Here is a 230686-nt window from a genome sequence, read left to right on the forward strand (position 1 = left end):
GGCAGCGTGCAGATGGCGTAGTCCGCGGTGATCGTCCGGGTCCGCGTCGGGTTCTTGTACGTGACCTCGACGCCGGAACCGGTGTTCTTGAGCCCGGTCACCTCCGAGCCGTACCGGATCTTGTCCTTGCCGATCGCCCGCTCGAATGCGTACGGGATCCGGTCCATGCCGCCGACCGGCTGGAACATCATCATCGCCTGGTCCCAGCCGAACTCGAACGAGAAGTAGTTCCCGACACCGCTGGCGAACACGTCACTCAGCGCGTACGGCGCGGCCGTCGTACCGCCCTCCAGCCCGGCGCCCGGCTCGACCGTGTAGCCGCGGCGGCCGTCGGTCCCGGTGTAGGCGAAACCGGCCGCCTTGTTCCCGATCGAGCCGAAGCTGCCGAGGAACCCGATCAGCGCGTCCTTGTCGGCCGCCGTCAGCCGGTCGTCGAGCGCACCCTGGTCGGTGGCGGTGGCGAGCAGCTCTGCGACATAGCCGTACACGTCCGCCTTGGCGGTGCGATGCCGGATCGCCTGGTTCGACAGCGCCGTCGAGCCCTCGCGGTACAAGTACGCGTCGGCGTTCTGGTTGACGAAGGGCTCGATCGCGACGCCGAGCTCGCGGCAGTACTCGACCGTCACGTGGTGCTGCGGCAGCCGCGCCGGCCCCGCGTTCATGTACTGACCGGGCGAGAACGTCGCATGCTGGGTGTTGCCGGCCAGATCCGTTTCCACAGTGCCGCCACGAACGGTCCAGTTGCGGCCGCCCGGACGATTACGGGCCTCGAGCAACGTGACCTTGTATCCCGCCTTCAGGAGCTCGTACGCCGAGGTCAGCCCGGCGATCCCGGCGCCGAGGATGACCACGTGCTTGGCACCGCGGCCGGTCAGATCGGCTCGCGACGGAGCGGCGTACGCGGGCGTCTCGGCGACACTCGTGAGGCCGAGCGCCGACATCGTGGAGTACAGAACCCCCGCCCCACCGGTGATCCCGACCTGCTGCAGGAATTGACGTCTGGTCTGCGCCATACCTTCTCCTCACTGGGCAACTCACCGGACGTTTGAGATTGCTGACCAGAAAGCTAAGGAGCCGGTGTTGTCGCGGCGTGTCAGGAGCGTAACGAGTTGACGCTCGTACCGACAGGTATGTTTCCATTTGACGAACCTGTCCGGGAGAGCCGGTGGTGCATCATGGGCGGGTGCCCGTCCAGGAAGGCTTCCGGAACCAGCGGATTGTCGTGGTGCCTCGGCCGTTGGTCGTGGAAGCCCTGGCGCGCCCGGTGACTCGCAGACTCGTCGTCACCGTTGCGGGCTACTTCCCGACGGCACGCGGACACCGGATGCAAAGACCGCGCGGTACCGATGAGACCGTCGTCATCGTGTGCGCGGCCGGCACGGGCTGGGCTCGCGTCGGCGACACCACGCATCGCATCGGCTCACAGTCGGCGTTGGTCATCCCCCGCGGCGCGCCGCACGCCTACGGTTCTGACGAAACCAGCCCGTGGTCTATCTGGTGGTGTCACCTGTCCGGCACCGACGTCGCGGAGCTCGTCGAGACACTCGAGGTCTCCGTCGAGCGGCCGATCGTTCCGATCCGGCGCATGGAGCGGGCCGTGGCTCTGCTCGACGAGATCGTCTCCAGCCTCGAGCGCGACCAATCGCCACCGCGGCTGATCGGCACCGCGGGCGCGGCCTGGAAGCTCCTCACGCAGATCAACGTCGACCGGGTGATGCCGGCAGAGGGAGATCCGTTGGAGCGGGCAATGAGCTATCTCGCCGATCGCCTCGACAGCAGGGTGCGCGTTCCGGAGCTCGCGAAGCTTGTCGGCGTTTCGCCGTCGCACCTGAGCGCTCTGTTCCGCAAGGTCACAGGCGGCGGAGTCCTGGCCCACCACCAGAGCCTGCGGATGGCACGTGCTCGGCAGCTTCTCGACGGTTCTCCAGCGACGATCGGGAGCATTGCCGATGAGTTGGGGTACACCGACCAGCTGTACTTCTCCCGCCAGTTCAGCCGGTTCCACGGCATGAGCCCGACCGAGTTTCGCAAGCGCGACGCCCAGTGACACGGCCGATCACCCCTTCAAACCGCTGTTCGCGATTCCGGTGAAGAACTGCCTCTGCAGCACGATGAAGACGACCACCAGCGGCAACGTGCAGACGAGAGCTCCCGCCATCAACGCGGGATAGTCCGTCCCGTACTGACCCTGCAGGCTCGCGAGCCCGACCGGCAGCGGCCGCGCGTCGCCGGCCGGCGTGACGATCAGCGGCCACAGCAGGTCGTTCCACGAGTACAGCGACGTCAGGACCGCCAGAGCCGCCAACATCGATCGCGCCATCGGCAGCATCACACTCCAGAAGATGCGCAACGTACCGGCGCCGTCGATCCGCGCCGCTTCCTCGTAGTCCCTCGGCATCGTCATGAAGGCCTGCCGCATCAGGAAGGTCCCGAAGGCCGAGAAGATGCCCGGGATCGCGAGCGCGGGCACGGTGTTCAGCAGGCCCAGCCCTTTCATGATGCCGAACTGCCCGAGCAGGAACAGCTGGCTCGGCACCATCAGCATCAGGACGAAAAGCGCGAAAAGAATGTTGCGCCCGGGGAATCGCAGCCGGGCGAAGGCGTACCCCGCCAATGCGGCCACGAGGACCTGACCGGCGACCCGCAGTACGAGCGAGATCACCGAAACCGAGAACTGCGTCCAGAACGGCGTGACCTCGAAGAAGCTGCGGTAACCGCGGTCGGTCGGATGGGCCGGGAACAACGTCGGCGGCAGCGACGCGACCTCGTTGCTGGTCTTGAACGAGGTCAGGATCTCCCACCCGAACGGAACGACCATCAATGCCGCCGCGATGATCAGAACAACATGAAGACGCCACTCGCCGCGGCTCCGGCTAGTCATAGGTGACCCACTTCTTCTGAAAGCTGAACTGAACGGCGGTGACGATCATGATCAGGACGAGCAGCACGATCGCGATCGCGGCCGCGTAGCCCTGCTTGAACTGCACGAACGCCGCCTCGTAGAACAGGTAGACGATCGTCTTCGAACCGCTCAGGGCGGTGTTGTTGATACTGCCGAGCATGATGAAGACGAGATCGAACATCTGCAGCGCCGAGATCGTCGTCAGGATCGTCACGAAGAAGATGCTCGGACTGAGCAACGGCAACGTGATCGAGAAGAACTGCCGCACCCGGCCCGCTCCGTCGAGGGCGGACGCCTCGTAGAGATCGAGCGGGATGTTCTGCAGCCCTGCGCCGAGAATGATCAGGTTCACCCCGATGCCCATCCAGATCCCGACCACAGCGAAGGCGTAGACGGCGAACCGGTCGTCCGCCACCCAGTACTCACCTGGCAGTCCGACCAGCGACAGCACGTAGTTCAGCAGCCCGAAGTCGCCGTTCAGGATGAATCGCCAGACCATCCCGACCGCGACCGGCAGCGTGACCACCGGCAAGAAGAACAGCACCCGGTACACCGCCCGGCCGCGCGAGACCTGCTGGATCAGCGCCGCGAAGACGATCGCCAGCGGAATGCCGAGCAGCACGATGACCGTGTACCGCGCCGAGTTGCCGAGCGCGCTCCAGAAGTCGGCGTCGGACAGCAGCTTCTGGTAGTTGTCGACGCCGTTGAACCTTCCCGGCCCGAACACCGGCACGTTCTGGAAGCTCTTCAGGAACGTGGACAGGAACGGCCAGAGATAGAGCGCCGCCAGGCCGGCGAAGGCCGGGGCGATCATCGCGTAGGCCCACCAGTCCGTACGCACCGCGGAGCCGGCACCGCCACGACGGCGCCGGCTCCGCTGCATGGAGATGCTCGTCATCCGTTCTCGGCCAGTACCTTGTCGATGGCGTCGGCGTACTGCGCGGTGGCCTCGGCGACCGAGACCTTCCCGTCCCACGCGGGTGTCAGGTACTTCGCCTGCAGCCCCTGCCACTCCGCGGCGTTGCCCTGCACCGGCAGCGGCACGGAGTACGCCTTGGCGTCGATGAAGATCTGGAGATTCTTGAACTCGGGCATCGCCTTCATCCAGGTCTTCTCGGTCCCCTGGTACGCCGGCAGCACGGCGCCCGTCTTCGCCTGGATGTTCGCCGCCTCCTGGCCACTGGCGAAGAGCAGGAACTTCTTCGTCTCCTCGGGGTGCTTCGTCCCGGCGTACCCGACATTCTCGATCCCGCTCGTCACGGTCGCCTTCTTGACGCCGGTCGGCAGCGGCGCGACATCGACCTTGGCCCGGATCGCCTCGTTCTGGTAGAGCTTCAGCGCCCAGTACGCGCCCGACACGTACATTGCGACCTTGCCTTGCTCGAACATGGTCTCGGCCTCGGTGTCCGAGAGCTGCTGCAGCGTCGGCGAGGACTTGTCGGCCTGCAGGTCGGTCCAGAACTTGATCCCGGCCTGAGCCTCCGGGCTGTCGATGAGCGCCGACTTACCGTCGTCAGAGATGACCTTGCCGCCCGCCTGGAAGATCGAGTTGTAGTAGCCGCTCTGGTAGTCCAGCGGCGCGGCCACGCCCCACGTACCGGCGGCCGGGTTGGTCAGCTTCTTCGCGGTCGCGCGGAAATCCGCCCAGGTCCAGTTCGCCGACGGGTACGGCACTCCGGCCTTGTCGAACAGTGCCTTGTTGAACCACACGGCGTTGGTGTCGACGTCCTTCGGCAGGCCGTAGAGCTTCCCGTCGCCCTGGTCGTACAGGTCGAGCACGGCCTGCGGATAGTTCTTCAGGTCGACGTTCGCGGCCTTGACGGCGTCCGAGATGTCGAGCAGCTGTCCTCCGGCGGCGTACGGCCGGATCTGCTGCGCGAGCATCCAGAACGCATCCGGCGCCGTCCCGCCGGCCGCCCCGGTCTGCAGGGTCGACCAGAACTCGGGGTACGGCCGCGTCTCGAGCTTCACCGTGATGTTCGGGTTCTCCTTGTGGAACGCGTCCGCGATCTCCTGCATCGCGGGCGTCTGGGTTCCGGCCCAGATGCCGTACGTGATCGTCACCGGCTTACCGGAGTCCGCCGAGCCCGACCCGCCACCGCCCGAACACGCCGCCAGCAGCGCCGCCACCGCCACACTCGCCGACGCGAGCAACAACTTCCTGTTCATGGTGCTTCCTTTCGTCACGCCGGTTCTGAGCGACCGGCGTGTGGTGTGGTGGTGTCGCCGACGGCTGACGCCACGATGAGCCGGGCCGAAGCCCAATCCACGTGGGCGGGAGGGTCGCCCTCGGCGACCGCTCGCGTGGACAAGGTGAGAACGCGAACGCCGGAGACATCCACGTCGATCTCCACAGCGGTGTTGCCCGCCTCCAGCAGGAGGCTCGTGAGCTCTCGGTCGTCGCCGCTCACGACGATCCGCGCGCGCGTCCGCAGCGTCTCGTCGTCGACGCCGACACTGGTCGTGAACCGGCCGGTGTGTCCGCCGAAGTACAGGTCGACCGACGACGGCGTCGACACGCCGAGACCGTCCGCGAAGTCAACGCCGGCGATCCCCATCGGCGACCCGTCGTTCGGATTGCCGCCGCCGTTGCTCTGGTCACGTTCGACCGGACCGCTCTCGTTCTCGAAGGCCAGCATCGGCAGCGCCGAAACCCGGTGTACGCCGGGTACGAGCGGCGCCACGACCCGCGCATGCGCCACCGCGGCAGGCAGCGCCGCGGACTCGACGGTCACGATGCCCTGCGATCCCGGTGCCAGGTCCAGCGGAGCCCGGATCTCCCATCGACCCTCGCCGAGCGACCCGGCACTCCAGCCGGGCGCCACGCGCACCCGCGCGCCCATGCTGGTCGTCAGTACGGCCGTGTTCTGGTCATTCAGCACGACCAACGCCGGCTCGACCGACGGCGCGTCCGTCGTACGCCGAGGAACCGAGCGGAACAGCTCCCCGTCCGAGACGATTGCCACGAAACCGCCGTGCTCGGCGACCGCGACGTCGAACCCGCCGCCGACCACGGTGCGTTCGGCCAGGGCACTCTCGCCGAAGGCGTCCTCGACGATCCAGGCCACCGGATCCGTCAGCCCGAGGCGGTCCAGATCGACCGACACCGTCCGTTTGCCACCCGCAGCGACGCACCCGACGAACCATCGGTCGCCATGACGGCGCGCCAGTACCGCTTCGGTGTCGGGTGTCCCCGATAGCAGCACCGTCTCGTCCCAGGTCGGCGCAAGCTCCGCGAGAAACCGGGCCGCGAGCGGTCGTTTGGCGTAGGCGGCGACATCGTCGGCGAAGTGCGTGATCCCGCATTCGAACACCACGCTCAGCGCGAGCTCGTGACCGTCGCTGGTGACCCGATCGGCAGCCGAGAAGGCCACCGGGGTGTAGTCCATGGCGCCGACGACGTTGCGCGTGAACGGCTGGATGACGTTGTGCTCGGGCGTCAGCGGCGTGTCGTTGTAGAACACGTAGTACTCCGAGCCGCGGATGGCCTCGTACCCGACGACCTGTGGCCAGGTCCGGGCCCAGCCGCGGGGGATCACCGAGCCGTGGAAGTTCACCATCAGGCCCAGGCGTGCGCTCTCCTGGAGGACCGAGTCGTACCAGCGGTACCGATCCCTCGACTCCGACTCCATGAAGTCGACCTTGATACCGGCGACACCCCACGAACGCCACAGCGCCAACCTGCCGAGCTTCTCGGGTCCGTCCAGGTCGTGCCAGACCGTCCAGAGGTGCACCTGGATGCCTCGCCGGCTCGCGTACGAGACGATCTCCGGGACCCAGGTCTCCTCCCAGCCGCAGTCGATCAGCAGGTGCTCCCAGGAGAACTCGGCCGCCGCGTCGACGAATCGCTTCTGCTGCTCGAGCTGCGCACCGGAGTAGAAGTCGGACCACCAGGACCAGGCTGCCCGGCCGGGCCGGATCCAGTCCGCACTGGCGAGCTCGGGTCGTACGGCGGGAGCCAGCTCGTCGACGAAGAGCGACTCGACAACCTCCGCGAGCGGGCCGACGATGAACACGCGCCACGGCGTGACGTCACCACGCGCGATCTCGACAACCGCGTCGGCGAGCTCGAACCCGAGCGTCGTTCCCGACATCGACGCATGGGCGCCGGAGTAGCGTCCGTCGATGCCCGACTCGGAGACCAGCAGGTAGTCGTCACCGGACCGGGCGAGGAAGGGAAACCCGTAGTCACCGGGCTCGAGGGCGGCAAGGTCGACTCCGGTCCGCGGAGTCTCGTACCACGTCTGGTACTCGAGCACCCACGCCCTTGAAAACAAGGCGAGGTCGAGGCTGGTGTGGTCGGACGTAAGGTTCGCGGTCCCCTGCAGGTCCGGGATCGCGTACCGTACGGCGACCCCGTCGCGTCCGACGCGAATCCGGATCGTCCAGTCGCGGGCCGTCGACGCGTGGTGCAGGTCCACCCGCAGCTCGCGGTGGTCGACCACGTGCACGCCGCGCGCCTTGCCGGAGTGGGCGAACCACTCCTCGACCACCGGGATCTCGGACGATCGCACGGCAGCAGACCCCGAGCCGAGGTCGACACCGTCGACCTCGATGCCCAGAGCAACCGCTCCGAGCGGTCGGCCCTGCCGCGTGATCATCAGACTGATGGACGATTCGCCGATGGATATCGACGCTGCCAGAGCGCCGTTCCCGACGGTCGAACCCGAGCCCATCTCGTTGCCCACGGCACTCCTCACAGTGATCCCAGATGAGGCGCACCAACGCTCCCTCGCTCGCAACCATAGCCATCCGACGCACCTTGGAACATGGCCGTTCGGCGCGATGATATGGACGATCCGACGAAGAAGCAGCGGGGGCGCGTAGGCTGGCGGACATGCGTGGTGGGGGTGGTGAGCTGGGGTCGTTCCTGCGGGCCCAGCGGGCTCGGGTGGAGCCGGCGATGGTTGGTCTGCCGGCCGGTGGTGATCGGCGGGTCGTGGGGCTGCGGCGGGAGGAGGTCGCCGTACTGGCGGTTGTCAGCGCGGACTACTACACGCGGCTGGAGCAAGGCCGGGAACGCAATCCGTCCGCCGCTGTGCTGAACGGGATCGCGCACGCGCTGCGGCTGGACACGGACGCCCGTGGGCACCTGTTCCGGCTCGCCGGGCTGACGCCGACACCGCAGCTGGGAGCGGCCCGTGACCAGGTGCACCCGGCGCTCCTCCAGCTCCTGGACAACTTCCCGACGGCGGCGGCGTACGTACTGAGTCCGGCGTACGAGATCCTGGCGACGAACCGGATCGCCCAGGGTCTGCTCGAGCCGTTCGGGATGACCAACATGCTGCGGATGATGTTCGAGCATCCCCAGGCACACGCGATCTTCGGCGACTGGGAGGCGGTCGTCCGGCGCGCTGTGTACGCCGTACGGTTCAACGCCGCGTCGTACCCGGACGACCCCGAGATCGCGGCGCTGGTCGCGGACCTGCTCCTGCGGTCGCCCGAGTTCCGCGCGCTCTGGGAGGACCAGACCGCGCGTGGGCTGAGCCGCGCGTACAAGATCTTCCACCACCCCGAGGTCGGCCGCGTCGAGCTCACCTACCAGACCTTCGACGTGCGGGCCGCGCCCGGGCTGCAACTGCTCGTCGGTACGGCGGAACCGGGCAGCCCGAGCGCCGAAGCCCTGGCGCGGCTGGCATCACGCTGACCTTCCTGGGTGTGGCGCACCCAGGAAGTCGCGGCCTTCTTCCGGTCGCCGCGAGGCCTGACGCTGTCGGTGTGGCAACCAGGCCACGCAGACAGTCTCAGGAGTCCCGAGATGTTGAACTACTCGACGTACGTCGCCCCCTCCAAACCGGCTGTGTCCGACGACCTCCCGCCCGGTGAGGTACGGCGGATGTGGTCGCCGACTACAGCAACGCTGATCCACGGCGAACACGACGCGGTCCTGGTCGACCCGCTGATGACCCAGGCCGAGGGCGACGACCTGGCCGGCTGGGTCGCGGCGAGTGGCAAGAACCTGACCACGATCTTCGTCACCCACGGCCACGGCGACCACTGGTTCGGCGCCGCACCTGTTCTCGACCGGTTCCCCGACGCCAGGCTGGTTGCGACGCCGGCGGTCGTGGAAGGTATGAAGCTGAATCTCAGCCCGGCGTGGCTGGACGGATTCTGGCGCGACCGCTTCCCCGGGCAGCTAGCCGAGCGGCTCGTCGCAGGCGAACCACTCGCTGGTGACACGTTCGAGCTGGAAGGCGAGCAGCTGGTCGCAATGGACCTGGGCCACACCGACACCGACGGCACCTCGGCTCTGCACGTCCCGTCGATCGGTCTGGTGGTCGCCGGCGACGTGGTCTACGACGAGGTCCACCTGTACCTCGCGGAATCGGTTGCCGGAGGCATCGATCAGTGGCTGGCGGCGCTCGACGTACTCGAGCAACTGCACCCGACGGCCGTCATCTCCGGTCACCGCCCGGCCGACGCCTCCGACGATCCCCGCTACATTGACGAAACCCGCCGCTACCTCAAGGCGTTCGCAGCAGCCGAGTCCCGGACGAACACCGCCCTCGACCTCTACAACGCAGTACTCGCCGAGTACCCGAACCGCCTCAACCGAGGCGTCCTCTGGAACTCGACCCGAGCCGTCAAGGCCAACTGACCCGACCGCCGCGCTAGACCGCGGTCACGCGAACGCCGGCCCGCATCAGCGCTTCGAGTTGCTCGGGGCGGGCCGCGCGGTCGGTGACGACGTCGGTGACACCGGAGATCAGGCTGATCCGGGCGAACGTCACCCGACCGATCTTGGAGCTGTCGGCAATCACCACACCGCGCCGGGCCCGGCGCAGAAAGGCCAGGTCGGTCTGGGCCTCCATCTCGTCGTACGTCGTGCAGCCCTCTTCCGGGGTCAGCCCGTCGACTCCGATGAACGCGATGTCCAGGTGGTAGTTGGCGAGCATCGTCTCTGCCGCCGGACCGACCAGCTCGTACGACGACCGCGCGATACCGCCGACCAGGACGAGCCGGATCCCGGCGTGGCCGACGAGTTCGGAGGCGATGTTGATCGCGTTCGTGACGACGGTGATCCCGCGTCGGTGGGCCAGGGCGCGGGACAGCTCGAGCGCGGTGGTGCCACCGGTCATGCCGACCACCGAGCCTTCTTCGACGAACGTTGCGGCGGCACGACCGATCGCGCGTTTCTCCGCCTGCCGCAGCGCGGCCTTGACCCGGGTCGGCACCTCGTCGCCGGCTTCGTTGGAGATGGCGCCGCCGTGGGTGCGTACCAGCAACTGGTTGCGGCTCAGCGTCTGCAGGTCGCGGCGAATGGTCGCCCCGCTCACGCCGAGTGCGACGGCCAGGGCGGCGACGTCCACCGTGCCCTGCAGGCCGACCTGATCGAGGATCACGCTCAACCGCTCCGACTTCCGCACGAACGGCACTTTCCAATCGTCATCTTGCGCTGAGTTGCGCACTTGCGCACTCGGCCATTGTGGACGACGCCGGTCGCCTGATCCCCCGAGCTCCGCGACGTGAGCAGGAGGATCAGGCTCCGACCGGCGCGCTCTACCGGTCCGCTTGATCAGATCTTGCGGACCGCGTCACCCGCTCCGGACAGGTTGTCCAGGAACATTTCGGAGTACTTCCGGCTGAGCACGACCCCATCGGCGCCGCCGTCGAAGGCGCCCGTGACCGCGTCGCGGACACCGTCGCGAGAGCACCGGGTCAGGTTGTCGCCGGAGGTGAGGTCGTAGTCCTCCTTCATCCCGACCGGGATGTCGATGTCGATACCCGAGTAGATCTTCGTGGCAGTCCCCTCGACACCCGCCTTCGCGCGGGCCGTCTCACGTTTGACGTAGTCGGCGCTGAAGCCGACCTGGGACAGGTCGTCGAACTCGCCCTCGTCCAGGTTCAGCAGCTTCAGCATCAGCGGGTAGACCTCGGCCGGGGTGGCGTCGGCGAACAGAGTGCGGCAGATCGAGGTGACCCAGGTGAAGAACCTCGGTCCGGCGCAGTTGTTGTAGATCACGACCTTGAGGAAGTCGGAGACCTTGGCGAGCTCGGCGTAGTCCTGATCGGCCCGGTAGAAGGGGCTGAAGGAGATGTTGTGGTAGACGTGCCAGCCCACCTGGAGGTCCTGCTTGCACGCCTTGGCGACACCGTAGATGTCGGCGTACATCTGGCGCTGGCTGTTCGTCCACAGGTTCTGCCAGGCCAGCACCTCGGGGTAGCGCAGCAGGATCCGCCAGAACGAGGTGAACGCACCGTCGGGATCCTTCTCCCCCGATGACGTCTTGTTGTTCCAGGCAAGCACCGCCTGCATGCCTTCCCGGGCCCGCTCGACGTTGATGCCCTGGTTCCGGCCGATCTGCTGGCAGTGCACGCAGAAGCAGCCGAGCTCACCCGCCTCGACCGGCTTCTGGATCGCGAGGTTCAGCGGACCCGGCCGTTCCGAGCACCACGCGATGCCGTCGAGGTCGTAGGACTTCGCGTAGTCCTCGACGATGCTCAGGTGCCAGTTCCGGTAGTCGGGGTTGTTGAAGCAGGTGTGCAGGGTCGGCCGGCCCCACAGGTCGACCTCGAGGATCTTCGGGAAGTTCGGGTAATCCCGCAGAGCCTGGGAGTAGTTCGACTCCTCGATCCAGGCGTAGGAACCCATCCCGCGTTCCTTCGCCTTCGGGATCACGTCCTCGAGCATGTCGTACCCCGGATGCTCGGGCGCCCTGCCGATCGATCCGAGGACGGTGTTTCCGTAGTACTCGGGGTGAACCGTCGCGTAGTTTCCGCCGATCCAGTCGAGGTCGTACTCCTGGACGCCGTGATCGGGAATCGGATGGCCGGGCAGTTGGCGCCCGCCGGTACCTCTGGTCCAGGTCGGTGTGGCCAGGAAGAGCTGGTTCACCCCGCCCCGGTCGGCGAGAATATCGAGCACCTTGTCGGTTCCTTCGTCAATGAATGACGCGGCACCGATCTGGATGGCCACAAACTTGTCTGACATCTGGATGCGTGCTCCTTGTCGGGTGGCGATCGAATTGGTCCGAGTGATCCCGCACAGTCAGCCCTTGAAGCCGCTGCCGGTAACTCCTTGGATGAAATAGCGCTGGGCAAGGAAGAAGACGATGAAGACAGGTATGACGGTCACCGCCGCACCCGCCATCAACGGTCCGACCTGGGTGTAGAACTCGTTCTGGAACTGCGCCAGTCCGATCGGCAGGGTCTGTTTCTCCGGCGAACTGAGGAAGATCAGCGGTCCGAACAGGTCGTTCCACGAGTCGAGGAAGGTGAACATCGCGACCGCGGCCAACGCCGGCTTGGTCTGCGGCAGCATGATCGTCAGAAAGGTCCGGAAGGTCGAAGCGCCGTCCACCTGCGCCGCCTCCTCCAGCCCGACCGGCAGGCTCTTGAATGCCTGGCGCATCAGGAAGGTCCCGAAGACCGGGGTCAGCACCCTCGGCACCCACAGCGGTGCCAACGTGTCGATCCAGCCGATTTTCTGGAACAGAATGTATTGCGGCAACAGGTAGATGATGTTCGGCACGATCGCGGTCACCAGCACGATCCCGAAGAGGGCGTCGCGGCCTTTCCAGGTCAGCCGGGCGAACGCGTAGCCGGCCAAGGAAGACACGATCAAACCGCCGACAACATTCAGAACGGCCAGCTTCACACTGTTGAGGAAATAGACCGGCATGTTCCGGAGCACGGTCGCGTAGTTGCTCCACTGCGGATGCGACAGCGCGAATCCCGGCGGGAAGTCCATCACGTGCTCTTCCGGGCGCAGTGACGCATTGAGCATCCACAACGCCGGGGTGAGGAAGGACAACGCCAGCAGGATCAGGAAGATCATCAGGATGATCCGCCGCCCCTGGAACCTGCGCTTGCCGTGCGGTAGAGGTTTGCGGTCGCCGCCACCGGCCACGACTGGTCTGTCGTCGATCGCCAGGTCAGTCATAGAACACCCACTTCTTCTGCAGCTTCCACTGGATCCACGTCAGTACCGCGATGAGCGCGACGATCAGCCAGGCCATTGCCGCCGCGTAGCCGAACTTCCCTTGCTGGAAAGCGACCTGCCACAGATAGAAGATGTAGACGCTGCTCGAGTAGCCGGGCCCGCCCTTGGTGAGGACGTAGATCAGTCCGAACACCTGGAACGATGCGATGAACTGGGAGATCGTGACGAAGAAGATCTGGGGCGTCAGCAACGGCAAGGTGATGCGCCACAGCCGTGACCAGGCCGAGGCTCCGTCGATCCGCGCCGCTTCGTACAGCTCTTCCGGAATTCCCTGCAGGCCGGCGAGCAGGATCATCATCGGATAGCCGACGCCCTGCCAGGCGCTGACCACAACGACCGCCGGGATCACCCAGGCGGAGTCGGCGAGCCAGGCCGGGCCGGTGATGCCGAAGTTCCGGAGGAACTGATTGATCAACCCGTTGGTCGGGCCGAAGATGTAGTACCACACGAACCCGATGGCCACGACGTTCATCACGTACGGCGTGAAGAACGCCATCCGGAAGAACGCCGTACCCGGGATCTTCAGGTTCCCGAGCAACGCCAGGACGAGCGCCAGGACGACCGTCGCCGGTACGCCGAGGATCGTGAAGACGATGGTGTTGCGGACCACCTGCAAGAAGATCGGGTCGTGCACGATCAGGTCGACATAGTTGCGGCCGCCGACGAGCCGGGGCGAGTTGAACCCGTCCCAGCTCGTGAACGACGTGTACATCGACACGACGATCGGCGCGGCCTGGAAGGCCACGATGCCGAACACCAGCGGCAGCGCGAACAGCCAGCCTTCGAGGGTACGGCGTCGCCGCCTCCGCCGGAGCTCCGGCGGAACCTCGACGCGTCGCACTGCGGAGTGAATCGCCATGGGTACGGCCTCAGCCCTGCCCAAGAGCCTGCTCGACCTGCGGCCTGGCCCCCGACAGCACATCCTGAGCGCTGCTCTTGCAGTTGTAGACCTGGTCGAGCGCCGGGCGGTAGATGGCACGAGCGCCCAGGGTGTTGTTGGTCTTGCTCCCGGCCGTCAGGTGGTGGGCCGCCTCAGCCAGCAGGTCGGCATGCTTCGGCGCACCGGTACTCGCCTTGGAGATCGCCTCGGCCGCCTGGTTGTTCACCGGGGTGAACGAACCGCCCTTGCCCAGGATCTGACCCGCCTCGGGACCGGCCAGGTAGTTGAGCAGTTTGAAGGCGGCATCGTGGTGCTTCGCCTTCGCCGGTACGGCGTAGCTCACCACGCTGGCCTCGTTCGCCTGGTCCGCCGTACCCGCAGGCGGCGGCGCGATGTCCCAGTCGAAGCTCTTGATGGTCTGCCGCAGATAGGGCACCGACCCCGACTGCTCGAACAACATCGCGGTCTTGCCTTGGGCAAACAACTGGATGTCCGCGTTGTCCTGCAGCAGATCGGCCCAGGCCGGCTGGACGTGATACTTGCAGGTCAGGTCCGCGACCCACTGGACGGTCTGGACCCCGACCGGGTCGGCCAGCGCGAACTTCTTGCCGTCGGCGCTGTAGACCCCGGTCGGGCTGCCGTTGTTGTGCGTGAACGTCTGCTCGTAGTTCGTCGCCGCAGTCACCGTCGCGCCGTACATCTTCGTGCCGTCGGTCAGCTTCTGCGCGTCTGCCAGGAAGTCCGCCGTCGTCCATCCCTTGCTGCTCCACGTGCCGGGCGGAAGCGGCAGCCCGGCCTTCTTGAAGGCATCGACGTTGTAGAACACGATCGTGGACTGGTAGCCGAGCTGCCACGAGGTCATCCGGCCGTCGGACTGCTTACCGAAGTTGAACACCTGAGCGGCGTAGTCGGAGTCCTTCAGCCCTGCAGACTTCACGTACGGCGCCAGGTCGAACAGCGTGCCGTTCTGGGTGAACTGCTGCACGTAGTCGTCGTTGATCCGGAAGATGTCCGGCGGCTTGCTGCTGGCCAGCGAGGTACGCATCTTCGCCTCGTAGTCGGACTCCGACGGAACCGGGAGTACCTCGACCGTGATGTCGGGGTTCTCCTGCTCGAACTTGTGGATCGCCTCCTCCAGCGGCATGCCCGCGACCACCTGGTCGTTCATGAAGGTGATCGTGACCTTGCCCCCGGCCGCGTCGTCGGATCCCCCACCTCCACAGGCGGCCAGTGACATCGCGATGGTCCCGATCGTGACGAGGCCGGCGATCAGAGGCCGCCGACCACGTATGCCTGACGAGTTGAAGCCCATTGATTCGACTCCTTTGTGACTGTGAACCGGGGTGTCGCACGGCGGGAACCCCCTCCGCGCGCGGAACAGCGCAGCCCCCGAGACCTGACCGGCGGCCGCGGACCGATCAAGTGAACACACTGCGCAGAGGTGCGCATATTTCGCGCGAACTTGATCCGAAGGTAGCCATATTGACCATTTCCGGTCAAGGCATACGAATACATGCGCACCCAGATGAGCAAGTGCTCAACTCTGCGCACATCACCACGAGTCGCCCGGGCCATCAGCACGCGGGCGGCAGAAGCAGGCGCACCCGCAATCACGTCGCATCGTGAATCGATGCAATCCGGCTCTGAATCTATCATTCAGACACACTGCCTGTTAGATTCCGTCACGGTCGGAACGGATGTCATCCCGGCGATCCGCGGTGTCTCGGGGTCGCGCAGCTCTTACAGGAGGTCCCCCATGCATGACCCCAATCCAGCGGATTCCGCCGAGCCGGACGGTGCGGCGCAGCCCGGTCCGTCGCGTCGAAGCTTCTTGGTCGGGACCGGGCTGGTGGCCGGTGCTGCGGTGCTCGCCGGTCCCGGTCGCCTGGCCTCGGCGGCCGCGACTCCCAACACCGCGGCTGACGGCAGTGCGCCCGTTCTCTATGCAGACCAGGTGCGCAGTGTGCGGCCCGGCGAAGTCCTGTCGCTGGCCGGCTCCGGGCTGACGTCCGGCGTACTGATCGAGCTGTGGCTGATCCCCGATGACACGAGTGCGCCGGCGAGCCTGGCTGCCGTACCCGCGACGCCGCCGAGTGGGTCGGTGAGCCTCACCGCGACCGATCCAGAAGGCGACAACGTCGTCATCACGGTTCCCGCGACCACGACCGACGGCGCGTACGCCGTCTATGTCTCGGGCGACTCCGGGTCCACCTGGTCGGTGCCGCTGGTGCTGAACGCTGCGCAGCCCTGGTACCTCGACCAGCCGACCTCTGCACCCGGCGACGTCGTGACAGTGATCGGCCCGAGCGTCGCCCACTCCGCTCCGACCGCGAAGACGCCGCAGGTGTACCTGCGTAGCCCCAGCGGCACTCTGATCCCGGCCCCGGTGAGCGTGACCAGTGACTATGAGCTGGCGTTCACGCTTCCGAGCACGTTGGCTGTCGGCAGCTACACCGTCCTGGTGTCCAACGGCCTCGGCGGCCACTACGGGTACGACGCGTCGTTGACGCTCACCGTCGCGGCGGCCGCGGCCTCACCCACCACCAGCTACGACATCGTCGCCGACTTCGGAGCCGATCCGTCCGGCGCCCACGACTCCACGACCAGCATCCAGAACGCCCTCGACGCCGCCGCGGCGGCGTCGAGCGGCGCTCGCGTGCTGTTCCCGGCCGGCAGCTACGCCATCAGCTCCAAGCTCACGCTGGGCGCCGGCTCCGGCGTGATCGAAATCGTTGGCGCCACCACCGGCACCACCACGGTGCTGATGAGCGACAGTTCAGTCTTCAGCCCGACGGTGACGCCCGAGACGTCGGTCGACTTCTTCGGGTGCAACGCGGGCGACGACCACGGCATGCTGTACCTCGCGCCCTCCACGCACCCGGTCAGGCTGACGGGGATCGGGTTCGGCAGCAACGGCAAGCGCCCGGTCATCCTCGAGATCGACGGCCGCACCGGCACTATGGTCACCAACTGCAGATTCGTCGGTGACAGCTATCCCGAGAACATCTGGTTGTACGCCGGAGTGTGCTCGATCCTGGTCCAGAACACTCGTGGCCTGCGCGTCGCGAACTGTTCGTTCACCTGCAACAAGGGCATCTATTTGAGCAACGTCGTCGACACCCGCGTCGAGGACAACACTTTCGCGATCTACTTCCCCCGGCTCCCGACCGATCCGGCGACCAAGAACGGCCAGGTCGACAACGACGGTATTCAGGTCTGGGGAGCGCGGCGACTGACTATCAGGCGCAACCAGTTCACGCGCGGATCGAGCACGTATCACTACGCACGCGCAGTCCAGACCGGCGCGGTCAAGCTGTGGGCGACCACGTGGGGTCCCACCGACGCCTGCGGTGTGCAGGACGTGCTGACGGCCCATAACACCGTGGACTCAGCAGGCGAGCCGGGCAAGAACAATGGCGAGGCCATGGTCGGCGACGGCATCAAGGTGCCGACCGGTGGCGGCGCCCTGACGGCAGTGGACTCGGCAACGAGCAACACCGTCACGCCGAGCGGCGCCACCTTCACCCTCCACACCCTGACCGACCCGGTCGGCTCGTACGTGTTCGTGGTCGCCGGGACCGGCGCCGGCCAGATCCGCCGCGTGGTGGACAACACCGCCACAACGCTGACTGTCGAGTACGACTGGGAGGTCGTGCCGGACACTACGTCGGTCGTCGTGGTCCAGAATGTGCACGCCAGGCAGCTGTTCGTCCACAACACGATCACCGCCTGCAGCAAGTACGTCGGCAACTACGGCCCGTCGGTGCTCAGCGTCGTGGCCGGCAACACCGTGGACAGCACCGGCGCTCCAGGAACCGTGTCGACGATGACCGGCGCAGGCTTCTTCAGCATCTACGGCGTGGACAGTAACGGCGCCTACAACAGTCAGCCGTCCTTCTACAACGTCGTCGCCGACAACCAGCTGACAGGCGCCGACGCGTTCCTCAGCTACCAGAACTACGCCAAGGGCGCTGTTCCTGCGGCACCGCTGGTACGCGGCAACGTCGTCGCGCGCAACACTGCGTCCGGCGTCACCCAGACCGTGGCGCTTGCCGACTCGACCCTCGGCGGCAGCCCGGCCGCCACCTGGGGTCGCTACAACGCGATCGTCAAGAACGAACTCGGTAGCGGTGTCACCTACCAGGCCGCCGTCGACGGCCGCTTCGACCACACCGTCTACCAGGGTGCGACGTCCGAGCTCGCCAGCGGCGGTACCAACCCCGTCGTCGTGCCGGGCTGACGCCGAGCTCTTTCCCCCGATCCAGTTCTTCCCGCCTGAGGAGCAGCATGCCCGAGGTACAACGACGCGATTTCATGAAGCTTGCCGCGGCCAGCACGGCTGGTGCCGTACTGCTGAACGCCCTTCGGCAACCCGATGCGGGCGCCGCGACGGCAGGTCCGAATCGGCAGCGACTGGAGGGCCGCAGCGTTCGCCTGGAGTGGCAACGCGACCAGCAGGGCTGGCGGCTCGACCAGCTGCAACTGCGTTCGAGCGGCCGCTGGCGGTCGGTCTTCACACCTTCCGGTGAATGTGGGCTGTGGTGGTCCACCGATCCGGCCGTGCCGACCATCGATGACGCGCGCCGGCTCGGCGTCGGCAGCACGGTACGGTTCTGGCCCGAGATCGGCAGCGCGACGAAGGACGCCGTCACGTTCAGCAGCAGCCAACCCACCGGTGAATACAAGGTGGCGTGGGCGATGGACGACGACGATGTCGTGGCCGCCGTCCAGTTCACGCCGACCGCCGACGGCTGGTATTCGGTGACGAGTCCGACGCTGGGCACGTTGGCCGACCGCGACCTCGGCTGGGGTGTCGTCCCCGGGTACTGGAACTCCTCGACCATCGAGAGCGACGACGAACTGGCCTTCCGCTACCAGTTCGGCGTACCGACGGCCCCAGCGCTCGCGACCGAGGCCAGCACGACCAGTCTGGTCGCAATCCTGCAACAACGGCAGGAGCAGGTGAGCCTCGGCGTCGTCGCCGATCCGAGTTTGGCTCGCGATCCCTGGGCCAAGGACAAGATCACTCAGTCGACCTGGCACGTCGGTACGTCGCTGCGCACCACCGGCGGCGTCCTCGGCCCGACCATCGCGTCGCCCGTCCTCGGGCAGGAGGGATCCTGGTTGACCGCGGGCCAGACTGTTGTTGCGACGTTCCGGTACATCGTGCGGCCCACGGGCTGGTACGAGGTGAACCGCTATGTGTCCGAGCTGATCTATCCGGTGGGTGAGTACCTGAAGCTGGCGCATGCAACCGACTCGCTCACCCATCGCCTCAACCGCATGCACGATTTCCTGGTCTCGCCACAGTCCCAGTGGCACACCTGGACATACAACGGAATCACGTTGGGTGCGGAGAGCGGGAAGCTGTCCGACGTCGGCGCCATGTGGATGCTGGACGCGCTCACCACCGATCCGGTGATTCACAACGACCGGCTGCCGTACGCGCGTAACTTCAAACTGGCCCAGCAGCAGACGGCCGGTGGACCGTTCCAGGGCGCCGCGCTCGGCGAGTACTTCAAGAACGACGGCTGGATCACCGACAGTGAATGGGTCGGGCTCGACGCAGCCTACGTCTCACCGATCTTCACCACGTTCTACACGCTCGCCGACATGGGGAACATCGCACTGTTCACCCCGGACGACACCGAGGTCCACGACCGGTTGCGGCTGGCCGCCGATCGGCTGCTGACGTGGCAGAAGCGGGACGGCAGCTTCGACATCGGTTACGTCCGCGACGATCCGCAGACACTGCAGTATCCGGAGCTGACCGACTACCGCGCGACCTGGTACGGATTCGTCGCGGCCTATCGCGTTCTGGGTGATCGCAGGTACCTGGCCGCGGCCCGCCGCGGGGCGGACTGGTTCATCCGTACTGCGGTTGCCACCGGCAACTACCTCGGGGTCTGTGACGACGCCGTCCTGGTCCGCGACTTCCAGGTGATCTTCGCTGCGCAGGCGCTGCTCGATCTGTACGACCTGACCGGTCACCGTCCCTATCTGGACGCGGCTGTCACCGCGGCGCGGGTCTACACCCAGCACATCTACAACCATCCGGTGGCGACGACCGCGACCAAGACGTTCAACGGGCCGACGGTCGAGGACTGGCAGCTGAGCCAGGCCGGGCTCAACTTCGAGCACGCCGGCTACTTCGGCAGCGCGAACGGCGCCGGCCCGATTCTGCTCAGCAGCCACGCCGGATCGTTCGTCCGGTTCTACGAGCTGACCGGTGACGCGCATTTCTTGCTGCTCGCCCGGGCTGCGGCGCGCGGACGTGACGCGTTCGTCGGCGCGACGAGCGGCATCCCGTCCTACTACTGGTCGGCCGGCAATGGTGGCTCGAGCGTGTTCCCGTGGCACGGCTGGTGGCACATCGGCTGGGTCGTCGACTATCTGCTCTCCGAGGCGCACCTGCGAAGCGGCGGCAAGGTCGACTTCCCCCGTGGGTTCTGCACGGCCAAGGTCGGCTCGCACCGCCCGGCCGGTTTCGCTCCGGGCAAGGTGTACGGCGACGCCGTCGAGCTGTGGATGCCGCGCACGCTGGTGACCGGTGACCAGCCCGATGTGGACTGGCTCACCGGCCGCTCGGCGGACGGCCGACGGATCTACCTGGTCGCATTGAACCAGCGCTCAGTGGCCACGACAGCCACTTTCACGCTGGATCCCCGCGGGGTCGAGCCGGGCAAGCTCGCCACCTGGGGGCAGTGGACCGCCGAGGCCGGCCGGATCACCAAGACCGCAGACGACGGATGGCAGCTGAAGCTCGAGCCCGACGGCATCGCGGTCTTCAGCGTGGCAATCACGCTCACCGACGACCCGGCCGGCCCGGCACTGCGGTCGTACTCCGTCGACGGCCCGTACCGGACGCCGACCGTGACCTGGTCGTACTACGCGGCCGAGACGAGCTGGGTCCAGTGGCGCGCATCGGAGGGCGATACCTGGAACGACACCGCCGTACACCAGGGCTACGCACTCCATCAGGCGCTCGACCTGAGTTCGGTGAGCGCGCCGGCGACGGTGCAGATCCGCGTCGCAACCCAGCTCGCCGACGGTACGCCGGTCTTCACGGAGCCATCGAACTGGAACGTCCCGTTGCAGTACGTGCCGACCGGCCCGAACCTCGCACTTGACCGGCCCGTCACCGTGAGCTCGACATACACGCCGGCGTACACCGGCGACAAGGCGGTCGACGGCAACCGGACCGACTCGGCCAGCCGGTGGCTGTGCAGCCTCGACGACAGCGCGCCGATGATCACCATCGAGCTCGCGGCGGCGACGACCCCGAAGCTGCTGCGCATGTTCAGCGGACCTGGCGCGGCGCAGGTCGTCGTGTCGTTCGTGGTGCAGGGCCGGACCCCCGCCGGCGACTGGCAGCAGGTCGGCACGGTCACTGGCAACACGCTCGCCACCACCGACGTTGCGCTGACCCCGCTGGACACCGACACGATCCGGGTCGTCTTCAGCCAGAAGTCGCGCGACCCCGTGGACGTGGTCCGGGTCTTCGAGATCGAGATCTACGACGCAGTCCGGACCGTCTAGGACAACAGCGACCACACCGACCCACGTTCGAAGGAGAAACACGATGACTTCCGATCCCCTGCCCACACCGGGCGCTGCGGTCGCCGGTCCGAGCCGGCGTCGTTTCCTCGGCACCTCCGGCGCGATCGTCGCCGGCGCTTTGGCCGGTGGCGTGCCCGCCGGTGTCTGGTCACCCCGGCCGGCCGACGCCCGACCGACCGAAACCGCTCCGGTGCTGTACCGGCGCCAGGTACGCTCGGCCAGCCCCGGCCAGGTGTTCGGTGTGAGCGGCGCAGGCTTCGCGACCGCCGCTCAGGCCCGGGTCTGGCCGCTGCGTGGCCGCGACGCGAACGGTGTGCCCGCCCAGCCACCCCACGACGCCAGCCCGCTCGACGTTGTCGGAGTGACGGCCGACGCCGTCGTCCTCCGCGCGCCGGCCGGCCGCACCGAAACCGCCTTCGCGGTGTACGTCTCCTCGGGTGACGGCCGCGCGTGGTCACAGCCGTTCCTGGTGAACACGCCCGACCCGTGGTACCTCGACATGCCCACAGCGAGCGCCGGGGACGAGGTCACCGTCTACGGCAACGACCTGCAACTCGGTTCGACGAGGCCCACTGTGACGCTGACGCGTCACGGACTGACCCGGTCGGCCACAGTTCTCAAGGCCGACCGCTACCAAATCCGGTTCGAGGTGCCGAAGGGGCTGAACGGCGACTGCACCGTCCAAGTGTCCACCGGTCCGGCCGGGGCTCGGGTGACCTCCAGCCTGCGGCTGCCGGTGATAGCCCGTACTGCTGCCCCGCGACACGAGATCGACGCCGTTCGCGACTATGGGGCCGACCCGGGCGGACAGCAGGATTCGACGGCCGCGTTGCAGGCCGCGCTCACCGCCGCCGCGCAGGCCCGGGGCGGTGCCCGGGTCCGGATCCCGGCCGGGACCTACACCCTGACGAGCAAGCTGCGGCTCCCGAACGGCAAGGGCCCGATCGTCGTCCAAGGCGCCGGTCAGGATCGCACCAAGCTGCGGATGAGCGCCGATGTGGAGTGGTCCACGGACCTGCCCCGGAACGCGCCGACGGACATGTACGCGGTCGACAGCGCCGACGACTACGGCATGCTCTACCTCGCGCCAGGTGATACACCGACCGAGGTCCGTGGGCTCGGATTCGACACCAACGAGCGCCGCATGGTCGCGATCGAGCTCGACGCTCGCAACAACGCGACCATCGCACAGGTCACGGTCGAGAACCCCTTGTATCCCGACGATGTGTGGCTCTACGTCGGCACCTTCGCCATCTTCGGGCAGAACCTGCGCAACCTCACGATCGAGCAGTGCGACCTGCACGCGGGCAACGGCGCGTTCTTCGTCGCCGTCACCGACGTACGCGTCCAGGACAACACGTTCCGGCTGGTGTACCCGCGCAATCCCACCGACCCGAACAACCCTGAGCACCAGGCCGACAACGACGGCGTCAAGGTCTGGGGCGGGCGACGGCTGACCGTACGTCGGAACCGCTTCGGACGCGGCTCCGACGAGTTCTACTACGCGCGCGCCGTGCAGACCGGCGCACTGCGGTTGCCGTCGCAGGTGGCCGGAGTCGAGGACGCCTGCGGAATCGAGGACTGCTACTACGGCGAGAACCTGATCGTCGATGCCGGACAACCGGCCGGCAACTGCGGTGAGGCGCTGGTCGGCGACCAGATCAACTCGGCACAGGGCGGCCGCCGCCCGCTCCCGGTCTCGGCCGCCACGTCGACAACCATCAGCACCACCCTGGTCGAGTTCGTGATGGACGATGCCAAGCTCGATCCGATCGGCACGACAGTGATCATCCTGGCCGGCACCGGAGTCGGGCAGCTGCGCAAGGTGGTCGCCAACACGGCGACCACCTTGATCCTCGACGAGCCGTGGGAGGCCGTGCCCGGCACGGATTCGGTCTTCGTCGTCTGCGCTACTCAACAACGTGAGCTCTACGTGAACAACACCATCCGGAGTACGCCGAAGTACGTCGGGAACTACGGTGCGAGTGTGCTCTGCATTGCCGCCGGCAACGACTTCGACTCCGCCGGTTCGGTGAACGCCAATCCGCCCGGCTTCGACTGGACCGGGGTGTCGTTCATCAGCGTGATGGGCGGCAAGGACTTCCCGGTGATCGACGTCAGCTTCTACAACCAGGTCCGCGACAACCGGATCACCGGCGGCCTGGCGACGTTGATGTACGACGACTTCACCACGCTGTCGCCGTCGTTGCCGCCGCAGCCGTTGATGCGCGGCAACGTGCTGGCCGGCAATCGGGTGAGCAACGCCGCCTCGGCGGTGCGGCTCGGCACTCCGTACGTGATCACTCAGCCGGTCGGCGTGATGGCAGAGCTGACGGTGGTCACCGGCAACACCGGCCCGGGCACGGTGAACACAGTCCAGGACATTCCGTGGAACCACACCGTGTACGACGGTCCGGCCGGGGCCTTCACCGACGCCGGGACGAACTCGATCATCGCCTGATCGACCTCGTCGCCGGGCGGCGCCGATTCAGCGCGCCGCCCGGCGACGTACGTAAGCCTCGCGGATCTCCGTCCGCAGCCGGCCCCGGTCAGCAACGTCGTAACCGTTGGCCCGAGCCCAGGTCCTGACGGTCTTCGCGGTCGGACAGCAGTGGCAACACTCCGGCGCGGTACCGCGCTCCGTCGGCACCCGCCGGCCCGCCCGCACGAACGGCGAGAGGACCTTCCGGAATGCGTCGGCATCCTTGCTGGTCAGGTCGACGTCGTAGGTCTGACCGTCGAGAGCGAAGGTGACCGTCTCGACGATGTCGTCGCCCGTCATCCGACGGGCGGGCGTTCGGCGAGACGGAACACCTCGCGAGCGGTACCGGCGAGCACACGCTCAAGGTCAGCCGGCGGACAGTCGGTCAAGGCGGCGCGCACCGTATCGATCGCAGCCGCCCAACTTCCGCCGGTCAGGCAGACCGGCCAGTCGGAGCCGATCATCGTTCTGCCCGGACCGACGATGTTGACGGCGTGACGGACCACCTCGACTCGCCAAGAGGCCGGCCCTGTGATTTGAGTCAGGATGCCGGACAGCTTCACAGAGACACTCGGCAAGGCGGCCAGGTCCTTGAGTCCATCCACCCACCGCTCAAGCAAGTCCGAGGGCTGGGGAGCGGCCGGCGGCCCAGCCAGATGATCGAGCACGACTGGGACGTCAGGCCCGAGTGTCTCTACCAGCTGGCCAACCTGCTCGAACTGCTCCGGCGAGCAGTTCACCTCCAAGGCCAGTCCGTGCTCACCGAGTTGCCCGCGCACGGTCTGGACAGCAGAGATCAGCCGAGCGTCCAGTCGCTCGCGGAGTCCGACAAGGTAGTTGCCGTGTGGCCCGCTGATCAGCGCCTTAATCCTGCCCCCGGCCCCAGGACACTGGAGGTTCGCGGTCCCGACAACGCCGGCTACGGAAGGGTCGGTGACAGCAAGACTTAGCAGATCGGAGGTCTCGGCAGGATCGCCTCGGCCGGCCTCCACCAGGATCACCGACACCGAGACATCCAGGTCAATGGATCGACGCAGATCTGCGAGCCGGTACGGCCGTCGCAGTACGCCCGTCAACCATGGGTAGCCGGCGGTCGGGTCCCACACGTGGACATGTGAGTCGATCAGGTCCATCGGCATGGCACGCGGTCAATCGAGCGCTGTCGGATCGACTCCCGCCTCGAGGTCATCGAGCACCCGCCGGGCGAGCAGGTTCCAGCTGATGAAGCCGGGGTTGAACAGTGGAGCGCCGGTGTCGGCGTGGTACGACTCATGGATGGTGCCGTTCGCTCGCAGGTCGTCTGCCATCAGGTTCACCAGTCGGGAAGCCACCCGCACGGCCTCGGTGCGGTAGCCGTAGCGGGCGAGCCCGTAGCAGGTCAGGAAGGTGCTCAGCCCCCAGACCGGCCCCTGCCAGTTGGACGGATCAGCCATGGCGACGTTGTTGTACATGGGCTCGTCGGCCGCCATCGAGCGAATCCCGAACCCGGACAGGTACCGGTGTGGGTCGAGGACATGCTCGGTGATCAATCGATCGGCGAGAGCCGGTTCCGCAACGCCGGTCCACAACGGGAACAGACAGCCCCAGGTACCAACCTGAAGCGGGACCTCCCAGGTGACCTTCTGATGGGTGGTCCGGTGCAGCTCGGACAGGTCGAGATGCCGGTAGGTGCCGGCCCGCTCGTCCCACATGAAGGCGTTGATCGCCTGGCGCAGCAGCTCCGCCTCGCGACGGTACTCCCCCGCGCCGGTCATCCCGAGCAGCTCGGCCAGGGCTGCCATCGAGTCCAACTCCCGCACGTGGAAGCAATTCATGTCCACCAGGCCGACCGTCGCGCCGAACCGTCCGTAGATCGCCGGATCGTTGTCGATCCCGGAACCCGATTCGTCGGTCCAGCGGTACAGCCCGCGCCGCCCTGAGCATTCCCGCCGGTGCCAGTCCCGCGTGGCGACCAGCGCCGGCCAGTACGGCGCGAGCCACTCCTCCGTGCCGGTACGCCGTACCGCGGCCAGCGCCCACTGCGCGTGGATCGGCTGGCCCATGTGGTCGTAGCTCGCAGTACCGTCGGGCTCGACCAGTGAGGCCGCGCGGCCGTCGGCCCGGATCGCTTCGAGCAGGATCCGCAGCGATCCCACGAAGTGGTCGAGATGCTGCGGCGGGAGCGCCAGCCCCGTGAAGTACGCGTCCCACGTCCAGACCGAGTCGTAGATCGCTCCCGGCGCGATGTAGGGGTAGTCCAGCGCCGGACTCGTACGCAGCGTGTCCGCCACCATCTCGTCCAGCCGCGCGGTGACATAGCTGCGGTCGTCGCCCGGTCGCGGCCGGATGGGGAACGCCGGCCGGGGACGCGGATCGCGTGCCTGCTGTTCCAGGTAGCGATCCATCTCCATGGTCGCTGCGAACGGATCGGTCACCTCAATGGCCGTTCTGCTTGAATGCGTCGAGCTGCTTCTGCGCCTCGGCCAGAACCTTCTGCATCCCCGCATTGTCAAGGGTCTTGAGCAGGGTCGAGACTCCCTTACCGGCGTCCTGCAGTCCGTTCACGACCTGCGGACGGTATTGGCCGAGGGCTGCTGAGAGGGTCGCGATCTGCGTCTTGATCGGCGTGGTGTCCAGGGCGAAGCCGATCGCCTTCGACGTTGCCGCCGTACGGTTCACCTGGGCCTCGGCCTCCCAGCGCTTGTGCTGGGCGTCGTAGACGCTGCGGTAGTAGGCGTTGAACTGGTTGCCGAACACCCAGTCGCTGTTCGGGTTCCACTTGCTGCTCCCCGCGCTCTGACCGGGCGGGAATCCCACGACACCGAGGCTCTCGTCGGTGAACGCCCAGTGGGTCCCTTTGATCCCGAAACAGATGGTGTTGTAGAAATCCTTGTCCGAGTTCAGCATCTCCAGGAACTGCACGGCATTCTCGGGATTCGCCGCATGGCTGTTGATCCCGGTGAGGGTCGCACTGGCCCCGTCGGTGTTCAGCAACGGCGTCGGCACCAGCACCTTGCCGACCGTCGGGAACCCGAACGCCTGCGGGTTGCTCGGTCCGGTCTGTCCCGCTATCACGGCCACCTTGCCACCGGCGTTCTGCGCCGCCGCGTCCGCGTCCGACAACGGCGACGAGACCGCGTAGCCAGCTTCGTGCCAGCGCCTGCTGACCTCAGCGGCAGCCTTGAACTCAGCTGTGTCATACATGTTGAAGACGTGCAGGTTCTCGTCGTCGTAGCGGACCGCCAGGCCGTAGGCGCTGGCGACCGGGTCCCAGCCGAAGAGCTCAGGCTGGAAGATCGTGTTGTTCCCGACGCTGTCGGTCGCCCACGGCACGATCCCGTGCTCGCGCTGCTTGATCGTGGCCAGGAACGGCTCGAGCTCTTCGTAGTGCGCGATCGACGCGACGTCGAAATGGTACTTCTCGGCGAGCTTCTGCTGAGTGACGAATCCCCACAGTTTCGGGAACCGCTGCTGGTTGATGGCGCCGTAGATCTTTCCGTCGACCCGCACCGCGTCCCAGGTGGACTTGGCCATGCTGCCCCACAGCGTCGGGGCGTGCTTCGGGAGCAGGTCGTCCAAGGGGAGCAGGCTCTTCGCGGCCGCCAGCCGGTAGTAGTCAGTGGCCCACGGCGCGGTGAAGAACATGTCACCGAGCTGCCCGGCCGACGACTTCAGAGTCATCGCCTGGGTATAGTTCTGCACCGGCTGCAAGGAGACGGTGAAGGTCTTGCCTTTCGCCTTCAGCATCGCGTTGAGCGCGTCGGCCACCGCGGTGGCGTCACTCTCGTTCGGGTTGCCGAGGAACTGGTAGCTGACGACACCGTTGCCGCCGGCACCGGACTTCGGGGACGAGCTGCACGCCGCCAGCGACGGCACGCCGAGGGCCGCCAGACCGGCGCCGAAGGCAACCTTCCCGGAACCGGACAGGAACGACCGGCGAGAGACCACTGTCATTTGAATCCTCCTGCTGAAGGGCGCGCGCACCAGGCCGCGTCGAGCTGGTCAATCCTTCAATCCGCCGAGCGCGATGCCGCGGATGAGGAACCGCTGGATGAAGAAGAACGCTGCGACGATCGGACCGATCGCCAGTACGGCGACCGCCATCCGCACCGTCTGGATCGGAATCGCGATCGTGGTGCCGGCCAACTGTGAGTTCGACGCCGCGAAGTCGATGTTGGTCAGAATGCGGTACAGATACAGCTGCAACGGGGCGAGCCGGTCGTCGGTGATGTAAAGCAGCCCGAGCCACCAGTCGTTCCAGTACAGGAGCATCACGAACAGCCCGACGGTGGCCAGGGCCGGCTTCGACAGCGGCAGCACAATGCCGGTGAACACCCGCCATTCGCCCGCTCCGTCGATGCGCGCCGCATCCATGATGTCCTTGGGCAGCTGCGCGAAGTACGTCCGGAGCAGGAGCAGGTACCACGGCGTCACGACGTACGGCAGGATCAGCACCAGCACGGTGTTCTGCAGATGCAGGTACTGGGTGATGAGGATGTACGTCGGGACCAGCCCGCCGTTGAAGATCATCGTGAAGAGCACGTAGAACGACAGCGGGCGGCGCAGCCGGTAGTCGTTACGGGACAGGGTGTACGCCAGCATCGACATGATCGTCAGCGAGAGGATCGTTCCGGTCACGGTCACCAGGATCGAGACGCCGTACGCCTGGACGATCTTGCTCGGATCGCCCAGCACATAGCGATAGGCGGTGGTACTGAACCGCTGCGGCAACGGCGAGTAGCCGTGATCAGTGATCGCGGACTCGCTGGAGAACGACGCCGAGATCACGATGATCAACGGCGTAACGAAGCCGAGCGCCACGATCACCAGGCCGCAGTGGATCGCCAGGCGGCGCAGGTCGAATGCGGGCGCGGATCGCCGCACGGGGCGGTGCACCTTCGCCGGCGCCGTCTCGAGCACCACGATGGCCTCCCTCCTTGCTGAGTTCAGAACAGGGCGTCGGCACCGCGCCGGCGGACCAGCCAGTTGGCAGTCACGACGAGCACGAATCCGACGAAGGACTGGTAGAGACCCGCGGCCGCGGCCATGCCCACATCACCGATCGAGGTCAGCGACCGATAGACGTAGGTGTCGATCACGTCGGTGGTCGGGTAGAGCGTCGTGCTGTTCTGGGTCACCTGGAAGAACAGCCCGAAGTCGGCGTTGAAGATGTGGCTGAGCGAGAGCAGCACGTTGATCACGATCAGCGGGACGAGCAGCGGGAGCGTGATCTGCCGGATCTGCTGCCACCGGGAGGCTCCGTCGATCGACGCGGCCTCGTAGTACTCCGGGCTGATCGAGATGATGCCGGCCAGGTAGACGATGACCCAGAACCCGACGCTCTTCCAGACTTCCACGACCGTCAGAACCAGCGGCCACCAGTTCGGCGCGTTGTACCAGTCGACGCCCGAGGCTCCGAAATGGCGGAGCAGGTGGTTGACGATCCCGGTGTCGGCGTTCAGGAAGGTCAGCACGAAGTTCGTGATGACCACGTAGGACAGCACGAACGGAAGGAACATCGCCGACTGGTAGACCTTGCCGAGCCACGGCGCGCGGTCACGGATCTCGTTGAGCAGCAGGGCCAGACCGATGGAGATGACCAGATTGGCGACGATGAACAGGGAGTTCATCACCACCGTGTTGCGGGTGACGCGGAGGGCGTCGCCGTTGGAGAACAAGAAGTGGAAGTTCTGCAGCCCGACCCACGGGCTGTGCAGCACTCCGTCATAGGTGTTGTAGTTCTTGAACGCCAGAACGATTCCCGCCATAGGCAGGTAGTTGAAGACGAGCAGCGCCACCAGGGCGGGCGCGCCCATCAACAGCAGCGTCAGGTCTCGTTGCCACGAGCCCCGGTTTCTGCGGCGCCGATATGATCGCGTGCGATCCGGCGGCAGTGCCTCGACCGACTCCGGGCCGTCGGGGGCGCCGTCGGTCAGCACAGACGTCGTGGGCGGTCCGAGCGCACCAGACATGCTCTTCGCCAACCCTTCCTGGATCAAAATTTCCTGTCCGTCGTCTGTTATATTCATGGAATGAGCCTCCTTCGTCAAGCGCCGCTTCGTGGCACGAGGTCCGCCGCCCTCCAACGCATCCGGTCGGCGCTGCCCACCCTGACGCCCGCAGAGCAGCGGGTCGCCGAACGCATTCTGGCCAACCCCGGCGAGGCGATCGCCTTGTCCATCGGGGAAATGGCGCAGGTCTGCGGCGTTGCCCAACCAACCGTCTCGCGGTTCGCCCGCAGCGTCGGCTTCGACGGTTATCCCGCGGTGCGCCTGGACATCGCCCACGACTTCGCCAACGACTCCGAACCGGCGACGACCGACCGTCAGCCCGGTGCGGCGGAGCAGATCGCGCTGGACGCCGCGATCCCCGCCCTGGCAACGGCACTGCGGACGGCGTCCGCAGTGGAGATCTGGACCGCGCCCGACCTGGCGTTCGCCGGCGAGCTGCTGGAGACATCGCTACGTGAGCTGTCGGTGCCGGCGTCGTGTTCGGCGATCCCGGCGCACTGGTCCCGCCGTGCGGCCGGGCTGCCGCCGCAATCCGCAGTACTGCTGCTCTCGTCCGACAGCGAGCACATCGCCTGGAGCGAGGCCTCCACCGCCGCCCGCGACGCCGGGGCGACGCTGATCTCCGTCACGCAGCGGTCCACCCGCGCGCAGAATCGCCAGGTCGACGTCTTGCTGACAATTCCGGAGACTGGCACGGTCGAGCTCGCCGGGCTGGCCGCGGTCGAGGCGATCACTGCGGCAGTGCGGGAGGCATCGCTGTTCGCAGGCCCTCCCGGCCCCGCGTCCCCGTGGCGCGGATGGCCGCATCAGCGCGAGGTGATGATCCCGACGCCCGGCGATCCGCTGCCTGTCGTTGTGCTCGAGCAGGCCGACCAGAGCCCGGATCGCGGTCTGTGCATCTTCTTCAACGGGATGGGCACGACCAAGGAGGAAGCGCTCCCGGGTAGCACCGGGGATCGCATCGCGCCGTCGATCGTCGCCGGTTTGCTGAACTGCGGCTATCACGTCGTCGTGGTCGACAACCCGGCTCACGGCGTCCGCAAGCGGGTCTGGGAAGACACCGCGGAACTGCTGACCGCGGACTTCGCTCTGGATGAGCCGGCGCTGCTCGGTCAATCACGCGAGTTGGCGACCGCCCTCGTCGACGGTGTACTCGCACTCGGGCTGACGGCAGACACCGACCGGATCGCGGTTGTCGGTCAGTCCTGGGGCGGACTGCAGTCGATCCTGTCGATGTGCGGCGATCAGCGCATCGCCTGCGGGGTGATGATCATGCCGGTCTGCGACGCCGCCAATCTGGGCTCGTTCCAGGAACTCGCCGATCAGCCAGGCGCGGCCGCCGGCCGAGTCGGACCCGGTGAGGCGGCCCTCTTGGCTCCACGCCCGATCCTGCTGGTGAGTGGGGCCGACGACGAGATCGCGACCGATGCCGATGCCGCCGCGTTCGCTCGCAGCCTGGCCGGTGCCTACAGCCGGCGCAAGGCGAAGGCGAACCTGCAACACGTCACGCTGGCCGGGGTCGGTCACGTGTTCGACGGGCAACAGGTCGAGCACGCCGCGCGCTGGCTCGCCGCACATCTCCCGGCATGACCTGGCGGCCGGCGCTGACGGTGGTCGGCGACCTCCCGCTGGGGCCTCCCCCGACCTGGGCGGTGCTCGAGCGGGACCTCCTGGAAACACAGGACAAGGCGTGGCGGGTCTTCAGCGCGCAGTGCACAGCGCCGAACGGCAGTCTTCCGTTCGTCGACCGCGGCCAACTGACGTCCCGCGACGCCGGTGACGACTTCTACGAGGCGTTCTTCAACTGGCCGACGCTGTATCTGCTCAGCGGCTCGGCCGACCTGTTGACCGCCGCGAAGCACCACTGGAACGGCGTCACCACCCAGCTCGCCGAGCTCGGCCGGGTCGACCACGAATACGAGATCGGCTACGACTGGTTCCACCAGGGCGAGGGCAACCTGTTCTTCTACGGGCTGTGCCTGGCAGATCCTCAGGATCCGCAGTTGATCGAGCGGGCAGCCCGGTTCGCCGAGCTGTACACCGGCGGCCAAGCCGGAAATTACGACGCCAACCTCAACATCATCCGGGCACCGCACACCGGCAGCGGTGGACCGCGCTGGGGTCTGACCGACGCGGAGCCGAGCTACGCGTGGGATCCGGTCATGCAGCGCTACGGCCTGCCGATCGACTGGCTCGGCGTTGACTCGGTCGACCAGCTCAAGGACCCCGCATCCGCCCGGATGATGGGCGAGCAGATGCGCGACCGGATGGGCCGCGGCGACGCCGTCGTGAACCTGGCAGCGACCAGCCTCGTCCTGAACGCCTACCTGATGACCGGCGAGCGGTCCTTCGCCGACTGGGTCGTGCGATACACCGACGGCTGGTGGAAACGGGCCGCCGGCAACAACGGCGTACTCCCCGACAACGTGGGGCTTTCGGGCCGCGTCGGGGAGTACCTGGACGGCCGTTGGTACGGCGGCAACTACGGCTGGTCGTTCCCGCACGGCATCGGCAGCGTCGGCGCCGCAGCCGTTGTCGCCGCGCAGAACGCGGCACTGCTCACGGGCGATCGTGGCTACTGGCAACCAACTCGCAGGGCGTTCGAGCTGGTCCTCGACCAGGCAAGCATGCAGCCGCTGACCAACGTGGTCGAGGACTGGCGGACCGAGGTAGCGCGACGGCTCGGCCTCGACGAGGACGCCGAGACGCTACTGGTGCCGACCCGGCTCGCCGACGGGGGTTGGTTCGACCCGCTGCCGCCCCCGGTGAACCTACTGACCGCGCTCTGGCACGGCAGCCGGGAAGCAACAGATCTCGAGTGCCTCAACACTCTGCGCGCCACCTCTGGCTACGACTGGGCGGTGACACTGCCGTTCCGCAACAAGGGTGAGGACGGACACGAACAGCCGTGGCTGGCGTACCTCGCCGGTGCGTACCCGGGCTATCCCACGGACGCGCTGCGGACCGCCCTCGCGATCGTGGCCCACCGTCTGGCGCTGATCGAGGCCGACGACTCCGATCCGGGCGAGATCCCCGACTCGCACTACCAGAAGCTCAACCCGGTGGTCACCGAAGCGCTGCTCCAGTTGTGCTGTGGCGCGCCGCAGGTCGTCTACAACGGCGGCCTGCTGCAACTCGCCGTCCGCTACTGGGATGCTGTGGCACGCCGCCCCGGGCTGCCTACCGACGTGGCAGCGCTCGTGTTCGCGCTCGACGACACCGGGCTCGGCATCGAACTGGTCAATCTGTCCCTGCACGGCACTCGCGAAGTCCTCCTGCAATCGGGAACCTTCGCTCAGCACCTCATCGAGTCGGTGCGCTACGACCGTCGCGACAGCGACTATCCAGGATCGCCGTACGTCGAGTTCGCGCCACGAGTCGACACGATCACGCTCGAACATCACGTCGCCGGCCGATACCTCGCCGTACAGCTGCAGCCGCGTTCCCGGGTGCGGCTGCGGCTCACCGTGCGGCTCGATCGGCTGCCGCCGACCTACTCCGCTCCCTGGGACCTCTGAGAGGACGCGATCATGTCCGATTCCGCAACCGCTTCTCCACGCATCACCCGGCCGCTGCCGGTGCTGAGCCAACTCGGACTCGGAACCGCCACCTTTGGCTGGCTGTACGAGCCCGTCAGCGCAGCCCAGGCCGCGGCGACCGTGCACCGCGCGCTCGAGCTCGGCATCACTTACCTCGACACTGCGCCGGCGTACGGCCTCGGTGCGGCGGAATCCAAGACCGGGGCCGCATTGCACGACGTCGACCCCGGCCAACTCGTCGTCTCGACGAAAGTCGGTCGCGTCCTGGAGCCCTTGCCCGCCACCGCTGCACAGAATGATGCGTATCCCGGAGCACCCCAGCTGCACGCCGTCGACGCCTGGACCGAGGACGGCATCCGTCGATCGCTCGAGGACAGCCTGGTTCGGTTGGGTCTCGACCGCGTCGACATCGCCTACATCCACGACCCGGACAACAACGAACAGGACGTCTACGACACGGCCTTTCCCGCCCTTGCCCGCCTACGAGACGAGGGTACGGTGCGGGCCATCGGAGTGGGCATGAATCAGTCGGCCATGCCGACCCGTTTCGTCGAGCGACTGGACCTTGACGTCGTCTTGCTGGCCGGCCGGTACACATTGCTCGAACAGGGCGCACTCGATGACCTCCTGCCCACCTGCCTCACCCGGGGAACCCGAGTCGTGATCGGCGGGCCGTTCAACAGCGGCTTGTTGGCAAGCCCTACCGAGTCGGCGCACTACGACTATGGCCCAGCTCCGAGGGCCTTGCTCGAGCGGGCCCAGGCGATACGTCGTGTCTGCGCCGGCCACGGTGTGCCGATCACCGCCGCGGCGCTGCAGTTCCCCCTCGGGCACCCGTCTGTCGTCAGCGTGCTGGCAGGAATGCGCACACCCGCCGAAGTTGAGCAGAACGTGGCCGCCTTCGCCACCGAGGTTCCGGATGCGTTGTGGGACGATCTTCGGGCCGAAGGTCTGCTCCGGCCCGACGCGCCCCCCGGCAAGCCCGTCTGACACACCTGCTCCCGCCAGGCGCGCCACTGCTGCGGAACTCGTTCCGGGCCACAACACCGGGCAGGGAAGGTCCGCAGTGGGCGGTTTCACGCACCAGCGTCAGAAGGTCTTGCAGGTTGTATGGTAGCACCTTAGCATGCTGACGGGGTTCGGCCCGCGGATCCCGGACTGAGGTTTCAGGAGGTCGGCATGCAACTGACCCGTCGCACAGTGCTCATCGGTGGACTTGCCGGAGCGGCAACGCTCGCGCTGCCAGGGTGTGGGAACAAGGGGTCCGGCTCGTCCGGCGACGGCACCACCATCTCGGTGATGGGTCTGCCGCCGACGACGAATGCAGCGACACGGCAAGCATTCCTCGACCAGGTCGCGGCGTTCGAGAAAGTGAACCCCACGATCCACCTCGAGCCCTCGGACGCGCCGTGGGACGTCAAGACGTTTGCTGCGAAACTCGCCGGCGGCAAGGCGGAGGCAGTACTGCGGATTCCGCTGACCGAGCCGCCGGGCCTGATCGACCGCCAACAGGTGGCCGACATCACCGCCGAGGCGAAGGCGCTCCCGGCATTCGCCGACTTCGACCCCAAGGTGATGGCGACGCTGACCCGGGACGGAAAGGTCTACGGGCTGCCGGAGTCGATGTACAGCCTCGGGCTGATCTACAACCGCACGCTCTTCAAGCAGGCAGGGCTGGATCCGGACAATCCGCCGAAGACCTGGGACGAGTTCCGCGCCGCAGCCAAGCAGATCGCCGAGAAGACCGGTCAGGTCGGCTACGCGCCGATCACGACCAACAACAGCGGAGGGTGGCATCTCACCGCCATGACCTACGCCAACGGCGGGGTCATGCAGAAGACGGTCGACGGCAAGCCGGTCGCCGCGTTCAACGACGCCCCGACGCTACAGGCCCTGCAGCTGCTCAAGGCCATGCGCTTCGAGGACAACTCGCTCGGCACGAACATGTTGCGCAAGTCCGAAGACGTCGCGCCCGACTTCGCGGCCGGCAAGGTCGGCATGTGGATCAACGGCACCACGACGTACAACAGCTTCATCACCCGTTTCGGCGGCAAGGCCGTGGACTTCGGGGCGAGCGTCCTGCCGCAGGGTGCGGGCAACGCGACGCTGCTCGGCGGCACCGTCGAGCAGATCACGGCCCGGGCGGACGACGCACAGCGAGCGGCCGCGATCAAGTGGATCGACTACGAGTACGTGCGGCCGAACTTCGACCCTGATGCTGCGGCCGCCGTCGCCAAGGCACAGGCAGCGGACAAACTGCCGGTCGGTATTCCGCTGGTCCCGGTGTTCGGACAGGCGATCGTCGACAAGGTCAATGCGGCCATCGCGCCGTACGTCAATGTGCCGGTCGCGCAGTTCAAGCCGTACGTCGAGGGCACGAAGACGCTCAAGTTCGTGCCGGAGCCGGCAGTCGCGGCGCAGGATGTGTATGCGGCTCTGGACCCGGTGGTCCAGGCTGTCCTGACAAAACCGGACGCCGACCCGGCGAAACTGCTGGCCGCCGCGAGCGACCAGGTGGACGCGATCCTGCAGCAGCAACAGTCCTGATGGCGGTCTCTGTCCGGACGGCTGCTGCCCCCAGGGCGGTGACGCGAAGCAAGACCGGCAGGCATTGGCGACCGCGGCTCACGGGACTGGTGTTTCTGCTGCCTGCCCTGGTGGTGTTCGGCTACTTCTCCTGGTGGCCGATCATCAGCAGTCTGCTGCTCAGCCTGCAGAAGACCAACCTGGTGACCGCGACCTGGGTCGGGCTGGACAACTTTCACCGCGTCTTCATGGACCCGGTCCTGCCCATCGCCGTGCGGAACACGCTGTGGTTCTTCGTGCTGTCGTTGCTGATCGGGTTCCCGATCCCGTTGCTCCTGGGCATGATCGGATCCGAGCTGCGCCGCACCGGCGGGCTGTTCCGGGTGCTGGTCTACCTGCCGGTCGTCGTACCGCCGGTGGTGTCGGTGCTGTTGTGGAAGTGGTTCTACAACCCCGGCTCCGGCTTGTTCAACCTGGTGCTGGACAAGATCGGCCTCGGTCCCTTTCCCTGGCTGCAGGACGCTTCCTGGGCGATGCCCAGTCTGGTGTTCGAGGCGACCTGGGCGGGTTTCGGCGGCTCGGTTCTGATCTATCTCGCTGCGCTCGCGGGGGTTCCGTCCGAGCTGTACGAGGCGGCGGAGATCGACGGGGCGTCCGTGCCGCAACGGACATGGCACGTCATGCTGCCGCAGATCCGGGGCGTCATCCTGCTGTTGCTCCTGCTCCAGATGATCGGTGCGCTGCAGATCTTCACCGAGCCCTACGTCATGACCGATGGCGGGCCGGCCAACGCGACGATCACCGTGCTGATGCTCATCTACCGCTACGCGTTCCTGCGCAGTGACTACGGGGCGGCGGCCGCGCTCACCGTGCTGCTGGTCGTTGCCCTGGGCCTGCTTTCCGCGATCTACCTGCGACTCACCCGGAGGTGGAGCGCATGACCGTCAGCGACCGGCAGTTGATCTCGGCTGCCGACCTCCGCCGCCCGGGGTTCCGCGTCGGCTGGACCGCCGGCCGGATCGTCGTACTGGTTGCCGCGATCCTGGCCGGTGCCGGACCGCTGTTCTGGACCGTCCGCAGCGCTTTGTCGTCCACCCAGGAACTGCTCCGCGATCCGCTGGCGATCTGGCCGAGCCGGACCGAGTGGCACAACCTGTCCGATGCCTGGTCGTCACTCGAGATCGGCCGGTACCTCCTCAACACGCTCGTGCTGGTCGGCGGTTCCTGGCTGAGTCAGATCGTCGTCGCCACCACAGCCGGATATGCCCTGTCAGTACTGCGTCCTTGGCTCGGCCGGGTGATCTACGTTGCGATCCTCGCAACGCTGTTCGTCCCCGGGACCGTCTCCATGGTTGCGCTGTACCTGACGGTGCTCCACGTCCCCGGCCTCGGTATCGATCTCACCGGGACGCCGCTTGCGGTGTGGCTACCGGCCGGCGCGCACGCCTTCAACGTATTGCTGGCCAAACAGTTCTTCGACGGGATTCCGCGTGAGCTGTTCGACGCTGCCCAGGTCGACGGCGCCGGTCCACTGACGATCTTCTGGCGTCTCGTGCTGCCGCTGTCCCGTCCGCTCATCGCCGTTATCTCGCTGTTGTCGGTTATGTCGGCCTGGAAGGACTTCCTGTGGCCGCTGATCGTGCTCCCCGATCCTGGGACCCAGCCGCTCGCCGTCGCGCTCCCGCGTCTGGCCGACTCCGCGGACCAGGCCCTCTTGCTGGCGGGCATGTTCATCGCGTTCGTCCCGCCGTTGCTGATCTTCATCATCTTCCAGCGTCACATCGTCCAAGGCATCTCGTTCACCGGCCTGAAAGGCTGAACCGGGAAGGAGCGAACCCATGCGGTCCACCGCAACCCGGCAACAATGGGTCGTCCGCGTCGCACTCGCGATGGCCGGGATCCTCACCGTCGCCATCGCCACACCAAGTCCGCCGGCGCACGCCGCAGGCACCGTCACGGAGGTGGTGGTCGACCAAGCCGGCTACAGCGCCGGCGCGTTCAAGCTGGCCCACGTGGTCGCCACCGGAGTACTGCCGGACAACACGTTCCAGGTCCTGTCCGGCAGCACCGTGGTCGCGTCCGGAAGCATGCCCGACCGGGGCAGCACTTGGGGCAGCCGCGTCTACGACATCGACTTCTCCACACTCACCCAGGCCGGCACCTACACGCTGCGTTCCAACGGCGTCTCGTCGTACTCCTTCACGGTCAGCCAGAACATGTGGGACGGCTACAAGGACGAGATGATGGCGTTCTACCGGCTGCAGCGCTCCGGCGAGTCCAGCGCCGATGCCTATCCGTCGGGATACAGCACCGTCGCGCCGTCGGCGAAGGCACTGCACGGCGCCGGACATCTCGACGACGCGGCGAGCGAGGACGGATCGGCCCACTACGACCTCACCGGCGGCTGGTACGACGCCGGCGACTACGGCAAGTACGCCGGTAACCAGTGGGTCGGCGGCGAGATCGCCCTGGCCTATGTACGCCATGCGACGGCGCCGACACTGCAGTTCGACAACGACGACAACGGTGTGCCCGACCTGGTGGACGAGGCACGCTTCGGCAGCGAGTACCTGATCAAGTGGGCGAACGCCTTCGCCGGTGCGCTGTACGACGTACCGCACACCGGGGGCTGGCAGCATCCCGACGCGATCACCGATGGAATCTCCGGTACGGCGGACGACCGCCGCATCCGCAATCTCGGTGTCGGTGGTTCGGCCAAGGCCGCGGGGGCTCTCGCGGCCACCGCCCGAGCGATCCAGGCGGCACTGTCGGGTTCTCACATCGCCGCGGACAAGGTCGCCGACTTCACTGCCTTCGCGGCCGCTTGCCAGACCGCTGCCGTGACCTTCTACAACTACGCGGCGGCCCATCCTGACGGGCCGGTCGGGTCCTATGCGACCGTCGGCGGCCTCCCGAATTCGATGCTGTGGGCGGAGGTCGAGCTGTACCTGCTGACCGGGAACACCGCCTATCAGACCTCCGCGACCGGTCGGATCACGCCGCTGACGTTCGCGGACCTGCGCTCGACCAGCTACTGGGATCTGCGTCCCCTCTCGCTCGCAGAGTTCTATCCCGCGGCAGACACCACCACCCAGACACACATCAAGGACCTGCTGCGGCAACAAGCCGAGTACGCCATGTCGCTCGCCGACGACACGCCGTACGGCGTGCTCGACACGTTCAGCAACTTCGGCGTCAACGAACCACACGCCGCGTACCTGGCCGATCTGGTCCGGTACTACGAACTCTTCGGCGATCAACCCGCGCTGCGCGAAGTACTGCGCGGCACGAACTGGATCTTCGGTGACAACCCCTGGAACATCAGTTGGGTCTCGGGGATCGGCACCGACTACGTCGACTTCATCCACACCCGCCTCGACGAGCAGGCCTACGACCACACCAACACCGGCATCGTGCTTCCCGGCGCGATGGTGAGCGGCCCCAACATCCGCGACCCCCAGGACGTCAACAGCGCGAAGCCCTGGTACCAGGACCGGCCGCTGTGGTCCGACGACGTCCAGCAATGGCGCTACAACGAGCCGAGCATCAGTATCGAGGCCGGATTGATGTACACGGTGATGGCGATGTCCGACATCAACGACGCACCGAGCGGCGGCGGCACCGCTCCGCTCGTCCTGCCGATCACGTCTCCGCGGACCGGCGATCTCGTGACCGGCGACGTCACGGTTCTGGCACAGCCGCCCAGCCAGATGAGCGCGGTCAGCGTCGGCAGCACCCCAATGACCGCCGGCAACGGGGTGTGGTCCGGGACAGTCAACGTGGACGCGTCCGCGCCGTACACGAATCTGCAGCTGCAGGTGCGCGGCACACAGCAGTCCAACGGCCACTACACCTACAGCGGCGCCGGCGTGACCGTCGCGCCCCCGTTGCCGGATCCCGGACATCCCTTGCTGTACGACGATTTCGGCAACGGCGGCACCTGGGGAAGCCAGAACCTCGGCTGGGTGAACTGGTTCAACCAGAGCGGCGGCACCGGCACATACACCCAGACCACAGTCGACGGCCGCACGGTCGGCAGGTTCGCCCAGACGCCGTCCTCGTCGAGCTCCTGGGCGAAGTTCGAGCCGTGGCACGACTACGGAAACTTCGCCGGCTACCGCTACCTCGTGCTGACGATGAAGAATCCGGGCTATCCCGACGCGCAGTACAAGATCAGCCTCAACGACGGCACGACAACTTGTAGCCTCACCGGCGGTCAGTTCCGCAGCGTCGGCACGGCGTGGGCGGACCAGAAGCTCGACATGGACGTCTGCCCGCAGATCGATCGCGGCCGCGCCCATCTCGAACTGTGGCTGCGACAGGCATCCGGCGCCTACGGCGAACTGCTGATCGACCAGATCAGCACGACCGACGACCCCAGCGGCACCGCGCCGACACTGACCGCGGGCAGCGTCTCGCCCACGACCGGCACATCGATCCAGACGTTCACGTACTCCGTTACCTACACCGACGCCGACAACCAAGCGCCGCAGGCGCTCCAGGTCGTCGTGGACGGAGTCATCCACGCGATGACCGCAGTCGACTCCAGCGACACCACCTACTCCGACGGCAAGACCTACCAGTACGCGACGACTCTGCCGAAGGGGATCCATTCCTACTACTTCCGCACCACTGACAGCACCTCGGCCGCTCTCTCGACCGCAACGGTCGCCGCGCCGACGGTGCCCTGACCGGAGGATCCGAACCTTCCATGAACGAACTGCACACCGACATCGCCATCATCGGCGGTGGGCTGGGAGGCGTCGCGGCCGCACTCGCGGCCGCGCGCCTCGGCCGCACCGTCGTCCTGACCGAGGAGACCGACTGGCTGGGCGGTCAGCTGACCTCGCAGGGCGTGCCGCCTGACGAGCATGCCTGGATCGAAGGTCCCTGGAGTTCGCGGAGTTACCGCGCGCTGCGTGAGGGCATCCGGGAGTACTACCGCAGGCACTATCCGCTCGTCCCTTCGGCGTACGCCGATCCGCTGCTCAACCCGGGCCGGGGACTGGTCAGCCGGCTGTGCTCCGAGCCGCCCGTCGCAGTAGCCGTACTTGACGCGATGCTCGCACCGCACATCGCGGCCGGGCTGGTGAAAGTGCTGTACCGGCAGACGCCCGTGGCCGCCGAGGTGGCCGGAGACCGGGTCACGGCAGTGACCGTCAGGTCCAGCACCGGCGCAGACACGACCATCTCGGCTGCTTACGTGGTCGACGCCACCGAACTCGGCGACCTGCTCGAGCTGGCCGGTGTGGAACATGTGATCGGTGCCGAGTCGCAGGACGACACCGGCGAACCGCACGCCCTGCCGGGGCCTCCCAACCCCCTCGACCAGCAGGCCATCACTTGGTGCTTCGCCGTCGAGAACCGGCCCGGCGAGGACCACACGATCGAGAAACCGGAGCAGTACGAGTACTGGCGCAACTACCATGCCGATTTCGTCGCGTTCCCGCCCCTCGGCCTCGCCGACGTGGATCCGGCGGTGCCCGACGTACTGCGGACCTGGCCGCTGTTCGTACCTGATCACGGCAGCGGGCACGACGACGCCTCTTCGAGTCGCTGGAACTTCCGCCGCATCCGAAGCGGGGTGCTGCTCGACCGGCCGTTGAACACTGACGTGACCATCGTCAACTGGTCCCTCAACGACTACTACGACGCGCCCCTGCTCGGCGTGAGCGACGAGGTGCGGCAGCAGGCGCTCGAAGGCAGCCGGGAGCTCAGCCTGTCGCTGCTCTACTGGCTGCAGACCGAGGCGCCCGGTCCGAGCGGCACCGGCTATCCCGGTTTGCGGCTGTGCCCGGAGGTGATGGGGACCGAGGACGGGCTCGCCAAGTACGTCTACGTACGCGAGAGCCGACGGATCCGGGCCGAGTTCACCGTGCTCGAGCAGCATGTCGGCGTCGAGGCTCGTGCCGGGTTGAACGGCCCCGCGCAGTTCGCTGACACCGTCGGCATCGGCGCCTACCGGATCGACCTGCACCCCAGCACCGGTGGCCGCACCTACGTCGACATCGACTCACACCCGTTCCAGATACCGCTTGGCGCCCTCCTGCCGCAACGAGTGGACAACCTGCTGCCGGCCAACAAGAACATCGGCACCACGCACATCACCAACGGCTGCTACCGGCTCCACCCGGTGGAATGGGCGATCGGCGAGGCAATCGGTGCGTTGGCAGCCTTCTGCCTGGACGGCGGCCATCTCGCCCGCGCCGTCCGGGCCGACCCGCGACTGCTCGCCGACTATCAGCGCTTGCTGTCCGATGCCTTCGACGTACCGCTGGCCTGGCCGGAGCCCGTCCGCCGCCGGCCGCTCGCGCTCGCCGACGAGACGCGCGAGTACGCCGAGCCTGCCGGCGCGTCGTCGCTGACGAAGTAGTCGTCGTGGGCGTCCTGCAACGTCGGCAGAAGCCCGAGCACCTCGCGCAGGTGCTCGGTGAGAACCTGGGCGGCGGAGCCGACCCGCTTTGCTGCCAAGTCGTCGACAAGGGCGACGTGCCGGGCATGCATCGCCATCAGCCGGTCGGTGTCGGGGCGCGACAGGATCCGGACCCGGTCGAGGTGTGCCTTGGCCCAGCCGATCACCGACCAGGTCCGCATGTGATCACCGATTTGCTGGAGGGTGAAATGCAACTCCTCGTCCAGGCTGAACCAGGCGGCGGCGTCGCCACGTTCGGCAGCCGATCGCTGGCGCACCAGGAGGTCGCGCAACTGGGCCTCGTCGTCGTCGGTCATCCGGTCGGCGATGTCCGACAGGGTCGCCAGCTCGAGCGTCTCCCGGATGAACTGCACGTCGGTGACCTCCCGCACGTTGATCCGGGTGACGTAGCTCCCGAGCTGCGGGACGACCTCGATGAGGTGATCCTCGGCGAGCCGGATCAGTGCCTCGCGGATCGGCGTCCGGCTGACGCCGTAGACCTCCGCGAGCTCGGCCTCCGAAACTGCGCGGCCAGGTGGCAGGTCGAGAGTGACGATGTCGCTGCGCAGCTGGGCGTAGACCTGCCATCGGGTCGTCGACTCGCGGATGCGGCCAAGCTGTGCCCGCATGGTCCTGCCCAGGGTGCGATCGGCCATCTGTTCCTCCAGAGAACGGTACTGGTATGGTAGGGTACCGCATCCCGTCATATGTTGGGCGCGACGGGGTGGGTGTGGTCGTCGGCGAGGCCGATCCGCTCCGCGAGGTCCAGTACGACATCTGGTGGCGCACGCTACTGGCCGGGCCTGCGCGGAGTACTTCGGGTGCGCTCGGCAACGATTTCGCGGCGGCGTACCTCCACGACCCGGCCGGCGTCGAACACTTCCTCCACCTCGACGCCGACGTGGACTGGCGGTCGACCGAGGCCGGCCTGCGGATGCGTGACGGGCACTGGGTGCTGGGCTTCTGGTCCGATCAGGCGCTGCCGGCCGATCGACTGACCGCGCTCAGTCGGCCGGCGCTCTCGCCGCCGGCCCGCTGGGAAGGGCTGACCCGGCTCGTCGGCTGGTGCCTGCCGAAACTGCCACCGGCGCCGGATCCGGCGACGATCCCGCCGTACGACGACATCGCGGCGGCGGCGTTCGCCGAGAGTCTCCGGGAGGACACAGCCCTGCTCGACGTCGACGGCTTGCGCGGTCACCGGATGTACGTCGCCGGCTCGAGCGAGGCGTGGGACGACTCACGTGTCGATCACCTGGAACTGTTGTGCCAGTCGGATGTCGCGCTCGGGCTTGCCGCCGCGGGTGTCGACAACGATCCACGGCGGGCTCGGTGGCTGTCTCACCTCGTCACCGCGATCGGCAGGTTCTACTCGCCGCAACTGCGCGTGTTCTCGAACGTGTGGCCGCTGACACGTACGAACCTTGCCGGCGGCAACGTCGTCGTCGGCCGGCTGGGCAGTCGCGAGCGGACCAACGTGTGGTACCACCTCTACACCCACGCCCGCCTGGCAGAACTAGCTCACCTCTTGCCGAACGCGATCGAGTGGCTCCCGCAGTTGCGCGCAGCCACCGATCAAACCCTGCGCCTCGCCGAGGCGAACCGCTATCTCTTCCCGCTTTTCTGGTGGCTGGACGACGGCGAGGCGGTCTCAGCGGCCGAGGAGCCGGCCGCCGGCGGTGCGTTCGCCTGGCTGATGGTGCGCGCCTGGGACCTCTGGCGGGACGACCGCTACCTCCGTGCCGCGGGCGAGGCACTGGAGGTGCTGCATCGCCGATCGCCGGACGCGGTGTACGGAGCGGGCGTTCTACTGCCCCGTGCGGCCTGGGCCGCCGACGCCCTCGCAGCGCGCACGGGCGACGTTCGATGGCGCCGATACCGCGACGACTTCACCGCGGCCGCGCTCCGCATGCTCTACTGGCGCGGCGACCTGGCCGGCTCTTTCCAGGCCTGCGCCGCGATGTGTTACCCGGCACTGTTCGAGAACGTCGCCAATCTGCTGGCATTCGACGACTGGCTGGACGACTCCCCTTATCCGCTGCGACAGATCCTCGGCCTGCAGCTCCGAGCCAACCTGCGCTTCTTCGAAGACCTGCCGCCCGGTGCCGGCGTACCGTGGGAAAACCTCCCCACCGTCGAGTACCCGTTCCGAGCCCGCGTCGGCCGCGAGATCTACGCGGTCGGCGAAGTACTGCAACTCCCGCACCTACGCGCCCGCTACAGCGGAGAACCGGCTTGCAAATAAGACTATTTGAGCTCAGCAGACGTCTTCCCAGCAGGCGGCGCGCGACGATCAGTTGTTGGACCTGCTGGGTGCCTTCGAAGATGTCGAGGATCTTGCCGGTACAAGCGAGGGCAGATCGGCGGCTCACGTCGATCTAACCTCTGACCTGCGGTTTTGTGCTCATCGATGCTCAAGTCCCAGCAGCACTTCTCAACCTCCCACGGAGCAGTGACGGAGCAGGACGATGGCAGCAGCTGCGGTCTGACACCCGCGTCGGAACCAAGGTTGCGCTGCCCGATCGGCGGCGCGCTCGGACCTTCCCGCGGAGCCGTAGCAGACATTCCGCCCGGGGTCCGTGGGCTACGGCATCGTTCTGCTCATCGTCGCGACCTGGCTGGTCGCGATCGCAATCTGGAAGGCGAGTAAACATCGACCACGCCGCACAACTCATGGTCCAATCCCTGAGTAGCCCGAGTGGCATCATCACCATCACCGACTGACCTGTTGCTGATGCGTGACACCGGGGCTCGAATCCCGGAGACGTCCGGCGCCGGCGGTCATCCGTCCGATCGTCCGGATGGTCGGCGGCGAGCGCGGGAAGCACGCAGATTGGCGCTGTTGCCGCAGGTGTGCACGTCGTGCCAAACCGCGCTCGTGTTGCGGCTGCGGTCATAGAAGGCGACCCGGCAGGCCGCGTTCCGGCACACCTTCAACCGCCGCCACTCCCCCGTGAGCTGGGCCTCGTACGCCCGCAGCAGAACCGCGGTCGCCGCTCCAGCGGCACCGTCAAGCGCCGGAGCCAGCGCGACAACCCCGTCGTCCGCGATGCGCGCCGTCGCCGGCAGATCGGCAACACCCAGGACGATCTCGTCCGTACCCGCGGGATGGTCGCGGGCGATCAGTGCGCCACGCACCTGCGCACGCAACTGCCGGAGCAGGACCACGTTGGCGTGCGTGACGGCGACGGTCGCAGTCTGAAGTTCGTCCACGGACGCCATCCAGCGGCTCACGGCTTCGCGGTCGGCGAGGAGGTCGGGGTACTTAGCGTTGGCAGTCGCCGCGGTATTGAGGAACCGCTGCACCAGGCTCAACCCACCCGGAGCGGCCTCAACCGCGTACCGTCCGTCCATTGACATAGGCGTTTCCTTTATGGTTATGTCGCAACCGATGACATAACCGTACGCCGTTTGCCTATGTAGCGCAACGGATGAAACCTACCGAGGAGCCACGATGGCATCGTTCAAAGACAACCTCGCCGAGAACGTCACCCTGGAAGGTCCCGTGATGAACGGTGTCCTGCACGGCCGCGAGGCAGTCCTGGCCCAACTCGCCGTGGTCAGCCAGTTCTACCGCGACCGCCTCGAACTGTTCAGCTTCGACCACGGTGACTACCACGTCGAGGAATACTCCGCCGTGGTCGCCGGCCGCCCCCTCAAGGCCACCGCCACCATGCACCGCAACTCCGAAGGCCAGATCGACTCCGTGGTCGTCAGCCATCGCCCTCTCGCCGCGGCACTCACGTTTTCGCGACTGATCGCGGAATCCACCATCGGCGCAGCCGCCGACCCGCACCGGTTCTACCGCCCCGAAGAGCAGACCTACGACGACCTGCTCGCCTACGCAGACGCCCAACCCGCCGGCGGCACCGCATAGCCACCGCTCGCAACAGCCGTCAAAGGCGGACGCGAGGTACGGGCTGTGGTCGCGGCGGCTGGGAGGATCCTCGGCTCAGCGACGGACACCTTCCTCGGCAGCTAGGACAAACCGCGCCGAAACACCCGCCGACGACTGTCCCGTCCCACCTGTCGCCGACCAATTCGGCGCGGGTTGGCACCAGCAACAAAGACCGCCGACGCCCAGGTGTCGACAGCCTCACGCCGCAATCGAGGACGGCCCCCGCCGCACCAACGGCCGCTTCGCCCAAGGTCCTCGACGCCCGAACTGCTATCCAGGCTTCAACTGACAAGAGACCTCCGTACGACGCACCACCACTTGCGACCGCCCGCCGTGCGCCGCCCGATCTGCCACCAGCGTCGCGGCGGACCCTTTCTGTGGGTGACGGCTATGCGTGCCGACGGCTCTTCGCTCTTGCCAGTCTGGCCTCGTAGAGGCCGGAGGAAGGCCGGCGCGATCTGCGCAGTGTGGTCGAATGCGCTGAGGTCCTTGGTCGCTCGGAACACGCACCAGTTGAAGCGCAGCCAGGCAAGCCAATCGAGTAAGGCAACGATGCTGACCGTGATCAGCGCGAGCAGGGGGTACTGGAAAAGGTGCATCGCACCGACATCCTCCAACTCCGAGGGCCTGCCTGAGTCAACGCACATCCCCGTCAGGCATCCCAATCAATCGCCGCCCCCACAACGGCTTGAGCCCAGACTACGCCTGCCATCGGGGATTCACAGCAGGTCCTGCCTCATCAACAGTGCAACCAGCCTGGCACCTCGCACGATGTCTCGGGCCAGCAGGGACGTGGACTGGGCCTAGCCTTTGAAGTCGGAGAACAGGCGGTCTGGTTATGCACATGCATCAGGCAGATGGTGTGCGTTCAACTCGCGACGCCGTCCCGCGCTCAACGCGAGCCGAGAAGGCTGCGCACAAATTGGCGGAATGGATTGCGGCCCATCCGAACGCTGCCAATGCGGGCGGTGTGAGGGTTCTGACGCACCGTAGGACCGTCCTGATCTATTGGAAGGGGACCGCGCCGGCCGGGTTGAGGTGGCTGGCGACATGGCCTCCAACCCGAGTGACTTTCAAGCAGGTCGCCTACTCCCGCGCCGAACTCACGGCCGCCGTCGCCGCCGTGATGAACCACCCCGAGGTATCGGCCGCCGGCCACGAGCCCGACGACTCCGGCCTCAGTGTCGTGTTGAGCTCAAAGGCCCCGACCGATGCGTTCGCCCACGTCGAGGCGACCAGCATCGTCGCCCGCACGGACGACGGCGCACACCACTCCGTGCACTGCAGGCGCCCACACTCACAACCAACGGCGTCAGCTGGATCGGCGCGTCCCACGGCGTAGCGCTGTTCCCACTGCTCCGCCCCTGAAACGGCCAGCGGCATGTCCCGCCCATGAAACACCAACCCACATAAGGAGTTCCAGGCCTTCTGCAGCCTCGGCAGTCAGAAGGCCTCCGACTGTTCACTATCACCGCCGGCCTTGCGAGGAAGGCGATCGTCATCGCACGAACAAGCCAATCCCGCATCCGAGGGCCTTAACAAACCCGTCGGGCCAGTCTCATCGGCCGGTCCCCGCGCACCTCGGGGGGAAGCGTCTAGCCTGGCGCGCATGCACGATGATTCCGATGGCGGAGACCCCTCCCGACTTCGCCAGTTCAACGAGCGCGCGGTGCTTGCCGCGGTTGGCAGGTCCGGGCGGGTCAGGGTCGCCGAGATCGTCGAACGGACCGGCCTGGGCCGAACTGCCGTCGAGAAGGTTCTACTGAGCCTGGTCGAGCGGCGGTGGCTGGTCGAGGAACAGACGATCGCGGGGGCACGCGGGCGCCCGGCCCGCAGCTACCGATTCCGCGCCGAGGCCGGATATGTAGGCGGTGTCGACATCGGTGCGCACAGTGTCCGGGCGGTGCTCACCGATCTTTCCGGAGAACTGATCGCGACCAGCCACGAGACGGTCCGCCCGGCGATGCGGAGGCGGACCCGGCTGAAGGCCGCCGAGTCCGCCCTGTCCAGTTGCCTGGATGCGGCCGGTGCCGCTCCGTCGGCATTATGGGCGCTCGGCGTCGGTACGACCGGCGTGGTGGACCGCCGTGGACGGGTCAGGAGTTCGCGGGCCATCCCGGACTGGCAGGGAGCCGACCTCGCCGCGCAGTTCCGCCGTACGCGATCGGCCCTCGTGATCGTCGAGAACGACACCCACCTGGCCGCCGTGGCAGAGCATCAGCGCGGTTGCGCCCGTGATGTTGCGGACCTCGTCCTGTTGCAGGCAGGTCGGCGTACCGGCCTGTCGGTCGTCGTCGACGGCACCGTGCGCCGGGGTTTCAACGGCGCCGCGGGCAACCTCTCGTCGTTGCCGATGGTGCGATGGGAGGCTGCCATCGAGTATCTGCATCGCTGCACGGCCGTGCCGCACGGTATGCCGATCGTGGACCGCGCCGAGTGGGTCTTCGCTGCCGCGCGGGCCGGCAACCGGCCGGCGATGACCGCCATCCGCCGGTACGTCGCGGAGATGGCCGTTGCGGCTGCGACCGCAATCGCGATTCTCGATCCGCAGTTGCTCGTCGTCGGCGGCGCGTTCTCGCAGTCGGCGGACCTGATTCTCGACCTGCTGGCCGACGATCTCGAGCGCGTGGCAGGCCAAGTCCCCGAACTGCGCGGCTCCACGCTCGGCGCGGAGTGCGTCGCCCTCGGAGCGGTCTGCGTCGCACAGGAGCAACTCGACCGCTTACTGGCGCCGCCACGGGGTCCGCTACCGGACCTGATCGCCCCGCCTCGTTGACGAAACCGCGGCACCGCTGACAATATGTCGCAAAGAGGCATAAATCGGACCGTCGGCCCTGCCGCCTCTTCCGTCGCGAGAGGTGACCCACATGCGCACCAAGATCCTGCCGGCCCTGGCCGCTCTTGCCCTGCTGATGATTGCCGGGTGCAACAGCACCGACCCGGGCGGGAAGGTCGAGCTCACGCTCGCGATCTGGGACGTGTCGATGAAGCCGTCGGAGGAGCAGATCATCCACGACTTCGAGCAGGCGAATCCTGGTGTCACTGTGCAGATCCAGGTAACTCCGTGGGACCAGTACTGGCAGAAACTGAAGGCGGCGGCGTCCGGTGGCGAGGCTCCGGACGTGATGTGGATGAACGCGCCGAACTTCCAGCTGTACGCCTCCAACGGGGTCCTCCTGCCGTTGTCGAAGTACATCGCGCAGGACAAGGTCGACCTAGGTGTGTTCGCCAAGGCCGTCACCGACAGCTTTGTCTTCAACGGCGAGCAGTACGGGATGCCGCGCGACAACACGACCATCGGACTCTGGTACAACAAGGCCCTGTTCGACACCGCGCACGTGAAGTACCCGACTGACAGCTGGACGTGGGCCGACGCCAAGGCCGCGGCGGCGAAGCTGACGAACAAGGCGACCGGCACCTACGGCATCGCGGCCAACCTCAACAGTCAGTCCAACTTCTACGACACGATCGCGCAGGCCGGCGGCCAGGTGATCTCGTCCGACGGCCGGCGATCCGGGTACGACACCCCGGCGGCAGTCGAGGGAATCACCTACTGGACCGACTTCATCGCGGCCGGACACTCTCCGAGTCTACGGCAGATGACGGACACCGACCCGGTCCAGATGTTCCAGTCCGGCAAGGTGGCGATGCTGTACGGCGGCAACTGGCTGGCCGGAACCTTTGCGAAGGTCGATACCGCCAAGAACTTCGACGTGGCCGCTCTGCCGGCCGGAAAGAAGCGCGCGACCATCTCCACCGGTCTGTCCGAGGCGATCTCGGCAAAGACCGAACATCCCGCCGAGGCGTGGAAGCTGGTCAAATTCATGGGCAGCAAGGAAGCCGCCGGTATCCGGGCAGCGAGCGGCACCGTGATCCCGGCGTACACGACCGAGGCGCAGGCCTGGGTGTCCTCCGTACCGCAGTACCACCTGCAGAGCCTGGTCGACGAGATCTCGGTCGCGGTGCCCTATCCGGTATCCAAGAACACCGATGCCTGGGCCTCTCAGGAGCCGGAGATCCTCGGCAAGGCGTGGAGCGGCGCGCAGACCCCACAGCAGGCCGCAGCCGCGATGGCAGCGGCAATGAACACTGCCCTTGATGCCGAGCAGGGCAAATGAGCTCTCGGCTCAGGCGACAGGAACGGTGGTGGGGATTGGCGATGATCGCTCCTTTGGGGTTCGGCGTCGCGGTCCTCTACCTCTGGCCGATATTGGAGACCTTCTACTTCAGCTTCACCGCGTGGGGACCGTTCGGCGGCAGCACCTGGATCGGACTGAGCAATTACACCCGGCTGCTGCACGACCCGGCTGTCTGGGTGGCGCTGCGCAACACGATCGCCTACATGGCTCTCACACTGCTCGGAATCCCGGCCGCGATGGTCTTCGCAGCGTTGTTGAACCGCCGGGACCTTCGCGGCCGCGGAGTGTTGCGGACGCTGTACTACCTGCCGGTGGTAACGATGCCGGCAGCCATCGGCCTGCTGTGGCAATACCTGTACAACGGCGACTACGGTCTGATCAACCAGGGTCTCGATGTAGTGGGCATCTCCGGTCCTGGTTGGTTGACCGATCCGCACACGGCGCTGATCGCGCTCGCCCTGGTCGGGATCTGGTCGCAGTTCGGCTACAACCTGGTGCTGTTCATGGCGGGCATCCAGGGCGTCCCGCGCGATCTCTACGAGGCGGCCGCTCTGGACGGAGCCGGCAGTCTGCGGCAGTTCCTCCGCGTCACGGTGCCGATGCTCTCGCCGACGACCTTCTTCGTGTCAGTGATCTCTGCGATCGGATCATTGCAGATGTTCGATCTCGTCTACCTGATGATCCCGCCGACGAGTCCGGCCGGCTCGGCAACCCGGACTGTGGTGTCCCTCTTCTACGAAACCGCGTTCGCCAAGAGCAACCCCGGCTACGGCGCCGCGATCGCTTTCCTGCTGCTGGTGCTCATCGGAGCCCTGACCGGGCTGCAGTTCCGGCTCCAGCGGCGCTGGGTGCACTATGCCTGACCGGATCCGCCCAGGCGCCGGTCGCCTGATCACCTACTCGGTGCTGACTCTCGGTGCACTGTTGGCGGTCGTGCCGTTCGCCTGGGAGCTGTCCACAGCGTTCAAGAGCCTGGGCGAGTCGATCCAGGTTCCCCCGGTCTGGCTGCCCGCGCATCCGCGCTGGCACAGCTTCGCGATGGTTTTCGACAATGCGCCGTTCGCGCGGCAGTTCGCCAACACTGTAGTCATGGCGATCGGCCGGACCACCGGTCAGCTCCTGCTCTGCTCGCTGGCGGGCTACGCGTTCGCTCGGTTGGCTTTTCCCGGCCGTCGGATCCTGTTCGGAGTTCTGCTGTCCATCCTCATGGTTCCGAGCCAGCTGTTCATCATTCCGCAGTACCGCATCATGCAGGAGCTCGGCTGGCTGAACTCGCTGCAGGCGCTGATAGTTCCAGGCATCTTCAGTGCCTTCGGCACCTTCCTGCTGAGGCAGTACTTCCTTGGCCTGCCCAATGAACTGGGCGAGGCCGCCGAGCTGGACGGGTGCGGTCCGCTCCGTACCTACTGGCATATCTACCTACCGCTCGCACGGCCCGGCATGATCGCCCTCGGGGTGCTCACGCTGCTTTGGTCGTGGAACGACCTGCTGTGGCCGCTCATCGTCAACACCGACCCGCGGCAGATGACGTTGTCAGCCGGCCTCGCCTCACTGAAAGGTCAGTACCTGACCAACTATCCGGTCCTGATGGCTGGTGCCGTGATGGCGACATTGCCGATGATCGTGGTGTTCGCAGTGCTGCAGCGACAGGTTGTCGAGGGCGTCGCCTCGACCGGCACGAAGGGTTGACGATGGCTTCCCCGCCGATCGGGTCCGTCGGACGGCTGATGGCCACGGGTAGGCCGCTCACTTGGCTCTTCACCGGCGACAGCGTGACAGCGGGAGAGCAGCACACCTACGGGCAGCGCGACTTCACTCAGCTGTTCGAGGAACGGATCCGGTACGAGCTCGGTCGTGGCGCCGACACCGTCATCAACACCGCGAAGAGCGGCTGGACCGCCGGTGACCTGGTCGCGGAGCTCGACCATGCGGTGTTGCGCTGGAAGCCGGACATCGTGATCGCCGGGATCGGGCTGAACGACTGCCGTCAGGGCGAGGCCGGCCGCGACGAGTTCCGCAAGCAGTACGTCGAGGTGGTCGACCGGATCCTCGCAGCCGGAGCCCACCTGATCCTCCAGACACCGAACGGCGTACTTCCGTCGAGCCTCGAAGCCCGGACCGGCGCCATTCCCGGTTACGCCGACGACATCCGGGCCCTGGCCACGGCGCGCGGTTGCGGCCTGATCGACCACCACCGGGTCTGGGCACGGGCCGAGCCCACGGGCGCCGCGCAGGCGTGGATCAGCGAAGGCTGCCATCCGAACGGCTACGGGCACGTCGTGATGGCGCATACGCTCCTGCGAACCCTCGGCCTGTTCGACCCCCGCAGCCACGTCGGCCGGCTGCACATACCGTACGAGGCCGCCGCGGTGACCACACTTGAGTAGCAAGGTCCAGGGACCTTTAGGACCTAGACAGCCTGGCGCCAGGCCGAGCTCGCCCCCTGCAGCGAGTCCTCCACGCTCTCTGGCATCGCGACTCCTCCCGACGGTCCGCAAACCGCGCCGAGATTCAAGGGCAGCAATGCCCCCAGACCACTGATGCGACTGGCGCTCCTCCGGTGCGTTGTGCACGAATTGTCACTATGCCACTTGGCTGGGCCGCACCTTGGCTCTTCTCCACGAAGAGCAGCACGAAGTCCCGCCTCGGAACATCGTCCAACTCAAGGCAGTTGACGCCTGTGGCCGACGATCAGGTGTTTGTCACCGGTTGAGCGACGTACGGCGCAATCGGAACGTCGAGCACTCGGTCACGGTCGCAGCTGTGCGATCTATTGCCGGCAGGCAGTCACCGGCCACAGGCACCTCTCATCGAAGGCATCCGCCGCCATCCCGCACAGCCGATCGATGCCGGCGTCCGGCTCTCGCACATCCAGGAGGAAGTCTTCGGCTCGATACCTGGCTGGTCACCTGAGCGCCGATGTTGTGTCAGAAGGTGCCGGCGAGCCAGGACCAGACGAGTTCGAACTTGGTCTCGAGGCGGATGCGGACGGCGTCGGTCACGAGCTGTTCGACCTTCTCGCCGATCGCCGGGACCGATGCGCTGACGTGAATGTCGAACGACTGAGTGGTTCCATCGCCCGTCGGGACGATGCTCGTGTGACCACTTAGTCTGACCGGGATGCCCGCGGCGTCACCCTCGACGTCCGCCTCGCGAACCCGGTCGACGCCGGCCGGGTGCCAGATCTTGTGCTGTTCCAGAACCAGCCTGTCGCCCATCAGGCGTCGCATGACTCCCGACGCGTCGTCAGGCGGCATCTCCCAACGGACGCCGAGCCGGAGATCATGGCCCACGTCGAGCGTCGACACGTCGTAGGCCAGAGCACCGAGCCGCTCCAGCACCTGCTGCTGAAAGGTTACGTCTGTGATGATCGCGAACACCTCTTCAGGAGGAGCGCCGTAGGACGTCGTCAGCTGCAGGTCCATCTGGCCATCATCGCCCTTCTGGTGTTCAGTGCGGTGGAGCGAGTTATCCGATAGTGCGTTGCATCGTACGGCTGGTCAGAAGATGTAGAAACCTGTGACCGCAGTGGGTAGGAGACCGAGGATCAGCCACGGGGAGATCGGCGAGCGCTGGAAGATGAGGCGTACCCCGGTGACCGTGAGGATGCCGATGACGCCCGACATGATCCACAGCCCAATCCCCCGACCGCGATCCGATTCAGCGACGCCGATGCTGTAGACCGCGAGCGAAACGGCCGGGACGCTGCCGACGTGGATCAGGATCACAGAGGCGACCCACTTCTGGACGGTCTCGATCTTCATCGGGCGGGGGCGTCGTCGTTTCACAGGTCGTTCCCGGCGTAGGAGAGGTTGAAGCTCTTGTTGGTCAGGGGGAAGTCGGGAACGATCGTGTCGGCAAGTGCCACCGGCAACGCGGGCCAGTTGAAGAACGACGGGTCGACGATCTTGAGTCGCGAGACAGTGCCGTCCGGATCGAACTCGATTCGGTGAGCGATAGTTCCGCGCCATCCCTCAACCAGGCCGACGCCGGAGGTGCGCCCCCTGGCGAGCCACGTGGGCTTGGTAGCTTCCGCGGTCAGCGGCGGCCGGGTCTCGAGCAGCAGGGCAATGAGTGCGACGGAGTTGTCGATCTCGTCGACCCGCGTGAGGAGCCGGGCCAGCACATCCCCGGTCGTGTGGGCTGCTGCAACGACGCCGTTCGTCAACGGGGTGAAGGGGTGGTCGCGGCGAGCGTCGTGATCCACGCCGCTCGCGCGGGCGACGTACCCGAGGGTGCCGATGTCGCGGGCCTGGTCGGGGCTCAGTACGGCGGTACCGGTCATGCGATCCAGTACGACGCTGTTGCCGAGCGCGATGTCGACGATCTGCGCGATGTCGGACCTGATCGCGGTCAACACACTGGGCTCGGGCAGAGCGCGGACGCGAGCCGCGCCAGGCGCGATCGCCCCGCGCAGCAGGCGGTGCCCGGTGACGTGCTTGTTGAGGCGGAGCAGCTGCTCGCGGATTCGCTGGGCGTGGGCGTTGGCGATGCCGAACCCGACGTCGTTGCAGAGGGCACCGATGTCGGTGACATGGTTGTACAGGCGTTCGAGCTCGAGCAGGATCGCGCGCAGAACCTGGGTCTGTGGTGAAACCGCCCAGTCCCTGGCCTCCTCGACGGCAATGCAGAATGCCAGGGCGTGTCCGGCTGTCGTGTCCCCGGACACACGTTCGGCCAGCGGCAGGACATCGGCGAGCAATTTGCCTTCGGCAAGCTTCTCGATGCCTTTGTGGACGAACCACAGCCTCGCCTTGAGTTTCAGGATGGTCTCGCCGACGACCGAGAACCGGAAATGCCCCGGTTCGATCAGGCCGGCATGGATCGGGCCGACCGGGATCTCGTAAACTCCCGGCCCGGCGACCGTGATGAACGGGTAGGGCTCGTCGACGTCCCCGAACTCCGGGGGCGGCCCGGCGTCACGGCCCATCGGATACCAGCCCTCGGGCCAGTGCTGGTGCAGCACGAGCCGACGGGGCAACGGGTGATCGGTCACCTCGATGCCCAACAGATCGTGCAACTCACGTTCGAACCGACCAGCTGGGAAGGACAGCGCGGCCAGACTGGGGATCTGCGGAGACGATCGGCTGGTCGTCAGGATCAACTCGACGCGACGGTCAGGTTGGCCGGCGACGAACAGGTAGACGACGCGGACCGCATCCGGGTCGTCGTGGCCGGAGATCAGCGCGAGTCGATAGCCGTTGGCCAGCAGCGTCGCAGCACGCTCGACCAACGTCGCCGGCGTGACGCTGGACTGACGCCGGTTCGGATAGGTTCTCGGGTCAGGGCTCATCGTGTCCCCACGATCGTGCCCGCCGCCTGCAGGAGCCTGCCGAGAGGCCAATCGACGATCCCGAGGACTGCGACGATTCCTAGACCCGCGAGCAACGGCGCCGCCGTGGATACTCGAAGGGCGCCCGTCGGTCCTGCTGTCGAGGTCCCGAGCAGGAGGCCTGCAGCCTTGGCGACGATCGCAATGAAGACGACGAGCAGAAGGACGAGTACGGCGGCCGCCACCCAGCCCAGCTCGGCCGCGAAGCCGGCGCGGATCAGGCCGATCTCGCTGACGAACAGACTGAACGGCGGCAGGCCGAGGAGCGCTGCCAAGCCCACCGCGAACACGCCCGCGAGCATCGGCGCCCGAAGGAGCAGCCCGCGGACCTGATCGATCCGTGTGGTTCCTTCGCGGGCGAGGATCTCCCCTGCTCCGCAGAACAACACGGCCTTGCCGAGCCCGTGCCCGACGATGTGAAGCAACACCGCCGCGATCGCGAGCGGCGTTCCGATGGCGACTCCGATCGCGGCGATGGCCATGTGCTCGATGCTGGAGTAGGCCAGCAGCCGTTTGTAGTCGCGCTGGGCAATGATCAGGCCGACGGCCAGCAGGAGCGAGGCAAGCGCCACGGCGATCAGCAGGCCACGGACAAATCCGGCGCCGACGCTGGCGACGGCGATCACGCGGTAGCGGGCGAGGGCATAGATCGCGACCGGGAGCAGTACGCCGGACATCAGCGCAGACACCGGCGCTGGCGCCTGGCTGTGGGCGTCCGGGAGCCAACTGTGCAACGGCATCAGACCGGCTTTCGTGCCGAAGCCCAGGACCAGCAGAGCGAACGCGAGCCGCATGACTCCCGGATCGAGGTCACCGGCGTGCGCGACGAGCTGGGTCCAATCGAGCGTTCCGTGCTCGGTGATCCCGGCATGCTTGGCGGCGTAGTTCACCAAGACGGTCCCGAGGTAGGCGAGCGCGATGCCGACCGAGCAGATCACGACGTACTTCCAGGTCGCCTCGAGCGATTGCTTGGTACGCCGATGGCCGACGAGGAAGGCAGTGACGATCGTGGTGGCCTCGACCGCTGCCCAGAGCAGACCGAGGTTGTTCGCCACGACCGCGAGCACCATCGCTGCGATGAACAAGGGCACGAGTACGCCGTATCGTCGAGCGCCGGTCGCATCAGTGTGACCTGCGTCGAGCTCATCGGCGATGTACCCCAGGCCCGAGCAGGTGGCGATGACGCCGACGGCGCCGATGACAATGAGCATCAGCCCGGAGAGCGCATCGATCCGCAACCAGTTGCCCGCCGCAACGATGCCGCCGTCGGCGGTCCAGACCGCCGTACCGACGCCGACGGTCAGGACGACCGTCGCCGCGGCAACTGTTCCCACCGCGACCGACCGGCGCCAGCCCATCAGGAGTGTGGCTCCCGCTGCGAGGAGTGGGGCCGCGATCGGCGCAGCGACCAGCAGCAGCGCGGCGCCGCCAGTGAGATCCGCGGTCATCAACTCTCCCTCATCAGTCGTGCAACTCCCGGAGCTCGTCGATATCGGTCGCGCCGTAGGTTGCCCGCAACCGCGCGGTCAGCACCTGCAGGACGAGCACGACCAGCAGTACGTCGAGAGACACAGCGAGCTCGACGATGCCGGGCACACCGCCGGTGATCAGGAACGCGGTCGTCGCGATCCCGTTGTCGAGCAGCAGGAACCCGACGATCTGCGACAGCGCCCGTCGACGGGTGACGAGCAGGAAGAACCCGAGCAGGACCATCGCGAGCCCGACCGGCACGGCCTGGGTCTCCGCCGTCGGTGAAAGCCTGACCAGCGGCCGGCTCGCGGCGTACGCCAGCAGAATCAGCAGAGCGGCGGCAACGATCGAAGCGGTCACGTTGATCAGCGGCTCGGTCTCGCGGGCCTCGCCGCTGTCCCGCAGTACCCGTCGAAGGATGCCTGGGACAACGATCGCCTTGAGGACCAGGACGCCGGCCGCGACGACACCCAACTCGACGCTGTCCAGCCGGACGGCGAGCGTCCCTGCCAGCACCCCGAGCAAGATCCCCTGCAACACCAACAGACGCACGATGGCCGACAGTTCACGGCGCCACAGCACCATGACCGATGACAAGAGCAGGCCGCCGCACACCAGATAGAGCCACTGAGTCATCAGAATCACGCCAGGAAGAACGAGGACGAGACTGCCAGGACACCGAAGAGGAACGAGCCGGCGAGCAACTCCGGGACCCGGAACAGCCGCAGCTTCGCCATGAATACCTCACCTGCAGCCAGGACCGTTCCCACCGCAGCGACCTTCAGCACGAACACGACAGCTCCCAACAGCAACGCCGCCGGAGACACGGTGGTGGCGACGCCCCAAGGCACGAAGAGGTTCACCCACAACCCCAGCAGGACGGTCAGGCGGAGCGCCGATGCGAACTCGACAAGAGCCAGGTCGCGGCCGGAGTACTCCAGCACCATCGCCTCGTGGATCATAGTCAGCTCGAGGTGCGTCGACGGGTTGTCGACCGGAAGCCGGCCGGCCTCCGCGATCACGACGACCCCGAGAGCGACGGCGGCGAGCAACGTAGCGGGTGATAGCCCGGCTCCCGGTGTCTGCTGGCCGCGCTCCACGATCGCCGACAGGTTGGTGGACCCGACGCCGGCGGACAACGCGAACCCGGCCAGCAGGATCGTCGGCTCGGCCAACGCTGCCACGGTCATCTCCCGGCTCGCGCCCATCCCACCGAACGCCGTACCGGTGTCGAGACCGGCCAGGGCCAGCGCAACCGTACCCAGGAGCAGCAACGCGACCACGGCGAACAGATCGGCAACGCCGTTCAACGGCGAGACGGTGGCGACGAACGGCGCGACGGCCGCGATCACAGCCGTTGTGGCTACCAGGACGGCCGGAGCCGCGGCGAACACCCAGCTCGATCCCTCGGGCGATATCGGCTCCTTGCGGAACTGTTTGCGCAGGTCCCGCCACGGTTGGCCGATGCCGGCACCCGCGCGTCCCTCGAGCCGGGCCCGAACCTGCCGCATCACACCTGCGAGGTACGGCGCGACGACCACCAGCAGGGCGACCTGGATGACCACACCAAGCGTGCTCATGTTGTCAACCCCACGACGACCAGGACGACGATCAGGCCGGCAAGCCCCAACGCAAGATACCTGTGCACGCTGCCGTTCTGCAGCCGGCTCATCACGTCTCCGACCTTGATGCCCCCGGCAATCACCGGCGGATACAGGGCCGCTTCCACCCGGTCGTCGACCCGCTGCCGGTACTCGACGCTCTCGATGAGGTACTGCGACTCCGCGTGGTGAGTCACGTCGACGTCCTTCTCGGGCCGCAGTACGTCGTCGAACACCCGCGTCAACGGCTCGGCGAACGATGTCGCCGTGTACTCCATCCGGGGATCCAACCGCGTGCCACCACACCCCCACACCAGCGACCGACGACGCGGCAGACCGCGGCGAATCAATGCCACGACTGCCAATGCGCCCACCAGGAGGCCCGCCAGAATCAGCAGCGGCGAGATCTGTCCCTCAACGCCTGCCAGGTGCAATGTCACCCCGCCTCGCAGCGGGGCACCATCGTGCACTGTCGGCAACAACCCGAGCACCTTGCTCAACGCCGGCCCGATCGAGGCAGGAGCAATCGCCAACGCTGCACAAGCCGCTGCTGCCAGCGCCATCGAGACACGCATGATCGTCGGCGACTCGGTCGCGACCGCTGCTGGTACCGAGCGCGGTCGAGCCAAGAAGCCCACGCCGAACGCCTTGACGAACGTCGCAACCCCCAGACCGGCGGTCAGTGCGACGACCGCGACCGCCAGCGGCATCGCCACCGCCACGACCGTGTCCGCTCCTGGCAGTCCGTGGATCAAGCCCTGCAGCAGCAGCCACTCCGACACGAACCCATTGCCTGGCGGAAGAGCAGCAGCCGCGAGCGCACCCACCGCGAACAGGATCGTCGTGACAGGCATGCGCGAGGCCAATCCGCCAAGGCTGTCGAGATCCCGAGTCCCGGTCGAGTGCAGGACCGATCCCGCGCCCAGGAACAGCAACGTCTTGAAGCCGGCATGATTGAGCGCGTGCAGCAACGCTGCGGCGAGCAGCAGACTCGCCAAAGCACGATTGCCGTCAGCAGCCAACACCCCACCGGCTCCCACACCGATCAATACCAGGCCCATGTTCTCCGTGGTCGAGTAGCCGAGCAGCCGCTTCAGGTCCACCGCGACGCTCGCCTGCAGAACGCCATACACCGCCGACACAGCACCGAAACTCAGGACAAGTAGCCACCACCATCGTGGGCCGCCACCGAGCAGATCGAACCCAACTCGGACGATCCCGTACAGGCCGAGCGTCACCATGGCAGCCGACATCAAGGCCGACACCTGGCTGGGCGCCTCGGGATGTGCCTTCGGCAACCACACGTGCAGGGGCACCATGCCGGCCTTCGAACCGAACCCGAGGAAGACCAGCACGAAAGTCAGGGAGCGGGTCGTTTCCGGCAGGTGCGCAGCTCGCAGGGCATCGAACGATTCGCCTCCGGCTCGCGACGCGAACGTCACGAGACCGAGCAGGATCAGGATGAGGCCGGCGTGCGTCATCGCGCCGTACCAGCCGCCGGCATCACGCACCGCAGGCCGAAGTCTGTGCTCGGCGAGCACCAACGCCAGCGACGTGAGCGCCATCAGCTCCCAGAGCACAAGGAACGTCGTCACGTTGCCGGCCGCAGGGACCAGGATCATCGCAGCCACGAACAGCGGCAGCAGCGCCTGCGCGGTCCGCGAACTCGCGCCGGTCCCGTCAGCGTGATGCCCGCCGGAATAGCCGATGCTGTACAGCCCGGCGAGCACGGCGACACCGCCGACCATGACGCAGAACCACCCGGACAGCGCATCCACGTGCAGCACCGCTTCGCTCAGCGGGAGCAGTTGCCGAACGGTGACCGTGAACGCATCGCCGGCGATCGCCAGCACGCCCGCGACCACCCCCAATGCCCCGGCAAGAGCAGTCGCCGTACCGGCCACGACAGCTCGGACGCGCGGCCCGGTGAGAGCAGAACCCAGCGCTCCCACGACGGCGACCAGCAGCACACCGAGCAGCGCCCAACCGATCGTCATCTGCCGGTCAGATCCCGCAACGCCTCAATAATCTGCGGCGGCTCCGGAGGACAGCCCCGGACGACGACGTCCACCGGAATCACGTCAGCAACCGCTCCCTCGACGCCATAACCTCCGGCGAACACACCGCAGTCGTGCGCACAGTCCCCGACGGCGACAACCCGTTTCGGCGCCGGCGTCGCGTCGTACGCCTTCCGCAACGGCTCCGCCATGTTCCGGGTCACCGGACCGGTCACGAGCAACACATCGGCATGCCGCGGCGACGCGACCAGGCGGGCGCCGTACCGCTCGCCGTCGTACACAGGGCCGAACGCCGAACCGATCTCGACCTCGCAGCCGTTACACGACCCAGCGTCCACATGGCGCACCTGCACCGAGCCGCGCAGTACGTCGTCTCCCCCGGTCTCGCGCTGCGGTGCGGGCTCCGCGACCCGACCTGTCGCGCGGATCTTCCGCAGCAGCGCTCTCATCGCACCGCCCGCTTCACCCGCGATCGCCCTGACGCTCGCGCGTCCGCACGCAGACCGTCGAGCAGCTCCGCCTGCTCCGACAGCACCGTCGTCAGGATCCGTCGCGCCACTGCCAGCAGCTCGGCAACCTGCGGACTGGTCAGCGAGTAGTAGACCACCGAACCGTCCTTGCGCGTCGCGACCAGTCCGGACCGTCGAAGCACGGCCAGCTGCTGCGACAGGTTGGAGGCCTCCAGCCCGACCTCGGACAGCAACTCACCGACCGCCATCTCCCGCTCGCTCAACAGCTCCAGCACCCGGATCCGGGCGGGGTGCCCCAGCGTCTTGAAGAACTCCGCCTTCAGCTGGTGCAGCGGTGTTGTCATCGATCCGCCTCCATCACTCCATGTCCTGCGCAATGCATGCGATCATGAATTGAAAGAATCTGCAACTCTTGTGTACGGTGTGGCCCCAGCCACGGCCGGACGGGAGACCATGGACACCTTCAGCGCGGAACTGCGACAGCGGATCGCCGCCGCCCGTCACGCACTCCGGGCGGCCAGGGCCGACGGTGATCTCGACGCCGAGCGCGTGTACTCGGGTGAGCTCGACAGCCTCCTCCGCCTGGCCATGGAGCACGGCGTGACAGTGCCGGACCACCCCGAGGACGAGCACTGACCGCGCGCGATTCGGGCCGAAGGGCCGACCCGACGCTCTACGAGGTGACCTGTACCTCAGCCGAGCACGACGAGCCGACCCGCACGGTGACCGATGCCGCCGGAGTCACCGAACTCGTCCGCCAAGCCGCGGCCACCGGCTCGCGGGTCCACGTTCGCCCGCTGCCGGACACAGACTCACCGGACTGACATAGCTCGGCGCGTTCAGAAGCCCGTCACATGTAGATCGTCGATGTCATAGGTCAGGTTGTTGCGTACGGCCACAACACCGGCAACGCGCGAGACCACGAGAGCTGCATGCTCGACCTGGCTGCGATATACAAGCATCCCTTCCAGCTCAACGACACCGCTGATCACTCGGACCGTCAGCTCCGCAAGGTCGCGTGTCGGACGTCGGCGGTCACGCTCGACCACAACACGGACCTCGGCGGCGATCTCCGCGTCAGGGCGCCGGAAGACCTCGAGCAGATCGCGTCTGGTGACCAGCCCGATCAAGCGGAGCTGGTCGTCGACGACGCACAACGCAGGCCTTGCCGGATCTGCCAGTCGGCGCGCAGCCGCCCCGATCGACGCATCGGAGGAGATGGTCGGCGAAGGCGAACACATCAGCTCGCGTGCGGTGGCCGCACGGGCCTTGCGGCGCCGTCGGCGTGCTGCGCTCGTTCCGATCAGCGGCATCTGGTCGACCCCGCCGTGGAACTCGAGGTTGACCAGAACGTCGTACTCGCTCACAACCCCGATCGGGATCCCGTCGGACACCACGGGCACTGCGCACGTCTCGGCGGCCAGGAGCGCGCACGCGACCTGCTTGAACGATGCCTCAGGAGTCACGCTGACCGGCGACCTCGTCATCACCATCCCGACGACAGGCTCGTTCATCTCTCCCACCTCGGCCGCACTTGCTAAGATTAGAAACTGCTCAAGACGATCATGGACCGAGGAGCCGCGCCGTGCACAGGCCTCTGTACGAACGGAAGGCGGAGTTCTTCAAGACGCTCGCTCACCCGGCACGGATCCGCGTCCTCGAACTGCTGACCCAGGGCGATCACTCGGTCGCCGAGATGCTGCCGGAAGTTGGCATCGAGCCTTCGAACCTGTCCCAGCACCTGGCTGTCCTCCGACGTGCCGGTCTGGTGACCACCCGGAAGGTCGGCTCGACAGTCATCTACTCCCCCACCAGCCCGTACGTCGGCGAACTCCTGACCGTCTCCCGCCGCATCCTCACCGGCCTGATCAACGACCAGGTCGAACTCCTCGAGGACCTGCGCGAACCGGCCGGCCAGGGCGCGGGCCGTCGGTCCGTCTGAGCGGGGATCAATGGTCGATGGGGGGAGGCCAGATCGCGACGAAGTCAGCAGAGTTCACGTCGCGATGACGCTGCGCGGTCGATTGACCGAGGCGGCAGCTGCCGAGGCGGCAACTGCGATCATCGCCGTACTGAGCCGGTGCGCTGCTGGAATCACCGACTCCCGGCTGCGTCTGACCGGCGCCAACTGCGCGGATGGTCCCGGCATGGTCCAGGTGAGCGTCGTCGTCTACGGCGTACCGGCAAGAGTCCAGGTGACGGCACCGTCGTTGGTTGACGCAGCCGCCACTGCCGCGACGCGCCTGGAACGCCTCCTGAGCGCGCTGACCGCTCCCGCCGGGTCCGCTGACGCCAGCGATTTCGCACACTGGCCCCACCCCAAACGCCGCCCACTCGCAATACCGTTCCCCGGACACATCACCAGGCTCAAAGTTGTGAAGCTACAGCCCATCACCCCGGCGACAGCCATCGCCGCCATGCATGCGATGGACTACAACTTGCACCTGTTCACCGATGCCGACACCGGCGAGGACGCCGCTGTCTGTCGTCGCGGACCAGCCGGGCACCTATTGATCCGCCAGCACACGACGCAACCGCCGGGAACCCCGGTGCCTCGACTCGTCATCGATTCGCGCCCCGCTGCCGCACTGACAACCGAGCAAGCTGCGCGACGACTGACCGACCACGGCCTGGCCCACATCTTCTACACCAACCAAGAAACCGGCCGAGGAAACGTCCTCTACCGCCGCTACGACGGCAACCTCGGCAACCTCGGACCAGACGACGAGTAACGACGCGTCATCGTCCAACCACCGTCGTCTCGGGACAGTCGGCTGTCGTGTGGATGGTTGCGACGTACGGCCGTTCATTGCCGCGACCTCGACGCCGCTGGATCGGAACTTGAGCGCGCTGCGTGGGTAATCCCCGTCCGGTGCGCTGCAAGAAATCTTGGTCGTACCCGGCGAATTCCGGCGGCGAGGACGGTCTGACACGTCAACAGGTCCTGCGATCACCCGAGGGAGCTTTCCGTGACAGAGTCGAACCCCACCACCCGGGCAATCGTCACCGGCGCCAGCCGCGGCTTCGGCCGTGGCACGGCTGAAGCGCTGGTTGCCGCCGGCATCCACGTCGTCGGAGTCGCCAGAACCACCGGCACCTTGGAGACAGCCGCCAAGGAAGTCGGCTTCACCGCAGCACCCGGCGACGCGGCCGATCCCGAGCTCGCGGCGGGGCTCATCTCCAAATATGAACCCGACCTCCTCGTCCTCAACGCAGGAGTCACGCCGCCGATGGGACTGCTCGGTGAGCAATCCGGAGACGCTGGTCACCATGATGACTCAGGAGAAGGTGCCCGAGAGACTTCTGTATACAACCTCGCAGCCGTACACGCTGTACGTCAATCCGCCGCCGGGAAGCGTGCTCAGCGCGGTCCAACCGCCACCGAACGGAGCAGCCGCGGCCGGTGTTCGTGCCTGGAGCGTCAGGCAGGCCGGAGTCGTTGCGACGGACCTGGTCGATGAGCACCGGCAGAACCTCGCCGAGGTGGTCCAACAGATCATGCTCATCCTGGCCGGCTTCTTCTTCGGTCTGTTCGCGTCAACCACGCCCTGGGCCGTCCGCGGGCTGAGACTGGGCATGCGTTCGGCCCGAGCCTGAGTGCTGTCAGGTGCACTCCTGGCGCACTACCCGGGTCTCCCGACGGCTGATCACTCGGGTTAGCGCCGAGTCCCAAGTGGATGGGGCGGATCGTTGACGAGCCGTGCGGTCGCGCCCTCGCGTGCCGGCCGGATGCACCGGCAGCCTTCGCTGACCTGGACCTCCGGCGTGAACTGGCCGACGAACACTGTAGCTGGGAAGGCGGCCTGACTCGCGTATCTCCCGACCCCAAGCGACATGTGCAGCGCCAGGCGGTAATCGCAGACCGCGCAGCCACACCGACCCACAGTTAGTTTGCCGAAGGCAACTGAGACAGGCACTGTGGCGAGGTGGAACTGGACCCGGTGCTCGAGTTGTAAGGGCTGCCGCCCGAGCAGTTCACCGCTGCCCGCAACCAGCTCGCCAAGACGCTCCGCGACGCCGGCGACACCCACAGCAGCCAAACCATCCGACCCTGCGCAAGCCATCCATCGCGGCATGGCTGGCCAACCACCTCGTACGAACAGCGCCGGATCAAATCGCGGAACTGACCGAGTTCGGCGACGACCTCCGCGAAGCCCACCGTCTCGGCGACCGCACCCGGCTCAAGGTGCTCACACCTCGGCGGCACGAACTGGTCAACCGCCTTGTGGAGGTCGCGAGGGCGAACGCGGCCCAGGACGGACGCTCGATCACCATGAGCACATGCGAGCGGCTCGCGGCCACCCTCGACGCGGCGCTGGTGGACCCCGGTGCCGCCCAGACCCTGCGCAGTGGACGCCTCAGCAGCGGACTCCGGCACGTCGGGTTCGGCGTCGTGGACGAGGCGGGTGCGCCGCTTCCGGTCACTGGGCTGATGCGCGACCGGCCGACACCCGTGGCGACTGCCGCCAAGGCGTCTCCACGTAAGTCCAGCCCGCCGAAGAAGACGCCAGTCGGGAGGACAAGAAGGGTCGCACAGCAGGAGCTGCTGCGCAGGCAACGCGCGGAGCTGCAGGAACGTCTGCAAGAGGTCGAGGCCGACTACGAAGCAGCCGAGAACGAGCGAGCAGCTGCCGAGTGCGAACTGGACGCCAACGAGCACCACATCGCCGACATGCAGACCGCGATCGGGCGACTCACCGACGAGATGGCGAGATTCAGGACCACTCGCTGATGTTCATCTGGTCCGATGGGAGGCACCTGCGGGCGGATCTCTACAACCTCGTCGTCTGGAAACCTGCCTTGGGGGCGGCGGGTGTGCTGCCACCGCCGGTGAAAGGCGCGCGAGGTCGTCGCCACTACAAGAAGGATCGGACCGTGGGTCCGCACGCAGTGCGTCACTACTACGCCAGCATCACGCTCGCGGATGGTGTGAACATCAAGGAGCTCTCGGAGTACCTTGGTCACGCCGATCCGGGCTTCACTTTGCAGATGTACACGCACCTGCTTCCGTCGTCGTACGACCGGGCCCGGCAAGCGGTGGACCGTCGGCTGGCTCGTGTTGCTCCGTGGGCGACGGAGCAGCGACGGAGCAGGCCGGATCGGGACCCCGGCCACGGAGAACTCGACGACGGCCCCGGTCTTCTCTGACCCGATCGAAGCCTGAGCCAGGATGCCTTGTAAATAAGGCTATTTAAGCTCGGCTGATGTCTTTCCGAGCAGGCGGCGGGCGACAATCAGTTGTTGGATTTGTTGGGTTCCCTCGAAGATGTCCAAAATTTTGCTGTCTCGGGACCATTTTTCTAGGAGGTGGTGTTCGGAGTAGCCGAGGGAGCTGGTTAGTTCTACGCAGCGGAGGGTTATCTCGTTGGCGGTGCGGCCGGCTTTGGCTTTGGCTATGGAGGCTTGGAGGGAGTTGGGGTGGGCGTTGTCGGCCATCCAGGCGGCCTGGAGGGTGAGGAGGTAGGCGGCTTCCCAGTCGGCTTCCATGGAGAGGTACGTCGCGGCCGCGGCGGGCTGTAGGTGGACGGGGCGGTCGTAGTCGACTTCAACGCCGGCCTCGGACAGAAGTTCGCGGGTGAGTTCCAGGGACGCGCGAGCGCAGCCGACGGCCATCGCGGCGACCAGGGGGCGGGTGTTGTCGAAGGTCTGCATGACGCCGGCGAAGCCCTTGTCGATGTCGGCCGTGCCGAGCAGGTTCTCGCGCGGGACGCGGCAGTTGTCGAAGCGGATGGTCGCGGTGTCGGATGCGCGGATGCCCAGCTTGTGCTCGAGGCGTTCGACCGTCATGCCGGGCGTGTCCTTCATGACCACGAACGACTTGATCGCGGCCCGACCGAGGGTCTTGTCGAGCGTCGCCCAGACGACCACGGCGTCGCACCGGCCGCCGGCGGTGACGAAGATCTTCTCGCCGTTGATCACATAGTCGTCGCCGTCGAGCCGGGCGGTCGTCTGGATGCTGGCGGAGTCGGAGCCGCAGTCCGGCTCGGTGATCGCCATCGCCGCCCACACACCGTCGAACCGCCGCAGCTGCTCGTCGGACGCCACGGACGCGATCGCCGAGTTGCCGAGTCCTTGCCGCGGCATCGACAGCAGCAGCCCGACGTCGCCCCAGCACATCTCCATGATCGACAGCACCGACGACAGGTTCGACCCGTTGACAACGCCTTCGTCCACAGCCGAAGTACGTCGTACGCCGGAAGCGCCCGCGCCCGAACCGGTGCCTGAGGCACCTAAACCGTCGACCATCGCGGCGAGCATGTCCAGCTCGACCGGGTACTCGTGCTCGGCCAGGTCGTACCGGCGCGAGTTCGGCCGCAGCATCTCCGCCGCGACCTGATGCGCCTGGTTGACGAAGGCCCGGAACTTCCGCGGAGTCTCGAGGTTGATCATTAGGGCATGTCTCCTCATCTCGTGTCGTAGCGAGCAGGTGCTCGGGGGTGTAGCTCGGTGCGCCGGGGCGGAGGTCTCGATGCGGAGCATCGTGGCCTTCGCACCGGTGCAGCGAGATGCGCCCCCGAGTGCCGCGCAGTAGACACGAGATGAGGAGACATGCCCTAAACGAGCACCGCCCCTTCCATTACGCCGATCGCTCGTAGGTCGCGGTACCAGCGCTCCACCGGATGCTCCTTCACGAACCCGTGCCCGCCGAGCAGTTGTACGCCGTCGGTCCCGATCTGCATGCCCTTGTCGGTACACAGCCGCCGCGCCAACGCCGCTTCCCGGGCGAACGGAAGCCCTTGCGCAGCACGCGATCCGGCCCGGTACGTCACCAGCTTCATACCCTCGAGCTCGATCCCGATGTTCGCCACCATGAAGGCGACCGACTGCCGATGACTGATCGGCTCGCCGAAGGCCTCCCGGGAGTTCACGTACGGCGTGACGTAGTCGAGCACCGCCCGCGCCGTACCGAGGGCCAGCGCACACCAGCCGAGCCGCGACAACCGCACGCATTCGACGTAGTCGTCCAACGACCCGAGCGGGAGGGCCGGTACGTCGGTCAGGATCACCCGGCTCAACGACGCGGCCCGCAAACCCATCGACGGCTCCGCCTCGATCACCACGCCCGGGTGATCCGCCTCAACCACGAACAACCGCGGACCGGCGTCGGTCTGCGCGCCGATCACGAACAACTCCGCCTCCGCGCCCCGCGGCACCAACGACTTCACGCCGTTCAACAGCCCGCCCGTGAACCGCGTGCGCAACGAGAACGGATCGAACACCGGCCGCGGCTCGACCAAGGCCAGCGCGGCCGCCGGCACGGATGAGCCGGTGAACGCCGGCAGGTACGTCGCCTGCTGGGTCTCGTCGCCCCACAGCGAGATCGCGGTGCTCACGGCCGACGGCGCCAGACACGCGACGGCCTGCCCCATGTCGCCGTACGCGAGCGCCTCGGCGACGAGTACGCCGGTCATCGCGGACCGCTCGGTGACGATGCCGCCGAGCTCCTCCGGGACCTCGATCAGGCTCAGCCCGAGCTCGGCCGACGACTCCAGCACCTTGGCCTCCGTAGCGCAGGCGGTGTCAGCCGCGGAGGCAGCAGGCCGCAGGAGGTCGGAGGCGAACGAGCGGACGACGTCGACCATCATCTGCTGGTCGTCGGTCGGCGTGAGGTCGAACCGCCCGGTCCCCTTCGCCGCGGGGAGCCGCGCCGGCGCAGTCAGCTTCGTCGCAGCCGAGAACCGCCGGGAGAGCGCTCCCGCCGTCCGGAATCCGGTCTTCGTTGCCTCGAAAACCGCCCGTTCGGCGGGTTTCCGCAACCCGAACCGGTCGATCGCCCGCCACCGGGCCAGCTTGTTGAGCAGGGCCACGCCGACCCCGATCGCGTCCCGGCGCCCGCGCGTCCTGTCCTGGAGGCTCATACCGCCAACTGTAAACCGAAGTTACAACCCAGGTCACGCTGGTAGCCTGACGCAACCGGTCCGAAGGAGCGCAGCAGTGGCGGTCAGCATGTCCGACGTGGCCCGCCACGCGGGCGTGTCGCAGCGCACCGTGTCGAACGTGGTGAACAACTACGTCCACGTCTCCCCCGCGACCCGCGCCCGCGTCCAGGCCAGCCTCGACGCCCTCGGTTACCGCCCGAACACCGCCGCCCGCCGCCTGCGCACCGGCCGCACCGGCACCGTCACGCTGGCCGTGCCGACCTTCCGTGAGCGGTACTTCGCCGACCTCGCCGAAGCCGTCATCGCCGCGGCCCGCGATCGCGGTACGACGATCCTGGTCGAGACGACCGGCGGCCGGCACGACCTCGAGGTCGAGCTGCTCCGCGGCGGCGGCGAAGTACTCACCGACGGCGTGATCATGAGCGCGGTCTCGCTCAGCCGCACCGACCAGCGCAGTACGCACCCGGTCGTGCTGGTCGGCGACCGTGAGCCCGGCAGCGCGATCGACCACGTCGGCATCAAGAACCGCGAGGCGGCACAGGCGGCGGTCACGCATCTGCTCGACACCGGCAGGCAACGGATCCTGCTGCTCGGAGCGGAACACGGCCCGAGACGCTCGTACCAGCTCCGCCGCGAGGGCTACCAGGCCGCGCTCAAGAAGCGGGGCCTCGATCTGGACCCGGCGATGATCGTCGAATGCGACTGGACGACCGCCGAGGCTGCGGACGCGATCACCCGTACCTTCGACGAACTCCGCCCCGACGGCATCTTCGCGATGAACGACTCGGCGGCGCTCGGCGCGCTCCGGGCGCTGCAGCGCGCCAAGATCGACGTACCGGGCGACGTGTCCGTCATCGGCTTCGACGACATCGTCGAATCGAGCCTGTCCACCCCGACCCTCAGCACGATCGCCCCGCTGCTCGACGACATCGCGAGCAACGCGCTCGACCTGCTCGACGAGCAGCTGGACGACGATCACGTCCCGCAGCACCGGATGGCCGGCTACGAGCTCCGCGTCCGGGAGAGCACCGCCCGCTGATCACGCGTTCACCGGACAACCCCTTGTGGACAGGATTTGCTACGTAGTAAATTCCGGCAGCATGACCCGTACCGCCCTCGCCCCCAGGTTCACCGGCGCCGGAAAGATCGAGTTCGCGGACCACGAGTACCCGGACCCCGGCCCTGGCCAGCTCCTCCTCGCCGTCCAGGCCAACGCCCTGTGCGGCACCGACCGCAACCAGTACTACGACGGCTCGTCCGTCGTCCCCGGACATGAAGCCGCCGGCACCGTCCTGCAAGCCGGCGAAGGCACCAGCACGCCCGTCGGCGCGCGCGGCGCGGTGTTCCTGATGGACTTCTGCGGCGAATGCCGCAGCTGCAAGCTGAACGCGACCAACCAGTGCCTGGCCAAGCGTGCCGACATGGGCTTCAGCCACGACGGCGGCTACGGCCCGTACGAGCTGGTGCACGAGTCGAACTTCTTCCCGATCACCGACGACATCGAGATCGGCAACGCGACGATGCTGCTCGACGTGATGGGCACCAGCAGTCACGCGATCGGCCGCGCGGCACTGGTCAGACCAGACGTCGAGAGCGTGTACATCGCGGGGGCCGGCCCGATCGGACTCGGTCTGACCGTGATGAGCAAGCTCAAGTACGGCGCCGACGTGCCGGTCTACATCTCCGACTTCTCGCGCTGGCGGCTCGACTTCGCGGAGTCGTTCGGCGCGATCCCCTTGCACGCGGACGATCTGGGCGCGGCCGGAGCTCCGGACGTCGCCTTCGACTCGTCCGGCAAGCAGTCCGCCCGCCGCGCCGCGCTCGACATCGTCAGCAAGCGCGGCGCGCTGATCTGCGTCGGCCACGGCGAGTCGCTCACGATCGACGTGTCCAACGACCTGATAGCGCCCGAGCACGCGATCCTCGGCAGCGAGTACTTCCGGTACGACGAGATGGCGGGCAACCTCGCGCTGCTGACCGAACACCAGGAGCTGATCTCGCGCGTGATCAGCCATCGTTTCCCGGTCGCGGAGATCGCCGGCGCGTTCAGCCTGTTCATGAGCGGCGAGACCGGCAAGGTCGTCGTCACCCAGGACGGCGCCGCATGAGAGTCGCGGTCGTCGGCGCCGGCGGCTGGGGCGAGCACCACGCGCGGATCTTCTCCCGCCGCGAGGACACCGAGCTGGTCGGGATCTTCGGGCGCACGGCCGAGCGCACGCAGGCCCGGGCCGAGAAGTACGGCACCACGCCGTACACCGATCTCGACGAGATGCTGCGCAAGGAACAGCCCGAGCTCGTCACGGTCTGCCTGCCGAACGAGGACCACTACGACGTCACGCTGAAGCTGGTGCGGACCGGCGTACCGCTGCTGGTCGAGAAGCCGCTCGTGTTCGACCTCGGCGAGGCGGACAGCCTGCTCGCGGAGGCCGGCGACAACTTCTTCGCGATCAACTTCAACCACCGGTACGCCGAACCCGTGCAGCGCGCGAAGGCGCTCATCGACGCCGGCGAGCTCGGCGATCTGGTCTTCGCGACCTGGCGATTCGGCGGTGAGGCGAACCACGGCAACTCGCCGCACGCCAACCTGATCGAGACCCAGTGCCACGGCTTCGACATGCTCGAGCAACTGGTCGGACCAGTGGCCTCAGTTGCCGCGCAGATGACCGACAAGACGTACGGCGCCTTCAGCACGGTCGCGCTCGCACTCGAGTTCCAGAACCGCGCGGTCGGCACGATGCTCGGCACGTACGACTCGTCGTACGCCTACCCCGACACCCAGCGGATCGAGATCAACGGCACCGCCGGCCGGCTCGTCATCCACGACACCGTTCGCGCGCTGACGTTCCAGAAGGCGGGCGATCCGGTCGAGCAGCGCTGGCACTCGACGTACTTCGACGACGAGTCCCGCAACTTCGCGGGCACCTTCGACCGCCACGTCGACGCGTTGCTCACCGCACTACGCAAGGGCGAGCAACCGCCCGTCCACGCACGCGCCGGACGCCGGGCCTTGCAGCTCGCGCACGCCGCGATCGAGTCCCACGAGAGCGGACGCCGGGTCAGCACGCACTGAGGTCAGTACGATCCGACGCATGGACCGGACCAACGCACTCGTCGAGCGGATCTTCCGGAACGCCGGAGCCGCACTCGAGCTCTACTCCATCTACCTCGGCGAGCGCCTGGGCCTGTACCGGGCGCTCGCCGACAAGGGCCCGGCGACCTCGGTCGAGCTGGCCGAACGCACGGGCACGAACGAGCGCTACATCCGCGAGTGGCTCGAGCACCACGCTGCCGGCGGTCTCGTCGAGGTCGACGACGTCAAGGCGGCTCCGACCGAACGGCGCTACACCTTGCCCGCGGAGCACATCCCAGTGCTGGCCGACGAGGACGATGTCGACTACCACGGCTACAAGGGCGTCGAGCTCGCACGGGCGGCGCGGATGCTCCCGGACCTCGTCGAGGCGTACCGCACCGGCGACGCCCCGCCGCACCAGCCGTGGGAGCCCGAGGGACGCGCCGAGTTCAACCGGCCGACGTACCTGAACCGACTGGGGAAGGAGTGGCTCCCAGCCATCCCCGAGGTTGACGAACGTCTCCGCGCCGACCCGCCGGCCCGGGTGGCCGACTTCGCGTGCGGCACCGGCTGGTCGTCGATCGCGATGGCCCAGTCCTACCCGAAGATCACCGTCCAGGGCGTGGATCTGGACGAGGACGCCATCGCCGCCGCCCGCCGCCACGCCGAAGAAGCCGGTTCACCGCACCGGCTTCCGCGCTCGAGCAGTACCACTACGGCTGGAGCCTGATGTCCTGCCTGCCGGACGCGATGGGCGATCCGGACTCGGCCGCGACCGGCGCGGTGATGCGCCCGGACGCCCTCCGCCGCTACGCCACCGAGGCCGGGTTCAGTCAGACGCAGGTGCTGCCGTTCCGCACCGACCTGTTCCGCTTCTACCGGCTCATCCCGTGATCGCGTCCGCTTTCGCCTGCAGATAGCGCTGCTCCGGCAAGCTCGTCGTACGCCGGGCCGCCGCCAGGTAATGCTCGTGCGCCTTGGTGGGGTCGCCGGCGCGCTCGTAGAGGTGGGCGCGGACGGCGTCGAGGCGGTGGGTCTCGGTGATGTTCTTGTCGTCCTCGAGCGTCGCCAGCAGGTCGAGCCCCGCCTGCGGACCCTCGACCTGCGAGAGCGCGATGGCGCGGTTGAGCGTCACCATCGGGTTCGGGGCGAGCTTCTCCAGTACGACGTACAGCGAGAGGATCTGGCGCCAGTCGGTCTCGTCCGCGCTCGGCGCCTCGGCATGTACGGCGGCGATCGCGGCCTGCAGCTGGTACGGCCCGAGTCCGCCCTGCTGGAGCGTGTGCAGGATCAGGTCGGCGCCCTCGGTGATCTGCGCGCGGTCCCACAGCGAGCGGTCCTGCTCGTCGATCGGCACGAGTCCGCCGTCGGCCGTCGTACGGGCGGCCCGGCGTGAATCGGTCAGCAACATCAACGCCAGCAGGCCTGCGGTCTCGCCGTCGTCCGGCAGCGCCGTACGCAACATCCGCGCCAGCCGGATCGCCTCCGCCGTCAGCTCGACCCGCTGCAGCTCCTCTCCCGAGCTCGCCGTGTAGCCCTCGTTGAAGATCAGATACAGCACCTGCAGTACGACGCGCAGCCGCTCGGCCCGCTCCGATTCCGGCGGCATCGCGAACCGGCTGCCGGCCGCCTTGATGCTCTTCTTCGCCCGGCTGATCCGCGGCGCCATCGTTGCCTCCGGCACCATGAAGGCCCGGGCGATCTCGGCCGTCGTCAGACCGCCGACCGCGCGCAACGTCAACGCGACCTGCGACGCCGGCGTGACCGCCGGATGGCAGCACAGGAACAGCAACGTCAACGTGTCGTCGGTATCCGGAGCCTCGTCGACATCGGCGCCCGGGGCAACTAACTCCTCCGGCCCGGCCATCGCCGCGAGGCTGTCCTCACGCCGCCGCCGCGCGCTCTCGCTCCGGAACGCATCGGTCAACCGCCGCGTCGCAACAGTAATCAGCCAGCCACGAGGATTCGCCGGTACGCCGTCCACCGGCCACTGCGTCGCCGCCGCGAGCAGAGCCTCCTGTACGGCGTCCTCACACAGATCGAACTGCCCGTGCCGCCGCGCCAAGAACCCCAGCACCTGCGGCGCCAACTCCCGCAGCAACCCTTCCACCACGTTCAGTCCTCCCCTTGGTACGTCCACCCCGACCACCCGTCGGCCCGGATCGCGATCACCGGCCCCCGCGGCGGATCCGCCTCGTACTGCGGATACTTCGCCGCCAGCAACTCGACCGCCGCCGCGTCCGAGTCCACCACCCGCGCCACCCCGTCGACCCGAACCCACCACAAATGCGTCCAGTCCTCGTCGTACTCGTCCACCAGCACCGCGACCCGCTCGTTCGCCGCGATGTTCCGCAACCGCTTCAACGCAGTCGTCGTCTTCGGCTTCTGATCAATCCCGATGAACAACTCGTCCCCGTGCACGACATACGTCACCGGCACGACATGCGGCCGCAGATCCTCCCCGACCGTCGCCAGCCGCCCGACCCGCGCAGCCGCCACCCGAGCCCTACAGCCTGCCTCATCGAGTCGCACACCCCGACCCTAGTCACCCCACCCCCACCCACCCCCACCCACCGCCTCCAATTTGCCTGGATGACCCACCAATTTGCCTGGTTGACCCACCAGGTTGTGGGTTCCCCACCCGGATTCTGGTGGGTAAACCCCCAATTGCATGGGTCAACCAGGCAAATGCCGAGGTGGGAGGCGGATGAGCTGACGCCGGGCGGGTGCGGTGTGGGCGCGATGCCAGTGGGGGCGCGGCAGGCTTCGGTGGGGGTCAGCGTTGGAGGTGGCGGAGGGCGGCGGTGGGGAGGGTGCGGGTTACGGGGCCCAGGAGGGAGGCGTCGCGGAGGGCGGTGCGGGCGGCGAGGTGGCCGCAGGCGCCGTGGACGCCGCCGCCGGGGTGGATGGCGGAGCTGCCCAGGTAGAGGCCGGTGACGAAGGTGCGGGCGCTGCCGAGGCCGATGGTCGGGCGGAAGACGAGCTGCTGCTGCAACTGCATCGTGCCGCCGCCGAGGGCACCGAAACCGAGCGCCGCGTTGCCCGACTCCAGCGCGGACGGGCGCTGCAGATCGCGGTCGACGACCAGGTCACTGAAGCCCGGCGCGAACCGGTCGATCGCGCGCTCCATCCGGCCGGCTAGTTTCTCCGCGGCCGCGTCGTCGGCGATCCCGCGGGGCAGGTGCGAGTACGCCCAGACCGCCTCGGTGCCCGCGGGCGACCGGGTCGGATCCGACTTCGTGGTCTGTCCGATCAGCAGGAACGGCTGCGCCGGGATCCGCCCGGTGTCGAGATCCGCGGACACGTGGACCAGATCGTCGGCCGTCCCGCCGAGGTGTACGACGCCGGCCGACCGCGCCTCGGCCGCCTTCCACGGGATCGCCCCGCTGAGCCGGAAGTTCAGCTTGACCGTCGGGTAGTCCCACTCGAACCGCTCGTCGAGATCACGCCGCAGCCCCGCCGGAATGAGTGCCTCCGGCAACAATTCGCCGTACAGCGCGGGCGCCGACGTGTCCGCGACGACGGCCCGTGCGACCGAGACGGTCTCGCCGGATGCCGTGTGCACGGCGGTCACGCGGCCCGCGGACACCTCGACCCGCGTCACCGGCGTACCCGGGATCAGCAGCGCACCTGCCCGCTCGGCCCGGCGTACCAAGGCGTTGGAGAACGCCGAGGAGCCGCCGGCCGCGACCGGGTAGCCGACGTCCTGCGCGAGCATCGCGAGCAGCCAGCCCATTGTGCCGCTGACGCTGCCGGACAACGGTGCGTCCGCGTGCAGTGCGTTCCCGGCCAGGATCGCCGGCCCCTGCCGCCCGTCGAACAGCTCCTGGCCCATCCGGTGCATCGGCATCGCCATGAACCGCGCGAACCGCAGCAACTCCCCCACCGAGCCGAGCTTCCGCGCCAGCTTCAGACCCGGGCCGACCGGCGGCCAGGTGGTGAGCAGCGCGTTCAGCAACGGCTCCCGGACGGAGACGTACTGCTGGTAGAGCCGCAGCCACGCGTCGCCGTCGCCAGGGTGGTCGGCGCCGAGCGACTTCGCGGTGTCCTCGGGATCCGGGTGGATCGCCGCCGCGGCGCCGTCCTCGTCGAGCAGATGCACCAGCGGCAGCGGCGCGTTCGACCACTTCAGGCCGTACTTCTCCAGCTCCAGCGCGCGCATCACCGGCGATGCGACCCCGAGCGGGTAGTTCGAACTGAAACGATCGCTGATCCAGCCGCCGTCCTCGGTCGACCGGACCGCGCCGCCGAACGTGTCGGCGGCCTCCAGCACCAGCACGTCCCAGCCCGCGTCGGCAAGCGTGATCGCGCTCACGAGCCCGTTCGGCCCGGAACCGATCACTACGGCATCAACACTGCGCGGCAGCATGCCTACGACCTTAGCTCGATCTCCCGGACCAGAGCCGTGACCTCCCGGGCGCGCCCGATCATTGCCGGATCAACCATCCGCCCGTCGGGCAGGACGATCACGCCGCCGTCGGAGACGCCTGCCTTCTCGACCGCCTCGAGCAGCGCCTCGGCCTCGGCGGCCTGGACAGCAGACGGCGTGAAGGCCTCGACAATCGTGGACAGCTGGCGCGGGTGGATCGCCGTACGGCCGACGAAGCCGAGCATCCGCCCCTCCAACGACGTACGCCGGAGCCCGTCGAAGTCGTCGACCCGCGGATAGACCGACATCATCGGCGCCCCCAGGCCCGCCGCCCGCGAAGCCGACACCAGCCGGCCCCGCGACCACGCCAGTCCGGCCGAGTCGTCGACGCCCAGCGCACTGGACAGATCCGCCTCGCCCAGCGCGACCGCGACCACCCGCGGATCGGCGGTCGCGATCTCGAACGCGCGCTCAACACCCAGCGGCGACTCGATCAGCGCCGTGATCCTTGCCGACGGCACCTTTTCCAGCACGACCCGGACATCGGCCGCGCTCTCGACCTTCGGCAGCCGGATCCGGACCGTGGGTACGGCGGAGATCGCGGCCAGGTCGTCCTCGATCCACGGCGACCCGAGCGCGTTCACGCGGATCTCGGTCGCGACCTGCCCGCGCGCGTTCGCCGCGATCCAGGCGACCGCCCAGCCGCGCGCGTCCGCCTTGGCATCGACCGGTACGGCGTCCTCCAGGTCGAACACCACCAGATCGGGGCCCGCGGCAACAGCTTTCGCGAACCGGTCCGGCCGGCTGGCCGGAACATACAAAGCCGTCAGCAACTGATCCCCCTACACGACGCCGGCAGCCCGCAGCGCGGCGAGCTGGTCCGGGGTGACGCCGATCTCCGCGAGCACCTCGTCGGTGTTCGCGCCGTGCGGCCCGCCGGCCCAGCGGATCGATCCCGGCGACTCGGACAACCGGAACAGCACGTTCTGCATCTGCACCGGACCGCCGAGCTCGTCGTCGTCGACGCTGACGATCGTCCCGAGTGCGGCGTACTGCGGATCGCTCATGATGCCGCGGATGTCGTGCACCGGGCCGACCGCGGCCTCGGCCTTCTCGAACTCCTCCATCACGAGCTCCAACGGCCGGGCGGCGATCCACGAACCGACCGCCTCGTCCAGCTCGTCGGCGTGCTCGGCCCGCTCCCGCCCGGTCGCGAACCACGGCTGCGCGACCAGATCCGCGCGCCCGACCAGCGTCACCACCCGCTCGGCGATGCTCTGGGAGCTTGTCGACACGGCGACCCAGCGACCGTCCGCGGTTCGGTACACGTTCCGCGGCGCATTGTTCGACGACCGGTTCCCGAGCCGCGGCTGCACGTACCCGGTCTGCTGGTACGCCGTGATACCGCCGCCGAGCATCATCAGGATCGGCTCGATGATCGCCATGTCGATGACCTGCCCGGCCCCGGACCGGTCCCGCTCACGCAGCGCGACCAGGACGGCGTACGCCGTGGCGAGCGCGGTGATCCCGTCGGCGAGACCGAACGGCGGCAGCGTCGGGGGGCCGTCCGGCTCACCGGTGACCGCCGCGAACCCGCTCATCGCCTCGGCCAGCGATCCGAACCCGGGCCGCCGCGACCACGGACCGACCTGCCCGAACGCCGTCACCCGCGCGATCACCAGCCGCGGATTTGCCTCGAGCAGCACGTCGGGCCCGAGACCCCAACGCTCCAGCGTCCCCGGCCGGAAGTTCTCGACCAGCACGTCATGAGAACGCACCAGGCCAAGAAACACGTCCCGCCCGCGCGACAGGTCGAGCGTCGCGAGCCGCTTGTTCCGCCCGAGGGTCTTGAACCACAGCCCGACGCCGTCCTTCGAAGCACCGTGCGTGCGCGCGGCATCCGGCCGGGACGGGTGCTCGATCTTCGTCACGTCGGCGCCGAAGTCGCCGAGGAAGGTCGCCGCCAGCGGTCCCGCGAACAGCGTCGCCGCCTCGAGCACCTTCACTCCGTCAAGAGGAGCAGGTCTCATCCTGCACACCTGAAGCCGATGGTCTCCGAGCGATCGAGACCACCGCCGGTAAGCACCAGCTTGAAGCTGACCTCGGGCACCTGCGGCCCGCCGTCGGCGTACCAGTCGGAGCCTTCGGCCGCGTAGTGCGAACCGCCCTTGAGGATGCAGAACCGGCTGCGGCCGTCGCGGTACTCGCTCTCGGTCAGGTTCCACACGAGTGGGTCGCGGCGGTCGAACCCTTCGACGGCCGCGGCAACCTGCCACTCGTCCTCGGTCGGCAGCCGGCCGCCACGCCACACGGCGTACGCACGCGCGTCCGGCAGGTCGACGTACGTCACCGGGTGGTCCTCGGTGCCGGGAACCGGAGCGCCCTCGACCCAGTGCTTCAGGAACCGGTTGGCGACCACGGGCCGATAACCGGTCGCAGTCAGGAACTCGGAGTACTCCGCGTTGGTCACCTCTCGCACCGCGACCGAGACGCCGGGCAGCGAGACCTCGCGCTTGACCGTCTGCATGTCGTGCAGGCGAGGCGGTAGCGGCTTCCACTCCTCGACGTACGGCGCCGTGTCGTACAGCCCGGTCTCGCGCCGCCGGTGCCGGACGATCAACGTCCGCTCCCCAGCCGGTACAGCGACCGTCGCGCCGATCGAGGCATCACCGGAGACGGCAGGCACCGCCACGAGCTCAGCCGGCCGCATCGGGAACGCGGACTCGCTGTTGTGCGGCCGCGGCATCGTGCCCAGCCGGCGTGCGGTCGCGCGGCAGGAAGCACCGGCGGTCGCGCCGACCCGGATGATGCCGGCCACGCCGCGACCCGGCACGACCAGGTGGACGCCGTCGTCGTCCGCGGTGATCGGGACGCCCGAGGTCACGTCGTACCAGTCGCCGACCTGGTCCTCGGACCGCAGCACGATGCCGTCGAAGTCCTCCTCGTGGCGGTTGATCAGCGTCCAGAACGTGATGTCGGCCAGGTCGAACCGGGACCCGTGGACGCCGTGGTCGCGGGCCTTCTCCGGGATCTCCGGCGTCAGCTGGATCCAGTCGCCGCCGATCAGCACCGGCGCGAACGCGCGCTGTGCGGCGACCATCCGGCGCAGGGTCGCGCGGTCGCGGGCGTTCCAGCCGACCCAGGCCGAGAACACCGACTCCCAGACCAGCATGCCGACGCCGTTCACCCAGGCGGACTGCAGTTCGTCGCTGTGGTCGCGGTTCCATCGGCGGGTGTGATGCATCATGTGGCGGCGCTCGAACAGGTGCGCGCGCAGCACGCCCGGCGTGTCGGTGTCGGCGAACCACTGCGCCCAGGACAGCGCGTGGTCCGCGATCCTTGCCATCGGCAACCGTGACTCGCCCTCGAACGCGATCGCCGGGTTCGCCTGCCGGAGTGCGCGGGTGAAGGCCGGATCGCCTTCCTTCAGCGTGTCCAGGAAGACGCCGTCGACGTCGAAGTCCGTCACCAGGCTCGCGAACTCGTCGGCGTCGGGCCGCGCGGACCGCCGGGTGCCGACGTCCCACGGGTTGTAGTCGAAGAACACCTTCAGCCCGAGCCGGTGCAGGTCGTCGATCAACGCCCGCAGCCCCGGCACGTCCCGGTAGAAGTCGAACTGGTTGCGGTCGTCGATCCCGATCACCGGGTACGCGTGCCAGAGCACGATCGCGTCGTGCCCGCCGAACTCGTCGAGCCCGTGCCGGACGAACTTCTCCGGCGTGAACTCACCGGTCTGCACGTCGTACAGCAGGTCGTCCCAGAGCCAGACCAGCGCCACCGAGTACGCCGTCTGGGTCCACTCCCGACCCGGTTCGTCGTAGTGCGAGCCGTCGTACCGGGTCCGTTCGATCGCGCCGAACCGCCACTCGGCCAGCTTCGCGCGCCAGCGCGGCAGGTCGGACGGGTCCTCCGGGGCGCCGAGGATCTTGGCGTCGTCCAGGAAGGACAGATCGGTCCCGAGCCCCAGATCGACCCTGGCGGGCAGATCGATGGGCCGCGGTTCGAGCGGATTCACAGGTACACCTCCGCATAACGCGCGTCGATTGCATCCCCGTGAGGCACCGAGGAGATCGCCCCCGCGGCTTGAACACTCAGTGAAGCAGCAACGTTAGCGCGTCGGACCGCGTTCGTCAGGTCGCTTCCCGTGATCGAGTCGTTAGCTGACGCTGCAGCTAACGCTGCGGCGAGCACTCCGCAGAAAGTGTCACCGGCCGCAGTCGTGTCGACGACGTCGACAGGTACGCCGGGAACCGCGATCTCGTCCGCGTCCCGGGTCAGCACGACCGCGCCTTCGCCGCCCAGCGTGACGATCGCCGCGGGCACCCTCTTCAGCAGCGCGGACCGGTCCGGACCACCGATCGCCTCGGCCTCGGTCTCGTTCACCACCAGCAGGTCGACCTCGGCGAGCAATTCGTCGGACAGGTCCGCGGCCGGGGCGGCATTGAGGATGAAGTAGGCCGCAGCTGCGGCCGCCTGCTGGACGACCGGCAGCGGGATCTCCAATTGGGAAAGAACGATTTTCGCTTGTCCGATCGCGGCCAGCGCATCGGCGGACAGGGTCAGCTCGCCGTTCGCGCCGGGCGCGACCACGATCGAGTTCTCACCGCTGTCCTCGACGGTGATGATCGCCGTACCGGTCGGGGCGTCGCTGGTCGTCGCCAGCGAGAGATCCACTCCGGAGCCGCCGAGGGCCTCGCGCAGCAGTGCGCCGCCGTCGTCCGCGCCGAGCGCGACGACCATTGCGGTCGGTGCACCGGCCCGCGCCGAGGCGACCGCCTGGTTGGCTCCCTTACCGCCCGGTCCGCGGCTCATGACACCGGCCAGCACGGTTTCCCCCGGACGCGGGATCCGCTGGACCGGCAACACGAGATCCACATTCGCGCTGCCTACTACTACAACCTCAGGCCGCACCCCGGGCCACCTCCACAGTCCTAGCCGCCAGTTCGTCGATCGCGATCTGGTTCATTCCCGGGAGGCTCGTGGTCACCCGGTTGTCCAGTGGTGTCGACCACTCTGCCGGAACCCCACGCGTCGCGCCAAACACGGCACCCACCGTGGCGCCGGCCGAGTCGGTGTCCCAGCCGCCCATCACCGCACGACCGACGGCGGTGGTGAAGTCCGGAGCGGTCAGCGCGTACGCCGTGAGCGCAGTGTTGTTCACCGCGTGCACCCAATGCAGATCGCCGTACTCCGCATGCAACGCGTCCAGTGCGTCGTCGAGGTCGGCATCCGCGAGCGTGAGCCCGAAGCGGACAGCACGGGCGATCGCACCGTGCCCGTTGACCACCTCGAGGCCGGCGACAGCAGCCTTGACCGGATCGTCGAGGACTACGGCGGCCGCCGACATCGCGGCGACCCAGAGCGCGCCGTCGACGCCGGCGCCGGTGTGGCTCAGCCGGGCATCGACGAGGGCGAGCCGGGCGGCCGCAGTACGGTCGCCGGGGTTCGCCCAGCCGTAGGCGTCGGTGCGGATCTGCGCGCCGATCCACTCGCGGAACGGGTTGCCGACGACGGCCGCGCGGGCCGGGTCGACGCCCTCGAGAAGGTTGCGGTAGGCAACACGCTCGGCGGTGAACACGCGGCCGGCCGGCAGGTCGTTCAGCCAGCTCAGCGCGACGTCCTCGGTGGTCAGCCCGCGACCGTGCCGCTCCATCATCAGCAACGCGAGGATGGCGAAGTTGATGTCGTCGTCCTCGGGCATCCCGTCGATGACCTCGCGCAGGCTGTTCACCTTCGACCGCCGGTTCCACGGCCACCGTCGCTGCACGTCGTCCGGCACGCCGACGGCGGTGATGTACTGCGCCAACGGCCACTGCCCCGAGCTGGCGAGGATCTCCCGGATGCCTTCGCGCGGGATCTTCTCCACCGGCTTGCCGAGCAGGTTGCCCGCGCACCGGCCGAGCCAGGCGTTCACGGTTCGGGCCTCGAGGTCCACCGGCTCGCCGAGCGACGGCAGCTCAGGGATTTCCGGCTCGTGCCAGTCCGCAGTACGTGCGTCGAGTACGTCGAGCAGCTCTCGGGCGAGTGCGCGCAGTGCCGGCGGCGCGGGCTCGTCGGAGGCGCCCGAGACCGGGGCGTCCGTCGTACCGCCTGCTGCCAGCCAGCGGGCCTGGACGTCGGTGACGTCGACACCCTCGGACCGCGCCTGGACCAATTGGTGCGGGAGGAGATCCTCGGGCTGCACCCAGGTCATTCTCATCGGGCTGTTTCCTTCCCCTGTTGCGCCAGGCGAAACGCACACCTGGATCGTTCTTTCACCGCGGGCCGATACTGCCTCGCATGGTCACCCGCCGCAGCTTCCTGACCGCAACCGGTGCCGCCGCCGCGCTTGCTCTCACCGGCAATCTCCCGGACCTCGCCGACGCCGCTCGGATCCCGAACCGCACCGGCAACCGGCCGCTGTTCACCCTCGGCGTCGCCTCCGGCGACCCGCTCCCGGACGCCGTCGTGATCTGGACCCGGCTCGCGCCCGGTCCGCTCGAACCGTTCGGTGGGATGGACGACCGCGCCGTCGACGTCGAGTGGCAGGTCGCGGAGGACGAGTCGTTCCGCCGGGTGGTACGACGCGGGACGGCGCACGCCCGTCCGGAGTACGCCCACACCGTGCACGTCGACGTACGCGGGCTGCGTCCGTGGCGGCACTACTTCTACCGCTTCCGCGCGGCCGGTCAGCTCAGTCCGGTCGGCCGCACCCGGACCGCGCCGGCTCCGTCCGACGAGCCCGCGGTGTCGATGGCGGTCGCGTCCTGTCAGGCCTTCTACGACGGCTTCTACACCGCCTACCAGGACGTCGTCCGCCGAGACCACGATGTCGTGCTGTTCCTCGGCGACTACATCTACGAGGTCGGCGTCGGCCCGACGGCCGGGGTCCGGAACCAGCCCGTTCCGGTCGACTTCGCCGGCGAGATCTTCACGCTCGACGAGTACCGGGCGCGGTACGCGCTGCACAAGACCGATCCCGATCTGCAGGCCGCGCACGCGGCGGCGCCGTGGATCGTCACGCTCGACGACCACGAGGTCGAGGGCAACTGGGCCGGGTACGTGTCCGAGGACGGGCTGCCGCACGACGACTTCCTGGTACGCCGGGCCAACGGCTTCCGCGCGTACTGGGAACACATGCCGCTGCGTCTCGACCAGTCCCCCGACGGCCCGTCGATCCGCCTGCACCGCCATCTGCGGTACGGCCGCACTGCCGACCTGAGCGTCCTGGACACGCGGCAGTTCCGCGACGACCAGACGAGCACGGGCGGCTGGCTGCCGCCGGACGCGGTGTCGACCGACCCGGCCCGGACCATCACCGGCGACGCGCAGGAACGCTGGCTGCTCGACAGTCTCGGCCGATCGACCAGTCGCTGGAACGTCGTCGCTCAGCAGGTCGCGATGGCTCAGCTCGACCGCAAGACCGGTCCGGAGCTCGAGCTCCCGATGGACACCTGGAACGGGTACACCGCGTCCCGCGACCGAGTCCTGTCCGGTGTCCGCGACCGGGACGTGCGGAACTTCGTCGTACTCACCGGCGACCTGCACCGCAGCGTCGCGTCCGATCTCCGGGTGAACTTCGCGGATCCGTCCACGCCGGCCGTCGGCAGCGAGTTCGTCACGACCTCGATCTCGTCCGGGAAGGACGGCGCCGACACCGACGCCACCGGTCGCGCGCTGCTCGGTGAGAACCCGCACGTCAAGTACCAGAACGTCCAGCGCGGTTACCTCAGCTGCCGTCTCGACCGCAGCCGGTGGACGTCGGAGTTCCGCGTCGTCGACCGCGTCACCACGCCCGGCGGTACGGCGTCCACCCGCGCCACCCTGGTCGTCGAGGACGGCCGCCCCGGAACCCACCTCGCCTGAACGGATCCGATCATGCTCCGACCCAGCCTCCGCCGTACCGCCGTGCTGGCCGCGCCGCTCGCGCTCCTCGTCCCGGCCGTCGCCGTTGCCAGTAGCAACAATCACGTCGAGATCAGCGCGACCCCGCAGCCGGTCGAGGTCGTGCCGCTGCCGTGCTTCCCGTCCGGGAAGCTCACCCTCGGCATGACCAACACCGGCCGCAAGGCCACGATCGCCGACATGCGCATCTCCGCCGATCCGGCGCTGACCCTGTCCCGGCACCAGTTCTCCAGCTACCTGCCGACGAACCAGCTCGTGAAGGCGCCGCTCGAGATCACCGTCCCGCGCGGCACCGCCCCCGCGACCCACGACGTCGACCTGAGCGTCGGCCGTGATTACCTGAAGGTCCCGGTCGTGATCCAACCCGTCCCGGCTCGCGACAACGTCCTGCTCGGCGAACAGGCCGTGGCGTCGTCCACCAACGGCGACATGAAGCTGTGCGGCGGCGTCGACGGCAACACCGACTCGGCCCAGTGGGGCGCCAGCGGCTGGCACGACGCCACCAAGGGCGTCTTCCCCGACACGTACGGCGTCGACCTGCTGCAGCCGACCACGATCGGCCGCATCGTGCTGCAGACCCTCGACTCGGCGAAGTACCCGGCGTCGGTCATGGGCATCCGCGACTTCGACGTCCAGGTCCGCAGCAACGGTGTCTGGAGCACGGTGCAGGAGTTCCGCGGCAACGTCACCGGGCTCCTGACCGTCACCTTCGCACCGCGCGCGGTCGACGGCGTCCAGGTCGTCGTCCACGACTCCAACGACCACGGCTACTCCCGGATCATCGAACTCGAGGCCTATGGCAACTGACATTCAGACCAGCGCGTCCAAGGCGGCCGCCCGCCGGGCCCACCGCTCCGCGTCGGCCGTCCGGATGTCCTTCACCACCGACGCCATCACCCGGCCCGGCTGCTCCAGGTCCGTCTTGCTGGCCAGCGCGATCTCCGCCGCCCAGTCCGCGGGTACGCCGTCACGCCCGCTCAGCGCGCCTGTGATCGCACCGGCCATCGAAGCGATCGAGTCCGCGTCACGGCCGTAGTTGGTGCCGCCGAGGACGGCCCGGCGGACATCTCCCTCCGAGACGAGGACGAAGCCGAGCGCGACCGGAAGCTCCTCGATCGCCTTCGTGCGGCTCGGACGACGGGCGTCCATCGACAGCTCGCGGTAGTTCGGGCCGACCGTGTCGTACGGCTCGATCGCCTTGCGCAGCAGGGGAATCGCCTGCTCCCAGTCCGTGATGCCGTCGGCTGCTTCGACCACCGCCTCGACGGCCCTCCGAGTGCCGTCCTTGGCCAGGCCCAGCGCGGTCGCGACCGCGGACGCGGCGGTCGCGCCCGGGATCATCGCGGCGGCGACGGCGGCCGCGAACACACCGGCCGCCTCCCGCCCGTAACTCGACTGGTGTGCGCCGGCGACGTCCAGCGCCTCGGCGTACGCACCCTCCGGATCGCCGGCGTTGGCGATACCGACCGGCGCCATGTACATCGCCGCACCGCAGTTGACGATGTTGCCGACGCCGGCCTCACGCGGATCGACATGCCCGTAGTGCAGGCGCGCGACCAGCCACTTCTCGGCCAGGAACACCCGCTGCAGCAGCAACGCGTCCGCCTCGAGCTCGGGGACCCAGCGGGTCCCGTTGAGCATCTTCGGCACCAGCGACTCCGCGACCGCGTACGCGTCGAGGTGGGCGCGGCGTTCGTCGTACACCTCGACCAGCGCGTGCGTCATCAAGGTGTCGTCGGTGATGTGCCCGTCGCCCTTGTGGTACGGCGCGATCGGGCGCGCGGTGCGCCAGTCGTCGTACCACGGGCCGACGATGCCGGTCACCCAGCCGCCGTGCCGTTCCCGGATCGCCTCCGGGGTCCAGCCCTCGACGGCTCCACCGATCGCGTCACCGACCGCGGAACCGACGAGGGCGCCTACCGATTTCTCTTCCAGCCTGCTGGTCTTCTCCGGCGTCACTGGTTGACCTGACCCCATCCATCGCTCAGTTTCTTGCCCAGGGCAGCCAGATCGGTCTTGTTCGCCAGGTACTCCTGCAGCGCCGGCGTGGCGATCTGGTCCTTCCACTTCGGGTAGTTCTCGACGCTCTGGAACGGCGCCTTGGTCAGTTCGGCGCCGCTGGCAAGCGTCTGCTGCCAGCCGTCCTTACCGCCGGTGGTCTTGAGGATCGCGTCCCGCGCCGCCTGCGTGGTCGGGATCAGCCAGTCGCCCTGACCGACCGCGGCCAGGTTCTCGGCCTTCATGAAGTAGTCGATGAACTTCGCCGACTGCTCGATGTGCTTGCCCTCGGCCGGCACCGACAGGGTCTGCGGGTTCGCGGCCTGCTTGGTGCTGGTGCCCTTCAGCGGCGGCAGCACCTCCCACTGGAAGGTCTTCGGCGCCTCTTCGAGGATCTGCTGCGCGACATAGTTGCCGGCCACAATCATCCCGTACTTGCCGGCGTAGAATCCGGGCAGCACGTCGGACGCGCTCTGGGTCAACGAGGTCGGATCGATCGACTTGTCGTCGTAGGCCATCGCGTGGATCCGCTTCGGCACCTCGAGCTCGGCGTCGCCGATCGTTGCCTTGGCGTCCTTCCCGCTGCCGTCGAAGAACTTGCCGTCGAAGTTCATCCCGAGGTTCAGCACGGTCGCGGTCGGGCTCTTCAGACCCCAGCCGAGCCCGTACTTGCCGCCCGCCGTCAGCTTCTTCGCGTCGGCGGCCAGGTCGTCCCAGCTCAGCGAGTCACCGGTCGCGGTGATCCCGGCCTGCTTGAGCATCGCGGAGTTCGCGAGCACGACGTACGACTGCATCAGCGTCGGTGCGCCATAGATCTTGCCGTCGTTCGAGACCGTGTCCCAGACGCCCTGCGAGACCGCGTCCTTGGTGCCCTGACTCAGGTACGGCGAGAGGTCCGCGAGGTAGCCCTGGTTGATGAAGCCGGTGATGTCGGCGGACTCGTCGTGGATGATGTCCGGCGCGGTCCCGCCCTGGAACTGGGTGACGAGCTGGTCGTGCACGGAGTCCCAGCTGCCCTGGACGTACTCGACCTGGATGTTCGGGTTGGCGGCGTTCCAGTCGGCGACGATCTTCTTCGTCGCCGCGACCGTGGTCTTCTGGAAGGCGAGGCTCTGGAACTTGAGCGTCACCTTCTCGTCCGACGAACCCGAGCCGCCGGAGCCGTTGTCGCTGTTGCCCCCACAGGCGGCCAGCGACACCAGGGCGCCGGCCGCGAGCAACGCGGTCAATACCTTCTTCATTACCTCTCCTAACCTTTGACTGCGCCGCTCAGCAGGCCGGAGGTCAACCGGCGCTGCAGGAAGGCGAAGAACACGAGACTGGGAACTGTGGCCAGCACGGAGGCGGCGGCGAGCGGGCCGAACTGCACCTGGCCCTCGGCACCGACGAAGCGGGCGAGCACCAGCGGAAGGGTCTTGAGTTGCGGGTCCTGCAACAGGACCAGGGCGAAGAAGAACTCGTTCCACGCCGAGATGAAGGTGAACATCGCGGTCGCGATCAGGCCGGGGCGGAGCAGCGGCATCACGATCGAGACGATCGTCCGCACCCGGCTCGCGCCGTCGACCGAGGCCGCCTCCTCCAGCTCGCGCGGCACGGCAGCGACGTACCCCTGCAGCATCCACAGCGCGAACGGGAGCGACCAGACCATGTAGACGATCACCACGCCGGGGATCGTGTTCGTCAGGTGCAGCGGGCGCAGGATCATGAACAGCGGGATCACGATCAGGATCACCGGGAACACCTGGCTGACCAGGATCCAGCCGTTCGTCAGCGGACGCAGCCGGCTGCGGAAGCGGGCCAGCGCGTACGAGACCGGCAGCGCCACGATCAGCACCAGGATCGTGCTGTAGATCGAGATCTGCAGGCTGTTGCCGAGGCCGCGGACCAGACCTTGCTCGTTGAGCGCGTCGGTGTAGTTGGAGAAGTCGACGTGCTTCGGCAGGATCGACGGCGTGACGCTGGCGAACTCCCGCGGCGACTTGAGCGAGCTGGAGATCAGCCAGAGCAGCGGGAAGCCGAGGAAGACCAGGTACGCGAGGACCGCGACGTACTGCAGGACACGGGTTGCCGGACGGGTTCTCATGCTTCGCTCCGCAGGCGGTTCCGCAGGTAGAAGAACAGGAACAGGATGATGATGACGACCATCACGTCACCCATCGCGGCGGCCATCCCGAAGTTCCCGTACCGGAACGCCTCGTTGTAGGCGAACAGCATCGGCAGCATCGTCTTGCCGCCCGGGCCGCCGGCGGTCAGCACGTAGACCAGGCCGAACGAGTTGAAGTTCCAGATCATGTCGAGGCTGGTGATCGCGACGATGACCGTGCGCAGCTGCGGGAGCGTGATGTTCCAGAACTGGCTCCACGCACCGGCGCCGTCGACCGCGGCCGCCTCGTACAGGGTGCGGTCGATGCCTTGCAGGCCGGCCAGCAGGGTGACCGTGGTCATCGGCATGCCGACCCAGATACCGACCACGATCACGGCCGGCAGCGCCGTACTGAAGTTGCCGAGGAAGTTGATCGGGTGGTCGGTGAGGTGCAGGTTCTGCAGGATCTCGTTGACCGGGCCGTTGGTCGGGTGCAGCAGCAGGCGCCACATGATCGCGACGACCACCGGGGGCATCGCCCACGGGATCAGCGCGAGGGTGCGGGCGACGCCGCGGAACTTGATGTCGGTGTTGAGCAGCAGCGCGAGGCCGAGCGCGGCGACGAACTGCAGGATCGTGACCGACAGCGTCCAGATCACGCCGATCCGGAACGAGTCCCAGAACAGGTTGTTGTGCAACAGCTTGCTGAAGTTGTCGAAGCCGACGAAGTTCGTCTCGACGTGCAGGCCGGCGCGCGCGTCGGTGAAGCCGAGCGCGATACCGCGGATCAGCGGGTAGACGCTGAGGATCAGCACCGGCAGCAGGGCCGGCAGGAACAGCAAGATCGCTTCCCTGTTCTGCTTGGGCCTACCCGGCTTCTGCACCTGCGTCGGCGCAGTCAGGGTCGCCGTCACGGGGTGGACCTCCTGACACTCAACGACGGCTGTACGACGATCCGCCGCGGCGTCCGCTCGTTGTCCTCGATCCTTGCCAACAGCAACTCAGCCGCCCGCCGCCCCCGCTCGGCCGACCCCAGATTCACACTCGTCAACGTCGGCGAACACTGCTCGGCCAACTCGCTGTCGTCCATCCCCACCACCGCGACATCCGTTGGCACGTCCAACCCCACGGCAGCCAACTCGTGCATCAACCCCACGGCGAGCAGGTCGTTCGCACAAACCACCGCGTCGAACCCGTCGGAGGCGAGCAATGCAGGGGCAGCTGATCTGCCGGCGGCGAAGGTGAAGTCTGTTGCTTCGGCTACCGCGATTGGGTTGAGGTTGTGGGCTTTGAGGGCTTCGGTGAAGCCTTTGGAGCGGGCGGTGCCGGGGACTGTGTCGGCGGGGCCGTTGAGGAAGGCGATTCGGGTGCGACCGCGGGCTACCAGGTGTTCGACGGCGAGCAGCATGCCCTTGGGAGAGTTCGCGCGGACGGTGTCTACGCCGGCCTTGGCCGGGACGTTACCGGCGACGACCACCGGGACCTCGCACTCGCGGATCGACTTGACCAGGTCCTCGTCGACGCGGATCGGGCTGATCAGCAGGCCGTCGGCGTACCCACGCGCCATCCCCCGCACCAGCGCGACCTCGTCGACCACGTCCGGCCCGGTCGTCGTCACCACCAACCGGTAACCCGCGGCGGACACGACCTCCTCGACCGCGCGCATCATCGTCACGTAGACCGGGTTACCGACATCCGCGACCGCGAGCGTCAACTGGAACGTCCGCCCCACCTTCAGCGACCGGGCCCGCGCATCCGGCACGTACCCGAGCTCCTGAACCGCCCGCTGCACCCGCTCGACCATCTCCTCGGTGGCAGGCAACCCGTTCAGAACGCGCGACACCGACGCCACCGAGACCCCCGCCGCCCGAGCCACCCCGGCAATCGTCGGACGACTCACGCCGACCTCCTGTAATCGTTCTTGTAATCGTTTACAAGCCCGACAGTAGGACGCCGCCGCCCAGCGGTCAACCCGCCACGGGTGACGACTGACACACGCGACCCGATCGTGACCTCGGCAGAACCGTGATCGGCTCTGGCGGCGCCGGGCGATCGGCCCTACGCTGGTTCGTCCTGTCTCGCGGTCGGCTCGAGCAGTGGCGGGGGGCAACGATGCGTCAGAAGGCGGCGTACGCCCGGTGCACACCGGAGTCCGCCCTCGACGTGTGCCTCAGCTACCGTCCAGAGGTTCTTGTCCTGGACGCCGAGCCGCTGCTGATCGACTGGCAGGTCCCGGACGGCCACTGGCACGTCAGCCTGGCTGACCTGGTCAGCAGGGCGCGAGCCGGCGGCGTACGGACGTTGCTCGTGGTCACGAACTCGCGGCGCGCCTTCCCCGGTCTCGATCGAGCCCTGACCGGGAATCTCATCACGCGGGCCTGGAAACCGTGGACCAGCCGGCGACGTCTGAACCTCATGCACAACGGAGCTCCTGGCGTCGTCTGCGGTGACGTCGCCCTCACCGACGGACTGCTTGCCGTCCGGCTTGGATACACGTTCGTGCATCTCCAGGTCGCAGACAGACCGCTGTACCCCCGAGTCCAAGACCGCATCGGCCATTGGCTGACGAGAAGGGCATTCGCGCATGACTCCAGCCGCGCACCAGGGCGACCAGACGGCGATGATCGAGGACTACGTCGCGACGAGGGAGGATGAGCGTTCCTTCCAGGCCACCCAGGTCGGTCTCGCCTCGCTCGCGCTGACCACCCTCGGCGCCCTTGCCGGACTGATCGGTCGATACGTCCTGGGCGCGCCGAAGCCGGGGGACGGGATACCGGCGGGCCTGTTGGTGCTCACTCCGCTGGTGCCACTCGCGTTGTTCGCGATGTTTGCCCAGGCCGGCGCCCAAGCAACCTTGCGCACCCACTACATGCGCGACCTCGAGGAGCAACTCACCGAAGGTACGAGTGCGAGCCAGACTCCTTGGGTGCCCGGTGCTCCGACTCCGAGCCCATCGTTCATCCGGCTGTCCGGCGCGCTGGTTGGTTTGCGACACGGGCACCGCGTCTACCGACTGCTGACCGTTCTGCTCATCTCCATCGCGATGTCGGCCTTCATCGTCATCCTCATCCTGATCGGCACACATGTCCCCGGACCGTGGGCCGCTGCGATGACGGTCGGGTACGCGTCGGCGATCCTGACGCTGGGCTATCTGATGTGGACAGCAACCGCGCGTGGACAGGCGTTCTACAGCGCCGCTCACAAGCGGCTGGCGGCTCGGATCTCGGCGCAAGGCGGCGGGCCTGATCCGGCCGCCGAAGCTGCTGTGAACGACGAGAAGCGACTGCTCTCGTACCTCCTGCTTCCCCGGCCCGCTGACCTGGTCAAGAGCCTGTACTACTTCGCCGGCGTCATCCTCGCGGGGTTCCTGGGCGACATCCCGCACCGGGATTTCGCGCACTGGTCGTTGGTGGCGATCTGGGGATGGATCGTCCTCGAGTTGCTGGCCTATCAGGCCCGGTACCAGTGGAACGACATCCGCGGCCTCGCCCGTGACCGACTCCATCCGATGGCAAGCAAGCGGCGGCGCCTGCCCGACACGGAAGAGAGCCCGCAAGCGACGGCACTCTTCGCCGCCTGGCGAATCGCTGCTGCACTCGTGCTCGCTCTGGGCGCACCCGAAGGCAGTCGTACTGCGTTGCTGATCGGCATCGCGCTGATCTTCGCACTGGGGGCGGCGTACGAAACTGCTCGGCACCAGGATCTGTCGGTGCTCGTCATCATCTTGGTGGCAGTCGGCTACCCGTTGCGGTTCTGCCTCGGTCTGGCGGTCGCCGGCTACGACCGGAGCCTCAGCGGCCTGCTCGCCCCGGGCCTCGGTGTGCTGGCATTCGCGGCGCTGGGTTGGAGCACGGTCGGGCTGACCTGGACGCTGGAGGCCGACGAAACCAAGGATAAGAATCCTCCGACCGGTCACCACCGGCAACTGTGGAAGCAAGCGGACCTGCCTAAGGCGAAGCCGAACCCCTACCTACCACCACTCAAGGTCGGTTACCCCCTGTGGACCGTGCCCAACCTGGCCCAACTGGTGGCCTGCGCGTCTGTGGTGGCGATGGCGCACCTGGCAACGCCTGCGCAGTGGTCCGGCCGGAGCACAGCGCTCATGATCATCGCGACCGTTGCCATGACGGCCTTGATGCTGCTGGGGATCCGGGGCTGGTGGACGGTCGCGGCGTTCGCCGGATCGTTCGCGGTGATCACCGCCGCCGCGTTCCTGGACGCTCCGCATCCGAGTGCGCTGTGGGTGCCTGCCTTGTGGGCGGTGTTCGCCGGCTTCTACCTGAGTTTCCGGGCGAACACGTACACCGGTTTGACGTCGGTAGGCGAGACAATCGCCGCCGTCGCCTTCTTCACGAAGCACCTCGTCGGCGGCTGGATCGTCACCGGCAACCGGACCATCAGGAAGCAGAAGGGAAAGCTCGAGATGCTGAACGATCAGGGCACATGGGAAGAGTGGAAGCCCGAAGCCTGACGGCTACTCCTCGGTCTCGTCGGCGCCGGGGCGTTCGGCCCACGGCGTCTCCTTGGCCGGGCGGACGACGATCAGCTTGTCGCCCGCGGCGAGGACGGAGACGTTGGAGTCGTAGTAGCGGTGGACCTTGCCGTCGCGGACCACCGAGACGACGCGGTCGGGGACGGCGGACGGGGGTTTGCCGACCTCGCGGCCGAGGACGGGGCGTTCGGCGACCTCGAGGCCTTCGCCGTAGGTGAGCAGGTCCTCCATCACCTCGCCGAGGTTCGGGCTGACCGAGGTCAGGCCCAGCAGCCGGCCGACGGCCTCCGACGAGGTGACGACGGCGTCCGCGCCGCTCTGCCGGAGCAGGGGGACGTTGTCCTCCTCGCGGACCGCGACGACGACGTGTGCGTTCGGGTTCAGCTGCCGCACCGCCAGCGTGACCAGGACGGCCGAGTCGTCCCGGTCGGTCGTCACGATCACCTCGCGCGCGGTCATCACCTCGGCGCGGCGCAGGACGGTCCGGTTGGTCGCGTCGCCGTGGAAGGCGGCCATCTGGTCGTTGCCCGCGTCACCGATCGCCTGCGCCCGCGGGTCGATCACGACGATGTTGTCGCGTTTGACCCCGTTGCTGATCAGCGTCTGTACGGCGGAGCGGCCCTTGGTGCCGTAGCCGACGACGATGGTGTGGTCCTTCATCCGTTTCCTCCAGCGCGTGTCGCGCATGATCCGGCGACCCTCGTTGGCCAGCACTTCCAGTGTCGTACCGACCAGAACCACCAGGAACGCGATCCGCAGCGGAGTCACGATGAAGGCGTTCACCAGCCGGGCAGTGGGCGTCACCGGTGTGATGTCGCCGTACCCGGTCGTGGTGAGCGTGACGGTTGCGTAGTAGATGCTGTCGATCAGCCCGACTTTGCCGTCGTAGCTGTCCCGGTACCCGTCACGGTCGACCACCACGATCAGCACCATCACGGTCAGCAGCCCCAGCGCGATCAGAATCCGGCTGAAGAGCTGAAAGAGCGGCGAGCGCGTGCTCGCGGGCAGGTTGACCAGCAGACCGTGGGGGTTCCGACCGGTGGGAAGGGGTGGCACGCGTATGACGATATTGCACCGCGGGCCGATCCACCGCATGCGACAGGCTCCGGTCGGACAGAGCGACACTGACCATCAGACTGTCGCCGTCCCGGATCACCCGCGACCGCATCCGCAACCGCTCGAGGGTCCGCAGCATCGCGTGGTTCTCCGGCTGCACCATGCAGACGACCCGGTCGGTTCCGAGCGTCCGCGCCTCCTCCACCACCTGGCGCAGCAGGCGGAGCCCGAGCCCCTGTCCCTGCCAGCCGTCCTCGACCAGTACGGCGACCTCCATCGTCGTACTGCCCAGCTCCTCCCACGGCGCCGCCGTCGCCATCCCGATCACGGCGCCGTCCACGTCCGCGACCACCGATACGCCACCGGCCGGTGCGGACAGGTGCCGCGCAGTACGGCCGGTCAGCTTCGGCATCGGCACGTGGTACCGCCGGGTGCGGCTCTCGTACGAGCACCGCTCATGCATCGCGACTACAGCGTCGGCGTCCTCGACGGTCGCCGTCCGCAGCACAGGTACGCCGCTGCCGGGCCGGGGCCCCTCCACGACGTCGAACCGCTCCGCGAGCCGTCCCGCGATCTCCACGAGTACGTCGGCCCGCGCCCACTCCGCCGGCGTGTACTCGTCGAAGCCCTGCAGGTTGCCCAGCTCCTCGTCGACGGACACCGGGTCGTCGAGCAACCGCAGTACCGCGCGCAGGTAGCGCGTCGGCGCGTCACTCAGTACGTCGGCCTGGCAAGGGCGCACCGTCGTACCGACGCAACCGGCCTCGGCCACGAGCGCGGCCAGGTCGTCGGCGCTCCAGCCGACACCGGTGGAGACCACCAGCTCGTCGACGGCGCCGGTCTCGGCGGTGAAGACCTCGAGGCTGAGGATGTTGATGTCGTCCGCACCACACCGTGCAGCGAGTTCGGCCAATGCACCGGGCCGGTCGGCTAGTTCGGTCCTGATCTTCCAGAGCATGCGGACGCCCTCCCTCGTGGAAACGTGCTTCCACTCTGCGTCCGGCCTGTTGCCCCGCCGGGTCCGGGATGTTACGCCCGCGTCAACGTTTGCGGCGTACGTTCGGCAGGTGCGGCAGGTGCGGTCTCGGCTTCCGCGCCGCGAGTACGACGGCCGGCTCGCGCTTGTCCAGGTCCGCGTGCCGCAGCAGCTCCGGGTACGTCGCCTGCGGCACCGGCGGGTACGTCGTGACGATCGCGTCCCCGGAGAACACGAAGAAGATCGCCTGACCGTCCTTGATCACCTTCAGCAAGGATCCGTCGCGCACAGTGAGAGCATGCTCGACCGCCTTCCGGCGCGCGGACCGCTTCGCCCACGCGGCCTGGACCGCCTGCTGCGCAGGCTCACGCCCGTGCCGCACCGCCTCGACGATCAACGGCCCGTACCGCACGCCGTACTTGACGACGTTCTTGGCCAGCTTGCCACTCGGTTTCCCCGCACCCGCCATGGGTCGAGGGTACTGACCTCACACGGTCAAAGCGTGTGCAGTTTGTCGAACGGCGCCATGACCCGCAGCAGCCGGCCGCCCCCGAGGTCGACCACCACGGCGTGAGTGCCCTCGACCGTGCTGATCCGGCCGATACCTTCCCTGTCGTGGGAGACCCGATCACCAGCCTTGAAGGTCTTGACCGGGGCAGCGGTCCGGGGGGTGAAAGGACTCGTGGACAGGTGACGACGCGTCGTCGCGCGGGAGGTCTCCATCAGAGGATCAGTATGCGCCCAACGACGCCGACTCGCCCATTCCGCGCCAGAACTTAACGATCAGCGGATGACGGCTTCCAGATGTACGGCACGGTGACCGAAACCGGTCGCAGGCCCAGTCGGGCCAGGATGCCGCGGCTGTCCGGCGACGCGTCCACCTGCAGGTACCGGAACCCGCGCTCGGCCGCGAGGTTCCGCCGGTAGGCGACGTGAGCCCGGTAGATGCCGCGCCCGCGCCACTCGGCCAGCGTCGAGCCGCCCCAGAGCGAGGCGAACTCGGTGCCGGTGTGGAACCGGATCCACGAGGCGCACACCATCTTGGCGTCGTCCTCGTCGGTCTCCGCGACGAGCACCGTCGCGGGTTCGTCGGCGGCGATCGCTCGGCTCAGCGCGTCCGGCAGCCAGGCGTGCGAGTACCCCCAGACCTCTTCCTCCATCGCCTGCATCCGCTCCAGGTCCGCGCGCGACGTGACCTCACGCAACCGGATGCCTTCGGGAAGGACGACGTCACTGGACAGCTCCGCCACGTCACCGAGGAGGAGGCACTCCTCTTCGTCCGGCACGAGGCCGGCGTCGGTCAGCCGCTCGGGCAGATCCGCCGGCAGATCGTGCGAGTAGTACTTCCACTCGAACTTCGCGCCGAGCTTCCGGAAGTACTCGACCTGGTCCGCGATCAGCTGATCGAGCTCAGCGCCATCGACGCCGCCCAGGTACTGCACGAAGCCGTCGCCCTCGAAGCCGACCTTGCGGATCAACGGTCCGACGAGATCGACCGTGCCGCCGTTGGCACTGCCCGGGCGGGAACGGATCTGGCCGTCGTACGCGGCCCGGAGCGCCTGCGCCTGCGGTGAGTTGTCCAGAGGAATCACGCACTCAGTAGACCAGCCCTCGCAAGCGCATTTCGAGCCATCGGGTCGCGTCGGCATGCGGACGTTCGCCGCGTCAGGCACCATGGACGCCGTGACCACCCCCAACCCGCGCCGTCCGATCCTGCCCGGCAACAAGTTGTTCGAGTCGCTGCCCGGGGCCTCGGACCCGGCGACCGTGACCGAGGCCGCGCACCGGACGGCCGAGCTGCTGGTCCGCGGCGTACGGAAGTCCGAGGACGCCGAGGTGCATGCCCGGGTGGTCAAGCTGGCCGACGAGTACGGTCTCGACGAGCTGGCCGAGCTGTGGTCCGACTCCCCCGCCGACTCGTTGCCGGGTGCGCTGTGGCGGCTCTACGTACTGCGGTCCTGGGTGCACTCGAACGCTGACGAGGTGTCCCGCGAGTTCGCCACCGGCCGCAAGTACGCCGAGGTGCACGCCGTCGTCGCGGGCGTCGCCGAGCCGCCCGGCCCGACCGAGGTCCGCGACATGGTCGACGCCGTACTGCGTGGTGTCGCGACCGGCGATTTCGCGACTACCTTGGACCGCGCGGCCGCGTTCGCGCGGATCGTCGCGACCGGGCGGGCGCACCTCGCCGACGACGGCCACGACCGGGTGCTGTCCGCGTCGAAACTGGTCGAGACCGCAGATCAGCTGCAGACCGCGGCCCGCGCCGAACGCGCCGGACATCTGTGGTAGTTGCGTCCGGCGCGTTCGGATGTTATACGGTCTCGCGGCCCGAGATCCCAACAGGACAAGGGGTTTGGGCACCGGTTACACTGTTCGAGGTGTCGGGCCGGTGCAAGCCCCGGGTCCCAAATTAAGCCGCTACGAGCGGCCACGCGCCGTGAGGCGCTTCCCGGTCCGGCACCCTCTAACTCACTCCGTAGAAGCGGTTGAGCGTCTGCGTCACCGACTTGCCGTGGCTGTCGGTCAGCTCGACCTTGAGCGTGACGAACGAGGTCGCCTTCCGGTTGTCGACCAGCGCGATCGCCTTCGTGCCGAGGTTCACGGTCGGCACCGTCGTCCAGGTCGCCCCGTCGTCGTACGAGGCAGTAACCCGGGCCGTCGTGAACCGGCCGGCGGTGTACCACTGACCGGACTCCGCGCTGATCGTGACCGGGAACGCCGGCACCCGCGGTGCGCGGTCGTGCAGGTCGACGGGCAGGTCGTAGTCGGGGAACAGCAGCGGCAGCGGCTTACCCGCGTCCGCCGACGAACTGCGCCACTTCCACCGCGTCTCGACCGTTGCCGGCGATTCCCACTTGTAGTCGCCCCGCTGCCAGCGGATCAGGTCGTACTTCAGCTCGAGATCGGTCGCCGCGGCCGGCACGTCCCACACGCCTTGGCCGTAGTACCCGTACTCCCCCAGCGAGACGCCGTTCGCAAACAGCTCGGTTCCGCCGAGGTCGAGGAAACCCTGCGACGAGAAGTGACCCGGTTGCGTGTCCGCCCAACTCGCGAAGTTGCTCCAGATCGTGTTGCCGTCACGTGCGGCCGGTGCGTACTTCTGACCGGTCGTCTGATCGGTCACCAGCCCTGGTCGCAGCCCGGCCTTGTACCAGCTCTCGCTGTGCCGGCTCCCCGCCCTGTACGCCGTCGCCGTCGACGTCATCAGCGTTGCGAACGGCCACGCCATCGCGTCCGAATGCCCGACCATCTGCGACACCTTGGTGTCCTTGTCGGCGGTCACCAGGTGCTGCACGCGCGTCGGCGCGGCGACCGATCCGCGGTCGCCGGTCGGGATCAGGTTGATGCTCCACGGCCGCCACACGTCGACGTACTCGGAGTAGGTGTAGTCCTTGCCAGGCGTGTAGTACGTCGCGTCGATCGTCGCCAGGTCGCGGTCGCGGATCCGGTGCGTCGGCCTGCCCTTCACCTGCTGCTCGTGCGTGAACGCCAGGCTGTAGAGGTACGGCGACTTCGCGCCGGCCGGTGACGCGTACTGCCAGCCTTCGACCACCTCGAACGTCCCGCGGCGGGCCTTCGGCGTCGTACCGAGGTAGATCGACTTCACCGTGGTGCCGTAGCTCCGGCTGGAGGACAGGACCCAGTTGTCGATGACCCGCCCGTACGTCAGGCTGCCGCCCTTGCGTTGCGTCGGTCTGTCGGTCGTCACGGTCGCCTCGGCCGCGGTGCGGGCGTCGTACGTGATCGTGGTGTTCTTCGTCAGGGTGATCTCGGGATCGCCGAGGAACGCGTAGGAGTCGACGAACCCGTCGGTGCCGTCGTGCGCGATCGTCGCGGCCAGCGAGTAGGTGCCGGCGCGCAGGTGGAGCGTCTGGTCGGTGCCGTCGAATCCGACTCGCTGCGCGGCGATGCTGTCGAGGTCGAAGACGTCGAGCGCGGAGATCGACGTGGCCGGCTTGCCGTGGCGGTCGACCAGCTTGAACGTGACATCGACGTACTGCGGTTCGAGGTAGAAGCCGAGCGGCGTGACCACGGTCGCGCCGCTGTTGCTCTTGGCAACCACGCGGGTGCTGATCGCGCCGTACAGTCCGTAGTCCAGGGCTGCCGACGGGTCGACGGTGACGGGCAGATCGGCGGTGCCGCCGGCCGGGACGGTCACCGACTTGCCGAAGGTGATCAGGGACGACGGCAACGGTTTCCCGTTGTTGCCCCGGGCATCGGCCGTGACGGTCAGCGTGACTGGTTCGGTTCCGTCGTTGTGGTATGTGAGCTGCTTGGTGACCTTCTGGCCGGAGGTGTGCGGCCACGCGAACGTGCCGAGGTCGGTGGTGGCCGGGCCAGTGACCTGCTGCGTCACGGCCTGTGCGACGTCGAGCTCACCGGCGCCCTGCTCGTAGATGCCGACCTTGCTCTCCGCGCGCACCGAGTTCTGCAGGACCGCCTTCAGTTGCTGACCGGCCCAGGTCGGGTGCTCCTGCTTGAGGATCGCCGCCGCGCCGGCGACATGCGGCGTGGCCATCGACGTACCGCTCATGTCGACGTACGCCGAGTCGCCGCGGCCGCCTGCCCGCGCGGCCGTGATGTCCACGCCGGGCGCTGCGATGTCGGGCTTGACGGCGTGGTTCGCGAGGACCGGGCCGCGGCTGGAGAAGTATGCGGTGGTCTGCGTCAGGTCGGTGGCTGCCACGGTCATCGCCGAAGCGGCGCAGCCCGGGCTGGTGATCGCCTCGGCCGGTCCGCCAAGGTTGCCTGCAGCAACGACGAACAGGACGCCGGACTCGGCGCTGATCCGGTCGACGGCGGCTGCCATCGGGTCGGTGCAGTCGACGGGCTCCGACGTACCGATGCTCATGCTGATCACGTCGGCGCCTTCGGCAACGGCCCATTCCATGCCGGCGATGATCCAGGAGAGGTCGCCGCTGCCGTAGTCGTTCAGGACCTTGCCGGACAGCAGTTGTGCGCCCGGAGCGACGCCCTTGTTGCGGCCGTTGGATGCGACACCGCGACCGGCGACCGTGGAGGACGTGTGGGTGCCGTGGCCGTCGTGGTCGGCCACATCCGGGCTGTCGGTGAAGTTCTTCTGCTCCTTGACCGCCCCGACCAGGTCAGGGTGTTCCGCGTCGACACCTGAGTCCAGTACGGCGACCGTCGTACCGGTCCCGTCGTATCCGGCGGCCCAGGCTTGCGGGGCTCCGACGTACGGGACGCTCTGGTCGAGGGTCTTGTGCACCTTCATGTCGAGCCAGAGCTTCTGGACGTCCCGGCCGGTCGACAGAGCCTTCCAGGTGTCGTTCGCACGGGTCTTGTCGGTCTTGTACGCCGCAGCACTCACGGACGGCAGCATCCGGGTGCGGGTGGAGCCGGCGGGCACGGCCTGCTGTGCAGCGCGGGCGGTCGGCTTGTAGGTCGCTATGACGGGGATCTGGTCGGTGGACGAGTCGTCGTACCCCTGCCGGATCAGACCGCTCACGTTGAACAGCGCCTGATCCACCCTGCCGCTGTTGACGAGACGAGCTGCACTGTCGGGTACGACGTACAGGTCCTTACCGACGGTCCGTGTCTCGTAGCCGGTGTCGGCGGATGCGGGGAAGAAGCGGACGTTACTGCGGCCTGAGCCGGCCGGGGACACCTGCACCTTGTCACCGGTGATGAGGGTGACGGACTTGGTGCCGTCGACCTGCACTGGCAAGGAGGGCTTTGGCGGCGCCGCGGCTGCGGGTGTGACTGTGAGGGCAATAAGGGCGGAGAGAGCCACGCCTAGGGAGGCTTTGCGCATGGGGACGAGTTCATCGCAAAACCGCCAGCGAAGGATGGGCAGCTGGTGGCAAGATTGCGACAATGCGGTTACCCGCCAGGCTCTGACTCCCACTCCCCCGCCCACCGGGAGGCATCGTGCTCGACGTGCTCGGACTGGATGACCCCGAAGAACTCGCGTACCGCGCCCTCGTCGAGGTGCCGTCGTACGACGCTGCCGAGCTCGCCGCCCGGCTCGGCTGTCACCCGATCGAGGCTGCTCGCTCGTTGACCGCCCTGGAGACCCTCGGGCTGGCTGCGCGGTCCAGCGGCGGCTCGGACCGGTACGTCGCCTCGCCGCCGTCCGTCGCCCTTGCTGCACTGGCAGTGCAACGCGAGGAGGAGTTGCGAAGAGCGCAGCGCGAGATCGAGTCGCTGGCCGAGGTCTACCGCGGTACGGACACCGAGCGGTCGGTCAGCGACGTGGTGGACGTGGTGCGCGGAGCCAATGCGGTCGGGCAGCGGTTCGCACAGCTGCAGATGTCGGCGCGGGAGGAGGTGCTGGGCTTCGTCAAGGCAGAGATCGCGGTCGTGCCGCCGGAGGACAACAAGGAGGAGGACGCCGCGGTCACCCGAGGCGTGCGGTACCGCGTACTGATCGAGCGGAGCGCTTTCAACCGGCCTGGGTTCTTTGCTGCCGCGTCCGATTCGCTGAACGCGGGCGAGGAGGTCCGCGTCGTACAAGAGCTTCCGATGCGGTTGCTGATCGTGGACCGGCGGATTGCCCTGGTGCCGTTGCTGTCCGGGGCCGGAGGCAACATCGGCGCGCTGATCGTGCACAGCAGCGGCATGCTCGACGCCCTGCTCGCACTGTTCGACCGGGTGTGGCGGGACGGGCTACCGCTCGTACTGGGCTCGAACGGAATGGCGGAAGGCCCGACTGACGGATTACCTGACCTGGACGCCCGCATCCTCGGTCTGCTGCTGGCCGGCCTCACGGACCAGGCAGTGGCGAACCAGCTCAACCTCTCCATGCGCACGGTCCAGCGCCGCGTCCGGGCCTTGATGGACCTTGTCTCCGCGGACACCCGCCTCCAGCTCGGCTTCCACGCCGCTCGTCGAGGCTGGATCTGACCGTTCAGGGACTATCCGGGGAAAACCCCCTGTCGGAAACAGGTCGATCGCGGTCAGACTCGGAAGAACTAACCGGACAGGCTGGGGGCCGCTGATTCGCCGAGGGGGGCGATGGTCGGCATGGTGGTGACCACAAGCGAGGTAGTCGAGGCGCGCGAACTCGTCCGCGTCTACGGCGAAGGGGACACGGCAGTCCAGGCGCTGCGCGGCGTGGACGTCCAGATCGAGGCGGGCCAGCTCACCGCGGTGATGGGACCGTCGGGCTCGGGCAAGTCGACGCTGATGCACATCCTGGCCGGGCTGGACCGTCCGACATCGGGCTCGGTGCTGATCGCCGGCACCGAGATCACCACGCTCGGCGACGACGCGCTGACCAAACTGCGACGGCAACACATCGGCTTCATCTTCCAGTTCTTCAACCTGCTGCCGATGCTCAGCGCCAGGGACAACATCCTGCTGCCGCTGACGATCGCCGGCGCGAAGGCTGACCCGCAGTACTTCAGCGACCTGGTCCAGCGGGTCGGTCTGACCGACCGCCTCGAGCACCGGCCGGCCGAGCTGTCCGGCGGCCAGCAGCAGCGGGTCGCGATCGCCCGCGCGCTGGTGTCGCGGCCGACGGTGGTGTTCGCGGACGAGCCGACCGGCAACCTGGACTCCCGGACCAGCGGCGAGATCCTCACGCTGATGCGGTCCTCGGTCGAGGAGTACGGCCAGACGCTGGTGATGGTGACGCACGACGCCCGGGCGGCCGCGATGGCCGACCGCGTGCTGTACCTGGCCGACGGCGAGATCGTGAAGGAGACCGGCCGCTCCAGCCAGCACGAGATCCTGCAGATCATCGACACGCTGGACCTGCAGTGATCAGGTTCGCGGTCCAAGGCCTGCTGGCCCGCAAACTCCGTACGGCGCTGACCGCGATCGGCGTCGTCCTCGGGGTCGCGCTGATCTCGGGCACGTACGTGCTGACCGATTCGATCACGTCCGCCTTCGACTCGATCTTCACCCAGAACTACAAGAACACCGACGCCGCGATCACCGGCAAGTCGGCATTCGACACGGCCGAGGACGGCACCGCGACGGCGCCGTCGTTCCAGGCCGACCTGCTGCCGAAGGTCCGGGACCTGCCCGAGGTCGGCGCGGCCGGCGGTGCGGTCAACGGCGAGGCGCAGCTGATCGGCAAGGACGGCAAGGCGATCGTCTTCGGCGGCGCGCCGAACCTCGGGTTCAGCGTCGACCCGACGCTGCCGCAGTTCAACTCGCTGACGCTCGTAGCCGGGTCCTGGCCGGCGCCGGACCAGGTCGTGATCGACACGCAGACCGCGCAGAAGAAGGGATTCCGGGCCGGCGACGAGATCGGCGTACAGGCCCGCGGATCGGTCGAGCGGATGCGGATCTCCGGGCTGGTCGAGTTCGGCGCCGTCTCGTCGATCGGCGGCGCGACGCTGGCCGGATTCGACCTGGGCACCGCACAACGCATCTTCGACAAGGCGGGCAAGCTCGACCAGATCCTGCTCGCCGCGAAGTCCGGCACCGACACACAGCAGCTGATCGACGCGGTCAATCGCGTCCTGCCCCCCGGCACCCAGGTCCGTAGTGCCGCGGACCAGGCCGCCGAGGACGCCGCCGGTACGACGGAGTTCCTGAACTTCCTGCAGACGTTCCTGCTCGTGTTCGCGGCGATCGCGCTGTTCGTCGGCTCGTTCGTGATCGCGAACTCGCTGTCGATCACGATCGCGCAGCGGACCCGCGAGTTCGCGACCCTCCGCACCCTCGGCGCGTCCCGCCGGCAGATCCTGGGCTCGGTCGTGCTCGAGGCACTCGTCACCGGCATCGTGTCCGCCGTCATCGGGCTGTTCCTCGGCCTCGCGATCGCGACCGGGTTGTTCAAGCTGTTCGACGCGATCGGCTTCACCCTGCCGAACGACGGGCTGGTGTTCCAGACCCGGACCGTCATCGTCGCGTTGATCGTCGGCGTACTCGTCACCGTGCTCGCGAGCCTGCGGCCGGCCTGGCGGGCTACCCGGGTGCCGCCGATCGCGGCTGTCCGCGAAGGTGCGACTCTCGCACCGGGACGGTTCAACCGCTTCCGTCCGATCGGAGCGGCCTTGCTCGCCGCGGCCGGTGTCGCGCTGGTTCTCGTCGGCCTGTTCGCCGACGGTCTGAAGACGAGCACGCTGCTGTCGCTGCTCGGCGCGGGCGTGCTGCTGCTCTTCGTCGGCATCGCCGCGTTCTCCTCCCGGCTCGTCCGTCCGATGGCAGCCTTCGCGGACCCTGTCGCGCGCTGGGCGGTCGTCGTACTCACGACTATCGCCTGGCCGTTCATCCTCGTCCCGGTGTGGGCGGTACGTCGGCTGTTCGGGCGGCACCCGGAGTTCCCGCGCATCCTCCCGGACCGGCCCGCGGTCGCGATCGGCGGGCAGAACAGCCGGCGTGATCCCCACCGGACCGCGTCGACGGCCGCTGCGCTGATGATCGGCCTGGCCCTGGTCACGCTGGTCGCCACGCTCGGCGCCGGGCTGATCAAGCCGTTCGAGGACGCAGTCGACCGGATCTCGAGCTCCGACTACGCGATCACCGCGCAGAACAACTTCAGCCCGTTGCCGCCGGCTGTTGCCGACGCCGTTGCGAAGGTGCCGTCGGTCGAGGCGGTGACGAGTGTCCGTGGCGGGCAGGCTCGCGCCTTCGACAAGACCATCCCGATCACAGCGATCGATCGGACCGCGTCGCAACTGCTGAGGTTCGACTGGCAGGCGGGCTCGCAGACGTCGCTGAGCGAGCTCGAGCCGAACGGCGCGATCGTCGACTCCGACTACGCGAAGGAGCACGGGCTGAGTGAGGGCTCGACCATCACCCTGGAGACGGTGACCGGCAAGACGTTGCAGTTCCAGGTCCGCGGCATCTTCAAGCCGCCGGCCGGCGGATCGCCGTTCGGCAACGTGACGATCGCGACGACGACCTTCGACGCCGCGACTCCGCAGCCGCAGAACATCTACACGTTCCTGAACATCCGGGACGGCGTGACGGCGGAGAACACGGCCGCGCTGAACGCCGCGCTGAGCCCGTTCCCGAACGCCAAGGCGATGACGATCGAGCAGTTCAAGAAGTCCCAGACCGACAACGTGAAGAGCCTGCTGAACGTCCTGTACGTGCTGCTGGCGCTGTCGGTGCTGGTGAGCCTGTTCGGCATCGTCAACACGCTGGTGCTGACGGTCTTCGAGCGAACGCGCGAGCTCGGCATGCTGCGCGCGATCGGCCTGACCCGCGGCCAGGTGAAGCGGATGATCCGGCAGGAGAGCGTGATCACGGCGCTGATCGGCGCGGTGATCGGGATCCTGGTCGGCCTGCTGCTCGCGTGGCTGCTGGCCGCCCGGCTGGACGAGATCTCGTTCACCGTCCCGGTCTCGCAGCTCGTCATCTTCGCCGTGGTCTCGGTGGTGGTCGGGATCTTCGCCGCGATCTGGCCGGCCCGGCGCGCGGCCAAGCTGAACCCGCTGGAGGCACTCCAGTACGAGTAACCCTTTGCACTGCTAGCTTCGCGGGCTGTGAAGCGAATCGCGGCCCTCGCAGTACTCCTGGTCCTCCTGGTTCTGGCCGGGTGTTCCACCGTGCAGTCGAAGGACATCCGGACCAGTGGGATGACCGCCACGCTGGTCGTCACCCTGCCCGAGTCGGGTGACGACGCCGACGTGAGTGCCTCGTTTCGCGTTGGCACGTTGACGTTCGTCGAGCTGGGTGACGGTGAGTCGATCAAGGCGAGCGGTGGCGGCAAGGACGTCGACCTGAAGCACCACCGGTCGGCCGGCGTCACCGACTACACCGGACAACTGGACGGCGTGGTCGATCCGGGCACCGAGATCACCTTCAACCTCAAGCGCGGCAGTGGTGACGATGCAGCGCCGCAGTCCACGGTCAAGCTGCCCGAGCGCGTCCGGTTGACCAGTCCGCTCGCCGGTACGACGTACTCGCGCCGCTCCGCCGTACCGGTGCGTTTCGAGAGCGAGCCGTCGCAGCTGCCGTCCGTGCTCACGTGGGCCGGGCAGTGCATCCAGACGGGCAGTCTGCCGCTGGAGCCCGGCCGTACGTCGGTCTCCATCCCCACCGGGTCGATCAAGCCGCTGGCGACCACACCGACGCCCGGGACCACGACGACGTGTCCCGTCGACATCACGCTGACCCGGCGTACCGAGGGCGCGCTGGACAAGGCCTTCAAGGACGGCTCGATCAGTGCTGAGAGTCAGTCCGTCCGGCGAATCAGCTCCGCTCCGTAGCCGTCTGGTCACTTCCCGGCTACCCCGACGCGGAACTGGGTACTCCTACGGCAGACAGCCTCAGAAATGTCCCGCCCCCTCCGGAAGGAACCCCTCATGCGCCGCCTTCCCCGCGCACTGCTTCCGTGCGCGCTGATCGCCGGACTGCTGCTTCCGGCCGCCCCGGCCGCCGCCCACCGTGGCGACTTCGACATCCAGGCCCACCGCGGCGGCCTCGGCCTGACCGTGGAGAGCACGATCGCCTCGTTCTCGCACGGTCTCGAGCTCGGCGTGAGCACGCTGGAACTCGACGTACAGATCACCCAGGACGGGTACGCCGTCGTCACCCACGACCGGAAGGTCGACGGGAACAAATGCCGCGACACCGCGCCGTACACCGCGGGCGACCCGGAGTACCCGTATGTCGGCAAGTTCATCAACACGCTGTCGCTCAAGCAGGTCAAGCAGTTGGACTGCGGTTCGTTGCCACAGGCGAACTTCCCGGAGCAGCAGCCCGACCCGGGCGCGCGGATGCCGGAGCTGCGCGACATCTTCGCGCTTGTGCACCGGTACCGCGCGTACGGCGTCAAGCTGAACGTGGAGACCAAGGTCGAGGCCGGTGCGCCGACGGAGACCGCTCCGCGTGAGCAGTTCGTCCAGGTGGTCGCCAGTGAGATCCGCAAGGCGAACATCGCCCGCCAGGTGACGATCCAGAGCTTCGACTGGGGTTCGCTGATGCGGATGCACCAGGTGATGCCGCAGCTGCCGCTGGTCGCGCTGGACAACTACGACTTCCTGCAGGTCGGCAAGCCGGGCAGGTCGCCGTGGCTGGGCGGTATCGACATCGACGACTTCGGCGGCGATGTTGTGAAGGCGGTGAAGTCGTTCGGCGCGTCCGCGATCTCGCCGGTCGACGGTTTCCCGCAGGGCGGCAAGATCGGCGACCCGGGGTTCCGCCCGTACTTCACCAAGGACGCCGTGAAGGCGGCGCACAAGGCCGGGCTGAAGGTCGTTCCGTGGACGGTCGACGAGCCGGCGACCATCAAGTGGTTCATCGAGCAGGGCGTCGACGGGATCATCAGCGACTACCCGGACCGCGTGCGCGACGTCGTACGGTCCGAAGGCATCCGGCTCCCGCAGGCGTACGACGCTCCCGCCGTCCGCGCGTTGCCGTCGGCGCATGCGCACAACGACTACAACCACCGGCGGCCGTTGCAGGATGCGCTGGACCGGGGGTTCAACAGCGTCGAGGCGGACGTGTGGCTGGTCGACGGTGAGCTGCGCGTCGCCCACGACCTGGCTGATGCCAAGCCCGGGCGCAACCTGGAGAGCCTGTACCTCAAGCCGCTCGCGGACCGGGTCCGGCAGAACCACGGGCAGGTCTACAAGCACGGCCGGGACTTCCAGCTGCTGATCGACATCAAGAGCGACGGCCCGTCGACGTACGCCGCCGTCGACCGGGCGCTGGCGAAGTACCGCGGTATCAGCACTCGTTTCGTCGACGGGCGGGTGGTGGAGGGTGCGGTCACCTCCGTCATCAGTGGCAACCGCCCGCTGGACGACATGAAGGCACAGAAGGTCCGCTTCGCCGGGTACGACGGCCGGCTGGGCGATCTGCAGTCCGGCATGCCGGCGTCCCTCATGCCGTTGGTCAGCGACAACTGGTCCAACGTCTTCACCTGGCGCGGCGTCGGCCCGATGCCGGAGTCCGAGAAGACCAAACTGCACGACATCGTCGTCACCGCCCACCACGCCGGCTACAAAGTCCGCTTCTGGGAAACCCCAGACACCCCCGGCGCCACCCGCGAAGCCCTCTGGCGCGAACTGGTAGCCGCCAACGTCGACTACATCAACACCGACGACCTCCACGGCCTAGAAGACTTCCTAAGAAGCTGACTCAGAGAAAAGACAAAGAAAAGAAGAGATTCAGAGTGGTGGCTGCCTTCGGCGGTCAGCCGGAGGTTCGGCTGTGCGACGCGAGCACACGACGTCACACACCGGCATTCCCGCCATCCGCCGGCCCGCGTCACCCACAACCTCGCCGAGTCGTGGCGAATGGTTCCACCCCCAAACGCCGAGTCGTGGATTACGGCAGATTTTCTGAACCACTCTCCACGACTCGGCGAGGCTCTAACGCTCTCAATTCTTTGGTTCTGGCTTGATTTCTGTGAGGGTTAGGAGGTCGGCTTTGGCGTGAAAGGCTGTGCGCTGCTTTATCGCGCCGTTGCCGGCTGTGAGGGCGCGCTGCAGGCCGTCGTCGACGAGGTCCAGTGCGTCGAGTTCCTGCAACGCTGGTAGGGCGTGTTGTCGCAGTCGTTGCAGGAGGTCGGGCATCGGTAGGGGCTCGGCGGTGCGGACGTCCAGGCCGTTCGCGGTCAGCCCGTCGCGGGCAGCGAGCCAGTACGCGGCCCGCAGTACCTCGGGCTCGACCGTCGGCCCCTGACCGCCGTCCTCCAGTGCCGTCATCACCAGCGCGCGGACCAGCGTGGCCAGCAGGACAGTCTCGTCAACGCTCAGTGGTACGTCGCTGACCCGCACCTCCACTGTCGGCAGATGCGACGACGGACGGATGTCCCAGTAGACCATCCGCTCGTCGATCAGCGTGCCCGCCGCCAGATGCATGCTCACCAGCGCGTCGAAGTGCTCCGGCGACTCCAGGTACGGCGGCGGCCCGGCGCACGGCCACCTGGTCGTCATGAGCCACCGCCAGCTCGCGAAGCCGGTGTCGCGGCCCAGGTAGATCGGGGAGTTCGCTGTGAGGGCCAGGAGCGCCGGCAGCCATGGCCGAAGGTGATTGCTGGCTCTGATGGCCGCCTGCTTGTCCGGCACCTCGACATGGACGTGACAGCCGCAGACGCCCTGCTCACGGGCCAGCAGCCCCCACCGCAGCGCCAGCTCCTCGTAGCGTGCCTTCCTGGTGATCGACTGTGCCGCCTCACCCCGGGGCGGTACTGCGATCGCCAGCAGCCGTGCACCTTCCTCCGCCGCGGCCTGCGCGAGCTTGGCCCGCAGATCTGACAGATGGCCGTGCAGCTCGGCCGCAGTGGTGCAGACCGGAGAGTTGATCTCCACCATGGCGCGCGTCAGCTCCAGCTCCACATCTGGCAGGTCCGCCACGACCGCCTTGCTGCGTGGCAGCGGATGGCCGGTGGCGGAGACCAGCAGGAGCTCTTCTTCCACTCCGAACGACGGAATCCTCACGCTGCCCAGGTACCCATGGCCTAAGCTCTCCGGCGTGAGTCTGCCTGTGGTTACCGCGACGCGGTACGTGTTGCCGTTGCGTGAGGGTGGGTCGTTGCCTGGTGTTGTCGAGGGCAACGATCTTGGCACCTACGTGATCAAGTTCCACGGCGCCGGCCAGGGGCCGAAGGCGCTGGTGGCCGAGGTGATCGTCGGCGAGCTGTTCCGGCGCCTCGGGCTGCGGGTGCCGGAGCTGAAGCTGATCGAGCTCGACCCGGCGATCGGCAAGTCCGAGCCGGACTTCGAGATCCAGGAACTGCTGATCCGCAGCGCCGGCCTGAACCTGGCCGTCGACTTCCTGCCGGGCTCCTTCGGGTACGACGGCTCCGCGGGCAACCCCGGCGACGAGGCGATGGCGAGGATCCTGTGGCTGGATGCGTTCGTGGCCAACGTCGACCGGTCGTGGCGCAACACGAACCTGCTGGTCTGGCACAAGAACCTGTGGCTCATCGACCACGGCGCCGCGCTGTACTTCCACCACTCCTGGATGTCGGCGGAGAAGTTCGCCTCGCTGCCGTACGACGCCTCGGACCACGTCTTCTCAGTCGCAGTACCCGGAGCGGCGAAGGTCGATGACGAGTTGGCCGCGGCGATCACCCCGGAGCTGTTGACGGAAGTGATCGGGCTCGTGCCGGACGAGTGGATCGCGGACGGCGACCGCGAACGGTACCTCGGCCACCTGCTGGCCCGCCTCGAGCACCGCTCCGCCTGGGTGCCGGGAGGTGCGCGGTGAAGCCGTTCGACTACGTGATCCTGCGGGCAGCGCCGAGGATCCAGCGCGGTGAGTTCATCAACGTCGGCGCAGTGCTCTACTGCCGGGCACTGGACTACCTGGGTGCGGCCTGGGACGTGCAGCCGGATCGCCTGCGCGCCCTCGACCCGAACGTCGACGTCGACGTCGTCTGCGCGTCACTCGAGCAGGTGCGGGCCATCTGCGCGGGTGAAGCAGTCGGAGGGCCGGCTGCGGGCACCACGATCAGCGAGCGGTTCCGGTGGCTTGCTGCCCCCCGCAGTACCGTCGTACACCCGGGGCCGATCCACAGCGGGATCACTGAGGACCCCGCTGCGGACCTTGAGCGGTTGCTGGACGCGTTCGTACGCTAGGCGAGCGCTGCGGACACGACGTCGCGGGCCTGTTCGAAGACCTGCTCCAGGTGCTCGGCGCCCTTGAAGGACTCGCCGTAGATCTTGTAGAGGTCCTCGGTGCCGGACGGGCGCGCAGCGAACCACGCCGACTCGGTGGTGACCTTCAGCCCGCCGATCGCGGCACCGTTGCCCGGTGCCTTCGTCAGCCGGTCTACGATCGGCTCACCAGCCAGCTCGGTCGCTGTGACTGCATCCGCGGACAGGGCCGACAGCTTGGCCTTCTGCTCACGAGTGGCGGGCGCGTCCACCCGCGAGTACGCCGACGCACCGAACCGCTCCACCAACTTGGCGTGGGCCTGTGATGGCGTCTCCCCCGTCACTGCGGTGATCTCACTCGCCAGCAACGCCAGCAGGATGCCGTCCTTGTCCGTCGTCCACACTGTGCCGTCGAAGCGCAGGAAGCTCGCACCGGCCGACTCCTCACCACCGAAGCCGACCGAGCCGTCCACCAGCCCGGGCACGAACCACTTGAAGCCGACAGGCACTTCCCACAGCCGACGGCCCAGGTCCGCGACCACGCGGTCGATCAGCGACGACGACACCAGCGTCTTGCCGACGGCGACGTCCGCACCCCACTGGCGGTTGCTGAACAGGTAGGAGATCGCGACGGCCAGGTAGTGGTTCGGGTTCATCAGTCCGGCGTCCGGTGTGACGATGCCGTGCCGGTCCGCGTCCGCGTCGTTCCCGGTCGCCACGTCGTACTTGTCCCGCTGCGCGACCAGCGAGGCCATCGCGTACGGCGAGGAGCAGTCCATCCGGATCTTGCCGTCGTGGTCCAGCGTCATGAACGACCAGGCCGGGTCGATCCGCGGGTTCACCACGGTCAGGTCGAGACCGTGCCGCTCCGCGATCGCGGACCAGTAGTCGACACTCGCGCCGCCCAGCGGGTCGGCGCCGATCTTCACGCCGACGTCGCGGATCGCGGCCAGGTTGATCACCGAGGGCAGGTCGTCGACGTAGTGCCCGACGAAGTCGTAGTCCCCCGCCTGCTGACGGGCCTGCTCGAACGGCGTACGGCGCACCTCGCGGTTGCCGCCGGCGATCAGCTGGTTGGCTCGGTCGGCGATCCACTTGGTCGCGTCGGAGTCGGCCGGACCGCCGTGCGGCGGGTTGTACTTGATGCCGCCGTCACGCGGCGGGTTGTGCGACGGCGTGATGACGATGCCGTCCGCATCCGCGCCGGCGCCGCGGTTGAGCCGCAGGATCGCATGCGAGACCGCCGGAGTCGGCGTGAGCCGGTCCGCGCTGTCCACCAGCGTCTGTACGTCGTTGCCGGCCAGCACCTCGAGCACCGTCCGCCAGGCCGGCTCCGACAGGCCGTGGCTGTCCCGCCCGACCAGCAGCGGTCCCGTCGTACCCTGACCGGCCCGGTACTCGCAGACGGCCTGCGTGATCGCGAGGATGTGTGCCTCGTTGAAGGCGCCGTCGAGGCTCGAGCCGCGGTGTCCCGACGTACCGAAGACGACCTTCTGGGCCGGGTTGTCCACGTCCGGCGTGATGTCGTCGTACGCCGCCAGCATGGCATCGACGTCGACGAGGTCCTCTGGCTGAGCGGGCTGGCCTGCGCGTGGGTGCATGACCACATGCAACCACAAGAGCGTCACTGACCGTACGGCGTGAGCAGCTGGTCCACAGGCGCGTAGTCGTCGGTGAGGACCGGTGCGTTCCCGGCGAACGCGGCCGGGTTGTCCTGGAGCTCCTTCCCGGGCTCGAGCCGTTCGCTGATCGCAGGTACGTCGAGTGGCCGGTCGGACGCGATCAGGACGAAGTTCCCGCCGCTTCCGCTCGTGCGCACGACCAGTCCGACGTACGGGAAGACCGCCTGCAGCGTCCTGACCTCGGCCCTGGCGAAGCGGGCCGGTCCGTGATCGATGACGTTGATCAGGTAGATCCCGTCCGGCCGCAGCACACGGCGTACGTCGGTGATCAGCTCGCGGGTCGTGAGGTGCCACGGGACGGACTGGCCGCTGAACGCGTCCATGAGGACCAGGTCCCGGCTGTCCGTCGCCTGGTCACGCACGCCGAGCCGGCCGTCCTTCACCGTCACCGCCAGGTCCGGACCGGTCTGTACGCCGAGCTCCTTCTTGTCCAGGTCCACCACTGCCGGGTCTATCTCGTACACCTGGTGCTTGCTGCCCGGTCGGGTCGCTGTCAGGTATCGCGGCATCGTCAGCCCGCCACCGCCGACGTGCAGCACGTCCAGCGCCCGGCTCTCGGGCCAGCTGCCGTTGATCGCCGCAGCGAAGTTCTTGATGTACTCGAACTCCAGATAGGTCGGATCGTCCAGGTCGACGTACGAGTGCCGCAGCTGGTCCAGGTACAGCGTCCGACCACCCTCACGGCCGGGGTCCGCCACCACACGAGCGCAGTGGTACGCCGTCTCGACCTCACACGGACGTGGTGCGACCACGGTCAGCGTGGCGCCGATGACCGCCAGAGCGACCGGCTTCACGGCTGCCTGCACTCCACGGAGCAGGAAGGTCAGTGCGGCACCGGCAACGACCAGTGCGGCGCCCAGCGTCAGGATGATCGTGCTGATCGGGACGGTGGCTACGAAGACGAATCCGGTGAGCACAGTGCCGACGATGCCGCCGACGGTCGCGTAAGCAGACAGCCTGCCGACGACAGTGCCGGTCTGCTCCAGCGTGGACAACCGCAGCTTGGTGACCATCGGTGTGACGGCCGCCAGCAGCGATGCCGGCGCGAAAAGCGTGACGGCGAGTACGAGGAACACCATGTCGTTGGCGAGCGCCTGACCGGTCCACCGCACCACCGGCAGGATCAGCATCACCAGTGCGCCACCGAAGAGGATCAGCGGGCCTAGCGTCCGCTGCGGCGGCACCACGTCGGCGAACTTGCCGCCGAGAGCCGCACCGGTTGCGATCGCAGCCAGTGCGACCCCGATGACCGCAGTGTTCGTCTCCAGCGTCAGCCCGATGTACGGCGCGACCAGGCGCAGCGACACGAGCTCGAGCACCATCACGGCAGCGGAGCTCCCGAACGCCAGTGCAATCGCCAGCTTCTGACCGACGGGACCAGTCTCGCCCTTGCCCATCGCCTCACCCTATCGGTGCAATGGGGACGTGATGGATGCACAGAGAAGTGCTGAGCTGTACCACGCGGGGCGCGAACGGATGGCAGACGCGGTCCGCGACCTGAGCCTGGAGGACCTGGATCGCCAGGTGCCTGCCTGCCCGCAGTGGAGTGTGCACAGTCTGGTCTCGCACCTGACCGGAGTGGCCGCCGACTTCGTGGTCGGCAACGTCGTCGGCGCACCACGTCCGCCGTGGACCGCAGTACAGGTCGAGAAGCGTCGCAACCTGCCCATAGCGGAGGTGCTGGAGGAGTGGGCGACCGTTGGGCCCCTACTGGAGAAGCTGATCGTCGAAGGCACCACGTCGCATCCGCTGGTCTGCAACCCGTACGTCGACGCCGCGGTCCACGAAGCCGATCTGCACGGAGCCATCGGCAGCAGACGGCCGCCCGCTGAGCTCTGGCTGGCCGCACTGGACTGGATGCTCGACGAGCCCGGCCCGCTGACCGTCATCACTCCGGACGGCACCTACTCGGTCAACTCCGACGCTCCGGCCGCTGTAGCCCGCACCAGCTCGTACGAGCTCTTCCGGGCCGTCTTCGGACGCCGGAGCACCGCACAGATCACGGACTGGGAGTGGGACGTCCCGGAGCACGCCGCCAGCTGGAGCAGGGAGATCGCCAGCCTCCCGCAGACGTCGGTGCCGCTGAACGACTAGAGCTGGTCCAGCCGGGCGATCAGCGTCTTTGGTGCGATCTGGCGGAACGCGTTCTCGACCAGGTCCTCGAAGTGATCCCAGTCGACGTCCACGTCCAGGTAGACCCCTAGCCAGCCCCGGTGACCGACGTACGGCGGTCGGTAGAAGTGCTCGGGGTCCTCAGCGACCAGCGCCTCCTGGACACCGGGCGGCGCTGCCATCCAGACGCCGAGGCGGTCGTCGTGGTGGTGGTCGGCGTACATGACGAACACCTTCTTGTCGCGCACGAACCAGGTCGGCTCACCGTGACTCGGTCGCTCGGTCGCCTCGGGCATCGCGAGGCACAGCCGGCGTACGCGTTCGAGAACGTCCATCGGCCTAGTGTCGCGGACCTGGGGTCACCACGCCTGCCTCATAGGCGTAGACGACTGCCTGAGCCCGGTCTCGCAGGTCCAGCTTGGTCAGGATGTTGCTGACATGCGTCTTCACGGTCTGCTCGGCCAGCACCAGCTCGTCGGCGATCTGCCGGTTGGACAGTCCCCGGGCAACCAGCCGCAGTACGTCGGTCTCCCGCGGCGTCAGCTGCACCGGCGTGATCGGTACGACGGGCTGCGCTCGCGCGAAGTCCTCCACGAGCCGACGGGTGACGGACGGGGCCAGCAGCGCATCACCGGCGGCCACGACTCGTACGGCCGCGGCCAGCTCGTCGGGCGTGGAGTGCTTCAGCAGGAACCCGCTCGCGCCGGCGCGAAGTGCGGCGTACACGTAGTCGTCGAGGTCGAACGTCGTCAGCATCACGACCCGCGGCGGCTCGCCCGGGGTCGAGCCGGCCAGGATGCGCCGGGTCGCGGCGAGGCCGTCGAGGACCGGCATACGCACATCCATCAGGATCACGTCCGGTTTCAGCTCCGCGGCCAACTCCACTGCCTGCGCGCCGTCACCAGCTTGTCCGACAACCTGAAGACCTGGCTGCGCATCGAGCAACGCGCTGAACCCGGCCCGCACCATCTCCTGGTCGTCAACCACCATGACCGTGATCGCCACTCGCCACCTCCTGCCCGACCGGAATGATCGCCTGCACCAGGTAACCGCCCTCAGGGGTCGGCGCAGCGCTCATCGTCCCCTCCACGAGCGCCACGCGCTCACGCATCCCTGTCAGCCCGTGACCACTACCCGGCGCTGCCGCCGGCCCACCTGGCGGCGGAGTGTTGTGCACGGTGACCTCTAGCTCGTCACCGGTCCGCTTGACCGCCACCTCCACTACTGCGTGCGGTGCATGCCGTACTGCGTTGCTCAGCGCCTCCTGCACAACCCGGTAGGCCGTCAGCTCAAGGGTCTGGTCGAAACCCGTTGGCACCTCACCTGTCAGCCGCACGTCCGCACCAGCCCGGCGCGTGCTCTCGATGAGGTCAGCCAGCTCCCCCAGTCCTGGCTGCGGCCCGAGCTCCCCCATCGGCGGCTGTTCGACCGGCTCGCGCAGCAGCCGCAGTACTCGGCGCATCTCAGTCAGCGAGACACGTGCCGCGTCGGCGATCTCGGTGAACTCCTCACGGACGTTCTCCGGTACGTCGGCCAGCCGGTGGGGCGCACTGTCCGCGCGTACGACCACAACCGACATGTGGTGTGCCACGACGTCGTGCAGCTCGCGTGCGATCCGCGCCCGCTCCTGCAGGCGCTCCCGCTCCGCGCGCTCGGCCTTGGTGATGGTCTCCTGCTCGGCCAACCGCCTGTTCGTCTGACTACGGGTGTGGATCAGGTCGCCCACCACGATCGCCACGGCCGAGAGGATCGCCATGGTGATCAGACCACGCAAGCTGCCGCGGTCCGGCGCCAGCTCGACAGCGACGACGCCTACCGCTTGCGTGGCCACCCACCAGGCGACCTGCTCGCGCCGGCCGAGTCCACGAGCACCTGCGATCGCGATGACAAACGAGTGGCCGAACGCTGCCGTAGTACCCCACGGCCACGGTTCACTCGAGCTGACCGGCGTCGTCACCGCCGCGGTGATGGCTGTCGTGATGAGCGAGACCAGCATCGCGGCCCGCGGCCGCAGCCACACCAGGCCCAGGGCCAGCGCCCGCGCGAGGGCGAGCGCCAGCACCGCGCCTAGCTGTACCTCGTAGTGCTGCCCGAGATCCATGACCGTCAGGACGAGCAGCGCGGCGACCCCGAACGCCGCCGCCCACGCCCACCGCCCGTGCGGCCACTTGTTCACGGTTGGACCCTACTCACAGTTGCTCGAACCAGGACCAGAAGAACGCCAGACTCCCCGCCGCCAGCACGATAGTTGCCGGAAGCACCCATTTGCGGGCGGCCAGTCCGTACAGCGGCCGGACCAGCTGGGCCTGCAGCGCCGCGATCCCCCACAGCACGAACAGGAACGCGACGATGCACGGTACGGCGATCAGCCCGTGGGCCGTCCACGCGCCGGCCCGCGTCGGACCGCCCCACGTGCCGGGCTCGATCGGGCCATGCTCCACGAAGCCCCAGAACGGGCCGCGCACGACAGCCGTCACCACCAGCAGCATCAGGAACCAGCTCATCAGCCCGAGCACCGCGCTGAGCAGTCCGTAGCCGAACACGACACCGGCCGAGGGTTCGCCGACGGCCCGGCCCTTGCCGACCAGACCGCGCCAGCCGAGCCGGTACGCCGCCAGCCTGCGCCAGCGCCGTCCGGCGGCCTGCGGCTCCCCGAGCATCGCGTCCGCCAGCGTCTGCACACTGACCGGCGCCAGCACCGCGTCGTACACCAGCGACCTAGCCAGCGACCTTGCCAGCGACCGAACCAGCGACCGCGCGCGTGACCGGGCTCGTGGCTGAACCTGTGACCGGGCCGGCCGCTGCGCCCTGTCGTCCGCCGGTCGGGTGTCCGCCCTGTGGCGGCTGAGTATGTCCGTCATCGTGTCTCCTCGAGTCTCAGGTCCTGAGATAGAGGCTAGAAATCGGACGCTCCCGGCACATCCAGCCCGGGAGCCAACCGGCGCCCAGTACCCCGGTAGGGGGTCGACTGTGATCCAGGTCACAGTGACCACGATGCGTGTCCCGACGTTACACGGTCAGTGCCGGACGGCGTACACGGCTCGCTGGGCTGCCCGACGGCACGAGCGGCGAGGCCGCGCCCAACAGGAGGTACTGGACACCATGCGCATGCGGAACCTGGCGGTGGCCGCCACGCTGATCCCGGTTTTGCTCGTTCCCGGCTGCGGCACCGACGCCGGCGTCGCGAACGCGGCACCTGCTGCCCAGAAGGCGGCCCGCCCGAGTCTCACCGACGAGGCGGCAGCGGCGGCCGGCTCCGACGACCCGGTGGTCAACGCGTACTACGCGTACCGGATCGCCCTCGACGCGATGATGCGCAGCGGCGGCGGGCGGACGACGCAGCTGCAGCAGGTGATGACACCGAAGATGTACCAGGCGATCAGCGCCCAGGCGAAGTACTTCCGGACGAAGAAGCTGCACAACACCGGCACGACGAAGGTCCTGTGGGCGCAGCGGACCATCGCCTCCAACGGCGTCATCGTCAGCGCCTGCTATGACACCTCCGCGGCCCGCACGGTGAACTCCCGCGGCCACTCCGTCCTCCCGAACACCACCCCGACCCGCTGGCTGGACCAGATGCGCGTCCTCCCCCAGCAGTCCCGCTGGATCGTCGACGGCGGCACCACCACCCCGAACGCCTGCTGATTCGTCCCAGTGGGATCACGATTGCGTGGCCCCCGGATTCCGCTTGCCGACCTCGGGAACACTCACCAGCAAGTGCCGGCTGGGTATGTCTGGGGTCCACCGATGATCGACACGAGTTTCCGCCGTTGGCTGCCGACGTGGTGCGGTGGCCGTCGTACGCCGGAGTCCTTCCGGCGGACGAACTCCCGCGTCAGCCGCCTCGCCGTCCAGTACGACGCCGAGGTCGACGCGGCGCTGCAACGCCTGTGGCCGAAGGCGCGGATCTATCACGACCGCGAATTCACCCGGGACCGCGCGGACTTCCTGCTCGTGGTCCGCGGCCGCGGCGTGATGATCGAGACCAAGGTGAAGAGCGACCCCGGGCCGTTCCGCGGCTCGACGCTCCCGCCGCTGCTCGATCGCCTGCAGCGCGACGGCCGGCGTCTCGTCGTACTGCTCAACCAAGGCGACCCCGAGCCCGCGCGCGACCTGGTCACCACCAAGCTCGGCGACAAGGGCCGCATCGTCGTCTGGTCCGGGCCGCACCACGACACCGAGCTCCGCGAGGCCGTCGAATCGCTCCTGCACCAGACGAGTCGCCACGCCTGAACGCACGAGTGGGTGCCGCCGACCGGCGACACCCACCGCGAAGTCAGGCAGACAGGTCAGGCGTTCTTGATCGCCGAGACCTCGAGCTCCAGCGTGACCTTCTCGCTGACGAGGACGCCGCCGCCCTCGAGCGCCGCGTTCCAGCTGACGCCGAAGTCCTTGCGGTTGATCACGACCGAGCCCTCGAGGCCGACGCGCTGGTTGCCGAACGGGTCGGTCGCCGCACCGGTGTACTCGAACGTCACGTCGACCGGCTTGGTCACGCCGCGGATCGTCAGGTCGCCCGACACCACGAACTCGCCGTCGCCGCTCGGCTTGACCGCGGTCGAGGTGAACGTGATCTCCGGGTGCTCGTCCATCGCGAGGAAGTCGTTGCTGCGCAGGTGCTCGTCGCGCTGGCCGTTGCGGGTGTTGATGCTCTTGGCCTGGATCGTCACCGTGCCGGACGAGTTGGCCGGGTTCTCGCCGTCGATGTGGAACGAGCCCTCGAACTCGTCGAACGCACCGCGGACCTTGGTCACCATCGCGTGCCGGGCGCTGAACCCGATCCGGGTGTGCGCCGCGTCGAGCGTGTAGTCGCCGGACAGTGCGGCGTACTCGTTGGACATCGCGGATTCCTCCAGAGGACTAGTTGAACTTTACACAGTACAGATTTCACCTTTGACGCTCAGAAGTCCACCCCCCACCCGGCGTGTTCACCTCATGGACCTGTCGGGGTCGGAGAATGGACGCGGTCGAGGAGAGAGTGGGAGTTCGGTGGAGCGGAAGGTGTTCTGCGCGTCGGGGCCGAACGACGTCTATCGCGCGGTGAGTACGTCGCTCGGCCGGGAGCGGTTCTGGGCCACCTCGGCGCCGGAGTCGGGCGGGGTGATCTCGTTCGTGCTCGGCGACGGGCGGACCGGTGAGTGCCGGATCGAGGAGGCCGTCCAGGACGAGCGCTACCGGCTGCAGTACTTCGGCAGCACGCTCACGTTCGCGCTCGCCGCCGGGGAGACCGGCGGGACCGAGCTCACGCTCAGCTCGACCGATCCCGGCGATTGCGCGGAGGTGGTCTCACTGCTGCTGCGACTGAAGGCCTTCGTGGACTTCGGCGTCGATCTCCGCAGCCACGACGAGACCCGGGGGACGTCGTACGCCGACAGCTGACCGTTGCCCCTGGCAACCGAGTTAATCGGTTGCGGCGGGCCGTCGGCACCGGGTCTCATAGATGGCCGGAGAAACTGGAGGACCGTCGTGGAACCGCTCAGCGGCGACGAGATCAGGCGCTCGTTCGTCAATTCGACCAAGAGCCAGGTGAAGGCGATCGCGCTGCCGTCGCGGTTCACCGAGCTGCACTGGGAGTCGCTGGACTTCCTCGGCTGGCGCGATGCCAAGGCGCCGAACCGCGGCTACCTGGTGGTGCGCCGCGAGGGCGGGGTGACCGGGATCGCGGTCAGCACCCAGAACTCGGGAGCAGTCCGCCGGTTCGCCGGACTCTGCGACCTCTGCAACACCGCGCATCACGTCAGTGACGTCGCGTTGTTCGCCGCCCGCCGCGCCGGTTCGGCCGGCCGCGAGGGCAACACGGTCGGCATGTACATCTGCGCCGACCTCGCCTGCTCGCTGTACATCCGCGGCCTGCGCGAGCTCGACCTGCCCCAGGGCGAGACCGCGACACCGGAGGTCCGCTCGGAGCGACTCACGACCCGCCTGGAAACTTTCGTCCGACGCGTGCTCAGCTGAGGTCCCGGGACACTACGCTGGTCCCACCATCGGCCCGCAGAGGACAAGAGGAGAGCGAGTCGCGATGACCGAGTTCCGCATCACGCACGAGATCCACCAGACACACCCGGACATCCGCGAGAAGCTCACCGCCACCACGATCGAGGCGATCAACGAGTCCAGCGCCCGCTCCGCCGAGGACGCGGCCCGCGTGCTGCGGCACAAGCTCGCCGAGATCGGCGTCCAGATGAGCGAACCCGCCTGCCTGTCCGCGATCGAACGCATCCGCTCCGGCAAGCAGCTCCGCTTCGAGATCGAACCCCTCCCCGACGAGGACGACCTCGCCTAGGCGCCGGATAGGGTGCCGGGTGTGGACCTACAGGAACTCGGCCGGCGGATCTATGCGACAGCTCACCTGACCGGGGAGTTCGTCCTGCGGTCCGGACAGACGACGACGGAGTACTTCGACAAGTACCGGTTCGAGGCCGATCCGGTCCTGCTGGACGAGGTGACCGCGGCCATGGTCCCGCTGATCCCGCCGGGCACCGAGGTCCTGGCCGGGCTGGAGATGGGCGGCATACCGGTCGTGACCGCACTGGGCCGTCACAGCGGGCTGCCGTGCGCGTTCGTCCGCAAGGAGGCGAAAGCGTATGGCACTCGCCGCCTGGCCGAGGGCGCCGACATCGAGGGACGCCGCGTCACGATCGTCGAGGACGTCGTCACCACCGGCGGACAGATCGTTTTGTCGACCAACGATCTCCGCGCGCTCGGCGCGAAAATCACCGACGCGCTCTGCGTCATCAACCGCAACGCGACCACGCCTGATCCACTCACCGAGGCCGGGCTGACCCTCCACGCCCTGCTGAACCCGGAGCACCTGATCGCCTGACACTCACCCGGCCTTGCGCTCGCTCTTGTGCTCGCTTGTGCGCTCGGCCGGGATCATCCTGCGGAAGTCGTCGACCGAGATGATCGGGACCTCGAACTCGCGCGCCACCCGAGCCTTCACCGACAAGCTGTCGACATCCGCGGCCACCACGAACGTCGTCTCCGGCCGGACCGCCTCCTGCGGAACGAACCCAGCCGCCACCGCGCGATCCCACCACACCTCGCGCGGCTCGACCATGTCACCGGTGAAGACCATCGTGCTGCCCGGCGGAAACCCGCGCGAGCCAGGACGATCCGGTACGACGTACTGCCCGGCGCTGGCCCGGAGCAGCGCATCGTCGACATCGGTCGCGCGACGCCCGAGCATGACAGCGACCCGGTCGACGTCGTTGCGCTGATCCGGTGTGATCGTCCCGTCGCCCCAGGACGCCGTCGCGAGCGCAGCCACATACCAGCGATGCAGACTGTCGACCTGCGGACGCGTCAGCCCCAGCTCCGTGGCCACCTGCACCAACTGATCCGCGTCGGCTGCCGTGATCTCCCCGTTGGCGAGGATCGTGTCGAGCAGCACGAGGTACGAGTCGGCCTGCGGCGGCTCGGGCACTCGTGGCAGCTGGTCGACGAGTCGGCTCATCCAGCCATGGCGTCCACCGGCGTGCACCGGACGAACTGTCGGCGCGACGTCGGACCCCGGCAAGGCCGGCCAGGGCAGGCGTCGGACCTCCTCGTAGGCCCACTGCCACGGCGGCGGTGACGGAAACGCCTTCAGGTACTGGGAAAACAGCTCGGCGGTCGCTCGCGTGTCGGCCATCGCCGAATGCCAGCCTTCGATCGAAATGCCGGCGGCCGCGCAGCAAGCGCCGAGCGTCCGCTTCGCGCCCGGGTAGAGATAACCCGCCAGCGCCATCGTGCACATCGACCGCTCGGTGATCAGCGGCACCGTGACCCCGAGACGCGCGAACTCCGCGCGCAGGAATCCGAGATCGAACTCGACGTTGTGCCCGACCACCATCCGCCCGGCCAGCAACTGCCCCAACTGCCGCGCGATGTCACCGAACTCCGGCGCCGCCAGAACGTCGGCGGTCAGAATCCCGTGGATATGCTGCGGCCCCAGGTCCCGCTGGGGGTTGAGCAACGTCACCCACTCGTGCTCGACCTGCCCGCGGGCGTCGAGCAGCACGACCGCGATCTCGATGACCCGATGCCGATGGCCCGGCAGCAGGCCGGTCGTCTCGGTGTCGATGACCGCATACATCCGGGCCTCCTCCGGCTCTGCTCCGGCTTTATGACCGACTGGAACAACCCAATCACACGCCGCCGACAGTTTCCGTCGGGTCAGGCGTCGACTGGGATCTCGACCTCGATCTCTTCACCCAGCCGCGCTCCGTGCGCCAGCTCGAGTTCGTCGCCGCTCCAGAACCGGCCCGGGTCGTACCAGTTCAGCTTCCGCCCCCGCAGCAGTCCCATCTCCTCGTACGTCACCGCGACCACCTCGGCGCAGTACGCCGACTCCAGCTCGAGCTCGCGCGATCCGCGCCGGAACGCCGGTACGCGACCGCGCACCCACCTCGACGCGAGACGAGCCGTCGACGGGAACGGCGTACCGTCCAGCCGCGCCACGGTCCGCAGTACGGCGTCCTCCATCTCGCGCGTGACGGGGTGGTCGAGCTGCCGCAGCCAGGCCTGCTGGCCGTACTTGCGGGCCCACACCAGTACCGCGTCGCGCAGATTGTGCAGCTGGGCGCCGCGCTGGTGCTGCCCGGTCCACATGTCCGGCAGCGAACGGCCGAGCTCCGCGTGCCACATCAGCGGCGGGAGGTCTTCGACGACGACCGCCATCCCGACGTGGTTGACCGGGCTGTTCGTGGTCAGTTGGATAGCGCGATCCGCCGCGCTGCCGCCGCGGAACAGCCAAATGTCACCTGTTCGTGTCAGTTCCGTAGCGTCATCCAGTGAAATCCGGCTGGTCACGTCGCTAGGTTAGTCGTCATGAAGGTATGGAAGGTGGTAGGACTTGCGGGGCTCGTCGGCGTGGCCGCAACGGGCGTAGTCATCGCGCGGGGCGAGCGGAAGCGCCGCGCCTACACGCCGGAAGAGGTGCGGGACCGCCTCAAGACCCGGGTCAAGGAAGCAGCGAACGCCTGACCCGGCACAACGATCGGCCGGGCCGGCCGGACACGCCGTAACTCGGTGGTACGGCGCTGACCCCGCCTGCCCGGCCGAATCCGTTGCAGCACGCAACCTCTAAAGGTTGTGGAGGGCAACGTCTTCCAGCCGGCCGGCGGTGCTCGTCGCGGTCTGGAACGTGCAGTACGGCTGCTTGCGGCGATCCGTCGGCGACCCCGGATTCAGCAGCCGCAGTCCGCCCGGGCTCGTCGTGTCCCACGGGATGTGGCTGTGCCCGAACACGAGCAGGTCAACCCCCGGGTACGCCGCTTCACAGCGCGCCTCGCGCCCCTTGGCCGAACCGGTCTCATGCACCACGGCAACCGACAGCCCGTCGAGGGTCACGCGCGCAACCTCAGGCAGACGCGCCCGTAGATCCGGGCCGTCGTTGTTGCCCCAGCACCCGACGAGTCGGGCCGCGCGAGCCTCCAACTCGTCCAGCAATCCGACGCTCACCCAGTCGCCCGCATGGATGACCACGTCGGCACGCTCGATCGCCTCCCAGACCGGCTCCGGCATCTTCTTCGCCCGAACCGGCAGGTGAGTGTCCGAGATCAGCACCAGGCGCATGCGCCTACTGTCTATGCCTTGAGTGCCTCGATCAACTCCTTCTCCTTCGCCGGGCTCAGCCCCGCGCGTCGCTCCCGCTCCAGGCCGAGCTCCCGCTCCCACGCGAGCGCGTCGACCAGGAACTCCCGGCGCGGCCGATGGGTCAGCCCGGCCGCGGCCGCGGCCGCCCCGCTCCGCGACGACCAGCCCTCGTACCCAGGCTCGGTCAGCCACATCGCCAGCGACTCCGGCCCCATGTATTGCTCGACCTTCTGCTCCTCCAGCCACTCCCGCGGCGCCGGCACGACCGGCCCGGTGTGACCACCGACCTCACGGGCCAGCTCGATCCACTCGCCGAACGGCACCACTGGACCGCGCGTGTCGAACGTCCCGGTCCGGCCCTCGGTCGCGTTGTCCAGCAGCCAGCCGGCAAGATCCCGGACGTCGATCACCGATGTCGCCAGCCCGGGCGTGTCCGGCACGAGCATCGGCTCCTCCGGCGCACGCGCCGCCCGCGCCACCCACGTCCCCGACCGGTCGCTCCGGTCCCCCGGACCGCCGATCAAGCCGGCGCGGGCGATCACGAGCCGATCCCCCACCACCTCGCGTGACGCCAGCTCGCACGCGACCTTGGCCTCGCCGTACAGCTCCTGCTCGACCACCTCCAGCTCCGTCGGCTCCCGCAGTACTGCGGTCTCGTCCGCGCCGGGCGTGTCGTACTTCGCGTAGGCGTTCACCGAGGACACGTACGTCCAGTGCTTCGCCCGCGCGCCGAAGGCGGCCAGTGCACCCCGCACGAACCCTGGCTGCCACGACACCTCGAACACGGCATCCCAGTCCCGCGGCGGGACAGCGTCGTACGCATCCGGGCGGCTGCGATCGGCAGCTATCAGCGTGGCGCCCTCCGCGATCGCACCGCTCTCGCCGCGCGCCACACACGTCACCGAATGGCCGCGCGCGACCGCTTGCGCAGCGATCTCGCGACCGAGCCACGCCGTCCCACCGAGGATCAGAATCTCCATGCGGGCAAGCCAATCAGGCCCGACCGACAAAACCCAGACACCTCTGCCAAGGGCAGAAACGGCGTGTGACCGCCCTCCCCGCGTCAGGTCACCGTAAGACTTCGGGCCTTGCCAGGCAGGCGATCCGGGCGCACTGTCGAAGGAGACACCCAGGGGTGAGTGTCCGACCACAGGGGGAAGAGATGGCTGGTTTCGTTCAGATCATCGAGTACCGGACGTCGAAGCCGGACGAGATCAAGGCGCTGATGGAGGACTACAGCGCCAAGCGCGAAGCCGACGGCGACGGGCCGAAGCCGATCCGCAGCCTCAGCTGCGCCGACCGGGACGAGCCCGGACGGTACTTCGCGATCGTCGAATTCGCGTCGTACGACGAGGCGATGGCGAACTCCGCGCGGGCCGACACGTCCGAGATGTCGGCGAAGATGATGGAGCTCTGCGACGGCCCCGGCAGGTTCTACAACCTCGATCTGCTGGAGGAGATGGACAACCGCTGACCGGTGCCGGCCCAGGCGTATCGCGAGTCCGCCTGGGCCGGTACCACGCCTGGGTACGGCGTACGCCACCTCGCCGAGGCGCACGCCGTACCCTGGCCACGCCCGGTGCCGGGAGGGGAGACGGCACCGATGCGCGTTCGGGGGCAGCTCGGGTCCGCGGCGCCGGATCCAAGCTGCGTCAGCTGATTGGTCAGCGAAAGACTCGGTACGACGTCCAGGCAGACGGCGGCGCGGCGCCGTGCTTGCGGCTGAACTCACCCTCCGGCCCGAACCCTCGATCGGTACCCCGGTCAGTGCCCAGGTCGCCGTCGGAGTGGAGCGGGTCGGGGTCCTGCGGCTCGGGGGCCGAGTGCAGGTCCGGCCAGGGCCGGGGTGGCAGGGACTCGCGGGGCGGCAGCCTGAGGTCGGGGTCCGGACCCCGTTCCGGGTCGAGCCACTCGACCTCGGTCGCCCCGCCGTGACCGTGGATCGCGATGACGGACTCGATGCCGTCCCACACGGTCGTGGTCGGATAGTCGCCGTACCAGCGCAGCGCCACGGCTCCGTCGGTGAACTGCACGCCCTCGGCGACAGGCCCGGTGCCGCTGACACCGGAGACATCTTGATGACGGATCAACCGGAAACGACGGGAACTCATTTCGGCGCAACCTCCCAGAGCCGTTCCCCCGGCAGCTTCCGCTCCGGACCGGGATCCTGGTCCGGCACCGGGTCACTGGTCACCCGCAGACCGGCGAACCTGCGCGACATGGCCGCGGCGTACCGCTCGGCCAGCTCGGCCTCGGCCCGGTAATCGGCAACCACATGGTCCCCGAACCAGACCCGCACCCGCCGCCGCTCCACCCGGACCGCCCCCGGGTGAGGATCACCATCGTCAGCCATCTCAATACACCCGGCCCCGAACCGAGCCGTTTCCCATCAGCGACCTCGCACAACCTTTCACGTCAATCACTTCCACTTCCCTGTGGGGATGGGTTCACAGGTAGTGACGAAGCTCTCAGCCGTTCATGACGCGATTCCCCAGAAAATTCTCACCCGCCGTGAGGACCCCCACCGACCCACGGCCGCCAGACCCCGATGTCATCCAGGTCCATCGACGTCCCGGCCGGAAAGGAGCGCACGCCGGCACCCGGCCGGTACGCCGCTACGACGGTCGACAAAGCATTAGTGAGAACCAGAGCCACGCGAGGCGCAGTCGCAGCAAGCTCGCTGAAGATCGTGCACGCCTCACGGGTCTGCGCCTGCACGTCTTTCACCCCCGCAAGCCGAACCTTGGCCATGCCGGTGCAACCGTCGATCACGGATACCTCGTCCGGTTCGGGATCCACCACGAGATGGATGTTCGGCCGTACCAACAGCAGCACGCCCAGACCGTCGGTGAACCGCGATTGTTTCTTGAAGAGATACTCACCTTCTTCAAGATCGGGAGACTCGAGCCGCTCCAGCCCCAGCGTCCGCGCCATCCACTCCGCCACATCCTCAACAGCCCCACCCGAGAAGAAGATGTCGTCGTCGCTCGACATCAGCTGATACGCCGCCGGATCTCGTCGGCACTCAGCTCCGGCGTCAGCTCGACGGTCGTCATCGAAGCAGGCTCAATCAGGTGGATCCCTGGCCGCCCAGGAAGCACCACCCGGACGAACCACTCCGCAAACTCGGCAGCAGCCTCAGCATCCGCCGGCTCCAGACTCACCGCCTGCCCCGTCCCGCTCAGCGCAACCCCCAACTCCCGCGACCCAGGCCCCAGCGGAATCAACGCCTCCAGCCCCATCGTCGACCCCGCAACCGCCCCCACCTCAACCCGCGCCCCCGGCCACCGCTCCCGCAAAGCAGCGGCGAACTCCCCCGCGTCAACAACCCAGTCCGGCTGCTCCAACGGTGCGACGACGTACTCCGTCATGAATCATCCTCTGGTTTGAGCGTCACGTTTCCTGAGATGTCCAGTGCTCGCATGCGGTCCTGGAAGTATGCCGCCGCATCGTGGTCGTTGGTGATGATTTCGAGCCCTTCGACCGGGTTCGACCTGTCCTCGATCACCTCTCGGTACTTGAGCAGCATGTGATCGTTCTTCTCTTCCGCGATCTGGCGCAGGAACGGCGGCAGCGAACTCGGTCGATAGAACGACGAGCCCGAAGTCGGAGCGACGTACTTGGCGTCCTGCGCGCGACGCAGGACAGCGTCGAGTCCATCCGCCCACACCGCACGGGGAAGCCGCTCATCGACCGTCAGCCGGAACTCGACAGGTCCGCAGTGTTCGCGCTGGAACTCCATCTCCGGGCCGGAGCCGACGATCGGCCGGACCCGTCCGACCTCGATCAGCCGCTGCGTATAGTCGCCGAAATCGCCGCCGAGCTCGACCTCCTGGAGCTCTACGTCCTGGAGTTCCACGTCGACTGGTTCCGCAGGCTCTGCCCCCGGCTGGCGATCCGGCAGGTCGGGGAGTTCGACGTTGACGACTATCGGTTGGGGGCGGTCTTCTTCCGGGTAGTCGAAGGTGGCTGTTGTTTCGTCTGTGGTGATGGTGAGGTTGGCGTGTTGCCACTGTTGGTCGGCGGTGGTGGCCATGGATGCCAGGAGGGCTTTGACGGCTTCGGTGAGGTCTACTTCGATTTGGAAGTCTTCGAGGAGGTGTTCGTTGCGTTTCTTGTCCTGTTTCTCGTCGCGTTCCTCGAATTCGATCTCGCCGGTTTCGGTGATGCGGATCTCTACCTCGAGCGGCTCGGCGTCGCGTTCTTCCTCGTCGTCCTTCTCGTGGGACTTGCGGTATTTTTCGAAGGCTTTGCGGGCGACCGTGATCAGCGGGGGCTCGTTGTCTTCGGCAACTTCCAGGTCTTCGTACTCGTAGCTGAGGCGCTTGGTCCGCCCCAGCGAGTCGAGGTCGCCGGAGCCGCTGGTGAGCTTGTTGCGGTCCGCGGAGTCCGACGACGGGCGGTTCGTCGACGGGCCTGCGGTGCCGACGAGGCCTTCGGCCCAGCCGCGGGCCTTCGGGGGCGCCATCGACAGGTAGTGGGCGGCGGCTTCGCAGGCCCGGGCGGCGGCGTCCAGTTGCTGGGCAGCGACGGTTGCCTGACCGCGGGACGCGATCAGCGCGAGTTGCGCGTTCTCCCGGCACCGTACGGCGGTCCGCTGCAACTGCTCGACCACGCGCGGGATCTCGTCGAAGCAGTCGACCAGACCGCGCGCGACCCGCTGCAGCTCCGACGGCATCCCGGCGCCCCCACAGCCTCAGATCTGGTCGGCGTAGTTCTTGCAGCCGGCGGACGCGATCTCGAGGGCCTCGGCGGCCTGCTCGACCGCCTTGCTCGCGGCCTCCAGGATCTCGGTGATGTCGCGATCGATACCGGTCGCGGTGCCCGCGATCAGGCTCTCCACCAGCTGGCTGTGCTGGGTGAAGCGGAGCTTGAACCCGGCCAGGCCGCCGGCCGCCTGCTTGGCCTCCATCGAGACCTGGTGCAGCTGTTCCTTGAGCCGCAGTACGTCGGACACCTCAACCCACTCCCAAACCCTAGTTGCGCTTCTTCGGCAGCACGATCGCCGTACCCGCTACCACGACCGGCACCCCGATCCCGATCCACCACGGCAGACCGGCCGCCATCAACACGAAGACCACGACCGCACCGCCCCAGCCCCACCAGCGCGCGCCGGGCAGCCGCGGCAGCCCGAGCACCCGCGAGGCGGCCAGCATCGTGACGGCCGCGATCGCCGCGGCCTCGACCCCAGCCAGGAACGACCTGCTGAACACCCACACCACCACGAACCCGACCAGCGCCAGGACCGCGCTGATGGTACGCCGCTTGCGCTGTTCCTGAAGCGCCCGGGCCGTAGCCCGGACCTCTTCCAGCTGGTCAACGGCTTCGGACAGCTGCGACGTGATGCGCTCGGCAACGGTCTCTATGTCGTTCAGCGCCCGGATCTCGGGCAGCGTGTGGTTCGCCCGCTTCCCCTCGGCGGGCAGCCCGGCGCGCTGCAGGCTGGCCGCGGCCTTCTCGGCGAGCGCGTTCAGCCGGGTCTGCAGCTTCAGGCCGCGCTCGGCCATCGCGTCGGCCTCTGCCGCCGCGGTCGCCTCGGCCTTGGACTTGTGCGCGGTCAACCGGTCCTGCGCCTGTTGCGCGTCGGCGCGCGCCATCGCGACCGTGCGCAACGCCCGCACGTACTCCGACCACTCCTGCTCGATCGTCTTCATCGACGTACCAGCTCCACCGTGCGATCCACCTCGTCCGCCCGCAGCGCGGCGAACGGTACGACGACCTGTGCCTCAGGATGCAGCCCGTCCCACAGCAGCGCCCGATGCGGCTCCGACGCCCATCGCACCAACGGCCCTGCCACCGCCCGTACGCCGTCCTGCGGGTGCCGCAGGAACAGATGCGTCGCCACGTTGGCCCGCCCGTACCCGAGCTGCTCGGTGCAGACATGCAGCCGGTTCCACCACCCGTACGTGATCAGGCCCTGGGCCGGCCCGTCCCGCACGATGTCCTGCAGCGCGTTCGCCGGGCTCTCGAAGTACCCCTCGGCGTGTACCTGCATCCGCGGTACGCCGTGGAACCCGAACCCGAGCAGGTACGTCCCGCCGGCCTGCCCCGTCCGCATCGCCTCCCGCAACGCGAACAGCCGCGGCGCGATGTCGTCATGCTTGTCCACGGTCTCGACCTCGCAGCCGAGCTCCCGCAGTACCTGCACCAGCGCATCCTTGCCCTCGGCAACCGCCGGCGCCGAGTTGGTCCCGTCGACGAACACGAACCGCGGCGGGTCCACCGCAGCCGCCGCCGTCGACACCGCCAACCCGGTCAGTACGCCGAGCGCGTCCGCCGGACCGTCCCCCAGCACGAGTACGCCGCCGCCGGGCTCGGGCCGCACCTCGACGGACACCGGCTCCTCGGTCACCGCGATCGGCAACCCCGTCCACGGCCGCCCGAACTCGGGCTTCACCGCGGCGGCCGTCTCCGTCAGATGCGCGGGCTCGGCCAGGTGGAACACCCGCGGGGGCCGAACCTCCGACCCCGCGCGCGACCACAGCTCGTGCCGCAGTACGTCCAGCACCGGCTTGTCCGCGAAGCTCACGAGCACATGCTGGTTGTCGTCCGGCGACCCGAAATTCGCGTTCAGCACGGCCTCGCCGCGGAACTGCAGTTCGGCCGCCGCCGTGTTCCCGCTCCGCAGGATCGCCTGCGAGTCGGCCGGCGTCGTCTTCAGCGCGATCCGGTACGGCACCTGGCCGAAGATCGAGTCCCGCCGCGTCGACAGCCGCTTCACGCCCTCGATCGTCTGCGTCGCCAGTACGACGTGCACGCCGTACGCACGTCCCAGCCGGACCAGCCGCTCCAGCAACTTCGCGGCCTCGTCCGCCAGCTCGTCGTCGTCCTCGAGCAGCACCTGGAACTCGTCGAGTACGACGAGGATGCGCGGCGGCCGATCCGGACCCGGCGCGAGCTCCGCGATGTCGGCGACGTTGCCGTGCGACTTGAAGATCTCGCTGCGCCGCGCGAGCTCGTCCGACAGATGACGCAGTACGGCGAGACCGAACGCGCGGTCGCTGTGCACGCCGAGGACCCGCACCTGGGGCAACCAGTGCGGCCGGTTCGGCCCCGGACCCAGCGCCGAGAACTCGACGCCGTGCTTGAAGTCGAGCAGGTACATCTCCAGGTCCGCCGGTGCGTACCGCGCCGCGAGCCCGTGGATCAGAACGAGCAGCAGGTTCGACTTGCCCTGGCCGACCGCGCCGCCGACGAGCACGTGCGGAAGCGCCGGGTTGCCGCTACGCAACCGCACCAGCGCCGGCGTGCGGTCGTCGTACCCGATCACGGCGCCGATCTCGTCCTTGACCGGTTGCCACCAGGTGGAACGGTCCGGCAGGGTCCGTTCGAAATCGATGGTCGGCAGGACGGCGATGTCGGCCTGCTCGGCGATGACGTCACAGATGCCGGCGGCAACGGTCGCGTCGAACGGCGGGTCGAGTCTTGCCGGCGGCAACTGCGCGACCTCGACCTTGTCATTGCTGATGACAACGGGATTGAGGAGCTCGAGCAACTGTTTCGAGTCGACGTCCAGCTCGGCCGCGGTCGAGGCGTCGTAGTGCACGAGGAAACAGATCCCCCGCTTGCCGGCGGTCGCGGCCAGCCGGAGCAGGTCGCGCTGGGCGAGCGTGTCGATGCCGGACGGGTAGTCGAAGAGGATGACGAGCCGGTACGGATCGGTGACCTGCCCGGTCTCCTTGAGCAGCTCCTCGAACCGCTCGTGCCCAAGCTGCGCCTGCCGGCTCGCCCGCAGCGACGAGACGTCGACCAGCCCCGACAGCACGGTGTGCAGCTGCTCCGCGGTGTGCGTTGCCCTCGGCACCAATTGCGGGTACTTCGTGGTCAGGTGACCGAGCAGCCCCATCATCCCGGTCAGTCGCGGATCGAACGCGTCGACGCGGAGCCGGAACGGTTCCGCCGCCGCGATCAGCCGCAACGCGATGCTCTGCAGCAGCCGGCGCGCGTTCTCGTTGCGGTCCGCGGTGACCTTCCAGCCGTTCGTCTGGAGCAGCGGCGCGACCACCGGCGTACCGGCGTCCAGCTCACCGACCCGCACGTACGACGGGACGCCCGCGCCGACCAGCTGCCGGGAACGCCAGCGCGCGTCGTTCGGCGGGATCGAACCCAGGCCGGGCGCGAGCCGGTCCGCGAGCAACCGGGCCTTCGGCTCGGCCTCGGACAACGCCTCGGCGGTCTTCGCGTCGACCAGCCCGCGCGACTCGCGCCGCGCGACAGCCGTCTGCTCCTGTAACTGACGATGCAGCCGGACCGCGCGCTGATGCTCGCCCTGGGTCAACCGCCGCGCGTTCTCCAGCAGCTGTCCCAGCGCATGCTGCAGACCGCGGATCCGCGCTTCCAGTAGCTCCGGCGAGGCCGACCCGGGCACACTCGCCCCGTCAGGCTTCTCCGTCACGAGCACCGCCCTTCCACTTGCCCCGTGACCGTACTGATTGCCTGGAGTAACCATGTCACACCTGTAGTCCCATCCGTCACTCCAGGCATCAGTAGTCTCACCTGCTAATCGGGCGCGACGATCTCGAGCTCGTAGCCGTCGGTGTTGTGGAGGAAGGCGGCGTAATGCTGCGGGCCGCCGGCGTACGGATGGCGGTCGGCGAACATCAGCGTCCAGCCGTGTTCGGCCGCCTCGTCGACGACGGTGTCCACCTCGGCCCGGCCGGCGGCGTTCAGCGCCAGGTGGTTCATCCCGGGCCGCATCCGGTCGTGCTCGGCGGCCGACATCGCGGGGCTCTGCTCGACCACGACGTACGAGCCGTCGGGGGCGATCCAGGTCATGCCGCCGGGCCAGCCGTCACCGTCCTTCCAGCCCAGCCGGTTGAGGACCCAGCCCCAGCTTGCGACGGCCCGGGACAGGTCCGGGACCCAGATCTCGACGTGATGCACCGCGGCGACCATCGCAGCATTATCTGTGCTCGGCGGAATGGTGCGACACCGCCGCCGAGATCCAGCCCGCGATCGCCCCGGAGACCAGCAGCCAGACCAGGGCGGCGACCAGCCACGGCCACCACGGACGGGCCTGGGCGGCCTCGGCCACCGCCTTGCCGAACAGGCCGCCGCCGGGCGCGAAGACGCACACGAGCAACACCCGCGCGATCGTCGTCTCCCTGGTCATTTCTTCATTGTGAGAGGCAGCCGCCGACCCTGCAGAAACCTTGGCGTTTCGCGCCCCTTCACCTTTCTGTCTGTGGCAGGGTCTACCGTCTCCGTTGACAGTCGAGGGGAGGTCGTGGTGAGCACCACCCGGATCGAGAGCACGGCGTACGGCGCCGCGGCGCTGGAGTGCCTGCAGGCCGTGGTCGCGCGGCTGAAGGCCGACGATCTGATGACCCCTGTCACCCTGCTGCTGCCCAACAACCTGTCCGGCGTCATCGCGCGCCGGCATCTCGCCGTTTCCGGGATCGCGGGTCTGTATCTGGCGACGCTCGAGCGGCTGGCCGAGCAGATCGCCGCCGGCACGCTGTCACCCCGGCGCCCCGCCACCCGCCCGATCGTCGCGGCCACCTGGCGGACGGCGCTCGCGAAGGCGCCTGGCATCTTCGAGGAGGTCGCCGAGCACCCGTCCACGATCCAAGCGCTTGCATCTGCCCATCGCGAGCTCCGTGACCTCACCGATCCCGCGCTCGACAAGGTCTCGCACGCATCCGCTCTCGGCCCAGATCTGGTCCGCCTGCACCGCCACGTCACCGACGAGCTGGCCTCCGACTGGTACGACGAGACCGACCTGCTCCGCGCCGCGGCGGCCCGGATCGCATCCTCGCCGGAGGTCGTCCGTGAGCTCGGCGCGCTCGTCCTCTATCTTCCGCAGGAGCTGACACAGTCCGAGGCCGCGTTCGTCGCCGCGCTCGGGGACGCGGCCGCTGATCTCACGGTGATCGTTGGCCTGACCGACGTACGCCGCGCCGACCGCGCCGTCCGGCGATCGCTCGAACGGATCGGGATCGACCTGCCGCGATCGATCTCGAAGAACTACCCGGTTGCGACCGAGATCCTCAACGCGTCCGACGCCGACGACGAGGTCCGCTGCGTCGTGCGCGACGTCGTGTCGGCGTTGGAGCACACGCCCGCACACCGGATCGCGGTGCTCTACTCAGCCGCTTCGCCGTACGCGCGATTGCTGCACGAGCACCTCGGCGCAGCGAAGATCGAGGTCAACGGCCCAGGGACGCGACCGGTGCACGAGCGGGCGATCGCGCGGACGCTGCTCGAAGTACTGGCGTTGGTCGATCAGGATCTGCCGCGGGCCGATGTGTTCCGCGCGCTGGCGAATGCGCCGACGCGCGACTTCGGCGGCGAGCGGATCCCGGTGCCGCAGTGGGAGCGGATGTCGCGAGCGGCCGGAGTCGTGCGCGGGGACGACTGGGACACGCGACTCGCGCGGTATGCGCAGTCGGAGCGACGGACTGCTGATCAGGAAGAGGCGGCCGAGGACCCGCGGCCGGCGGCGGTGCGGCGTGCGCAGTACAACGCCTCGACGGCTGAGCGGTTGCATGCATTTGCTTCGACACTGCGGCGGCGGTTGAGCGCCCTCGCGGAGTTGGAGACCTGGGCCGAGCTGGCCGAGGGGGTCCTGCGGCTCTTCCACGATCTGCTGGGTGACTACTCGTCTCTGCCGATCGAGGAGCAGTACGCCGCCGCGGCGGTCGAGGGATCGTTGACCGGGTTGTCGACGTTGGACGAGCTCGGTACTCCGGCGAGCCTGGCGGTGCTCCGCGATGTCCTGGATCTGGAGCTGCAGCAGTCGCTGCCTCGGGTCGGGACGTTCGGGACAGGCGTGCTGGTCGCGCCGCTGTCCGCGAGCGTGGGTCTGTCAGCAGACATCGTGTACGTCGTCGGGCTGTCGGAGGACCTGTATCCGGGGCGGGTTCACGAGGATGCGCTGCTCCCCCATCGGGTGCGCGAGGCGGCCGCGCCGGAGCTGGCGTCGTTCCGCGATCGATTGGACGAGAAGCAACGGCATCTGCTGGTCGCGTTCTCGGCGGGCTCGCGGGTCGTGGCGGCGTTCCCGCGGGGCGATCTGCGGCGATCTTCACGCCGGCTGCCGACGCGTTGGCTGCTCGGGTCGCTGCGGGACCTGACGGGTGACCACGCCCTGCCGGCGACACAGTGGGACCGTTACGACGAGGTGCTGCAGACCTCCGCGTCGTACGCCGGATCGTTGACGATGGCAACGATGCCGGCGACGGAGCAGGAGTGGCAGACACGCGCCGCCGCAGCCGGGTTGTGGGTGCAGGACAGCGTGCTGGTGCGAGCTCGGGAGCTGCTGCGCGGGCGCGGTTCGCATGCGTTCACGCGCTTCGACGGCGACTTGTCGGGTGTGTCCGGCCTGCCTGAATACGCGGTCGAGGACCGGATCGCGTCGCCGACCTCGCTCGAGTCCTATGCGACGTGTCCGCATGCGTACTTCGTCGAGCGGCTGCTTCAGGTGGAGCCGCTCGAAGCGCCCGAGGACCTGCTGGTGATCTCACCGGTGCAGATCGGGAACCTGATCCACAACAGCCTCGACGCGTTCGTCACGCGGCTGGCGGGCTCTCTCCCGGCGTACGGCGTGCCGTGGACGGCCGACCAACGCTCGCTGCTGCTGGCGATCGGGGCCGATCTGGCCGAGCAGTTCGAGGCCGAAGGGCTGACCGGGCATCCGCGCTTGTGGCAGCGCGAGCGGTTGCGGATCCTCGGCGACCTGATGGTCCTGCTGACCGACGACGACCGGTGGCGTGCGGAGCGGTCGGCGTCGGTCGTGGCGAGCGAGCTGCGGTTCGGGTTCGACGGCGAGCCGCCGGTGGAGATTCCGGTGCCGTCCGGTCGGGTGCTGTTGCGCGGGTCCGCCGACAAGGTCGATCTCGGCTCCGACGGGACGATCTACGTGACCGACGTGAAGACGGGCGGCTTCTCGCGGTACGAGGGCATCGAGTCGGACCCGGTCGCGGGCGGGACCAAGCTGCAACTGCCGGTGTACGCGTACGCTGCCCGCGCCAGGTTGGGCGAGCCGGCGACTCCGGTCGAGGCGTCGTACTGGTTCGTGCGGCGTGGCGGCAAGCGGATCCCGGTTCCGCTGACTCCCGAGGTCGAGGAGCGGTACGTCGACACGCTCGATGTGATCGTGTCGTCGATCGCAGCCGGGTACTTCCCGCCGAAGGCGCCCGAGGTGCCGGACTTCCTGTGGGTGCAATGCCCGTACTGCAACCCCGACGGCATCGGGCACAGCGAGGTCCGCGCGCGCTGGGACCGCAAGCGTCACGACCCCGTGTTGGAGCGGCTGGTGCGACTCATCGATCCGACTGCGTTGGAGACCGGCGATGAGTGAACAGCTGCTCGACGGCGCCGCGCGCGACCGGATCCGCTCCGACACCGAGACGACCCTGTTCGTCGAGGCCGGGGCCGGGTCGGGCAAGACGCATGCGTTGGTCGACCGCGTAACCACCTTGGTACTGCGGGACGGCGTACCGCTGCGGACGATCGCTGCCGTCACCTTCACCGAGAAGGCGGGCGCGGAGCTGCGGGATCGGCTGCGGGTCGAGTTCGAGCGAGCGCGGAAGGGCGATGCCCGTGAGCTGGCCGACGGGGCGCTGGACGACCTGGACTCCGCTTCGATCGGCACGCTGCATGCGTTCGCGCAACAGATCCTGCTCGCGCATCCGATCGAAGCCGGCCTGCCTCCGCTGATCGACGTACTGGACGAGGTCGGGTCGTCGGTTGCGTTCGAGGAACGCTGGGCGGAGTTGCAGCAGCAGCTGCTTGACGACGACTCGATCGCCGAGCCGTTGCTCCTTGCTATGGCCGTCGGGGTCGAGCTGAAGCATCTTCGGTCGCTCGCTCGGCTGTTCGGCAACGACTGGGACCTGATCGCCGAACGCGTGCTGGTCGATCCGCCCGAGCTGGTCGCGATGCCGGATCTGACCGGGCTGATCGCCGCGGCCGCGCAGATCGGCGGCGCGGTCGGCTCCTGCCTCGATCCCGAGGACCGGCTGCTGCCCAAGCTCGTGCAGATCCGTGAGCTCGGTCTGATGCTGGATGCCGCCACTGACCAGGAAACGCAGCTTGCGATTCTGCAAACGCTGCGTGGGTTGAAGGTCGGGCGGATCGGGCGCAAGGAGAACTGGCCCGATGTCACCAAGGTGCGCGGGGACTGCACCGAGGTGGTCGAGGTCGCCGGTTCGCTCGTCGAGCTGCTGCTTGATGCTTGCCTGCGGCATCTTTCTCACTGGATCGCGGAGCGGGTGCTGGAGTCGGCCGAGCTTCGTCGCGCCGAGGGACGGCTGGAGTTCCACGACCTGCTCGTACTGGCTCGCGATCTGCTGCGGCGGGATGCGGCTGTTCGCGGGGAGCTCCAGGAGCGGTTCGAGCGGCTGCTGCTGGACGAGTTCCAGGACACCGACCCGATCCAGATCGAGCTCGCGGTTCGCATCGCCGGTGGTGTCGAGGCCGACGCCGAGGATTGGCGCGATGTCGAGGTGCCTGACGGTCGGCTGTTCGTGGTGGGTGATCCGAAGCAGTCCATCTACCGGTTCCGCCGGGCCAACATCGCGACGTACCTGACCGCCCAGGATCTCCTCGGCGAGACCGTCGCCCTGACTACCAACTTCCGCACGGTGCCGCCGATCCTGGCCTGGATCAACACGGTCTTCGCCACGTTGATCCAGCCTCAAGAAGCCACCCAGCCGTCGTACCAGTCCCTCGCTCCCCACCGCACCAGTCCCACCGCAATCGACACCGCGACACCGGCAGGCGGGGCACTGCCCTCCTCGGACACTGCTTCGGGCTCTACAGCCGTGTCCCACCCCAGTGCACACGGCCGGCCTCTCGAGCCCGCCCCCGTGAAGGGCGGCGACCAGCTCTCTATCTTCGACGACCCCAGCCTCTTCGACGACAGCCCGGCCTCGGACGACCGCGGATCTGACGGCGACGACCAGCCGGCGGACCTCGCGTCGGTGCTGCCGTTCCGTCGACGCGACGACGCCGTGGCCGCCGACGTACCCGCGGATCAGATGCCTCCGGAAGAGGACGACCCATCCGCCGGCCCCGCCGTCACCATCCTCGGTCCGACGCCGCACGACGACCTCCCACGTGCGCAGGCCTCCGTCCTCCGCGAGCGTGAGGCCGCCGACGTCGCGTCGGTCGTCGAGCAGGCCCTCCGCGACGGCTGGCTGGTGTACGACGACCGCGCCGAGACCTGGCGTCCCGCGGCGGCCGGTGACATCGCCGTACTCGTCCCGGCCCGCACCTCCCTCCCGTTCCTGGAAGACGCTCTCGACCGCGCCGACATCCCGTACCGCGCCGAGGCCAGCTCGCTCGTCTATCAAACTGCCGAGGTCCGCAACCTGCTCGCCTGCGCCCGCGCGCTCGGCGACCCGAGCGACCAACTCGCGCTCGTCACCACCCTGCGCTCACCGCTGTTCGGCTGCGGCGACGACGACCTCTACACCTGGAAGCGCTCCGGCGGCTCGTTCACGCTGACCGCGCCGGTCCCCGATCAGCTCCTGACTCACCCGGTCGGCGACGCGATGGAGTGGCTCCGCCGGACGCACTACGCCGCCCGCTGGCTCACGCCCAGCGAGGTCCTCGCGAAGATCGTCGCCGACCGCCGCATGCTGGAGGTCGCCGCGATCGGCCCACGAGCTCGCGACGCCTGGCGCCGCATCCGGTTCGTCGTCGACCAGGCCCGCGCATGGTCGGAGGTCGAGCACGGCGGCCTGCGTTCGTACCTCGCCTGGGCCGCCCACCAGGGCGAAGAAACCTCCCGCGTCGCCGAGGCTGTGCTCCCCGAGACTGACGCCGACGCGGTCCGCGTGATGACGATCCACGCCGCGAAGGGCCTCGAGTTCCCGATCGTCATCCTCTCCGGCATGACCGCGGCGCCGAACCGCCAGCGCGGCGTCCAGGTCCTCTGGCCTCCGGACGGCGGGTACGCCGTCAAACTCAAGTCGTCCGTGCAGACCGAGGACTTCGACCTCGTGCAGCCGGTCGACGAGCAGATGGACGACTACGAACGCCGCCGCCTGCTGTACGTCGCCGCGACGCGCGCCCGCGATCATCTGATCGTCTCGCTGCACCGCTCCGGCAACCGCCGCCACTCCAGCAACGCCGAGCTGCTCGCCTCCGCCGGCGGCGTCGAGGCGCCGCACTCGACCTTGTTCACCAGCCCACCGGTCCCCGACCGCGAACCGTCCGGCAGCCCCGACGTCACCCCGCCGATCTCTCGAACAGAGTGGGAAACCCGGGCGTCCGCCGCCCAGGCCGCCAGCCGCGCCCGCTCTGCCCAGAGCGCGTCCGGTCTGGAAGGCACCGGCCCGGAGGTCGCGCTCGACGACATCGACCCCGGCACGGCCAAGGCTGCCCGCGACCTGGAGCTCCCACCGTGGACGAAGGGCCGCTACGGCACCGCGATCGGCCGCGCGGTCCACGCCGTACTGCAGGTCGTCGATCTGTCGACCGGCGCGGGTATCGAATCCGCCGTCTCCACGCAGTGCCTGGCCGAGGGCGTGCTCGAGTACGCCGATGTCGTGACCGCGCTCGTCCGATCGGCGCTGGCGTCCGACGTGGTGAAGCGCGCCGCTGCCCGCGAGCACTGGCGCGAGTCGTACGTCGGCACGGTCCAACCCGACGGCACCGTGCTCGAAGGATTCGTCGACCTCATCTACCGCGAGGACGACGGCCGTCTCACAATCGTCGACTACAAGACGGACGCCATCCCCGCGGCAGCCTTGGACAGCCGAGTCGCCTATTACGCTCCACAGCTCCAGGCGTACTCGGCCATCCTGCCCAACACCGGCCCGCCGATCCTGCTGTTCCTCAACCCCGGCGGGGCAATCGAGCGACAGGTGCCTTAGGCAACGAGGCGGACAGCCAGCACCACGATCAGCACGGTCGACGCCAGCGCGGTCACCAACTTGCCGACGTGACCAGTCAGCAGCCGCCCCAGCAACGCGCCGCCGCCGGCCAGCAACAGCTGCCAACTCGCCGACGCCACAAACGCCGCGACGACGAACACGACCCGCTCACCGAGCCCCGCCACACCGGATCCGCCCAGCACGAGTGCAGCGAAGTAGATCACCGTCCACGGGTTGAGCATCGTCATCCCGAGCATCCCGAAGTACGCGGTCCGTACGCCGACCGGGGTCTCCTGCTCGATCACGGCCAGCCGCTGCACGCGATACCGCCGTACCGCCTTGGCCGCACCCAGCACCGCGAGCCCGATCAGCACGACAACAGACGCCCAACGCAACGGCCCGACAACCGGCACCAGCAACGGCGCCAACGCCGTACCGGCAACTGCCGCCACCGCGGCGTACACGCCATCAGCCGACGCAACCCCGAGCGCCGCAAACGCCCCGATACGCAACGAAGTCCGCGCAGTCAACGCCACCAGATAGGTCCCGACAGGCCCGACCGGCATAGCAACCCCAAACCCGGCCAGCACCCCCGCGACCACCACCCCGATCACAACTGACCGAGCGTCGACCCCAATCCAAGCCCACCCTGCTGCTGAACCCGAGCCACCAAGGCCGCAGGTTCATCGAGCAAGAGAATGAAGGTCGTAGTCATACCGCCATCATGAGGACGCAGCTATACCTCCTCAACCCAATTACTGCGCCACGTGTGCGCCCGGGGTTGCGGCGATCCTGGCGGCCAACTCGTCGGACACCGGGTACGGTCGCTCGGCTGGGAGCTCCGCCTCGGCCGCACTCGGCGAAACCCGGGCGAGATCCCGGACTCGCTGCATCTCCGACGTGACATCCTCCAGCCGGACGATCCACTCGTTCACATACCGCCGTACGGCATCACCGGACAGCCCGATCTGTATCGACCGCACCCGCGGCTGCGGCGTGAGCGTCACCGTCTGCTCCGGATCCCACTGGATCCGCACCGGCGCCGCCGCGAGCGACTGCTTCCACACCTCCTCGGACTTATGAAACCCTGCCTGGTAATGCGAAAGCACTCCATGAGCCAATGCCCACTCGAACCCGGCACGTGTGATGCGGATCTGCAGTACTCGCGTCTGCCCCTGTTTCGTGCCCCATCCCGACCGGTAGGCCATCCAGAGGAACGACGGCTTGATCCACGTCATCCGACCCATCCCGAACGGCTCCACGAACGTCCCCGCCCCCAACGCCGGCTCCGCAATCTCCGCCGGGTACGCCTGATAGACCGACACCGTCCCGTCGTCGTACGACGCCCGTACCTGCCGCAATACGCCAGCCTCCATCCCCAGATCCTAGAGCCGACGCCCCCGTCGTCCGGCATCGTCAGTTCTCGTCGGCTTTGGAAGCGCCGGCCGTCTTGAGAACCCGGTAGATCCCGATATGAGGTCACCCTCACGATCCAGCGTCCGCGAGGCCGCCTGCGTGTCGCCTGAGCATCAACAACGTCTGATCGGGAACTGCAGGTACCGGCGCGTCCGGGTCCAGCTTGCATTCGAACCGGCCGTCATCTGTCATCCAGGCCAGCACACCTCCCGACATACAGGTCGGGTCGAACAGTTGCGGTGGATCGCAGAAGGGTAGTCCCTCGGCGCCGATCCAGGCGACAACGCAGCCGGACTCGATCACTGCGGCCAGTAGGGTACGAATCGTGGCTGGGAACTCATCGATCGTCGGCCAGATGACGATCGGCAGATCCCAACTGGGGATCTCCCAAGCGTCCCCACGCAGAGTGAACTCGTCGACGGCAATTGCGCCGTACCAGGGATCGAGGGGCAACACCGTGGTACGCCGGACACCGCACCGCGCAAGCCCGTACACGCTGATCCCCGGCACCTCGTCCCCGTCGACAACGACGACGAGAGAGTCCCTCGCGTGACGCGGGCTCACCCGATCCCCCACTTCTTCAATTGGTTCTCCGACGGTTTCGAGCACGGGCAGCCGATATCGCATCGTTGGCGCCTCCGCTCAGTTGTTGGACTGTTACTGAGAGTTTATCTAGGTCGGAGGTGTTGGGGCGGATGGTTACAGGTTGTGGATAACGGGAAGTGGGAGTGGCGTGCGGGGGGCCGTGGAGTCGCTACGATCTGCGGAAACAGTGTGTGAGGAACGTTCGAATGATGGTCCGCCCGCTGGCGGGTATGCCACCACAAGTGTGAGGGTGTGGCTCATGAACATCGGTACCCGGAAGATCGTCGTCGACGAGGCGATCGCGCAGCTGCGGCTGTACGCCGAGACGAACGGCGCCGTGCTGCAGTACTATGACGGGCTGCCGGGGATGACCACCGTCGGTGGCTCCGACCCGAACCAGGTCACGTTCGAAGATCTCGGCCGGACCATGGTGATCGGCAGCGATCTGCGGGCGCTCGACATCCCGTGGCTGCTCGAGGTCGAGGCGGAGAAGGAGTTCGCCGCGATCCCGGTGGACGCGCGGCTGGAGGACGCCGAGCGGGGCAGTGACCTGTTCGAGGCGGCGATGGCGCTGGACGACAAGTTCACCGGCCACCGCGGGTTCGGGCACGCCAAGAAGTCGAAGCTGCTGCACCTCAAGCGCCCGTACCTGTTCCCGGTGACCGACAGCTTCATCCGAATGACGTACGGGACGGCGTCGGCCGGGTCGGAGTTCCTGTCCGCCGTCCGCGACGACCTGGTCAACCCGGCCAACGTCCGCGACTTCAAGCTGCTCCAGGTCCGCCTGATCGCGGAGCCGGCGACGAGCGCGGCCCGCCTGCTCGGCGAGGTGCCGACGCTCCGCCTGCTCGACATCCTCGCCTCGCTGCTGGGTGAAGCGAAGTAGTTAGAACACCCCGAGTCGTGCGAGCGGCTCGACCAGTTCGCGCTCTTCGTAGGACAGGTGCGACAGGAGCGTGTCGTCGAGCAGGTCCACGGCGGCACGCAATCCGTCGATGTTGCCTGATCCGTCAACGAGTGCGACGAGAGCCTTGTCGACACCTTCGAGTACGTCGTGGATGATCTTGTGCTCCTCCTGCAGCCGGTCGACGACCGGCACCAGCTCTGGGTCGGCGCGACGCAGGTGCGGGAAGAGTGAGGCGTCCTCGATCGAGTGGTGTGTGGTGACGAGTCGGCAGTAGGACTCGCAGTAGGTGCCAAGGGTCCAGTTGTTCTGTCGCATGGTCATGGTGTTGATGGCCGAACGCGCCGCGCCGACACCGAGCGTCCCGGCGGCGACCTGCTCGACCAGATCACGTACCTGCTCGAGCTCGGCCCGCAGATGGTCGTGTACGTCGATCAGGTGCTGCCCGGACTGCAGCTGGTACGGCGTGTAGCTCCGCGCCGGGTCCAGCGCGGGACCGGTCGGCCGAGCTGACTCGTCCAACAGCTGCACGGCGCTCCGCTTCACAGACGGAGGCGGCGTCGCGACGACGCTGAATCCGCTGACCTGGACAGGAGATCCGGGAACAGCCGCAGCGCCCGCGGACTCAGCAGCGGTTTCTGTGGAGTGGCTGGTGGCGGTGGAGTTCGTGGGTTGGTGGCGGGCGGTGTCTACCGCCTCGCGGACGCCTGCGGCTACTTCGGCGAAGCGGCGGATGTCGTCGGGGTTGTCGGAGGCGAGGATGTACGTGCTCATCCCCTCGGCCAGGGTCAGCTCGGTCAGCTGGTCGATCCAGAGCTCCTCGGGACCCTGCAGGAACCCGCCGTTCCCGTCGAACCGGCCAGAGATGTTGTACAGCCGCCGTACCGCCGAAGGCTCACGCCCGGCCTCCAGCGCCGCCTCGTCGATCTGCTTGTTCATGGCGGTGAGCTGATCCGGACCGGCGTATCCGCTGCTCGGCAGCCACCCGTCCGCGAGCCGACCGGTGACCGCGAGCATCCGCGGCTTGTACGCACCCAGCCAGATCGACACTTCATGCGCCGGCTCCGGACCGCGCTTGGCGCCGGCCACTGTGTAGTGTTTCCCGGCCAGGCGGATGCCGCCGCCAGTAGGCGTCCAGACCTCGCGCATGATCGCGATGGCCTCCTCCAGCGCGGTGATGCTCTGCCCGGCCGTCAGCCGCGGCCCGCCGTTCGCCGCGACCGCATCCAGGAACCCGCCGGCACCCAGCCCCAGCTCCACGCGCCCACCGGTGATCAGGTCGAGCGTCGCGACGCTGCGCGCGAGAACGACCGGGTGGCGCAGTGGCAGGTTGGCGACGTTGGTGGTCACCTTGATGCGCTGCGTCTGAGCGGCCACGACCGCCAGCAAGGTCCACGCGTCCATCAGGCGCGGCTGGTACGGGTGGTCCTGGAAGCTCACCAGGTCGAGTCCGACCTGCTCGGTCAGCTGGGCCAGCGCGATCACGCGGTCCGGGTTGTCGACCGCGGGGGTCAGGAACGTGCCGAAGACCAGCTCGTGGCCGTAGTCCATGGTTCACCTTCACCTGTCGAAGTTGGCTCGGGAGCAAAACTACTTCGGCAGACCAATAATCTCAACTACAGAACATCTACTGGCGGACGAGCAGCGCGAAGGCCTGAGCCGGACTCAGCACGGCGCCCCGCGCGTACGCCGCCTCGTACGCCGCCTCACCCACGACGGCAGCCGCGGCGATCGCCCGGTCCAGGTCCTCGGTCTCGGTCGCGGCCATGAGGTAGTTCTCCGACGCCCGCGTGGCAGCAGCAGCGCCCAGCAGGACGGCCGCCAGGGTCTTGTCCGGATGACAGGCCGCAATCCCCTCCAGCGCCCAGCACATACCGCGCAGCGAGTCGAAGTCCACGGACACCTGGAAGGCCTCCGTGTGCAGCGCCAGCGCCTCCTCCGGGCGGCCCTGGAGCTCTCTGACGAACCCCAGCTCCTCCAGCACGATCGACAGGTACAGGACCGACTCCTTCTGCAACCGCGCTGCGTCGACCAAAGCCTGCAACCGCTCCGAGGCCTCGTCCAAAGCTCCGGTACGACGTGCCGCGAAGCCCAGCACCAGCTCCGCCAGCGCCTGCGTGGAGCGCTGTCCCTGTTCGGTGGCCAGCCGCAGCGCACGCTCGCCGTACGTGCGGGCCGACTCGTACTGCGCCTGCCGGATCGACGTCCAGCCGAGCATGCCCAACGCGCTGGCAACCTCCGGCCAGAGTCCGAGCTCCTCCGCGGCCTGAACGCCCTCCAGATGGAGCCGCTGCGCCTCGTCGAAGTCGCCGACGAGTTCCGCGTGCGCGCCGAACCAGCCGGTCGCCTGCAGCACGCCCCACCGGTCCCCCAGCGCCCGGAAGATCGTGATGCTCTCGCACGCGCTGTCATAGAGAGCCGGCAGATCAGCTCGCACATGCGCATGCTTCGCACGCGCAGCCAGCACGGCCGCGACACCCCACTGGTCCTCGTCGGCCTCGAACCTCTTCAGCGCCCGCTCCAGCATCGCCTCGCACGTCGGCAGGTCTCCGGCGTCACTGGCGGCGTTCGCGATCCACCACAACCCCATCGCGTCAGCAGCGTCCACCCAGCGGTCCCGCTCCACTGGAGCGTCAGGATGACCCAGCAGGTACATGTACCCGGCCCGCCACGCCCCAGCCCGAGCAGAGCCCGGTACGGCCTCCAGAGACCGCATGGCCTCGAGATGACGCCCACGCAGGAACCAGTACCAGGCCAGTGCATCAACAAGGCGCTCAGCCAGGTCCAGCTGCCCAGTGGCCACTGCCCGGTCCAGCGCGGTCCGGAAGTTGGCGGAGTCCTCGTCCAGCAGCTGCAGCCAACGACTCTGCTCACCACCGAACAGCCCCGGCCGCGCAGCCTCGGCCAGCGACACGTAGTACGCCAAATGCCGCTGATGGGCGGACTCCAGCTCCCCGACGGCTCGCAGCTTGTCGACGCAGTACGCCGCGACCGACTCGAGCAGCCGGAAGCGAGTCCCCTCGACCGGTACGACGAGCGACCGGTCAACCAACCGCACCAGCACATCCAGTACGTCGTCCTCACCGCACACAGCCGCCGCAGCCTCCGCAGTACAGCCGTCTGCGTGTACTGCGAGACGCCGCAGCACCGACTGCTCCTCTGGCGCCAGCAGCTCCCAGCTCCAGTCGATCATCGCGTGGAGAGTCTGCTGTCGCGGCGCAGCACCCCGATGGCCCGTCGCAAGCAACCGGAACCTGTCATCCAGTCGCGCGACAAGTCCACGTACGCCCAGCGCCCGCACACGGGTTGCAGCGAGCTCCAATGCCAGGGGGATGCCGTCCAGCCGCCGGCAGAGCACTGCAACATCAGCCACGGTCTCGTCAGTCAGTGCGAAACCACGTGACGCCGCAGCAGCACGGGTCGCAAACAGCTGCACCGCACTGCACTCGCCGGCCGCCGCAACACTGAGCGAAGGCAGCGGCACCTCCAGCGGCGGAACGCTCCACACCACCTCACCAGCGAGTCCGAGCGGCTCACGGCTCGTTGCCAGGACACGCAGTCCCGGAGCAACAGCAAGCAGCCGGTCCGTCAACGCAGCAACGTCTTCGATGACCTGCTCGCAGTTGTCCAGGACCAGCAGGCGTGACCCCATCACTGCGGCCAGTCGGTCGACTGCGGACGAGCCGCCGGTGTCGCGGAGGTCCAGCGCGGACTGCACCGCGTCAGTGAGTGAGTTGGCGACCGACAACGCATCAGGTGTGATGGCAGCCAGCTCAACCAGCACAACGCCGTCAGCGAACCGGTCTGCCGTCGCAGCGGCCGCAGCGAGAGCTAGACGAGTCTTGCCTACTCCCCCGGGCCCAGTCAGGGTCACCAAGCGCGAGCTCGCCAGACTGGCATCAACGTCGGCCAGGGCCTCATCGCGACCGATCAGCTCGCTCAACGCGGCCGGCAGATTGTTGCGGGCATGCGGCAGGTCCTGCGTGAGGATCGACTGCTGCAGAGCGACCAGCTCTGGGCTGGGATCCAGACCGAGCTCATCGAGCAACAGGTCGCGTAGCTGTGCATAGCTGTCCAGAGCCTCACTCTGACGGCCTGCGCGGTACAGAGCCTTCATGTGCGCGGCCCGCAAGCCCTCGCGCAGTGGGTGCGCCTTGACGAGCGCTGCGAGATCGACAACGGGCAAGTCTGCCCGTTCGAGCACAGTCAGGCGGAGATCTGTCAGCCGAGCCACGGCGGTCTCGACGAAGGCGTTGTCCGCAAAGTCGGCGTACGCCGGACCGCGCCACAGCCCCAGCGCCTCGTCGAGCGAACCCGCGGCCACCAGCTCGCTGAAACGCAGTGCGTCGCAGTTGGCATCTGAAACGGACAGCGAATAGCCCGCCGGGCCGGACTGCACCAGCGAGCGGCTGCCTGGCTCAGCGTCCTCAAGAGCCCGCCGCAGCTGGGACACCTTGGCAGACAGGGTCCCCGCAGGGTTGCCGGGCACGTTCGAGCCCCACAGGTCGTCGATGAGCCGGTCCGCCGGCACCGGACGACCCTCGTGCGCGAGTAGGTCAGCCAGCAACGCGCGCACCTTCAGGCCCTGGATGACCACAGGCTCCCCCGCGTCCGTCCACGCCGTCACTGGCCCCAGTACCCCGAACCGCATGAAGGCACCCTATTCCGGCCTAGTCGCACCGACCGGAAAGAAACCGTAAACGGGTTCCGGCAGAGTCTTCCTCAGACGGAAGGAGGCAGGAAAATGCGACTGGCAGTGATCATCGGCAGCACCCGGCGTGGCCGGTTCGGACCGACCGTGGCGCACTGGCTGGCACAGCAGGCGGCCAAGCACTTCGAGGTCGACGTCCTCGACCTGCAGGCCGCGGACCTCCCGACGACCCTGCCGGATACCGACGACGAGACACCGGCCCAGGTCGCCGTACTGGCCCCGAGGCTGGCTGCGGCGGATGCGTTCGCCGTCGTCACGCCGGAGATCAACTGCAGCTTCCCGGCATCGCTGAAGACCGCACTGGACTGGTACTACGACGAGTGGCACGCCAAGCCGGTCGCGATCGTCAGCTACGGCCGGGACAGCGGCGGCTGCTACGCCACTGCCCAGCTGCGCCAGGTCTTCACCGAGCTCCAGGCCGTCACCATTCGCAACACCGTCGCACTGCCCTGCTACTGGGAGCAGTTCACCGCCGACGGCGGCTGGCCCAAGCCTTCCGCCGGCTACGAGGCGCAAGCCAAACTCATGCTCGACCAGCTCGTCTGGTGGGCCGCAGCACTCCAGGACGCCCGGACGAAGCGTCCGTACAACCACTGAAAGGAAAGACCCATGAGGAAGCTGATCGAAACCACGTTCATCACGCTCAACGGCGTCATCGACGAACCGCAGCGCTGGAGCCCGCCGTACTGGGACGACGAGCACGCGGCGTACTCGCAAGGCCTGATGGAAGGCGTCGACGCCCAGGTCCTCGGCCGCGTCACCTACGAAGGCTTCGCGGACGCGTGGATGCAGCGCGGCGGCGACCCGTTCACGGATCACTTCAACGAGATGCCGAAGTACGTCGCCACCCGCACGCTGACCGAGTGGAAGTGGAACGCGCAGCCGCTCGAAGGCGACGCGGCCGAGGCCGTCCGCAAGCTCAAGGCGGAGGACGGCGGCAACCTGATCAAGTACGGCACCGGGTCGTTCTCGAAGACGCTGCTGGAGAACAAGCTCGTCGACGAGTACCACTTCTGGATCTTCCCGGTGGTGGCCGACGGCGTGAACATGTTCCGCGGCGACAACGTCGACCTCACCCACCTCGAACTGCTCGGTACGACGACGTTCAAGTCCGGCATCGTCGTCCACAAGCTCGCACCGAAAGCCTGACCCGGCGTTCCTTCCGGCCCGCACACCTGGACAAAAGGTGTGCGGGCCGGACGCTTGTCTGCGCATGACGTGGGTACCGGGCGGGCCACGGGGGAACGTGAGGCGGCGCTGGGGACCGTCTGCCCGGGGGTCTCTGCGATCGCTGCGCCATGCGCGACCGCGGGCCCGTTCAGCCAATCGCACTGGAGCTCTGATGGGTACCGTCCTGACCATCGTGATCATCGTCGTCGTGGTCCTCGCGGCGGCCGCGCTGTTGTTCATGTATCAGCGCAGACGTTCCGGCGAACTGCAACAGCGGTTCGGGCCGGAGTACGAACGCACGCTCGAGGAGTCGGGTGACCGGCGCGGCGCGGAACGCGAACTGCGCAGCCGGGAACGGCGCGTGTCGCGGCTCGACATCGTGCCGCTGAGCCGCGGATCCGCGGCCGCCTACGAGGCGGAGTGGGCCGAGGTACGACAGAGCTTCGTGGATCGCCCGGCCGGCGCGGTCGCCGATGCGGACCGGCTGGTACTGCGGATGATGCGCGAGTCCGGCTATCCGGTCGACGAGTTCGACCAGCGGGTCAACGACATCTCGGTCGACCACCCGGAGGTCGCGGCGCACTACCGCGACGCGCACCGGGTCGCCGTCGCCGACTCCCGTGGTGAAGCCGGCACCGAAGACCTGCGCCAGGCGGTCACCGCCTACGGCCAACTGGTCGACGCATTGCTGCACGACAGCGCAGAACGCCACACCACCCGCCCGACGACCGCCGAGGAGCAAGCATGACCATGTCAGACCGGCCAGACCGGACAGACGACCGCCGCTACGACCCCGACGTCGACCCTGACCTCGACGCCGCGGCCAACAACTCCGCCCTCGACGACCGCCGCATGCCCGACGACACCCGCATGCCGGCGGACCGCATGCCCGACGACCGCATGCCCGAGGACCGCATCACTGACGACCGCGTGGCCGATGACCGGATGGCCGATGAGCGCGTCGCTCAGCCGACAGACGGCGGTATGACGGCGACTCCGGCGGCCGACGAGCCGTTGGTGGCCGAGGAAGCGGTCGTGGACTACCGGGCCCGCTGGGAGGTCATCCAGCAAGGGTTCGTCGACGACCCGCGCAAGGCCGTCACCGAGGCCGACTCGCTGGTCGACGACGTGCTCAGGAACCTCTCGGACAGCTTCGACCGTCAGCACCAGGGCCTCGAGCAGCAGTGGTCCGGCGGCGAGCCGTCGACCGAGGACCTGCGCTCGGCGCTCCAGCGCTACCGCGCGTTCTTCCAGCGCCTCCTGACCCTCTGAGCAACGCTCTAGCGAAGACAAAGCTGGGGGGGTGCGGCCGGTACGGGGTACCGGCCGCTACCCCTGTCAGTTGCCTAGGGCATGATGTTCTGGTTGAGGTGGAACACGTTGGCCGGGTCGTACTTGCGCTTGACCTCGACCAGCCGGTCGTAGTTCTGCCGGTAGTTCTCCCGGATCCGGCCCTGGTCGTCCTCAGCCATGAAGTTGATGTACCCGCCCGCCTCGGAGTGCGGCGCCACGTCGTCGTAGTACGAACGCACCCATTCGATCCCGGCGTCGTTCTGCGCCGGGTCCGGCCACATGCCGGCGATCACCGTGGCGAAGTTCGCGTCGCGGTAGGCGAACGCGGTCGCGTCCGGCGTGACCCGGTGACAAGCGCCGTTGATCGGATAGATGTGCACGGTCGAGTTCACCGACGGCAGACCGGGCGCGTGCCGCAGGTGCGCCTGGATAGCGTCATCGGTCAGCTCGGTGACGAAGTTCGCCTTCCAGTAGTGCTGCAGACCGGCCGGCACCAGTGCGTCGAACGCACCGTTCAGCGCCGGGTACGGCATCGGTCCGACCATCTCGGCCATCACCGGCGCGAACTCGCGGAACTTCGAGATCTGCGCTTCGCCCTCGTCGAGGTCGCCGGCCCAGCAGCCGACGATCGCGGCGAACGGCTCACCGTGCCGGTTCTCCGGGATGAACGGCAGCGGCGGCGCGATCTGGAACGCCGGGAACCCACCCAGCTGCTCGGGCGCGTCCTTGATCAGCTCCCGGAATCCGGTGAGTACTGCGGCCGCGTCGGACAGCTCGAAGAACATCGGGCCGCCGTAGATCGTCGACACCGGCGCCAGCCGGAACTCCAGCGCGGTCACGACGCCGAAGTTGCCGCCACCGCCCCGCAGCGCCCAGAACAGGTCGTCGTTCTCCTTCTCGCTCGCGATCAGGAACTTCCCGTCCGCGGTCACCACGTCGGCCGAGATCAGGTTGTCGCAGGACAACCCGAGCCCGCGGGCCAGGTACCCGATCCCGCCGCCGAGCGTCAGTCCGCCGACGCCGGTGGTCGAGATGATGCCGCCGGTCGTGGCCAGCCCGAACGCGTGCGTCGCCGCGTTGAAATCGCCCCAGGTCGCGCCGCCGCCGGCCCGCGCGGTCCGGGTCATCGGATCGACGCGGACGTTGCGCATCGCGCTCAGGTCGATCACGACACCGTCGTCGACCGTGCCGAAGCCCGGCACACTGTGTCCGCCGCCGCGCACCGCGAGGTCGAGCCCCTCGGATCGGGCGTAGTCGATGGCCGTCATCACGTCACCGGCGTTCTCGCACCGGACGATCGCCTGCGGCCGTTTGTCGTGCATCCAGTTGTTGACGCGGCGCGCCGCGTCGTACCCCTCGTCACCTGCTGTGAAGACCTGTCCTCTGGTGTTTTCCCGCAGGTCCTCTATCGCACCCATGTCCGCTCCCCGAACTGTCGCCTGTCGCAGATCGGCGCGCGCGTGCACCACACACCCGCAACGCCGTGCAGACCGGTGTCGCCGTCGAGCGCAGCGCGAAACTTCTCCCCAGAGAGCGTCTGAACCCCCGGCGGGCAGCCGGCCCTCCCCCAGACCCGCCCGTTCACCCACGACCTTCCCAAGCCGGACGGGTTTCGTCAATGCCGGTGTCAAGGCGGGCAGCCCGGCTCCGACCAGGAGGTAAACCATCACCCGGAGGACATCATGCGCAAGATCATGTACTACGTGCACCAGTCGCTCGACGGCTTCATCGAGGGCCCGAACGGCGAGTTCGACTGGGCCCAGCTCGGCCCGGAGCTCGGCGACTACTCGATGAGCCTGACCGAGCGTGCCGACCTGTTCCTGTACGGGCGAACGGTCTGGACCATGATGTCGTCGTACTGGCCGAACGCCGAGTCGATGAACCCCGACGAGCACGCGATCCAGTTCGCACCGGTCTGGCGCAGTATGCCGAAGGTCGTGCTGTCGACGACGCTGGACAGTGCTGACTGGGGCACCCGGATCGTCCGGAAGGCCGAGGAGATCAGGGCGATCAAGGAGGAGCCGGGCAAGGACATCCTGCTCACCGGCAGCGCGAGCGTGGCCGCGGCGCTGACCGAGCTAGGGCTGCTCGACGAGTACCACGTGATCGTGCACCCGGTGATCCTCGGCGGCGGCAAGCCCGTCTACCAGCCCACCGGGCGCCACGACCTCCGCCTCGCGGAGACCCGCTCGTTCGACAATCGGACCGTCCTGCTCCGTCACGACTTGGTCTGAGGCAGCGTGCTGAGCAGGCGCCCCTCGGCCTGCTCGAGGTGGTGCACCAGATGGTCGGCGGCAGCGGCCGGATCGCCGGCCGCGATGGCTTCCAGTACGGCGGCGTGCTCTGCGGCGACCGTCGACGGGTCGACCTTCCGGTGGGCCTTGTACTGGCCCATCGACAGGTGGACCTCGCCGATGATCAGCTCGTGCATCCGGGTCAGGCGCCGGCTTCCGACCGCGGCGACGAGGGCGGTGTGGAAGGTGATGTCCGCTTCGACCTGGTTCTCGAACAGGCGGTCGCGGGCGGCGTACTCGATCGCGACCTGGGCCCGCGCCGCGTCGGCCGGCACCTGGCCGGTTGCGGCGAGCGCGGACACCGCGGCCTTCTCGATCGTGATCCGGCTGAAGAACAGGTCCCGGATCTCGGCCTCGTCGAGCACCGGGACGACAGCGGTCTTGTGCGCAGTACGCCGGAGCAGCCCGAGCGCGGTGAGCCGCTCGAGCGCCGCCTTGGCGGTCGGCCGGGCCACGTTGTACTCCGTGGCCAGCCGGACCTCCGTGAGCTTCTCCCCCTGCGGGATCTCACCGTTCACGATGCGCTTGCGGATCGACTCGTAGAGTGCGTCGGTCAGCGACGACGGCCCGAGCTCCAGATGCGCTTCGGTACTCATGACGCCCCTTAGTAGCCGTGGATCTTGTCGACTACATTGTGCAACGGCTCGCCCGCGACGAAGCGGCGGATGTTCTCGGCAACGATCTCCCGCGAGCGGCGAAGGTTGCCGTCGCTGGTGGCGCCGTTGTGCGGGGTCACGATCACGTTCGGCAGCGACCAGAACGGGCTCTCCGGCGGCAACGGCTCCACACCGTGCGCGTCCAGGCCGGCGCCCGCGATCTGCCCGGTCCGCAGAGCTTCCAGGAGCGCGTCGTCGTCCGCGATCCCACCGCGCGAGATGCAGATGAAGTACGCCGACGGCTTCATCCGCGCGAACGCGTCCCGGTCGAACACACCGGCGGTCGTCGGCGTCCGGGGCACGGTCACGACCACGAAGTCGGACTCCGCCAGCAAGTGGTCGAGATCGCACAGCTCGTCGACGTACGGCGACGGCTGGTCCGGGCGGCGACGTACGCCGAGCGTCCGCATGTGGAACGCCTTCGCCTTCTGTGCAAGGTCGATACCCGAGTTGCCGAGGCCGTAGATGCCGACGGTCCGACCGGCGAGTTCGGCGTGCCGGTAGTGGTCCCAGCGGTGCTCGGCCTGCGCCCGCATCCACCGCGGTACGTCGCGGCTCAGCATGAGCATCAGCAACATCGAGTGCTCGGCCAGCGGGATCCCGCCGTTCCCGGCGCTGGAGGTCAGGACGACGGACGAGGCGCGCATCTCCGGTGTGAGGTCGGAGTCGACGCCGGCCGACGGGCTGTGTGCCCAGCGCAGCTTCGGCGCCTTCGCGAGCACGTCCGGCGACACGTGCCCGACCACGGCCGCCATCTCGCCGAAGACGTCCGCCGCATCGTCGAGCGAGTCGACGAACCGAATCGGGCTGCCTGCGGCGGCTTCGACGTACGCCGGTGCTTCTTTGCCAACGACAACGATCATGGGTGGTCCCATCGCAAGGTCCGGTACAGCGCGGAGTGGTCCAGCTCGCCGTCGCCGGCAGCGACCGCGGCGTTCATCAACTGTTGCGTCATCGCAGTATTGGGCAGGGCGAGATCGAGCTCGGCCGCGGCCTGGATCGCCAGGCCCAGATCCTTGCGGTGCAGGCGGATCCGGAACCCCGGCTCGAAGGTCTCCTTGACCATCCGCTCGCCGTGTACCTCGAGGATCCGCGAGCTCGCGAACCCGCCCATCAGGGCCTCGCGTACGACGGCCGGATCCGCGCCTGCCCGCTCCGCGAACAGCAGTCCCTCGGCCACCGCTTCGATGGTCAGTCCAACGATGATCTGGTTCGCGACCTTCGCGGTCTGGCCGGCGCCGGGACCGCCGATCAGCGTGATGTTCTTCCCGAGTACGTCGAAGACCGGCCGGGCCCGCTCGAACACCTCGGGCCGCCCGCCGACCATGATCGTCAGCGTCCCGTCCCGGGCGCCGAGCTCGCCGCCCGACACCGGCGCGTCGAGGTACTCGCAGCCGAGCTTCTCGATCAGCTGCGCGAACCCGATCGTCGCGGTCGGCGAGATCGAGCTCATGTCGATCACCAGCGAACCCGCCTGCAGCCCCTCGGCAACCCCGGCCGGCGCGAACAGGACCGACTCGACGTCAGGCGTGTCCGGCACCATCAGGATCACGACCTCGGACCGCTCGGCCACCTCCTTCGCCGAACCGGCCACGTACGCCTCGACCTCGGTCCGGCCGCGGTACACCGAGAGCTCGTGGCCCGCGGCAATCAAATTGTCGACCATCGGACGACCCATGACGCCGAGGCCGATGAACCCGATCCTCATCCCTCACTCCAATCCACATGCACGACTTCGAGCAGTCCTGCAGCCGGAACCACGACTTCCACCCGCCCGTCGACGACCGTCGGCACGAGATCCACGCCGGCCACCAGCAGCCGCACCTTCACCCGATCCGTGGGTACGGCCATCGACACGATCTGCGGCGGCAGCGGCAACGTCTCCCGGATCGGGCCGCGCATCGCCATCGGGTTCGTCAAGTTGACCAGGGCAACGGCTGCGCCCGCATCACCCTTGTAGAAGGCGACATCCACCAGCCCGGCGCCCTCGACGCTCACGTCCGGCGTCTTCCCGAGCGCCCACGAGACCGCGTTCGCGATCAGCCGGCCGTGGTCCGATTGCAGCGCCTCCCAGAAGAGAGCGCCGACATTGAACGGGAAGTACACGGTCCGGCCACCGTTCTCGGTGCACACGACCGCGGGCTTGTCCGGCGCCTCGCGTTGGTACACCTCCTCCATCGGCAGATCCGGGAAGTCGGGGATGAACCGGAACGGCACCACCGCGTCGGACCCGATCCCGATGATGTGGGTCCCGCCAATGATCCGCTGCGCACCCTCGAACCCGGCGTTCAGCGGATGCGGGTCCATCAGCGCGATGTAGTTGTTCTGTACGCGGCGGCTCGGCTCTTCTAACCGGACCCCCAGCACGTCACCCAGCCCGAAGTCCGGCCGCTGCGCCCCGGTCTCGTCGTACAACGAGCTCTGGTACGCCGCCACGAGCGACCCGCCACCCTCGACGTATGCACGCAGGATCGCGCACTGCTCGTCGCTCAATCGCTCGGCGTTCGCGAGTACGACGACCTTGAACGCGTGCAGTCGCTCCAGAGTCATGACCTTGTCGGCAACGAACTCGAACGGGATCCGCGCCTCGACCAGCGCCTGGTAGAAACCGTCGTCGTGATCGTTGTTGCCGGCGTCGAGCAACGCGACCTCGGCCGTGATCCGCAGGTCACGCAGGACCGGTTCGACGGTCGCGTGCAGGTTGAACGCCTCGACGACCGGCTGGACCCAGCGCTCGTCCTGGATGGTCGCGTTGAACTTCGTGAACCACGGCAGGGCTCCCTGCGCGAACCCGTCGACGATCCAGGTCTTCGTCTCCTCGGGCGGGGCAACCGAGTCCTTCCAGCGGTACTTGTGCTCCGGCCCGACCGACGTGATCAGCTGCACCGGCCGGTCCGGGTACACCCCGCGGTTGCGCTTGCCGCTCCGGCCGGCCACCCACGGCGCCTCGATCCCGTGCCGGCCCTGTTTGTCGACGATGAACAGCGGTGAGACCGGTTCGGCCAGATCGCGGGCCAGGTCGCGGGCCGCGAGTGCGCCCAGATTGGGCACGAACCTGGCATGCGGCCGGAGATCGCGGACCGCCTGGTCCCAGATCCCGACCAGCTCACCCAGCCGCCGATGCCGCCAGGCGACGTACTCCGGCCAGTTGTCGCCATGCTCCTCGAGCGGCAACTCCAGACCGCACTCGTCGCGGAACGACTTGCGTGCGCCCTCGCTGTACGAGATCCCGAGGTAGCCCTCCCACCGGTTCGCGAACACCGCGTCCACGTCGTACTCGCGGACGATCTCGCGGATCACCTCGGTGAGGAACTCCCGGTGGTACGGCGTGAACGCGCACGTCAGCCAGACACCCGGGTACGCCCAGTGCTCGATCGGATTGCCGGCCCGGTCCCGGGCCAGCCATTCGGGGTGGGCCTCGGCGGCGTCGGCGTGGATCGCGTGCGGGTCGACGCGGGCCATCACGGTCATGCCGAGGCTGCGGGCGCCGTCGACGAGTGTGCCGAGCGGGTCGGTATCGGCCAGGTACTTGCTGCGGTAGTGGTACTCGAGCTGCGTCGGGTAGTTGGCGATGTATCCGCCGGCGCTGATGCAGGTCGCGTTCGACTTGCTGTCGCGCATCAGGCGTAGCCAGAAATCCGCGTCGAAATGCGCCGGATCGTCCTCGGCCAACGTGATCTGGGCCCAGCGGGTTGCGGTCCGAGGCCAGTTATCCATAGGATGAAATTGTCAGACAAGAACGCAAGTCTGGCAAGGTCTGGTTTCACCAGTCGGGCGTGGCGTGGCTGGCCGCCTCCGTCAACGCGTCCGCTACCGCTGCGACAGCAGGCGTTCTGGTCCGTCGGGTCAGCAGGAAGACCGCTCGTCCGACAGCTCCTTCTGCGGGCAGTCGTACGGCGACACCGGGCGCGCCCTGGCCGATCACCAGATCCGGCAGCAGTGCGCCGGCTCCCGTCGTACGGACGAGTTCGAGCAGGATCAAGAAGTCGTCGGAGCTGTAGCGAAGGTCGGGCTCGAACCCACCGAGCTCGCGGCACACGCGGACGTGCATCTCGCGATGACCGGTGCCTGGCTGGCAAGCCGCCCAAGGCAGGTCGGCGAGCTCGGCGATCGGGACCCGATCGGCCGCGGCAGCGGGATGATCCTCGGGGAGTACGACGCGGATGTGCTCGCGGAGCAAAGGCTCACGGAGGAGATCCGTGTGTACGGCGCGGGGCTGGCCGTCGTACTCGTCACCGACCATCACGTCCAGCTGCTGCAACCGGAGGGCGGGCGCGGCCTGTTCGACCTCGAGCTCGGCTGCCTCGACGCGGATGTCCGGGTGCGCGGCAGCGAGGCTGCGGATCGCCGGTGCGACGACGCGGATGAAAGCGGACTGGAACGCGCCGATCCGTACGACGCCGGCGACCCGGCCCGCGGCGACCGCAGCCAACTCGGCCTCGGCTGCCTCGACACCGTCGAGCAGTGTGGTCGCGTGCCGGACCAGGACTTGGCCGGCCGCGGTGAGTCTGACGTTGCGGCCGACCCGTTCGAGCAGCGGCGTACCGGCCTCGCGCTCCAGGACGGCCAGCTGCTGGGAGATCGCGCTGGGTGAGTACCCGAGTGCTCGGGCCGCGCCGTGGACGGTGCCGCGACCGTGAACCTCGCGCAGCAGACGCAACCGGTGCAGATCCATCATTCGTTCAGCTTAGCTTCACAATGCTGTCCGTGAAGCCGTGATAGACGTGAACGGTCTACTGGTCCGACCATCGATGTCGTGGGACGCCTCTTCTGCCTTCTTTCCGCCGCCGCCTTCGGGGTCATGGCCGTGTTCGGCAAGCTCGCGTACGACGCGGGTGTGTCGGTCGATGCACTGTTGCTGGTCCGCTTCGGCCTCGCCGGCGGCCTTCTGCTGATCATTGCGCTCGCCCGCGGCTCACTCCGCAATCTGCCGCGACGTGCTGTGCTGACCGGGCTGGGCATGGGTGTGTTCGGCTATGCGGCGCAGTCCGGTCTGTACTTCTCGGCGCTCGCCCGGCTGGACGCTTCGCTGGTCGCGCTGATCCTGTACCTGTATCCGATCCTGGTGATGGTTGCGGCGATCGCACTGCGCCGGGAGCAGGCGTCGCGGCGACGGGTCTGGGCGTTGGCGATCGCGCTGATCGGGATCGGGTTGGTGCTGAGCGGGGCGCTTGCCGGGCAGTTCGACCTGCTGGGTGTGCTGCTGGCGTTGGGCGCACCAATCGTTTACACCGGCTACATCCTCGTCGGCGATTCGCTGACGGCCGACGTACCGCCGCTGGCGTTGACCGCGCTGGTCTGCACAGGGGCCTTCGGCACCTTTCTTGTTCTCGGACTGTTCCGAGGCATCGAGCTCGGCTTCGCGCCGGTCGGCTGGCTCTGGCTGGCAGCGGTGGCGTTGATCAGCACGGTCGCCGCGATTCTGTTCTTCTTCGCGGGGATGACGCGGGTCGGCCCGTCGGTCGCGTCGATCCTGTCGATCTTCGAGCCGGTAGTGACGGTGGGCGCGGCGGCGCTGGTGTTCGGGGAACAGCTCAGCGCCACCCAATGGATCGGCGGGGCGCTGGTGCTGTCCGCCGTAGTGATCGTGCAGTGGCGGCCGGGCCGGCAATCGTTGCCGGAACTTTCGCGGACTTCGCCGAAGGCAACGGCAGACTTGACGGTATGAGCCGGATGGCGTGGGCGGGAGTCGTCGCATGCGTGACGACGGCCGCGCTCGGTTGCACCACCGATGACGCGGTACCCCCTGCGCCGCCCGCAACCGCGACCTCCCCGACGCCCACCACGCCATCCGTCTCAACTCCGCCGCCGACGCCGTTGCCTTCTCCGCGGCCCGCTCCGGCGGATCCCGTGTCGTTGCAGGCATTGATGACGAAGAAGTACAACGGCGGGGCGCTGAAGCTTGAGCGCGTGCTCGCGCGGAATCCGGCGTACACCCGCTATCACGTCAGCTATCGAAGCGGATTGTTGACAATCTCCGGGATCATGAACGTCCCGTCCACACCGGGACCGCATCCCGCGCTCGTCCTGAACCACGGCTACATCGATCCCGCCGTCTACACCAACGGCCGCGGACTGATGCGCGAACAGGACTACCTCGCCCGCCGCGGGTACGTCGTCCTACACACCGATTACCGCAACCACGCGGAGTCCTCGAAGGACCCGAACGCGGAACTCACCTTGCGCCTCGGCTACACCGAGGACGCCATCAACGCGGTTCTCGCGCTGAAGACCTCGCAGTACGTCGATCCCGCGCGGATTGGGATGCTCGGCCGATCGATGGGCGGCGGGGTCACGTACAACACCCTCGTTGCCCAACCAGGGTTGGTGAAAGCCGCAGTGGTGTTCGCGCCGGTCAGCTCGGATGCCGCCGACAACTTCAACCGCTGGACCCGGCCGGAGCGCCCGCTCGCCGCCCAACTCCTGCGCCGGTACGGCGAACCGTCACGCAATCCGGCCTTCTGGCGGAACCTGTCCGCGGTGAACTTCTTCGACCGTGTGACCGAACCGGTGCTGATCCACCACGGCGAATCCGACTCGACCTGTCCGATCGCCTGGTCGCGCGAGAGTGTCGCCGCGCTGAAGGCGGCCGGGAAGAACGCGACGTTGTTCACCTATCCCGGCGAGGAGCACGCGTTCGGCCCGGCCTGGCCGACCTCGATGGCCAGGACGGTCACCTTCTTCAAACAGCACGGGGTTTGATCGCGCTGACGGCGTACATCGTCAACGACATGTGGAACGCGTCGCGATCGGCTGCTTCACCGAGAGTCTGCGCGAACGCTTCCGCCTCCTCGGCCGTGATCACGCCGGCCTGCAACGAGGTCAGATGCATCATGCCGACGAATCCTTGGCGGGCGCCCTCCTGCGGCTCGAGCCACGTCGCGGCCGTCTCGCCGGTGATCTCGAGGCCGGCGTCGGCCAGGAGACCGCGCAGCTGGCGGCCGGAGTACGGGTTGGCGGATTCGCGGAGGAAGAAGCCGACCATCCGCTGCAGTACGTCGGGATCGGCCGGGTGGATGATCGCCGTACCCCAGTCGGTATCGATGAGCACGATCCGGCCGCCGGGCCGCAGTACGCGCGCCATCTCCTTCACGACCGCCGCCGGATCGTCGACGTGTTGCAGGACCCGCTCCGAGCGCAGTACGTCGACCGACTCGTCCTCGAAGGGCAGCGCCTCGGCGTGGCCGTCGACGTACTCGACGTCCGCGCCGACTGCCCGCCGTACTGCCTCGGCCCGCAGACCCGGGCTCGGCTCGACACCGATCGCGTGCGCGCCCGACGCGTGCAGCGCGACCACGTCCTCGCCGGTGCCCGAGCCGACGTCGACCGCCGTCTCCCCCGGGGTCGGCGCGAGCTGGTCCAGTGCCCACGACTTCAACGTGCGTACGGCGGGCCGGGTCGCCATCTGGTCCAGGATTAACGCCTGACGGTCGATGTTCTGCTCGGCCACGTGCGCGGCCCGGAAACTGCCGCGCTCGGTGACGAAACCCGCCCCGCCCGGCACGTCGGTATCGGTCATGCTGATCTCCCCCTTCAGTAGGCCGAGCGTAGTGCGGGCCGGGCTCATGGCCATCCTCTTATGGAAGGGGCTGCCACTCGTCGTCGCGCATCCGGAGAATCGCCCACCCCACCGCGGCGAATCCGGCGGCCTCCAGGCCCCAGCCGATCAGGTCGAGCGTGTGACTGCTGACGATGACCGCGGCCACGAAGTGGATCGGCTGCGAGACCAGCACCGCGACCGCAGCCCAGCGCGGACCGACGTGGGAGCGCCACATCGCGACGCCGAGCAGGATCGTGCCGAGCACGTGACCGATCACGAAGACGAAGCCGGCCGTGTTCATCGAGCCGTGCGTGACGTCGGCGGCCTTCGCGATCGACGCCGGATCGAGTCCCGCCGTACCCGCGGACCAGGTGAAGACATCGCTCGACGCGGTCCAGGGCAGGGACAAGTAACCCGCGATCATCAGGACCACCGCGACCGCGGTCAGCCACGGCGTACTGCGACGCGTCAGCCGGCCGACGAAGTACACGCCGGGCACCAGGGTCAGGAACGCGATGTAGCCGAGCCACAGCACGAACGAACTGCGCTCAAGATTGTCGACAATCTTATTGACGATTGTTGGAACGTCGTCAGTCGTGTTGTAGGGCAGGAAGTAGCGCAGCAACGCGACCGCCGCCGGGCCGATCGGAAGAATCAGGGCGGCTGTCCATCGCCACAGCGGGCGGATGTCTGCGTGCGTCGTGGGTGTCACGGTCTGCGTCATCGCGCACCTGCCAGCTCACGCCGCGGCAACAGCACCGCAACCACGCCGACGATCGTCATTCCGACACCAACGCCTGCGGCGGCAACCGCGGCAGCGGGTACGTCGGACGCGAAGAAGGCCGGCACCGCCAGCAGCGCGGACGCGATCCGCAGGGTGATCAGCGGAGCGAGCGCCCACCGCTTCCCGCGCCACGCGAGTCCCACCAGCACCAGGCTGAGCAGCCCGATCACCGCGGAACCGATGGCGATGCTCATTGGCGGGTGATCCCCGTCCGTCGTCAGCGGCGTGGCCAGATCCGCCACGCCCAGCAGTCCGAGCAGAACCAACCCGAACTTGTTCATCTCATTACCCCCTCATCAGGTGTTTCCGACTGCCCAACCGTTGCTCGCCGGGCGAGGGCGGCGCCTGGGCGTGCGCTCCCTAGGGCTCAGGCGGTTCCCCGCTCCGACCGGGATTCCGATCCCGAGACGCCGGGAACCCTTTTGGCGCACACTTCGGGTATGACCAGCACAATGGCGAGCAGACGGGGCCTGGTCGGCCTGCTCGGCGGCTTCGTGGTCGCGGAGGTCGCGGTCGCCGTCGGCTATCTGCTCGCGATCGGCTGGGGCTGGCACGAGATGGTCGACTCGTTCATGGTCACCAACGGTCTGATGGCGCTGACGTTCGGTCTCTGCGGCGCCGTCATCGCGTGGCATCGACCGTCGAACCCGATCGGCTGGCTCTTCCTCGCGGACGGGATCGGCCATGCGACGACACCGCTCGCCGCCGCGTTCGCGCAGTACCTCGCCGACAACGGCGCCTCGATCGCCGCGCAACGCGTGTTCGTCACGATCTCCATCGCCGCGTGGCCGTGGTCGATCGGGCTGTTCCTGCCATTGGCGCTCCTGCTGTTCCCGACCGGCCGGCTGCTGTCGCCGCGCTGGCGCTGGGCGGCGATCGGGGTGGTCGCGACCGCCCCGCTGTTCGTGGTGGAGATGGTCGGCAGCGGCGATCCGATCTCGCCCGGGCTTCCACACGGGTACCTCGCGATCCCGTCGTACCACTCGCTGCAGCCGCTGTGGACCGTGGCCGAGCTGCGCAACCTGCTCGCGATCCTGCTGGCGGTCGTCTGCTTGACGATCCGTTATCGGCGTGCGAACGAAACGGGCCGACGGCAACTCTTGTGGTTGCTGCTGGCATCGGTGATCGCGATCCTGTTCGTGACGCCGTGGGCGTTCGTCGCGGGGACGCCGATCCTTGTGTTACTGGCGATTCCGCTGATCCCCATCTCGGTGGCGGTGGCAATCGTTCGCTACCAGCTGCTCGACATCCGGTTGGTGATCTCGCGGGCGCTGACCTGGGCCCTGTTGTCGTTGGTTGCCATTGGCATCTACGCCGTGCTGGCGGCGTTGCTCGACTCGCTGATCGCGTCGCAGGTCGGGCGGTCCGCGGCGGTCACGGTCTTCGTCGCGTTGATCATCGCGCCGGTGCTTCCTCGTTTGCAGCAGCTCGTCGATCGGGCCCTGTACGGCGATCGGCACGACCCGGCGCGGGTCGCGTCACGCGTCGGCGAACAGTTGTCCGCGGGCCTCCCCGGCGTCGTCGCCGCGATCCGCTCGGCGCTACGTCTGCCGTACGCCGCGCTGACCGTCGACGGCGAGGTGATCGCCGCCGACGGTACGCCGGGATCCGTCGTACCGCTGGAGCTTTCGTACGGCGGAGAGGTTGTCGGATCGCTCGATATCGGGGTGCGGTCCGGCGAGTCCGGACTGTCGTCCGCGGACCGTAACGTCCTCGGTCTCGTCGCCGTGCCACTCGCTGTTGCGGTGCACGCGACACGGTTGTCCGCCGAGCTCCAGTCCTCCCGCGAGAAGCTCATCTCGGCCCGCGAAGAGGAACGCCGCCGGCTCCGCCGCGACCTCCACGACGGGCTAGGCCCCACCCTCACCGGCATAGCCTTCTCAGCAGACGCCGTCGCCAACCTGATCTCCCCGGGCTCCGACGCCCCGCAAGCCCTTTCGCCCGATGCCTCGCCGCCCCCCTCCTCCCCCGACCCCTTGCGGGCCTCTGCGTCCGGCGGCTTGCAGGCTGTCGAGCTCCTCACGCGGTTGCGTGCAGACACGCGGACCGCCATCGGCGACATCCGTCGACTTGTCGACGACCTGCGGCCTCCCGCGCTGGACGAGCTCGGACTCGTAGGCGCGTTGCGGCAGCGGGCCGATCAGTTGTCGTTCCGCGCGGACGGCGCAACGATCCAGGTCGCGGTCTCCGCCAACGGGTTGCCGACGTTGCCGGCTGCGCTCGAGGTCGCGGCGTACCGGATCGCGACCGAGGCGCTCACGAACGTCGTGCGGCACTCGCGCGCGACCTCCGCAGTACTCGCCCTCCGTTGCGGCAGCGACCTGGAGATCGAGGTGACCGACGACGGCCCGCCGAACGGCGGGTGGCGTCCCGGCGTCGGTCTGCAGGCAATGCGCGAGCGCGCCACCGAACTCGGCGGCACCTTCACCGCCGGCCCGACCCCGACCGGCGGCCTGGTCCACGCCCGCTTCCCCCTCGCCACGACGACGATGGCCCCGCTGGAGCCGCGATGACGATCCGTGTGGTGCTGGCCGACGACCATCCGGTGGTCCGGGCCGGTCTGGCAGCCCTCCTCACCTCGCTCCCGGGCATCGAGGTCGTCGGTGTCGCCTCCACCGGCCGCGAGGCGGTCCGCGAGGTCATCACCAGTCACCCAGACGTCGCCGTACTCGACCTCCAGATGCCCGACCTCGACGGCTTCGCCGCCACCCGTGAACTGGCCCGATCCGCGCCCGACACCGCCGTACTCGTGCTCACCATGTTCGAGGACGACGACTCGGTCTTCGCCGCCATGCGCGCCGGCGCCCGCGGCTACCTGGTCAAAGGCGCCGAACAAGAGGAGATAGCCCGCGCCATCCGCGCCGTCGCCGCCGGCGAGGCCATCTTCGGCCCCGGCGTCGCCCGCCGCGTCCTCACCTTCTTCTCCGCCCCACCACCCGCCGACGACCCGTTCCCCGAACTCACCACCCGCGAACGCCAGATCCTCGACCTGATCGCCGCCGGCCTCTCCAACCCCGCCATCGCCGACCGCCTGTCCCTGGCCTCCAAAACCGTCGCCAACAACGTCTCCACCATCTTCACCAAACTAGGCATAGCCGACCGCTCCACCGCCATAATCCAGGCCCGCAACGCCGGCCTCGGCACCGGCGCCGTACCGAAGGACGGGTAGTGGTGCCCACCTCGCCCCGCTCCCCCGCCCGCCGCATCGCGCTTGACCGCCGAACAGTCGACCACTACCCGTTCTTCGGTACGGGAAGCGCGTTCAGGTAGCGGTTGCCGATGGTGCGGAGGTGGGTGAGGAGGGCGGGTGGGCCGTCGACGTGGAAGTCGAGGCCGAGCATGCCGATGTAGACGGCGACGATTTCGAGGGAGTCGGCGCCGGTGACGAGGACGCAGGTGTTGTCGTCGACGGATTCGACGATACCGACGGCGGCGTGGATGCGGGACAGGACTTCCTGGGCGGGGGCGTCGACGGTGATCCGGGCGTGGACCTTCCAGCCGGTGGTCGCGACGTCGCGCAGTACGAAATCGGTGTAGTCGTCGCCTGGCATCGGATGCGGCTGGTAGCGGCGACCTGTTGCCATCCGCAACTGCATCCAGTCGACCCGGTACGTCCGCCACTCCGACTGCTCGTCCCGCGCGACCAGGTACCAGTAGCGCTGCCAGCTCACCAGCCGATACGGCTCGACCAGGATCGGCAGGTCCTGTACGACGCCGGAGCCCGCGCCGCGGGTCGGGCTACCTGGGGCGACGGCGTACTCGAAGCGGAGGTAGTGCTCGTCGCGGATGCAGGCTGCGATCGTCGCGAGTACGGCGGGATCGATCTCGGGATCCGCCACGTTCGAACCGGTGTTGTCGGGGCCCTTCTCCATCGCCCGGTGGATCGCGTTGACCTGACGCTGTAGACGGTGTGGGAGGACCTGCTCGAGCTTCGTCAACGCTCGCGCACTGCTCTCCCCCATCCCCATCACACCGGCGCCGGTGCGCAGTCCGACCGCGACGGCGACCGCCTCCTCGTCGTCGAGCAGCAGCGGCGGAAGCTTCGCGCCGATACCGAGCTGGTAGTGACCAGCCGGACCGCGGGTCGCGTCGACCGGGTACCCGAGCTCGCGGAGCCGATCGATGTCGTTGCGGATCGTCCGCGTCGTCACCTCGAGCCGCTCGGCCAGCTCCGTGCCGGTCCAGGCCGGCCGCGTCTGCAACAGCGCGAGCAGGCTGAGGAGGCGCTGCGAAGTCTCCAGCAAATCAATCTCCTAATTAGGAATCTAATGTTCCTATACGGATTCTACGGTAAACCCATGAGCACAAACGAGAGCATCCAGTCCTTCACCGTCAAGATCGACCAGGCCGACCTGGACGACCTGCAGGCCCGCCTTGCGCGCACCCGGCTGCCCGAGCCCGCTCCCGGCGACGACTGGGACCTCGGCACCCCGAACCACTACCTCCGCGAGATGGTCGACCAGTGGCAGCACACGTTCGACTGGCGCGAGCAGGAAGCGCGGATGAACGAGTTCCCGCACTACCTCACCGAGATCGACGGCCAGACCATCCACTTCATCCACGTACCGTCCGCGGTCGAGGGCGCCACGCCGCTGCTCCTGCTGCACACGTACCCGGGTTCGTTCGTCGACTTCCTGGACATGATCGGCCCGCTGACCGACCCTTCGTCGTACGGCGGATCGGACGAAGACGCCTTCTCCGTGGTGGTCCCGTCGATGCCGGGCTTCGCGTTCAGCACACCCCTGGTCGACCGCGGCTGGACGATGGCGCGAGTCGCGCGGACGTACGACAAGTTGATGCAGCGGCTGGGCTACGAGTCGTACGGCGCGCACGGGTCCGACGGGGGCGCGATGATCTCGCGTGAACTCGGCGTACTCAACCCCGACGGCTTCCTCGGGCTGCATGTCCTGCAGCTGTTCTCGTTCCCGTCGGGCGACCCGGCCGAGTTCGAGAAGTTCACGCCGGCGGACTACGCGGCGCTCGAGCACCTGAAGTGGTTCCAGTCGGTCGGCGGGTACAACGCGATCAACTCGACCCGCCCACAGACCGTTGCCGTCGGCATCTCCGACTCCCCCGTCGGCCAGCTGGCCTGGAACGAACTCTTCAACAACTTCGGCAACGGCACCAGCCTGGTCAGCCACGAGCAGATCCTCACCGAGGTCTCGCTGTACTGGTTCACCAACAGCTCGGCCGCGGCCGGCCGCTACCACTACGAGGAGGCTCATGCCGGCACTGAGGCGCAGGTCAACCACGCTCCGACCGGCGTAGCGGTCTTCGCTGACGACTTCAAGACGATCCGCCCGCTGGCCGAGCGCGACAACACCAACATCGTCCACTGGTCCACCTTCGATCAGGGCGGCCACTTCGCCACCCTCGAATGCCCGAACGACGTCACCGCCGACCTACGGAAGTTCTTCGGCAACCTGTGAGTGTTGCAGGCCGGCCCGCAACTCGCGGGCCGGCCTTCTCACGTGTGGAGTTCGATCTTGCCGATCACCTTCGGCCCGGCGGTGTCGAGCACGAGAATGCCGTCCTGGAAGAAGTTGCTGATGTAGATCCGCTGGCCGTCCGCGCTGACGACCAGCTCGACCGCCGCCCCCAGGTCGTCGGTGAGCGACCCGACCACCTGGTGGTTGCCCAGGTCAACGACCCTGACCACGTCCATGCTGGTGTCGGTGCCGAGGATATAGAGCTTCTTGCCGTCCGAGGCCCCTGTCCGGGACCCGTCCGGCAGCGCCTGCGGCGTCGGCCGGGTCGTTTCCACGGCCGTGTTGATGACGGCGTACGTCGTACTGCCGATCGCGTACAGCATTCCGTCCGGGCCGGGCGTGAGATCCTGCGGTTCGGAATCGAGCTTGATCGGGGTGCGCGCGGGCTGACGGGTCTTCGTGTCGATCACCGCGACGCTGCTCGACCCGCCCGCGACGTACAGCCGCTCGCCCTTCTCGTCGACCGCTATATCGGCCGGGTTGGGTCCGCTGGCGAGTGGACCGCCGACCGTCTGCATCGTCTCGGTGTCGACCTCGGTGATCGTCTGGGACTTCCTGCTGAGCGTGTAGAGACGGTGGGCCGTGGCGCTCAGCGTCAACTCGGTGGAGTCGGGCGCGACAGGGATCGGCTGACCGACCACCTTCCACGCGGCCACGTCGATCACCGAGATCGTGCCGGAGCCCGTGTTCGAGACGTACAGCTTCGCGCCGTCGGGCGAGAGTGCGAGCCGGCTCGGTTGGACGCCTACCCGGAGCGCGTCGCCGACTTGCTTGCGGGTCGTCGTACTCAGCTTGATGATCCGCCCGTTGCCGATGTCGGCGGCGTACAGGAACTGGTCGTCAGGACTGACGGCAAGACCGATCGCGGTCGGCGCTTTGGGAGCGGGCGGTACGACGGCGATCGCGACACCACCGAGTACGGCGGGGGCGAGCAGGGTCGCCGCCATGAACCGGCGTGTTGTCGGGAGGTTGCCGCTCGCCGGACGGATGACGTCGACGATGCCGAGGACCAACCAGACGGCGACCAAGACATACGCAAGTGAGCCGCCGGGGCCGTGGAAGAGGCCGATCCAGACGACGAATCCGCCGAGCACCCAGCCCGCGAGGAACGGCCTGCTGAAGTTGAGCAGCGGACCCGCGATCGCCAGCTCGGCACCGAGAATGCCGAGGACGGCTGGACTCAAGCGCTGGATCGTGTCTGGCTTGAGCAGGTGCGGTCCGCTGCGGTACTCGTCGACCACGATGAGGAGGATGAGGATCGCCGCGACGACGCCGATGAGCACAAGCCGGACCTCAGGATGAGGCCGTTCCGGTCGCCAGCTGACGAAGCTGAGGATGCCGGCCGCAAGCCACGCGACGTGGGCGGCCGCGTCGAGGTACGCGGGACCGCCGTGCGGGCCGGCTGGGATGAGATTCGTCAGCCAACTCGTCAGCAGAGCGGCGCTCAACAGGCCCGGCACTGACAGGCCCGCCACGAACGCAGTTCCCGCCTCGCGAAGCCTCAACTGCGCCGGCATCGCAACGCCGAGGACGGCGGCGACAGCGATCGTGTACCACGTCGGGCGCAACACCGCGGCCGCGATTGCGAGGGCCGCGGCCGCCGTCGTCAGGACGAAGATCAGCCAGTCCACCGGCGGTCGGTACAGGCGGTCGCGCCAACGCCGTACGGTCGCCTTCGCCGCGCCGCCGAACGTCGGCCCGGCAACGATCCGTCGTACCTTTGGCTCCGACCTGACCGGTGTCTGTGTCGGTGCTGGTGCTGCCGGCGGTAGCCGGGCGCTTGGCGGCGCGTCGAGGTACGCCTGCGCGGTCGCGGAGATCGTCCTGCTGTCGTCGTCCGTCAGCTCCTCGAGCTTGGCCCGCGCCGTCTGCCGGACCTGCTCATTATTTGCCTGGAGCAACTGCCCGAGCTCCTGGAGCCCGGCCTGCCGAAGCTGCTGGAGCGGGCTTTCCAGACCCGCAGTGATTCGCGCCGGCAGCGACCACCCGACGTTCGCGGCGATGACGGTACGGCCCTCGACGTCCGCGAACTGTTTCGGGCGCTGGCTCGGCTGCTCGGCGACGACGGCGTCGTACACGTACCGATACAGCTCGTCCGCGGTGATGTCGCCGTCCGCATCCAGATCGGCCGCGCCGCTGCGCAAGCCCTCCACCACGTGGCGCGTGAACACCGACTGCGCCGCCTCGCCGTGGATCTCACTGCCTTCGAACGCGTACTGCGTGGAGTCCGTTGCCGTCAGCACGATTCGTCCGCGCCCGCCGAGCTCGGTCTTCGTATGCACGGCCGAATCCGCTTTGGCGAGCTGTTGCACGGCGTACGCACCGCTGTAGCAGCAGTCGAGGATGAGGATCTTCTGCCGTGCGACGCTCTCCGCGACGGCTTCGTCGACCATGTGCGCCGGGAGCGCGCTGAACCGCAGACGCTCGCGCTTGGTGTTCTTCATCGCCAGGTAGAGCCGGCCGTTGTCGTCCTTCAGACCGTGGCCGCTGAAGTACAGCAGGGTCAGGTCGTCGCGGTCGGCCGACGCGTAGAACTCGCCGATCGCCTCGCCGACACGACTCGTCGGTTCGTTGATCAGCACCTGCACCTCGAACCCGGCGATCGCGGGATCCCCGAGTACGTCGGCCAGCGCCTCCGCGTCCTGTGCCGGTGTGGTGAGTTGGCGCAGGCCGGCGTCGTCGTACTCGTACGTCGCCACCAGCAACGCCCGTCGACGCCCCACGGTTCAGCCTGCTTCGTGCTTGCGGAGGAACGCTTCGATCAACCGTTCCTTCTCCTCGGGCGTCGCCGCGTCCACCTCGATCGAGTCAGCACCGATCGTCAACGTCACGCGTTGCTGCGGACTCCGGCGTACCAGCCAGTCCTTGAGAATCGTGACCAGCACCGACACCATCCCGCCGGCGCCGCCCAACGCGATCGCAACCTGACCGACGACGGCGGCGTCGCCCTTGCTGCCCTCGGGCGCGACTGTCCGTACGTCGCGGGTGTCGAACTCACCCAGCTCCCGCCGCAGCTGCCGTATCCCCCGATCGGCAAACTCCGGATCGTCGTCCACCAGCCCGACCTGCACCCAAAACCCCACTGAACCCTCCCAGGAATCGCGATTCATGATCGCGGGTCCGGGTGTGGTTCCGCAACGTTCAGTAGCCATTCGCCGACGCAGAGAGCCCGGGGCGCTCGCGCGCCCCGGGCCCCTTTGGGCTCCACCCTTCTGGAGGGACGTCCGGGCGGAGCTTCCTCCTCCGGGTCCGCCTCAGGCGCTGTCGTGCTGCTGCCACCAGGTCCGGTGCAGCCTCGCGCCGTACCGCCATCGATCCGCGCCGTGAACTGTCCGGTGCCCCAGGCGTTCCCGAATCCTGCCCCGAATCCCGCCCTGAATCCTGCCCTGAATCCTGCCCTGAATCCTGCACCGGCCGATCGACCGGCGCCGCAACGACGACCTCATCGTCTTCCCCCCTCGGAGATCCCCACCCCGGCCCGCATCTCACACCGGGCAGTCTCCTCCCGACGGCTCGCACGTCTTCCCCCCGCGCGATATGTACGCCGCACGCCCGCCGGCGCACGCCGCACCAGCCCCCCGCCGGCCACGTCGCCAGAATCCCACTGCCGACGCTACGCCCACCCCCGCCCCCGAACAACGCCCGACCACCGTTCAAACGGGTGTCTAGTTGTGCCGCTTCAGGAACGCTTGGAGCAACTCGGCCCGCTCGTCGAACGTCGGTCGCTCCATCTCGATCGAGTCGTCCCCCAGCGTCACCACGATCTTGCCCGGGCTCTTCCGCCGCTGGATCCAGTCCCGCAGTACGGCGACCAGCGTCGGCACCGCCCCACCCGCACCCACCAACGCCACCGCGATCGCAATCGACCCGTCGTCCTGAGCCAACCCACCCGGCTCCCTCGCGTCCTGCGTCGGCAGCCCTTCCCCCGCCAACTCCTTCCGCAACTGCTGGACCGCCTTCACAGACCTCTTCTCATCCACCCCGTCCGCCGGCACCACCCGAACCTCGACCCACCGCGGCTCACCCATCCACGAACTCCCATCAGTTGCCTCAGGCCCCCTGTGGATAACTCCCCCGCCAACCAGCCCCGCACTCCTATTCTGCTGACAACCCCACCGAAAGGTCCCCGATGACCCTCAACGAAACCGAGCCCACTTGCCTGATCACCCCCACCACCGCCGCCGAACTCCTCCCCCACATGCTCACCCGCTTCCACCTCGGCTACCAAGACCCCCTAATCTTCGGCACCACCAAACCAGAAGCCGTCCTAATCCCCTACACCCTCTGGCAATCCCTCAACCCTGTGGATAACTCAGGCCCCCACCAACCGTGAACTCCTATCCTGATGACGACTCTCCACGCACCGGAAGGACAACGATGGACTCCGAAGAAACGCCGTACCTCCTCCCCGATGGAGACCGCGTCTGGGTCATCAAGACGTCCACCGCAGCCGGACTCCTCCCCCAAATGCTCGACCGCTTCCGCACCAACAAACCCGAACCCCTAATCTTCGGCGACGCCGGCCAACCAGAAGCCGTAATAATCCCCTTCGACCTCTGGCGCCGCCTCGATGCCCTCGCCGCCGACGAAGAGGGTTTCGACGCTGCCTATGAGGAAGTTCGCCGTCGCCTTGCCGATCCTCAACCTTCGATTCCGCTCGAGGAAGCCGCGGCCCAGATCGGCTGGGAACTCGACGAAGACATCGACGACTCCGACTTCAAGCCGCGGTGACGCAGTACCGCCTCCTGCTGCGGACGGAGGTCATGCAACAACTCGCGGCGCTGAGTCAGGCCGCAAAGACGCAAGGCCCTGGCGGACTGCGCACGCGAGAGTTCCGCGGACTTCAGGCGGGACTTCGTGCCCTTGCCGAAGGCCGCGAGGAAGAGTACGACGGCAAGCGCCTCTCTTATCACCGCCACGACCTCAGCGACTGCGCAGAGCTCAAACTCGCGGTCATCCCCGAGACTCGCCACAACATCGAACTCGGGCCGTCGCACCGACTCATCTATCGCGAGTTCGAACCCGAGGACGGCGGCCTGCCGTACCGACAGGTGGTCGCCTACGCCCACCGAGGCGCCGATCGCCCTTTTGAAGAAGCCGCATCCCGCCTCGGCCGCCAATCGGGAACCCGACTGCGAGTCGTCCGCCCATCAATCACACCGGACAACCACGCACCCAGCACCGTCGCCCCAATCCGCCAGCCCCTCCCGCCGGATCTGCGCATAGCGCTGGCCGCAGCGTCGAACGTCGCACCAGCTTCCGGCGCCGTCAGACTCACACCGGCCGCAGAAAAGACTCGAACCACGCCGGGCGACAGGCATGGCCCACGCGGCCGCGAGCTGTAGCACTGTTGCCTCGATCAACGATCACGGAACTCCGCTTGACGGCGTCCGACTCGTCTAGCCTGGAGACAACCGGCGAAGGAGCTCACATGTCGACGGAGACACCGCAGGATCGCCCGAACGGCAGCCAGGTCAATGTGATCGATACCGCTACAGCGGCGTACAACCTTCCTCGGATGCTGCAGCGATTCCGCGCAGGGCGGGCCGAACCACTGATCTTCGGTGACGACGGTCGACCGGAGGCCGTAGTCGTCCCGTTCGACCGCTGGGAGAACCTCGAGGAACTGGCCGGAGATGCCAACCAGGCCACGACGGTTCGAGAGCTCACCCAGCGGCGTCTCGCGACGAACCGCCTCGAGGACTACGTCTCCGCTGACGATCTCGCCGAAGAGTTCGGTTGGAACCTCGATTCCGACAAAGAGCCACCCGCACCTCGATGACGGCCCAAGTACCGCCGCCGCCCCATAACAGCCCGCCCCCGCTACTGGCTTAGCGCTACCCGCCGCGGGACGGATGCCAGCTCGGGAGATGTACGGCGTCGCGCGGATACGCGCGCTGATCGTCCTCGAGCAGATCCGACGCTCCGCCGCCGTCGAACGGCGGATTGTCGTAGTCGAACTCAGCCTCGATGCCACCGCCCTGAACCACCGTGAACACCGCGTTGTACCAGGTCCCCTTGCCCTGTTCGTACATCTCGTCACGCAGATCGTCGCAGGCCATCTGTGCCTCGACGTCGATACTGACGCCCGAATCGACAGAGCCATCCAACATCTCAACCGCGAGTTGCGTCTCCATAGTTGCCGCCACCGCCGAAACCGTCAGAACGGCCTTCGCCCACCCCTCAGGCACCACCTTCACCATGGCCGAGCCAATGGTCTCCAGGCTCGCTTGATCAGGAATCGGCATGTGTGCTTCCTCTACTAGAGCGCGGCGCATTTCGAATGGTCTGCTGTGTGACGACGCCGTCGATCGAGTACTTGACGGCAATCAGGTCGGGACGATTCTTGTCAGTGCGGTACACAAGGTCAATCTGGACCTCCACCTTCGATCCAGCCTCCAGCGCCGCTCGCCAAGCATTCTCAGCCTTCTTGTATGCACTGAGGTTGACACTGCTGCCGGCCATCGGGGTCAGGTTCATCTTGCCAATCGGCCCACGGAAGATCCTGGCAAAGATGTGCCCAGCGTGGTCCCCAGGCAGCTTGTCATCGAGGTTGCGCTGGGACGTCGTATCCCGCGGATGCTTCAGATCGACAAGCTCCAGCAGAGCCTTGGCTCGAACGACTCGGCCATCGCCATCCGTCTCATACACGAAGCGTCCATCGACCTTGACCGTGCTCCGAGGCGGCGGTTGGTTGAGAAGTTTTCTGTGCTCGGGCTCCGTCGTGGACAACTCGATCATCGTCGCTTCCGGCTTGGCAGGGCTGGGATCACGCGGGAGATCACGCTGCCCAACGCCCGCCGACGGCTCGATCCCACGTACGCCGACGACCATCTGATCCGCCCATCCTCGCGCCTTCGACGGCGCCGCAGCTGCCAGATGCGCGGCACGCTCGCACGCATCGGCGGCCGCAGCGAGTTGGTACGCCGCCTGGCGGGCCGCTGGATTACCGGAGGCGAAGTCAGCGAGGTACGAAGCGTTCTCCCGGCACTGTGCCGCCAACCGCTGGAGGTAGCCGATCATCGCGGGGAGCCGGTCCAGGCATTCGACCAACCCTTGCGCAACTCGCTGCAGATCAGACGGCATTCGGCCTAGATCTGGTTGGCATAGCTTGCGCATCCTGCCGCGGCGATCTGCAACGCCTGGACCGCATCCCCGACCGCCTTGCTGGCGGCATCGAGCAACTCGCAGATGTCTCGATCCGTCCTTGTCGCGGACCCTGCGATGAGCGCCTGGACCTGCGCACTACTCTGACCGAAGTTGTTCTGAAAACCACCGAGACTGCCAGCGGCTCGATTGGCGTCCATGGCCATGTGATGCAACTGCTCTTTCAACTGTTGGACGACGGACATGAGGATTCCTCACAAGGTGGAACGCGGGGCCGACGCGGGCGACAGGGAACCAGCACGCCGACCCCGCTGCTTGGCTGGGGCTTCGTGACGGGCTCACCGGCAGCATCGCCGCATCGCCCATGAATTCATGCTGGCCGTAATCGCAGCGACGCGAAATTGAGTCAACCCGTGGACTCGTCCCACACCCCGGGAGCGCGCCGCTACGCTCTGTTGGTGAGATCCCATTTCGCAGGAGGGTTGTGACTCGTCGAAAGGTGTTCGACCCAGGCAGCGTGCCGTCTTCGTTTTGGCGGAAGACTGACGTTGAGGTTGCTCTGGCGCGGCGAGACATCGCCGAGCTGTTCCGCAGCTACCTGACCGACTTCACGGAGTGCACCCAGACTCAGCTAGCGCTCCTGACCGAACACGACCGCTCAGACGTTTCGAACTGGGTACGCGGCTCGCGTCACGGCCAGGTCTCAGATATCAATGTGCTCACGCGCATCGCCGAGGGACTGCAAATGCCCGACGAGGCACGAACCCTGATGGGCCTTGCACCTGCCGACGCCCTCGTATCGTCCATCCGCGACGAGCGTGAGCTGACGAAACCGCCGTCGTCAGTCGCTGAGGCAACACGCGTACGAGTCGACGGCTCGGACTCGTCGAGCCCTCGCATCGCAATCTGCGGAAGCAGATCACCTGGCACGAATTCGCGAGTCATCGATGCTGCAGTCCGGTCGCTGGCCCGACTCGTGATGGTACGGCGACTGCTCGTCAACCACGGGCCGATCGGTGTGGGCATCGAGGTCATCACCCACATCGCGGACCACTACCAGCCGCCGGGATTACGTGGTGCCGTGGCCATCTTTGGACGGCGGAACGTCATCTTCGACGCCAGCTATATCGTCATCGTCGGTGGCGGACCAGGAACCCAGGCAGAGGCTGACATCGCACTGTCGATGGGAAAGAGAATCCTGCCTCTCGGGGCCAGCGGGGGCTCAGCGGCGGCGATCTACCGTCAGGCGCTCCGCACGCCTGAGTTGTCAGACTGGATGCCCGATTCCACTCGCGAGACACTCGCGACCTGCGCCAAGGCCGACATGGATACCGATCCGGCCGCCGTCGAACGGATGACGGATGATTTCGTGTACATGCTCGACGACCTCGTCGACACCGATGAAGGAGACCACGCGTGACTGAGCGCCCCTACGTACTGCTGTCGGTAGCGGCCTCTATCGACGGCTACATCGACGACAACACGAGCGAGCGCCTCTTGCTCTCCAACGACGAGGACTTCGACCGAGTTGACGAAGTGCGCGCGAGCGTAGACGCAATCCTCGTCGGGGCGAATACCATTCGCCGAGATAACCCTCGATTGCTCGTCCGCTCCGATGACCGCCGCAAGCGCCGCCTAGACGCCGGCCTGACGGAGTCGCCGATCAAAGTCACCTTAAGTGCCACCGGGCATTTCGATCCGACGTCGAAGTTCTTCAGCACCGGCGATGTCGCCAAAATCGTCTACGTTCCAACGTCCGCCGCTCCCAGAGCGACCGACGCTGTCGGCGACGTCAGCACAGTCGTTGACGCGGGACCGAAGGTTGACCCCGTCTTTGTCCTCGAGGACCTGGCTGACCGTGGAATCAAGCGACTCATGGTCGAAGGCGGTGGCACCATCCACACGCAGTTCCTCTCCGCGGGACTGGCCGATGAAATCCAGCTCGTCGTCGCCCCGTTTTTCGTCGGCGACAGCACTGCTCCACGCTTCGTCGGCGATGCCCATTTCCCCCAAAGCCCCGCCAACCGCATGTCCCTAGCCGACGTACAGCAGATCGGCGACGTCGTACTCCTCCGCTACCTCCCTAAGGCGATTGAGCATGCCTGACCTCGATGATCGCCACTGGCTCCAGCAGGCCATCGAGCTGTCTCGCTCTTGCCCACCCTCCCCGAGTGCATTCTGCGTGGGCGCCATCATCGTGAGTCCCGAAGGCGAGATCCTCGCCACTGGCTACTCCCGCGAGACTGACCCTCACGACCACGCCGAGGAAGTCGCCCTCGCGAAGCTCCCCGTCGACGACCCCCGCCTCAGCGACGCCACCATCTACACCAGCCTCGAACCCTGCAGCAAAAGAGCCTCCCGCCCCCGAACCTGCACCGAGCTCATCCTCGCTGCTGGCATCCCTCGAGTGGTCCTGGCTTGGCGAGAGCCGACAACCTTCGTCAACTGCGAGGGCGTCGAACTCCTGGCAGCCGCCGGCGTCGAGGTAGTCGAGTTCCCTGACCTCACCCCAGAGGTCCAAGCCATCAACGCGCACGTCCTCGGCTAAACCAGCCATTTGCAGGCTGATACGTGGGCGAGCGACACGACACGGCTTGGCGCGGCCGGACGTCGGCGGCTGTCGGTGGGTTCTGGCAAGCTCCTCTTGAAGGGGTGATTGGTGGATGGAGTCGGGGATTTACGACGCGCTCGTCACGAATGGGTTGCTGGAGGCGATCGTGGCTGGCGAGGCTGGTGGACAGATTGCGGTACTTCGTGATGTTGATGAGGCTGATCAACCGGAGGTGCTGGCTCGGCACGTGAGTGACGCCGTGCTGCGGGTGCTCGGCAGCACTCGTGATGAGGGGAAGCGGGTTGCGCTAGTCAACGACCTGCTCCAGCGTCTCGCAGAGCACGCCGACGGGCTGCCTGATGGCGCCGTGCGCCAGTTGCATGCCGTACGCCCGCCCGCTCGGCCCGGCATCACGACGTACGGTGATGCGCGGCCGAGCACGCCGCTCTCCGACGCGGCCCTGCTCACCAACTCGCATGGCGAACCGTCCTTGGGGCCGGAGTTGCGCGCGGAGATCGACACGTCCGATGAGGTTGACCTCATCTGCGCCTTCGTGAAGTGGTACGGCCTTCGCTTGCTCGAGCCCGAGTTGCGTCGGCTGAGACTTCGGGATGCGCCGTTCCGCGTGATCACGACGACGTACCTCGGGGCGACCGATCGACCTGCCCTTGACCGGCTCGTCAACGACTTCGGCGCCGAGGTGAAGATCCAGTACGACGTACTGCGCACCCGCCTGCACGCGAAGGCGTGGCTGTTTCGACGCAACACCGGCTTCGACACGGCGTACGTCGGCTCGTCCAATCTCTCTCGAGCCGCTCTGCTCGACGGCGTCGAGTGGAATGTTCGGCTCTCGCGGATCGGCACCCCCGGTCTGCTGAAGAAGTTCGGCGCGACGTTCGACACCTACTGGAACGACTCGACCTTCGAGTCCTACGATCCGGCGCGCGACCGCGACCGCCTCGACGATGCGCTCGCAGAGGCGGGCAACCGCAAGGCCTCGGATCGCGTCACGGTCTCACTCGCCGGCCTCGAAGTACGTCCGCGGCCGTATCAAGCCGAGATGCTCGAGGAGATCGAGGTCGAGCGCGAGGTCCACGACAGACATCGCAACCTCGTCGTAGCAGCGACAGGTACGGGCAAAACGGTTATCGCCGCTCTCGACTACCGGCGCCTGCGCGACGCCGCGCTTCAGCGTGGTGAGCCTGCGCCCTCGCTGTTGTTCGTCGCCCACCGACGAGAGATCCTCCAGCAGTCGCTCCGCACGTACCGCGAGGTGCTCGCGGATGCCAGCTTCGGCGAGGAGTATCACTCGGGCACGCGCCCGGAGCGGTGGCGGCATGTGTTCGCATCAGTGCAGGCGCTCCACGCGTACGACGTCACCACGATGCCGGCGGATGCGTTCGAGATCCTTGTCGTTGACGAGTTTCACCACGCGGCCGCACCGACCTATCGACGCCTTCTCAATCACCTTCAGCCTCGCGAGCTGCTCGGTCTGACCGCGACACCCGAGCGCACCGACGGCTTCGACCTGCTGAGCTACTTCGGCGGCAGAACGGCGGTCGAGCTGCGACTCTGGGAAGCTCTGTCGGCCGACCTTCTCTGCCCGTTTCACTACTTCGGCATCGCAGACGGCACGCAGCTGATCGATCTGCAGTGGAAGCGCGGCCGGTACGACGAGCAGGAGCTCGAGAAGCTGTACACCGGTAACGACAGCCGCGCAGCCATCGTCCTGCGCGAAGTCCGGGACAAGCTCTCCGACGTCAACTCGATGAGAGCGCTCGGCTTCTGCGTTTCGATCGCTCACGCCGACTACATGGCTAGGGTCTTCAACGATGCCGGCATCCCAGCACGGTCTGTCTCCGGGCTGACTTCTAGTGCTGACCGCGATCAGGCTCTGCGTGATCTCAAGGACCGTCGCGTCAACGCACTCTTCGCCGCTGACCTCTTCAACGAGGGGCTGGATCTGCCCGACGTCAACACCGTCCTCTTTCTCCGTCCGACCGAAAGCCCAACGGTCTTCCTGCAGCAACTCGGCCGCGGTCTGCGGCAGGCAGACGGCAAGCCCGTCCTCACAGCACTGGACTTCGTTGGACACCAACGCAAAGAGTTCCGCTTCGACCTGCGGTTCCGGGCGCTCACCGGCAACACCCGCCGAGGCCTCGAGCGACAGGTCGAACAAGGCTTCCCGCTCCTACCGTCCGGCTGTCAGATCGTCCTCGACAAAGTCGCACAGGAGGTAGTGCTCTCCAACCTCCGAGGCCAGGTGACCGGACGCTGGCAGGACATGGTGAGGGAGCTCAAGGCACAGGGCGAGCAAACCTTGCCGACCTTCCTCGACGAATCGGGCGCCGAGCTGAGCGACGTACTGCGAACCGGCCGGAGCTGGACCGCTCTGCGCCGTGATGCCGGATTGCCAACACGCAAAGGATCAGCCCACGAATCAAGCCTGCTGCGACGGGTCCGGGCGCTCGCTCACGTGGACGACCCCGAGCGTCTTCAGACCTATCGACGTCTCCTCCAAGACGATGGTCCGTCGTACGACGAGTTGCCGGCGACCCACCGTGCCTACGCCCGCATGCTGTTCTTCTCGCTCTGGCCAAACGGCGGGGGCTTCTTGTCGTACTCCGAGGGCCTCGACGCACTCCGCCAAGAGCAGGCCGTCCGCGACGAACTCCTCGAGGTCACCGACTTCGCGATGGACCACGCACGCCACCGCACCCACCGCCTCGCCAACCGGCTCAGCGATCTCCCGCTCCGCGTGCATGCGCAGTATCAACGCGAGGAGATCCTGGCCGCCCTCGACTACGCCAACCTTCAGCGGCGGCCCAGCACGTTCCAATCCGGCGTCGTCTACTCACAAGAACAGAACGTCGACGCTTTCCTGGTCACCCTCACCAAGTCGGAAGCGGACTACTCCCCCACGACGATGTACCGGGACTACGCAATCAGCCCGACCCTCTTCCACTGGGAGTCCCAGAGCAACACCTCCGTCGACTCCCCCACCGGCCAGCGCTACCTCAACCACCGCGACCTAGACACAACCATCCTGATCTTCGCTCGCCAACACAAACTCACCGAACTAGGCACCGCCCCATACCTCTTCCTGGGCCCAGCCACCTACACAACCCACACCGGCAGCCGCCCCATAGCCATCACCTGGCAACTAACCCACCCCATGCCCACAGAGGTCTTCCAGGCAGCATCGGTGGTCGCATAGATTGCGGGCTCGACAACTTGCGTAGGATCGCGCGGACAAGACGTCTTGCGGAGAGGGCGATTCATGGGCCTGAGTCTGTCTGCCGATCTCGCACTGCGAGAGCGGATAATGGAGCGCCTCGCCCATCTCCGTGATCAGTCAGGCGGCACGATCACTCGAGCGCAACTGACCGATTTCGAGCTGGATGGCGAGCGCCGACGTTTGGTCGACGCATCACGCGGCATCTGGAATCCTCGCGATCTCAACACGACCTTGACCATTGTCAGCTCGCCAGACGGTCCATACGACGACCGGCAGGTCGACCAGGGTTACTTCATCTACGCATATCGGGCCGGATCTACTGACGGGGACAACCGCAAACTGCGGGCCGCGGTCGAGTTCGGCCTGCCGATGATCCTGCTCGTCAAGCTGCAAGCCGGCCTGTTCGTCCCGATCTTCCCTGTCTTCGCGGTCGCCGACGACCGAAGGGCTCATCATTTCCTGATCGCGCTAGACGAATCCTTGCGCTTCATCGAGCACCCACAAAACCTGTCAGAGCCACTCAAGCAGTACGCAGAACACGTGACGCGCCAGCGTCTCCATCAACCCGTTTTCCGCGCGTCAGTCATCCGCGCCTACGAAACCCGCTGCACCGTATGCCATCTCCAGCATGGCGAGCTACTTGACGCCGCCCACATCCTGCCTGACTCGCGCGAAGGTGGATTACCTCGCACAAGCAACGGGCTCAGCCTTTGCAAGATCCACCACGCGGCATACGACCAGAACCTCATGGGGATCCGACCTGATCATGTGGTCGAGATCAATAGAGATCTACTGGAAGAGCGCGACGGCCCAATGCTGAGGTATGGCCTCCAGCAGATGCATGGATCCACTATCACCCTGCCCCGCCGCAAGGTCGAGCACCCCGATACCAATGCACTCGCCTGGCGCTATGAGCAATTCAAGGCAAGCTGACACCTGATTCCTGATCGTTGTCCATGTATCAGGCGGGTAAGGGATCTGCCACAACGCTCGGCTGACTCTGGACAAGTCCGGACAGTGGTTGCGCCTCAACATGATCCGCATGCTCATCCCGGTGCGCCGCTTGGCGGGGGAGGTCGATGAGGGCGGCAGCCCGCGGTTGCCGGCGGTAGCCGGCCGCACCGGCGATGAGCCGGGGTGGGTGGGGCGGCGCGTAGCACGGCGACGGAGGAGTCGTGCGTAGCACCGCGAGGGCCTGCACTTATCGCGTGAGGTCGGCGGTGAATTGGTAGGCGTCGCCTCTGTAGTGGTTGGTGCCGGAGAGGAGGGGGGTGGTGTCTTGGGTGTAGGCGATTTCGGTGGCGACCAGGATGGCGGCGTTTGGGGGGAGGTTCAGGAGGGTGGCCAGGGTTTCGGTGGCGTTTTGGGCTTGGACTGTGTAGCGGGAGTAGGCGAACTCGATGTCGTGGGTGGAGAAGAGTTCGTAGAGGGACGTGTCGGTCAGGTCGGTGCCGGGGAGCCAGGGGGCGATGGCTAGGGGGATGACCAGGTCTTCGACGGTGACCGGGCGGCCGTCCATGCCGCGGAGGCGGCGGATGGCCGTGACGGGGGCGGTGGGGGCTAGGTGGAGGCGGTGGGCCTCGTCGAGGGTGGCGGGGCGTTCTCGGTGGTCGAGGATTTCCGAGGTGGGGCGGAAGCCGAGTTCGTGGGCCATCTCGGTGAAGGACTGGAGGCGGCTCGGGGGTTCGCGCAGTACGAGGTCGCGGACATACCAGCCGCGTTGGGGTGATGGGGCGATGAGGCCGTCGTCGGAGGCGGCCTGGAAGCCGGCGCGGACGGTCATCCGGCTCAGCCCGGTCTCCAGGGCGAACTGACGTTCGCTCGGCAGGCGGCTGCCGCTCGGATACTTCCCGCGGACGATCCCCTCGCGGATCCGCTTCTTGACGCGCTCAACGGCCGGCTCTGTCACGGCGCAAACTATACCAGTTTCCCGAGCCAAGCCAGGCACAATCCCAAACTGGTTCACACTGGCATAACTGGTTTCAGCGTCGTAAGGTGGCCGGAAGTCACGGACGAAGGAGTCACGATGGTCAGCAGGCGGAACGTGTTGAAGTCGGGGGCCGCGCTCGGACTGTTCACGCTGGCCGGTTGCGCACCGCAGGGCACGAAGGCGAGCAGCGCACCGGCCACACCCGCCAAGTCGATCGACGTCGCCAAAGCCGGCCCGGTGACGCTGACCATGCTCGACTTCTGGGGCGGTGACGCCGCCAGTTGGGTGGCGAGCGCGGTGAAGGGCTTCCAGGCGAAGTACCCGAACGTCACGATCAAGCGCACGTCGGTCGACTGGGGTCAGCTCACGCAGACGGCCAACCTGCGGTTGAAGGAGAAGAACCCGCCGGACATCATCACGGTCAACAACGGCTGGCAGTCCCTCGGGACGTTGTCCAAGGCGGGCCTCGTACTCAACCTGGACGGGTACTCGAAATCGTTCGGCTGGGACAAGTTCCCGAGCACGATCCTGCGGCAGACGCAGTTCACCCCCGACGGCACCGAGATGGGCAGCGGGTCGTTGTTCGCGACACCCGTCGCCAGCTCGTCGCTGATCGGCCTCTACTACAACAAGACGGTTCTGGACAAAGCCGGCATCGCACCGCCGACCGATCTCGCTTCGTTCGAGGACGCGTGCACGCAGGCCAAGGCGGCGGGCATCATCCCGATCGGGTACGGGTCGCAGGACAAGGGCTCGTCGACGGCGATTCTCCTTGCCCTGCAAGACCTTTTCGGCGATCAGAAGAAGATCAACGACTTCGTCTACTCGACCGGTGAAGTGAAGGCAACCGATATCGGGATGTCCGAGGCGGCCCAGCGGCTCAAGTCGTACCAGGACAAGAACTGGCTGACGCCGAACCATGCCGGCATCCAGTACGCCGACGCGATCGACGCGTTCCTCAAAGGCAAATCCGCATTCCGCTTCGAGTACACCGGAACCCTTGCTTTCAAGGGAAACCAGAAGCAGGAGTACGGCTACGTCCAACTCCCCCAGGCCACTGGCGGAAAGGTCGTCGGTACGGGCGCCTCCACGGCCGTCGCCCTCGGATCAAAGTGCGCCCACCCGGACGTCGCCGCCGCCTTCCTCGACTTCCTCGCCGGCCCGCAGACCGCGCAGTACGTCGTTGAGGCCGGGCTCCTGCCCCTGCTCAACGAGGTCAAGGCGCCGGCCGACAATCCGGAATTCGGCACCGAGATCGCCGGTCAGCGGTCGCTCGACAAGGACAACGGATACGTCCCGTACTTCGACTGGTCGACGCCGTCGATGCTCGACACACTGGGCGGCCAGGTGCAATTGCTGCTCGCCGGCCGAAGCACACCGGACCAGTTGGTCCAGGCGGTTCAGGCCGATTACGACAAGTTCCAGGCAGGCCGATGAGTGTTCTAGCGATCGGTCGCACGAAAGCGAGAACCCGGACCGTCTCACGCCAGGCCCGCAAACGGCGCTGGATCGGCCTGCTCTTCCTGTCCCCCGCACTCCTGCTGTACGCCGTGATCGTGCTCGTGCCGCTGCTCCAAACGGTCAATTACTCGTTCTACAAATGGGACGGCGTCAGCGAACCGACGTGGGTCGGACTGCGCAACTACCTTGAATTCGGCCGCGATCCACGGATGTACGCCGCCTTCGGCCACGTCCTGGTACTGATCCTCATGTTCGGGCTGATCCCGCTCGGCCTCGGACTGATCAGCGCAGCGCTGTTGAGCAGGGCAAAGATCCGCGGCGAGGGCATCTACCGGTGGTTCCTGTTCCTGCCTCAGGTACTCACGAGCGTCGTCGTCGCCATCATCTGGAAGCGCATCTACGCGCCCGACGGCCCGCTGAACAGCATCCTGCGTGGCGTCGGCCTCGGCCACCTCACGCGCAACTGGCTCGGTGACTTCACCTGGGCGCTGCCGTCGCTCGGGATGATCGGTGTCTGGGGCGGATTCGGCTTCACGATGGTGTTGTTCCTGGCCGGCATTCTCGCAATTCCAGACGAGCTGTACGAGGCCGCGCGGTTGGACGGTTCGACGCGCTGGCAGGAGTTCTGGCTGATCACTCTGCCCAGCCTGCGCGGGCAAATGGCGATCGCCCTCACTCTGACTATCACGGGTGCGCTCAGGACGTTCGACATGGTTTACATCACGACCCAGGGCGGTCCGGGTACGGCGACGACAACGCCGGCGCTTCTCCTTTACCAGTTGGCGTTCGTCAACCCCGATGTCGGTAGAGCATCGGCAACCGGCGTCGTACTGGCCGTTCTGTGTCTCGGGATCGCGGTCGGTATCACGCGGATCATGGAGAACAAAGACCGATGATCTCCAGATTCGAACGCGTCTCGAATTACGTCATCGTCATCGCGCTGACGGTCGGAGTGCTGTTCCCGGTCGCGTGGTTCGTCCTGACCTCGCTCAGCCCGAACACGTCGGGAGCGCTGGACTTCTCCAACATTGCCTGGAGCAACTTCGCAGCCGCCTGGCATGACGGGAACCTCGCGCACTCGATGTATGCGTCCCTGGTGATCACGGTGTCGGCAGTCGCCGGACAGACCGTGCTCGCGATCCTCTCCGGATACGCATTCGGCGTCCTCGGCGTGGTCGGCGAACGCTTCCTCTTCCCGGTCATCCTGCTGGGAATGATGGTGTCGACCGAAGTGATCGTCATCCCGCTGTACTACGAGTTCCAGCGCATCGGCCTGACGAACTCGTGGCTCGGGCTCGTCATCATTCAACTCGGAATGGGCGTGCCGTTCGGGACGTACTGGATGCGGGCGACGTTCCGGGCGCTCCCCCGATCGGTGATGGATTCCGCCGCTGTCGACGGTGCGGGAGTGTGGAACATGTTGTGGCGCATTCTCGTCCCGATGGCGCGTCCCGCCGTACTCACGCTGGTTCTGCTGTCGTTCATGTGGACCTGGAACGATTTCTTCCTTTCCCTTATTTTCCTGGGCGATCCGGACAAGCAGACCGCGACCGTTGCCCTGGGCGCCTTCCAGGGACGGCATGTGTTGCAGGTCAATCTGATGGCGGCCGGCTCGTTGATCGTCTCGCTGCCGGTCGTGGCTCTCTATCTGTTCTTCCAGCGCGAATTCATCAGCGGCGTCATGGCCGGCGCGGTCAAGGAGTGACGTGACGACGCCAATCACCGTAGTACCCGACGCATCCCAGCTCGGCGAGGCCGTAGCGCAACGGATTCTGGATCAGCTGACAACTGGCAGCGCGATCATCGGCTTCCCCGCCGGTCGCAGTGCCACTCCGGTAGCGGCTGCGTTGAAGCGATCCGGAGCCCGCGTGGACGGTCTTCAGATCGTGATGATGGACGAGTACGTGACCCGGCACGGAAGCAGTTGGCGACTGCTGGACCCACACACGCCGCACAGCTGCATCGGGTGGGCGCAGCGGAACCTGCTCGGACCGCTAGGCCTTGGTCAGACCAGTCTCCTCACCCCGGACCCGAACGAGCCCGAGGCGTTCAGACGAGACGTCCTCGACCGCGGCGGCATCGACCTCTTCCTGCTGGCCAGCGGTCAAGGCGACGGTCATGTCGCCCTCAACGGCCCCGGTACGCCGCGGAACGCGCCCACCCGGGTCGTCGAGCTGCCCGAGTCGACCCGGCGCGACAACGTGTCCACCTTCCCGAATCTGCAGTCCCCCGCGGATGTCCCGACGTACGGCGTCACTATCGGTACTGCGGAACTCGTCGAGCTCTCGCACTCCGCGGTGATGCTGCTATGGGGACAGAACAAGGCGCATGCCTTCGACCGCATCACTCAGACCGACAGCTACGACCCGTTGTGGCCGGCAACCCTCGTGCACGACTGCCGCAACGCCCTCATCTACGCGGACGCAGAAGCCGCACAAAAGTCAGAACGAGAAGGAGTCTCATAGACATGGCTCGAATCAAGATGGCCTACATCGGCGGCGGATCGTCCCGGGCGGCCGGCACCATGGCGTCGTTCTTGTGGCACGGGCCGGAGTTCGCGGGCTCGGAAGTGGTGCTGATCGACAAGGATCCGGAGCGGCTGGAGATCGTCCGCCGGATCGCGGAGAAGCTCGCGGCGCAGGGTGGCGACGACATCACGGTCACCGCGACGACGGACCAGCGCACTGGTCTGACCGACGTTGACGCCGTACTGACGAGCTTCCGGCCCGGCAACTTCGACGCGCGGGCACTGGACGAGCGCATTCCGATCAAGCACGGTGTGATCGGCCAGGAGACGCAGGGCCCTGGTGGGTTCTTCATGGCGCTGCGCTCGATCAACGACATGCGCGGCATCACCGAGGACCTGCAAGCCGTCGCGCCGAACGCGGTGATCTTCAACTACACCAACCCGGTCAACATCGTCTCGCAGGCGGTCGCGAGCTACACGCCGGTCCCGATCTACTCGATGTGCGAGGGGCCGCTCGTGTTCCCGCCCGTCGTACTGCGGGCCGCCGGGCTCGACCCCGAGCGCGCCAAGGTGACGATGGCCGGCGTGAACCACAACTGCTGGAGCTACGAGCACCTGTACGACGGCAAGGACGTCATGCCACTGCTCGAGGCGGCGTGGGAAGAGCGCAAGGACGACCCGACGCTCGACGACAACTCCAAGCGCGCGCTGCATCTGGCCGTCGTCATGCAGTCGATCCCATCGGACTACTTCAACTACTACTACTTCCGGAACGAGGTGTTCCGCGCACAGCAGGCCGCGCCGCAGACCCGTTCGGAAGTGATCATGAACGAGGTGCCTGGGTACTGGGAGCACTACCGCGAGCAGGCCGAGTCCAGCCACCCCGAGCTCGATCCGGCCCGGTCGCGCGGCGGCATCCACGAACTGGAGTTGGCCATCGACGTGATGAGTGCCTACTACAACGACACGGGCGCGCGCCTGCCCGTGAACCTTCCGAACGCCGAGGGCGCGCTCCCTGGCTTCGACGCTGAGACCGTCGTCGAGGTGTACTGCAAGGTGAACCGCAAGGGTTGCCACATCGAGCCGCAGCAGGCGCTGCCGCTTGCCGTTCGGGGCATCACGCGCCAGCTCGCCGACTACCAGATGCTCGCCGCGAAGGCCGCGTGGGAAGGCAACCGGGCCGACGCGATCCGTGCACTCGTCGCGAATCCGCTGGTGCCCGATCTCGCGATTGCCGAGCCGCTGTACGACGAGATGGCCGCCGCGCACTCGGCGTACCTGCCGGAGAGACTCCTGCGGTGAAGGAAGTCTTCCTCGCCGTCGACGCCGGGAACACCAAGACGTGGGCTGGTCTGACCAGTGCCGATGGTGACCTGATCGCGCTTGCACGTGGCGGTGTCGGCGACATCTACGCGCCGGCTGGGCCGGAGGCGGCGAGGTCGGTCGTGCTCAACCTCGTCGACGAGGTGCTGGCGTCGGCGGAGCTGCGCGAGTCCGACGTCAAGCACGCGGCGTTCCGGTTGGCGGGTGTGGACTGGCCAGTGGACGAGCAGTTCTGGAGCGCGACGCTGGAGCCGCGGTTCGGCAGTCTCAGCATCAAGAACGACGGGTTCGCGCTCATCCGGTGCGGGCGGTTGGACGGGCAGGGCATCTCGGTCGTGCTCGGCACCGGTGCGGCGCTCGCGGGCCGCGGTCCGGAGAAGGAATGGGCCTTGTCGTGGTGGTTGCAGGACCCGCTCGGCGCGGCCGGGTTGGTGAGCGAGGCGATGCGAGCGGTGTACCTCGCTGAGCTCGGGATGGGTGAGGCGACGAAGCTTTCCGCCGTGCTGCCGCCGTTGTTCGGGGCATCGACGCCGGACGAGATGCTCGAGCTCAGCACCGCCCGTGGCAACAAGTTCACCTTCGCGGCGCAGGCGGCGCATGCTCCGGCGGTCCTGGCGCTCATCGACGACGACCCGGTGGTGGCCGGGTTGGTCGATACGCAGGCGGCACGGCTGACGCAGTACATCGGCAGTCTCGCGCGGACCTGCGGACTGGGTGAACCGGGTGAACCCGGTGGACTGGTCAGACCAGTGACCGTAGTTGTTGGAGGTGGCCTGGTACCGGAACCGGATGCGCCGATGTTCGCGGCGCTGCGTCGTACCTGTGACCCTCGGGAGATCGAGCTTCGCCACGCCCAGGCGCCCGCACTCGTGGGCGCGCTGCTCGATGCGATCGCCGAGGGCGGTGCGACGCCGACGGAAACAGCGCGCACCCGGCTGACTCAGAAGCTCAGCTGATCACACTGTCCTGATTCTTTTGTTGGAAGAGTTGAGCTCGGCGAGGAAGGGTGGTGGGTATGGACTTCACTCATCTTGGGCGTACTGGGTTGTCGGTTAGTCGGATCGTGCTGGGGACGATGAACTTCGGTCCTCACACCGAGGTGGGGGACGCGCACGCGATCATGGACGCGGCGCATGACAAGGGCATCAACTTCTTCGACACCGCGAACGGGTACGGGCGGGCCATCTACCCGGGGCGGACCGAGGAGATCATCGGCGAGTGGTTCGCCAAGGACCCGGCGAACCGGCACAAGACCGTGCTGGCGACCAAGGTGTACGGCGACATGGGCGACGGCTGGCCGAACGAGGGCAAGCTGTCCGCACTCAACATCCGGCGCGCACTCGACGCCTCGCTGAAGCGGCTGCAGACCGACTACATCGACCTGTACCAGTTCCACCACGTCGACCGCGCGACGCCGTGGGACGAGATCTGGCAGGCGATCGAGGTCGCGATCCAGCAGGGCAAGATCCTGTACGCCGGGTCGAGCAACTTCGCCGGCTGGCACATCGCGCAGGCGCAGGAAGCGGCGGCCCGCCGCAACTACATCGGCCTGGTCAGCGAGCAGTCGATCTACAACCTCCTCGTCCGCGACGTGGAGCGCGAGGTCCTGCCGGCCGCGCAGTACTACGGCCTCGGCGTGATCCCGTGGTCGCCGCTGCAGGGCGGCCTGCTCGGCGGCGTCGTACGCAAGGAGAACGAGGGCGTACGCCGTCTCGAGGGCCGGGCCAAGGAGACGCTGGAGCGGCTGCGCCCGCAGATCGAGCAGTACGAGGCGTTCGCGGACGAGCTCGGCCACGAGCCGGGTGAACTCGCCCTCGCCTGGCTCCTCCACCAGCCTGCCGTCACCGGCCCGATCGTCGGCCCGCGCACGATGGAACAGCTCAACTCCGCCGTCCGCGCCGCAGACATCAAGCTCGACGACAAGGCCCTCGCCCGCCTCGACGAAATCTTCCCCGGCTACAAAACCTCCCCCGAGGACTACGCCTGGTAAGGACCGCTTCACAACAGCCGGCCGCCGACAAAGCGGCCGGCTGTTTCTATGCGTGGACCGCGGTGGTGGGCAGCATTCCGATGAGGGCGTCGGCGGCTAGGGAAGCGGCGGGGCCGGTGGGGACGGCTACGGAGACTTGCCAGTCGGAAGCGGTGCCGGGGGCCAGGGGGACGGTGACGTGGTCGCCGCGTTTGGCGGCGATGCGTTCGGGGACCAGGGCGACGCCGAGGTCGTAGGCGACCAGGGCGAGGAGCGTGTGGACGTCGTTGACCTCGATCGTCACCGGATGAGCAACCCCGGCGGTGGTGAACGCGCGGTCCGAGATCGCGCGGGCGCCCCAGGTCGGGTCGAAGTCGACGAAGGACTCGCCGATCAGGTCGTCGAGCGTGACCCGGGACGCCTTCGCGAGGCGGTGGTCCGGCGCGCAGACCAGCACCATCGACTCGCGGGACAGCGGTCGCAGGTCGAGCCCGTCGACCGGGTCGCCGGCGGTGGCGACGAACGCGACGTCGAGCCGGCCGGAGGCGAGTTCGTCGAGCATCGGCGTGGAGCCGGCCTGGCGGACCTCGATCTCGACCGACGGGTACGCCGAGCGGAACTTCGCGAGCAGCGCCGGTACGTCGACCACCCCGAGGCACTGCTCCAGCCCGACGGTCAGGTGCCCGCGCAGCAACCCCTGGACCGCGGCGACCGCGTCCTTGGCGGCTTCGGCGGCGGCGAGGGTACGGCGGCCCTCGCACAGCAGCGCGCGTCCCGCCTCGGTGAGCTCCACGCTCCGGGTGTTCCGGACGAACAGCGACGCCCGGAGTTCACGCTCGAGCGCGCGGATCGAGGCGGACAACCCCGACTGCGAGATCGACATCGCCTCGGCGGCCCGGGTGAAGTGCTTCTGCTCGGCCACCGCCACGAAGTGTTCCAAGTGCCTCAGCTCCATGACTAAGAACTGTAGTCGATCGAAAGAAATCGATTCACCTGTCTCACCTCTCAGGCGTCCGCGCGCTGGGCGCCGCCCGGGGATCGGTAGGGTGTGGGCATGGCGGACGAGGAGTTTCGGGTTGAGGTTGTGCTCAGTGATGAGGGGCACGGGTTGACGTTCTGGGATCGGTTGCGGGCGCTGGATCTGGATGATGACGCGCGGAAGCGGCTCGGGCGTCAGGTGACGGTGACCCGGGACGGGAACCGGATGCTGATGTACACGCACACGCTCGAGGACGCTCAGGAGGCGGAGCGGACCGCCAAGGACCTCGTCGCCGACGACCACCTCGACGCGACGTACACGGTCACGCGGTGGAATGCGGCCGAGCAGGACTGGACCGACCCGAGCGTTCCGGTCGGCCCGCACGACGCGGCCAGCGACGAGGCGAAGAACGCCGGCATGGAGGTCCCGGACCCGCGGTACGTCGTCGTCCAGGCCTACAAGCCGGGGTTCCTCCGCGATCTGGGTCTCTAGCACCTACCCGGGCACGTAGCCGGAGCGTTCACAGAACGCGTCGGCTGCCTGCCGGTGCGCGAGGGCCTCGGCCGGCCGGTTCATCGCCGTACAGCAGCGGGCCAGCAACGAGTGGGACCAGCACTCGCCGATGAGGTACGCGATGGCCTCGGATTCCGCGAGGGCCCGGGTTGCCTGCGTGTGGGCGAGGTCGACGTCGCCGTCCAGGAACGTGCAATAGGCGAGGTAGTAGTGGGACTCCGCGAGGACGGACGCGTAGTTCGTCTTGGTGGCCAGCGCATCGACCTCCTCGAAGTACTTGCGGCACATCGCCACGTCGCCGGCATGCAGGTGTGATTCGCCGAGCGCCTGCAGCGCGATACACGCGTCGTACCCGCTGTCGATCTCGCGGCTGATACGCAGTACGTCGAGCGCCACCTCGCGAGCGACTTCGTGATGGCCGAGCCGGTTCTCCACTCCGGCCTTCGCCAGGCCCCACTGCACCTGACTGAGACGGCTGTCCACGATCGTCTCGCCGGTGCGCAGGTCCGCCAGCGCGAGGTCCAGCTGCCCGAGGTCCCGGTACGCCCCCGCACGGTTGACCAGGGCAACGAGTTGGTCGCCGCCTTGCGAGTGCTCGAGCGACTCGGTGGCGCAGGCAACGGCTTCGCGGAACTCACCCAGGTGAATGTGGTTCATCGCCTGAGCGTTCAGACCGCGCGGCATTCGCGCGAACTCGCCCGCGGCGCGAAAGACCCCGAGCCCTTCGGCGAACGCCTCAGCAGCCTTGCGCAGCTGCCCTTGAGCGTTGTAGTTGACCCCGATGTTGCAGCGCAACGCGCCTTCGCCCAACGCGAACCCGCCCGCCCGGTACAGGTCGGCTGCCTGCTCGTACAACGCGATCGACTCGTCGTTCCCGCCCGCCGTCCGGGCCAGCGCCGCGCGTGCGTGCAGGATCGCGCCGCGCCCGAGCTCGTCGCCGCTGGCGCGAGCTCCGAGGTCTCCGAGCCGGACCAGCGCCCGCCATCTGCTGTAGAGGCTGTTGTCGTAGAGATGAAGCCGGACGATGTCCTCGAGCTGCCACGCGACATCAGGCGTGCCGAGGTCAAGTGCTCGCCGCGCAACGGCCTCGATGTTGTCGAGCTCGCCGGTCAGCCACTCCCCAGGGTCGGCGACGGTCGGGACGTCGTACGACGGCATTGGGACGCGGACCGCGGAGGGCTGCAGGGCGGTCATTGCGGCGTCGGCGGTGCCGATGTACCAGCGGCACAAGGACTTCCAGGCGTCGAGGTCCGGTTCGGCGAGCTGGGCGGCGTACTCCTTGACGAGGTCGTGCATGAGGTAGCGGTCGTGGCCGACGGACTCCAGCAGGCTGGCCGATCCGAGGCGGTTGAGGACCTGCTCGCACGCCGGACCGACGAGCGCCTCGGCCGCAGCGGGCGTGAACTCCTGGCCCGGGAACAGCGAGAGCAGCCGGAAGCCGCGTTGTACGGCGGGATCGAGCAGGTCGTACGACGTCTGGAACGCCGAGCTGACCGCGGTGTCGTCGTCGATGGCGAGCGTGGCGAGCGCGCCCGTACGACGCATGCGGGAGACGAACGCCGCGACCGAGCCGCGGGATGCGACAGCGCCTGCGATCCGCAGTGCCAGCGGCAGGCCGGCGCACAGATCGACCAGTTCGCCGACGTCGTTGGTTGCCTGAAGCATCGAGTGGATCAGGGCGATGGCGGCTTCGGTGGTGAGGATCGGGACTCGCATCGGGATACCGCCATCGAGTGCGGCGAGGGCGTCGAGCGGGTTCCGGCTTGTGACGAGGACGGCGCTGGTCGGCGTACCGGGGAGGAGCGGCCGGACCTGTGCCGCGTCCTGCGCGTCGTCGAGGACGAGCAGGATGCTCCGCGTCGCCAGTCGTGAGCGGAACAGTGCGGCACGCGCATCACCGTCGTCCGGGATCGCGTGCGGGTCGACGCCGGACGCCCGCAACAGCTCGACGAGTACGTCGTCGGCGCGGCGCGGCTGATCGGATGCGCCGCGGAGACGAACGAACCATTGCCCGTCCGGGAAACGCTCGGTCAGCTTCCGCGCGACCCGAACGGCGACGGCGGTCTTGCCGACGCCGGGCGTGCCGGAGAGTGCGACGATGCGGACGCCGTCGGTTGCGGTGAGCAGGTTCGCGATGTCGGTGACGAGGTCGTCACGACCGACGAGGTTGCGGATGTCGAGCGGGAGCTGGTTCTGGTGCTGCCACTCGTCGTCGAGCGTCGACGTCAGGATCGACTGGCGGAGCTCGCGCAGCTCGTCGGTCGGGTCCAGCCCGAATTCGTCGACCAGGCGGGCCGCGAATCGGTCATAGGTCGACAACGCGTCGGCCTGTCGTCCGCTGCGGTAGAGCGCCGTCATCAGCAACGCGATGAGGCGGTCGCGTAGCGGTTCCTGAGCGCTGAGGGTCTGCAGTTCCGGCAGTACGTCGGCATGCTCGCCACGGGCGAGGCGGGCGTCGTAGTACTGCTCGATCGTCGTCAGGCGCTCCTCGCGCAGACCGACCGCAACGGTCGGCTCGACCTCGACCGGATCTCCGCGCCACTGTTCGAGCGCGTGCCGGAGGTGCTCCACCTGGCGGGCCGGATCCTCGGCGGCCTGGGAGGTTGCCGCTCGGAAAGCCACGAGATCGGACGGTTCGGCGGCGAGCAGGTAGCCGCGGCCGCGGGTCTGCAGTACGTCGGCGCCGACGATGTCGCGCAATCGTCGTACGTAGGTGTGAACGGTGCTGGTCGGATGCGCGGGCTGGTTCGCCCCGTCCGGCCAGAGCCCGTCGATCAGCTCGTCCACCGGCACCGGCCGATGCGGACGCAGCAGCAGGATCGCGAGCAGCGAACACAACCGCGGCGCCGGCGTGGGAACCGCGCGTCCGTCGTCGACGATCTCCAGCGAACCGAGGATGCGGAACTCCATCGGCCTAGTCTGGCAGGCATGGATGTTTTGCTGGGGCCTGTGAGGGAAGACGATGTGGCGTTGTTCCAGCGGCTTTTGGTTGAGCCGGGGCTGATTGGGCTCGATTGGAACGGGTTTCGGGATGCGCAGGCGCCGGTGCGGCGGTTTGCCGAGGACGGGTTTCTCGGGGCGGACGACGGGCGGCTGATGGTCCGGACCGGTGCGGAGACGGCGGGGCTGGTGAGTTGGCGGTCGGGGTCGTTCGACGGCCGGACGAAGTACTGGGAGATCGGGATCGCGCTGCTGCCGAAGTACCGCGGGCGCGGGATCGGGTGGCGGGCGCAGGCGATGCTGACGGCGTACCTGTTCGAGCACACGCCGGTGCAGCGGATCCAGGCCGCGACCCATCCGGAGAACCTGGCCGAGCAGAAGTCCTTGGAGAAGGCGGGTTTCCGGCTCGAAGGGGTGATCCGCGGGTGCGAGTTCCGGGCCGGGCGGCTGCGGGACGGGTACCTGTACAGCCGGTTGCGGGACGATCCGGCGCCGGACCTCGGCAACGGTTCGGTGACGGCGAGCGGTTTGAACCCTCTGGCGCACTAGTCTCGGCGGGTCGCTGCACGCTTACTCGGCGTGCTTCTGCGACATTGAAAAAAGCTGAGGGATAAGGGGTCGCCCGTGTCGCGTCGACGTGGTCTGGTTGCCGGTGCCATCGGTGCCATGGTGTTGTCGTTCGTACTTGCGGGCTGCTCGGACGTAGCCGCCAGCGAGACGACTCCTTCGCCATCGGCGACGACCGCCTCCTCGAGCACGACACCGACGCCGACTGCGAAGCCCACGGCCAAGCCGACCGTGGCGCCGAAGCCCAGGGTGAAGCAGAAGCCGGCGTACTACGCGCTCCGCGTCGAGCGGCAACTGGACAAACTCGGGTACCCGGTCGGCGACATCGACGGCGACATCACGGCGCGCGCCAAGCAGGCGCTGTGCGCGTGGCGGGAGACGAACGGGCTGCCGGTGAGCCGCGCCGGCCTGACGCTGAACGACGCGTATTCGGTGCTCAACGCAACCAAGCGCCCCACACCGACCCGCTCCCCCGGCATCTACGTCAACAAGACCTGCCAGATCCTGTACCAGGTCGTCGGAAACACGTACAAGCGGATCGTCTGGATCTCCACCGGCCAGCCCGGCTACGACACCCCGAACCGCACCGGCAGAGTCTGGCGCAAGTGGGCCGGCGCCCACGAGAGCAGCCTGTACGAGGACGCGTACATGTACGACTCCTTGTACTTCCTCAAGGATCGTCCCGGCATCGCCCTGCACGGCTCCCGGGTCAACTCGCTCATCAAGCCGTACCCCGCCAGCCACCGCTGCGTCCGCGTCATGCGCCCCGAAATCCACCAGATCTACGCCGACACCCCCATCGGCACCAAGGTCCAGATCTACGGCGAGTATTAGCAGCGATCGCGGTGGTGCCGGCGCCGAGGACGGCGACGGCGGTTGTCGGTGAGGACGCGCTGATCACCGGGATCCCGGCCTGGCTGAAGGCCTGTGCCACCCAGTCACGCTGATTCGGCTAACCGGTGGTGATCCGGATCGGGTTGACGAGGTCTGCGACGACGAGCAGGACGCCCATCACCACGATCGCGCCGGCCGCGATGTAGGCGACCGGCAGCAGCTTGGCGATGTCGACGTACCCCGGGTCGGGCCGGTGGAAGAGCTTGGCCAGACCGCGCCGGACACCCTCCCAGATCGCTCCGGCCATATGCCCACCGTCCAGTGGCAGCAGCGGGACGAAGTTGAACAGAGCGAGGAAGAGGTTCAGCGAGGCGAGCAGCGAGACCAGGAACGCGATCCGCTCGCCGCCGGTCAGCGACTGGTCGGAGGCGATCTCGCCGGCCACCCGGCCGGCGCCGACGACGCTCATCGGGCTGTCCTCGTGGCGGTCGCCGCCGGCGATCGCCTTCGCCACCCCGACCAGCTGCTGCGGGAAGTCGCCGATCGCCTTCACGGTCGCGAGGGTGAGCTCGCCCAACTTGTCGACGACGTACCCCGGGCCCTGGCGCTGCAGCTTCATCTGCGGCGAGACCCCCAGGAAGCCGACCGAGCCGAACTTCCCGGAGCCGTCGCCGACCTGGTCGACGATCGTGTTCGTAGTCAAGGTCTTCTCGGTACCGTTGCGCTGAACAACAATCGTGGCCGGCCCGTCGGCATTGACCGCGATCAGCGCCGTGAGCTGGTCCCAGCTCGAGATCCCGGCGCCATTGAAGGACAGGATCTTGTCACCCACCTGGAAGCCGGCCCGCTTCGCCGGCGACACCTCATCGGCGTCGGTGCATTTCCGGCCGGCGGTCGCCTGCGGTGCCGGTACGACGCAGTCCGTCACGGTCCCCACAGTCGTCTGAGCGACGTCGGCGCCGTACAGCATGAACAGCCCGCCGAACAGGAGCGTCGCAATCACCACGTTGACCAGCGGGCCGGCCGCCCTCACGATCAGCTTCTTCCACCACCCCTTCTGGTAGTACAGCCGGCCGTCGTCCTCCGGCACGACCGTCTCGTACTCCGCGCGACGCGCCAGCTCGACCGTCGACCGGATCGGGCCGGTGCTCGCCGTGCGGAGCCTGGTCCGGTCCTCCCCCTTCGCAGGCGGGAAGACACCGACGAGCCGGACGAACCCACCCACGGGGATCGCCTTGATGCCGTACTCCGTCTCGCCGCGTCGAGTGGACCAGATCGTCCGCCCGAAGCCGACGAAGAACTGCGTCACCTTCATCCCGAAGGCCTTCGCGGACACCATGTGACCCAGCTCGTGCAACGCCACCGAGATCAGGATCCCGAGCACGAACAGCACGATGCCCACGACGCCTAGCAGCACAGTCATACTTCCGAGTTCTCCCTCCGCCGCCACTCCAAGAACCAGTCCCTCTTCAGCAAGTCGAGCAAGGACCGTGCAGGCGAGGAGGTACGCCCACCCCACCAACGCAGGCCTGGTCACAGACTCCGGTGTTCCACTTCGTTCCACTGCTGCGAACCGACGGTGCAACTCGGGCCCCGGTCGATCAGCTGGCGTGGGGCGCGACTTCGCCGTCGTGGCGGGTCCAGGCGCTGGCCGGATTCGGAGTGCTGCCGGTCGCCAGGCCGTCGGTGCTGGTGCGGAAGAGATCACCTGCGGTGTTGACGCCGATCATCTGGATGTTGCCGTTGATGCCTGCTTCGCCGTCGATGACGATGTGGTGCATGGTGCTGGGCAGTTGGGCCCAGGCGGTGTAGTCGCTGGCCTGGCCCGTGTCGCCAGGCTTGATGACGAAGTGGCCGATGTCGTCGGTGTCGACGGCGGCCAGGTAGACCTGCCTGCCCTACGGGATCACCTGCTCCGCCACTCCCAGGATCGGGCCGACCGGTACGTCGGCCCGTGCGGCCGGTGCCGTCTGCAGTGACGCCGCGGTCATCACCGCCGCGGTCGCGAGCGCCGCGAACACCGTCCGCCGCCTGACTCTCCGAGCCGGTCGGAACGCCGGCTCCGAGGTACCTGAAATCATCGTCACAGCTTCCTCACTCGTTGACTCCTGAAGACTAGTTGTTGCCTAAGGCACCGGAATCTGCGTGCTCTCCCCGTCCCCGGGTGAACTCCGTTGGCCGGGACAGTCCCCCATGGATACGTGCCCGGGTTACAGGTGCGGGACGTCCAGGAGTTGCCGGCCTCGAGGTGTAACCCCACGACATATCAGTCCGTGACGGTCCCGAACCGTCATCGCACCGATCACACATCTGGAGCAGAAGTGAATGTGAAGACAACGGTCCGGCTGCTCACAGTCCTGACCTCTGCCGCCGGGAGTCTCGGCGTCGTGGGTCTTCTTGGCATGCAGGCTGCCCAAGCGGCGTCGAGCCCGGAAGGCTCCAGTGCCGGCCTTCGGGTCGCGGCTGCCACCTCCACCTCCGATCTCGTGGGGCAGTGCACCCGGGACGAAGTACCTCACTGCTGAGCTCAACCGGTGGCCACAAGCAAAGCCGAAACGATCCGCAAGCGAAAGGAACATCGTCATGCCTGGTCCTACATCCGGTGACTCCGGCGACTCCGGCGACGAGTCCACCAAACCCAAGCTGGAGCGGGACAGCCTCAACACGATGTCTGGCGGCGAAGCCGCTGATCCAGACGAGGCGGTGAGCTGAGCCATGTCGAACATCAGGAGATACCTGAGGCGGCAAAGCCTGGTCGCCGCCGTTGCGATTGCCGGAGCCGGCATCGTGGCGGGCACGGCCGTCGCCACTCCCGCGCGGAGCCTCACAGCTGGCCTGGACGGTTACTCGCAGGTGGAGATAACCGGCGGGCGAATCCAAATCGGCACCGGGGACTCCTCGGCATTTCTGGAAACCATCGGCGCGCGGCGCGGCAGCAGCGTTCTGGACGTGACGGCCGGCAGCAGCGCAGTGGCGGGGCCGGTGGTCACGACGTCCCGGGGCCAGTTCAGCGAGACGGTACAGAAGGGCGCCGCCGGGGCTGAGCAGAGCTGGACCCTGGACCACGCCCCAGGCACATCCGGCGACCTGACGATCGCTGTCGTAACCTCCGGCCTCGACCTCACCCAAGTGACCGATTCAGGTCTGGTACTGCGCGGCGCGGGCGTCAACGCAGTCAATGTCAGCTACAGCAACGGCACCTGGATCGACGCGAACGGCCACGCCTCCCCAGTGCCCGCGCGCTACGCCAACGGTCAAATCCTCCTGACCGTGCCGGCCAAGCTCATCGCCGAGACAGCATTCCCGGCCGTCCTGGACCCACAAATCATCGTCACACCGATCACCTGACCGACGTAGTACGCACAGATGGGTTGATTCATGTCGAACGGTAAATTCGGTCGCACAACGGGACGTGCCGTCGGGGCCCTGGCCGTGATGGCAACCCTGGCACTTGCGAGTTTGGTGCAGATCCAGGCAGTCGGCGCCGGGTCCTCGAGCCACCGCGTGTCGACGGTACTGGCCGACCCCTCGAACGGAAGACTCCACGTCGGTTCCTGAGACCTGACAGACCGGGTGAATCTCCTCGCGTCGAGCGAGGAGATTTCACCTTGTCACTCGCTGAGTTGACTGTTCTTGACATCCACCAGGAGGTCCCGGAATTTCTCTGGCTCGTCGTGCTGCGGTGTGTGGGCCGAGCTCTCGAACCACACCAACTGCTTGCTTGGCGCGACCAACGAGTCGTGGTACCGCTCGGTGATCTCGCCCGGCTCGCGGACCTGTCGCAGGATCTCTTGCGCTCGTCATCCATGGGGTCTCTCTTGATCGAATGCTTCTGAGTGCTCGTCCAGGTTCACCACGACCTTGCCGTCTGTGTGTCCTTGGGCTACCGCCTGATGGGCCGCGGAGGCCGTCCGCCAGTCGTAGGTCTGTCGCGACAGTACGGGAGTGATCGCTCCGGCGTCGACCAGTTCACTGATGGCACGCAGGATCTCGCCGTGGTGAGCGCGGCCTCGGCCGGTGAGCAGGGGTAGCAGGGTGAAGACACCGCTGTAGGTGGCCCCGCGCATGCTGAGCGGGGCGAGCGAGTGGCGGCCCCATCCCAGGATGCTCACCACGTGACCGGTGTGCTCCTTGACCGCCTCGAAGGAGGCGTCGAGGGTAGCGCCGCCGCGGGTGTCGAGGACCAGGTCGAACCCGGACCCGCCGGTGTTGGCGGCGACGTACTGCTGGATCGGTCGGCGGCCGTCGATGGCTTCTGCGCCGAGTGCGCCGACCCGCTCGAGGCCGGCGCCGACCTCGGTGGCGTACACGACTGCACCGCGTGCGAGGGCCAACTGGACCGCGACATGACCGACGCCACCCGCACCGCCCTGGACAAGGACGAGCATCCCCGGCCCCACCCGGCCGTGGTCGACCAGGGCCTCCCAGGCCGTGATGGCGGCCAGCGGAAGGGCGGCCGCCTCCCGCATCGACAGGCGTGACGGTTTGAGGGCGAGGAGGTCGGCGTCTGCGGCGACGTACTCGGCCAGGGATCCTTGATGGCGTCCGACGCCGCCGGTCATCCCGTAGACCTCGTCGCCGATCGCGAAGTGGCCCTGGGTTCCTGGGCCGAGCTCGACTACGGTTCCCGCGAGGTCAATTCCGAGGACGGCCGGTGGCTCTACGCCCGCGTGTGCGGCGTCCCCGGAGCGGATCTTGGTGTCGAGCGGGTTCACCCCGCTGGCGGCGACGCGCACGAGTACGTGGCCCTGCTGCGGTTGGGGGCGCTCGAGATCCCGGAGCACGAGGTCGTCGCCGAAGTGTTCGAGCACCAGAGCCTTCATCGTGCGTGTCATGAGACTTCCTCTCGGGCAGGTGATGTCGTCGGGTGTGCGCCTGTGGGCCGGTGCGGTAGTCGGCATGCGAGGTAGCAAGGCACCTCGGGGTCGTGGCGAAGTTTGGCGGTCACGGGGCGCTCCGGCGTCGCGACCGTTCGGACGAGCAGCCCCGCCATCGACCCTCCGATGAGTGGTCCGACGAGATAGATCCAGATGCCGGGGTACGCCGATGCGAGCAGGTCGGGAGCCAAGCCGCGGACCGGGTTGAAGGCTGCGCCGGTCGTGGTGGCGAGCGCCACGATGCTGACCGTGAGCATTGCGCCTGCGGCCGGAGCGGTCCAGGGAGCTGTGCGCTTGTCCAGCAACAGCCAGAAGACCAACGCGAGTTGTACGAAGGTGGCGACCGCCTCGATCGCCACGCCCAGCATGAGCGGTAGCGTCGGGGAAGGACTGATCAGCGCCCACCGAACGGGGGGCGCCGAGATGTCTTCACCCCACGCACGACCAGCCGCGATACCGAGCACACCTCCGACCGTCTGCGCTACGACGTACCCGCTCAGGTCGGCGCGTCCCACCGCATGTTGCCACCAGAGCCCCAAGGTGACGGCAGGATTCAGGTGGGCACCCGAGCGGCGGCCCAGGGGACTGAGCGCCACGGCAACCACCGCGAGCCCAGCGACTACGGCGACGATGGCGATTCGCCAGTGCAGGTCTGCGAACGGTTGACCGGCTTGCACCGCCCAGTCCTTCGCTGTGACCACCGCGAACATCAAGACGCCGGTTCCGGCGAGCTCTGCGCCCCACTCACGCCAGTGCCATCCGTTGGCGGGCTCCCCGGTCATGACTGGACGCGGCGGACCAGGCCGACCTGGGTGAGGAAGGTCAGGTTGTCCTCGAGGTGCCAGTCCTCCACGATCTTTCCGGCGCGCTCGCCTGCGCCGACGTGCTGGATGTCGAACGCGATGAAGTCCACTTCTTGCCCGGTGCCCGCGATGCCGTCCATGGCGCCGGTGAAGTGGCCACGAAAGCGCAGCCGTACGGCGATCTTGTTGCCGGCGACAAGCAGGTCGTCGATGGTGCAGGTGAGGTCCGGGACCGCGCCCCGGAAGGCGGTGGATGCTGATCGGGGTCCCGCCAGCCCTTGGGGTCGCCCCGGTGGGAGGGTGTTGTCCCGGAAGGTCTCGTCGACAGCTCGTTCGAGGTGGGACTCCTCTCCGGTGTGCCAGAACGTGTAGAGCAACTGAGCAGCTCGGACAAGTCGGCGTGCGGTCGCCTCGCCGTGGCTTCCGTCGACGGTGATCGAAATCGGCCTGACGAGGTTCGGGCTGTCGTCGATGAGATCGCAGTCGGGAATCGTGCGGGTCATGGCGTGGCCTCCGGTGTCTTGGCGTCGTCTTCGACGCGGGTGCCTGGGTGCCGCAGGGCGACCAGGAAGCTGAGCCCCAGTGCGATCGCCATGCCGTAGAGCACCCACGACGTGGCCGTAGCGAAGTCGTGCGCCACGATCGTGTGGAGCTGGCTCTGAAGCGCGGGCGGCGCTGTCGAGTGATGCTGGTGGCCGTCGTGCGCGGCCTGGATCGCCGCGGCGCGAGCGGTTGCCGGTGGCAACCCGAGGTTCACGAGCGAGCGGGTGAGGCTGTCGGCGAGCTCCGAGGTGAGGACGGTAGTGAGGACGGCCATCCCCACGGTAGAGCCGAAGTTGCGCACGGTCTGGGTGATCCCGGTGACCTCGCCGTAGGAGAAGTCGATCGCCCGGTTCACCGCGTCGGTGCTCGCGGGTCCCAGCAACAGGCCGATGCCGGCACCCGACATCACGATGAACGGCCACTGCACCGAGAGCGAGTAGTCGTGCACCTTCGAGGCCCACAGCGCGAAACCGACGCAGGCGACGACGCACCCGAGCACCATGGGTCGCTTGGCGTTGACCCTGTCCAGCATGCGACCGCCAAGCTGGGCCGCAGGGGCGAATCCAGCGAAGATCAGCAGCAAGTAGAGACCCGACTTGTTCGCGTCGTAGCCGAGAGAGATCTGGGCGTAGATGCTGGCGAAGAAGAACACCGGGACGAAGGCGATCATCGACAAGAACAACACCCCGTTGTCGATCCGGAACGCCCGGTCGCGGAAGATCAGCACGTTGATCAGCGGGTTCGGCTTGCGGACCTGCAGTCGGACGAAGGTCGCAAGCAGGGCGAGCCCGAGCAGGATGCACGCGAGCGTCCAGGGGTCGCCCCACCCCCAGATCCCGGCTTGTTGGAACCCGAGCACCAGGAACCCCATGCCGCCGGCCACTAAGGCGGCACCTGGTAGGTCGATCCGGGCAGGACGGCGGATGAGTGGGAGTCGCGCGGCGAAGGTCAGCAGCAGGGCCACGATCGCGATCGGCACATTGATCCAGAAGATGGAGCGCCACGTCCACTGGGTCAGCCATCCGCCGGCGATGGGACCGATCGCGGTCATCGCGCCGCTCACGGTGAAGAACAGCGCCATCGCGCGGCCGCGCTCGTGAACTGGGAAGGATGAGACGACGATGGACAGAGCCGCTGGGATCATGATGGCTCCCGAGACTCCCTGCAGCGCGCGGAAGAGGGTGATCCAAAGCTGGGCGGCGCCGGCGGGTGTAGCTCCGCACAGGGCTGAAGTCACGGCGAACCCGACGATGCCGATCACCACCAGCCGCCGGGCGCCGACGACGTCGGCAAGCCGACCGCCGAGCGCGAAGGTGGCCGCCAGGGCCAGCAGGTAGGCGTTGACGACCCAGGATGTCCCGGTGCGCGTCAATGCCAGCTCTTCTTGGATGGTCGGAGACGCGATCGCCACGATCGTCTGGTCGATGAAGGTCATCGCCACGGCGAAGAGCATGGCTACCAGGGCGAGAGTTCGGCGCCCGCGTGGAGCTACTTCTCCGACTGGCGAGAGCGCCACCCGTGAGGTGGCCAGGGGGGTGGATGAGGGCGTCGGGGCGTCGGGTTCTGCGGTCATTTTGTGCTCTCCTGGTGGTTCACGGGACCGGGGATATCAGGGGCGCGGGAGGAAAGTGCCGGCGCGCAGGGCGCGGATCGTGCGGACCCCGAGCAGGCAGATGGCGGTGGAGACGACGGCGAGGAGCAGCAGTGACCAGAGGCGTTGGTACGGCGGCTCCGCGACGGCCAGCCAGTTCAGGGCGGCGTAGCCCGCCAGCCCGAGCGCGACGGGGTCGGTACGGCCACCGTTGAGCCCGAACCACGCGATGCCGGCTACCGCGGGTGGAGCGACTTCAATGGCAAGCGTTGGCGCCAGGGGCACCGGCAGGGATGGTTGCGTGAACAGACGTAGCAGCAGGATGCTGCCGAGCAGCAGCCAGCAGATCAGGCCGTAGCCGAACGCCGCCCACGCCAGCGTTCGTAGTCCCAGACTCGAGCTGCACGAGGAAGCGACCAGGCCTCCTGCGACTGTGGGCAGGAAGTAGCCGGGGTGCCATTGCTGAAGGTTGGCGTCGGTGATGACCCATTGACCGGTGAGCCATCCACCGAGAAGCACCGTGCACAGGCAGCCAGCCCCGAAGAGGGCGAGCCCCATGACGTGGGCGTGGGCCGCGAGGGCGGTGCCCAGCAGCATCGGAACGATCGCGCCGAGGGGCACGAAGGGCGCGAAGACGGGATCGAGAAGTTCGGTGCGCCATCGCTTGCCGCGAGTCACGGCGCGGGCGTAGAGGCTGAATACCAGCAGCCACACCACGGCGGTCAGGCACCACAGTGCATCGCTCACCCTGAGGGCCCAGCCGCCAACTGCGCCGGCCGAGGACCAGCACAGCGACAGCCCGGCCACCCCGAAGCTGATCGCGAACACACTGGGCGTCACCCGGCGCGCGGCCGGGTCGCCACGCAGTACAACTGGGGCAGGTACGGGCCTAGCCTCCGCGTCGACCATGTCACCCCACCTCCCTCGTAGCAGTTGGCAATCGGCGGTGTGGTGAGCAACTCTTGCCGAGGGACCATCGGCAGGCATCCGTCAAGTGACCTAGCGTCTTTGTGGGATGGCTGATCCGGTACGCCGGTGACGGTCAGATGACCGATGCCCCGAGGAGCGGCAGCGGGCCACTGTGGATGCGTCGACAGTCGATGACCGGGAGGCGCACACCATGACAGAGATATCGGCGGGACTTTGGCCCCACGGCGCACGACTGGCCATCACGGTGTCCATGCAGCTCGAGGCCGGCGGCCAGCCCCTCAGCGGGGCCAGCGGACCGATCAGCGAGCCCGTCATGGCCGGCTTCCCGGACCTCGGTCAGAACAGCTTCTACGAGTACGGGATCCGAGAAGGAATCCCTCGGATCCTCGATCTGCTCGACGCGCACCAGATCCCGATGACGTCGTTCATGGTCGGGGACGCGGTCAGGCGCCATCCCGAGGTCGCTGCCGAGATCGTTCGACGCGGTCACGAGGCCGGAGCACACGGCCGCAGCTGGAGCCGCCAGTACCACCTCCCCAGGGACGAGGAGTCCGCCTGGATCCGCGACAGCGTCTCCGCGATCGAGGAGGTCACCGGTACCCGCCCGGTGGGTTACAACAACTACTGGATACGCGCGAGCGTCAACACGCTCGAGATCCTCCAGGAGCTCGGTTTCACCTACCACATCGACGACTTGTCCGCCGACGAACCGTTCCTGCAGTTGATCAACGGACAACCGTTCGCCTCTCCGGCCACGCCTCCCGAGTACGCGTCCTGGACCGGCTCTTCACTCGGCTGCGTGAACACACCGACGTGTGGTGGGCACGAAAGTCGGAGATCGCACAGTGGGTCCTCGAGCACCCGGACACCGCGACCTGGGTCGACCGCGACCCCGCGCCGGTCAGTGGCCTCCCGGGTCGGTCCCTCTGACGCCACCACTTGTTCCCAAGCGCTCAGGGAAACTGTTGGCGAGGGCCTGTCCCAACGCGGCCCGCGAGGATATTCCCATCTTTGCGAAGACGCTGCGCAGGTGTGCTCCGATGGTGCGGTGCGAGAGGTTCAGTTGTGCTGCGATCTGCTTGTTCGTCAGGCCGGTTGCCGCCAGTGTTGCGATCTGCAGTTCTTGAGCTGTCAAGCTGATGCTCGGATGGAGATACATGGTTGAAGAAGGGCCAGTGGCACGTCCCGCTGCTCGGAGCTCGGAGGATGCTCGCGCGGCCCACGGACGTGCCTCCAGGCCGCGAAAGATCTCCAGCGACCTCTCCAGGTGGGGTCTGGAGGCCGCGGTGTCCCGGGCTCTTCGGAGGCGCTCACCGTGGCCCAGCAGGGTGCGGGCCAGCGCGAAGGGCCATTTGTCACCGTCTGAGTCGGCCAGTAGGTCGTAGGCGGAGGGGAGCTCGTCGTCCGACGCAACCCAGAGCTCACAGCACCTGAGCAGGAACAGATGCCTCGGTGAAATCGACGCAACCTGTGCTTCACGCAGCGCCTGAAGATGCAGGCGTGCCTCGGGCAGCCGGCCGGCCCGCACGGCGGCCTCGACCACGTCGAGGGGAACTCGCAGTACGTAGGCCACCAATTCGGGTAGTTCTCCCAAGGCGCCGATGGTTTCCAGCTGGGTCGAAGCCGTTTCCCAGTCCGCCGAGCTCAAGGACTGCCACGCACGAATGTGCGCTCCGAAGATGCGCACCCCGCGGATGCCCCGGGGCGCTGCCCAGCGTTCGCAGAGGTCTGCCAGCTGTTCGCTCTCCTGGTACTGGCCTCGCGCTGCGGCGACGAGTCCCTTGATTCGACGGAACTGCCAGGCCGGCAACCAGTAGCCGCGCTGAGCGCACATCGTCAGGCCTTCGTCGGCCAGCTCCAGTGCCTCGTCCCAGTGGCCCGTTCGCAGGGCCTCGGCCCCTAGATGCGCAAGCGCATTGACGCCGGTGGTCAGGGCACCTCCGGAGCGGCCGCTCTGAACGACCCGCCAGAGAGCGTCTCGACAGGGTGCGATGCGATCCACGTAGGCCCCAGCGCGTGCCATGCGCTCGATCTGGACGAGGTTCGTCTCCTGGGTGAGCCTCGCGATGGCTGCGTCGAGTTGAGGAAGGACCGGCAGGGCGGTCCGGACGGGATCCGCGATCAGGGCTGCCTCGAGGCGCAAGTCGTCTCTGACGTCGTCTCCGAGGTTCTCGAGGAACTGGGTGAACGTCGCGTAGTGGGCCGGGTTCATCGCCCAGAGGCATACGGCGAGCATGATCAGGAGCGCCTCGTCGAGCGCATCCCGGTCGACCGCGCTGCCCATGTTCGGCTCGACGGCCTGTTTGAGCATTCGGAACGCAGTCTCCACGTCGCCATCGCCGTTGAGCAGCGCGTACGCCGCTGCGGAGGCGGCCTGAAGGGACATTTGTTGCATGGGGTCGTGTTGTCGAGCCTCGTCCAGCAGAGCCGAGACACGGGACAGGTCGCCGGTGACATCGGCGCCGATGAACGCTGCCTCTGAGAGTCGACGTGCTCGTACTTCGCGGTCAGGGCTCAGATCGGCGGCGCGCAGGAGAGTCCGTACCGCGCTGACGCCGTCACCGCGGTCCAGTGCGCTGCGCGCGGCGGTCTCCAACCGCGCGGAGACTTCTCGGTCCGGTGACGTCGCGGCTTGCGACAGGTGCCAGGCCTCGCGATCTGGGTCATCGGACAGAGCCTCGGCGAGTTCCGCGTGCGCCCGACGCAGCGTTGGCGCCGAGCAACGCTGAACGACCACCGACCGCACCAGTGGATGGCGGAAGATGAGCCGCAGCCTGTGGTCCAGGTAGGCAAGGCCCGACTCCTCGACCTCACCCAAGGCAGCTGACAGCTGGTCTTGATCGGGGAGAACGGCGAGGTTGCCGGAGCCCTCAAGGGCCGCGAGTAGCAGAAGATGCGCCGCCCGCGGCGAAAGGTCCTCGATACGAGCGTCGTACATGCGCTGGAGGCGTCGGGTGACCGGTAGCCCAGGAGCGCCCGAACCACGCTCCCGCGCAGCGCGGAGCGCCGATGGAAGCTCCAGGAGTGCCAGCGGATTGCCTTGGGCCTCGTTGAGAATCTCCATCCGGTCGGTCACCGGCATCGTCGGATCATGGCGCTCAAGGAGCGCCGCCGCCGCTTGCTCGTCAAGCGGTTCCAGTACGAGTCTCGGCAAGCCAGGCACATCGAAGTACGAGCCAGCCTCACGAGTGGCCACGATCAGCCCTATCGCGATGCTGGACAATCGACGCGCCACGAAGCTCAGGACTGTGGCGCTGGACCTGTCGATCCAATGAACGTCATCCAGCAGGATCACCAGGGCTCTGTCACGGCTTGCATGATCCAGCAGCGTGAGCAGGGCAGATCCCACCCCCACAGCAGTCGGGATGTCGCCCCGCTCGATGCCGAGAGCTACGAGAAGTGGCTCGAGGGCGGCGGAGGACGGGGCGGCGTTCCCTCTCGGCAACAGGGTCTGGACCACCATGTGGAGCGCGGCATAAGGAAGCTCGGCCTCGAACTCGGCGGTAGCTGTGAACAGCACCTCACAGTGAGCTTGTTCGGCGCAGAGCGCCGCAGCTTCGAGGAGTGCGGTCTTACCAACACCGGCCGCGCCCTCGATGAGCAGGCAAGAACCCCCCGGTCCGAGCCCGTGCACGATCTCTTGCAACTGCGCAACCTCGCGGTCCCGGCCAACAAGGCCGGGCCCTGGAGGTGCAGCCTTCGCATCCACGTCTCACCGACCTCGCTTTCCGCGGACCTGCCTCGCAACCATGATGACCTCGGGTGGTGCCTCGAGGCGCGCTAAGGTGCCTGGCATGCGGATCGTCTCTCTTAATGCCTGGGGCGGTGCGATGTTCGGCCAGCTCGGCCCTTGGCTCTCGGCTGCCGACGCTGACGTCATCTGTTTGCAGGAGGTCACCCGCACACCAGGCGTATCCGGCTGGACCAGGTTCGAGGATGGGGAACGATCCCTCCCACAGCGTGCGAACCTCTTCCAGGACATCCGGGCCCTGCGCCCCAACGACCAAGCCGTCATGCTGGCCAGTGACGCGGGTCCCGTCACCGACCAATCAGGTATCCGCCACCGCCAGGAATTCGGCATCGCGACCTTCGTCACCGAACACGCACCGGTCACCGGCCTGCAGACAGCATTCGTCCACGGCGAGTTCGTCGACCATGAGGACTGGGCGATCGAAGACCGCCCGAGAGCTGCTCTAGCCACCCGCATCGTCGATCGATCTCAGGGTCGGTCCGTTGCGGTGATCCAGCTGCACGGCCTCCGCGACCCCGCCGGCAAGCACGACACGCCGGCCCGGATGCGGCAGGCCGAGCGCCTCGCAGCGCTCGTGGAACGGGCCAGCTCGAGCGCCGACCTCACCGTCGTCTGCGGTGACCTGAACCTCCTCCCGACCAGCCAGACCTTCGCAGTGCTGGCCGAGCTCGGCTTGACCGACCTCGTCGGCGCAGCCGACACCCGCACATCCGCCTATCCGAAGCCCACCCGCCACGCCAGCTATCTGCTGATCTCCGACCCCAGCGCCGTGAAGAGCTTCACGATCGTGGCGAGTCCGGAGGTCTCCGACCACCGTCCCCTGCTCCTCGACCTCTGACCGCACCGGCGAGGAGCAGGCTGGTGCTGTGTCAGTCCACACCGGGACCCGCCACCGAACTCCGTCGGCGTAGCGGCATCGGGACCCGGTGGATGATGCCCTCGCGGCGCGCCTCGGGTGCTCGGCCGATCTCGTCGAAGAGCACATCGACGGCCTTGCGTCCGAGGGCGTAATGCGGGAGCGCCACGGTTGTCAGCTTCGGCCGCATCCACGACGCGAGCGGATGGTCGTCGAACGACACGACCGAGACATCCGTAGGAACCGCCAGCCCGGCATCCTCGAGCACCTGGTAGGCGCCGAACGCGAGCCGGTCGTTGAGACAGATCAGCGCCCGCGGACGGGCGGTGCGGAGCAGATCCCGCGTTGCGGCGACGCCGTACTCCGGCTGCCAGTCCGGGCAAGCTCGGGCGCCGGCCACGCTGACGCCCGCTGCGGCGAGCTCGTCCCGGATACCGATCTGTCGTTCGACCGAGGCGACGCTCTCCGGCGGACCGTCGTGCAGACCCGGTCCGGCGCCGATCAGATAGATGCCATCGCGGTGGCCGACCTTCAGCAAGGCCCGGGCAACACTGCGACCGGCCCGGATCTCGTCCGGGACGACCGCCGGCAACCGGCTCGTCTCGCGAGGCAGCGCGTTGAGCAGGACGGCCGGAATGCCATCGGCGTCCGGAGGCACCGCGATGGCCCTGGTGAACATCGAGGTGAGGATCAACCCGTCGACGTGGCGATCGTGCATCGCCTGGAGCAGCAGCTGCTCGAGCTCCGCGTCGCCTTCGGTCTCACCGATGAACAACATCACCCCGCGTTCCCGCGCCGCCTCCAGAGCCCCCTTGATCAGGTCGCCCGCAAGCTGTGTGGTGGCGACGGTGTCGGAGATGAACCCGATCGTCCGCGTGCTGCCCGTACGAAGGCTCACCGACACCATGTTCGTCCGGTACTGCAGCTCGGCTGCCGCTCGCGTCACCCGCTGCTCGACATCTTCGGAGATCCGCAGCTCGCGAGCCCGGCCGGACATCACCAGGGAGGCCGTCGTCCGTGAGACACCAGCAGCTTTGGCGACGTCGGCCATCGTGACGCGGCGCGGGCTCACCAGTTACCTCCCATGGTCTCGTCTGCTCTGGTACGACGAAACTAGCCGGTCACCCCTTCAACGAGCCCTGCAGGAGGGCCGCGACGAACTGGCGCTGGAAGATCAGGAACACGGCCAACGTGGGCGCCAGGATCAGCAGCGATCCCGCGCAGAGCAGCGGGATGTCGGTTCCCCACTGCCCCTGGAAGGCGCCGAGGGCACCGGCCATCGTGCGCCGCGCCGGATCGTCGACGAGCACGATCGCCAGCAGGAACTGGTTCCACGTCCACAGGAACAACAGGATCGCCAGCGAGGAAAGGGCCGGCTTTGCGAGCGGTACATGGATCCGCCAGAACAGCTGCCACGTACCGGCGCCGTCGACGCGGGCGCTCTCGGACAGCTCGTCCGGCATGTTGACGAAATGCGCACGCATCCAGAACACCGAGAACGGCATGAACAGACCGATCAACGGCAGGATGATCGCCCATCGCGTGTTCAGCAGGCCCAGATCGCGCACCTGCAGGTAGAGCGGCGTCACGATGCCCTCGAACGGGAGCGTCAGACCGAAGACGAAGACGAGCAGCACCAGCCGATGGCCGACGATCCGCAAGTGGCCGATCGCGAAGCCGGCCATCGTCGCGATCAGGATCGACACCGGTACGACGCCGAGCACGATCAGCACGCTCGACACCAGCAACTTCGCCATCCTCGCGGCCTTGAAGGCGGCGACGAAGTTGCCCCAGTGCGGCTCCGACGGCCAGGACAGTCCGGCGGGGTACGTCCCGGAGGGATGCAGCGCGGTGACGAACAGACTCACGAACGGCAGGACCGTGCCCGCCATCAGAACGATCAGCAGCACCCGGCCGGTCCACGCCTCCCGCCGACCGGTGATCATTTGGTGTTCTCCCTCGTGAGCCATTGGATCGGTGCGACACAGATCAGCACCAGGATCATCAGTACGACGGCCAACGCCGACGCCAGACCGACCTCGCGCTGCGAGAACGCCAGGTAGTAGATCTCCAGACCGGGCACCATCGTGGTGTTACCCGGCCCGCCCTGCGTCGAGATGTAGACGATGTCGAAGCTGGCCAGGGCGGCGATGACCGTCACGGTGATGCAGACGCCCAGCTCCTGCCGCAGGCTCGGAACCGTGATGGCGAAGAACTCCCGCACCGGACCGGCCCCGTCCAGACGCGCCGCCTCGTACAGCGACACGTCGATCTTGCTCATTCCCGCGAGCAGCAACAGAGTGCACAGCCCGAGCAGGACCCAGGCGCCGATCGCGCCGACGGCCGGCAGCGCGTACGAGAAGTCACCGAGCCAGGCGCGGGTGACACCGCCCAGGCCGACAGCGCGGAGGATCTGGTTCACCACACCCGTTGAGGACAGCAACCAACTCCACGCGATGCCGGCGGCAACCAACGGAATCACCTGGGGCAGGAAGAGCACCGTCCGCGCCACCAGCGCCAGCCTGCTCGCGGCGATCCGCCGAATCGTTGCCGCGATCACCAGACCCAGCAGGACCGGAACGACGCTGAAGAACACGATCAGCTCGAACGCGTTGACGATCGACCGGAACAGATCCCGGTCGGTGAACACCTGGACGTAGTTGCCGAACCCGACCCAGGTGGACCGTCCGATGCCGTTCCACCGGTACAGCGAGTACTGGACGGTCAGGACCAGCGGGCGGAGGACGAAGAAGGCGTAGACGGACAAAGCCGGTGCCACGAACAACCATCCGATGACGGCCGGGCGCCGCAACTTCGCCCGCCGTCCCGGGCCGTTCCGCCGCGACGGGGGACCGGCTTCCCCGGGATCACGGGTGGATCCCGAGGAAGCCGTAAGCGTAGGTTGGCTCACCGTCGATCAGCTTCCGACCTGGCTCACGTAGTCGCTCTGGACGGACTTCAGCAGAGCGTCAGGGCTCTGCTGACCCGCGAAGAGCTTCTGCAACTGCGGCGTCCAACTCTTGGCGTAGATCGCCCCGGTCGCGTTCGCGATGAAGTCCATCGCGCTGTTGTCGGCAGCGATCTTCGCGCCCGCGTCCAGCGTTTCCGCCGTCACTGACCCTGCCTTCACCGGCGGCATCGACGCGTCCGCCGGTCCCATCGGGTGGGATCCGCCGACCTCGACGGTGATCTGGCGCGCCCGCTGATCGGTTGCCACCCAGTTCAGGAAGAACGCCGCGCAGTCCGCGTGCTTGGCCTTCGCGGCGATCCCGTAGGTGAGCGGCGCGGACATCGCGGCCTGCTTCCCACCCGCCTGAGCCGGCGGCATCAGGAAGAAGCCGGCGCTGCCCGGCATCTGCTTGTCGAGGTTGCCGGACTCCCAGTCGCCGTTGAACATGAACAGCGCGTCGCCGGCGATGAACCGGCTCATCATCTTCGCGTAGTCGGTCGCGTTCGCGTCGGCGGCGAAGTACCCGGCCTTGATCCAGCGCTCGAGGTGCTGGGTCGCCTGCAGGTTCTGCGGAGTGTCGATCGTCGCGTCCGGCTTCTGGAAGATCCAGTCGTTGATCGGGCCCGGGGCGCCGTACGACGCCATCAGGTCCTGCAACGGGAACGCCAGCCCGCCGGTGGCGCCGCCGTTGAACTGGACGATCGGCGTCACGCCGCCCTGCTTCGCCTTGGCCAGCATGGCGTCCAGGTCGGCGAGGGTCTTCGGCGGCGCCGTGATGCCCAGCTGCGCGGCCAGCTTCTTGTTGTAGAACACTCCGGTCATCGAGAAGTTCACACCCATCGCGTACAGCGAGCCCTCGCCCCGGGGACGCCCGCCCGGCCCGAGGCGCAACTGCTCGAGCTGCGATGCCGGCCACTTGTCCCAGCCGAAGCCCGACGCGTAGCCGTCGAGATTCTTCAGCAGGTCGTCCTTCACCAGCTCGGACACCTGCGGAAGGCGCATCAGGTCCGGCGGGTCGTCGGCGAGCACGCGCGGCGCGTTCTGCGTGATCACCGCGAACTGGTCCTCGCGGATGTTCCAGGTGACGTTGGCGTGCTGCTTGGTGAACTCCGTGGTGAGTGCCTTCGCCAGCGGAAAGCCGGTCTCGAAGTACCCGCTCAGGGTCACCGGATCGGATCCGCAGGTCGGCGCGGACGCGGCCGAGGCGGTCGCGCCGGACTCCTGGGCGTTGTCGCTGCCGGGTGCCGAGCAGCCGGCGACCGCGACGGTCGCCGCTGTGACCGCCGCTGTCACCGACGCGGCCAGCCGGGCGAGTCCCGCCCGGCGCCGGCCTCCGCGCACCTGATCTGTCATCTCGTCGTCTCCCTTGATCCGGCTCCGGGCGGCCGGCAGGAATCGGCGGCGGAGCTCCGGTGAGATTGCTGCTAAAACGAGTTAGCACGGATAGCTTGACCAGGCTTTGATTTCCGTGTCAAGGTCTCGGGGTCGCTGATCACCGGACCACTGGAGGCCGCTCGTGACCTCTCGACGAGTAACCCTGGTCGACGTCGCCGAGGCCGCCGGAGTGTCCCGGACGGCGGTGTCGCTGGTGTTGTCCGGCCGGGGCAGCGAGCTGCGAATCTCGACCGAGGTGCAGCAGCGGATCCGGCGGACCGCCGAGGAGCTCCGGTACCGGCCGAACGCCGTGTCGCAGAATCTGCGCACCGGGACGACGCGCACGATCGGGTTCGTCTCCGACACCGTCGCGACGTCCCGCCTGGCCGGCGACATGATCAAGGGGGCCCTCGAAGCCGCCCGGGAGCAAGGCTTCCTGCTGTTCATCGGTGAGACCGAAGGCGATCACGACCTCGAGCGCGAGCTCCTCCAAGCGATGGCCGATCGGCAGGTGGAAGGCATCATCCTCGCGTACATGTACACCCAGAGGGTCGCCGTACCGCCCGGAATGGACGCGACCCGGAGCGTGCTGCTCAACGCGCTCCCGCAGTCGCCGGCAGCTGTACCCTCGGTAATCCCGGACGAAGTCGAGGCGGGCCGAACTGTCGCCCGGATCCTTCTCGACGCAGGCCACCGTGACGGGATCCACCTGATCGGAGCCGGGCCCGGCGTCGCGGACATCCCACCAGGCGGCGTCGCAGCCTTCGAGCGGCTCCAGGGTATGCGCGAAGTCTTCGACGCGGCCGGCGTCGAGATCTCCAGCGGCAAGCTCTGCCGCGAGTGGCTACCTCCCGACGGCCACCGCGCGACCAGGGCGCTGCTCCGCAGGACCCGGCCGAAAGCGCTGGTCTGCTTCAACGACCGCCTTGCCCTCGGCGTCTACCAGGCCATCGAGGACGCCGGCCTGAGCGTGCCCACGGAGGTCTCGGTCATCTCGTTCGACGACCACCCGATCGCTTCCTGGATCCGACCGAAGCTCACCACGATCGCACTCCCCCACTACGACCTTGGCCGAACGGCGGTCGACCTCCTACTCGCCAGCGAGGAATCAAGCCCCGGCACGGTCGTCCGCGTCCCGATGCTTCCCCGCCTGCGCGACTCGGTAGCACCTCCGAGCGCCTGACTCGTGTCTCAGCAGGCGGGGCGGGCGGGGCGCTGGCAGAGTGTTCTGCATGTCGTTGCCTCTTCTTCCTGTCCAGGACGAGCAAGACCTGACGTCGGTGACCGCGCTCGCGGTAACCGCGGTCGATCCCGGTGGTGTGCTGCGGATGAAACTCGTGCCGCGCGATCGGATCGCGCAGGCAGGTGCTTCCGGGCTGGGCGCGGCGCCCAGCTGGCACGTCTTCTGCGTCGACAACGGGATCGCGTTCACGCCTGAGATCGGCGTACTCGGAGATCAGCGGTTGCGGCCCGATCTGCAGGCCGCGCGGGTGCTGGGGAACGGCTTGGCGTGGGCTCCGGCGGAGTTCTACGAGCAGTCGGGTGAGCTCTCCGCGCTCTGCACGCGTGGCCGGTTGCGTGAGGCGGTTCGTGAGTTGGCATCGCTCGGGGTCGCCGCGACGGTCGGGTGCGAGGTCGAGTTCGTGCTCACCGCCGCTGACGGGTCGGCGCTGGACGAGCGGCCGTGGAACGCCTACGGAGGCACTGCGGCGTTGGATCGGGAGGAGTTCCTGCTGGCCCTACTCGACGACTTCCGGGTCGCGCGGCTCGAGGTCGATCAGTGCCATGCGGAGTACGGCGACAGCCAGTACGAGATCTCCTTCGCCGCAGCCGATCCGGTCGCCGCGGCCGACGCCACTGTGCTTGCTCGGATCGTGATCAGCCGGGCGGCGCGCCGTGCAGGGCTGGCCGCGTCGTTCTCGCCGCTGCCGTTCGCAGGCGGCAGCGGCAACGGCGCGCACGTGCACGTCTCGCTCATCCGCGACGGCGAACCGCTGTTCTCCGGCGGACATGGGCCGCACGGGCTGACCACCGAGGGCGGGGCGGCGATCGGCGGCATCGTCGCCGGGCTGCCCGAGGTCATCGGCGTACTCGCCGGGTCGGTGCTGTCCGGCGGACGGCTGCTGCCTGGGCATTGGTCCGGGGCCTTTCCCTGCTGGGGTTTGGAGAACCGCGAGGCGGCAGTCCGGTTGTGCGCGGTCCACGCGGGCAACGCGAACCTCGAGGTCAAATGCGTCGACCCGTCCGCCAATCCGTACCTCGCGGCCGCGACGGTGCTCGGCCTCATCGCGGACGGGCTGCGGCGCTCGGCAAACTTGCCCGCGGAGGTGACGACGCATCCGGCTGAGGCCGGGCATCCGACGCTGCCGACCGACCAGTCGACCGCCCTCGACGCTCTCCAGGATTCGCCGCTGGCTCGCCGAATACTCGGCCCGGAGTTGCTGTCCGCGCTGCTCGCCGTACGGCGCCACGAGGTCGCCGTCTTCGCTGACCAGGACCCGTCCGCGGTGGCCGACCGGTTGCGGTTCTCGTGGTCGGGATGAGCGGCAACGGAACCGCACGGGCTGGGGACGTCGCGGAGTTCGTGGCCGGGCTGCCGTTGATCGACCATCACTGCCACGGCGTACGGACCGGCGCGATCGCGGACGCCGAGTTCGAACTGCTGGCCTCCGAGTCGGACTGGCCCGCCCCGCCCGGCACATCGGTGTTCGACAACCCGTTCGGCATCGCCGTACGCGCACTGTGTGCCCCGCTGCTCGACCTGCCGGCGCACTGCACGGGCGAGGATTATCTGAAGCGGCGTGGTGAGTTGGGCGACGCGGAGGTCAGCGCTCGTCTGCTGTCCGCGAGCGGCACCGAGAGGTACTTGCTCGACACGGGTTTCAGTGCCTCCACTGTCATGACGCCGCCGGCGATGGCGCAGTTGACCGGGGCGGTCACTGAGGAAATCGTGCGGCTGGAGTCGCTTGCCGAGTCGATCGCGCCCGGCTGTACGGCGGCCGGGTTCGCCAACTCCTTCGAGGACGCGTTGGGCTCGGCTCTCGAGCAGGCCGTCGGAGTCAAGTCGATCATCGCCTACAGGTACGGACTCGACTTCGACCCGGCTCCGCCGACGTACGGCGAGGTGACCGCTGCCGCTGGTCGGTGGCTCGCAGGAATCGAGTCGGGCGCCCCGGTCCGGCTCACCGATCCGGTGCTGTTGCGGCATCTCCTGTGGCGCGCGGTCGGGTTCGGCAAGCCCATCCAGCTGCATGTCGGCTTCGGCGATCCGGACATCGTGCTGCACCGCTGCGATCCCTCCCACCTCACTGGGTTCGCGCATGCGACCCGCGAGACCGGCGCGCAGCTGATGCTGCTCCACTGCTACCCCTACATCCGCGAGGCTGGGATCCTCGCGCACCTGTTCCCACATGTCTGGATGGATACGTCGTTAGCGGTCTCCCACACCGGCCCGTCCGCCGAGACAATGGTGCGCCAGTCGCTGGAGATCGCCCCACTGCACAAGGTCCTCTACGCCTCGGACGCCTTCGGCCTACCCGAGCTATACCTCTGCGGAGCCCAGCTATGGCGCCGAGCCGTCGGCCGCATCCTCACCGAGTGGCTAACCGAGAACCTCGCCGGCAAAACCGACATCCACCGCTACGCCGAGCTGCTCGGCCGCGGCAACGCACTCCGCGCGTACGGGCTGGAGTAGATCTTGCGGCCTAGCCCCTGATCTGCGCCTGCCACATCTCGTAGTTGCCGCATTCGGCGGTGATCTCCGCCGTTTCCTGAGCAGCGGCGAGAAAGTCGTTGACCATTCGCGAGGTGCGCGATTCAGCGACTGCGAGGTAGATCTGTTCAGGCGGTAATTCCGGGATTGGCACATAGCTGATGTCGGGGCGTGAGTAGAACACGGTCTCCGACCGCCCGACGAACGACACGCCCCGGCCTGCCGCGACGTGCTCGAGCTTCTCCTCCACCCCGCGCGCCCGGACTCCGGAGTCGGGGTGCGGGCGCCTGGTGGGCAGCGTGCTCGGGTCGGCGTGCCAGACGAGCGGCTCACCGTCCAGGTCGGCCTCGGCGATCTCGTCCTTGCCGGCCAATCGATGGTCGCCGGGCAGCGCGACCATGAGCGGCTCGGTGTAGAGCGGAGTCAGGCGCAGTCCGGTCTTGTCGACCGGCAGCCGTACGTAGCCCACGTCGACGCGGCCGTCCAGCAGCATCAGGGCCTGGTCGTCCCACTCCATCCGCTGGACGTCCAGGACCACGTCTGGGTTCCGAGCCTCGAACACCCGCGCCGCCGGAATGACCGGGATGCCGGTGCGGAAGCCGATCACCAGCCGTCTGCTCCCGCGGCCGGCCACGGACACCCGGCGCTGGACTCCGCGCACCGACGCGAGCAGCGAACCGGCGTCGTCCAGCAGCTGCCGACCCGCGTCGGTCAGCTCCACGCCGTGGCTGTCCCTGATGAACAGCAACACCCCGAGATCCTGTTCCAGAGCACGGATCTGCCGGCTGAGCACCGGCTGCGCGATGTGCAGCTCCTCGGCGGCGCGGCCGAAGTGCAGCCTGTCCGCGACAGCGACGAAGTAGCGCAGCTTGCGCAGGTCCAGATCCATGGGAGCCTCCCGGTCCGGCAATGCCCTCAAGGTATCACCACGACTGAAAGAGGTCTTGGACACGCGCTCCGGCCGATGGCATTGTCAATAGGGCACGAGCGAATTCGATCAAGGAATACCGCACCGGATTCTTGCCGGGAATGTGCGGGAATGCCGTGCTGTTCAGCTCCAGAAAGCAGGCACACTTATGAGCAAGGTCAGTTTCATCGGCGTGGGCGGAATGGCCCGCGCAATAGCGGCTCGCGCGGTCGCGGGCAGCAATTCGGTCGAACTTGTCGGCCGCGATCCGGCCAAGGCAACGGACCTGGCCGCGGAACTCGGTGGCGGCGCCACGGTGGGGACGTTCGGCGCTGTCCCTGCCGGCGACATCGTCGTACTCGCGGTGCCGTACGCCAGCGCCGCCGCGGTCGTCACGCAGTACGGCGACGCGCTGGCCGGGAAGGTCGTCATCGACATCTCCAATACCTTCGACGCCGACGCGACCGGACTTGTCACGCCTGACGGCACGTCCGGAGCGCAAGAGATCGCCAAGGCCGCACCGGCGAGCGCGCACGTCGTGAAGGCGTTCAACACCGTCTTCGGCCACGTCCTGACCCAGGAACGTCCGTTGGATGTGCTGTTTGCCGGGGATGACGCGCGGGCCAAGGCCGACGCGTCGACGTTCATCGAGAGCCTCGGGCTGCGTCCGCTCGACGTCGGCGGTCTCGAGATGGCCCGATGGCTGGAAGGTGTCGGGCCCCTGCTGATGGGCGTGGCCCGCCACGGCGCGGGCACCTTCGACATCGCCCTCGCCGTCAACGTTCTCGGCTGACGGCACGGACCCAGGTATTCGTCGAAATCAAGGAGTGATGGTGGGAAAGCTCGATGACAAGGTTGCAGTGATCACCGGAGGATCAACCGGTATGGCGCTGGCCGGGGCCGAACTGTTCGTGGCCGAAGGAGCTCATGTCTTCATCATGGGCCGGCGGCAGGATGCGCTGGACGCCGCCGTACAGCAGATCGGTCGAAACGTGACCGCGGTGCGGGGCGACGCGGCCGACCTGGACGACCTCGACCGTTTGTACGAGACGGTGGAGAAGGAGAAAGGCTCGATCGACGTCCTGTGGGCCAGCGCAGGGATGGGCGAGCCGGGCAAGCTCGGTGAGATCACCGAGGAGCAGTTCCACGCCGCGTTCTGGCTGAACGCGCGCGGGACGCTGTTCACGGTGCAGAAGGCGTTGCCGTTGATCAACGACGACGGCTCGATCTTCATGACCGGATCGAACGCGTCGCTCGGCGCCTTCCCCGGATGGAGTCTGTACGCCGGGAGCAAGGCCGTGCAGCAGGCCTGGGCCCGCGTATGGCTCAACGAATTGCGGGACCGGCGGATCCGGGTGAACGTACTGACCCCCGGCCAGGTCGCGACCGCGAAACAGGAGGAACTGTTCGACGAGCAAACGAAGGCAGCCTTCGAGTCCCTGATCCCACGCGGCACAATGGGCCGCCCCGACGAGATCGCCGCAGTAGCCCTCTTCCTCGCCTCATCCGACTCCAGCTACGTCAACGGTCTAGAACTGGTTGCCGACGGCGGCACCACAGCCATCTGACCACCTCCCGCTAACATACGCAGGTGCTGAACCAGCAGAGATCCACGAAGGCCCACCAGATCTGCGGCGAGTTCTGAGTGCGCCGTATCGCTGCCGCTGTCGTGCTGCTGCTGGTAACGGCGTGCTCGGCGCAGACTGTTCAACCTCCACCCGCGACGCCGTCGGTGGTGCCGGTGGCGCAAGCGTCGAAGGCTGCGCTGACTCTTGCGGACCTGCCGAAGGGGTTTGAGGGTGGGGTGGCGCCGGATCCGAGTCCTGCAGTGAACGACGGTATTCAGTACGAGCCGGGCGACTGCTGGGTGGTGCGGAATCCGATGCGGGTTCTGGGGGCTCCGGCGAGTTCGGTTCGGGCTCAGTACTTCGTCCAGGCTCGCGACCCGATGAACAACCAGGATGTCCAGGAGACGATCAGCTCGTGGACGACCTCGGCCGCGCCGCTTCTCCAACGGATCACCGAAGGCCTGCCCGGCTGCCCGACCGTCACCGGCACCTGGGTGGTCAGTCTGAAGGAGCCGTACCGAGTCGCCGTACGGCAGCTGTCGGTCCCCGGTCTGAAGGACGGCATTGTCCTGGGCGCGGGCTTCGCCAACACAACCTTCAAGCCACTCTCGTACTCCGCCTACGTGGTCCGCGGCAACACCCTCCTCACCCTCCAGGCCCACAACGACACGTTCCCCACCACAGCCTCCTTCACCGCCCTCCTCGTGAAGGCAGTTGCACGGCTCGATGCCGTTGTGAATTAGTACTCCCGTGCGTCGACTCGTCCTCGTGGTGGTTCTGTTGGTTGCGACCGCCTGCTCCCCGCAGACCGTGACTGCTGACGGCAATACGCCGCCCAGCACGCCGGTTGCGCCGTTGGCGGTGGGCCAGGCGATGAAGGCTGCTCTGTTGGTGAGCGACTTCCCGAAGGGATGGGACGGTGGTGTAGCCACGGATCCCCGTCCGGCTCCCGGGTCTCGGGGGCAGTACGACCCGCCGGAGTGCCTGGTTTTCCGGCATCCCACGGACATCTTGGGCGAGCCTGCCACGGCCGTTCGGGGGCAGTACTTCACCAGGGAGCCGCTCCAGTCGGTGACCGAGTTCGTTTGGTCCTGGCCGACTCGCGCGGACTCGGTCGTCCCCGACGTCACCAGCGGGTTGGCGAAGTGCACGAAGTACACGATGGCTATCAACCACGAAACGTACCGCTGGGCCGCGAAGCGGCTGCCGGTTCGTGGTGTGGCCGACGGGATTGCGCTGCGATTCGATGCGTCGATCGATGGCGACTCGTCAGATGTGGTGCTGTATGTCGCGTACTTGGTGCGGGGTGGCACGGTGCTCGACCTGGAGGCGTCGGGCGAGCGGATCACCGATGCAGTGTTCACACAACTTGTCAGCAAGGCAGCCGCGCGGCTCAACGCCGCGGTGGATTAGTGCCGGCGTTCGATGTGGGGTTTGAGGGTGCCGTCGTAGGGGTTGGGTGGGAGGCCTTGGAGGAGGTCTGGGAGGTGGAAGGTTTGGAAGAGGGACAGGTCGAAGAAGGCGACTGCGTGGATGATTGCGGTGGCCGTCAGGGTGAGGACCTGGATCTGGAAGGCGTGGTGGATGTTGTCGCGGGGGTCACGCATGTAGACGGCGAAGGCGGGTAGGCCGTTCGCCTTCAGGGGGACGAGGTACTGGTCGCCGGCGTGTTCGGCGGGACAGTGGGTGGAGATGAGGCGGCCGATGTCGCGGGCGCCGCGGAACCAGGACGTGAACGGCGGCATCTCCCAGATCGCGTCGTCGGTGAAGAGCGTGACGATCGCGGGTACGTCGTACTCCTCGAAGGCAGCGCGATACCGCGCCAGCAGCGCCTCATCCGGTACGACGGGCGGCGCCGCGACGACCGGCACAGGGCGTACGTCGCCCAACAAACCAGTGATGCGCGCGGTAGGCCAGCCCTCGATGTCGTGGAGTACGGTCGCGGCTCGTTCGCGTGGAGCGATGCGTTGGAGGGCGGCGATCAGGCCGAGGTCGACCGGGCGGCCGTCCATCAGGTGCTCGGGGATCGGCTCGAGCCAGAGGATCTCCGAGCTTTCCGAGAGTGCGCCCTCCGGATGCGCGCTGGGGGCGGCCAGGTCGGACGGGAGCGGACGGGTCCCGGCGCGGTCGAGTCAGGCGAGAGTGGCGTCGCCGTAGTCGGACACGCCGCCGGCGATCTCGACGGCCTCCGTGATGGAGCCGAGCATGCGGTAGCAGTGCGCGATCAACCCGGAGTCGTCCATGCCTACTCCATCTGCGTCAGTTCGGGGTGTGCTTGCGTTCGATAGCGTCGAGGAGCCAGGCCAGGCCGGGTTCGAAGCTGTCGGGCTGGGCCGCGAAACCCTCACGCAGGAGGGGCGCTATATGAGGGTGATCGCCGCTCGAGGCTCGTTCGGTCAGGTAGTTGTTGACGGTCGTCGTCCACTCCCCGGCCGCGTTCGGATCCGTCGGTACGGCGCGACGCTGGGCGGACATGCGAGTCACATAGCCAACGGTGTAGTCGTTCACAGCGGTCGCGATGCTCCACGCCTCGTCCGCGGTCACCGACAGTGGCGCCAGCGCGCGGATCCACTCGTCGAGGACGCGGAGCGTGTTCGGGCCCAGCTGGATCCGGTCGACCAGCAACTCGATCGACCACGGGTGCGCCAGTCCCTGGTCCCTGGTACGCCGGGCAATCGCCTCGAGCGCACTGCGCCAATCGCCCGGGAGATCCGCGCCGAGCACGCTCTCCCCCGCCAACTGGTCGAACATCAGGTCCAGCAGGTCGTCCTTGCTCGACACGTGACCGTACAGACTCATCGGCCGGACGCTCAGCCCTGCCGCGACGCTGCGGATCGAGACGGCGTCGAGCCCGTCGCGGTCCGCGATCGCGATTGCCGCCTGCACGATCGACTCCCGGGTGAGCGTCCGGCGCCGCGGCTGGCGATCGTTCCGCGCCCAGACCGGTCCCGCGGGCTGGGTGTTGTCGTCACGTGACGAGGGGAGCGCCATGTCGGGCATCGTACGACCCCGGTACGGCGACATCGAGCCTCCCGGTCACGGGACCTTCGCCGGCGGCGGCACCGGATACCCACCCGCGAAGGCATCGAACTCCGCGGCGTCCTGCTTCGCCGCAACATCCGACTGCTTCTTCTCTGAGACGAAGAACAAGCTGCCGATGACGACCAGACACACCGCGATCCCAGCGAACAGCCACTGCCGCTCGATCCCCGCACGCAGGTCGATCGTGCGGGCCGTCGCGACCGCGAGGATCCACAGCAGCGACAACGGCATCAGCCGCGTCCAGCCGAAGTGCATGAACTGGTCGTACCGCAGCCGCGGCAGCGATCCCCGCAGCCAGATGAACACGAAGATGAAGCACATCACCTTGCCCATGAACCACAGGACCGGCCAGTAGCCGCTGTTCGCGCCGTCCCAGAAACTGATCGGCCAGGGCGCATGCCAACCGCCGAGGAACAGCGTGGTCGCGAGCGCCGACACCGTCGCCATGTTCACGTACTCCGCGAGGAAGAACAGCATGAACTTCGCCCCGGAGTACTCGGTGTGGAATCCGCCGACCAGCTCCCCCTCGGCCTCGGGCAGGTCGAACGGCGCGCGGTTGGTCTCGCCGACCATCGAGATCACGTAGACCACGAACGACGGCGCGAGGATCAGCCCGTACCAGATCCGGTCCTGCGCGGCGACGATCTGCGACGTCGACATCGATCCGGCGTACAGGAACACGGCGACGAACGAGAGCCCCATCGACACCTCGTACGAGATCATCTGGGCGCTCGAGCGCAGCCCACCGAGCAGCGAGTACGTCGACCCGGACGACCAGCCGCCCAGCACGATCCCGTAGATGCCGACCGACGCCATCGCTAGTACGAAGATCACCCCGACCGGCATGTCGGTCAGCTGCAACGGCGTGCGGATGTCGCTCCACGGCAGCCGCACCGTCGGCCCGAACGGGATCACCGACCAGGTCAGGAACGCCGGAACCACGACGATCAGCGGCGCGGACAGGAAGATCACCTTGTCGGCCGTCTTCGGGATCAGGTCCTCCTTCAGGATCAGCTTCATCCCGTCGGCCAGCGACTGCAGCAGACCGAACGGCCCGTTGACGCTCGGACCGATGCGCTGCTGCATCCGCGCGACCACGCGACGCTCCGCCCAGATGTTGAACAGCGTCAGCACCATCAGCAGCACGAAGATCAGCACGGCCTTGAGCAGCATGAGCCACCAGGCGTCGTGGCCGAACTGCGTCAGCCCGGGCATGAGACATCACCTCGTCAACTCGACTCCCTTAACAGATACGATGTATCAGTTAAGAGTGTCGAGTCGCAAGCCCGGTGAACGGTCAGCTCGTCGGCCACTCCCGCTGGTGGGTCTCGAGCTGAGCGGCCAGGGCCAGCGCGGTCAGGTCCTGGTGATGAGGCACGGCCAGCTGAGCGCCGATGGGCAGCCCCGACGAGGACCAGCCCGCGTTGACGGTGGTCGCCGGGTGGTGCGACATGTTGTAGGGAACGGTGAAGGCGATGTGTTCGAACGGCTTGGAGGGGTCGTCGGTCGGATACGCGAGCTCGGCCGGGAACGCGGTGATCGGCGCGACCGGCGACAGGATCACGTCGTACGTCGTGAACACCCGCCCGACCGCAGCCGCCATCGCACCCATCTGGCTGTAGCCGTGGAAGACGTCGGAGCCGGACAGATCTCCCGCCGTCGACACCCACTCGCGGATCTGCGGGAGGACCTTCGCGCGCCGCTCCTCCGGCAGCGCCGCGATGTCCGTCGCAGAGCGGATCCGCCAGAAGCGATCCAGCCCGTCGAGCATCTCGCGGGTGATGATCGGGCCGATCGGCTCGACCCGGGCACCGGCCTTCTCGAGCTGACTCGCGGTCGACGAGACGGCCGCCGCGACCTCGGGATCGACGGGCAGGCCGACGCCGGCGTCCAGCAGCAGAGCGACCCGGAGACCGTCGACCGCGATCTCGTAGCTGTCCGAGGCCGCCGGCAACGACGTGTAGTCCCGCGGGTCGTACCCGGAGATCACGGACAACGCCAGCGCCGCGTCGGCCGCCGTACGGCTGAGAGGCCCGATCGCCCTTCCAGGGTAGGGATTCCCGACCGCAACCCGGCCATGCGTGGGCTTGATGCCGACCAGTCCGCACCAGCCTGCCGGCAGCCGGATCGAGCCGCCGATGTCGGTCCCGAGGTGGATCGGACCGTAGCCGGCCGCCGCAGCAGCCGCGGCACCGGCACTCGACCCGCCGGCAGTCTTGCTGACATCCCACGGATTGCGGGTCAGGTGATGGAACGTCGAGACGCCCGACGAGAGCATCCCGTACTCCGGCATCGTGGTCTTGCTGAAGATCACAGCGCCCGCGTCCCGCAACCGGGCAGCGGCCGGCGCATCCTCCACGGCCGGGATCAGCTCGGTCGCCGCGGTCCCCTGCGGCACCGGCGTACCCCGGGTTGCGATGTTCTCCTTCACCGTCACCGGTACGCCGTCCAGCGGGCCCGCCGTACCGTCCCGCCAGCGGCGCTCCGACTCATGGGCCGCCGCCCGCGCGCCGGCCGGATCCAGTGCGTAGAGCGCGCAGATCCGAGGCTCGAGCTGCTCCACGCGAGCCAGCACATCGTCGATCACCTCGACGGGTGACACCAAGCCGTCGCGGTACTTCGCCAGCAGGTCGACAGCAGTCAGGTCGGCGAGATTCATGCACACCCCTCAGTTCGGTGGGTCGAAGCGGCCGTCGACCGCGGTCCAGCCGCCGTCGACCGCGAGTACGCTCCCGGTCACGAAGCTCGCGGCATCCGACGCGAGGTAGACCACCGCGCCCGCGAGCTCACTCGGCCTGGCCCAGCGACCGAGTGCGCCTTTTTGCGCGTAGGCGTCGTACCAGCCCGGATCGGCCTTGATCTGCGCGGTGAGCGGCGTCTCGACGACACCGGGTGCAATCGCGTTCGCCCGTACGCCGGACGGCCCGAGCTCGGCGGCCGCCGTACGCAACAACTGCACCAGCCCGGCCTTTGTTGCCGCGTACACCGATTGTCCAGGCTCGACTGTGGTCCCGCGGATCGAGCTGAACCCGATGATGCTGCCGCTCCCCCGCTCGGCCATCCCCTTGCCGAACGCGCGGATCAGCTCGAACGACGCCCGCAGGTTCAGCGACACCACCCGGTCGAACTCCTCACCGCTGTAGTCCAGGATCCGCTTCCGCACATTGGTCGCCGCCGTGAACACCAGCACGTCCACAGGATCCAGCTCGTCGACCGCCCGCGTGATCGCCGCATCGTCCAGCACATCCAGCGCGTACGCCGTGAGCGCGGTCCCCGCCGTCTCCCGCGCAGCCGCGAGATCCCGGTCCGCACACGTCACGCGCGCCCCGTGCGCCGCCAGCGCCAGCGCGCTCTCGCGGCCGATCCCACTCCCCGCCCCGATCACCACCGCATGCTTCCCGTCGAGCCGGAACAGGTTGGCGTAGTCCGTCATCCAGGGTCAACTCCTTCGACTTTGTGCACCAGATCCGTACTGCGGAACGCCCGCGATGCGGATCCCGTGCACAAAGTGGGATTCATGGGCGGGGGCGGATGATGGCCATCCGAGTGGTGGTGAGTTCCTCGATTGCGAAGCGGGGGCCCTCGCGGCCGGTGCCGGAGTCCTTGACGCCGCCGTACGGCATCACGTCAGAGCGGAACCCCGGTACGTCGTTGATGACCACGCCGCCGACGTCCAACCGGTCGATCGCGGCGAACGCGGTGTCCAGCGACGACGTGAAAACGCTGGCGTGCAGGCCGTACCGCGTCTCGTTCACGGCCCGCAGCGCACTGTCGATGTCCGGCACGGACCGTACCGCGATGACCGGCCCGAAGATCTCCTCGTCCCACGCAGGCAGGCCGCTGGGTACGTCGGTCAGCACGATCGGCCCGAGCACATCGCCCGGCGCCTCGTACGCGATCGACCCGCCCGCGTGGACCGCATCGCCAACCCATTCGCGGACCCGATCGGTGGACGCAGGGTTGATCAGCGCGGACACCCGCGTCTCCGGATCGCGCGGGTCTCCGACCACGACGGCCGGGAGCCGAGCACCGAGTTTGTCCAACAATGCTTGGCGAACGGACTCGACCGCGATCACACGCTGGACGGAGATGCATGCCTGACCGGACGCGTAGTACCCGCCGCGCACGATCGCGTCGGCGGCCGCATCGAGATCGGCGTCCTCGGCAACAACCAGCGCGGAGTTCGAACCGAGCTCGAGCAGGACTTTGGTCGGAGCCGCATCACGCGCGATGCGGTGACCGACGGCAGCAGATCCGGTGAACGAGACGGCACCAACGCGAGTGTCAGTGGTGAGCGTCGCGCCGACGTCGGCCCCGCCGGTCACCAGCTGGACGGCGCTCTCCGGCGCTTCCGCGTCGGCAAGAGCCGAGCGCATGAGATGGACCAGCCACAGCGTGGCCAGCGGCGTCTGCGGCGCGGGCTTCACGATGATCGGACAACCCGCCGCGAACGCCGGCGCGACCTTGTGTGCCGCGAGCAACAACGGGTAGTTGAACCCGGTGATCCCGACGACAACACCGATCGGCTTACGCACCCAGAAACCTTGCAGCCCCTCACCGCTCGGCAGCAGATCGAGCGGCACCGTCTCGCCGTGCAGCCGAGCGACCTCCTCGGCCGACGTCTCCAGCGTGAGCAACGTCCGGTCGATCTCCACCCGGCAGTCGACCAGCGGCTTGCCGGTCTCAAGCACCAGCAAGTCGACGAACTCGTTGCGCGCAGCAAGCACCGCGGAATGCACGCTCTGCAAGACTTTCCGGCGCAGGTACGACGGAAGCCGCCCGACCGTCTCCCGGACGGACAGGGCGTTGTCGAGCGCGGCCCGTGCGAGCTCGACATCACCGACCGGCGCGTCGGCGACCGTCGAACCGTCGTACGGGAAGATCACCGGCGCCGTGGCCGGTGCCTCGACCCAGGCCGCACCGATCGGCAGGCCGGCTGGGAACTTCACGCTGGATCTCCCTTCGCGAGCAGGTCGGACGTGGTCGCCCCGGAAAGGGCGCGCTGAAGCGTGGGGATGGCCGAGACCAGGCGCTGGGTGTACGGATGCTGCGGGGCGGCGTACACGTCGCCGGTGTAACCGGTCTCGACGATCTGGCCGGCGCTCATGACAGCGACGCGGTCGCACACGTGCTTGATGACGGAGAGGTCGTGCGAGACGAAGACCAGCGTCAGATTGAGCTCGTCGACCAGGTCCGAGATCAGGTTGAGGACCTGGGCGCGGATCGATACATCGAGTGCGCTCACCGGCTCGTCCGCAATCAGGATGCGTGGACGGGGCGCGAGCGCACGTGCGATCGAGATGCGCTGACGCTGGCCGCCGGAGAACTGGTGCGGATACCTGTTGCCGGCGTCCGCGGACAGGCCGACGGCCTCGAGCAGCTCGCGAACGCGTTCGCCCGAAGCGGGATGACCTTGGACGACGAGCGGCTCGGCGATGATGTCGCGGACCCGCATGCGTGGGTCGAGGGAACTCATCGGGTCCTGGAAGACGAGCTGCAGGTTCTCGCGGAGGAAGCGCAGGCGACGATCGGACAGCCGGGTGATATCGGTGCCTTCGACAATCACGTTCCCGGACGTCGCGCGGTCGAGGCCTGCGATGATGCGCAGCAGCGTGGACTTGCCGCAGCCGGACTCGCCGACGATGCCGAAGCGCTCGCCCTGCTTGACCTCCAGGCTCACGCCACGCAGCGCATGGACGACCGGAGCCGGCTGGAACAACGAGGTTCGCGGCCGCGGATAGTCGCGGACGACGTCGACGACCTGGATCGCGGTCGGCGTCTCGAGCTCGTGCGTCGTCGGGATGTGCTCAGGCATCGGCCACCCCCGCGGGGTGATGGCAGGCGAAACCCTCCGCCTCGTCGCCCGACCATGGCGGAGACTCTTCGCACAGGGCGGTGGCGTAGGCGCAGCGGGTCCGGAAGACGCAGCCGGACGGGAACTTGCCCGCGGGCGGCACGTTGCCGGGGATCGTGGTGAGTCGACGGGCCGTGGTGTCGAGGTCGGACGCCGCGAGCAGGCCCTCGGTGTAGCGGTGGCGGGGCCGCGTGAACACGTCGGCGACGGGTCCGGACTCAATGACACGTCCGCCGTACATGACCAGCACTCGTTCGCAGACGGTCGCGACGACGGCGAGGTCGTGAGTGATGAAGAGGAGGGCGGACGAGCGGTCCATGACGCCGCGAACGATCAGGTCGAGGACCAGGGCCTGGACGGTGACGTCGAGAGCTGTGGTCGGCTCGTCGCAGATCAGGAGCGACGGATCGTTGGCCAGGGCAAGCGCCAGGACGACACGTTGACGTTGACCGCCGGAGAGTTGGTGCGGGTACGCGCGCAGGGTGTCGGTCGGGAGTTGCACTCGCTCGAGGAGCTCGGCCGCCGCTGCGCGAGCCGCGGATTTGGGCTTGGTCTTGTGGATCAGCATCGCTTCGGCGAGCTGGTCGCCGACCCGCATGGTCGGGTTGAGCGCGGTCATCGGCTCTTGGAAGACCATCGCCATGTCCCGGCCGCGGACCTGCGACATGCGGCGTTCGTCGGCGCCGATCAGCTCGTGGTCGACGCCGTCGAGGCGGACCGAACCGCCGGCGTACACGTCCTCCGGAAGCAGGCCGAGCACGCTCAATGCCGTCAACGACTTGCCCGACCCCGACTCGCCGATCAGCCCGACCCGCTCCCCTGAGCGGACGGTGAGGTCGACGTCCGACACCAGCGCCGTGTCGCGAACCTTGACGGACAGCCCGCGAACTGTCAGCACGTCATTCATCGGCGGTCCTCGAGTTTCGGGTCGAAGCGGTCGCGGAGGCCGTCACCGAGGAGGTTGAAGCCGAGTACGGCGATGGCGATCGCGATGCCGGGGAAGATCGCCAGCCGCGGCGCGCTGAACAGGAACTCCTGGCTCTCCTGCAGCATCCGGCCCCATGACGGTGTCGGCGGTGGCGTGCCGTATCCGAGGAACGAGAGCGCCGCCTCCGCGAGTACGGCGATCGCGAACGACACGGACGCTTGCACGGTGATCAGGCTGGTCACGTTCGGCAGGACGTGCCGGACCGCGATCGGCCACGGCCGTCGGCCGGCCGCGCGCGCCGCGAGCACGTACTCCGTCCGCATCACCTGCAGCGCGCCGCTGCGGATCACGCGCGCGAAGCTCGGCACCGACGCGATGCCGATGGCAATCATCGCGGTCAGCGTGCTCGCCCCGAACACCGCGCCGAACATGATTGCCAGCAGCAACGCCGGGAACGCGAGCAGCAGGTCGTTGGCGCGCATGATGGCCTCGCTCGGCCACCGTCGTACCATCGCCGCCAGGACCCCGAGCGGTACGCCGATGACCGCGGCGACACCGACCGCGACCACGCCGATGAACAGCGTCGTCCGCGAGCCGACCATGATCTGGCTGAGCACGTCCCGCCCGAACTTGTCGGTCCCGAACCAGTGCGACCACGACGGCTTCAGCAACCGGGACGCGGGCGTGACGAGCGTGGCGTCGTACGGCGTCCAGACGAAGGACACCAGCGCCATCAGGACGATGACGCCGACGATCACACCGCCGGCGACCAGGCTCGGGTTGAGGCGCTTCATGATGCCGTCCGCAGGCGCGGGTCGAGGGCGACGTACAGGAGGTCGACGATGAAGTTGACCAGCAGCACGGCCAGGACGAGGACCATGACGACGTCTTGGACCAGGAGGAGGTCGCGGTTCGAGACGCCGTCGAGGAGGAGGCTCCCCAGGCCGGGGATGACGAAGACTCGTTCGACTACGACCGCCCCGATGAGGAGCGTCGCGAGCTGGAGACCCAGGACCGTGACGACCGGAACGGCGGCGTTGCGGAGGCCGTGTCGCCACAGCGCCTGGAACGGCCTGAGTCCCTTGGCCCGCGCGGTCCGCAGGTAGTCCTCACGTAAGACGTCGAGGACCGCACTGCGGACGTAGCGCGTGAGGACAGCGCCCTGGACCAGACCTAGCGAGAGGGCCGGGAGGATCAGCTGCTTCAGGAACATCGCGGGGTCCTGGGCGGGCGGGGTCCACCCGTTTGCGGGCAGCCAGCCGAGCTTGACCGCGAAGACGACGATCAGCAGGATCCCGGCGAGGAACGCCGGTACGGCGACGCCGACCTGGGAGACGGCCGAGAGCGCGAGGCCGGACACCTTGCGGTGCCGCGCAGCCATCACGGTGCCGGCCGGCACGGCGACGAGCAGCGCGATGATCATGCCGGCGACGACCAGCCACAGCGTCACCTGCAGACGGTCGAACACCTGCGGCCCGATCGCCACCTTCGATACGTACGACGTGCCGAGGTCGCCGTGGAGCAGTCCGCCCAGCCAGTCGAAGTACTGCGTCGGCAGCGGTCGGTCGAGGCCGAACTGCTGCCGCAGTTCGGCCACCGCTTGATCGGATGCGTTCACGCCGAGCGCGACCCGGGCCGGGTCGCCCGGCAGCACGGCCATGAACGCGAACACCAGCACCGAACTCACCGCAAGACTGACCAAGAACACACCGGTGCGCTCGATCAGGCGGAGAATCATCGGGCGAGCTTGGAGAGATCGAAGTTCTCGGTGATCGCGTTGGTCGGCAGACCCTTGATGTCCTTGTCGGCGACGATCAGGTTCGGCAGCAGGAACAGCCAGTCGCCCGCGGCCTGCTCGGACAGCCGGCGCGCCGCCTTCTTCATGTTGTCGACCTGCGCGGCCTCGTCACCGGAGTCCGCGGCGGCGAGATAGCCCTGCAGGGTCGGGTCGTCGTACCGCGTGTAGTACTTCGCGTTGAACACCGCGCCGAGGTCGCGCGGCTCGACGTGCGCGATGATCGACATGTCGTAGTCGGCGTTCTTGAACACCGTGGTCAGCCAGGCCGCCGGGAACTCGAGCTGGTCGATCTGCACCTTCAGCCCGGCCTGCTCCAGCATGCTCTTCACCACCTGGCCGCAGGACGTTGCATACGGCAACGTCGGCAGCCGCAGCCGGAGCGTCTTGCCGGCCGCACCGGATGCCTGCAGCAACGACTTCGCCTTGGCCAGGTCGTACGGCGCGACGCCGGTGAGGTCCTCGTACCACGGGTCGGTCGGCGGGACCATGCTGCCGATCAGCTTGCCGCGACCGGCCCAGCAGGTGTCGAGCAGCGCCTTGTGGTCGATCGCCATCCGGATCGCCTGGCGGGTCCGGAGGTCCTTGAACACCGGGCGCGAGTTGTTGAACGAGAGCAGCACCTCGCCGTTCGTCGTACCTTCGATCACCTGGTACTTGGAGTTGCTGGTGAACTGGCTCAGCGCCTCGGGCGCCTGGACCGTGCCGATCACGTTGATCGTGCTGGTCAGCAGCGCGTTGTTCAGCGCCGTCGCGTCCTTGAAGTACTTCAGCGTGATCTGCTGGAAGAACGGCTTGCTGCCCCAGTAGTCGTCGTTGCGCACCATGACGATCGAGTCGCCGC

At 67.7% G+C, this 230686-nt stretch carries 215 protein-coding genes and 3 pseudogenes (2 of these 218 cut by a window edge); 98 read left to right on the forward strand and 120 right to left on the reverse strand.

All coding sequences use genetic code 11. The features are described 5' to 3' along the window. Positions 1–1013: the 5' portion of a flavin monoamine oxidase family protein gene (locus tag ABT313_RS12595; protein WP_350851600.1), read on the reverse strand. 571 nt of this gene lie to the left of the window's left edge; the window shows 1013 of its 1584 coding nt (coding positions 1–1013); the start codon lies at positions 1011–1013; its stop codon lies off the left edge, out of view. A 170-nt stretch (positions 1014–1183) separates the two neighbouring features. Here ABT313_RS12595 and ABT313_RS12600 point away from each other — a divergent pair, with 170 nt between their 5' ends. Continuing rightward, positions 1184–2047, forward strand: coding sequence for a helix-turn-helix domain-containing protein (locus tag ABT313_RS12600; protein WP_350851602.1), 864 nt, complete (start codon positions 1184–1186; stop codon positions 2045–2047). Between the two features lie 9 nt (positions 2048–2056). Here ABT313_RS12600 and ABT313_RS12605 read toward each other — a convergent pair whose 3' ends face one another. Genes ABT313_RS12605 through ABT313_RS12620 form a run of 4 tightly spaced genes read right to left on the reverse strand, consistent with a single transcriptional unit; the run spans position 2057 to position 7590 of the window. Further along, positions 2057–2881, reverse strand: coding sequence for a carbohydrate ABC transporter permease (locus tag ABT313_RS12605; RefSeq protein WP_350851604.1), 825 nt, complete (start codon positions 2879–2881; stop codon positions 2057–2059). After that, positions 2874–3800: a carbohydrate ABC transporter permease gene (locus ABT313_RS12610; protein WP_350851606.1), complete on the reverse strand. Its 927-nt coding sequence runs from the start codon at positions 3798–3800 to the stop codon at positions 2874–2876. The genes ABT313_RS12605 and ABT313_RS12610 overlap by 8 nt, the downstream gene beginning before the upstream one ends. Then, complete coding sequence (locus tag ABT313_RS12615; protein ID WP_350851608.1) at positions 3797–5071, reverse strand: ABC transporter substrate-binding protein; 1275 nt, start codon at positions 5069–5071, stop codon at positions 3797–3799. Before ABT313_RS12615 ends, ABT313_RS12610 begins: the two co-directional genes overlap by 4 nt. Before the next feature lie 14 nt (positions 5072–5085). After that, complete coding sequence (locus tag ABT313_RS12620) at positions 5086–7590, reverse strand: glycoside hydrolase family 97 catalytic domain-containing protein (protein ID WP_350851610.1); 2505 nt, start codon at positions 7588–7590, stop codon at positions 5086–5088. Positions 7591–7739: 149 nt separating this feature from the next. Here ABT313_RS12620 and ABT313_RS12625 point away from each other — a divergent pair, with 149 nt between their 5' ends. Together ABT313_RS12625 and ABT313_RS12630 are read left to right on the forward strand one after the other, a co-directional pair. After that, positions 7740–8549, forward strand: a complete 810-nt coding sequence (locus tag ABT313_RS12625) for a helix-turn-helix domain-containing protein (RefSeq protein WP_350851612.1) — start codon at positions 7740–7742, stop codon at positions 8547–8549. 111 nt (positions 8550–8660) lie between these two features. Next, positions 8661–9500, forward strand: coding sequence for an MBL fold metallo-hydrolase (locus ABT313_RS12630; RefSeq protein WP_350851614.1), 840 nt, complete (start codon positions 8661–8663; stop codon positions 9498–9500). A gap of 13 nt (positions 9501–9513) precedes the next feature. On the opposite strand, the gene ABT313_RS12635 is transcribed toward ABT313_RS12630, so the two are convergent. From ABT313_RS12635 to ABT313_RS12655, 5 genes are all read right to left on the reverse strand, one after another. After that, a complete protein-coding gene (locus ABT313_RS12635; protein ID WP_350851616.1) occupies positions 9514–10278 on the reverse strand; it encodes a DeoR/GlpR family DNA-binding transcription regulator in 765 nt (254 codons plus the stop codon). 140 nt (positions 10279–10418) lie between these two features. After that, the gene (locus tag ABT313_RS12640; protein WP_350851618.1) at positions 10419–11834 is read right to left on the reverse strand and encodes a hypothetical protein; all 1416 of its coding nucleotides are present in this window, start codon (positions 11832–11834) and stop codon (positions 10419–10421) included. 57 nt (positions 11835–11891) lie between these two features. Then, positions 11892–12785: a carbohydrate ABC transporter permease gene (locus ABT313_RS12645; RefSeq protein WP_350851620.1), complete on the reverse strand. Its 894-nt coding sequence runs from the start codon at positions 12783–12785 to the stop codon at positions 11892–11894. Next, complete coding sequence (locus tag ABT313_RS12650) at positions 12778–13704, reverse strand: carbohydrate ABC transporter permease (RefSeq protein ID WP_350851622.1); 927 nt, start codon at positions 13702–13704, stop codon at positions 12778–12780. The genes ABT313_RS12645 and ABT313_RS12650 overlap by 8 nt, the downstream gene beginning before the upstream one ends. A gap of 10 nt (positions 13705–13714) precedes the next feature. After that, the gene (locus ABT313_RS12655; protein WP_350851624.1) at positions 13715–15037 is read right to left on the reverse strand and encodes an ABC transporter substrate-binding protein; all 1323 of its coding nucleotides are present in this window, start codon (positions 15035–15037) and stop codon (positions 13715–13717) included. A gap of 444 nt (positions 15038–15481) precedes the next feature. Here ABT313_RS12655 and ABT313_RS12660 point away from each other — a divergent pair, with 444 nt between their 5' ends. Genes ABT313_RS12660 through ABT313_RS12670 form a run of 3 tightly spaced genes read left to right on the forward strand, consistent with a single transcriptional unit; the run spans position 15482 to position 23746 of the window. Beyond that, positions 15482–17965, forward strand: coding sequence for a glycosyl hydrolase family 28-related protein (locus ABT313_RS12660; protein WP_350851626.1), 2484 nt, complete (start codon positions 15482–15484; stop codon positions 17963–17965). A 47-nt stretch (positions 17966–18012) separates the two neighbouring features. Next, positions 18013–21264: a discoidin domain-containing protein gene (locus ABT313_RS12665; RefSeq protein WP_350851628.1), complete on the forward strand. Its 3252-nt coding sequence runs from the start codon at positions 18013–18015 to the stop codon at positions 21262–21264. A gap of 43 nt (positions 21265–21307) precedes the next feature. Beyond that, complete coding sequence (locus ABT313_RS12670) at positions 21308–23746, forward strand: glycosyl hydrolase family 28-related protein (protein ID WP_350851630.1); 2439 nt, start codon at positions 21308–21310, stop codon at positions 23744–23746. A gap of 27 nt (positions 23747–23773) precedes the next feature. Here ABT313_RS12670 and ABT313_RS12675 read toward each other — a convergent pair whose 3' ends face one another. The 6 genes from ABT313_RS12675 to ABT313_RS12700 all read right to left on the reverse strand — a co-directional run bounded on the left by ABT313_RS12675 (position 23774) and on the right by ABT313_RS12700 (position 29775). Beyond that, positions 23774–24067, reverse strand: a complete 294-nt coding sequence (locus ABT313_RS12675; protein ID WP_350851632.1) for a histone-like nucleoid-structuring protein Lsr2 — start codon at positions 24065–24067, stop codon at positions 23774–23776. Then, a complete protein-coding gene (locus ABT313_RS12680; RefSeq protein ID WP_350851634.1) occupies positions 24064–24774 on the reverse strand; it encodes an amidohydrolase family protein in 711 nt (236 codons plus the stop codon). The genes ABT313_RS12675 and ABT313_RS12680 overlap by 4 nt, the downstream gene beginning before the upstream one ends. A 141-nt stretch (positions 24775–24915) precedes the next feature. After that, the gene (locus tag ABT313_RS12685; RefSeq protein WP_350851636.1) at positions 24916–26181 is read right to left on the reverse strand and encodes an amylo-alpha-1,6-glucosidase; all 1266 of its coding nucleotides are present in this window, start codon (positions 26179–26181) and stop codon (positions 24916–24918) included. Between the two features lies 1 nt (position 26182). After that, on the reverse strand, positions 26183–27700 hold the full coding sequence (locus ABT313_RS12690) for a DUF3502 domain-containing protein (protein ID WP_350851638.1): 1518 nt from the start codon (positions 27698–27700) through the stop codon (positions 26183–26185). 48 nt (positions 27701–27748) lie between these two features. Then, a complete protein-coding gene (locus ABT313_RS12695) occupies positions 27749–28669 on the reverse strand; it encodes a carbohydrate ABC transporter permease (RefSeq protein WP_350851640.1) in 921 nt (306 codons plus the stop codon). Between the two features lie 23 nt (positions 28670–28692). Next, positions 28693–29775, reverse strand: coding sequence for an ABC transporter permease (locus ABT313_RS12700; RefSeq protein ID WP_350851642.1), 1083 nt, complete (start codon positions 29773–29775; stop codon positions 28693–28695). Positions 29776–29778: 3 nt separating this feature from the next. Here ABT313_RS12700 and ABT313_RS12705 point away from each other — a divergent pair, with 3 nt between their 5' ends. The 8 genes from ABT313_RS12705 to ABT313_RS12740 all read left to right on the forward strand — a co-directional run bounded on the left by ABT313_RS12705 (position 29779) and on the right by ABT313_RS12740 (position 42195). Further along, on the forward strand, positions 29779–31347 hold the full coding sequence (locus ABT313_RS12705; protein ID WP_350851644.1) for an alpha/beta fold hydrolase: 1569 nt from the start codon (positions 29779–29781) through the stop codon (positions 31345–31347). Continuing rightward, positions 31344–33275: a DUF8034 domain-containing protein gene (locus tag ABT313_RS12710; RefSeq protein ID WP_350851646.1), complete on the forward strand. Its 1932-nt coding sequence runs from the start codon at positions 31344–31346 to the stop codon at positions 33273–33275. Before ABT313_RS12705 ends, ABT313_RS12710 begins: the two co-directional genes overlap by 4 nt. 12 nt (positions 33276–33287) lie before the next feature. Further along, on the forward strand, positions 33288–34286 hold the full coding sequence (locus tag ABT313_RS12715; RefSeq protein WP_350851648.1) for an aldo/keto reductase: 999 nt from the start codon (positions 33288–33290) through the stop codon (positions 34284–34286). A 189-nt stretch (positions 34287–34475) separates the two neighbouring features. Then, complete coding sequence (locus ABT313_RS12720) at positions 34476–35843, forward strand: ABC transporter substrate-binding protein (protein ID WP_350851650.1); 1368 nt, start codon at positions 34476–34478, stop codon at positions 35841–35843. An 89-nt stretch (positions 35844–35932) separates the two neighbouring features. Then, entirely contained in the window at positions 35933–36763 is an 831-nt protein-coding gene (locus tag ABT313_RS12725; protein WP_350851652.1) for a carbohydrate ABC transporter permease, read from the forward strand. Continuing rightward, on the forward strand, positions 36760–37641 hold the full coding sequence (locus ABT313_RS12730) for a carbohydrate ABC transporter permease (protein WP_350851654.1): 882 nt from the start codon (positions 36760–36762) through the stop codon (positions 37639–37641). Before ABT313_RS12725 ends, ABT313_RS12730 begins: the two co-directional genes overlap by 4 nt. Positions 37642–37660: 19 nt before the next feature. After that, positions 37661–40513 carry a glycoside hydrolase family 9 protein gene (locus ABT313_RS12735; protein ID WP_350851656.1) on the forward strand — a complete coding sequence of 951 codons (2853 nt, stop codon included), beginning with the start codon at positions 37661–37663 and terminating at the stop codon, positions 40511–40513. A 20-nt stretch (positions 40514–40533) separates the two neighbouring features. After that, entirely contained in the window at positions 40534–42195 is a 1662-nt protein-coding gene (locus tag ABT313_RS12740) for an FAD-dependent oxidoreductase (RefSeq protein WP_350851658.1), read from the forward strand. 56 nt (positions 42196–42251) lie between these two features. Here the strand turns inward: ABT313_RS12740 and ABT313_RS12745 are convergent. Then, a pseudogene (locus ABT313_RS12745) lies at positions 42252–42941 on the reverse strand (GntR family transcriptional regulator); the annotation flags it as partial. Between ABT313_RS12745 and ABT313_RS12750 the strand changes: the two are divergent. Next, on the forward strand, positions 42917–44476 hold the full coding sequence (locus ABT313_RS12750; RefSeq protein WP_350851660.1) for a hypothetical protein: 1560 nt from the start codon (positions 42917–42919) through the stop codon (positions 44474–44476). The pseudogene ABT313_RS12745 and the gene ABT313_RS12750 overlap by 25 nt on opposite strands. A 536-nt stretch (positions 44477–45012) precedes the next feature. Here ABT313_RS12750 and ABT313_RS12755 read toward each other — a convergent pair. Next, positions 45013–45591 carry a CGNR zinc finger domain-containing protein gene (locus tag ABT313_RS12755; protein WP_350851662.1) on the reverse strand — a complete coding sequence of 193 codons (579 nt, stop codon included), beginning with the start codon at positions 45589–45591 and terminating at the stop codon, positions 45013–45015. A gap of 94 nt (positions 45592–45685) precedes the next feature. Here ABT313_RS12755 and ABT313_RS12760 point away from each other — a divergent pair, with 94 nt between their 5' ends. The 7 genes from ABT313_RS12760 (at position 45686) to ABT313_RS12790 (ending at position 52655) form a co-directional block, all read left to right on the forward strand. Further along, positions 45686–46108 (forward strand): hypothetical protein, encoded by a 423-nt coding sequence (locus tag ABT313_RS12760; RefSeq protein WP_350851665.1) that lies wholly within the window; start codon positions 45686–45688, stop codon positions 46106–46108. Between the two features lie 1087 nt (positions 46109–47195). Further along, positions 47196–47471, forward strand: coding sequence for a hypothetical protein (locus ABT313_RS12765; protein WP_350851667.1), 276 nt, complete (start codon positions 47196–47198; stop codon positions 47469–47471). 267 nt (positions 47472–47738) lie between these two features. Next, positions 47739–48905: an ROK family transcriptional regulator gene (locus ABT313_RS12770; RefSeq protein ID WP_350851668.1), complete on the forward strand. Its 1167-nt coding sequence runs from the start codon at positions 47739–47741 to the stop codon at positions 48903–48905. 91 nt (positions 48906–48996) lie between these two features. After that, positions 48997–50247, forward strand: a complete 1251-nt coding sequence (locus tag ABT313_RS12775; RefSeq protein ID WP_350851670.1) for an ABC transporter substrate-binding protein — start codon at positions 48997–48999, stop codon at positions 50245–50247. A 41-nt stretch (positions 50248–50288) separates the two neighbouring features. Continuing rightward, the gene (locus ABT313_RS12780; RefSeq protein ID WP_350851671.1) at positions 50289–51131 is read left to right on the forward strand and encodes a carbohydrate ABC transporter permease; all 843 of its coding nucleotides are present in this window, start codon (positions 50289–50291) and stop codon (positions 51129–51131) included. Next, on the forward strand, positions 51124–51957 hold the full coding sequence (locus ABT313_RS12785) for a carbohydrate ABC transporter permease (RefSeq protein ID WP_350851673.1): 834 nt from the start codon (positions 51124–51126) through the stop codon (positions 51955–51957). Before ABT313_RS12780 ends, ABT313_RS12785 begins: the two co-directional genes overlap by 8 nt. 38 nt (positions 51958–51995) lie before the next feature. Next, positions 51996–52655, forward strand: a complete 660-nt coding sequence (locus tag ABT313_RS12790) for an SGNH/GDSL hydrolase family protein (RefSeq protein WP_350851676.1) — start codon at positions 51996–51998, stop codon at positions 52653–52655. Positions 52656–53195: 540 nt separating this feature from the next. On the opposite strand, the gene ABT313_RS12795 is transcribed toward ABT313_RS12790, so the two are convergent. The 9 genes from ABT313_RS12795 to ABT313_RS12835 form a co-directional block, all read right to left on the reverse strand. Next, on the reverse strand, positions 53196–53693 hold the full coding sequence (locus ABT313_RS12795) for a DUF2505 domain-containing protein (RefSeq protein ID WP_350851678.1): 498 nt from the start codon (positions 53691–53693) through the stop codon (positions 53196–53198). Positions 53694–53768: 75 nt separating this feature from the next. Continuing rightward, positions 53769–54032 (reverse strand): hypothetical protein, encoded by a 264-nt coding sequence (locus tag ABT313_RS12800; RefSeq protein ID WP_350851680.1) that lies wholly within the window; start codon positions 54030–54032, stop codon positions 53769–53771. 20 nt (positions 54033–54052) lie between these two features. After that, positions 54053–55561: a hydrogenase large subunit gene (locus ABT313_RS12805; RefSeq protein ID WP_350851681.1), complete on the reverse strand. Its 1509-nt coding sequence runs from the start codon at positions 55559–55561 to the stop codon at positions 54053–54055. Beyond that, a complete protein-coding gene (locus ABT313_RS12810; RefSeq protein WP_350851683.1) occupies positions 55558–57048 on the reverse strand; it encodes a proton-conducting transporter transmembrane domain-containing protein in 1491 nt (496 codons plus the stop codon). Before ABT313_RS12810 ends, ABT313_RS12805 begins: the two co-directional genes overlap by 4 nt. 13 nt (positions 57049–57061) lie before the next feature. Further along, positions 57062–57706, reverse strand: coding sequence for a hypothetical protein (locus ABT313_RS12815; RefSeq protein WP_350851685.1), 645 nt, complete (start codon positions 57704–57706; stop codon positions 57062–57064). 5 nt (positions 57707–57711) lie between these two features. Then, positions 57712–58650: a respiratory chain complex I subunit 1 family protein gene (locus tag ABT313_RS12820; RefSeq protein WP_350851687.1), complete on the reverse strand. Its 939-nt coding sequence runs from the start codon at positions 58648–58650 to the stop codon at positions 57712–57714. Then, positions 58647–60668 (reverse strand): proton-conducting transporter transmembrane domain-containing protein, encoded by a 2022-nt coding sequence (locus ABT313_RS12825; RefSeq protein WP_350851689.1) that lies wholly within the window; start codon positions 60666–60668, stop codon positions 58647–58649. The genes ABT313_RS12820 and ABT313_RS12825 overlap by 4 nt, the downstream gene beginning before the upstream one ends. Continuing rightward, positions 60665–61138: an NADH-quinone oxidoreductase subunit B family protein gene (locus ABT313_RS12830; protein WP_350851691.1), complete on the reverse strand. Its 474-nt coding sequence runs from the start codon at positions 61136–61138 to the stop codon at positions 60665–60667. Before ABT313_RS12830 ends, ABT313_RS12825 begins: the two co-directional genes overlap by 4 nt. Beyond that, complete coding sequence (locus tag ABT313_RS12835) at positions 61135–61503, reverse strand: ArsR/SmtB family transcription factor (protein ID WP_350851693.1); 369 nt, start codon at positions 61501–61503, stop codon at positions 61135–61137. The genes ABT313_RS12830 and ABT313_RS12835 overlap by 4 nt, the downstream gene beginning before the upstream one ends. A 109-nt stretch (positions 61504–61612) precedes the next feature. On the opposite strand from ABT313_RS12835, the gene ABT313_RS12840 reads away from it, so the two are divergent. Both ABT313_RS12840 and ABT313_RS12845 read left to right on the forward strand, forming a co-directional pair. Beyond that, entirely contained in the window at positions 61613–61795 is a 183-nt protein-coding gene (locus ABT313_RS12840) for a hypothetical protein (protein WP_350851695.1), read from the forward strand. Between the two features lie 44 nt (positions 61796–61839). Beyond that, on the forward strand, positions 61840–61983 hold the full coding sequence (locus ABT313_RS12845) for a DUF8834 family protein (protein ID WP_350851697.1): 144 nt from the start codon (positions 61840–61842) through the stop codon (positions 61981–61983). A 15-nt stretch (positions 61984–61998) separates the two neighbouring features. Here ABT313_RS12845 and ABT313_RS12850 read toward each other — a convergent pair whose 3' ends face one another. Next, entirely contained in the window at positions 61999–62673 is a 675-nt protein-coding gene (locus ABT313_RS12850; protein WP_350851699.1) for a CBS domain-containing protein, read from the reverse strand. 71 nt (positions 62674–62744) lie between these two features. On the opposite strand from ABT313_RS12850, the gene ABT313_RS12855 reads away from it, so the two are divergent. The 6 genes and pseudogenes from ABT313_RS12855 to ABT313_RS12880 all read left to right on the forward strand — a co-directional run bounded on the left by ABT313_RS12855 (position 62745) and on the right by ABT313_RS12880 (position 66307). Then, the gene (locus tag ABT313_RS12855; protein ID WP_350851701.1) at positions 62745–63101 is read left to right on the forward strand and encodes an ArsR/SmtB family transcription factor; all 357 of its coding nucleotides are present in this window, start codon (positions 62745–62747) and stop codon (positions 63099–63101) included. A gap of 64 nt (positions 63102–63165) precedes the next feature. After that, positions 63166–63891: a sigma 54 modulation/S30EA ribosomal C-terminal domain-containing protein gene (locus ABT313_RS12860; protein ID WP_350851702.1), complete on the forward strand. Its 726-nt coding sequence runs from the start codon at positions 63166–63168 to the stop codon at positions 63889–63891. A 237-nt stretch (positions 63892–64128) separates the two neighbouring features. Further along, positions 64129–64374: pseudogene (locus ABT313_RS12865) on the forward strand (SDR family NAD(P)-dependent oxidoreductase); the annotation flags it as partial. 28 nt (positions 64375–64402) lie between these two features. Beyond that, entirely contained in the window at positions 64403–64756 is a 354-nt protein-coding gene (locus ABT313_RS12870) for a hypothetical protein (RefSeq protein WP_350852153.1), read from the forward strand. A 676-nt stretch (positions 64757–65432) separates the two neighbouring features. Next, a complete protein-coding gene (locus tag ABT313_RS12875) occupies positions 65433–65891 on the forward strand; it encodes a hypothetical protein (protein WP_350851703.1) in 459 nt (152 codons plus the stop codon). After that, entirely contained in the window at positions 65891–66307 is a 417-nt protein-coding gene (locus ABT313_RS12880) for a tyrosine-type recombinase/integrase (protein WP_350851705.1), read from the forward strand. The genes ABT313_RS12875 and ABT313_RS12880 overlap by 1 nt, the downstream gene beginning before the upstream one ends. Positions 66308–66346: 39 nt before the next feature. On the opposite strand, the gene ABT313_RS12885 is transcribed toward ABT313_RS12880, so the two are convergent. Then, a complete protein-coding gene (locus ABT313_RS12885; protein WP_350851707.1) occupies positions 66347–67549 on the reverse strand; it encodes an acyl-CoA dehydrogenase family protein in 1203 nt (400 codons plus the stop codon). A 164-nt stretch (positions 67550–67713) separates the two neighbouring features. Further along, complete coding sequence (locus tag ABT313_RS12890; RefSeq protein WP_350851709.1) at positions 67714–69018, reverse strand: acyl-CoA dehydrogenase family protein; 1305 nt, start codon at positions 69016–69018, stop codon at positions 67714–67716. Between the two features lie 76 nt (positions 69019–69094). Between ABT313_RS12890 and ABT313_RS12895 the strand changes: the two genes are divergently transcribed. The 5 genes from ABT313_RS12895 to ABT313_RS12915 all read left to right on the forward strand — a co-directional run bounded on the left by ABT313_RS12895 (position 69095) and on the right by ABT313_RS12915 (position 73003). Next, on the forward strand, positions 69095–70078 hold the full coding sequence (locus tag ABT313_RS12895; RefSeq protein ID WP_350851710.1) for a LacI family DNA-binding transcriptional regulator: 984 nt from the start codon (positions 69095–69097) through the stop codon (positions 70076–70078). Between the two features lie 61 nt (positions 70079–70139). After that, complete coding sequence (locus ABT313_RS12900; protein ID WP_350851711.1) at positions 70140–71147, forward strand: alcohol dehydrogenase catalytic domain-containing protein; 1008 nt, start codon at positions 70140–70142, stop codon at positions 71145–71147. Next, positions 71144–72109 carry a Gfo/Idh/MocA family protein gene (locus ABT313_RS12905; protein WP_350851713.1) on the forward strand — a complete coding sequence of 322 codons (966 nt, stop codon included), beginning with the start codon at positions 71144–71146 and terminating at the stop codon, positions 72107–72109. The genes ABT313_RS12900 and ABT313_RS12905 overlap by 4 nt, the downstream gene beginning before the upstream one ends. Positions 72110–72128: 19 nt before the next feature. Further along, positions 72129–72839, forward strand: a complete 711-nt coding sequence (locus ABT313_RS12910) for a methyltransferase domain-containing protein (RefSeq protein WP_350851716.1) — start codon at positions 72129–72131, stop codon at positions 72837–72839. Further along, the gene (locus ABT313_RS12915; protein ID WP_350851717.1) at positions 72839–73003 is read left to right on the forward strand and encodes a hypothetical protein; all 165 of its coding nucleotides are present in this window, start codon (positions 72839–72841) and stop codon (positions 73001–73003) included. The genes ABT313_RS12910 and ABT313_RS12915 overlap by 1 nt, the downstream gene beginning before the upstream one ends. Here ABT313_RS12915 and ABT313_RS12920 read toward each other — a convergent pair. The 8 genes from ABT313_RS12920 to ABT313_RS12955 form a co-directional block, all read right to left on the reverse strand. Next, positions 72993–74228 (reverse strand): RNA polymerase sigma factor, encoded by a 1236-nt coding sequence (locus ABT313_RS12920; RefSeq protein ID WP_350852134.1) that lies wholly within the window; start codon positions 74226–74228, stop codon positions 72993–72995. The two genes, ABT313_RS12915 and ABT313_RS12920, sit on opposite strands and share 11 nt — an antisense overlap. After that, complete coding sequence (locus ABT313_RS12925; protein ID WP_350851719.1) at positions 74225–74641, reverse strand: TIGR03668 family PPOX class F420-dependent oxidoreductase; 417 nt, start codon at positions 74639–74641, stop codon at positions 74225–74227. The genes ABT313_RS12920 and ABT313_RS12925 overlap by 4 nt, the downstream gene beginning before the upstream one ends. Before the next feature lie 244 nt (positions 74642–74885). Further along, entirely contained in the window at positions 74886–76478 is a 1593-nt protein-coding gene (locus ABT313_RS12930) for a phytoene desaturase family protein (protein ID WP_350851721.1), read from the reverse strand. A gap of 2 nt (positions 76479–76480) precedes the next feature. Continuing rightward, positions 76481–77311 carry an HpcH/HpaI aldolase/citrate lyase family protein gene (locus ABT313_RS12935; protein ID WP_350851723.1) on the reverse strand — a complete coding sequence of 277 codons (831 nt, stop codon included), beginning with the start codon at positions 77309–77311 and terminating at the stop codon, positions 76481–76483. Positions 77312–77320: 9 nt separating this feature from the next. Then, entirely contained in the window at positions 77321–78508 is a 1188-nt protein-coding gene (locus ABT313_RS12940; protein ID WP_350851725.1) for a CaiB/BaiF CoA transferase family protein, read from the reverse strand. Next, the gene (locus tag ABT313_RS12945) at positions 78505–80493 is read right to left on the reverse strand and encodes an SUMF1/EgtB/PvdO family nonheme iron enzyme (RefSeq protein ID WP_350851727.1); all 1989 of its coding nucleotides are present in this window, start codon (positions 80491–80493) and stop codon (positions 78505–78507) included. The genes ABT313_RS12940 and ABT313_RS12945 overlap by 4 nt, the downstream gene beginning before the upstream one ends. Beyond that, positions 80490–81389: a ribokinase gene (locus ABT313_RS12950; protein ID WP_350851729.1), complete on the reverse strand. Its 900-nt coding sequence runs from the start codon at positions 81387–81389 to the stop codon at positions 80490–80492. Before ABT313_RS12950 ends, ABT313_RS12945 begins: the two co-directional genes overlap by 4 nt. After that, a complete protein-coding gene (locus ABT313_RS12955) occupies positions 81379–82677 on the reverse strand; it encodes an ADP-ribosylglycohydrolase family protein (RefSeq protein WP_350851731.1) in 1299 nt (432 codons plus the stop codon). Before ABT313_RS12955 ends, ABT313_RS12950 begins: the two co-directional genes overlap by 11 nt. Positions 82678–82757: 80 nt before the next feature. Between ABT313_RS12955 and ABT313_RS12960 the strand changes: the two genes are divergently transcribed. Both ABT313_RS12960 and ABT313_RS12965 read left to right on the forward strand, forming a co-directional pair. Continuing rightward, positions 82758–84323, forward strand: coding sequence for an alkaline phosphatase D family protein (locus tag ABT313_RS12960; protein ID WP_350851732.1), 1566 nt, complete (start codon positions 82758–82760; stop codon positions 84321–84323). Between the two features lie 12 nt (positions 84324–84335). Continuing rightward, positions 84336–85169 carry a galactose-binding domain-containing protein gene (locus tag ABT313_RS12965; RefSeq protein WP_350851734.1) on the forward strand — a complete coding sequence of 278 codons (834 nt, stop codon included), beginning with the start codon at positions 84336–84338 and terminating at the stop codon, positions 85167–85169. 3 nt (positions 85170–85172) lie between these two features. Here the strand turns inward: ABT313_RS12965 and ABT313_RS12970 are convergent, their stop codons facing one another. From ABT313_RS12970 to ABT313_RS12990, 5 genes are read right to left on the reverse strand one after another with little or no spacing between them, the layout of a single operon-like run. Then, on the reverse strand, positions 85173–86321 hold the full coding sequence (locus tag ABT313_RS12970; protein WP_350851736.1) for an ADP-ribosylglycohydrolase family protein: 1149 nt from the start codon (positions 86319–86321) through the stop codon (positions 85173–85175). Further along, complete coding sequence (locus ABT313_RS12975; RefSeq protein WP_350851738.1) at positions 86318–87601, reverse strand: ABC transporter substrate-binding protein; 1284 nt, start codon at positions 87599–87601, stop codon at positions 86318–86320. Before ABT313_RS12975 ends, ABT313_RS12970 begins: the two co-directional genes overlap by 4 nt. 8 nt (positions 87602–87609) lie before the next feature. Continuing rightward, entirely contained in the window at positions 87610–88443 is an 834-nt protein-coding gene (locus tag ABT313_RS12980) for a carbohydrate ABC transporter permease (RefSeq protein WP_350851740.1), read from the reverse strand. Continuing rightward, positions 88440–89357, reverse strand: coding sequence for a carbohydrate ABC transporter permease (locus tag ABT313_RS12985; protein ID WP_350851742.1), 918 nt, complete (start codon positions 89355–89357; stop codon positions 88440–88442). The genes ABT313_RS12980 and ABT313_RS12985 overlap by 4 nt, the downstream gene beginning before the upstream one ends. Continuing rightward, the gene (locus ABT313_RS12990; protein WP_350851744.1) at positions 89354–90343 is read right to left on the reverse strand and encodes a LacI family DNA-binding transcriptional regulator; all 990 of its coding nucleotides are present in this window, start codon (positions 90341–90343) and stop codon (positions 89354–89356) included. Before ABT313_RS12990 ends, ABT313_RS12985 begins: the two co-directional genes overlap by 4 nt. Positions 90344–90555: 212 nt before the next feature. Between ABT313_RS12990 and ABT313_RS12995 the strand changes: the two genes are divergently transcribed. Continuing rightward, positions 90556–91098 (forward strand): hypothetical protein, encoded by a 543-nt coding sequence (locus ABT313_RS12995; RefSeq protein WP_350851746.1) that lies wholly within the window; start codon positions 90556–90558, stop codon positions 91096–91098. Further along, on the forward strand, positions 91028–92914 hold the full coding sequence (locus ABT313_RS13000; protein WP_350851748.1) for a UbiA prenyltransferase family protein: 1887 nt from the start codon (positions 91028–91030) through the stop codon (positions 92912–92914). The genes ABT313_RS12995 and ABT313_RS13000 overlap by 71 nt, the downstream gene beginning before the upstream one ends. Before the next feature lie 3 nt (positions 92915–92917). Here ABT313_RS13000 and ABT313_RS13005 read toward each other — a convergent pair whose 3' ends face one another. From ABT313_RS13005 to ABT313_RS13025, 5 genes are all read right to left on the reverse strand, one after another. Beyond that, positions 92918–93868: a potassium channel family protein gene (locus ABT313_RS13005; RefSeq protein WP_371403377.1), complete on the reverse strand. Its 951-nt coding sequence runs from the start codon at positions 93866–93868 to the stop codon at positions 92918–92920. Further along, positions 93840–94949 (reverse strand): GNAT family N-acetyltransferase, encoded by a 1110-nt coding sequence (locus ABT313_RS13010; protein ID WP_350851752.1) that lies wholly within the window; start codon positions 94947–94949, stop codon positions 93840–93842. The genes ABT313_RS13005 and ABT313_RS13010 overlap by 29 nt, the downstream gene beginning before the upstream one ends. An 82-nt stretch (positions 94950–95031) precedes the next feature. Beyond that, positions 95032–95436, reverse strand: coding sequence for a hypothetical protein (locus ABT313_RS13015; RefSeq protein WP_350851754.1), 405 nt, complete (start codon positions 95434–95436; stop codon positions 95032–95034). 26 nt (positions 95437–95462) lie between these two features. After that, positions 95463–95690 carry a hypothetical protein gene (locus tag ABT313_RS13020; protein ID WP_350851756.1) on the reverse strand — a complete coding sequence of 76 codons (228 nt, stop codon included), beginning with the start codon at positions 95688–95690 and terminating at the stop codon, positions 95463–95465. A 53-nt stretch (positions 95691–95743) separates the two neighbouring features. After that, positions 95744–96559 (reverse strand): GNAT family N-acetyltransferase, encoded by an 816-nt coding sequence (locus tag ABT313_RS13025; protein WP_350851758.1) that lies wholly within the window; start codon positions 96557–96559, stop codon positions 95744–95746. An 82-nt stretch (positions 96560–96641) separates the two neighbouring features. Between ABT313_RS13025 and ABT313_RS13030 the strand changes: the two genes are divergently transcribed. After that, complete coding sequence (locus ABT313_RS13030; RefSeq protein ID WP_350852137.1) at positions 96642–97256, forward strand: hypothetical protein; 615 nt, start codon at positions 96642–96644, stop codon at positions 97254–97256. Positions 97257–97431: 175 nt separating this feature from the next. On the opposite strand, the gene ABT313_RS13035 is transcribed toward ABT313_RS13030, so the two are convergent. Continuing rightward, positions 97432–100743: a S8 family serine peptidase gene (locus tag ABT313_RS13035; RefSeq protein ID WP_350851760.1), complete on the reverse strand. Its 3312-nt coding sequence runs from the start codon at positions 100741–100743 to the stop codon at positions 97432–97434. A gap of 116 nt (positions 100744–100859) precedes the next feature. Here ABT313_RS13035 and ABT313_RS13040 point away from each other — a divergent pair, with 116 nt between their 5' ends. From ABT313_RS13040 to ABT313_RS13060, 5 genes are all read left to right on the forward strand, one after another. Then, entirely contained in the window at positions 100860–101834 is a 975-nt protein-coding gene (locus ABT313_RS13040; RefSeq protein WP_350851762.1) for a hypothetical protein, read from the forward strand. A 120-nt stretch (positions 101835–101954) separates the two neighbouring features. Beyond that, on the forward strand, positions 101955–102695 hold the full coding sequence (locus ABT313_RS13045; protein WP_350851764.1) for an ABC transporter ATP-binding protein: 741 nt from the start codon (positions 101955–101957) through the stop codon (positions 102693–102695). Next, positions 102692–105349: an ABC transporter permease gene (locus tag ABT313_RS13050; protein ID WP_350851766.1), complete on the forward strand. Its 2658-nt coding sequence runs from the start codon at positions 102692–102694 to the stop codon at positions 105347–105349. Before ABT313_RS13045 ends, ABT313_RS13050 begins: the two co-directional genes overlap by 4 nt. 27 nt (positions 105350–105376) lie before the next feature. Continuing rightward, positions 105377–106102 (forward strand): hypothetical protein, encoded by a 726-nt coding sequence (locus tag ABT313_RS13055; protein WP_350851768.1) that lies wholly within the window; start codon positions 105377–105379, stop codon positions 106100–106102. 96 nt (positions 106103–106198) lie between these two features. Next, complete coding sequence (locus ABT313_RS13060) at positions 106199–107977, forward strand: glycerophosphodiester phosphodiesterase family protein (protein WP_350851769.1); 1779 nt, start codon at positions 106199–106201, stop codon at positions 107975–107977. Positions 107978–108220: 243 nt separating this feature from the next. Here ABT313_RS13060 and ABT313_RS13065 read toward each other — a convergent pair whose 3' ends face one another. Beyond that, positions 108221–109282: a carboxylate-amine ligase gene (locus tag ABT313_RS13065; protein ID WP_350851771.1), complete on the reverse strand. Its 1062-nt coding sequence runs from the start codon at positions 109280–109282 to the stop codon at positions 108221–108223. 34 nt (positions 109283–109316) lie between these two features. Between ABT313_RS13065 and ABT313_RS13070 the strand changes: the two genes are divergently transcribed. Continuing rightward, the gene (locus ABT313_RS13070) at positions 109317–110054 is read left to right on the forward strand and encodes a HipA family kinase (protein WP_350851773.1); all 738 of its coding nucleotides are present in this window, start codon (positions 109317–109319) and stop codon (positions 110052–110054) included. Further along, positions 110051–110425: a DUF3037 domain-containing protein gene (locus tag ABT313_RS13075; protein WP_350851775.1), complete on the forward strand. Its 375-nt coding sequence runs from the start codon at positions 110051–110053 to the stop codon at positions 110423–110425. Before ABT313_RS13070 ends, ABT313_RS13075 begins: the two co-directional genes overlap by 4 nt. Here ABT313_RS13075 and pgm read toward each other — a convergent pair. Together pgm and ABT313_RS13085 are read right to left on the reverse strand one after the other, a co-directional pair. Next, a complete protein-coding gene (gene pgm / locus ABT313_RS13080) occupies positions 110422–112044 on the reverse strand; it encodes a phosphoglucomutase (alpha-D-glucose-1,6-bisphosphate-dependent) (protein ID WP_350851777.1) in 1623 nt (540 codons plus the stop codon). The genes ABT313_RS13075 and pgm overlap by 4 nt on opposite strands. Positions 112045–112067: 23 nt before the next feature. Then, positions 112068–113522, reverse strand: a complete 1455-nt coding sequence (locus ABT313_RS13085; RefSeq protein WP_350851778.1) for a fused MFS/spermidine synthase — start codon at positions 113520–113522, stop codon at positions 112068–112070. A 31-nt stretch (positions 113523–113553) separates the two neighbouring features. On the opposite strand from ABT313_RS13085, the gene ABT313_RS13090 reads away from it, so the two are divergent. Beyond that, positions 113554–114219 carry a maleylpyruvate isomerase N-terminal domain-containing protein gene (locus tag ABT313_RS13090; protein WP_350851780.1) on the forward strand — a complete coding sequence of 222 codons (666 nt, stop codon included), beginning with the start codon at positions 113554–113556 and terminating at the stop codon, positions 114217–114219. On the opposite strand, the gene ABT313_RS13095 is transcribed toward ABT313_RS13090, so the two are convergent. The 4 genes from ABT313_RS13095 to ABT313_RS13110 are packed head-to-tail and all read right to left on the reverse strand — an operon-like array spanning position 114216 to position 116948. Next, a complete protein-coding gene (locus tag ABT313_RS13095) occupies positions 114216–114572 on the reverse strand; it encodes an MmcQ/YjbR family DNA-binding protein (protein WP_350851782.1) in 357 nt (118 codons plus the stop codon). The two genes, ABT313_RS13090 and ABT313_RS13095, sit on opposite strands and share 4 nt — an antisense overlap. A 4-nt stretch (positions 114573–114576) precedes the next feature. Next, on the reverse strand, positions 114577–115242 hold the full coding sequence (locus ABT313_RS13100) for a response regulator (protein ID WP_350851784.1): 666 nt from the start codon (positions 115240–115242) through the stop codon (positions 114577–114579). Next, complete coding sequence (locus ABT313_RS13105) at positions 115217–116413, reverse strand: sensor histidine kinase (RefSeq protein WP_350851786.1); 1197 nt, start codon at positions 116411–116413, stop codon at positions 115217–115219. The genes ABT313_RS13100 and ABT313_RS13105 overlap by 26 nt, the downstream gene beginning before the upstream one ends. Positions 116414–116426: 13 nt before the next feature. Further along, on the reverse strand, positions 116427–116948 hold the full coding sequence (locus ABT313_RS13110; RefSeq protein WP_350851788.1) for a hypothetical protein: 522 nt from the start codon (positions 116946–116948) through the stop codon (positions 116427–116429). A gap of 391 nt (positions 116949–117339) precedes the next feature. On the opposite strand from ABT313_RS13110, the gene ABT313_RS13115 reads away from it, so the two are divergent. Together ABT313_RS13115 and ABT313_RS13120 are read left to right on the forward strand one after the other, a co-directional pair. Beyond that, complete coding sequence (locus tag ABT313_RS13115; RefSeq protein ID WP_350851790.1) at positions 117340–117882, forward strand: hypothetical protein; 543 nt, start codon at positions 117340–117342, stop codon at positions 117880–117882. Between the two features lie 102 nt (positions 117883–117984). Then, positions 117985–118470, forward strand: a complete 486-nt coding sequence (locus ABT313_RS13120; RefSeq protein ID WP_350851791.1) for a hypothetical protein — start codon at positions 117985–117987, stop codon at positions 118468–118470. A gap of 56 nt (positions 118471–118526) precedes the next feature. Here the strand turns inward: ABT313_RS13120 and ABT313_RS13125 are convergent, their stop codons facing one another. Then, positions 118527–119078, reverse strand: coding sequence for a YceI family protein (locus ABT313_RS13125; protein WP_350851793.1), 552 nt, complete (start codon positions 119076–119078; stop codon positions 118527–118529). 148 nt (positions 119079–119226) lie between these two features. Between ABT313_RS13125 and ABT313_RS13130 the strand changes: the two genes are divergently transcribed. From ABT313_RS13130 to ABT313_RS13145, 4 genes are all read left to right on the forward strand, one after another. Next, on the forward strand, positions 119227–119616 hold the full coding sequence (locus ABT313_RS13130; RefSeq protein WP_350851795.1) for an SRPBCC family protein: 390 nt from the start codon (positions 119227–119229) through the stop codon (positions 119614–119616). Positions 119617–119703: 87 nt separating this feature from the next. Next, complete coding sequence (locus tag ABT313_RS13135) at positions 119704–120192, forward strand: FBP domain-containing protein (RefSeq protein ID WP_350851797.1); 489 nt, start codon at positions 119704–119706, stop codon at positions 120190–120192. 64 nt (positions 120193–120256) lie between these two features. Next, complete coding sequence (locus tag ABT313_RS13140) at positions 120257–120520, forward strand: hypothetical protein (protein ID WP_137257717.1); 264 nt, start codon at positions 120257–120259, stop codon at positions 120518–120520. A 21-nt stretch (positions 120521–120541) separates the two neighbouring features. Then, positions 120542–121060 carry an orotate phosphoribosyltransferase gene (locus ABT313_RS13145; protein ID WP_350851799.1) on the forward strand — a complete coding sequence of 173 codons (519 nt, stop codon included), beginning with the start codon at positions 120542–120544 and terminating at the stop codon, positions 121058–121060. A 3-nt stretch (positions 121061–121063) separates the two neighbouring features. Here the strand turns inward: ABT313_RS13145 and ABT313_RS13150 are convergent, their stop codons facing one another. After that, the gene (locus ABT313_RS13150) at positions 121064–122314 is read right to left on the reverse strand and encodes an exonuclease domain-containing protein (RefSeq protein ID WP_350851801.1); all 1251 of its coding nucleotides are present in this window, start codon (positions 122312–122314) and stop codon (positions 121064–121066) included. 80 nt (positions 122315–122394) lie between these two features. Then, positions 122395–123030: a C40 family peptidase gene (locus tag ABT313_RS13155; RefSeq protein WP_350851803.1), complete on the reverse strand. Its 636-nt coding sequence runs from the start codon at positions 123028–123030 to the stop codon at positions 122395–122397. An 18-nt stretch (positions 123031–123048) separates the two neighbouring features. On the opposite strand from ABT313_RS13155, the gene ABT313_RS13160 reads away from it, so the two are divergent. Then, the gene (locus ABT313_RS13160; protein WP_165546543.1) at positions 123049–123204 is read left to right on the forward strand and encodes a hypothetical protein; all 156 of its coding nucleotides are present in this window, start codon (positions 123049–123051) and stop codon (positions 123202–123204) included. Positions 123205–123303: 99 nt separating this feature from the next. On the opposite strand, the gene ABT313_RS13165 is transcribed toward ABT313_RS13160, so the two are convergent. Continuing rightward, positions 123304–123795 (reverse strand): metallophosphoesterase family protein, encoded by a 492-nt coding sequence (locus ABT313_RS13165; protein ID WP_350851806.1) that lies wholly within the window; start codon positions 123793–123795, stop codon positions 123304–123306. A gap of 11 nt (positions 123796–123806) precedes the next feature. Further along, positions 123807–124796: a Rossmann-fold NAD(P)-binding domain-containing protein gene (locus ABT313_RS13170; protein ID WP_350851808.1), complete on the reverse strand. Its 990-nt coding sequence runs from the start codon at positions 124794–124796 to the stop codon at positions 123807–123809. 182 nt (positions 124797–124978) lie between these two features. Here ABT313_RS13170 and ABT313_RS13175 point away from each other — a divergent pair, with 182 nt between their 5' ends. After that, positions 124979–125290 carry a hypothetical protein gene (locus ABT313_RS13175; protein ID WP_350851810.1) on the forward strand — a complete coding sequence of 104 codons (312 nt, stop codon included), beginning with the start codon at positions 124979–124981 and terminating at the stop codon, positions 125288–125290. A gap of 190 nt (positions 125291–125480) precedes the next feature. Here ABT313_RS13175 and ABT313_RS13180 read toward each other — a convergent pair whose 3' ends face one another. The 10 genes from ABT313_RS13180 to ABT313_RS13225 form a co-directional block, all read right to left on the reverse strand. Beyond that, complete coding sequence (locus ABT313_RS13180; RefSeq protein ID WP_350851812.1) at positions 125481–125927, reverse strand: hypothetical protein; 447 nt, start codon at positions 125925–125927, stop codon at positions 125481–125483. Next, the gene (locus ABT313_RS13185; RefSeq protein ID WP_350851814.1) at positions 125924–126169 is read right to left on the reverse strand and encodes a hypothetical protein; all 246 of its coding nucleotides are present in this window, start codon (positions 126167–126169) and stop codon (positions 125924–125926) included. Before ABT313_RS13185 ends, ABT313_RS13180 begins: the two co-directional genes overlap by 4 nt. A gap of 149 nt (positions 126170–126318) precedes the next feature. Next, positions 126319–126810, reverse strand: a complete 492-nt coding sequence (locus ABT313_RS13190; RefSeq protein WP_350851815.1) for a hypothetical protein — start codon at positions 126808–126810, stop codon at positions 126319–126321. Then, a complete protein-coding gene (locus ABT313_RS13195; RefSeq protein WP_350851817.1) occupies positions 126810–127187 on the reverse strand; it encodes a hypothetical protein in 378 nt (125 codons plus the stop codon). Before ABT313_RS13195 ends, ABT313_RS13190 begins: the two co-directional genes overlap by 1 nt. After that, a complete protein-coding gene (locus ABT313_RS13200; protein ID WP_350851818.1) occupies positions 127184–128494 on the reverse strand; it encodes a restriction endonuclease fold toxin-2 domain-containing protein in 1311 nt (436 codons plus the stop codon). Before ABT313_RS13200 ends, ABT313_RS13195 begins: the two co-directional genes overlap by 4 nt. 18 nt (positions 128495–128512) lie before the next feature. Further along, entirely contained in the window at positions 128513–128773 is a 261-nt protein-coding gene (locus tag ABT313_RS13205; protein ID WP_130388988.1) for a hypothetical protein, read from the reverse strand. A gap of 19 nt (positions 128774–128792) precedes the next feature. Next, complete coding sequence (locus tag ABT313_RS13210) at positions 128793–129470, reverse strand: hypothetical protein (RefSeq protein WP_350851821.1); 678 nt, start codon at positions 129468–129470, stop codon at positions 128793–128795. Next, positions 129467–132211: an FtsK/SpoIIIE domain-containing protein gene (locus tag ABT313_RS13215; protein ID WP_350851822.1), complete on the reverse strand. Its 2745-nt coding sequence runs from the start codon at positions 132209–132211 to the stop codon at positions 129467–129469. Before ABT313_RS13215 ends, ABT313_RS13210 begins: the two co-directional genes overlap by 4 nt. 104 nt (positions 132212–132315) lie before the next feature. Further along, the gene (locus ABT313_RS13220; protein ID WP_350851824.1) at positions 132316–132711 is read right to left on the reverse strand and encodes a VOC family protein; all 396 of its coding nucleotides are present in this window, start codon (positions 132709–132711) and stop codon (positions 132316–132318) included. 7 nt (positions 132712–132718) lie between these two features. Next, positions 132719–132928: a hypothetical protein gene (locus ABT313_RS13225; RefSeq protein WP_350851826.1), complete on the reverse strand. Its 210-nt coding sequence runs from the start codon at positions 132926–132928 to the stop codon at positions 132719–132721. 117 nt (positions 132929–133045) lie between these two features. Here ABT313_RS13225 and ABT313_RS13230 point away from each other — a divergent pair, with 117 nt between their 5' ends. Continuing rightward, positions 133046–136117: a PD-(D/E)XK nuclease family protein gene (locus ABT313_RS13230; protein ID WP_350851828.1), complete on the forward strand. Its 3072-nt coding sequence runs from the start codon at positions 133046–133048 to the stop codon at positions 136115–136117. Then, positions 136110–139640: a UvrD-helicase domain-containing protein gene (locus ABT313_RS13235; protein ID WP_350851830.1), complete on the forward strand. Its 3531-nt coding sequence runs from the start codon at positions 136110–136112 to the stop codon at positions 139638–139640. Before ABT313_RS13230 ends, ABT313_RS13235 begins: the two co-directional genes overlap by 8 nt. Here the strand turns inward: ABT313_RS13235 and ABT313_RS13240 are convergent. The 3 genes from ABT313_RS13240 to ABT313_RS13250 all read right to left on the reverse strand — a co-directional run bounded on the left by ABT313_RS13240 (position 139637) and on the right by ABT313_RS13250 (position 141683). Then, entirely contained in the window at positions 139637–140254 is a 618-nt protein-coding gene (locus tag ABT313_RS13240; protein WP_350851832.1) for a LysE family transporter, read from the reverse strand. The two genes, ABT313_RS13235 and ABT313_RS13240, sit on opposite strands and share 4 nt — an antisense overlap. Before the next feature lie 141 nt (positions 140255–140395). Next, on the reverse strand, positions 140396–141016 hold the full coding sequence (locus ABT313_RS13245; protein WP_350851834.1) for a DUF4291 domain-containing protein: 621 nt from the start codon (positions 141014–141016) through the stop codon (positions 140396–140398). Between the two features lie 109 nt (positions 141017–141125). Continuing rightward, positions 141126–141683 carry a hypothetical protein gene (locus ABT313_RS13250; protein ID WP_350851836.1) on the reverse strand — a complete coding sequence of 186 codons (558 nt, stop codon included), beginning with the start codon at positions 141681–141683 and terminating at the stop codon, positions 141126–141128. A 217-nt stretch (positions 141684–141900) separates the two neighbouring features. On the opposite strand from ABT313_RS13250, the gene ABT313_RS13255 reads away from it, so the two are divergent. Further along, positions 141901–142527, forward strand: a complete 627-nt coding sequence (locus ABT313_RS13255) for a DUF6308 family protein (protein WP_350851838.1) — start codon at positions 141901–141903, stop codon at positions 142525–142527. Here ABT313_RS13255 and ABT313_RS13260 read toward each other — a convergent pair whose 3' ends face one another. Together ABT313_RS13260 and ABT313_RS13265 are read right to left on the reverse strand one after the other, a co-directional pair. Beyond that, positions 142528–144096: an LLM class flavin-dependent oxidoreductase gene (locus ABT313_RS13260; protein WP_350851839.1), complete on the reverse strand. Its 1569-nt coding sequence runs from the start codon at positions 144094–144096 to the stop codon at positions 142528–142530. 76 nt (positions 144097–144172) lie between these two features. Further along, positions 144173–147196 (reverse strand): AfsR/SARP family transcriptional regulator, encoded by a 3024-nt coding sequence (locus ABT313_RS13265; protein ID WP_350851841.1) that lies wholly within the window; start codon positions 147194–147196, stop codon positions 144173–144175. A 93-nt stretch (positions 147197–147289) separates the two neighbouring features. Here ABT313_RS13265 and ABT313_RS13270 point away from each other — a divergent pair, with 93 nt between their 5' ends. The 4 genes from ABT313_RS13270 (at position 147290) to ABT313_RS13285 (ending at position 149698) form a co-directional block, all read left to right on the forward strand. Then, complete coding sequence (locus ABT313_RS13270) at positions 147290–147853, forward strand: NADPH-dependent FMN reductase (protein ID WP_350851842.1); 564 nt, start codon at positions 147290–147292, stop codon at positions 147851–147853. A gap of 12 nt (positions 147854–147865) precedes the next feature. Next, positions 147866–148405, forward strand: a complete 540-nt coding sequence (locus tag ABT313_RS13275) for a dihydrofolate reductase family protein (RefSeq protein ID WP_350851844.1) — start codon at positions 147866–147868, stop codon at positions 148403–148405. Positions 148406–148598: 193 nt separating this feature from the next. Beyond that, complete coding sequence (locus ABT313_RS13280) at positions 148599–149174, forward strand: hypothetical protein (RefSeq protein WP_350851846.1); 576 nt, start codon at positions 148599–148601, stop codon at positions 149172–149174. Beyond that, positions 149171–149698, forward strand: coding sequence for a hypothetical protein (locus tag ABT313_RS13285; protein ID WP_350851848.1), 528 nt, complete (start codon positions 149171–149173; stop codon positions 149696–149698). Before ABT313_RS13280 ends, ABT313_RS13285 begins: the two co-directional genes overlap by 4 nt. Before the next feature lie 74 nt (positions 149699–149772). On the opposite strand, the gene ABT313_RS13290 is transcribed toward ABT313_RS13285, so the two are convergent. After that, a complete protein-coding gene (locus tag ABT313_RS13290; protein ID WP_350851850.1) occupies positions 149773–151137 on the reverse strand; it encodes an FAD-binding oxidoreductase in 1365 nt (454 codons plus the stop codon). Between the two features lie 264 nt (positions 151138–151401). Between ABT313_RS13290 and ABT313_RS13295 the strand changes: the two genes are divergently transcribed. Then, the gene (locus ABT313_RS13295; protein WP_350851852.1) at positions 151402–151953 is read left to right on the forward strand and encodes a dihydrofolate reductase family protein; all 552 of its coding nucleotides are present in this window, start codon (positions 151402–151404) and stop codon (positions 151951–151953) included. On the opposite strand, the gene ABT313_RS13300 is transcribed toward ABT313_RS13295, so the two are convergent. The 5 genes from ABT313_RS13300 to ABT313_RS13320 are packed head-to-tail and all read right to left on the reverse strand — an operon-like array spanning position 151938 to position 157347. Next, complete coding sequence (locus ABT313_RS13300; RefSeq protein WP_350851854.1) at positions 151938–152609, reverse strand: GntR family transcriptional regulator; 672 nt, start codon at positions 152607–152609, stop codon at positions 151938–151940. The two genes, ABT313_RS13295 and ABT313_RS13300, sit on opposite strands and share 16 nt — an antisense overlap. Positions 152610–152617: 8 nt before the next feature. Next, positions 152618–153532, reverse strand: coding sequence for a D-2-hydroxyacid dehydrogenase (locus ABT313_RS13305; RefSeq protein WP_350851856.1), 915 nt, complete (start codon positions 153530–153532; stop codon positions 152618–152620). Continuing rightward, positions 153529–154377: a 2-hydroxy-3-oxopropionate reductase gene (locus ABT313_RS13310; RefSeq protein ID WP_350851858.1), complete on the reverse strand. Its 849-nt coding sequence runs from the start codon at positions 154375–154377 to the stop codon at positions 153529–153531. Before ABT313_RS13310 ends, ABT313_RS13305 begins: the two co-directional genes overlap by 4 nt. Continuing rightward, positions 154374–156386 (reverse strand): alpha-amylase family protein, encoded by a 2013-nt coding sequence (locus ABT313_RS13315; RefSeq protein WP_350851860.1) that lies wholly within the window; start codon positions 156384–156386, stop codon positions 154374–154376. The genes ABT313_RS13310 and ABT313_RS13315 overlap by 4 nt, the downstream gene beginning before the upstream one ends. Before the next feature lie 46 nt (positions 156387–156432). Then, positions 156433–157347: a LysR family transcriptional regulator gene (locus ABT313_RS13320; protein ID WP_350851862.1), complete on the reverse strand. Its 915-nt coding sequence runs from the start codon at positions 157345–157347 to the stop codon at positions 156433–156435. Between the two features lie 78 nt (positions 157348–157425). Between ABT313_RS13320 and ABT313_RS13325 the strand changes: the two genes are divergently transcribed. Further along, positions 157426–158337: a DMT family transporter gene (locus ABT313_RS13325; RefSeq protein WP_350851864.1), complete on the forward strand. Its 912-nt coding sequence runs from the start codon at positions 157426–157428 to the stop codon at positions 158335–158337. 200 nt (positions 158338–158537) lie between these two features. Further along, positions 158538–159371 (forward strand): alpha/beta hydrolase family protein, encoded by an 834-nt coding sequence (locus tag ABT313_RS13330; protein ID WP_350851866.1) that lies wholly within the window; start codon positions 158538–158540, stop codon positions 159369–159371. Here the strand turns inward: ABT313_RS13330 and ABT313_RS13335 are convergent. Genes ABT313_RS13335 through ABT313_RS13345 form a run of 3 tightly spaced genes read right to left on the reverse strand, consistent with a single transcriptional unit; the run spans position 159352 to position 161274 of the window. Beyond that, positions 159352–160188 carry a methyltransferase domain-containing protein gene (locus ABT313_RS13335; RefSeq protein ID WP_350851868.1) on the reverse strand — a complete coding sequence of 279 codons (837 nt, stop codon included), beginning with the start codon at positions 160186–160188 and terminating at the stop codon, positions 159352–159354. The two genes, ABT313_RS13330 and ABT313_RS13335, sit on opposite strands and share 20 nt — an antisense overlap. A gap of 58 nt (positions 160189–160246) precedes the next feature. Further along, the gene (locus ABT313_RS13340) at positions 160247–160933 is read right to left on the reverse strand and encodes a hypothetical protein (protein WP_350851870.1); all 687 of its coding nucleotides are present in this window, start codon (positions 160931–160933) and stop codon (positions 160247–160249) included. Further along, positions 160930–161274 carry a hypothetical protein gene (locus tag ABT313_RS13345; protein WP_350851872.1) on the reverse strand — a complete coding sequence of 115 codons (345 nt, stop codon included), beginning with the start codon at positions 161272–161274 and terminating at the stop codon, positions 160930–160932. Before ABT313_RS13345 ends, ABT313_RS13340 begins: the two co-directional genes overlap by 4 nt. Positions 161275–161433: 159 nt before the next feature. On the opposite strand from ABT313_RS13345, the gene ABT313_RS13350 reads away from it, so the two are divergent. Both ABT313_RS13350 and ABT313_RS13355 read left to right on the forward strand, forming a co-directional pair. Continuing rightward, positions 161434–163506, forward strand: a complete 2073-nt coding sequence (locus ABT313_RS13350) for a sensor histidine kinase (protein WP_350851874.1) — start codon at positions 161434–161436, stop codon at positions 163504–163506. Beyond that, the gene (locus tag ABT313_RS13355) at positions 163503–164162 is read left to right on the forward strand and encodes a response regulator (RefSeq protein WP_350851876.1); all 660 of its coding nucleotides are present in this window, start codon (positions 163503–163505) and stop codon (positions 164160–164162) included. Before ABT313_RS13350 ends, ABT313_RS13355 begins: the two co-directional genes overlap by 4 nt. 64 nt (positions 164163–164226) lie before the next feature. On the opposite strand, the gene ABT313_RS13360 is transcribed toward ABT313_RS13355, so the two are convergent. After that, positions 164227–165237 carry a helix-turn-helix transcriptional regulator gene (locus ABT313_RS13360; RefSeq protein WP_350851878.1) on the reverse strand — a complete coding sequence of 337 codons (1011 nt, stop codon included), beginning with the start codon at positions 165235–165237 and terminating at the stop codon, positions 164227–164229. Between the two features lie 54 nt (positions 165238–165291). On the opposite strand from ABT313_RS13360, the gene ABT313_RS13365 reads away from it, so the two are divergent. Continuing rightward, a complete protein-coding gene (locus tag ABT313_RS13365; RefSeq protein WP_350851880.1) occupies positions 165292–166422 on the forward strand; it encodes an epoxide hydrolase family protein in 1131 nt (376 codons plus the stop codon). Between the two features lie 38 nt (positions 166423–166460). On the opposite strand, the gene ABT313_RS13370 is transcribed toward ABT313_RS13365, so the two are convergent. From ABT313_RS13370 to ABT313_RS13380, 3 genes are all read right to left on the reverse strand, one after another. Beyond that, entirely contained in the window at positions 166461–169205 is a 2745-nt protein-coding gene (locus ABT313_RS13370) for a caspase, EACC1-associated type (RefSeq protein WP_350851882.1), read from the reverse strand. Positions 169206–169208: 3 nt separating this feature from the next. Next, a complete protein-coding gene (locus ABT313_RS13375; protein ID WP_350851884.1) occupies positions 169209–169565 on the reverse strand; it encodes an effector-associated constant component EACC1 in 357 nt (118 codons plus the stop codon). A 582-nt stretch (positions 169566–170147) separates the two neighbouring features. Beyond that, complete coding sequence (locus tag ABT313_RS13380; protein ID WP_350851886.1) at positions 170148–170510, reverse strand: effector-associated constant component EACC1; 363 nt, start codon at positions 170508–170510, stop codon at positions 170148–170150. Between the two features lie 349 nt (positions 170511–170859). Between ABT313_RS13380 and ABT313_RS13385 the strand changes: the two genes are divergently transcribed. From ABT313_RS13385 to ABT313_RS13395, 3 genes are all read left to right on the forward strand, one after another. Next, the gene (locus ABT313_RS13385) at positions 170860–171213 is read left to right on the forward strand and encodes a hypothetical protein (RefSeq protein WP_350851888.1); all 354 of its coding nucleotides are present in this window, start codon (positions 170860–170862) and stop codon (positions 171211–171213) included. Beyond that, the gene (locus tag ABT313_RS13390) at positions 171210–171827 is read left to right on the forward strand and encodes a hypothetical protein (protein WP_350851890.1); all 618 of its coding nucleotides are present in this window, start codon (positions 171210–171212) and stop codon (positions 171825–171827) included. The genes ABT313_RS13385 and ABT313_RS13390 overlap by 4 nt, the downstream gene beginning before the upstream one ends. Before the next feature lie 86 nt (positions 171828–171913). Further along, a complete protein-coding gene (locus ABT313_RS13395) occupies positions 171914–172264 on the forward strand; it encodes a hypothetical protein (protein WP_350851892.1) in 351 nt (116 codons plus the stop codon). A gap of 55 nt (positions 172265–172319) precedes the next feature. Here the strand turns inward: ABT313_RS13395 and ABT313_RS13400 are convergent, their stop codons facing one another. The 3 genes from ABT313_RS13400 to ABT313_RS13410 are packed head-to-tail and all read right to left on the reverse strand — an operon-like array spanning position 172320 to position 173834. Then, on the reverse strand, positions 172320–172730 hold the full coding sequence (locus ABT313_RS13400; protein WP_350851894.1) for a hypothetical protein: 411 nt from the start codon (positions 172728–172730) through the stop codon (positions 172320–172322). Further along, a complete protein-coding gene (locus ABT313_RS13405; RefSeq protein WP_350851896.1) occupies positions 172717–173568 on the reverse strand; it encodes a DNA/RNA non-specific endonuclease in 852 nt (283 codons plus the stop codon). The genes ABT313_RS13400 and ABT313_RS13405 overlap by 14 nt, the downstream gene beginning before the upstream one ends. Before the next feature lie 5 nt (positions 173569–173573). Then, positions 173574–173834: a hypothetical protein gene (locus tag ABT313_RS13410; RefSeq protein WP_350851898.1), complete on the reverse strand. Its 261-nt coding sequence runs from the start codon at positions 173832–173834 to the stop codon at positions 173574–173576. A 239-nt stretch (positions 173835–174073) separates the two neighbouring features. Between ABT313_RS13410 and ABT313_RS13415 the strand changes: the two genes are divergently transcribed. The 5 genes from ABT313_RS13415 to ABT313_RS13435 all read left to right on the forward strand — a co-directional run bounded on the left by ABT313_RS13415 (position 174074) and on the right by ABT313_RS13435 (position 180311). Next, positions 174074–175009: a hypothetical protein gene (locus tag ABT313_RS13415; protein ID WP_350851900.1), complete on the forward strand. Its 936-nt coding sequence runs from the start codon at positions 174074–174076 to the stop codon at positions 175007–175009. After that, positions 175006–175695, forward strand: a complete 690-nt coding sequence (locus tag ABT313_RS13420) for a RibD family protein (protein ID WP_350851902.1) — start codon at positions 175006–175008, stop codon at positions 175693–175695. The genes ABT313_RS13415 and ABT313_RS13420 overlap by 4 nt, the downstream gene beginning before the upstream one ends. Continuing rightward, positions 175688–176137, forward strand: coding sequence for a deaminase (locus tag ABT313_RS13425; protein WP_350851904.1), 450 nt, complete (start codon positions 175688–175690; stop codon positions 176135–176137). The genes ABT313_RS13420 and ABT313_RS13425 overlap by 8 nt, the downstream gene beginning before the upstream one ends. Positions 176138–176252: 115 nt before the next feature. After that, on the forward strand, positions 176253–179357 hold the full coding sequence (locus tag ABT313_RS13430; protein WP_350851906.1) for a DEAD/DEAH box helicase: 3105 nt from the start codon (positions 176253–176255) through the stop codon (positions 179355–179357). 63 nt (positions 179358–179420) lie between these two features. Continuing rightward, positions 179421–180311, forward strand: coding sequence for an HNH endonuclease (locus tag ABT313_RS13435; RefSeq protein WP_350851908.1), 891 nt, complete (start codon positions 179421–179423; stop codon positions 180309–180311). A 268-nt stretch (positions 180312–180579) separates the two neighbouring features. On the opposite strand, the gene ABT313_RS13440 is transcribed toward ABT313_RS13435, so the two are convergent. Next, positions 180580–181287, reverse strand: coding sequence for a GntR family transcriptional regulator (locus ABT313_RS13440; protein ID WP_350851910.1), 708 nt, complete (start codon positions 181285–181287; stop codon positions 180580–180582). Between the two features lie 117 nt (positions 181288–181404). Here ABT313_RS13440 and ABT313_RS13445 point away from each other — a divergent pair, with 117 nt between their 5' ends. From ABT313_RS13445 to ABT313_RS13475, 7 genes are read left to right on the forward strand one after another with little or no spacing between them, the layout of a single operon-like run. Then, entirely contained in the window at positions 181405–182745 is a 1341-nt protein-coding gene (locus ABT313_RS13445; RefSeq protein WP_350851911.1) for an ABC transporter substrate-binding protein, read from the forward strand. Continuing rightward, the gene (locus ABT313_RS13450) at positions 182742–183665 is read left to right on the forward strand and encodes a carbohydrate ABC transporter permease (protein ID WP_350851913.1); all 924 of its coding nucleotides are present in this window, start codon (positions 182742–182744) and stop codon (positions 183663–183665) included. Before ABT313_RS13445 ends, ABT313_RS13450 begins: the two co-directional genes overlap by 4 nt. Beyond that, positions 183662–184474, forward strand: coding sequence for a carbohydrate ABC transporter permease (locus ABT313_RS13455; RefSeq protein WP_350851915.1), 813 nt, complete (start codon positions 183662–183664; stop codon positions 184472–184474). The genes ABT313_RS13450 and ABT313_RS13455 overlap by 4 nt, the downstream gene beginning before the upstream one ends. 1 nt (position 184475) lies before the next feature. Beyond that, positions 184476–185234, forward strand: coding sequence for a 6-phosphogluconolactonase (locus tag ABT313_RS13460; RefSeq protein ID WP_350851917.1), 759 nt, complete (start codon positions 184476–184478; stop codon positions 185232–185234). Positions 185235–185236: 2 nt separating this feature from the next. Beyond that, positions 185237–186538, forward strand: a complete 1302-nt coding sequence (locus ABT313_RS13465; protein WP_350851919.1) for a family 4 glycosyl hydrolase — start codon at positions 185237–185239, stop codon at positions 186536–186538. Next, on the forward strand, positions 186535–187515 hold the full coding sequence (locus ABT313_RS13470; protein WP_350851921.1) for a hypothetical protein: 981 nt from the start codon (positions 186535–186537) through the stop codon (positions 187513–187515). Before ABT313_RS13465 ends, ABT313_RS13470 begins: the two co-directional genes overlap by 4 nt. 59 nt (positions 187516–187574) lie before the next feature. Next, positions 187575–188549, forward strand: coding sequence for an aldo/keto reductase (locus ABT313_RS13475; RefSeq protein ID WP_350851923.1), 975 nt, complete (start codon positions 187575–187577; stop codon positions 188547–188549). A 46-nt stretch (positions 188550–188595) separates the two neighbouring features. Here ABT313_RS13475 and ABT313_RS13480 read toward each other — a convergent pair whose 3' ends face one another. Then, positions 188596–189483, reverse strand: a complete 888-nt coding sequence (locus tag ABT313_RS13480; protein WP_130439096.1) for a LysR family transcriptional regulator — start codon at positions 189481–189483, stop codon at positions 188596–188598. A gap of 99 nt (positions 189484–189582) precedes the next feature. On the opposite strand from ABT313_RS13480, the gene ABT313_RS13485 reads away from it, so the two are divergent. Further along, entirely contained in the window at positions 189583–189999 is a 417-nt protein-coding gene (locus ABT313_RS13485; RefSeq protein WP_350851925.1) for a hypothetical protein, read from the forward strand. Between the two features lie 3 nt (positions 190000–190002). Here the strand turns inward: ABT313_RS13485 and ABT313_RS13490 are convergent, their stop codons facing one another. Continuing rightward, positions 190003–192930: an AfsR/SARP family transcriptional regulator gene (locus ABT313_RS13490; protein ID WP_350851927.1), complete on the reverse strand. Its 2928-nt coding sequence runs from the start codon at positions 192928–192930 to the stop codon at positions 190003–190005. 18 nt (positions 192931–192948) lie between these two features. On the opposite strand from ABT313_RS13490, the gene ABT313_RS13495 reads away from it, so the two are divergent. Both ABT313_RS13495 and ABT313_RS13500 read left to right on the forward strand, forming a co-directional pair. Continuing rightward, the gene (locus tag ABT313_RS13495) at positions 192949–193509 is read left to right on the forward strand and encodes a GNAT family N-acetyltransferase (RefSeq protein WP_350851928.1); all 561 of its coding nucleotides are present in this window, start codon (positions 192949–192951) and stop codon (positions 193507–193509) included. A gap of 75 nt (positions 193510–193584) precedes the next feature. Continuing rightward, on the forward strand, positions 193585–194361 hold the full coding sequence (locus ABT313_RS13500; RefSeq protein WP_350851930.1) for a L,D-transpeptidase family protein: 777 nt from the start codon (positions 193585–193587) through the stop codon (positions 194359–194361). A 118-nt stretch (positions 194362–194479) separates the two neighbouring features. Here the strand turns inward: ABT313_RS13500 and ABT313_RS13505 are convergent, their stop codons facing one another. The 3 genes from ABT313_RS13505 to ABT313_RS13515 form a co-directional block, all read right to left on the reverse strand. Further along, positions 194480–195784 carry a M50 family metallopeptidase gene (locus ABT313_RS13505; protein WP_350851932.1) on the reverse strand — a complete coding sequence of 435 codons (1305 nt, stop codon included), beginning with the start codon at positions 195782–195784 and terminating at the stop codon, positions 194480–194482. A 178-nt stretch (positions 195785–195962) separates the two neighbouring features. After that, positions 195963–196142 (reverse strand): hypothetical protein, encoded by a 180-nt coding sequence (locus ABT313_RS13510; protein ID WP_350851934.1) that lies wholly within the window; start codon positions 196140–196142, stop codon positions 195963–195965. 117 nt (positions 196143–196259) lie between these two features. Continuing rightward, positions 196260–196442 carry a hypothetical protein gene (locus ABT313_RS13515; protein WP_350851935.1) on the reverse strand — a complete coding sequence of 61 codons (183 nt, stop codon included), beginning with the start codon at positions 196440–196442 and terminating at the stop codon, positions 196260–196262. 502 nt (positions 196443–196944) lie between these two features. Here ABT313_RS13515 and ABT313_RS13520 point away from each other — a divergent pair. Together ABT313_RS13520 and ABT313_RS13525 are read left to right on the forward strand one after the other, a co-directional pair. After that, a complete protein-coding gene (locus ABT313_RS13520; RefSeq protein ID WP_350851937.1) occupies positions 196945–197073 on the forward strand; it encodes a hypothetical protein in 129 nt (42 codons plus the stop codon). Between the two features lie 3 nt (positions 197074–197076). Continuing rightward, positions 197077–197709 carry a hypothetical protein gene (locus ABT313_RS13525; protein ID WP_350851939.1) on the forward strand — a complete coding sequence of 211 codons (633 nt, stop codon included), beginning with the start codon at positions 197077–197079 and terminating at the stop codon, positions 197707–197709. A gap of 452 nt (positions 197710–198161) precedes the next feature. On the opposite strand, the gene ABT313_RS13530 is transcribed toward ABT313_RS13525, so the two are convergent. From ABT313_RS13530 to ABT313_RS13550, 5 genes are all read right to left on the reverse strand, one after another. Beyond that, on the reverse strand, positions 198162–199196 hold the full coding sequence (locus ABT313_RS13530; protein WP_350851941.1) for a zinc-dependent alcohol dehydrogenase family protein: 1035 nt from the start codon (positions 199194–199196) through the stop codon (positions 198162–198164). Next, positions 199193–200020, reverse strand: coding sequence for an MIP/aquaporin family protein (locus ABT313_RS13535; RefSeq protein WP_350851943.1), 828 nt, complete (start codon positions 200018–200020; stop codon positions 199193–199195). The genes ABT313_RS13530 and ABT313_RS13535 overlap by 4 nt, the downstream gene beginning before the upstream one ends. Continuing rightward, the gene (locus tag ABT313_RS13540) at positions 200017–200544 is read right to left on the reverse strand and encodes an ester cyclase (RefSeq protein WP_350851945.1); all 528 of its coding nucleotides are present in this window, start codon (positions 200542–200544) and stop codon (positions 200017–200019) included. Before ABT313_RS13540 ends, ABT313_RS13535 begins: the two co-directional genes overlap by 4 nt. Further along, the gene (locus ABT313_RS13545) at positions 200541–202037 is read right to left on the reverse strand and encodes an MFS transporter (protein ID WP_350851947.1); all 1497 of its coding nucleotides are present in this window, start codon (positions 202035–202037) and stop codon (positions 200541–200543) included. The genes ABT313_RS13540 and ABT313_RS13545 overlap by 4 nt, the downstream gene beginning before the upstream one ends. A gap of 156 nt (positions 202038–202193) precedes the next feature. Then, positions 202194–203084 (reverse strand): SLAC1 family transporter, encoded by an 891-nt coding sequence (locus ABT313_RS13550; RefSeq protein WP_350851948.1) that lies wholly within the window; start codon positions 203082–203084, stop codon positions 202194–202196. A 334-nt stretch (positions 203085–203418) separates the two neighbouring features. Between ABT313_RS13550 and ABT313_RS13555 the strand changes: the two are divergent. Further along, a pseudogene (locus tag ABT313_RS13555) lies at positions 203419–203727 on the forward strand (polysaccharide deacetylase family protein); the annotation flags it as partial. 279 nt (positions 203728–204006) lie between these two features. On the opposite strand, the gene ABT313_RS13560 reads toward ABT313_RS13555, so the two are convergent. Continuing rightward, entirely contained in the window at positions 204007–206814 is a 2808-nt protein-coding gene (locus tag ABT313_RS13560) for a helix-turn-helix transcriptional regulator (protein WP_350851950.1), read from the reverse strand. An 85-nt stretch (positions 206815–206899) separates the two neighbouring features. Here ABT313_RS13560 and ABT313_RS13565 point away from each other — a divergent pair, with 85 nt between their 5' ends. Next, entirely contained in the window at positions 206900–207694 is a 795-nt protein-coding gene (locus ABT313_RS13565; RefSeq protein ID WP_350851952.1) for an endonuclease/exonuclease/phosphatase family protein, read from the forward strand. A gap of 31 nt (positions 207695–207725) precedes the next feature. Here ABT313_RS13565 and ABT313_RS13570 read toward each other — a convergent pair whose 3' ends face one another. From ABT313_RS13570 to ABT313_RS13585, 4 genes are all read right to left on the reverse strand, one after another. Then, positions 207726–208784, reverse strand: coding sequence for a LacI family DNA-binding transcriptional regulator (locus ABT313_RS13570; protein WP_350851954.1), 1059 nt, complete (start codon positions 208782–208784; stop codon positions 207726–207728). A 49-nt stretch (positions 208785–208833) separates the two neighbouring features. Then, positions 208834–209658 (reverse strand): carbohydrate ABC transporter permease, encoded by an 825-nt coding sequence (locus ABT313_RS13575; protein WP_350851956.1) that lies wholly within the window; start codon positions 209656–209658, stop codon positions 208834–208836. Further along, entirely contained in the window at positions 209655–210491 is an 837-nt protein-coding gene (locus ABT313_RS13580) for a carbohydrate ABC transporter permease (RefSeq protein WP_350851958.1), read from the reverse strand. The genes ABT313_RS13575 and ABT313_RS13580 overlap by 4 nt, the downstream gene beginning before the upstream one ends. A gap of 138 nt (positions 210492–210629) precedes the next feature. Beyond that, positions 210630–212015 carry an ABC transporter substrate-binding protein gene (locus tag ABT313_RS13585; protein WP_350851959.1) on the reverse strand — a complete coding sequence of 462 codons (1386 nt, stop codon included), beginning with the start codon at positions 212013–212015 and terminating at the stop codon, positions 210630–210632. Positions 212016–212178: 163 nt separating this feature from the next. Here ABT313_RS13585 and ABT313_RS13590 point away from each other — a divergent pair, with 163 nt between their 5' ends. Genes ABT313_RS13590 through ABT313_RS13600 form a run of 3 tightly spaced genes read left to right on the forward strand, consistent with a single transcriptional unit; the run spans position 212179 to position 215730 of the window. Further along, complete coding sequence (locus tag ABT313_RS13590; protein WP_350851961.1) at positions 212179–213219, forward strand: LacI family DNA-binding transcriptional regulator; 1041 nt, start codon at positions 212179–212181, stop codon at positions 213217–213219. Between the two features lie 49 nt (positions 213220–213268). After that, a complete protein-coding gene (locus ABT313_RS13595) occupies positions 213269–214579 on the forward strand; it encodes a type I glutamate--ammonia ligase (protein WP_350851963.1) in 1311 nt (436 codons plus the stop codon). Continuing rightward, positions 214576–215730, forward strand: a complete 1155-nt coding sequence (locus ABT313_RS13600) for an amidohydrolase family protein (protein ID WP_350851964.1) — start codon at positions 214576–214578, stop codon at positions 215728–215730. The genes ABT313_RS13595 and ABT313_RS13600 overlap by 4 nt, the downstream gene beginning before the upstream one ends. A gap of 10 nt (positions 215731–215740) precedes the next feature. Here ABT313_RS13600 and ABT313_RS13605 read toward each other — a convergent pair whose 3' ends face one another. Beyond that, positions 215741–216637 carry a LysR family transcriptional regulator gene (locus ABT313_RS13605; protein WP_350851966.1) on the reverse strand — a complete coding sequence of 299 codons (897 nt, stop codon included), beginning with the start codon at positions 216635–216637 and terminating at the stop codon, positions 215741–215743. Between the two features lie 187 nt (positions 216638–216824). Between ABT313_RS13605 and ABT313_RS13610 the strand changes: the two genes are divergently transcribed. The 4 genes from ABT313_RS13610 (at position 216825) to ABT313_RS13625 (ending at position 219636) form a co-directional block, all read left to right on the forward strand. Continuing rightward, entirely contained in the window at positions 216825–217448 is a 624-nt protein-coding gene (locus ABT313_RS13610; RefSeq protein ID WP_350851968.1) for an NADPH-dependent F420 reductase, read from the forward strand. A 37-nt stretch (positions 217449–217485) separates the two neighbouring features. Then, positions 217486–218223, forward strand: coding sequence for an SDR family NAD(P)-dependent oxidoreductase (locus tag ABT313_RS13615; protein ID WP_350851970.1), 738 nt, complete (start codon positions 217486–217488; stop codon positions 218221–218223). 77 nt (positions 218224–218300) lie between these two features. Further along, complete coding sequence (locus ABT313_RS13620) at positions 218301–218966, forward strand: hypothetical protein (RefSeq protein WP_350851972.1); 666 nt, start codon at positions 218301–218303, stop codon at positions 218964–218966. A 328-nt stretch (positions 218967–219294) separates the two neighbouring features. Next, positions 219295–219636 (forward strand): hypothetical protein, encoded by a 342-nt coding sequence (locus ABT313_RS13625; RefSeq protein WP_350851974.1) that lies wholly within the window; start codon positions 219295–219297, stop codon positions 219634–219636. Here ABT313_RS13625 and ABT313_RS13630 read toward each other — a convergent pair. The 11 genes from ABT313_RS13630 to ABT313_RS13680 form a co-directional block, all read right to left on the reverse strand. Next, positions 219633–220235, reverse strand: a complete 603-nt coding sequence (locus tag ABT313_RS13630; protein ID WP_350851976.1) for a sigma-70 family RNA polymerase sigma factor family protein — start codon at positions 220233–220235, stop codon at positions 219633–219635. The two genes, ABT313_RS13625 and ABT313_RS13630, sit on opposite strands and share 4 nt — an antisense overlap. A gap of 247 nt (positions 220236–220482) precedes the next feature. Further along, the gene (locus ABT313_RS13635; protein WP_350851978.1) at positions 220483–221214 is read right to left on the reverse strand and encodes a TetR/AcrR family transcriptional regulator; all 732 of its coding nucleotides are present in this window, start codon (positions 221212–221214) and stop codon (positions 220483–220485) included. 45 nt (positions 221215–221259) lie between these two features. Next, positions 221260–222480 carry an NADH-quinone oxidoreductase subunit NuoH gene (nuoH, locus tag ABT313_RS13640; RefSeq protein ID WP_350851980.1) on the reverse strand — a complete coding sequence of 407 codons (1221 nt, stop codon included), beginning with the start codon at positions 222478–222480 and terminating at the stop codon, positions 221260–221262. Positions 222481–222562: 82 nt separating this feature from the next. Next, positions 222563–223924, reverse strand: coding sequence for an amidase (locus ABT313_RS13645; RefSeq protein WP_350851982.1), 1362 nt, complete (start codon positions 223922–223924; stop codon positions 222563–222565). 9 nt (positions 223925–223933) lie between these two features. Continuing rightward, positions 223934–224698, reverse strand: a complete 765-nt coding sequence (locus ABT313_RS13650; RefSeq protein ID WP_350851984.1) for an SDR family NAD(P)-dependent oxidoreductase — start codon at positions 224696–224698, stop codon at positions 223934–223936. An 82-nt stretch (positions 224699–224780) separates the two neighbouring features. Further along, a complete protein-coding gene (locus tag ABT313_RS13655) occupies positions 224781–226214 on the reverse strand; it encodes an aldehyde dehydrogenase family protein (protein WP_350851986.1) in 1434 nt (477 codons plus the stop codon). Beyond that, positions 226211–227080, reverse strand: a complete 870-nt coding sequence (locus ABT313_RS13660; RefSeq protein ID WP_350851989.1) for an ATP-binding cassette domain-containing protein — start codon at positions 227078–227080, stop codon at positions 226211–226213. The genes ABT313_RS13655 and ABT313_RS13660 overlap by 4 nt, the downstream gene beginning before the upstream one ends. Next, entirely contained in the window at positions 227073–228026 is a 954-nt protein-coding gene (locus ABT313_RS13665) for an ABC transporter ATP-binding protein (RefSeq protein WP_350851992.1), read from the reverse strand. Before ABT313_RS13665 ends, ABT313_RS13660 begins: the two co-directional genes overlap by 8 nt. Then, positions 228023–228841 carry an ABC transporter permease gene (locus tag ABT313_RS13670; protein ID WP_350851995.1) on the reverse strand — a complete coding sequence of 273 codons (819 nt, stop codon included), beginning with the start codon at positions 228839–228841 and terminating at the stop codon, positions 228023–228025. Before ABT313_RS13670 ends, ABT313_RS13665 begins: the two co-directional genes overlap by 4 nt. Next, on the reverse strand, positions 228838–229785 hold the full coding sequence (locus ABT313_RS13675; protein WP_350851998.1) for an ABC transporter permease: 948 nt from the start codon (positions 229783–229785) through the stop codon (positions 228838–228840). The genes ABT313_RS13670 and ABT313_RS13675 overlap by 4 nt, the downstream gene beginning before the upstream one ends. Further along, on the reverse strand, positions 229782–230686 hold the 3' portion of the coding sequence (locus ABT313_RS13680; protein ID WP_350852001.1) for an ABC transporter substrate-binding protein. The gene runs 616 nt beyond the window's last position; only the last 905 of its 1521 coding nucleotides appear in the window; its start codon lies off the right edge, out of view; it ends in the stop codon at positions 229782–229784. Before ABT313_RS13680 ends, ABT313_RS13675 begins: the two co-directional genes overlap by 4 nt.

The organism is Kribbella sp. NPDC000426 (assembly GCF_040300265.1).
Classification (GTDB): Bacteria; Actinomycetota; Actinomycetes; order Propionibacteriales; family Kribbellaceae; genus Kribbella.

Bases quoted from the DNA above. Each gene is read 5' to 3' on its own strand.
- ABT313_RS12880 (WP_350851705.1), top strand. From the start codon at position 65,891: ATGTTCATCTGGTCCGATGGGAGGCACCTGCGGGCGGATCTCTACAAC.
- ABT313_RS12995 (WP_350851746.1), top strand. From the start codon at position 90,556: ATGCGTCAGAAGGCGGCGTACGCCCGGTGCACACCGGAGTCCGCCCTC.
- ABT313_RS13255 (WP_350851838.1), top strand. From the start codon at position 141,901: ATGAACATCGGTACCCGGAAGATCGTCGTCGACGAGGCGATCGCGCAG.
- ABT313_RS12930 (WP_350851721.1), bottom strand. From the start codon at position 76,478: ATGCTGCCGCGCAGTGTTGATGCCGTAGTGATCGGTTCCGGGCCGAAC.
- ABT313_RS13305 (WP_350851856.1), bottom strand. From the start codon at position 153,532: ATGATCGTTGTCGTTGGCAAAGAAGCACCGGCGTACGTCGAAGCCGCC.
- ABT313_RS12785 (WP_350851673.1), top strand. From the start codon at position 51,124: ATGCCTGACCGGATCCGCCCAGGCGCCGGTCGCCTGATCACCTACTCG.
- ABT313_RS13310 (WP_350851858.1), bottom strand. From the start codon at position 154,377: ATGAGGATCGGGTTCATCGGCCTCGGCGTCATGGGTCGTCCGATGGTC.
- ABT313_RS12640 (WP_350851618.1), bottom strand. From the start codon at position 11,834: ATGTCAGACAAGTTTGTGGCCATCCAGATCGGTGCCGCGTCATTCATT.
- ABT313_RS13220 (WP_350851824.1), bottom strand. From the start codon at position 132,711: ATGGTCGCCGCGGTGCATCACGTCGAGATCTGGGTCCCGGACCTGTCC.
- ABT313_RS12735 (WP_350851656.1), top strand. From the start codon at position 37,661: ATGCGGTCCACCGCAACCCGGCAACAATGGGTCGTCCGCGTCGCACTC.
- ABT313_RS13600 (WP_350851964.1), top strand. From the start codon at position 214,576: ATGAGCGGCAACGGAACCGCACGGGCTGGGGACGTCGCGGAGTTCGTG.
- ABT313_RS12755 (WP_350851662.1), bottom strand. From the start codon at position 45,591: ATGTCAATGGACGGACGGTACGCGGTTGAGGCCGCTCCGGGTGGGTTG.
- pgm (WP_350851777.1), bottom strand. From the start codon at position 112,044: ATGCACCCACGCGCAGGCCAGCCCGCTCAGCCAGAGGACCTCGTCGAC.
- ABT313_RS13030 (WP_350852137.1), top strand. From the start codon at position 96,642: ATGGACGCCGTGACCACCCCCAACCCGCGCCGTCCGATCCTGCCCGGC.
- ABT313_RS12940 (WP_350851725.1), bottom strand. From the start codon at position 78,508: ATGAGACCTGCTCCTCTTGACGGAGTGAAGGTGCTCGAGGCGGCGACG.
- ABT313_RS12670 (WP_350851630.1), top strand. From the start codon at position 21,308: ATGACTTCCGATCCCCTGCCCACACCGGGCGCTGCGGTCGCCGGTCCG.
- ABT313_RS13085 (WP_350851778.1), bottom strand. From the start codon at position 113,522: ATGGGCAAGGGCGAGACTGGTCCCGTCGGTCAGAAGCTGGCGATTGCA.
- ABT313_RS12910 (WP_350851716.1), top strand. From the start codon at position 72,129: ATGGACCGGACCAACGCACTCGTCGAGCGGATCTTCCGGAACGCCGGA.
- ABT313_RS13125 (WP_350851793.1), bottom strand. From the start codon at position 119,078: ATGTCCAACGAGTACGCCGCACTGTCCGGCGACTACACGCTCGACGCG.
- ABT313_RS12655 (WP_350851624.1), bottom strand. From the start codon at position 15,037: ATGGGCTTCAACTCGTCAGGCATACGTGGTCGGCGGCCTCTGATCGCC.
- ABT313_RS13565 (WP_350851952.1), top strand. From the start codon at position 206,900: ATGCGGATCGTCTCTCTTAATGCCTGGGGCGGTGCGATGTTCGGCCAG.
- ABT313_RS13585 (WP_350851959.1), bottom strand. From the start codon at position 212,015: ATGACAGATCAGGTGCGCGGAGGCCGGCGCCGGGCGGGACTCGCCCGG.
- ABT313_RS12610 (WP_350851606.1), bottom strand. From the start codon at position 3,800: ATGACGAGCATCTCCATGCAGCGGAGCCGGCGCCGTCGTGGCGGTGCC.
- ABT313_RS12730 (WP_350851654.1), top strand. From the start codon at position 36,760: ATGACCGTCAGCGACCGGCAGTTGATCTCGGCTGCCGACCTCCGCCGC.
- ABT313_RS13300 (WP_350851854.1), bottom strand. From the start codon at position 152,609: ATGAGTACCGAAGCGCATCTGGAGCTCGGGCCGTCGTCGCTGACCGAC.
- ABT313_RS13495 (WP_350851928.1), top strand. From the start codon at position 192,949: ATGGATGTTTTGCTGGGGCCTGTGAGGGAAGACGATGTGGCGTTGTTC.
- ABT313_RS13355 (WP_350851876.1), top strand. From the start codon at position 163,503: ATGACGATCCGTGTGGTGCTGGCCGACGACCATCCGGTGGTCCGGGCC.
- ABT313_RS12900 (WP_350851711.1), top strand. From the start codon at position 70,140: ATGACCCGTACCGCCCTCGCCCCCAGGTTCACCGGCGCCGGAAAGATC.
- ABT313_RS13015 (WP_350851754.1), bottom strand. From the start codon at position 95,436: ATGGCGGGTGCGGGGAAACCGAGTGGCAAGCTGGCCAAGAACGTCGTC.
- ABT313_RS13660 (WP_350851989.1), bottom strand. From the start codon at position 227,080: ATGCCTGAGCACATCCCGACGACGCACGAGCTCGAGACGCCGACCGCG.
- ABT313_RS13405 (WP_350851896.1), bottom strand. From the start codon at position 173,568: ATGCCGTCTGATCTGCAGCGAGTTGCGCAAGGGTTGGTCGAATGCCTG.
- ABT313_RS12700 (WP_350851642.1), bottom strand. From the start codon at position 29,775: ATGAATATAACAGACGACGGACAGGAAATTTTGATCCAGGAAGGGTTG.
- ABT313_RS13525 (WP_350851939.1), top strand. From the start codon at position 197,077: ATGTCGAACATCAGGAGATACCTGAGGCGGCAAAGCCTGGTCGCCGCC.
- ABT313_RS12815 (WP_350851685.1), bottom strand. From the start codon at position 57,706: ATGACTCAGTGGCTCTATCTGGTGTGCGGCGGCCTGCTCTTGTCATCG.
- ABT313_RS13010 (WP_350851752.1), bottom strand. From the start codon at position 94,949: ATGCTCTGGAAGATCAGGACCGAACTAGCCGACCGGCCCGGTGCATTG.
- ABT313_RS13595 (WP_350851963.1), top strand. From the start codon at position 213,269: ATGTCGTTGCCTCTTCTTCCTGTCCAGGACGAGCAAGACCTGACGTCG.
- ABT313_RS12965 (WP_350851734.1), top strand. From the start codon at position 84,336: ATGCTCCGACCCAGCCTCCGCCGTACCGCCGTGCTGGCCGCGCCGCTC.
- ABT313_RS13455 (WP_350851915.1), top strand. From the start codon at position 183,662: ATGATCTCCAGATTCGAACGCGTCTCGAATTACGTCATCGTCATCGCG.
- ABT313_RS12915 (WP_350851717.1), top strand. From the start codon at position 72,839: ATGTCCTGCCTGCCGGACGCGATGGGCGATCCGGACTCGGCCGCGACC.
- ABT313_RS12890 (WP_350851709.1), bottom strand. From the start codon at position 69,018: ATGAGCCTCCAGGACAGGACGCGCGGGCGCCGGGACGCGATCGGGGTC.
- ABT313_RS13320 (WP_350851862.1), bottom strand. From the start codon at position 157,347: ATGATGGATCTGCACCGGTTGCGTCTGCTGCGCGAGGTTCACGGTCGC.
- ABT313_RS13195 (WP_350851817.1), bottom strand. From the start codon at position 127,187: ATGACGGAGTACGTCGTCGCACCGTTGGAGCAGCCGGACTGGGTTGTT.
- ABT313_RS13090 (WP_350851780.1), top strand. From the start codon at position 113,554: ATGGATGCACAGAGAAGTGCTGAGCTGTACCACGCGGGGCGCGAACGG.
- ABT313_RS13365 (WP_350851880.1), top strand. From the start codon at position 165,292: ATGAGCACAAACGAGAGCATCCAGTCCTTCACCGTCAAGATCGACCAG.
- ABT313_RS12775 (WP_350851670.1), top strand. From the start codon at position 48,997: ATGCGCACCAAGATCCTGCCGGCCCTGGCCGCTCTTGCCCTGCTGATG.
- nuoH (WP_350851980.1), bottom strand. From the start codon at position 222,480: ATGCCCGGGCTGACGCAGTTCGGCCACGACGCCTGGTGGCTCATGCTG.
- ABT313_RS12740 (WP_350851658.1), top strand. From the start codon at position 40,534: ATGAACGAACTGCACACCGACATCGCCATCATCGGCGGTGGGCTGGGA.
- ABT313_RS12810 (WP_350851683.1), bottom strand. From the start codon at position 57,048: ATGACCGCGGATCTCACTGGCGGCGCCGCGCTGCTGCTGGTCGCTGCG.
- ABT313_RS13345 (WP_350851872.1), bottom strand. From the start codon at position 161,274: ATGAACAAGTTCGGGTTGGTTCTGCTCGGACTGCTGGGCGTGGCGGAT.
- ABT313_RS13185 (WP_350851814.1), bottom strand. From the start codon at position 126,169: ATGGCTGACGATGGTGATCCTCACCCGGGGGCGGTCCGGGTGGAGCGG.
- ABT313_RS13170 (WP_350851808.1), bottom strand. From the start codon at position 124,796: ATGGAGATTCTGATCCTCGGTGGGACGGCGTGGCTCGGTCGCGAGATC.
- ABT313_RS13550 (WP_350851948.1), bottom strand. From the start codon at position 203,084: ATGGTCGACGCGGAGGCTAGGCCCGTACCTGCCCCAGTTGTACTGCGT.
- ABT313_RS13400 (WP_350851894.1), bottom strand. From the start codon at position 172,730: ATGCCGATTCCTGATCAAGCGAGCCTGGAGACCATTGGCTCGGCCATG.
- ABT313_RS12780 (WP_350851671.1), top strand. From the start codon at position 50,289: ATGATCGCTCCTTTGGGGTTCGGCGTCGCGGTCCTCTACCTCTGGCCG.
- ABT313_RS12625 (WP_350851612.1), top strand. From the start codon at position 7,740: ATGCGTGGTGGGGGTGGTGAGCTGGGGTCGTTCCTGCGGGCCCAGCGG.
- ABT313_RS12840 (WP_350851695.1), top strand. From the start codon at position 61,613: ATGGACACCTTCAGCGCGGAACTGCGACAGCGGATCGCCGCCGCCCGT.
- ABT313_RS13180 (WP_350851812.1), bottom strand. From the start codon at position 125,927: ATGAGTTCCCGTCGTTTCCGGTTGATCCGTCATCAAGATGTCTCCGGT.
- ABT313_RS12905 (WP_350851713.1), top strand. From the start codon at position 71,144: ATGAGAGTCGCGGTCGTCGGCGCCGGCGGCTGGGGCGAGCACCACGCG.
- ABT313_RS12690 (WP_350851638.1), bottom strand. From the start codon at position 27,700: ATGACAGTGGTCTCTCGCCGGTCGTTCCTGTCCGGTTCCGGGAAGGTT.
- ABT313_RS12715 (WP_350851648.1), top strand. From the start codon at position 33,288: ATGTCCGATTCCGCAACCGCTTCTCCACGCATCACCCGGCCGCTGCCG.
- ABT313_RS13035 (WP_350851760.1), bottom strand. From the start codon at position 100,743: ATGCGCAAAGCCTCCCTAGGCGTGGCTCTCTCCGCCCTTATTGCCCTC.
- ABT313_RS12675 (WP_350851632.1), bottom strand. From the start codon at position 24,067: ATGACGGGCGACGACATCGTCGAGACGGTCACCTTCGCTCTCGACGGT.
- ABT313_RS12720 (WP_350851650.1), top strand. From the start codon at position 34,476: ATGCAACTGACCCGTCGCACAGTGCTCATCGGTGGACTTGCCGGAGCG.
- ABT313_RS13610 (WP_350851968.1), top strand. From the start codon at position 216,825: ATGAGCAAGGTCAGTTTCATCGGCGTGGGCGGAATGGCCCGCGCAATA.
- ABT313_RS13630 (WP_350851976.1), bottom strand. From the start codon at position 220,235: ATGGACGGCCGCCCGGTCGACCTCGGCCTGATCGCCGCCCTCCAACGC.
- ABT313_RS13160 (WP_165546543.1), top strand. From the start codon at position 123,049: ATGAAGGTATGGAAGGTGGTAGGACTTGCGGGGCTCGTCGGCGTGGCC.
- ABT313_RS13350 (WP_350851874.1), top strand. From the start codon at position 161,434: ATGACCAGCACAATGGCGAGCAGACGGGGCCTGGTCGGCCTGCTCGGC.
- ABT313_RS13115 (WP_350851790.1), top strand. From the start codon at position 117,340: ATGCGCATGCGGAACCTGGCGGTGGCCGCCACGCTGATCCCGGTTTTG.
- ABT313_RS12825 (WP_350851689.1), bottom strand. From the start codon at position 60,668: ATGACGATCGGTTGGGCGCTGCTCGGTGTGCTGCTGGTCGCCGTCGTG.
- ABT313_RS13450 (WP_350851913.1), top strand. From the start codon at position 182,742: ATGAGTGTTCTAGCGATCGGTCGCACGAAAGCGAGAACCCGGACCGTC.
- ABT313_RS13060 (WP_350851769.1), top strand. From the start codon at position 106,199: ATGCGCCGCCTTCCCCGCGCACTGCTTCCGTGCGCGCTGATCGCCGGA.
- ABT313_RS13020 (WP_350851756.1), bottom strand. From the start codon at position 95,690: ATGGAGACCTCCCGCGCGACGACGCGTCGTCACCTGTCCACGAGTCCT.
- ABT313_RS13505 (WP_350851932.1), bottom strand. From the start codon at position 195,784: ATGACTGTGCTGCTAGGCGTCGTGGGCATCGTGCTGTTCGTGCTCGGG.
- ABT313_RS12705 (WP_350851644.1), top strand. From the start codon at position 29,779: ATGAGCCTCCTTCGTCAAGCGCCGCTTCGTGGCACGAGGTCCGCCGCC.
- ABT313_RS13250 (WP_350851836.1), bottom strand. From the start codon at position 141,683: ATGCGATATCGGCTGCCCGTGCTCGAAACCGTCGGAGAACCAATTGAA.
- ABT313_RS13665 (WP_350851992.1), bottom strand. From the start codon at position 228,026: ATGAATGACGTGCTGACAGTTCGCGGGCTGTCCGTCAAGGTTCGCGAC.
- ABT313_RS12760 (WP_350851665.1), top strand. From the start codon at position 45,686: ATGGCATCGTTCAAAGACAACCTCGCCGAGAACGTCACCCTGGAAGGT.
- ABT313_RS12800 (WP_350851680.1), bottom strand. From the start codon at position 54,032: ATGAAGATCGAGACCGTCCAGAAGTGGGTCGCCTCTGTGATCCTGATC.
- ABT313_RS12770 (WP_350851668.1), top strand. From the start codon at position 47,739: ATGCACGATGATTCCGATGGCGGAGACCCCTCCCGACTTCGCCAGTTC.
- ABT313_RS13530 (WP_350851941.1), bottom strand. From the start codon at position 199,196: ATGACACGCACGATGAAGGCTCTGGTGCTCGAACACTTCGGCGACGAC.
- ABT313_RS13650 (WP_350851984.1), bottom strand. From the start codon at position 224,698: ATGACGGACTACGCCAACCTGTTCCGGCTCGACGGGAAGCATGCGGTG.
- ABT313_RS13635 (WP_350851978.1), bottom strand. From the start codon at position 221,214: ATGGCGCTCCCCTCGTCACGTGACGACAACACCCAGCCCGCGGGACCG.
- ABT313_RS13615 (WP_350851970.1), top strand. From the start codon at position 217,486: ATGGTGGGAAAGCTCGATGACAAGGTTGCAGTGATCACCGGAGGATCA.
- ABT313_RS12835 (WP_350851693.1), bottom strand. From the start codon at position 61,503: ATGACAACACCGCTGCACCAGCTGAAGGCGGAGTTCTTCAAGACGCTG.
- ABT313_RS12750 (WP_350851660.1), top strand. From the start codon at position 42,917: ATGGTAGGGTACCGCATCCCGTCATATGTTGGGCGCGACGGGGTGGGT.
- ABT313_RS13435 (WP_350851908.1), top strand. From the start codon at position 179,421: ATGGGCCTGAGTCTGTCTGCCGATCTCGCACTGCGAGAGCGGATAATG.
- ABT313_RS12875 (WP_350851703.1), top strand. From the start codon at position 65,433: ATGAGCACATGCGAGCGGCTCGCGGCCACCCTCGACGCGGCGCTGGTG.
- ABT313_RS12665 (WP_350851628.1), top strand. From the start codon at position 18,013: ATGCCCGAGGTACAACGACGCGATTTCATGAAGCTTGCCGCGGCCAGC.
- ABT313_RS13200 (WP_350851818.1), bottom strand. From the start codon at position 128,494: ATGCCGTCGGAGCTGCAGCGGGTCGCGCGCGGTCTGGTCGACTGCTTC.
- ABT313_RS13175 (WP_350851810.1), top strand. From the start codon at position 124,979: ATGGCTGGTTTCGTTCAGATCATCGAGTACCGGACGTCGAAGCCGGAC.
- ABT313_RS13410 (WP_350851898.1), bottom strand. From the start codon at position 173,834: ATGTCCGTCGTCCAACAGTTGAAAGAGCAGTTGCATCACATGGCCATG.
- ABT313_RS13510 (WP_350851934.1), bottom strand. From the start codon at position 196,142: ATGCACCACATCGTCATCGACGGCGAAGCAGGCATCAACGGCAACATC.
- ABT313_RS13045 (WP_350851764.1), top strand. From the start codon at position 101,955: ATGGTGGTGACCACAAGCGAGGTAGTCGAGGCGCGCGAACTCGTCCGC.
- ABT313_RS12975 (WP_350851738.1), bottom strand. From the start codon at position 87,601: ATGAAGAAGGTATTGACCGCGTTGCTCGCGGCCGGCGCCCTGGTGTCG.
- ABT313_RS13540 (WP_350851945.1), bottom strand. From the start codon at position 200,544: ATGACCCGCACGATTCCCGACTGCGATCTCATCGACGACAGCCCGAAC.
- ABT313_RS13535 (WP_350851943.1), bottom strand. From the start codon at position 200,020: ATGACCGGGGAGCCCGCCAACGGATGGCACTGGCGTGAGTGGGGCGCA.
- ABT313_RS13235 (WP_350851830.1), top strand. From the start codon at position 136,110: ATGAGTGAACAGCTGCTCGACGGCGCCGCGCGCGACCGGATCCGCTCC.
- ABT313_RS12790 (WP_350851676.1), top strand. From the start codon at position 51,996: ATGGCCACGGGTAGGCCGCTCACTTGGCTCTTCACCGGCGACAGCGTG.
- ABT313_RS13295 (WP_350851852.1), top strand. From the start codon at position 151,402: ATGCGCAAGATCATGTACTACGTGCACCAGTCGCTCGACGGCTTCATC.
- ABT313_RS12960 (WP_350851732.1), top strand. From the start codon at position 82,758: ATGGTCACCCGCCGCAGCTTCCTGACCGCAACCGGTGCCGCCGCCGCG.
- ABT313_RS13280 (WP_350851846.1), top strand. From the start codon at position 148,599: ATGGGTACCGTCCTGACCATCGTGATCATCGTCGTCGTGGTCCTCGCG.
- ABT313_RS13515 (WP_350851935.1), bottom strand. From the start codon at position 196,442: ATGATTTCAGGTACCTCGGAGCCGGCGTTCCGACCGGCTCGGAGAGTC.
- ABT313_RS13575 (WP_350851956.1), bottom strand. From the start codon at position 209,658: ATGATCACCGGTCGGCGGGAGGCGTGGACCGGCCGGGTGCTGCTGATC.
- ABT313_RS13260 (WP_350851839.1), bottom strand. From the start codon at position 144,096: ATGGACTACGGCCACGAGCTGGTCTTCGGCACGTTCCTGACCCCCGCG.
- ABT313_RS13395 (WP_350851892.1), top strand. From the start codon at position 171,914: ATGTCGACGGAGACACCGCAGGATCGCCCGAACGGCAGCCAGGTCAAT.
- ABT313_RS13675 (WP_350851998.1), bottom strand. From the start codon at position 229,785: ATGATTCTCCGCCTGATCGAGCGCACCGGTGTGTTCTTGGTCAGTCTT.
- ABT313_RS13210 (WP_350851821.1), bottom strand. From the start codon at position 129,470: ATGAAGACGATCGAGCAGGAGTGGTCGGAGTACGTGCGGGCGTTGCGC.
- ABT313_RS12805 (WP_350851681.1), bottom strand. From the start codon at position 55,561: ATGAGCCCTGACCCGAGAACCTATCCGAACCGGCGTCAGTCCAGCGTC.
- ABT313_RS13545 (WP_350851947.1), bottom strand. From the start codon at position 202,037: ATGCTCTTCGCCGTGGCGATGACCTTCATCGACCAGACGATCGTGGCG.
- ABT313_RS12605 (WP_350851604.1), bottom strand. From the start codon at position 2,881: ATGACTAGCCGGAGCCGCGGCGAGTGGCGTCTTCATGTTGTTCTGATC.
- ABT313_RS13270 (WP_350851842.1), top strand. From the start codon at position 147,290: ATGCGACTGGCAGTGATCATCGGCAGCACCCGGCGTGGCCGGTTCGGA.
- ABT313_RS13165 (WP_350851806.1), bottom strand. From the start codon at position 123,795: ATGCGCCTGGTGCTGATCTCGGACACTCACCTGCCGGTTCGGGCGAAG.
- ABT313_RS13265 (WP_350851841.1), bottom strand. From the start codon at position 147,196: ATGCGGTTCGGGGTACTGGGGCCAGTGACGGCGTGGACGGACGCGGGG.
- ABT313_RS13485 (WP_350851925.1), top strand. From the start codon at position 189,583: ATGGCGGACGAGGAGTTTCGGGTTGAGGTTGTGCTCAGTGATGAGGGG.
- ABT313_RS13000 (WP_350851748.1), top strand. From the start codon at position 91,028: ATGACTCCAGCCGCGCACCAGGGCGACCAGACGGCGATGATCGAGGAC.
- ABT313_RS13330 (WP_350851866.1), top strand. From the start codon at position 158,538: ATGACGAAGAAGTACAACGGCGGGGCGCTGAAGCTTGAGCGCGTGCTC.
- ABT313_RS13670 (WP_350851995.1), bottom strand. From the start codon at position 228,841: ATGAAGCGCCTCAACCCGAGCCTGGTCGCCGGCGGTGTGATCGTCGGC.
- ABT313_RS12850 (WP_350851699.1), bottom strand. From the start codon at position 62,673: ATGAACGAGCCTGTCGTCGGGATGGTGATGACGAGGTCGCCGGTCAGC.
- ABT313_RS12795 (WP_350851678.1), bottom strand. From the start codon at position 53,693: ATGGACCTGCAGCTGACGACGTCCTACGGCGCTCCTCCTGAAGAGGTG.
- ABT313_RS12955 (WP_350851731.1), bottom strand. From the start codon at position 82,677: ATGAGAATGACCTGGGTGCAGCCCGAGGATCTCCTCCCGCACCAATTG.
- ABT313_RS13095 (WP_350851782.1), bottom strand. From the start codon at position 114,572: ATGGACGTTCTCGAACGCGTACGCCGGCTGTGCCTCGCGATGCCCGAG.
- ABT313_RS13275 (WP_350851844.1), top strand. From the start codon at position 147,866: ATGAGGAAGCTGATCGAAACCACGTTCATCACGCTCAACGGCGTCATC.
- ABT313_RS13285 (WP_350851848.1), top strand. From the start codon at position 149,171: ATGACCATGTCAGACCGGCCAGACCGGACAGACGACCGCCGCTACGAC.
- ABT313_RS12885 (WP_350851707.1), bottom strand. From the start codon at position 67,549: ATGATCAACCTCGAGACTCCGCGGAAGTTCCGGGCCTTCGTCAACCAG.
- ABT313_RS13005 (WP_371403377.1), bottom strand. From the start codon at position 93,868: ATGGTGCTGATCGTGGTGGTCGACCGTGACGGGTACCGGGACAGCTAC.
- ABT313_RS13645 (WP_350851982.1), bottom strand. From the start codon at position 223,924: ATGAATCTCGCCGACCTGACTGCTGTCGACCTGCTGGCGAAGTACCGC.
- ABT313_RS13385 (WP_350851888.1), top strand. From the start codon at position 170,860: ATGGACTCCGAAGAAACGCCGTACCTCCTCCCCGATGGAGACCGCGTC.
- ABT313_RS13290 (WP_350851850.1), bottom strand. From the start codon at position 151,137: ATGGGTGCGATAGAGGACCTGCGGGAAAACACCAGAGGACAGGTCTTC.
- ABT313_RS12860 (WP_350851702.1), top strand. From the start codon at position 63,166: ATGACGCTGCGCGGTCGATTGACCGAGGCGGCAGCTGCCGAGGCGGCA.
- ABT313_RS13140 (WP_137257717.1), top strand. From the start codon at position 120,257: ATGACCGAGTTCCGCATCACGCACGAGATCCACCAGACACACCCGGAC.
- ABT313_RS13490 (WP_350851927.1), bottom strand. From the start codon at position 192,930: ATGGAGTTCCGCATCCTCGGTTCGCTGGAGATCGTCGACGACGGACGC.
- ABT313_RS12615 (WP_350851608.1), bottom strand. From the start codon at position 5,071: ATGAACAGGAAGTTGTTGCTCGCGTCGGCGAGTGTGGCGGTGGCGGCG.
- ABT313_RS13340 (WP_350851870.1), bottom strand. From the start codon at position 160,933: ATGACGCAGACCGTGACACCCACGACGCACGCAGACATCCGCCCGCTG.
- ABT313_RS12630 (WP_350851614.1), top strand. From the start codon at position 8,661: ATGTTGAACTACTCGACGTACGTCGCCCCCTCCAAACCGGCTGTGTCC.
- ABT313_RS12660 (WP_350851626.1), top strand. From the start codon at position 15,482: ATGCATGACCCCAATCCAGCGGATTCCGCCGAGCCGGACGGTGCGGCG.
- ABT313_RS13605 (WP_350851966.1), bottom strand. From the start codon at position 216,637: ATGGATCTGGACCTGCGCAAGCTGCGCTACTTCGTCGCTGTCGCGGAC.
- ABT313_RS13150 (WP_350851801.1), bottom strand. From the start codon at position 122,314: ATGTATGCGGTCATCGACACCGAGACGACCGGCCTGCTGCCGGGCCAT.
- ABT313_RS12710 (WP_350851646.1), top strand. From the start codon at position 31,344: ATGACCTGGCGGCCGGCGCTGACGGTGGTCGGCGACCTCCCGCTGGGG.
- ABT313_RS13465 (WP_350851919.1), top strand. From the start codon at position 185,237: ATGGCTCGAATCAAGATGGCCTACATCGGCGGCGGATCGTCCCGGGCG.
- ABT313_RS13190 (WP_350851815.1), bottom strand. From the start codon at position 126,810: ATGTCGAGCGACGACGACATCTTCTTCTCGGGTGGGGCTGTTGAGGAT.
- ABT313_RS13225 (WP_350851826.1), bottom strand. From the start codon at position 132,928: ATGACCAGGGAGACGACGATCGCGCGGGTGTTGCTCGTGTGCGTCTTC.
- ABT313_RS13445 (WP_350851911.1), top strand. From the start codon at position 181,405: ATGGTCAGCAGGCGGAACGTGTTGAAGTCGGGGGCCGCGCTCGGACTG.
- ABT313_RS13425 (WP_350851904.1), top strand. From the start codon at position 175,688: ATGCCTGACCTCGATGATCGCCACTGGCTCCAGCAGGCCATCGAGCTG.
- ABT313_RS13520 (WP_350851937.1), top strand. From the start codon at position 196,945: ATGCCTGGTCCTACATCCGGTGACTCCGGCGACTCCGGCGACGAGTCC.
- ABT313_RS13475 (WP_350851923.1), top strand. From the start codon at position 187,575: ATGGACTTCACTCATCTTGGGCGTACTGGGTTGTCGGTTAGTCGGATC.
- ABT313_RS13430 (WP_350851906.1), top strand. From the start codon at position 176,253: ATGGAGTCGGGGATTTACGACGCGCTCGTCACGAATGGGTTGCTGGAG.
- ABT313_RS12980 (WP_350851740.1), bottom strand. From the start codon at position 88,443: ATGAGAACCCGTCCGGCAACCCGTGTCCTGCAGTACGTCGCGGTCCTC.
- ABT313_RS13380 (WP_350851886.1), bottom strand. From the start codon at position 170,510: ATGGGTGAGCCGCGGTGGGTCGAGGTTCGGGTGGTGCCGGCGGACGGG.
- ABT313_RS12820 (WP_350851687.1), bottom strand. From the start codon at position 58,650: ATGAGCACGCTTGGTGTGGTCATCCAGGTCGCCCTGCTGGTGGTCGTC.
- ABT313_RS12645 (WP_350851620.1), bottom strand. From the start codon at position 12,785: ATGACTGACCTGGCGATCGACGACAGACCAGTCGTGGCCGGTGGCGGC.
- ABT313_RS13480 (WP_130439096.1), bottom strand. From the start codon at position 189,483: ATGGAGCTGAGGCACTTGGAACACTTCGTGGCGGTGGCCGAGCAGAAG.
- ABT313_RS13335 (WP_350851868.1), bottom strand. From the start codon at position 160,188: ATGACCGATACCGACGTGCCGGGCGGGGCGGGTTTCGTCACCGAGCGC.
- ABT313_RS12650 (WP_350851622.1), bottom strand. From the start codon at position 13,704: ATGGCGATTCACTCCGCAGTGCGACGCGTCGAGGTTCCGCCGGAGCTC.
- ABT313_RS12830 (WP_350851691.1), bottom strand. From the start codon at position 61,138: ATGAGAGCGCTGCTGCGGAAGATCCGCGCGACAGGTCGGGTCGCGGAG.
- ABT313_RS13245 (WP_350851834.1), bottom strand. From the start codon at position 141,016: ATGGAGGCTGGCGTATTGCGGCAGGTACGGGCGTCGTACGACGACGGG.
- ABT313_RS13120 (WP_350851791.1), top strand. From the start codon at position 117,985: ATGATCGACACGAGTTTCCGCCGTTGGCTGCCGACGTGGTGCGGTGGC.
- ABT313_RS13315 (WP_350851860.1), bottom strand. From the start codon at position 156,386: ATGGATAACTGGCCTCGGACCGCAACCCGCTGGGCCCAGATCACGTTG.